The organism is Arthrobacter sp. TMN-50 (assembly GCF_054511125.1).
Genome location: NZ_JBTNDG010000001.1, coordinates 1 through 230,686 on the forward strand (window position 1 = coordinate 1; position 230,686 = coordinate 230,686).

Consider the following 230,686-nt stretch of genomic DNA (forward strand, 5'->3'; position numbering starts at 1 on the left):
CGAGGACGCATGCCCGGCAAGTTTCCGGGCGGTCTCCGGATCGATCGGCCCATACCCCTCCAACTCCCCCGGCGTATCCCCGCCCAACAGGGTAAGCACCGGGACGGTGACAAACACCTTCGCCTGAACACCCCAATACGCGTCACTGTCCCGCGACTGGACGGGTTCACCGTTCCCGCCGTTCCCGCCGTTCCCGTCGTTCGACCCGTTCCCGCCGCTCGAATCGTGGCCGGCGTTCTTCCCGGCACCAGTACCCGCGTCGCCGTCGGACCCGCTGGCGGATTCCGACCCGGTGTCCCCGGCGGGTTCGGGTCCGTCTGTCAGGTGTCCGTCTGTCAGGTGTCCGTCTGTCATGTGTCCGTCTGTCATGTGTCTGTCTGTCATGTGGCCGGTGGTTCCGGCGCTGGTGAGGACGTCTACCAGGACGTCGGCGCGTAACTGGGTGAGGGTGCGGGGTTCGTCGGGGCCCTGCAGGTTCCGGGCCGCGGTATCGACCCGGTGGAAAATCCCTGCCGCCTGCTCAACGGGAAGGAACGCCTGAAACCAGGCCATCCCGTCCGGGGCCGGGTCGAGATACACCCGACGATCCAGGACGGCCTTCCGGTGCCGGATCGTAATCGATTCCGGGTGGAGTTTCTCCCGTAACCGTTGGGCCTGGCCACAAAACTTCCGCACCGTGGTCTTCGCCGCCATCATGATGAGCGTGGACTCGAACACTGCCCTCACGGCGGGGACCGTGTCCGGGATGCTGATCGCTTCCCCGACCACCGCCCACGCGTGGCTCTTCGATAACCTGCCATCCTCCAACGCCGTCAGGGTGGTCGGGAAGTCCCGGACCAAAAGTTCACTATGATCGATCAGGATTCCCGTAGTCACCTCCGGCACCCGTGTGGCCGCCCCGATCTCCGCCGCGGCCAGGGCCCTGACCCGCCCCGGATCGTCCAACCCGGGGTACTCCGTAGCGGTGAGATCGTTGACATGGGTGACCGCTTTGGCTTCCTGCGCATCGACCCAGGACCGCAACCCTCCAAGACCCCTCAAAACCCCCAACGTCTGCTCAACATCCAGACCAGCCACCGCCGTCAAAACCACCCGACCCGACAACCCCGCCAACCCACCACCAGAGCCCACCCGGGCACCAAAACCAGTTGGGCTCTCAGACGGAGCATCCGACGGGGCACCTACCGAGGCCGTCCACACCGCATCAACACCCAACGGACCACCCGGACCATACCCGCCGGACGCCCCCACGGACGGTTCCGCAGACCCGTCCGCGGCAGTGTCTGCGGAACCGTCCATAGCAGTATTCGCGGGCCCGTTCGCGAAGGCGGGATCCGCGCCAGAATCGGGAAAAAATCCCGACCCGGTAGAAGAAGCTCTACTGCTTTTCATACCCCCATTCCATCACCCGCCACCGACATTATTAGGCGTCAACCAAGGTCCCCAGAAAAACTTTTTCAAAGTTTTTTCGGACCACAAACCGGGCCCAGAAAGACCCCGGAGGTGGTGCGGTCGCGGACTCAACCTCGACAGGTCCGCCGCACCCACCAGCCCGGCGCGAGGACCCAGACCCGCGGCTTCCACCCGGCAGCCGGGCGGAAGCCGTGACCGGTCAGGTTGCGGGCCGAGAGGCTAGAACTCACGACCGGCCATACCGCACGGTTTGGCGGGTCGGGGTTGGGCTAGCCGCAGTAGGCGCCTTCGGAGGCCGAGTGCACCAGCTTCGCGTACTTGGCCAGCACACCCTTCGTATAAATCGCAGGCAGCGGCTCCCAGCCCACCTTCCGGCTTTCCAGTTCGGCTTCATCCACCAGCAGGTCAAAGGTCTTGTTTGGGATGTCGACGCGAATCCGATCGCCGTCTTTCACAAAGGCGATCGGGCCGCCGTCGACGGCTTCCGGCGCAACATGCCCAATGCACAGCCCGGTGGTGCCGCCGGAAAACCGGCCGTCGGTCAGCAGCAGCACGTCCTTGCCCAGGCCCGCGCCTTTGATTGCACCGGTGATCGCCAGCATCTCGCGCATCCCGGGACCACCCTTGGGCCCTTCGTAGCGGATGACGACGACGTCGCCGGCCGTCACGACGCCGTCGGCGAGCGCCTTCAGCGCGCCCTGCTCCCGCTCAAATACGCGGGCCGTTCCTTCGAAGACCTCAGCGTCGAACCCCGCGGTCTTGACGACCGCACCGTCCGGGGCGAGCGACCCCTTCACGATCGTGATGCCACCATTGGCGTGGATCGGGTTATCGAGTGCGCGAAGAATCTTGCCATCGAGGTCTGGCGGATTGATGGCCGCAAGGTTCTCGGCGAGGGTCTTTCCGGTCACGGTCATGACGTCGCCATGCAGCAGCCCGGCGTCGAGCAGCGCACGCATGATGACCGGCACACCGCCCACCTTGTCCACGTCAGTCATCACATAACGACCAAACGGCTTCAGGTCGCCTAGGTGGGGAATCCGGTCCCCGATGCGGTTGAAATCGTCAAGGGTCAGCTCGACCTCGGCTTCGCGGGCAATCGCCAGCAGGTGCAGCACAGCGTTGGTCGACCCGCCGAAGGCCATGGTGACGGCGATAGCGTTCTCGAACGCCTTGCGGGTCATGATGTCGCGGGCGGTGATCCCGAGGCGCAGCAGGTTGACCACTGCCTCCCCCGACTTGCGGGCAAACTCATCCCGACGACGGTCGGCCGACGGCGGCGCCGCCGAGCCCGGAAGCGACATGCCCAGCGCCTCGCCAATGCACGCCATGGTGTTGGCGGTGTACATGCCACCGCAGGCGCCCTCCCCAGGACAGACTGCCTTTTCGATGCGGGTCAGGTCCTCTTCGCTCATCTTTCCCGCGGCGCAGGCGCCCACCGCTTCGAACGCGTCAATGAGGGTGACTTCCCGCTCGGTGCCGTCTTCGAGCTTAACCCAGCCCGGCATGATCGACCCCCCGTACAGGAAGACGCTCGCCAGGTTGAGCCGGGCCGCGGCCATCAGCATGCCGGGCAGCGACTTGTCGCAGCCCGCCAGCAGCACCGACCCGTCGATCCGCTCGGCCTCCATCACGGTCTCTACCGAATCAGCAATCACTTCGCGCGACACCAGCGAGAAATGCATGCCGGAGTGACCCATCGAGATGCCGTCGGACACGGAAATGGTGCCGAACTGCATGGGGAACCCACCGCCGGCATGCACGCCTTCTTTGGCGCTCTGGGCCAGCCGGTTCAAGGACAGGTTGCAAGGGGTAATTTCGTTCCACGAGCTGGCGACACCGATCTGCGGCTTGGCGAAATCGTCGTCGCCCATCCCAATCGCCCGGAGCATTCCGCGGGCCGGAGCCCGCTCAAATCCATCGGTGACGGCCCGGCTTCGCGGCTTGATGTCTGGGGTAGTTTCCACGCTCATGGGTCAAAGTCTAGGCGTACGCGCTTTCACTTCAACGCCATATGACCGGCCTGTTACGGGATGAGCGGGCCGCCGCACGCGGTTCCTGCGCGACGTCGGTAGCCCCCGGCGCGGGCGAGCCGGGCTTCCCGGGAGCCCGCCAGCCTCATGCTCGACCCTCGCGCCGAAAGCTGTGGCACGTAAACTTGGCCTCATGTCGACGCCTCCATCGGACCCTGCCCCGCCGGAATCGCCTGATCGGGCCCCCGATAGCGACCAGCTCAAGGACAGCCTGCGGAAAGTCTTCGATTCGCAGATCCCCAACTATGGCGACTACAACTTGGTCTTCGCGGCCAACGAACGCTATCAACACCGAGACCCCGACGGCGCCCGCGTAGTCACCCCCCAGTATTACGTGGTGGGTTACCGGTGGAAGCCGACCGAAATCATGATTGCTCCTGTCGACGCGCAGACCCTGACCGGCGCTGGGATACCGGTTGAGATCAACATGACAAACCTGTCGCATGCCCTCCGACTCGCTGGGGGTCACTTCGAGGTAGGCACCAGCACCGGACGAACCTTCCGGTTTGGAGTCCACCCCGAAGCTCGCTTCAGCTCAGGCCCGCACTCCCGCCTGATGATCGATCAACGGGATGACCATCAGGACTTCAGCGCTTTCATGACCGCGTTCATCGCGATGGGCTGACGTTGATCGCGATGAACTAACAGCAGCCAGCGTCAACTGAACAATGATCCGCGCTGGACGAGGTTCTCCGGCGCCCTGCCGGCGGCAATGCAGTCCAGCTGACGCTTCAGCAGCCTGATGATGCGCGGCCAGAAAGCGCCGGTGTTGCCTCCGCTGTGCGGGGTGATCAGTGCCCCGGCGGCTGACCACAGCGGGTGACCCTCCGGGACGGGTTCCGGATCGAATACGTCAACTGCCGCCGAGAGCCGACCGGAGACCACCTCCGCCGTCAGGGCCTCACTGTCCACCACTGCACCGCGGGCAACGTTGACCACCAGTCCACCGTCGGGCATCGCCGCCAGCACCTCAGCGTTGATCAGCCCATGGGTGGAATCGGTGAGCGGAGTGATAACGATCAACACCTCAGCCTGTTCGGCGAGCGCCACCAGTTCGTCGGTGCCGTGCACATGCCCCCACTCGTCGTCGCGGGCTGAACTGCCCATCCGGGTAAGATCCACCTCAAACGGTTCAAGTCGGCGCGCAATCTCGACGCCGATTCCTCCCACCCCGACGAGCAGCACCTTCCGATCGGCCAGGCCCGGATAGCGCGCGGGTTTCCACTGGCCGAGGGTCTGGTTGCGAACGGCGTCGTCAATGCCCCGCAGCGAGGCGATGGCCAGGCCGATCGCAAGCTCGGCGGTCGCCGCGGCGTGAACCCCCGCGGCGCTGGCAACGGCGACGTTGTCGCCGACCAGTTCGGGAATGCCCTCGTAGCCGGTGGACTGGGTCTGCACGAGCAGCAGGTTCGGAGCGCTCCGCACTGCGTCACCGAACTGATCGGGAGACGACATATACGGCAAAACGGCAGCATCAATGTCATCCAGCTCCGCCCCCACCGGTTCCTCGTCGAAATCCCACACCACCAGCGAAATTCCTGCGGGCGCTGGCTGCAGGGCTTCAAGCATTTCCACACTGGGCACCGAAACGGTGGTGATCTTGTCCATTCGACAAAGCCTAGCTTCCCGCGCGGTTGGAGGCATTCCGTGCGGTGGACACCCGCGAAGCGTGGCCGTAACGTCGAAGGCATCCGGTTTGCCACAGCAAAAGAGGGGGTCGTGTCGTGGATGCATTTCTCTGGTTGCTGCTGGTCGCCGGAGTGGTGGGCGCCGTTTGGTGGTTCCGATCCCGCACCACCCCCGATTCCCGCAGCCAAGTCCACGACGATGCGGGTCCGACGTCGACTCCCCTGGCATTGCAAAACCTCGACCCTCGGGGTCGCCAGGTCGAGGAGTAAGCCGTCGTGCTAGCGAATCGACAGCTCTTAACACTGATTTTGACCGTCTTACTGCTCACTGGCGTGAGCGCGTGCACGGGCCCGGAAACCGCACCGGTTGTTGACGGGAGCACGACGTCGGCCGGCCCGACGCCGTCCACCACCCCGGTCGGTTTACCCGACCTCTCCCCGGCAGGGACTGTCGCCGAGGGCCTCACCGTGCCCTGGGGGCTGGCGGCGTTGCCCGATGGGTCGCTGTTGGTCACCGAACGGGAATCGGGTGAGATCAAGCGGATTATTGACGGATCAACGACCACCATCGGCACCCTCGACGCGGAGATCGCCGCGGCGGGCGAGGGCGGGTTGCTCGGCCTGGCGATCGGACCGGACTTCGACGCCGATCCCCGGCTGTACGTCTACTTCACCGGCCCGAATGACAACCGGGTTATGAGCCTTGCCTACGGCGAGGACGGCTTGGGCGAGCCCCAGGAGGTGTTCACCGGTCTTCCGAAGGCCAATATCCACAACGGCGGGCGGATCAAGTTCGGCCCCGACGGATACCTGTATGTCGGTACCGGCGATGCCGGGCAGGCCGCCTCGGCCCAGGATCCGACGAGCAATGGCGGCAAGATTCTTCGCATCACTGCCGACGGCGATCCGGCCCCCGGCAACCCGGTGGAGAATTCACCCGTCTACAGCCTCGGGCATCGCAATATGCAGGGCCTCGCCTGGGACTCCGCCGGTCGGCTGTGGGCCAGCGAATTTGGCCCCGAGGTCGACGACGAGCTGAACCTTATTGAACCCGGCGGGAACTACGGCTGGCCCGCGGTCACTGGCGCTCCCGGGGCTGACGGGTTCATCGACGCGCAGGTCGTGTGGCCATCCACAGCTACCTCTTCCCCCAGCGGGATGGCGATCGTGGACGACGTCGCGTACATCGGTGGCCTGCGCGGCGAGCGGCTGTGGCAGGTGCCGCTCGCGTCTGGGACGGCAGGAACGCCGGTCAGCCATTTCGACGGCGAGCACGGGCGGCTGCGCGACGTAATCGAAGGCGCTGGCGACGCACTATGGATTGCCACGAATGAGGGCGCGCAATCCCGGATACTGACGGTCACAGCAGGCTAGCTGCCGTGCGGAGAATCAATTTCGGGTTTCAGCCGATGTGCTGGTAGAGTTTCATGCTGTTGCTGTTGGCCCGGTGGGCCCAATCGACACGCACCTCTAGCTCAATTGGCAGAGCATCTGACTCTTAATCAGAGGGTTTCGGGTTCAAGTCCCGAGGGGTGCACAGACAAAATCGCCTGATCGGCAAAACGCCCGGTCAGGCGATTTTTTTGTACCTGAGAGCCAACCGACACACCTCGCGGGGTCACAACGGTTCACGCCTGATTTCCAGGACGGTTCATTTTCGAGCGGTCCAAGTTTTTCTGTCACTTAGTCCGAGAACCCGGCGGTTTTGTCTAGGGTTTGCGCAGGATTGACAAAGGATGGCGTCTCTGTGTTTATTCCGCTGTAGTTTCAAAGAGTGATCGGAATTGATCGGACGTTTATTTTCCGATTGATACGGTCGCACTCCGCAACGCTGGTTTAGGGGGACCGCTATCAGTCTCTTCTTCTCCGCTGCGATGCATCCTCATCAAAACGGCAAACCCGGTGTGAACCGGGGACGCAAAGCCACGGAACCCGCTGGGGGTTCGCCGGGCTACTGAAATTGAGAGAAGAAACACCATGATGAAAAAATCCACCAAGCTCGTCGCTGCCCTTGCCGTTGCAGGCCTGGCTTTCGCCGGCGGTTCCGCGCTTACCGGTACCGGACTGAGCACCACAGCTGGTTCGACCCAGTTCGTTGGAGGTACTGTCAGCCAGTCCGTTACGGGCGCCACCTTGAGCAGCCTGGTCTACGGGTACACCGATAACACCAAAACGGCCGTCAATTCCGTGACGCTGACGTTCGCCGACGCCACGGGCGGCAAAACCCCCACCATTGCCCTCACCGGCGGCACAGCGACGACCTTCACCTGCACAGCCATCAGTGCTACCACGTTCGTTTCCACCTGCAGCCCAGGCACCGGTCTGAGCCAGTCCGGTGTAACCAGCGCCGCTGTCACCGTCCCTAGCTAATTCCATCCTTTGGGATGGGCCCGCACCTCTCGCTGCGGGCCCATCCCAAAGGTCTCCACATCAGTATGAAAGCCACCGTATGCTGAACCGGCTGTTCCGTCGTCTGGCGGTGTGTTTTTTTGCCGCCGCGGCCGTGCTTTTGACGGTTATCGGGGTAGCGATTCTCGCCGGTCAGGCTGCGGTGGTCACCACAGACGGTGTGAGTATGAACCCGGTCTATTACGACGGAGACCTAGTGGTAATTTCCCGGGCACCCTCGTACTCGGTGGGTCAGATAGCCGCTTACCGGCTGCCCGGCAGCAATGAGGTTGTGCTGCACCGTATTATCGGCGGCGACCAGAACGCTTTCGTGTTTCAAGGCGATAACAGTCAGTCGGTCGATACCGTGAAGCCTTCCGCTGAGGAGCTCGTCGGTCGGGAGTTTCTGCATATCCCGCAGGGTGGGGTGTGGCTGGATCGGTTGGCCAGCCCGCCCATGCTGGCCCTGATGACTTTCGCGCTGATGGTCGGCGGCGGGACCACTATAACCCGACGTAGACGCAGACGCAGACAAAGCAGACAAAGGAGGGCGGAGATGTCCCGCCACACCGTTACCGGAACCGGCTTCAGCGCCGTAGCATGGGCGTCACCGCCCCTGCTACGGGTGGGAGCCGCCATGACTCTGATCCTGGCAATCATCGCCTCGTCGCTCGTCGTCTGGGCATGGACCGGACCGCTCAATCAACCTGCTGCTGCTGAACCGGTCAGCGGTGCCCGGATGGAATTTTCCTACACTGCGGAGGTCGGTGATAGCCCAGCTTATGACGGGACTGTGGCTGAATCCCCGGATCCGGTTTTCCGTTCCCTCACCGATACCGTCGATGTGCACTTCGCCTACCAGGGCGAACCGGGCAGCGTGACCGTATCCGCGGAACTAACCACCCCCGGCGGATGGCACACAACCATTCCTCTTGCGGCCGCGACCTCGTTCGCCGGCAACCAGTACGAAGGCACCGTAGCGCTGGACCTGGCAACATTCGAGGACAAAGCCCAGGCGGCGTCGGCCGTTACCGGCCTTCCAGCTAGCCCAATATCCATTATGCTCACCCCTCGCGTGCAGACCGATGCAGGGCCGGACTTCGAACCTGCGCTCACACTTGAACTGGCACCTCTGGCACTCAGCGTTCCCGGCGCAGCGGCTGCCCTCACGGTCACTAACGACACTCCAGCAGGCCAAACGCTATCCGTGCCGCGGACCTTAGGTCCGGAAAATTGGAACCTCACCGCAGAAAATGCCCGGATCCTCTCGGCAGTCCTACTCTTCTTGGCATTCCTCGCAGGCACCGCTCTGATGTTGCTTTCACGACGGGAAAGCCCAGTTGATGAAGGGGCCGCCATCCGCCGCCGCTACTCAGCGCTTTTGGTCCGGGTACACCCGATGCCCGCCCCGCAGGGTCGCCCCGTTATCGACGTCACCGCCTTCGCGACACTGGCCAAACTCGCCGAACGCTACGGGCTTCTGGTCCTTCACTGGGCCAGAAGCGACGTCGAAACATTCATCGTGCAGGACGAAAGCACCACCTACCGATACCGGACCAACACTGAAACCTCCCCAACGGACGCCCTCACCCTGAGAACGGAAACAGACGCCCGGATCAACACCTAGGAAATGGATGAGGACCTCGGAAAAACGGTCTTTGTCACCGGCAGTCGCTTCTGCAAGGCCTAAACGAGAGCCAGATCTGTGGTTCATTCTCGTCCCGGATCTATCCGATCAGCGCGACAGTGCTCGACAGCAGATCCGCGAAGGTGGTGCATTACCCGTCGGCGCAGCGGAGGAGACCAACCAACCTCAGCGAGAGCGGGCGACGCACTTTTCAGTGCTGTAGCCCTGTTTGGTCCGTCGTTGGCCGCCTTCACCCCCCAGAATGAAGACGAACCGCACCGGCGCCCCATCCGATGCTTGCCGGTCATCGCCTGTTCATCTGCTCAAGCCCGACATCCCCACAGTAGAACCGACAGCTTTCCAGCAACAGGGACCTAAGGCCCAAACGTAAAACTATCCAGTCCGGGCTTCTCCCACTCCGGCAAAGACGGAACTCCCGCCAGGAAATCCCACCTGATGAGGGCGTTGCGTAGTGTGTCGTTGTTTTGCCCTGATGTCAAACGGCATATCTATACCGTTTCGGTTGCAAAGACAGCCGGTACCTTCCCGTTTTTGCTGGGAAGCAGTAGGTTGACGCCATGGAAGGGGTGTCAACCTTCGGGGAAATACACACCGGTGAAATAAGCCGGCGGGTGGCACGCGGACGCTGGGCCGCAATTGCTGCAGAATTCGGCATGCTCACCGGAGCCGAGGTAGATGACAAGGTCGGTCCACTCTCACCGCCAGCAGGCTGCCTTGCCGCGCGACGACAGATCCTCGGCGTGGTCACCAGGGCAGGTCGAGTCCTCTATCCGGGTTTTCAGTTTGACCCTGTCAGCGGCCGGGCGCGTCCGATGATTGCCCGTGTTGCGATGATCGGGCTTGCAGGAGGGTGGAGAGACAGACATCTATTGCAGTGGTTTTGTTTACCGAATGGGTACCTTGGTGGCGAGAGGCCGGTCGACGTTCTGAACGATCCGGAGCGCCTTCTTTATGCCGCGCACAGCGACCTCGACCTCGTCTGGTGAAGCCGGACACCAGCCTAACCAAAGGGAACCGGACCTAGCGTTCGCGAGAGACCACTGCATCGGGCCCGTCGGAGAAACCCGACGGCGGCAGATCGCCGTCGTCGGGCTGGGTATCCACGACTGGCGACGTAACGGGAGAGCCGGATGCCCACCGGGGCGCTCCCAGTTCACGGATCACACCCTGAAGGTGGTCCCGCAGTTCATCCGAAACCAGTCCCTCGTCGGTGATCAGGGTGCGTTCGATATCTTTTGCCTGCTCAAGGACAGTGCGGCCAACATCCGTTATGGAAACCATATGGCTGCGGCGGTCGAGATCATTTCGAGTGCGTGAAACATGACCTCGTGTCTCAAGGCGGGAGAGGGTTTTGCCCATCGTCTGTGCCTGAACCCGCACGATCTGGGCGAGGTGCGCCTGGGTCATTGGTCCCTGGCCCGCCAGCACCCCCATCGCAATGACCCCAGCGTGGGTGACACCAAGTGACCCCAGTCGTTCGTTCCACGCATGCTCTACCAGCCGCGCGGCGGTTGTTAGCAGTCGTCCGGTGGGCCATTGCTCCAGGTCCGGCATAAAAGAAAACACTTCCTCTCGTCCCACAGACGTGCGACGTTGATCTTTGTCCCGCGGCCGGTCGTACTTTCGAACGTATCGACCTTATTTACTTATGATAGCTAGGGATTTGCGAAAAAGTGTCAGCGCGACCATACATAGCGCTACCCCCAAATAGGTGAAGGAATGGTAATAATGGCTGAACGACTGATGCCGGGTGAGGTAGCCCCTGATTTCACCCTGCCCGCCGCCAATGGATCCGCTGTCTCGTTGAAGGACTTCGCGGGTACCAGCGTGGTGGTCTATTTCTACCCGGCCGCTGCCACGCCCGGCTGCACTACCCAGGCGTGCGACTTCCGCGATAACCTCGCGTCCCTCGCAGCAGCCGGCTACTCAGTTCTGGGCGTATCGCCGGACGGAGTCCCAAAGCTCGAGAAGTTCGCCGCTGCCGAGGGACTGACGTTCCCGCTGCTGTCCGACGAAGACCACACGATGGCTGCAGCATGGGGTGCCTGGGGAGAGAAAAAAAACTACGGCAAGGTCTACGACGGCCTGATTCGCTCGACCGTCGTCGTCGGGTCCGACGGCCGGGTGCAGTTGGCCCAGTACAACGTCCGCGCCACTGGTCATGTAGTAAAGCTCAGGAAGGACCTCGGCATTGATTAGATTCGCGTACACTGGAGGCTGATGTTTTGGGCAGCCTGACTGCCCTCAACCTCAACTGCGCGAGTGGCGGAATTGGCAGACGCGCTGGATTTAGGATCCAGTGTCTTCGGACGTGAGGGTTCAAGTCCCTTCTTGCGCACAAGGTAAACGCTACGAGAAAACACCCCCGGCTTTGGCTGGGGGTGTTTTCTTTTCTCTGGCTGATCGGTTCCCGGCGTGCCCATTCTGTTACCCGCCCGGTCAGCCACCCGATGGGACCTGGATCACATTAAGTCCTCCAAATCCGCGGTTCTACGCGGATTCTCATCCCGGTAGAAGATTTCAGGATTGGCCACCCATCCTCCGTTCGAACACGAGCGAAGTACCTATGAGACATCGACACGATGTGTTCGACAAGTTAGTTAGCTGATCGGCAAAGTACGCCCGGTCACACCAATGAAGGAGAAAATTCAATGGGAAACATCACGAGCCGTAAGCTCTCCATCCTCGGTGTTGCTGCAGTGGCCATGTTCGGCCTCGCAGCATGCGGTGGCGGCGACACTGCAGCCGAGCCCGCCGAAGAAACGACCGCCACCGAAGCCGCACCCGAAGCAACCGAGTCGGGTATGGAAGAGGAAATGGGCGAAGACGCGGACCCAGCAGCCAACCTGGTTGGCCCAGGTTGCGCCGACTACGCCGCAGCCGTCCCAGAAGGCGACGGTTCAGTTGCCGGTATGGCACTGGATCCAGTAGCTACCGCTGCTTCAAACAACCCGATCCTCACCACCCTCACCGCTGCTGTCACGGGTCAGCTGAACCCCGACGTTGACCTCGTTGACACCCTCAACGGTGGCGAGTTCACCGTATTCGCACCGACCGATGATGCCTTCGCCAAGATCGACGCGGCAACCATCGAAACCCTCAAGACCGACAAGGCTCTCCTCGAGAGCATCCTGACCTACCACGTCGTCCCAGGTCAGCTGACCCCGGACGAGGTTGCCGGAACCCACATGACCGCCAATGGTGCAGAGCTCACCGTTGAGGGCTCGGGCGACGAAATCACTGTCGGCGAAGACGGCTCAGCTGTTGTCTGCGGTGGCGTAATGACCCAGAACGCGACCGTGTACATGGTGGACACCGTTCTGATGCCTCCAAGCAAGTAATCGACTCCCTGATTCGATTCCTCTAACTCGAACCAGGGCGAACGAGGCTGGGATCCCGAGCACCGCTATGGTGCTCGGGATCCCAGCCTTTCCTCGTTGGGGCAACTGGCCGCCGATCGGCCGCAGTTGGGTCGCAGTTGGCAGGGGTGATCATCATTTAGACTGGAGAACCTAACCAATTTTCCGCCGTGTGCGGGCACGGCTGAGGAGACCATGGCAATGACCGCTGCTGCCGGACCCTCCCGTTGGGCCCGACCAACCCGCGGCGCAGTTGCGGCAGTCCTCGGCCTTACCCTCGCTGGTTGCACCGGCGCTACCCCCGTGCCAGTACCGACGACGACGTCCGCCCCCACGCCGTCGGCAACCGTTCCAGCCCGGGAACCGGATGCGGTCTTTACCTTCGGCGCTGCCGCCGACCCCTCCGGGCTCGACCCGGCTCTGGTCGCGGATACCGAGTCCTACCGGGTTACCCGACAGGTGCTTGAGGGACTCGTGGGCATTGACCCCCTCACCTCTGAACCCGTCCCCCTGCTCGCCGCCTCCTGGGAAGAACGGGACGATGGCCGCGCCTACGCCCTCACCCTCCGTGAGGACGTTGAATTTCACGACGGCGAACCATTCAACGCCGAAGCCGTCTGCGCGAATTTCGACCGTTGGTATTCACTACCCGCCGACGCCCGTTCCGCGGACAACACCATCGCGTTTGGCTCGGTGTTCAACGCCTACTCGGATGAGCCGGAGCTCTCCATCTACTCCTCCTGCCAGCCACTGGGTCAGTTCGAGGTCTTGATCCAGCTCAACAGCCGTCTGACCGGATTCATCGCAGCCCTTGCGATGCCCTCGTTCGCGATGTCCTCACCGCAGGCCCTCGAGGACCTGGCAGCCGATGACCTCTCCGAAGTCCGCAACGGCACCGCGCTCTCGGAATACGCGCTCAGCCCGGTAGGAACCGGCCCCTACACCTTCGAAAGCTGGGCTGCGGGCGAGGTTCGGCTGACATCGTTCGAGGACTACTGGGGTGAACGCGGTGAAATCGGCACCGTCGTGTTCACCACGCTGGCGCTGGCCGACGACCGGCTGGAGGCGCTCACCACCGGCGAGATCGACGCCTACGACTTCGTCACCGTGGACAATGCCGGCACCCTGGTGAGGGAAGGCCAGCAACTCCTTCAGCGTGACCCCTACTCGATCTTGTACCTCGGCCTGAACCAGGACTTCCCCGGGGTGGACAACCTACTTTTCCGTCAGGCGGTGGCCCACGCCATCGACAGGCAGGCCGTGATTGAAGGCATGTTCCTGAACGGCACGGCACCCGCGGATCAGTTTGTCCCGCCCAAGCTTGCCGTCACCAATGCGGAAATCTCCGCCTACGACTACGATGTCGAATTGGCTCAGGAGCTGCTCAAGGAATCCGGCTATGACGGGGAACCCCTTCCGTTCCATTACCCGACCGACGTCTCACGGCCGTACCTACCGTCCCCCGAGGGTGTTTTCGCCGTTCTGCAAACCCAGTTGGAAGAGGCCGGCTTCACCATTGAACCGGTGCCGACCTCCTGGGCCGACGGGTATCTGGAGACCGTCCAGAACGACGACGACCGCGCGTTCCATCTCCTCGGTTGGAGCGGGACATACCAGGATCCCGACAACTTTGTGGGCCAGTTATTCGGAGCCACGACGGATGAATTCGCCTTCACTGACAACCAACTGTTCAGCAAGATCGATCGTGCCCGCACACTCCCCAATGGAGAAGACCGGGTGGCCGCCTATCAGGACATCAGCGACCAGATTGCGCGTCGACTGCCGGCCGTTCCGCTCGCTTTCCCTATTTCCGCCCTGGCTGTCTCTGAACGGGTGACAACCTACCCCGTCAGCCCGGTGATGAATGAGGTCTTCAACCTGATCGATCTTGCCGATGTTGACCTGGAAGCCATCGAGAACGACTGATGACCCACTACCCTGCTGACCACTACGGCTGGCCGATTACCCAAGGAACCCACCAGACGCTACGCTTCAAAGCTAAGCGCCCTTGCCACTGGAGATGAAGTTGACTGCTACAAGCCAGGCGGGAATGCCCGCAGACCACACCGACGTCGTCCTGATCGGCGGAGGGATCATGAGCGCCACGCTGGGCGCCTTCCTGAAGCAGCTGCAACCGGACTGGAGCATCTCGCTCTTCGAGCGCCTGGACCGGGCCGGGCTGGAAAGTTCCGACCCGTGGAACAACGCCGGCACCGGGCACGCCGCCCTCTGCGAACTGAACTACACCCCTGCGGGACCCGACGGGACAGTCAACCCCGCCAAGGCCGTGGCCATCAACGAACAGTTCCAGGTATCGCGCCAGTTCTGGGCCCACATGGTGGAAAGCGGACACCTCGGCGATCCCTCAGGGTTCATCAACCCCGTGCCGCACATGAGCTTCGTCTGGGGCGAGAAGAACACCGCCTACCTGCGCAAGCGCTACGAAGCCCTGCGAAGCCAGCCCCTCTTCGAAACCATCGAACACGCGGAAGATCCTTCGGCGATCGCCGACTGGGCACCGCTGCTGATGAGCGGCCGAACCGCTGGCCAGCCCGTGGCTGCCTCACGGGTGGCTGGCGGGACCGATGTCGACTTTGGGTCACTGACCCGCAGCCTCACCAGCTACCTCGACACCAATGGCGTGGATCTGAACTACAACCACGACGTCGTCGACCTCTCCCGCGGCTCCAACGGCCGGTGGGAGGTCAAGGTCCGCAACCGTGCCACCGGGCAGGCGCGTACCGTAAACGCCCGCTTTGTGTTCATCGGTGCGGGCGGCGGAGCCCTGCACCTGCTGCAGCGCACCGGGATCCCGGAGGGCAGGGGCTTTGCCGGTTTCCCCGTCTCAGGGCAGTTCCTGAAGTGCGTCGACCCCGACATTGTCAACCAGCACAACGCCAAGGTGTACGGCCAGGCGTCGGTCGGCGCCCCACCCATGTCTGTCCCGCACCTGGACACTCGGTACGTCAACGGCGAACGGTCGCTGTTGTTCGGCCCCTACGCTGGTTTCTCCACCAAGTTCCTCAAGCGCGGCTCGTTCTTTGACCTCCCCGGCTCCATCCGCCCGTCGAACCTGGTGCCTATGCTGGCGGTCGCCAAGGATAACGTGCCCCTGACCAAGTACCTGATCTCGGAGGTATTGAAGAACCGCGAGGCGAAAAACACCTATCTCAACGAGTTCATCCCGGACGCTGACGGCGACAAGTGGGACCTGATCACCGCGGGCCAGCGGGTACAGATCATCAAGAAGGCTCCAGGTAAGGGCGGGGTGTTGCAGTTCGGCACCGAGGTCATCACCGCGGCAGACGGCTCGGTCGGCGCACTGCTGGGGGCTTCCCCCGGCGCATCGACGGCGGCGCCAATTATGCTGGAAATCCTGAGGCGCTGCTTCCCTGCGCAGTTGCAGGCCTGGGAACCGAAGCTTAAGGACATGATCCCCGGCTACGGCGTGAAGCTCAACGAGAACAGTTCCCTCGCCGCAGACATCCTGTCCAAAACCGACCGGGTGTTGAAGCTCCAGTAATCACCGCCTGAGCCGTGGATCCGGCCGGCAGAAATAGAAGGCTCGGCACATGTTCCGTCTGGCTCAGCTCTCCCTGGGAAATCGTGCGCTGATTGCACTCATCACCATCCTGGCATCGGTGTTTGGGGTGATCACCATGGGCTCGCTCAAGCAGGAGCTCATTCCATCTCTTGAGTTCCCGCAAATCACCGTGCTGTCCTCGGTGCCCGGCGCTTCCCCTCAATACCTCGATCAGCAGGTGAGCGAGCCGCTGGAGAGCGCCTTGAGTGGCGTGGAGGGGCTTGAATCGTCGTCGGCCACCTCCCGCACCGGCGTGTCAACCATCAACCTGATGTTCGCCTACGGCACCGACCTGGACCGTGCCCGTGGGCAGGTGGACCGCGCGATTTCCACGGTGCGGCCACTGCTTCCCGAGGACGTGGAACCACAGTCCCTGGCCGGGAGCATCACCGACTTACCGATCGTGTTCATGGCGGTTTCCTCCGATCAGCCCCTAAGCGAACTGAGCGGGGACCTCGCCCGGCTCACGGTGCCCCGGTTGCAGAAACTTCAGGGAGTGCGGGCCGCCGAGGTCAGTGGCGGCGCGGGGCAATACATTTCAATCCTTCCCGACCGGCAGGAGTTGGCCGCCAACGACCTGACCGTCGGAGACATCGCCACCGCCCTGGAAAACAATGGCGAGCTGATCCCGGTGGGCACCCTGGCCGACGTCGACCGCTCCCTCACCATCCAGGCCGGCAGCCCCATCGCTTCCCTTGACGACATCCGGGCACTGCCGCTGCTGCCGGAGGGCGGTTCCCCGGACGAGGGAAACACGCCGCCGACACTTGGGTCGGTCGCTGAGGTCGCAGTGGCCGACGACGACGCAACCTCGGTCACCCGCACCAACGGCACCGAAACCCTGGCTCTGACCGTGACCAAAATTCCCGACGGCGACACTGTGGCGATCTCCAACCTGGTGAGCGAACTGTTGCCCCAGCTGGAAGCCGAGCTGGGGAACGGTGCCGAGATCACCGTGATCTTCGATCAGGCGCCCTTCATCGAGCGCTCCATCAGCGACCTGACCACCGAGGGCATCCTTGGCCTCGGCTTCGCCGTCCTGGTGATCCTCGTGTTCCTGCTTTCGGTCCGGTCCACCCTGGTCACGGCAATCTCTATTCCGCTGTCCCTGCTGGTGACGTTCATCGGCCTGTGGGCCACCGGGTATTCGTTGAACATCCTCACGCTCGGTGCCCTCACCATCGCCATCGGTCGCGTGGTGGATGACTCGATCGTCGTGATAGAAAATATCAAGCGGCACCTCAGCTATGGAGAGGACAAACGCCACGCCATTCTGACGGCCATCCGGGAGGTGGCCGGGGCGATCACCGCCTCGACACTGACCACGGTTGCCGTGTTTGCGCCCATCGCTTTTGTCGGCGATCTGGCCGGTGAATTGTTCAGGCCGTTTGCCTTGACCGTCTCGATGGCGCTGCTGGCCTCCCTCGCCGTATCGCTCACCATCGTTCCCGTGCTGGCCTACTGGTTCCTGCCCTCACCGGCGTCCGACGTCGATACCGCCGAGGTGCGCGACACAGCACACCAGGCCGAACAAAAATCGTGGCTGCAACGCGGCTACCTGCCGGTACTGGGCGCCACCCAGCGGCATCCGGTGTGGACACTGACCGCGGGTGCGCTGGTCCTGGCCGGAACGGCGGCCATGATTCCGCTGCTGCAGACCAATCTGCTCGGAAGTACCGGGCAGAACAGCTTCAGCATCACCCAGACCCTCGAGCCGGGTTCAAGCCTTGACACGACCGTGGCCGCGGCGTCCCAGACCGAGGACGTGTTGGCAGGCTTCCCCGAGGTACGGGAGGTTCAGGTGACGGTGGGTAACGCCTCCAGCGGGTTCGCTGCCCGGCTCTCCGGCGGAACGTCGGTGGCCTCGTTTACGGTGATCACCGCCGAGGACGCCGACCAGGAGCAGTTGCAGGATGGAGTGCGGCAGGAACTCGAATCGCTGACCGGCGTCGGGACCTTCACTCTGTCCGCCCAGCAGGGAGGCTTCGGCACCTCGAGCACGATCGACGTGAGCATCACTGCTCCGACATCCGAAGACCTGCGGGCGGCGAGCGACGACGTCGAGGCGGCCATGCAGGGGGTCGACGGCGCTGGCGATGTGACCAGCAACCTCGCAGCTGCACAACCACAGGTGCAGATCAACGTTGACCGGGCTGCCGCCGTCGCCGCCGGTCTCAGCGAGGGACAGATTGCCGGGCTGCTGGGCGGGAGCATCAGCCCGGTGCCCGGCGGGCAGGTACGCCTCGACACGACCGATTATCCCGTCCTGATCGGCGAAGGCACCGAGCTGACCAGCCTTGAGCAGTTGCAGGACCTGAGCCTTCCGACCCGGGCCGGGCCTGTTCCGCTGACGTCGGTGGCGTCGGTGGTCGAGGTAGAGGTGCCGTTGTCCGTCACCAGTGCCAACGGTGAACGCACGGCACAGGTGTCCATTACGCCGTCGGAGCAGAACCTGGGGGCGCTGACCGCCGCCGTGACTGAGCGTCTGGCCGGAGTGGACCTGCCGGCGGGTGCCACAGCCACCCTGGGCGGCGCATCGGCCGAGCAGGCGGATTCCTTTGCCCAACTGTTCCTGGCACTCTGGGCGGCCGTCGCCATCGTGTATGTGATCATGGTGGCGACCTTCAAGTCCCTGATCCAGCCGCTGATTCTGCTGGTCTCGGTGCCGTTCGCCGCGACCGGCGCCATTGCCTTGCTGGTCATCACGCAGATCCCCCTGGGACTCCCGTCGCTGGTTGGCATGTTGATGCTGGTGGGCATTGTGGTAACGAACGCGATTGTGCTCATCGACCTCATCAACCAATACCGGCGTCCGCATGACGGCAGCCCGGGGATGAGCGTCGAGGACGCGATCATCCAGGGTGCCCGCCAACGGTTGCGGCCGATCCTGATGACGGCGCTGGCAACTGTCTTCGCGCTCACCCCGATGGCGCTCGGATTCACCGGCGAGGGAGGGTTCATCTCTCAGCCATTGGCGATTGTGGTGGTCGGCGGACTGGTCTCCTCCACCGCTCTCACGTTGATCCTGGTGCCGGTGCTGTATCGGCTGGTGGAGGGGCGGCGGGAGGCCCGCCTGCTGGCCCGCAGCGGATCGCACGCCACCGGCCGCCGCGCGAAGTCCCACTGACGGTCCCAGCAGCGGAGGGACGCACTGCCGTTGTTGAACGGATTCCGCGCGGGAACAAAGCGCCGGACACCCCTGTTACAGCTATAGTAGATGCAGATGCATCTACTTGGAGGAGGAACCATGCAGATCGGTATTTTCACCGTAGGTGATGTCACTGTCGACCCGACGACTGGGAAAGCACCCACCGAGCACGAGCGCATCAAGGCGATGGTGACCATTGCCAAACATGCCGAGGACGTGGGCCTTGACGTTTTTGCCACCGGCGAGCACCACAACCCGCCCTTCGTGCCCAGCTCACCCACTACCCTGCTCGGCTATATCGCCGCCCAAACCGACCGCATCATCCTGTCGACGTCCACCACGCTGATCACCACCAACGACCCGGTGAAGATCGCCGAAGATTTCGCCATGCTGCAACACCTTTCCGACGGCCGCGTGGACCTCATCCTCGGCCGGGGCAACACGGCGCCCGTCTACCCCTGGTTCGGCAAAAACCAGCAGGACAGCGTTGAGCTCACCGTGGAAAACTACAACCTGCTGCGCCGACTTTGGGACGAGGACGTGGTGAACTGGGAAGGCAAGCACCGCACGCCGCTGCACAACTTCACCTCAACACCGCGCCCGCTCGACGGCGTCGCACCCTTCGTGTGGCACGGCTCCATCCGCACCCCGCAGGTAGCCGAAATTGCCGCCTATTACGGCGACGGCTTCTTCGCCAACAACATCTTCTGGCCCAAGGAGCACTACCAGCAGCTGATCTCGCTCTACCGTGAACGATATGCCCACTACGGCCATGGCACAGCCGAACAGGCAATCGTTGGATTGGGTGGGCAGTTTTTCATGCGCCGCAATTCCCAGGACGCGGTCAGGGAGTTCCGCCCGTACTTCGATAACGCACCGGTCTACGGCCATGGACCGTCGCTCGAGGACTTCACCTCCCAGACGCCGCTGACCGTCGGCAGTCCACAGGAAATGATCGAGAAGACCCTCACGTTCCGGGAGTTCTTCGGCGACTACCAACGCCAATTGTTCCTGGTGGACCACGCAGGATTGCCGCTGAAGACGGTGCTTGAGCAACTGGACCTGCTGGGATCAGACGTTCTACCGGTGCTCCGGAAGGAATTCGCTGAGCGCACTCCCGCCGACCTCCCGGCGCCACCCACCTTCCAGAACCGGCTCACCGCACTGACCGAGGCCCGCAGTGCCTGACACCACCGAGCCAGCGATCCGTCTCACAGCCGAGGCCTGGGAGTCCCTGTTTCGGGCCCAGGTGGCAGTGATGCGCCGGCTCCGCAACGACCCGTCCTTCAAAAAGCTGGCGATTGGCGAGTACGACGTCCTCTTCAACCTCACCCGCTGCCCCACCGGCTGGACCCGGCTCAACGAGCTCAACCGGAGCCTGCTGATCTCCCAGCCCAGCCTCAGCCGGATGGTGGAACGCCTCGAGTCCAAGGGGCTGATCCAGCGCAAACCCGCGCCAGAGGACCAGCGCGGCGTGATGGTGGCGCTGACCGAGGAGGGCCGGGTGCTGCAACGCGAAATAGGCGCCGCTCACGTCCGGGTGATCCACAATCTACTGGGTCCGATCCTCAAGCCCGGGGAACTCGAACAGCTACTCGATCTCACGCATCGGATCCGCGAGGGTGTCGACGATTCCGAGCGCGTCGACTATTGAAGCCGGACCAGCGCACCCGGCTGATCGACGGGCAGGGAATCGACCACCGCGGTCACCTCCAGCTTCTCCAGCTGCAGGCTGCCGCCCACCGTCGAAAGAAAAGCGGTGTCCGAGGCGTCCCGACCCGTCGCAATCCGGAGCAGTGACTCCCTCGGCGCCAGCCCGGTGGCGTCCACCACATGCCAGGCACCGTCCACCCAGGCCTCGGCAACAGCGTGGAAATCCATGGGGCTCAGACCGGGCGCGTACACCGCGGCAAGCCGGGCGGGGACGTCCTTGGCCCGCAGCAGGGAGATGACCAGGTGGGCGTAGTCCCGGCACACGCCACGGCGTCCCAGCAGGGTTTCGACGGCGCCGTCGGTAGGGCGTGAGGAACCCGAAACATAGGCGAGCTCCTTGCCCACCCAGTCACGCACCGCGTTGAGCAGCTCGGATCCCGCCAGCGAGCCAAATTCGGCGTACGACGTCGGCAGGAGCCGGTCCGATTCGCAGTAGCGGCTGGGGCGGACATAGCGGATCAGATCCGTTTCGGATGCCTCTTCGGCGTTGGCCGTCCCCGTGACGGTCGCACTGTAGTCGAGGGAGATGCTCGCCTCTCCGTCCACCGTGAGGGTGTGCAGCCGTCCCCCGTGGAGGTCTTCCAGTTCCCCGGGGATGACCGGCTGGTCATCCACCAGCACCACCAGGTTCTCGTCGAAGGTGCTGTACCCGGGGTTCCGCACGGCGGCCAAAGCAAAGACGAGTGACGAGGCGGAGCGGGTCCGCGCCGTGATGCGGGCGGTCACTGATCGCTGCATGGGTGAACTCCTGATGGGGGTGGAGGTGGCAGTGCGCGGCGAGCCGTGGGTGCGGACTCTATGCTGAAACTACCACCACGTTAGAACAAGGAAGGCTCCTTAGTGAATTCCACTCCCCAGCACCAGGTCCAGGACCTCAAGGGCCGCTCAGTAGTGATCACCGGGGCCAACAGCGGTCTCGGCCTGCAGACGGCGCTAGCTCTCGCCCGGCGGGGAGCCTCGGTGACCCTCGCCTGCCGGAACGAATCACGCGGGGCTGCAGCCCTCAAGACGGTCGCATCCCGGGTCCCGGGAGCCACCGTCGACCTGCGGATCCTCGACCTGTCATCGCTGGCGTCGGTGCGGAGCTTCGCCGCCGACTGGACCGAACCACTGGACCTCCTGATCAACAATGCGGGAGTGATGGCCACACCGCGAATCCTCACCGAGGACGGGTTCGAGCAGCAACTCGGCGTTAACCACCTCGGTCACTACGCCCTGACGGGTCTTCTGCTCCCGAAGCTCCGTCAGACCGCGGCGCCCCGCGTCGTGTCGGTGTCCAGCCTTGCCCACAAACGAGGCACCATCAACTTCGACGACCTGAATTCCACCACCAAATACCGGCGGTGGACGGCCTACAACCAGAGCAAAATAGCCAACCTTTACTTCACCATGGAGCTGGACCGGCGGGTCAAAGCCTCCGGCGAACCATTGCTGGCGGTGGCCGCCCATCCCGGCCTGTCCACTACCAATCTCACGGCGGGCATGGGAGCCACCGGCGTGCTGAACGTCGTCGGCGGGTTCATCAGGCTCCTCGGACAGTCAGATATTGCCGGTTCACTCCCCATTCTGGAAGCGGCCACCTCTACCCGTGCCCACGGCGGCGATTACTTCGGCCCCGACGGGCCTGGCGAAACCAGAGGCAACGCCGTACTGGTGGCCCCGGTACCGCGGGTGCTCGACGCAGTGGTCGCCGGCAGACTGTGGGACGTCAGTGCCGCGATGACCGGCGTCGCCTTCCCCGACCTGCCTGCGGCCTGACGGCGTCGAGCGCTATTCGGCGAGCTGCAGCGACGCGATCATTCGGCGAATACTGGTGAATTGCGCTGAATCGAAGAACTTGTCGGCGTCGGCAATGGTTTCGAAGGACGCGGTTCGGGAGCCAACCTGCTCAGGGGTCAACGCCGTCAGCGAGATTGCGTCCCCAAACGAGTACAGCCCAATGCGCTCCGGGCCCTGCACCGTGTTGAAGAGCGTGCAGGCGGCCCCCTCAGCACCACCAACCACGTCGGTGACGCCGTAGGAGCTGAAGAACCTGAAGCCCTCGATCAGGCGCACCACCAGCCGGGGGTCAATTGACAGATCGGATTCGGCAGTGGACGGGAGATCCACTGGCTGGCTGAGGATAACCGTGTAGGGGCTTGCGTCGGCGGGCGAACAATCCTCCTCCGCCGCATTGATGCCGGTGTGGAGCTCGGCCATCCGGACGCCGTCGGGATTTTCGACGGCGAAGTGGATGGAGTCGGGTGCGAACCCGTCCCCAGCGTCCGCAATCGGCTCTACGACCCAGTCCGGTGGAACCTCGAAGCTCACGATGGCGTCCGGGTCGGTGAAGATCACCCAGTCGTCGTCGGGGGCTGCTCGTGCTGCGACCGTCGGTTTCGGGGCCGGTTCGGTGGTCCCCTGGGGTGCCGCAGGGCTGTTGTCCGACAACGACGGCGTCCCGGTCTGCGCTGGGCGGTCACCGATTTCGAGACCAGTGCAGCCTGCGAGCGCCACCGCTACGGTGACCGCCAGTGCGCCCATTGCGGTGATCCGCGCGGTTCGCGTTGATCGGCTCATCTGTGTCCTCTCATGGTGGTTACCGTGTTCTGCTGTGAGTCTAATCACTGAAACTGATTGGACGGGGAGGCATCCACTCCGGACACCGTGCAGAATTACTGATATGCCCACAGCATCGACGCGCGCAACCCTCACCACCGAGCGCTTTTCTACTGCGTTGGGACCAGTGCAGGTGAGGATTTCACGGACCGCCGGGGTTGACGCGCCGCCGTGGGTGCTGCTGCATGGCGCCGCCGGATCCTGGCGCACCTTCAGAGAGTTGCAGGCCGCACCCGGTTTCCCCACTGAGGTGGACACCGTCGTGATCGACCTGCCGGGGTGGGGTGACTCTCCCGGCGTCGGCGCCTTCACCATTCAGTCGCAGGCCGCGGCCATCGTCGAGGTCCTCACCCAGGCGGGTTATCGCCGGTGGCGGCTCTTCGGACATTCGATGGGTGCCGTGCCAGCCCTGGAGATCGCAGCAGCCGAACCGGACCGCACCCTGACGGTGGTGGTCCTCTCCCCCACCACGGTGATCGCCTCCCGTGCGTTTCGCCGGCCGTGGCAGAACCTCGCAACGATGGGCCCGCTCCTCGGGATGAGGATCATTATGCGGTTCCTCGACCGCACCGGATCACTGAGCCCCCGCCTGATCGCCATCGCCCGGCGGGCCGGCTTGCTGAAACTGGTGTTGCGGCCCTTCGTCGTCAGCCCGGCCTCCCTGACGGGACCGGTGGTCGATGCGCTCGCCGTCGATGCCCGTCCCGCCGCCTTCGCTGTTGCGGCGAAAGCGTTGACGGATCACGACTTTTCCCCGTGGCGGGAGGCCGGGGGCACCCAGCTGGTCCTGCGGGGCGAGCGGGATGTCTTCACCTCGGCCGCGGAGGCAGGTGAGCTGACCCGGCTGCTGCCGAACGCCCGGACCACCGTGATACCGGGTACCGGACACTTCGCCCATGTTGAGGATCCGGAGGCGGTGGCACACTTCCTGTGGCGGGAGACAGTCGCGCCTCAAGCCAGCGCGGAGGCAGGCGGCGAGGGCGTCAAGCCGTGCGGCCCAGTCCCCTGACTGCTGCGACGGCCGCGGTGACCGCCCGGGACGCGAGAGTAATGTCCCGTTCGGTGGTGGCGGCGGTCCACGAGAACCGGACGGCGGTCTGTGCGGTTTCCCGGTCTATTCCCAGAGCCAGGAGGACCGCTGACGGCTCGTCGCTGGCCGCAGCGCAGGCCGACCCACTGGAGCAGACGACGCCACGGCGCTCAAGTTCCAGTAACACCGATTCGCCACTGGTGCCGGGAAAGCAGAACGACGCGAGATTCGGTAACCGCTGCCCCGGGTCGCCGGTGAGGACAGCCCCGGGGACCGTTCCCAGCACCTGGCCGGTGAGGAAATCCCGCTGCGCCGTGGCGACCGGGACCGCTCTCTCCCGCTCCCCCTGGGCCAGGGCCAGCGCGGTGGCGAGACCCACGGCTCCGGCAACGTTCTCCGTCCCTGACCGCCTCCCACGTTCCTGTCCACCACCATGGATCAGCGGTTCCATCGGAATGCGGCCTCTCAAATAGAGCAGACCGGTTCCCTTGGGTGTGCCCAGTTTGTGACCGGACAGCGTCAGAGCGTCGACTCCGAGGTCGGCGACGGTGAGCGGAAGCCAGCCGCCCGCCTGTACGGCGTCGGTGTGGAAGGGGACTGACACCGCCGCACAGCGGTCCGCGAGGACCCGCACGGGCTGGACCGTTCCCACCTCGTTGTTCGCATACATGATCGAGCACAGGGTGGTGCCGGGGGTGAGGGCCGCGGTGAGGTCATCCGGTTCGACGAGGCCCGTGGGCGAGACCGGAACGATGGTGATCCGGAACCCGTGAAACCGACGCAGATAGTCGAGCGTTTCAAGGACCGCCGGGTGCTCGACGGCACTGGTGACCAGGTGCCGGTCGCGCGGGGTGGCGAGGGCGATGCCCTTCAACGCGAGGTTGTTGGCTTCCGTGCCACCCGAGGTGAAGGTGAGTTCGGACGGACGGCAACCCAACACCGTTGCCGCACTTTGGCGCGCAGCGCTCAACGCCCGGGCCGCAGCTTCCCCGATCCCGTGATGACTGGAGGGATTCCCGAACTCTGAACTCAGGAGCGGCCACATCGCCGTCAGCACTTCCCGCCTTACCGGGGCAGTCGCGGCGGCATCAAGATAGATCATCAGGGTCTCCGCTCGCCGGGCCCGGGGTCCAGATCCAGGTCCAGATCCAGTCCCAGATCGAGTGCATGGACGCTGTGGGTCAACGCGCCGGAGGAAATGAGATCCACGCCAGTGCGGGCAATTGCCGCAACGGTGTCCAGCCGCACGTTGCCGCTGGCTTCCACCAGGGCGCGCCCGGCCACCAGCCGGACCCCCTCGGTCAGTTGATCCACACTGAAATTGTCGAGCATGATCGTGTCCACCCCGGCAGCCAGGACCGGCTCGATCTGGTCGAGCCGGTCCACCTCAACCTCAAAATGCACGGTATGGGGAAGACTGGCCTTTGCTGCCGTGAGGGCCTCGGTCAGCCCGGTAGCACCACTACTGGCCAGGAGGGCCAGGTGGTTGTCCTTGGCCATGACGGCATCCGAGAGGCTGAAGCGGTGATTGAAGCCTCCCCCGCAGCGGACCGCGTAGCGTTCCAGTATCCGGAGCCCCGGGGTGGTCTTACGGGTGTCGACGATGCGCGTGCCGGTCCCCGCTACCGCCTGCACGAACCGGGCGGTCAGGGTAGCGATCCCACTGAGACGCTGCGCCAGGTTCAGCGCCACCCGCTCGGCGGTGAGGACCGCGCGGGCGGGCCCCGTCAGGACGGCCAGAACAGCGCCGACGTCGAACGCCTCCCCGTCCTGCGCCAGGAACTGCACCGTGGTTCGCTGATCGGTGAGCCGCATCGCGGCCTCAATGACCTGCTGGCCGCAGAACACTCCCGCCTCCCGCGCGACGACCGACGCCTGAGCGATGGCAGCAGCAGGAATCAGCGTCTCGGAGGTAATGTCCCCCCAGGGCGCGTCTTCGGCGAGCGCTGCAGCGACAATCCGATCGACGTCGGCCGTTGCTGGCTGAGTGACAGGCTGGCTCATGGCTGTGCCCTTCGGTAGGCGGTGACATGGGGGTCGCTGCCTCGCGGGCGGGTTCCCGGGAAGTCGGTGCGGTAGTGGGCGCCGAGCGATTCCTCGCGGGCCGCCGCCGCGTGCACTAGCAGCCTCGCGGCGATGAGCAGGTTTCCCGTTTCGCGCTGCTCGACCGTTCCGGCGGCGCCGGAGAACTGGTCGAGCTGCTTGGCAGCTACCTGCAGTCCCGCCCCGCTGCGGGTCACCGCCGCGTGGTCGGTCATCACGCGCTGCAGGGTGCGCCGGTCGCAGACCTCGGTCGCTGCCGCATCCGAAAGCGTCAGCGGTGCAGCAGGAAATGCGGGCCAGCCGTCGTCGTCGTGCACCTCTGCGGTGATCGCGGTGACTGCGCGGGCGGCGAAGACGAGGCCCTCCAGAAGGGAATTGGACGCCAGCCGGTTCGCCCCGTGGACTCCGGTGCACGCGGCCTCGCCGACGGCGTAGAGACCCCTGAGCGAGGTGCGCCCCCATAGGTCGGTCTGGATTCCGCCCATCCAGTAGTGGGCCGCCGGAATGACCGGCAGCGGATCAACCGACCAGTCGAAGCCGAGGGCCGCCGTCAGCCGGTGCAGGGACGGGAACCGGGTGGCAAGAAAGTCCGGCCCACCCAGGCCGGTCGCATCGAGGTATACCCGTTCCTCGCCACGATCCCTAAGATGCAGGGCGATGCTGCGGGAAATGACGTCCCTTGGCGCCAGCTCGGCGGCCGGGTGGTACGCGGCCATGAACCGCTGCCCCGACGTGTCGAGCAGTACCGCTCCCTCCCCGCGGACGGCCTCCGAGATCAGCAAGTTGCCGGGGAGGTCCAGGGCCGTGGGATGGAACTGGAAAAACTCAAGATCTTTCACGACGGCGCCCGCCCGCCAGGCTGCCGCCAGCCCATCCCCCGTAGCAACCGGTGGATTGGTGTTGTGGGTGAAGAGCTGGCCCGCACCACCGGTGGCGAGGACGACCGCGTCGGCGTCGAGTGTGGTCTGGATCCCCTCACGGAGGATCTGAATGCCGGTCACTGCCGGTGCGGCGGCTCCGCCGATGCGCAGGTCGGCGAGAAACGAGTTCTCCAGCACCTCGATGCCTGGATCCTGCCGGACCGCGGCAATCAGTGCCAGGGCGACTGCGGCGCCCGTCGCGTCTCCGCCGGCGTGCAGGATGCGCGACGCCGAATGCGCTGCTTCCCTGCCCAGTGCCAGTTCCCCGACGACTGTGCGGTCGAATGGGGTTCCCAGGGCCAGCAGGGCTTCGATGTGCTGGGCTGCCTCAGCGCAGAGGATCTGCGCCGCTTCCGGCACGCAGGACCCGCTGCCGGCAGCGAGCGTGTCGGCAACGTGGCTGGCCACGCTGTCGCCGTCCTGGGCAGCGCCGGATTCACCCGAGCTGTGCATGACGGCGGCGATCCCGCCCTGGGCATGCCACGTGGTGCTGTCCTCAAGCCGGCCCTTCGTGATCAGGCTGACGGCGGTGCCGGGGGTGGCGCGTCGCAGCCGGAGTGCCGCGTAGAGTCCGGCGATGCCGCTGCCCACCACCACAACGTGCCCGGGTGCGCCGGTGCTCATGGCTGGACGGCCAGCATGCGTTCCAGCGCCACCCGGGACGGTTCGGCGACTGACTCGTCGACGGTGATCCGGTTGTGCACTGTGCCAGCGACGAGGCCCTCCAGCACCCAGGCCAGGTAACCCGGGTGGATGCGGTACATGGTGGAACAGGGGCAGATCACGGGATCGAGGCAGAAGATGGTGTGTTCCGGGTGCTGGCTGGCCAGCCGGTTCACCATATTGATTTCGGTGCCGACGGCGAACGTGGTGCCGGGTTCGGCCGACTCGATGGCCCGGCGAATGTAGTCGGTGGAGCCCGCAGCGTCCGCCGCGTCGACCACCTCCATAGGGCATTCCGGGTGGACGATCACGCGGACGCCTGGGTAGTCGGCCCTGGCCTGCTCGATCTGGCCAACGGAGAAACGTTTGTGGACCGAGCAGAAGCCGTGCCACAGGATGACCCGGGCGTCCTGCAACCTTGCCTCCTCGTTGCCGCCGAGCGGTTTGCGTGGGTTCCAGAGGGGCATCTGCTCGACGGGCACTCCCATGGCTTTGGCAGTGTTCCGTCCCAGGTGCTGGTCGGGGAAGAACAGCACCCGTTGACCCCGCTGGAAAGCCCATTCAAGCACGGCTGCGGCGTTCGAGGAGGTGCACACGATCCCTCCGTTGCGGCCGCAGAATCCCTTCAGCGCCGCTGACGAATTCATGTAGGTGACGGGGATGACCGGGACGCGGCCGTCGTCGTCGGGCTCGGTCCCGAACAGCTCGGCAAGGTCTTCCCAGCAGTCGGTCACCGAATCGATGTCGGCCATGTCGGCCATCGAGCAGCCCGCCGCGAGGTTGGGAAGGATCACTGCCTGGTGTGGTTTGGAGAGCATATCGGCGGTTTCGGCCATGAAATGGACGCCGCAGAAGATGATGGCCTCAGCCCGCGTTTTTTCGGTGGCGGCGCGGGCCAGCTGGTAGGAATCGCCGACGAAGTCGGCGTACTTGACCACCTCGTCGCGCTGGTAGAAGTGGCCCAGGATGACCGCCCGTTCACCGAGGGTCGCCTTGGCGGCGAGGATCCTTGAGTCGAGCTCCTCGTCGGTGGCGAGCCGGTACTTCTCGGGTAGCTCCCCCTGCCGTGGGGTAGCTGGTGGCGCAACGTCGCTCAGGGAGGCGCCGGGACCGTAGGTGGGCGACATTTCCCGGTCGATGGCCCACGGGTCCGCGGCGAGAGCTGGCGAGCACGTGGTGACGCGCTGACTCTGTGCTTGCTGCCGCGTCACAAGCTGGATCGCGGTGGTGACACTGGTCATGATTGGCTCCTGAAGGGTTAGTCAGTGGAGGTGCCGGCCGGCACGGGAGTGGCCTGGGCGCCAAGGGTGCCAGCCGGCCCCGTGTAGCGGTAGAGCCGGGGCGGCCGGTGGCGGACGCCCTGGAGGTACTCGTCGGTGGGGGTGATGTCGGGGGTAGCTCGAAGCTGGCGACGGAAGTTTGCCGGATCGAGGTGGCGATCGAGCACCGCTTCGTAGACCTCCCTGACCTGCGCCAGGGTGAAGGTGTCCCCAAGGAAGTGGTAGGCGATCGAACCGTATTCCATCTTGCTGCGGAGCCGCCAGAGCGCGTAGTCAACGATGGTGTTGTGGTCGAAGGCAAGGTCCTCGAGGTTGTCGGCACGGAACCAGCTGATGTTTTCGGATTCCTGAGTCAGGGCCGCTTCGTCGGGCTGGACCAGCGCCCAGTAGACGATAGAGACCACACGCTGGGTGGCTGCACGGTCCAGCCCGCCGAAGGCGTAGAGCTGTTCCAGGTAGTTCGGGACCAGCCCGGTGGTCTCCCTCAGGTTGCGTGACGCGGCGTCCTGCAGTGACTCGACCTGGGCGAGCGGACCACCCGGCAATGCCCACTTGCCGAGATGCGGCTGCCTGATCCGGCGTACCAACGGCAGCCACAGGGTGGGTCGGCCCGACGTCGCGCTGGGCCGCAGAGCGAAAATCACCGTGGAAATGGCCAGCACTGGGGGTTGCAGCTGCCGCTCGGAAACGTTTGCCGCCTCTGCGTACATCAGACCCTCCTCACTTAGTGTCAATATGACTCTAAGTGATTTTAGCCCGAATCTGCACTTTCTCCAACCCACACCCCTCCCACCCCTGCGGCGGCGCGCATCAGGGGCAGCGTCCGCCCCTCGAAGTGGGTGTTGAGCACGATGACGGTCGAGGAGCGCACCACCGTCCGGGTGGCAATGATCGCATCAATAACCCGTTGCAGGTCGGAATTGGACCGGGCTGCAACCTTGGCGAGCAGATCGCTCTCCCCCGAGACGGTATGCACCTCCTGGATCTCCGGAATTTTCGCCAGCGCGACGGCGACGGCGTCGTGCCCCGAATCCTGGTGGATGGTCAGCGAGCAGTAGGCGACCACGGGGTAACCGAGGCTGCGCGGCTCGATCCGTGGACCCCAGCCCGCAATCACGCCATCGCGTTGCATCCGGTCCAATCGCGCCTGGACGGTAGCACGGGCTACCTTCAGCCGTCGTGACGCCTCAAGCACACTCATCCGGGGATCGTCGGTGAAGAGTTCAGCAATCCGGGAGTCGAGGGGGTCAATAACCATGTGTGACCTTTCGGGTAGGAGAAAAGACGCGCCGGTGTTGTGTCTTGGCGAAATAGTGACTAGTCTCACAGTCGTTGGTCTATTCGACCACGCGGCAGGGGTGGGTTCGACGGCGCACGTGCTCCTGTCGCTTTTTTTGTGCCCTCTTCTCCCCAGCTTACCGAACAGTCTGTCTAGTGATCAATGGAAAATTAGAACAGATCGATACACAGTGTGCAGCTAACGCTGAGCAGATTGCAGCGTTTCCCTTTTGAACGTAGCGTCGCTCTGACAAAGTGACTTCGATCATAAGGACGGCCATGCACTTCACGCCCGCCCCTCCCGAGGAGGAACTGAAGACGCTGCACCGGCTCCTGGTGACAGTGCGTCAGTTGGATCTTGCGGCAGTCCGCTGGCAGCGGCAAGGCATCATTCCCGGTTATGCCCCCCTGCTGGGCCAGGAAGCCGCCCAGGTGGGAAGCGGTTGCGCCGTCGATATCGCCAGGGACTTCGTGTTCCCCACCTACCGGGAAATGGGTGTCGCCAGAGCCATGAACGTCGACATGGTGCAGTACATGGCCACGCACAAAGCCACCTGGCACGGCGGGCTCTACGACTCTGCCGCCACCCATCTTGCACCCATCCAGGCTGTGGTCGCCGGCTCGGTCCTCCACGCCGTCGGGTGGGCCCACGGCCAGACCCTCGCCCAGAAGGAGCGCGAACCCGGGACCGGCAGCGGGGTGGCTCTCACCTACTTCGGCGACGGCGCCAGCTCGCAGGGTGACGTTCACGAGGCGATGAACTTCGCCGCCGTCATGAAGGCTCCGGTGGTTTTCTTCGTGCAAAACAACGGCTGGGCCATCTCCGTCCCCACCTCGGCACAGGTTGCTGGCGGCGCGGTTGCGGCACGTGCTGCCGGTTACGGGATGCCGTCGCTCACGGTAGACGGGAACGACGTCGTCGCCGTCCTGGCCGCGACACTCCAGGCCATCGACCACTGCCGGGGCGGGAACGGACCCATGCTGATCGAAGCCACCACCTATCGTCTCGGCCCGCACTCCACCAGCGACGACCCCGGCCGGTACCGCTCTCTCGCCGACGAGCAGGCAGCCCGCAGCCTCGATCCGGTACAGCGCTGCGCGGACCTGCTGCGCACCGCCTACGGCACTGGTCCCGATTACTTCGACGCGGTTCTGGCCGACGCGGAAGCCGAGACCGAACGCGTACGCGAGGGTTTGGAGGGCCTCGGCCCACGTCCGGGATCGGACATGTTTACGTACGTGTTCCAGGAAAACACCCCCACCCTGCATCAGCAGGAACTCGCTTGGAGAGAGGAATCGGAACATGTCTGAGCGGACGGCAACGGCTGAGACCACCGCTCGGGCAGCGAGCGAACCCGGGTCACACCTGGAACACCTCTCCATGCAACAGGCACTGAACCGGGCCCTGGCTGAATCGCTGGAAGAAAACTCACGGACCCTCATCTTCGGCGAGGATGTTGGCCAGCTGGGCGGGGTCTTCAGGGTCACCGACGGGCTGCAAACGCGGTTCGGTGCCGACCGGGTCTTCGACACCCCGTTGGCCGAATCGGGGATCCTGGGCATGTCGGTGGGCCTCGCGATGGCCGGTTTCCACCCCATCCCCGAGGTGCAGTTCGACGGGTTCGCCTACCCCGCAGTCAACCAGATTGTCTGTCAGATCGGCAGGATGAATTACCGCAGCCGCGGCACCCTCCCCATGCCCATCACGCTTCGGGTGCCAAGCTTCGGCGGAATTCGTGCGCCCGAGCACCACGGTGAGAGCCTCGAAAGCCTCTTCGCCCACGTGCCGGGGCTGAAAGTGGTCTCACCATCCACACCACATCAGGCCTACCACCTGCTCAAGCACGCCGTCCGGCGCCCCGACCCGGTGATCTTCATGGAACCGAAGGCACGGTACTGGCAGAAGGGTGAGGTCGACACCGCCGACGGCGGCACCCTCGATGGCGCCCAGGTTGCCCGCAGCGGACGCCATCTCACGCTCATCGCCTGGGGAGCGATGGTGGCGCGCTGCCTGCAGGTCGCGGAACTGGCAGCCGAGGACGGGATCGACGTCGAAGTCCTCGACCTGCGCTGGCTGAAGCCCATCGACGCCGCCGCCCTGGCCGCCTCGGTGACCAAGACACGCCGCGCCGTCGTCGTCCATGAAGCACCACGCACCAGCGGGCTCGGAGCGGAAATTGCTGCGCTCATCACCGAGCAGTGCTTCAATGTGCTTAAGGCACCGGTGGAGCGGGTGACGGGATTCGACGTCCCGTACCCCTCGGGCGATCTCGAGGACGAGTACGTGCCGAACATCGACCGGATCCTGTTCGGCATTCAACGAGTATTGGAGCACCGCCGTGGCTGAGTTGTCCTTTCCCCTCCCCGACCTCGGTGAGGGCCTGATCGAGGCCACCGTTCTCGAATGGCTGGTCGCCGTCGGCGAAACCGTTGAACGCAACCAGCCGCTGGTCGAGGTCGAAACCACCAAATCCGCCGTCGAGTTGCCATCACCCCAGGCCGGAACAGTGGTTAGAGTTCATGGTGAGCCGGGCGACGTAGTCACAGTCGGGGACCCACTCATTGTCTTTGAGGTCCCCGACAATACGGCCGGCATTGTCGGAACGGTACCGCAGGAGCACGCGCCCAAGCGGCGGGTGCGCCTGAGGCCCGTGTCCGACGACGACTGACACGCCTAATCTGAGGGAGATCGATATGGGACGCCACCGGGACCACCTCGTGGAGGGCATCGACCCACACCTGTCCGTCGAGGAGCACCGTCCAGCACAGGAGTCAACCTCCCGCCCGGTGTTGTTGCTGCATGGCTTTGCGTCCTCGGCCAAGTTGAACTGGCACGATTCCGGCTGGGTCAGGGCCCTGACCGACGCCGGGCGGCGGGTCATCACCGTCGACCTGCCGGGCCACGGCAACAGCGCGTCCCCCGCGGAACGGGACGCCTACGCGCCGAGCAGGATCCGCGCGGACCTCTTGCAGCTGCTGCAGGACGCCCACGTAATTCCCCTCGATGAGTCAAAGCCTGCGAGCGGCGTGGACATCATAGGATATTCGCTCGGCTCCCGGTTGGCCTGGGAGTTCGGTGCCACCCAACACGATCTGGTGCACCGCATGGTTTTGGGCGGGCCGGGTTCCGAGGACCCGCTGGCCGACTTTGACCTCGGTGCTGCCCAGCAGTACCTGGCCGATGGCACGCCGATCGACGACGCGTCCACGGCCGACCTGTTGCGGATGGCCCGCCTGGTTCCCTCCCATGATGTCTTCGCGTTGCTGACCATGGTTGAAGCCATCAAGGGTGAACCGTTCAACCCTTCCGAGGCGGTACCGCAGATGCCGCTGTTGCTGGTCGCCGGAGAACAGGACGACCGGGCAACCACCATGCCTGGGCTGGCGGCCCTCAGTCGCCAGGCTGAGACGCTCTGGCTCCCCGGCCGCACCCACACCAACGCGGTAACATCGCGGGCCTTCAAAACGGCAGCTCTCGACTTCCTCAACCGCTAACCCGCAGGCTTTCCTGGGGGTGCGCGTGGCGCGTCAACCGCGACGCCGAAATAGGATAGCGTGGGATAGTCAGCGGACTTAGTACTACGAGCTGATCCCTGGCATCCATCCGCACCGTAAGGACCCCGTGAACGAACTTTTGGCGCAGCGGTATCAAACCGCTGAGCTCCTCGGCACGGGCGGCGCAGCAGCCGTGTACCGCGCAACCGATCAAAACCTGGGCCGCGATGTAGCGGTCAAGGTGTTCAATCCCAGCACGTCCGACGATGACGATTACCGCCGCCAGCACACCGAAACCATGCTGCTGGCCACGCTCAATCATCCCGGGCTGGTCACCCTCCACGATGCGGGACTTCACGAGGACGGATCGGGGCGGACCACCAGTTTCCTGGTGATGGAATTCGTTGACGGCCGGGACCTGAGGAAGCTGCTCAAGACCAAACGGCTTGAATCCTTCGAAGTGGCCCAGCTCGGCGCCGATCTGGCCGATGCGCTGGCCTACGTACATTCCCAGGGGGTCATCCACCGGGACGTGAAACCAGCCAACATCCTGTTGTTCCGGGCAGGCGAGCACGACACCCGCCTGTACTCCAAGCTGACCGACTTCGGCATTGCCCGGATGGTCGACGCCACGACGGCCACCGCGACCGGCGCCACCATCGGCACTGCCAACTACCTCAGCCCTGAGCAGGCGCACGGCACCACCGTTGACTATAAATCGGACATTTACTCATTGGGGCTGGTGCTGCTGGAGTGCCTGACGGGCCAGAAGGCGTTCCCCGGCGCAGTGGTCGAGGCGGCTGTTGCCCGGCTGCTGCGCGACCCCGAGGTTCCGGAATCGCTTGGGCCCATGTGGGTGTCGCTGCTGACCAGCATGACCGCGCGCAGCCCCCAGCTTCGTCCTGACGCTCATGAGGTGGCCCTCGCCCTGCGGGAGGTCACCGCGGACGACGTCCCGAACCCGGCGACAGGTCAGCCGGTCCCCCGCGAGGTAACACCCGACCTGTCAGAGCCTGTCACCGGCGGGGTTGTTACGGGTGGAATCGCCACCGGCAGCGTCTACATTCCCGCGCCGCCTACCCAGGCCCCAACCCTGGGCTAAGCCGATCCCGCTGAAGGTCACGACCGCCCAGGCCTCCGGGTCCCCAGTGATTGACCTACTTGTCTTCGTCCGCGGCTTCCTCGGGCTCAAAACTGGTGGGCTCCTTGGTGACACCGGCCCCTACCCCTTCTTCGGACTCCGGGATGGTGCCGTCGGGGCCCTTGGACTTCTCATCGGCGTTGATGTCTTCTCGGTTTGGCTGCTCAGTCATGGCAGTTCCTCCTGGTTGCTGGTTGTCGCGTGCTGCAATCCTACGAGTCAGCTGACCATGACCGGAAACGACGGCACCCCCTGGCTCCGGTGTGGCGGTGGCGACGCGAGTGGCCGGCCGAATATGGGAAGCTGATTCCATGATGAAGTCGGATCGTGTTCACCCGTGGATACGGCGGGTCGCCATTGAGGTGGGCGGGTGGAGCCTGATGGTGCTCGGCCTGGCCGCGATGATCCTGCCCGGCCCCGGCCTGCTGATGCTCGCTGCAGGCCTGACCGTACTGTCCTTGCGGTACGCCTGGGCGGACCGCCTGCTGCACCCGATCAAGGCTCGCGCCCTGCAAGCAGCCGCTCTGAGCGTCCAGACCTGGCCTCGTATCACCTTGAGCGTCCTCGGCGCCCTGATCATCATGGCTATCGGCTTGATCTGGGGGTTGCAACCGTCAGTTCCCGGCTGGTGGCCGCTGGAGGAGCGGTGGTGGCTGCCTGGTGGCTGGGTCACCGGCGGAACCATGATCGGGTCCGGCGTGATCGCTATTTCCCTCATCGTATACAGCTACCGCCGGTTCCGGCCCACCCGGCCGGTCCGCCCCTAGGGCGACGAACCCGGAGATTTCCCCTACTTGAGGAACTTGGACGTCCGACGGTCCGCCAGGGGCTTACCGCCGGTCTGACAGGTGGGACAGTACTGCAGCGACGAATCGGCGAATGAGACCTCACGCACCGTGTCACCGCACACGGGGCACGTCTGGCCGGTGCGGGCATGCACCCGCAAGGCTTCCCGCTTGGTGTCCTTGAGTTCCTTTGCGGGCCGGCCCGCAGCCGCGTCGATGGCGTTCCTCAGCAGCTGGTGCATGGTGGTGTGCAGGGTGCCGATGGCGTCGTCGTCAAGCTTGTTGGCGAGGGCGAAGGGTGACAGCTGCGCTGCGTGAAGGATTTCGTCGCTGTAGGCGTTCCCAATTCCTGCCACCTTTGACTGGTCCCGCAACAGGCCCTTGAGTTGCCCGCCGTGTGAGTGCAGCAACCGGGTGAACGAGTCGCGATCCATCTCAAGGGCATCAGGGCCCAGCCGGGCAATCCCAGGAACTTCCCCGAGGTTTTCCACCACGTAGGCGGCCAGTGACTTCCTCGTGCCCGCCTCGGTCAGGTCGAAGCCAGGCTCGGCACCCGCCCCCTGATCGGCGAACCTCACCCGCAGGGCGATCGCCCCCTTACCCGGTTTCAATGCCACGGTGCTGAGGCTATCGGACCACCTGAGCCACCCGGCTCGGGCCAGATGCATCACCAGGAATAAGCCGCCGATCTCGACCACCAAAAACTTGCCCCGTCGATCCACCGATATCACCGGGAGCCCGGCCAGTGACTGCACCGGAATCTGCGCGGTCTTCAGCACCGAGAAGGACGCCACTTCAAGACCAGCGACGACGGCGGGCGGGCCGCCCGCCGGGAGGAGCTTTCGACCGAGGAAATCGACGAGTCCCTGCACCTCCGGCATCTCTGGCATGGATTCAGGTTAACACTGCCGCACCACGACAGAGGCCGAAAACAGCGGTGAACTTTCCGGCCGCCTTCGGCCCCGGGGTGGCGAGCGGGAGTGTTAGTGGTGCGACACGCCGAGCGGGGCACCTCTGGTTTCCTTGACCAGGCTGACGCCGATGAAGGAAATCACGCACAGCACCATGATGTAGATCGCCACTGAGCCGGACCACTCATACGCTTCGAGGAGAGCCTGCGCCACGGTTGCAGCGAACGCGCCGCCGAGGATCGCGCCGAGGGCGTACCCGATCGAGATGCCCGAGTAGCGGACCTGCGCGGGAAACATTTCGGCGTACATGGCCGACATCGGCCCGTAGGACAGGCCTAGCCCGATGGTCAGGATGAACAATGCAATTCCGTAGAGCACGATGTCGCCGCTGTCGATCAGGATGAACATCGGTAACATCCAGAGGAACACCAGCGCATAGCCGAGCTGGAAGGTGCGGACCCTGCCGATCTTGTCCGAAAGCCAGCCTCCGACCATGGTGAAGATCAGCCAGCCAAAGGAGGCAAGAACCGTGGCGAGGAGTACCTGCTGGATGGGCAATTCGAGGCGCCCGGTGGCGTAGGAGATGAAGAACGCGATCAGGAGGTACCCGGCCGCGTTGTTGCCGATGAAAATCGCGGCCGACAGCAAGACCTCTTTGGTGTGGTTCCTGAAGAGGTCGCGGAGGGGCGCCTTGCTCTCGGCCTTGCGCATAGCCATTTCCTTGAACACGGGGCTTTCGGCAACCGACCGGCGAATCAGGTATCCCACCACGATCAGGACAACCGACAGCAGGAAGGGGATCCTCCAACCCCAGGCCAGAAACTCGTCGTCCGTGAGGACGGTCCGCAGCACCAGGAGAAGGCTGGTTGCCAGGATCATGCCGATCGGCACGCCAATCTGCGGGAAGGCGCCGAAGAGCCCCCGCCTGTGCATTGGCGCATGTTCGACAGCCATCAGCGCGGCACCGCCCCATTCGCCACCGGCGGAGAAGCCCTGAATGATGCGGAACAGGATCAGCAGGACCGGGGCCCAGATGCCGATTTGCGCATAGGTGGGGAGGAGGCCGATCAAGGCCGTCGCCCCGCCCATCAGGACCAGGGTCATTACCAGGACTGCCTTACGTCCGATCCGGTCCCCAAGGTGACCGGCGACGATGGCTCCCAGCGGTCGGAACAGAAAGCTGATGCCGATCAGCGCGAAGGACAGGATCTGGGCCAGGCCGGGGTTTGAGTCAGAGAGCGGGGTCAGGAAGAGGCCAGCCAATACTGTGGCGGTCAGCTGGGCGAAAATGAAGAAGTCGTACCACTCGATGGTGGTACCGACCAGAGTGCCGGCCAGGACCTTGCGTTCCTCGCGGGTAACCCGCTGGTTAGGCCGGCCGACACTGGTTGAAGAAGACGTCATTGTGTACTCCAAAATGGGACGACTATTTACTGACAGAACGTTCGGTAATTGTGACGCTGATCATACTACCTCGTGAAGTGAAAGTGCGCTGGTCCAAAACCCTTGACCCCGGGTTGTTCTATAGTTGAGCAATCCGGCGAATGAGGACTCACTCGGGAAACCATCGGAGGCAGGGCAATCACTATGGACGTGCACGGCACCGCGGCAACGCCCTCGTCCCACTCGCAAACCCTCTCCCGGGGGATCCTTGCGCTGGAAATTCTGGCTGAAGCGAACGCCCCGCTGTCGATCGCCGAGTTGTCGGCACTCCTCGGAGTTCACCGTTCCATTGCCTACCGCATCCTGCGCACCCTCGAGGATCACTCGCTGGTGGTCCGGGACACCGCGGGGCGGGTACAGGCGGGCCCCGGCCTCGCCACGCTGGCGCGCGGCGTGTCGAGCGACCTGCAGTCTGCGGCCCTTCCCGAGCTCACCCTACTCGCCAACAACCTGGGTATGACAGCTTTCGTGGCGGTCTTGAACCAGCACGACTGCGTCACGCTTGTGGCGGTGGAGCCACGGCACACCGGAGCAACCGTGGCGCAGCGTCCCGGCAGTCGCCATTCGGTGAGCGCCGGGGCGCCAGGAATTGCGATTCAGTCGGCGCTTACCGAGCAGGACTGGGAACGCTTCGCCCCGGGCCAGCCCTACCGGGACGATGCCCGGGCTGCTCAGCGCACCGGGTACGCGGTCAGTCGCGACGAGGTGATCGACGGCGTGTCCTCGGTTGCCGTGCCGGTGAGGATTCCCGGCCAGCCGCCCGCCGCGGTGGCGCTGGTCTACATCCGTAGCCAGTTCACCCCCGCGGAGCTCGGCGCTCAGCTCATCGACAGCGCCCGGACAATCGAAGATCAGCTCCGCTGACCACCCCCGACGCCGTCAGCTAGTTGATTCCTGGCGTGGAACAGCCAGCGAGACGAACCCCAGCACGAGAAGCACTCCGGCGGCGGTGACCGGCACCACGAACGCGGCGCTGAACCCGTTCGCTTCGGCCAAGGTTCCCGCCACTGACGCACCTATTGCCGTCCCCGCAACAATGCCGCTGGCCAACAACGTCATGACTGTCCCCATGAGTTCCTTTGGTGCGACCATTGAGCCGATACTGAAGATGGTGACCATAGTGGGGCCAACCGGGATGCCGAGAGCGAACAGCACGAACAGCATCGGGGCTACCTCCTGCGGGAGGAAAAGGAACATGCTCAGCAGAGCCATCCCGCCCGCCGAGATGATCCAGCGCCAGGATGCCGAAAATCGCGCCGGCCAGTACGCCACGGACAGGGCAGCACCTGCGGAGCTCAGTCCCATTACTGCGTAGAGCAGGCCGGCAGTCGTCGCTGCGCCAAATTCGCCGGCGAAGGCTATGAGGGCCGTCTGCGTTGAGCCAAAAAAAGTGCCCATGGCCACCATACCGAGCACCGGTAGCGGAACCAGAAGCCATAATCTTCTGCTCCGAGTCTGCCGCCGCCGCGGCGGTCCCGCGCCACGGGGCGATGGCTGCGGCTGACGACTCAGCGGCACCACTACCTGGACCGTGCTGTGAACCGCGAAGGCACTCACCATGACAATGGTGAGTGCGGCTGCGAGCGCCAACGGTAGCCAGGGGGTGATCAGGCTCGCCAGCAGACCGACCAGCGCTGGGCCCAACACGAAGGTCAGTTCGTCGGCTGTGCTCTCATAGGACAAGGCTGTGTCCAGATCCCCCGGCTGCGTGCCCCGGGTCAGAGAGATCCACCGGACCCGGGCGAGTGGGCCGATCTGCGGGCAGGTCAACCCCATCCCGAAGGCTGCTGAGAGAATCAGTGCTGTCGAGGTCGATGAGAAGTCTGGGACGGTGTAGCTGGCCGCAATTACGAGGACGATGGCTACCGTGTTGAGCACCGCCGAGATGAGCAACACGGGTCGTTGGCCGGTGCGGTCGGCGAGGTAGCCAAGGACGGGAGCGCCAAGGGCCGATCCCACTCCGACGGCTCCGGCGGCAAACCCGCCGGTGGCAACCGATCCGCTGGCCGCGGTGAGGAGGGTGAGGGCGCCCACGGTCAGCATGGCCAGCGGGAGCCGGGCGAAGAAACCGATGGTGAGGAATGAGGGCCCGGCCAGTGCGGGGAGGCGGCCATAGCGCCCCAACCGGCTGCCGGTTACTGCAGGAGTTGTCATGATGACGGTCTTTCCGGATACTACTAAGCGCGCATCGTCCCCCCTCCCGATGCGCCCAACCCGGTGACACCCCTCAATTTACACCGTCTGCCGCCAACCCGCTGGCTGCTCCTCGGCCGGTAGTTGGTCGATAATGCTAAGGGTAGACCCATTCCGTCCCTTCACGACCTGCAATTGGACGCCGATCCGCTGCTTCAACTCGGCAACATGGCTGACGAGTCCCACCATCCGCCCGCCGTCGCGCAGTCCCTCCAGGGCATCCATCACCTGCTCCAACGACTGGTCATCAAGGCTGCCGAACCCCTCGTCAACGAACAGGGTCTCAATTTCGATTCCTCCGGACTCGGCCTGGACGACGTCGGCCAGACCGAGCGCGAGCGCCAGGGCAGCCATGAAGGACTCCCCGCCGGAAAGGGTTGCGGTGTCCCGCCGGTTCCCGGTCCACCCATCGATCACGTTCAGGCCAAGCCCCGATTTCCTGTTGCCCGACAACGCATCGCTGTGCACCAGCGCGTATCGTCCATCGGACATGGCCAGCAGGCGTTCGGTGGCTGCGTCAGCTACCTGCTCCAGGCGCGCAGCCAGCACATAGGTACCGAGACTCATTTTGTACGAATTGTCTCCTCCGCCCATGGCGGTGTCGGACAGCGACCTCACCAGATGGTATTCGCGGCGCAGCGGCAACACCGCCTGCTCCTGCTGGTCCAGCTCACCGGCATAGCGGTCAAGCTGGAGCACCGACGCCTCGATCATCCTGAGTGCGACAAGGCTCGCGGCGGCTCGTGCTGAGGATTCCTCTTCGGCGGTCGCTGCCGTGTCAACCGCATCCCGAGTCACCGCGGGCAGGCGAGCGGCCTCATCCCTGAGGGCCCCGGCAATCTCCGGGAGATCCCGATCCGCTTCGAGCCGGTGTCCGGCCCGCTGGTAGGCAGCAAGGAACACCTCGGCACGCTGCACGTCAGCGTCAGGCAGCAGGGCGGCCCGCACCTCGTCGGAGTTTTCAAAGATTGAGTCGGCAAGCGCATCGGTGAGCGCGGTGAACGCCCGGCGGCGGTTCTCGCTGGCACGCACCAAACCCTGGATGGCGTCGCGGCACCCGACCATCGCGTGATGCGCTGCCCCCCACTCCGCAATCCGTTCGGCCAGGGTGACATATCCGCCGCGGAGCGCGCTGAGGCGCGCCAGCAGCTCCCCCCGCTGTTCCTGGAGAGCGGCGGCTGAGGAGCGCAACTCGGCCAGGGAAGTCACCGACGCGTGCTCAGAGGCTGCCAGCTCTTCCTCACGGTCGGCCAACTCGCCCAGCCGGATTGTTGTGCACTCCAGGCCCCTCCGCGCTGCCACTGCCTCCTTCATCAGGTCCGTGTCCCGCTTCAAACCCGCCCGAACGGCAGCGCCGTCGCTGTCGCCACCCTGAGCTTCAAGCCTCGCAACATCCAGCACTGCCTCGTCCCGAACTCGGCGGACACTGTCCAGTTCCTGTTCTGCGCGGTCCTGTTCCTGGCGTGCTGCCTCTTCCTGCTCATGGGTGACCAGACTCTCCCCATCCGCCGACGCCGGTCGGGGATGGGACAGGCTGCCGCACACCGGGCAGTCGTTGCCCTCGCTGAGACCGGCGGCCAGCTCGGCTGCTGCCTGCTCCAGCCGTTGCCTGAGGGTGTCCAGCCAGAGTCCTTTGAGCTCAAGGAAGCGCCGTTCGGTCGCCGTGTACGTGTCCTGCTCGCGGAGCACGCGGGTGCGCGCCTCATGCAGGGCCGCGATAGTTGCCAGCAGCCGTTTACCTTCGGCCACCCGGTCTCCCACGGTCGATTCGTCGTTCACCTGCCGCTCCAACTCAGTGTGCTTCACGCGGGCCGCAGAGGCCTCATCACGAACCGCGGTCCGAGCCTTAACACACTCGACGACGTCGGCGTCGATCCGCTCCTGCTCCAGCAGAGACTCAGCGAGCCTGCTGTCGAGGGACTGCAGCCGCTGCTCTTCGGGGAGCGCCGCGCGCAGGGCCCCCAGATCCGAGGTTGCAGCAGTACAGGCGGCATCCAGGACAGCGATCGCATCACTTACCGCGGGGTGGGTACCACCAGCACCGCCGACCATGGCGCCGGTGTCGAGGTCAGGTAGCAAAGTGCTGGCCACCCTGGAGTCCGCAACTGCCAGGGTTGCGGCCGTGGCGGTGACCTCAGCCTGGCGCAGTGTCTCCTCCGCCTGATCGAGGGCCCGCAGGCTACCTTCCAGAATTCGTGCTTTCCCGTCACGTTCAACTGCCGTCCGGAAGATGTCTGCCTCGTCACGTTGCGCTACGTGGGATTTTTCGGCATCCCGGAATCGCGCCAGCGCCACCCGCCGCGCGTGCCCAGCCGATGCCTCCTGGTAGGCCTCAAGGAGTGCTTCGTGCTCGATCGAGTTCTCTAGTGAGACACGGGCGGCATTCGACAGGACTGCCGAGAGACGTTCCCGCAGCACCCCGATGAAGTCTGGCTCCGGCTGCTCTACATCTAAACCCACTACATCTGAACCCACCGTATCCGAACCCACCGCGCCCGAACCCACCGCGCCGGCGTCGCCGGAAACGGCCGGGGCATAGCGTTCCACCTCGTCCACTGCCCGCCGGAAGATATGGGCCAGCCCTGCCTCGGCGTCGGCTACCCGCGCCCCGATCGTCTTGGCACGGTCGGCCAGCACCTGCTCGACCTGTTCGAAGCGGTCGGTAGAGAAAAGCCGTTGGAGCAGGTCCCTGCGGGACTTCGCGTCGGAGCGCAGGAAGGCTGCGAATTCCCCTTGCGGCAGCATCACGACCCGCGTGAACTGCTCGCGATCCATCCCGAGGAGCGCCTGGATCTCCGCCCCGGCTTCATCATTGCGCGCAGATTTCTGGACCCACTCGCCGTCGATCCGTTCACGTAGCAGTGTGCGGGCCTGTTCGGAGGTGGTGCCCTTTCCCCGTTTCGCCGGGCGGTTCCACTGCGGGTTACGGATCACTTCAAGCCGCCGCCCGCCCACGCTGAACTCGCAGGTCACCTCGGGGGCCAGGGACTCCGGTGCGTGGTCGCTCCGGAGCCGCTTCGCTCCCTGCCGGACGCCCGGCACCGACCCGTACAACGCGTAGCAAATTGCATCAAGCACACTCGATTTACCGGCTCCGGTGGGACCGTTCAGGAGGAACAACCCGTGGGCGCCCAGCCGGTCGAAGTCCACCTCCTGCCGGTCGGCGAAGGGGCCGAAAGCCTGCAGTTCGAGACGGTGGATCCTCACCGCTCGACCTGAGCTGCGCGAACCGCCTCGAGCGTTGAGGTGATAATCGAGCGTTCACCCTCGCTGGCTGGACGGGAGCGCACATGATCGAGGAAGCCACAGCAGACGTCCACATCATCTGTGGCCTGGGCAATCCGCTGGCTGTAGGTCTGCTGGGCTGGCAGCCGATCACCTGCCGGTTCGAAGACCAGCACCAGGGTGGCGGGGAAGCGGCTACGCAACCGTTCCATCGCCTGGGCGGGCCGGTCAGCGTCGACGAGCGTAATGTGGCAGTAGGCATTTTCGGCCCATTCGTGCCGTGGGTCGGTGAGCAATTCGCCGAGCTCCCCGCTCAACACGGCCAGTTCGCGGTACCCGGGCCATTCCACCGCGCTCACCTCGCCCAGCCCCTCGGTGCCGATCTCCACCAGCCAGGCACCCTTCGCCTGGTTGGCTTCGGAAAACGAATACGGCAGGGGCGAGCCCGAGTATCGCACGTTAGGGGCCAGCCGCTGCTGGCCGTGGAGGTGGCCGAGTGCTGCGTAGTCGAACGGCTCAAAAAGATCCAGCGGGACGGCACCCACGCCGCCGACACTGAGATCGCGTTCGCTTGCCGAGGTGATCCCCCCGCTGGCGAAGGTGTGCGCCATGACCAGAGACCGGACGGTTCCCGCGGACTCGCGACGGGCCAGATCGGCGCGGACCCGATCGAGAGCCGCCCGAGTAACCGCCGTGTGCGTGGGAGCCTCGGCGCCCAGCGCATCAGCTACCAGGCGCGGTTCAAGGTAGGGCAGCCCATACACGGCGAGCTCGGCGCCGTCGTCGTCCAGAGGGAAGAGGACCGGCCGGCCGATGTCCTCAAGGCGGGTGCGCAGGTGCACTCCCCCGCGTTCCAGGATGCGGCCGCCGAAACCCAGCCGGGTGGCGGAGTCGTGGTTTCCGCTGGACACGACCACCTGTGCGCCCGCGCCGGTCAGGCGTTCAAGTGCCTCATCGAAGAGCCCGACGACGTCCACACCGGGCAGCGCCCGGTCGTAGACGTCCCCGGCGATCAACACCACGTCAACCTCAAGTTCGCGGACGGACTTCTCGAGGTGGTCGATGAAGATCCGCTGTGCCTGAAGGGTACCCACACCGTGGAACGAGCGTCCCAGGTGCCAATCGGATGTGTGCAGTAGCCTCATGATTCCAAGCTACCGGCCCCCACCGACATTCCTGGGCAGCGTCCTCGGCGGTGCGCATTTCGATCGAAAGTAGGCCTATTTCTCGTCGCGGCGGTCCTCTGATTCGTCGAAGAACGTCCGCGCATCGTCGGTTCCGGCAGGACGATCCACGTGGCCCTCGTCGGTCGTTTCGCCGGTGCGGGCATGGTCGGCCGGGTACCGGTCAGCCGATTCGTCCCGCGTGGAATTCTCACTGATTTCCGGCGCCGCGGCGGCTGCTGGCGCGGCGGCAGTCGCCGCGGCTACGCCAGGCGCCGCGACGTCCTCGGACTCGCCGCTGGCCGATCCGTGGGTTGCCTCATCGGATACGGCGTCCGTTTTCCGTGCGCCGAGGAGATCGGTGCTGCGGTAGACCAGCCCGGTGATGACGGCACCGAGCACTGGTGCCACCCAGAACAGCCAGAGCTGCTCGTTGGCCCAGGACTCGGAGAAGATCGCAGCGGCGGTGGACCGTGCCGGGTTCAGCGATCCGTTGGTGATTGGCAACAGGAAGGTCAACAGTGCCGCGTAGACCAGGCCGATGGCGAACGGGCCGCTGGCGTTGCGCAGGGCACCCGTTGCGGTACGGGAGGTGGCGCCCAGGACTACTGCAACAAAGATCGCTGTGCCAACCACCTCGGCCAGGAATGCGCTGCTCAAAGCGAACTGGGTGGGGGAATGGTCAGCGAATCCGTTGGCCGAGACGGCGAACAGCGCCTGCACGTTGCCGGCAAACTGCTGGTTGGCGCTCAGCAGCAGCCAGATGAAGACGGCAGCGGCCAGGCCGCCAACCACCTGCGCCACTACGTAGGGGAGCACCGAAACCCACCTGGTCTTGCCCGCGACAGCCGATCCCAGCGTCACGGCGGGGTTGAAGTGGCCACCCGACACGTAGCCGAACGCAACTATTGCTCCACTCAAGGCCAGCCCAAAAGCCAGGGTGGGCTGCACCCCCGTCTGGGTGTTCAGGATGGTGACCCCCAGGCCGGCGAGTACCAGCAGGAACGAGCCTGCCGCTTCGGCCAGGGACCGGGCCACAATGGAAAATTCTCTGATCGATGCGGCGCGGCCGGGATGTTCCGGCTCAGCGTGCAGATCGTGGGTAGGCAGTGATGTCTGCGTCATGGTAGACGTAATCCTTCGAGCTGTTGGGGTGAGCTGACATTGGTTGCGGGCATCGGTGGAGGCCGGGGCAGTAGAACCCTACCCGACATTAGACTGTTGAGGTGCCTACCCTGCCTACTTTTTCCGACCGTGTTCATGGCTGTCTGCTCGGCGGCGCTCTCGGGGACGCGCTCGGCTACGCCGTCGAAACGCTTGACCTGCAGGCCATCCGCGCAGCCTACGGCCCGCACGGCCTCACCTCACCTGACGTGTTGTCTGTTGCTCTCCAGTTTTCCGATGACACGCAACTCACGCTGTACACGGTCGACGGACTGGTGGACGCCATCCAATGGGCCAACGACGGGGTCGCCGCCGATGAAACGGCGTGTTTGTGGCTGGCCTACCTGCGCTGGCTGGCGACGCAGGGTGAGACGCCGCCGTCGTCGGCTCCCGCCCCTCCCCCTCGCTGGATTGATAGCCAGGAAATACTCCGGCAGCGACGCGGGCCGGGCGCTGCGTGCCTGAGTGCGCTGCGCAGCGGTGAGATGGGAACCCAGGCGCGCCCGATCAACCCGGATGCCAAGGGGTCGGGAACGGTGATGCGCTCTGCCCCCTTTGGCCTGGTGCCGCACATTCCAGCGGAGGTGGCCGACCGGTTGGCGATGAACGCAGCTGCCCTCACACACGGTCATCCTGCCGCCCTGCATGGGGCTGCGGTGATCGCCGTTCTGATCCACGCCATCGTGCGCGGCGGGCAGTCGTTGCCTGCGGCCGTGGCAGCCGCCGTCGCCCGCGCCCACGCCTCCAACGTCCCCGAGCTCGCGCGGTTGCTTGACGCGGCCGTTGAGCTGGCGAACGACGACGACGCCTCCCCGGAGCGGATGACGGCTACCCTCGGAGGCGGCTGGACAGCCGACGAGGCCGTGGCAATCGCCGTGTACGCCGTGCTGGCCAGCCAGACCGATGCTGGTGGGGACCAGCATTTCAGCGGCGCCGTTGCTCTGGCTGTCAATCACGACGGCGACAGTGACACCACCGGGGCGATCACCGGCAACATTCTGGGCGCGCTCTACGGTGTGCAGGGTCTGCCAGCCGCGTGGACCGCCCAATTGGAGGGTGCCGACGTCGTCAGTGCCATGGCTCGCCTGCTGATTGAGATCACGTCAACCGAATGAGGTCGGCCGGTCCAGCAATGCGTGCCCAGTGCCGCCGAGTGCCTAGGCTGGGGTAATGGATACCTGGAACCCTGATGACCTAAGCGGCCGCACTGTTGTGGTGACCGGAGGAAATGCTGGCCTCGGCTACTTCGCCTGCGAGCAACTTGCGGCGGCCGGGGCAACGGTGGTGATGGCGTCGAGGAGTGAGCAGAAGGCCAACGCCGCGATTGCCACGATCCGCCAGCGGGTGCCCACGGCCAACGTAACCTTCCAAGAACTTGACCTCGCCCGGCTCGATTCGGTGCGGCGGGCCATCGATGTCCTGTCCTCACGCGGTTCGGTGGACGCGCTGCTCGCCAATGCCGGCGTGGTGGGCTCAGCAACACGGCAGTACACGGCCGACGGGTTCGAGCTGCAGTTCGGGACAAATTATCTCGGCCATTTTGCTCTCATCGCTGGCCTGCTCCCGGCGCTCACCAGCGCCCGCGGACGAGTGGTCCATTTGGGCAGTATTAGCCACCGCTGGGTCCGGCTGAACACCGCCGACCTGATGCCTGCAAAGTACAACAACCCGCGGGCGTATGCAACGTCCAAATTGGCGGTCATGACCTTCGGCTTCGAACTCGCCGCCCGTCTCCACCTGTTGGGCAGTCCGGTCCAGAGCATTGTGGCCCACCCCGGGCTGGCTCTGGATATGCTCACTCCCCGGCGGCCAGGAATCGGACGGAGCACGACCCCGCCCGCTCCTCAGCGACGCGTCCTTGCACCCATCTCGCATGGCAAAGACACCGGAGCCTGGCCACTGGTGCGGGCCGTAGCGGATCCCTCCCTCGACAGCGGCTCCTACTATGGCCCGGATGGCTGGTTCCAGTTGCGGGGCCGCCCGGCGACGGTCCCGGCACGACCGCACGCCCGCGAGCGCAACACTGCGTCACGGCTGATCGATGCGTCGCAGGACCTGACCGGAGTTTCGCTTGAACTGTAGCTGCTTTACTGTTACGGACTGTCGATGGGCCAGCGGCCCTCGGTCATTTGCAGGAACTCGGCCTCGGACAGGACCTCGATCCGCTGGCCCCGCTCGTGGAGGTCCAGAACGCGCCGCGCCTTCCCGGTCACCCGACCATTGCGCAGGTCCGATGCTACGAACCCATCGCCCACCACCAGCACCGTGGTGCGGCGCGTGACCGTGCTGGCCGGTTGCGCTCCGAGTCCCGCTGCCCGCTCCTTGGCCTGTGGTCGCGGCATCCCGAGCGTGCCCGTGAAGACCACGGTCTGGCCATATAACGGGTTGGCCGGGTCGGCCGCGCCATTCGCCAGTGGATTCAGGCCCTCTTCAGGCCAGCCGGAGGGGCCCGTACGGACAGGTCCGCGGGAAAGGGCGCTGCGCGTCGCTTTCGACACCGCTCCGATTCCCGGCACGTAGGCGTCCTGGGTGGAGAGCGGAAGTTGCTGCATTGCCGCCAGATCCTCGAGGGAGTCAGCATTGTTCATGCGGGCGATATCGATCATGATCCCGGCGCAGGCCCGGGCGTCCTCGATTGCATCGTGGTGGTTGACCAGCGGGACGCCAGCCGCTTCGGCAACGAACGGCAGCGAATACGAGGGCAGGGAGTAGCTACGCCGGGACAGCACTACCGTGCAGTAATAGTTATACGCAGGACCAGCAATGGTGGATACTTCCTGCCCCGACCTGATGACTCCCATGTCGAAGGCAGCGTTGTGGGCGACCAGCACATCGTCTCCGATGAAGGCTCCGATCTCCGGGAAAAGCTCCCCGAACCGCGGCTGGTCCGCCACCATCTCCGCGGAGATGCCATGGATCCGCACATTGCGCCAGTCGAAGTGGTCATGGCCCGCCGGAGGGCGCATCAGCCAATGCGCCTCGTCGACAATTCTGCCGTCGCGGACCTTGCTCAGCCCCACCGCACAGGGCGAGCCGCGGAACCCGTTGGCTGTCTCAAAGTCGATTGCTGTGAACTCAATTCCCACCCGGCCAACGCTACGCGGCGTGGGATGAATTTTACCCAACGTTCATCCGCGCGCCGGGAGATACCCACCACAGTCCCCTACCCTGAGGTATGGGAAACACACAGTGGTACCTGTTCGACTATGGCATGGTGATCTCCCACGCGCCCACCCCCGAGGATTGGCTGAACCTTGAGGATGCCACCGGTGTGCGGCTCATGGATCCAGGCTCGCCCTACTGGCGGCACCGGCTGGACTTCGACGCGGGACGCACCACGTCGGTTGATTACTGGTCGCTGGTCACCGGTCGCGAGGTGACTCCTAACCAGACGAACCTGCTCGATACCCTGGACGCCAACCAGTGGTCCCACTTCAATCTCGATACCCTCGATGTGCTGGAGGAGCTCAGCAGTCAGGGTGCACGGCTGGCGTTGCTTTCGAACATGCCAGCGCCGATGGTGGCGCGGTTCGAAGAGGCCTCCTGGACCGGCTACTTTTCGAAGATGTATTTCAGCTCCGACCTTCGGCTCGTGAAGCCGCAACGCGAGATCTTCGAGCATGTGCTGCGGGACCTGGGAGTGGAACCGGGGAAGGTCACCTTCGTTGATGATGCCCCGGTAAATGTCGCTTCCGCTCGTGATCTGGGGATCGATGCCAGGCTCCATGAGCCAGGCCTCGACCTTCAGCGGGAACTGGTCGGACCCTAGGAGCGGGTCGTCCGCTCCCAGGCCGACGACGTCGCGAACTTCTGCGCAGCACTGGCGGGTCAGACACGCCCCAACCCGACGACGTCGCGAACTTCTGCGCAGCAGCGGCGGGTCAGACACGCCCCAACCCACCACTGCTGCGCATTTGATTTCGCGTACCCACCGCAGCTGCACAAATCCTGCGCTCCGACGACGTCGCGAACTTCTGCGCAGCACTGGCGGGTCACCCGCTCCCGGGCCGACGACGTCGCGAACTTCTGCGCAGCAGTGGTGGGTCAGACACGCCCCAACCCACCACTGCTGCGCATTTGATTTCGCGCACCCACCGCAGCTGCACAAATCCCGCGAGAGCCTGCCGGACAACCGCGAAGATTCTAGGAAACGACCAGCGCGGAGCGTGCGGCATTGAATCCTTCGACGACAACCGACCAGCCGGGCCGGACAAACTCGGCCGCACTCAACCGGACATGCTGGAGCTCCTGGGACTCGCCCGGTCTGGAGACGCCAACGCTGACACCGTTGTCCGTGTAGCCGAGGCTTCGCGAGACCGCCAGCGATGAGGAGTTCCACGAGGCGGCGTCAGACACGGCCCACTGTGCGCCAAGATGGTCAAACGCAAACATGAGGACAGCAGCCCGCATTTCCTTGCCCAGCCCGATGCCCTGCTCCGAGCGAGTGAGCCAGGAACCGGTTTGAACAGTCCGCTGGAGGCTCAGGTCCTCAGCCGACAGGTCCTGCATCCCAATCACCCTGCCCTGATAGGTGACGGCGAAGTTCAGAGTCCAGTGATCGGGCAGCACACTGCACCGTTGCCTCCACTGGTGTTTCAGGGTCTCCCTGATGAGGCCGTCGCGCGGCGCGTCGGTCCAGGGAACGGTGAACGGCATCACCGCTGGATCGTGGATTCCTGCCAGCACAGCCTCGACAAGACCGGGCAACTGGTCATCGCGAACTGGGTTTAACTTGAGCCGGGGCGTCGAGATCCTTAGCCCGAAGAGCGGCCAGACGTCCTCAAGGGGCGTCATGCTCAGCGCGCTTGCGACGGATTCTCAGCACCCGGCTGACCACAAAGTAGCCGACCAGCAAGATGACCGCAGCGATAACGATTTTCTGGAAGACATCGGCGTAGGCCTCCACCAGGTGCCAATTCTCGCCCAAATAGAAACCGGCCATCACGAAGATGCAGTTCCAGATCAGGCTTCCGGCGGTGGTCAGGGCAAGAAACTTCCAAATCGGCATCCGCTCGATACCCGCCGGTATCGACACCAGACTTCGGAACAGCGGAATCATCCGGCCAAAGAACACCGCTTTGTACCCGTGGCGGTTGAACCAGTCCTCCACGTGGTCGACGTCCTCAAGATCCACCAGGGGCACCCGGGACACGATCGCCCGCATCCGGTCCCGGCCCAGCCAGGCTCCCAGGAGGTACAGGGCCAGCGCGCCGACGACTGAACCTGCAGTGGTCCAGAAGATCGCTTCGAACAAGGTGAAGTTGCCCCGGCTAGCGGTGAAGCCTGCCAGCGGCAGAATAACCTCGCTGGGGAGCGGTGGAAACAGGTTCTCCAGGGCAATCGCCAAGCCCGCACCCGGAGCCCCGATCGTTTCCATCATGGAGACGGCCCAGTCGGAAATCGTTTCGATCAGGGACCCGCCCCCGGCGGGAGTGGTGAGAGCGGCGCGCATTGAAGTAGTCATATCCCCATCAAGTTTGCCTTACCAATCTGAATATTTCCTCACCGCACCCGCTCAGCGCACCTCGGCAGCCCAACGCACCTCGGCACCCGCTCAGCGCAGCGTGTCGATGAGGTGCGGCAGCAGTGCCGCGAAGGCCTGTGCCCGATGACTGATGGAATTCTTTTCCTCCGCCGTCAGTTCGGCGCAGCTCCGGTGCTCCCCCCTGGGCTGCAGAATGGGGTCATACCCGAACCCGCCAGTCCCACGGGGTTCGGTGAGCAGCGTTCCTTTGAGTTCCCCGGACGTCGCCTGCGCCGTACCATCCGGCAGCGCAAGGGCTGCCGCGCAGACGAACGATGCACCGCGCTGGGCAGCCGGAATATCGGCCAGCTGCGCCAGAAGGAGCTGCAGGTTGGCACCGTCGTCGCCGTGGCGTCCGGACCACCGCGCCGAGAAGATCCCCGGCGCCCCGCCCAGCACGTCGACGGCGAGACCCGAATCGTCGGCGACCGCCACCAGCCCGGTGGCCGCAGCCACCTCCCGGGCCTTGAGCAGCGAGTTGGCTTCAAACGTGGTGCCACTTTCGACGACGTCGGGCGCGCCGGCGGTCTCCGCGTCAATCACCTGGGTATCCACGTCGAGCCCGGGTACCTTGCCGCGCAACAATTCCCGCAGCTCCCGGAGCTTGCCGGGATTGCGGGTGGCGAGAACCAGCCGCGCCTGGGGTGGGTGATGTGGCGCGGCCGTGTCAGACACCGGCACCCTCGCCGAGTATGTCGAGCTGGATCTGAGTCAGCTGCGACGTGCCGAGCAGGGCGAGATCCAGGAGCGCGTCGAGCTCATCCCGGTCGAACGGCGCACCCTCAGCCGTTCCCTGCACCTCGACAAACTTGCCGCTGCCGGTGACGACGACGTTCATGTCAGTCTCGGCCCGCACATCCTCGACGTAGGGCAGATCCAGCATGGGCACGCCGTCAATGATTCCCACGCTGACTGCAGCCACCGTGTCGATCAGGGGACGCGCCGACGCGGCAATGAGCTTATTGTCCTTCGCATAGCGGATCGCTTCGGCGAGCGCCACATAGGCGCCGGTGATCGCTGCGGTCCGGGTGCCGCCGTCGGCCTGCAGGACGTCGCAGTCCAGCACGATGGTGGTTTCACCCAACGCCTTGGTGTCGATGATGGACCGCAGGGACCGCCCAATCAGACGGGAGATCTCATGGGTGCGGCCACCGATTTTGCCCTTGACCGATTCACGGTCAGACCGGGTGTTGGTGGCTCGCGGGAGCATGGCGTACTCGGCGGTCACCCAGCCTTTGCCTTCGCCCTTGAGCCAGCGGGGTACGCCCTGGGTGAGGGAGGCGGTGCAGAGGACGCGGGTATTGCCGAACTCGATGAGGGCCGATCCCTCGGCCTGGGTGGACCAGCCTCGAGTGATGCTGATGTTTCGGAGCTGATCGGGGGTCCGGCCATCCGCGCGGAGGATGGCAGCGCCGGGCGAGGAAGTGTCTACGGGATTCATGGGGTCAAGTCTACGGGCCGGCCGGAAAAGTGGCTGAGGCGCAGCCACGCTGTGGGGCAACCGCTCGCGTGCGGCTCCGCCACTTTTGTGGCCCTAGATACCTAGATCTCGTACGAGACGCCAGCAACGGCGACGGCGAGGTCCCCGCGGTAACTGGTCCTGGCTTCCTCGACGGTGCGATTGGCGTCATTCCACACCGGGATGTGGGTCAGCAACAATCGGTCCGACGCCGCTGCTGCCGCCACCTGTCCGGCCCGCCGGCCGGTGAGGTGGACGCCCTCGATGGCGTCGTCGCGGCCCTCGTGAAATGCCGCCTCACACAGGAAGACGTTGGACCCGGCTGCGGCTTCGATCAGGCCGTCGCAGGCATCGGTGTCGCCCGAGTAGGTCAGCACTCGGGGCGGGTCGCCAGGATTTTCGCCGGCCACCTCGACCCGCAGCGCGTACGCTTCCTCGACGGGATGCAGGACGGGGTACGGGGTGATGGTGAACGGCCCGAGGGTCACCGAGGCGAGTGGTTCCCAGACCTTGAAGTCGAAGTCCTCATGCATGCCGGGGTCGAGCTCCAGTCCGTAGGCGGTAGCCATCCGGTCGGCGGTAGCCTCTGGCCCCCACACCGGGATGCGTGGCCGGTTCCAACCGTTGGGATCCCAGTGCACTGCCACGTGCAGTCCGCAGAGGTCCATGCAGTGGTCGGGGTGGAGGTGGCTAAGGAACACCGCGTCGATGTCACGAAGATCCATGTAGCGCTGCAGTGCACCCAGTGCACCGTTGCCAAGATCCAGCAGGATCCGCCAGGTGCGGATGCTCTCGCCGTCGGTCACTGTGGCGGTGACCAGATAGCACGACGCCGGCGACTGGGGGCCGGGAAAGGACCCACTACAGCCCACGATGGTCAGCTTCATGCCTGGGGGTTCCCCACCGCATCGGCACGGGCGGCGGCGATCATCTCGGGGGTAATCCGGCCCATGCTTCCCGTGGGGTACTGGGCGGCGACGTGGTCGACGTGCTCCACGCTGAGTACCTCCGGCCCGAGGAACCGGCGGGCCAGTTCGCCGAACCGCTGGGCATCACCTGTCGCAATGAAGTGATGCTTCGGTGCCGTGCCTTCGACCCGCACCAGATCATGGGAGATCAGGGCGCGATACACGTCCTTGGCGGTTTCCTCGGCACTGGATACCAGGGTGACGGCGTCGCCCATCACGTAGGAGATGGCTCCCGTCAGCAGCGGATAGTGGGTGCAGCCCAGGACCAGCGTGTCGACGCCGGCGTGTTTGAGCGGCTCCAGGTAGCGCTGGGCCGTTGAGAGCAGCTCCGGCCCGGAGGTGATGCCCGCTTCGACGAACTCGACGAACTCGGGACAGGCAGCCGAGGTGATGGAGAGATGGGGAGCGGCGGCGAAGGTGTCCTCATAGGCCCGTGAGCCCACGGTGGCCGAGGTGCCAATGACGCCGATTTTTCCGCTGCGGGTCGAGGCGACCGCACGCCGGACGGCCGGCTGGATTACCTCGATCACGGGAATGCCGTAGCGGGCAGTGTAGCGTTCGCGGGCATCGCGGAGCACGGCTGCCGAGGCCGAGTTGCAGGCGATGACCAGGAGTTTCACTCCCGAATCCACCAGCTCGTCCATTACGCCCAACGCGTGGGCGCGGACCTTGGCGATCGGCAGCGGGCCGTAGGGCCCGTGGGCGGTGTCGCCGACGTAGAGGATTGACTCCTGCGGAAGCTGGTCGATTACGGCGCGCGCAACCGTCAGCCCACCAACGCCCGAATCGAAAATACCGATCGGAGCCTCGGTTCGCTTCAGCGATGAAAGATCAGCCGGGACGGAGGTCATGATCTACCGACCATAAGACGTGCACCCGACATTAGACGAACCCAACGTCAGTGGAATTGGTCACAGTGCCGAGTTGGCGCTGCCGGGAGGATCACTTGTCCTTGAGCCCGAACATGGCCTGGACCAACGACTCCTGCAGCCAGCTCGTGAAGTTGTATACCAGCGCGAGGTAGGTCTCGACGTCGTCGGCGTCAGCGACGTCGTCAATGTCATGCAGGCGGGCGGCGTCCTCATCGGACTCGATTTTCAGGCGGTCGGCGAGCACCAGTCGGACGTCGTTCAGGGCGCGCGCCAGCATCCGGGCCTGCTCGGCAGTGAGTGTCAGTGGGCTGGACTCCACCAGCAATGCACTGCCGCGCAGCGTCCCAATTTTGTCCTCGCGCAGCGACCGCTCGGTCAGGCGGCGGAACTCCAGGGCTTCGTCGTCGTCGTCGCGGACCGCGTCCGGCAGCAGCCGTCTGAGCGCGCTGTCCGACGGTGTCACCGCCACGCTGTCCACGCCCACCATGGCGGCGAGGGGATCAGCATTCGCGGGCTCGGCGGGCTCGAGGAGCTCGATGATGTCCTCGAACAATTTGCGGAGCAACTGACGCTCCGCCGGGTCCAGCGTCCCGATGATCCCGCGGCGGGTTGCCTTGAATGCCTTGGCCAAAAAATTCTCCCTAACAAACAGTGTCGAACGGACTAAAACTTCCTCATGGCGCATCGGATTTCTGGAATGTGGCCCACAGTCCGTAGGAATGCATGGCCAGGGTGTCCCGCTCGGCCTCTTCCCTGCTGCCGCCTGCGACCACCGACTTGCCGGCCTGATGGACTTCCATCATGAGTTTGTTCGCCTTGGACTCGCTGTATCCGAAGTAGGTCTGGAATACGTAACTGACGTAACTCATCAGGTTCACCGGGTCATTCCAGACGATCACCACCCAGGGGATGTCGCTGATCGTGAGCTGGTCGGCGTCCGTTTCCTCGAGCCGTTTGGTGTCCGGAGCGGTGCCAACTGTCATAACTCCATTGTAGGACGGGGCCCGGACCGAATAGTCCGGGTGTCTCGGCGCCGGGAGGGGTTAGAGTTTTGACTGTGAGCGCCACCAACTCCGCCCAGGTCACCAGCACCCGGGCTAGCACTGCCCTATATACGGACCACTATGAGCTGACCATGCTGCAGGCGGCCCTGCACTCCGGGGCGGCCCACCGGAAGTCGGTCTTCGAGGCGTTTGCCCGGCGGCTCCCTGAGGGCCGCCGGTACGGGGTAGTGGCCGGCACCGGCAGGCTCCTGGAAAGCCTCGAAAACTTCCGGTTCGGCACCGAGCAACTGGACCATCTATCGGCGGCCGGGGTGGTGGACAGCCTAACCCTCGACTGGCTGGCCAATTTCCGCTTTGGCGGAAACATTTGGGGCTACGCCGAGGGCGAGGCGTACTTTCCGCACTCCCCCATCCTGATCGTCGAGGGCACCTTCGCCGAGGCGTGCATCCTGGAGACTCTGGTGCTCTCAGTCCTCAACCACGACAGCGCGATCGCATCCGCCGCCTCACGGATGACGGGGGCAGCGGGGAGCCGCCCCTGCATTGAGATGGGGTCGCGGCGCACCCAGGAGGAGGCGGCGGTGGCTGCCGCGCGTGCCGCGGTCATCGGCGGCTTCGCCAGCACCTCCAATCTTGAAGCCGGCCGGCGCTACGGCGTCAGGACCGTCGGCACGGCCGCACACTCCTTCACCCTGCTGCATGACTCCGAACGGGAGGCCTTCGCCGCGCAGGTGGCCACCCTGGGCGCCGGCACCTCGCTGCTGGTTGACACGTACGACGTCGAACGCGGCGTCCGGACCGCTGTCGACGTGGCCGGCCCCGCGCTGGGTGCGGTGCGGCTGGACTCGGGCGATCTAGTGGCGCAGGCCCGCTGGGTACGGCAGTTGCTTGACGATCTGGGCAACCACAACACCCGGATTGTGGTCACCTCCGATCTTGACGAGTTCGCGATCGGATCCCTCGCCTCCGCCCCCGTGGATTCCTACGGCGTCGGCACCTCCCTGGTGACGGGGTCGGGTGCTCCCACCGCGGGCCTGGTCTACAAGCTGGTCAGTCGGACCGACGACGACGGCGAGTTCGTCTCGGTGGCGAAAGCGGCGCTGAACAAGGCCTCACGTGGCGGCCGGAAGTACGCGCTCCGCCGCCTCGATGACGCGGGCACCGCTACCACTGAGGTGGTGGGCATTGGGCGGGTCCCGCTCGACGACGGCAACGACCGTCCCCTCCTGCAGCAGTTCGTCAGCGACGGCGACATTCTGCCGGGCTGGACCGGAGCCGACGGTGTGCGGCGGGCAGTGGACCACCATCGCGCGTCAATGGCCGAGTTGCCTGGCTCAGTGATGCGGCTGCAGCGCGGCGAGCCTGCCATCCCCACCGAATACGAGGAGCAATCATGACCCGAGCCCTGATTATTGTCGACGTCCAGAACGATTTTTGTGAGGGTGGGTCGCTGGCCGTCGACGGCGGTGCGGACGTCGCAGCGCTCCTCAGCGATTTCATTGACGAGGAAGGCGGCGAGTTTGACCACATCGTCGCCACCCAGGACTGGCATATCGATCCAGGAACACATTTTTCCGAGTCCCCCGACTATCTGCGCTCCTGGCCGGTGCACTGCGTCGCGGATAGTCGTGGAGCAGCATTTCACCCGGAGCTCGATACCGAGAACATCGAGGCAGTCTTCCGCAAGGGTCAGTTCGAGGCGGCCTACTCAGGCTTTGAAGGAGTCCTGGCCCCTGAAGACGAGGTCCCGACCGGGGAGCAGAAGCTCGGCTCCAGCGATGACCGGACAGACGAGGAGCCGGTGACGCTTGATGACTGGCTGCGGGAGCGGGAGGTCGATGAGGTGGCAGTGGTTGGCCTGGCAACCGATTTCTGCGTGCGGGCAACAGCGCTGGACGCCGTCGCCGCCGGGTACACCACCTCGGTGCTGGTCCGCTTCACCCGTGGAGTGCATCCCGACAGCAGCGAGACCGCGCTTGAAGAACTCGAGGAAGCCGGAGTGGAGCTCGTCGACTAGGGCCTAGCCTGCGCTGCCGCCGGCAACCTGCACAAACGGATCGGTGAGGGAATAAGACATCGGGGGTCAAGATTTCCCTCACGGATGTCCAGGGCGGCCCGGCGGGTCGGAGTTGCTCACCGAAATGGCAGGCCCGACGGCGACCGACCGCGGGCGCGTCCTCACCTCTCCTGGTAGGGCACCGGCAGACTATTTCCTGCCGATAAACCAGTCCTGCAGCTTCTTCAGCCGTCGTTCGAGCTGGTGCTCGTTGGCCTGAGCCACGGCAGGGCCGCCGCAGGCCTTCCGCAGCTCGGTGTGCACGACGCCGTGCGGCATCCCGGATCGGGCCGACCACGCCGACACGTTCTTCGCCAGCTCACCGCGCAGTTCGGTCAGCATCCGGTGGTCAATCACCAGGGGTTCCGGCGCGGGAGCCGCGGCGCCCTTGCGTCCACGCCTCGTCTGCTGTTCCTGCTGGCGTTGCCGGAGCAGGACCCCCACCTGATCGGCGTCGAGCAGTCCAGGGATGCCCAGGAAATCCTGTTCATCCTCGCTGCCCATTTCTCCGCCGGTACCGAATTCGCCGCCGTCGAACAACACCCGGTCGAAGGACGCCTGGGATTCGAGCGCCTCGAACTTCTGCTTGGTCAGTTCATCGGAGGCCTTCTCGGACCGGTTGGCCTCCTCCATCAGGGCTTCCTCGGGCGCAAATCCGTCCTCGTCGGTTACCGGGCGGTCCAAAGCATGGTCCCGCTCCAGCTCCAGTTGGTTGGCCAGGATCATCAGGGTGGGCACCGACGGAAGGAACACCGACGCTGTCTCACCTCGGCGTCGGGCACGCACAAAGCGTCCCACCGCCTGGGCGAAAAAGAGAGGTGTTGCCGTCGACGTCGCGTAGACGCCGACGGCGAGTCGGGGCACGTCAACTCCTTCGGAGACCATGCGCACGGCCACCAGCCAGCGCTTTTCGCCTGCCGAGTAGCCCTCGATCTTCTCGGAAGCCTTGGCATCGTCCGAGAGAATCACCGTCGGTGATTCCCCGGTGATCTTCTTGAGCAGACCGGCGTAGGCCCTGGCGTCGTCGTGATCGGTGGCGATCACCATGCCGCCGGCGTCAGCAACCGTGCGCCGCACCTCGGAGAGCCGTTTGTCCGCCGCCGCGAGGACGGCGGGAATCCACTCACCCGTGGGGTTCAGCGCCGTGCGCCACGCGTGGGCCGTGATGTCCTTGGTGACAGCCGACTCGCCGAGCGACGCCGCCATTTCCTCTCCGGCGCTGGTCCGCCACCGCATCTGGCCCGAATAGGCCATGAAGATGACCGGGCGCACCACGTGGTCCCGCAGCGCTTCGCCATAGCCGTAGGTGTAATCGGACTTGGAGCGCCGAATCCCGTCAGCGTCGGCGGCATACTCGACGAAGGGAATGGCGGCCGTATCCGAACGGAACGGGGTACCAGTGAGCGCCAGCCGCCGGGTAGCCGGCTCGAAGGCCTCCCGGATACCGTCGCCCCAGGACAGGGCGTCACCACCGTGGTGGATTTCGTCGAGAATCACGAGGGTCCTGGCCGCCTCGGTCTTGGCACGGTGCAGCATCGGCTTGCTGGCCACCTGGGCGTAGGTGACCGCCACACCGATGAAGCCCTGACCGTGACGCCCATCGGCGTTCCGGAAGTTGGGGTCGATGGCCAGGCCAATCCGCGCCGCCGCGTCGGCCCACTGCCGCTTGAGGTGGTCGGTGGGGGCGACGATGGTAATCCGGTTGATGGTGCCTCGTTCCACCAGTTCGGTGGCAACGCGCAGCGCGAAGGTGGTTTTGCCTGCACCTGGGGTGGCCACTGCGAGGAAATCCTGGGGGCCGGTGCTGAAATATTTGGCGAGCGCCTGCTCCTGCCACTGGCGGAGCTTGGGCGCGGTGCCCCACGCTGCCCGTTCAGGGTAGGCGGGCGGTAGGGACGCACCGGTGGCCGGGGCGACGCCGAAGAGCATGTTATTACTCACGCTTAAGAAGAGACCTTTCCATGCCTGCTGGAGTCCGGGCGGGGGTCAACCGGATCGTGGGAGGTCCCCAGTGTCCCCCTCAAACCGGCAACTATACCGGCAACCGCGAAGAGGCACAGAGCCAGCCAGATCGCAACAAACACGCCGACCTGTCCGGGGTCGGCGGGGTCACGTAGCAGGGCGAAAAGCCCTCCCGCAATGGTGCTTCCCACTACCCCGCCCAGCTGGTCGCTGAGCTGGAGGGACGACGAATTCCGGCCCCGCTCGGGCGCCGGTGAGAGCTTCAACACCAGCACCGACGTGCTGGAAAGGGTCAGGCCCATGGCAAAACCGGCGAGGGTCCAGACCAGTACCAGAGCCCAGAAAGGCACCGCCGGAGCTGAGGCAAGCGCCAGACCGCCAACGCTCGTCGACAGGATCGATGCGCCGATCACCAGCAGCCATTGTCTGCGGAACGTGACACGGGCCTGCACGAATGATCCGGCGCTCCACCCCAGCGCACCCGCGCTGAGGGTCAACCCCGCAGTGGCGGCGTCCATTCCGCGGGAGGTGACCAGCATCAGCGGGAGGAATGCCTCCGCGCCGAAGAAGGTCGCTGTGACCAGTCCGCGGGTGGCGATGATGCTCGGCAGGCCGCGGGCCAGCCGCATCGTACCCCGGGGCAGTAGCCGGGGAAAGGTCACTGCCGCGGTGACAATCCCGACGACGGCGAGGATCACCAGCACCACCGAGGCGCCGGCGTCCTCCAGGCCCTGCGCCGCAAGGCGGTTGATGGCAAACTGTGTCGCGAGTACGCCACCAGCGAGTCCCAGTCCGGTTAGTGTCCGACGTCGGCCATCACCGCGGTTCCCGGCACCCGGCTCGGGCAGTGCGAGGCCAGCGGTGCGCGGCCAGACCACGACAAAGGCCGCAAAAACAATCGGGGCGACCCCGAGGAACACCCACCGCCAGGTGACCTCCTCGGCGAGATACCCGGCGATGGCCGGACCAATCAGGGACGGCAGCACCCAGGCGGCGGAAAGCCAGCCGAAGATCACCGGTTGGCGATGCTGCGGATAAGCCCCGCCGATGATGACGTAGACCGCCACCACCATGAAGCCGCCACCGAGCCCCGACACAGCCCGACCGGCCGTGACCAGCCAGAAGGCACCGGCTGCGCCCGAAACCAGCAGCCCGGCGATCATCAGTGTCATCCCAACGGCCAGCGCCGGGCGGGCCCCCGCCCGGTCGCACCAGGTACCAGCGATAACGGTGCCCAACAGGGAGGCCGTGAGGTACATCGAAAAGGCCAGCCCGTAACTGGACACCCCACCGAGTTCGGCGACGACGGCGGGCATGGCAGTTGCCACCGCCATCGCCTCGAAGGCTGCGCAGGTGATGATGGCAATGATGCCGAAGGTCAGCGGCCGCAGGCTAGCCGGGCCGTCAGCCACGGGCGGGACAAGGGATTGCGCTATTTGTCCTTGTCGTCCTTGCCTGGACGCATTCCGTTGTAGATGTCCTTGCACTCCGGGCAGACCGGGAACTTCTGGGGGTCGCGGCCCGGTGTCCAGACCTTGCCGCACAGGGCGATGACCGGATCCCCGGACAGCGCGGACTCCATGATCTTCTCTTTGCGTACATAGTGCGCGAGGCGTTCGCGATCACCGGGCTCCAGCTCTTCGCGAAGCTCCTCCCGCTCAAGCGTGGCGGTGGAACCACCGCGCTGAGGGTCGCTGCGGGGATCACTGCGCGGATCATTGTCAAAAGGGTCAGCTGGCGTACTCATAATTCCATCCTATCGTTCCTCGGCGACGCGGGGCCGGTGGCACGAGGCAGTCAGATTCCCTGCCAGGCAGGCTTGTTGGCGTAAGTATGACGATAGTAGTCGGCTAGTTTCAAGCCCGAGGCGGCTGCCTCATCGATGAGAACCGTGGCATGGGGATGGAGTTGCAGCACCGACGCTGCACAGATCGCAGCCACGGGACCCTCGACGAAATCATGGACCGCCCGGGCTTTCTGCGCACCGGCAGCAATCAGCACGACGTGCCGAGCGTCCATGATGGTTCCCAGGCCCTGCGTCACCACATGGTGGGGCACGTCGTCGATGCTGTCGAAGAAACGCGAGTTGTCTTTACGAGTCTGGTCAACAAGACTTTTGATCCGGGTTCTGGACGCCAGCGAACTGCCGGGTTCGTTGAAACCGATATGCCCGTCGGTGCCCACCCCGAGCAGTTGGAGGTCCACTCCACCCGCCGCGCGGAGCGCATCCTCAAAGGCGACACAGGCCGCGGGAATGTCCTCGGCTGCACCGTCCGGGCCATGAACGTTGCCCGGGTCGATGTTGATCCGGTTGGTGAACTCCCTGCGGATCACTTCCCGGTAGGACTGGTGGTGTCCAACGGGAAGGCCAACGTACTCGTCCAGCGCGAAGCCCACGACGTCGGCGAAGTTCAGGCCACCCGAACGACACCTATCCACCAGTTCGTCGTAGACTCCCAGCGGCGAGGACCCGGTAGCCAGCCCCAACACCGCGGTCGGCTTACGCCGGACCAACGCCTCGATGGCGTCCGCCGCCACCGCGGCTATGGCCGACTGATCGGGAAGGATTACAACTTCCATTCACTGTCCTAACGTGTGAGCCCTATTTATTGACGGACACCGCTTGCAGCAGTTCTGGTGCCCTCCGGTCATACCATCGTCCGCCCACCTTTACCCCGCCGATCAGGAACGCGGTTCCAAGGACGCACCCCACCACCAGCGTAAGCCAGCCGAAGGCGCTATTACCGGTGACGTAGTAGGCAATGGCAAAGCCCATTTCCGGGAGTATCAGGACGAGCAGTACCACCCACCCGATCAGCTGGATGGCGAGCATCGAAAACCCTGTGCCCGGCGGCGTCTTCATGGCACTCTCCCCTGGTAGCGGCACGTTGTAGGTGTACCGTGCCGACACCACGCTGGCGAACCCGATCCCGGTCAGCAAGACACCCACCGACAGGCCCAGCATCAGGGGGAGTTCTTCGAGGCTGCCAGAGATCCCCAGTGGAGCCACGGTGAATACCAGCACTGCCGGCGCTGAGAGCACTCCGACTGCCAGCGCACGGCCTGCCCGGTCAGCCTGGCCGGTCACACCGGTTGAGAGATGAAGCCAGAATGCGGTGTTGTCGTAGGAAATATCAGCCGAGATAGACCACGCCAAAAGGAAGGCGATGATCGGTCCCACGAAGTTCAGCATCGTATAGTCACCGGACTGGTAGGACCAGAACAGCATTAGCAGCGGCATCAGCGGTACGATCACAATCGAGCCCAGATAACGGGGGTCCCTGGCCCAGTAGGTCAGCGCACGGGCAGCGACGGCACCGGTGGGCGTTGCCGGGAAGCGGCTGAAGAATCCCAGGTTGCCAGCACCCTTCCGGGTGACAGCGTTGTAGGCGGGGGTGACCAGGGCGCGGGCAAGGGTGGTTCTCCAGAGCCAGGCGAGAGCGGCGAGGGTGGCAATGCCGAGGCCAAACCGGATCGCAGCGGTGAGGTAGGCGCCGTCGGCCACATCAGGGGGTACCGCCCAGAAGTAGCCCAGGGGTGTCCACCCAAGAATGACGGCGAGCTCGTTGGCGAAGCCCGGAGACTGTTCGAAGCCCGCAGTGATACCGGCGATGATGGGACCCAGCAGGATGAGCGGAACCAGTACCACCATCGAGCTGACGTCCTTGAACCGGCGGGAGGAAGTCAGCGAGATGACCGCCGTGGCGGCAGTGCGCGACGCGACGACGCACAGCAGCACGGCCAGCACAGCACACACCGCCGCCGCCGCCGCAGCCGCTGGATAGCGGATCCACGTTCCCACCTGGGCCAGTGAGGCGAGCAGGGTAATGATCCCGGGGATGCCGATCACCGCACCGAGCGACAGACCGGCCACCAGTTCGCGCATCGGCACAGCAAACGTGACAAAGCGGGCCGGGTCCAGCGTCATGTCGATGCCTGAAGACACGATCGGGACCACAGTCCAGCCCAGAACCACGGCTGAGCCGCCAATCACCAGCACGTTGCGGATCATTGATGGATCGGCAGCGCCGAGAAAGATCAATCCAACAACCAGTAGCCCCAGCATCCCCAGCCCGTAGATCCCGGCGAGGATCACGCCAAGCAGCGCCCAGGTGCTGCGCCTGAAAGAGTTGCGAAGCAGGGTGAGCTTGAGTCTCAGGAGGTGCGCAACCATGTGAGACCCTCCGCCGTGTTCCGGCCGCCGACCAGTTCAACGAACCGGTCCTCGAGACTGGACTCCCCGCGCACCTCATCCACAGTGCCGGCGGCGAGCACCGTACCAGCGGCAATCACCGCCACGTGGTCACACATCCGCTGGACCAGGTCCATGACGTGGCTGGAGACGATCACCGACCCGCCCGACCCAACGTAGCTGTTCAGAATGTCCCTGATGTTCGCTGCGGAGACCGGGTCCACCGATTCGAACGGCTCGTCAAGGACCAGCAGGGACGGCGCGTGAATCAACGCGGAGGCGAGCGCAATTTTTTTGGTCATGCCGGCTGAATAGTCCACCACTAGGGTTCCGGCGTCGTTGGTCAGGTCAAGGGCCCTGAGGAGGTCTGCCACCCGCCCGGCCACCGTGTCGCGGTCCATGCCGCGCAGCAGTCCGGCGTAGGTCACCAGCTGTTCCCCGGTCAGACGGTCAAAGAGCCGGACGCCGTCGGGCAGGATCCCCATCAGCTTTTTGGCTTCCAGCGACCGCTCCCAGACATTCACCCCGTGGACCCACACCTGGCCGTGATCGGGTCGGAGCAGGCCGGTGGCCATCGAGAGCGTGGTGGTTTTGCCCGCTCCGTTAGGCCCCACGAGGCCGTAGAAAGAGCCGGCGGGAACATCGAGGTCCACGCCGTTGACGGCAATTTTCTCGCCGAACCGCTTGGCGAGTCCCCGGATCACAAGCGCTGGGCTCTCCGGAACGGCGGGGCCGCCGGCGGACCCGAGAGACAGTGGCAGGGTAGGTGAGCTCATGTCTCAACGCTAACAACGCCGGGTACCACTGCTCGTCATCCAAAGGGACTAAATACCCCGCCCCGGTCGGCCGCGCGAATGAAAGGTCTAGAACAGGGCTCGGGCGAGAGCTCCCCGGGCCTTGGCTACCCTTGGGTCGCTGATGCCGACGACGTCGAACAGTTCGATCAGCCGCACACGGGCCGCCTCCCGGGGCTCGCCTGCGGTCCGCCCGATGAAGGCAACGATCCGGGCGAACCCGTCCTCGACATGGCCACCAGAAATGTCAAGATCTGCGACGGCGAGCTGGCTCCCCAGCGCATCGGGGTGGTCTGCGGCGTTTTGGCGGATGGTGTCGGCGTCGACGTCATTGAGCCGTTGCATGAGTTCAACCTGGGCGAGTCCGGCCTTTGCCTCGGCGTCGGCGGGCTGTTCTGCCAGGGCTTGCCGGTAGGCGGCGGCCGCGGCCAGGTAATCGTTTGCCTCGATGGCATCGAACGCAGCCTGGTGCAGAGGCGGCAGCGGCGGCTCTTCGGGGGGCGTCCCCTCCCCCTCGGCACCTTCGCGCAGCGACCCCGATACCCCGTTGGTCTTGGCTACCTTCAGGAGTTCAGCGATGAACGAGCGGATCTGAGCCTCCGGCAGCTCACCCTCGAACAACGGCACGGGCTGGCCCTTCAGGACCGCAACGGCCGTCGGTACGGTCTGGGCCTGGAAGGCCTGAGCAATCTGCGGCTGCGCTTCAACATCGACCTTCGCCAGCAGCACCTGGCCGTCGTGCTCCACCGTGATGGCTTCGAGGACTGCGGTGACGCGCGAGGATTCTTCGCTCCAGCCGGCCCTGAGGTCCACGATGACCGGCACCTGTGAGGACAGCTGCACGAGCTGAGGAAAACTCTGTTCAGTCACCTCGACGATGTAGGGGCTTCCCCCTCCTGCTACAGCGGCGGGTTGCGGAACTCCCGGCCCCGTTGTGCCCCCCTGCTGGGCGGTCCGGGCGGCATCGGCCCGGGCCTTCAGGGCGGACAGATCCACGGCTCCGTGCAGGTTCATTGACGACGGCGGGAGGGGTCCGCGATTGTTGGGAATACTCATGGTTCCACCCTAATACGTTGGGGTCCGACAGGGATTACCGTAGTTCGGCGGACAGTAACTGTTGGGCAGCGCCGATCACGCGCACGCGTTCGTCGCTACCGGCTGGCGGCACGTACATCATCACCGCTTCGCCATAGCGCACGTCGATGCCCTCATCAGTGGAGGTCTCCCCGGTCAGGGCCTCGTACACGGTCCCATCAAGGTCGATCGAGTCACCGGCTCCGCGCGGCACGCTGGAGTAGGTGTGGTTGAGGTAACCGAACACCATGGCCCCTTCGTCGCTGGTGGACAGGGCATGCGTGAGGTCAGGATCCGCCTCGTGCACGAAGGTGATCTTCGCCGAGTCGTTATCCGGGTCGGCGACCACATCCGCCTGGAATGAGGTAATCGCATCCGCGAACGAGTTCGCCTCGAAGGTTGCGGCGTTGTCGCCGTCAGGTTCGGAAAGAAAATCGGCAATAGCGTTCAGGGCGGTTTGGGGCGCCAGGGTGAGCCCAGGTGCTTCGTCGAGCGGTACTTCGGCGACTCCCGTAGCACCGTCCGAGCCGGGGAACGTGGTGCCCGGAAGCATCTGGATAGCAGCGCTGAGCTGGTAATTGGAGCGCGGGTCAGCCTGCACCAGCACCAGCGCCTGTGGGACGGGGTTGTCGTCGGATTGGGTCAGGACGATGACGGTGCGGGGCCAACCGCTTTCCGAGGAGACCATGGAGGTGAGTACCGGTTCAGCGGCCACCGGAGTGGGCCCCGGGATATCGCTGGTCTGGGAGCGGACGTCATAGTTGGCCGTCCGCAGGGCCAGCGCGGCCTCGGCTACCCTCGGCTCCAGCAGTTCTGCGTCGGCGGCCGCGTCACCTTCCGCGACCACGGTTGCCACTGAGGCGAGGATGCGCTCGAGTTGGCTCTCCAGCAGCACTGGCGGTGCCTCCTCGGTTGCCTGCGTGCTTGCAGGCTGCGTGGTCGCCTCAGTGGTCGCAGGCTGCGTGGAACTCGGATCGGAGGATGCGGCGTGGGCGAGCCCGCCACCCGACGCGGTCAGTCCAACAACTACGACGGCCACGCTGAACGGCGCGCGGCCCTTCCGCCCCGACTTGTTCCGGGATTCCATCCTGCGCTGATGGGCTCGGGATCCCTCGGCCGCAGGCCGGCTTCTGCGCTTGGGAGTAACGAAGAACAATGCAATACCGAGGACGATGGCGAGCGCGCCCAGCACGATGAGCGGCACCGCCCAAACGGTTGTTGCCTCATTGGGCCAGGTGACAGAAATATCAGTGGGGGCAGAGTTCTCCCCGTCGGCGGCCAGCAGAATTGACCATTCGCCCTCGGCCGGATCGAGCCAACGATGGGTCACACTGCCATCGGCGGTTTCCTCGCTGGTCCAGAGGTCTGAACCGCTGGGGTTCGGCACTGTCTGCTCGCCGTCGGTGAAGGTGGTTTTCAAACCGGCCTCGTCAATGGCAGTCACCCGAAGGTGCGCTGCGTCGCCCACCCATGCGTCGACGTCCCTGGCACGGCCCACAGCCAGGGTAAAGGTACCTTCCGAGCGGACGGTGATGTCGATATTGTCGGCGTCGGCAGCCTTGGCCCCGGCATCGATCACCGTCACCGGACCACTCTGCGACCCGGCTGGTACGGTGGCTGTCACGGTTTCCGGCGGGGACCAGAAGGTAAGCTGCCCGATGCCCACCAGCATCAACAGCACACCGATCACCAGGGCTGGGACTGCAATCTTCAAACGCACTCTGGTACCTATCGTTGCTCGTGGGCTTGGTGTCTAGCGTCCCATCGTAACGAACTTCCCTGCTGCAGCAGGATATTTGGGGACGGCGTCACTATAGTTCCGTGCCCCGCTGTCCTCTGCCCGCCTTCCCGCTGTACGACGGCGGGGCGCTTCGCTGCACCGCGAGTCCTCAGTAGGCTGTTAGTGTTTCGCTAACCGTGCTAAACCGGCGTGGAATCCTACCGCCCGCAGCATGCTCTATCGGGAAAGCAGAATGACGCGTGAGTGATTATCAGGATGTCCCGGCGGGCGAGCCGCTCCCTCGTCCCGCCGCTTCGATCAACGAGCGGGGCGCTGAGTCGGCAGGTACTCCCGACGATGCGCCACGGCGCAGCCTGATCGGGGCCATCTCCCGCGGACTCCGCCGACCCATCCCCGGTGCCCAACCGCGGTTCCGCTTTGAGTTCCCGCCGGAGCGTATTCCTGCCCCGGTGCCCACGGACATGGATGTCTCCCTCGGCGACGACCGGCTGAAGTTCGGCAACTCAGAACCCCGCTCGATGCAGCATCACCCGATCCACTTCGGCTTCATGGGGACCGTCGGCGTGGGGCTGGCTCTGCTTGCCTACTTCATGATCACCAATGTGGGCCAGCTGCTTTTGTGGATTGGTGCGGCGATGTTCATCGCGCTGGGACTGGACCCCATAGTGCGCTGGCTGGAGAAGAAGCGGGTGCCCCGCCCAGCAGGGATCGCCGTCGCCCTGTTGTCGCTCGCGAGCGTCATCACTGCCTTCTTTGCTACCCTGATTCCCACCATCGTGAACCAGACCGGCCAGTTTGTTGACCGGGCGCCCGGTTTTGTTAACGATTTCCTTAACTCGGATTTTTTCCGGACCGTGGATGAGCAGTTCCAGGTTCGGGAGCGGGTCACCGAAGAGGTCAACAACTTCTTCAACAACTCGGCGGCAGTGGGTGGCATCTTCGACGGCGTGCTCGGAGTGGGCACAGTAATTGTCAACAGCCTGTTCGGGACCCTGATTGTCCTGGTCCTGACCCTTTACTTCCTGTCCTCCCTTCCGGCGATGAAGAAATGGGCCTACCGGTTGGCGCCGCGGTCACGCCGTCCGAGGGTCGAATCGCTGGCGGAAGAGATCACCAGCAGCGTGGGCAACTACGTGATCGGTCAGGCCTGTGTGGCGCTGCTCAACGCGATCTTCGCCTTCATTTTCATGACCATTGCCCAGGTGCCGTTCTCGGTGCTGTTGGCGTTCGTCGTCGTCCTGCTGGCGTTCATTCCACTGGTGGGGGCCCTCATCGCCGCAGTAATCGTGACCCTGGTGGCACTGACCGCCGGCTGGCAAACTGCACTGCTCTTTGCGGTGCTGTACCTGGCCTATCTCCAGGTCGAGGCGTACTTCATCTCGCCCCGCATCATGCAGCGTGCCGTGGCGGTGCCCGGGTCGGTGGCGGTGATCGCCGTGATTGCTGGCGGCAGCCTGCTCGGCGTCCTGGGTGCGCTCATCGCCATCCCGACGGCCGCGGCAGTGATGCTGTTGCTGAAGGAAGTGTTCATCGCCCGTCAGGACAGCCAGTAACTGTCCCGACAAGCTTCCTCGTCCTAGGAAGCGGTAGCGGCTTCCCCGGTCCAGGTGGTCGGGAGCGACCGGGACGTGCCGGGGAGAACGGTGTCAGTGATCTCGTCGAGGACGCGGCCCGCGTACTTCTCCCCCACCCATAAGTGCTTGGCGCCGTCGACACCGACGATCTCCGCCTGGGGCACCCGCCCAAACCGTTGCGTGGCCTCCTGCGGCTGGAGGTAGTCGTCGTGTTCAGGGACCAGCACCTTCAGCGGTAACCGGGATTTAGCCCAGGCATCTAGATCCGCGTCTCCCGCCCGGTGCAGCGGCGGAGAGAGGAGGACCGCGCCCTGGATGGCCAACGCGATAGGCTCCGTGGCTCCGTACTTCAGGCACAGCTCGGTGCCGAAGGACCAGCCCACTAGCCAGATGTTCTCCGGGTGACGCTGGGCAGCCCAGGCGACGGCTGCTTCAATATCAGCCTGCTCCGCGGCACCGCCGTCGAACTCGCCCTCGCTGCAGCCTCGCGGCGAACAGGTGCCGCGCGTGTTGAACCGAAGGACCGCGATGTCGGCCAGCGCGGGCAGCCTGAAGGAGGCCTTCCGGAACACATGAGAGTCCATGAAGCCACCCGCGGTCGGCAATGGGTGCATGGTCACCAGGGTGGCGAGGGGCTTCCTGCCGACCGGCTCGGCGAATTCGCCCACGAGCGTCAAGCCGTCGGCCGTATGCAGCTCAATGTCGGTGCGGACTGCCGGAAGCACCGTCGACGCCCGAATGTCCATGGGTCCGTCGGAATCGGTGAACTCGTAACTGGGTGCGGTGGAAGTCATCGTTTCAGTCTAGGGGACCTGTCGGGCGCCGTTCAGTAACGATAGCTGCGGGATCGCCAGCAGATCACATGCCAGTGCCGGCGGCCTGCCAGTCCTGCGGCGGCTCCGAACAGGGAGTCTTCCTGCCACACCACGAGGTGCGCCAGACCAGGCGGGATCACCCGATGACAACCGGGGCAGACATAGTCTTTGGCAGCGTTCTGTTCGGTGATCCGACGGACCGACCATTCGCCGTCGGGAGCGCTTTCGCGGGCAGGAATTCCCGCCCTGGCCCGTTCCAGATCCGTTTCAGGCACCGGTCCCACTTTGCGTCCGGGCTGCGCAGACGGTTTCCCGGGGCGGCGGGGACGGTTGGAACGAGGCATGCCTCAAGTCTGCCCGAAGAATCGTCTTCTTCGCTCACGGGCGGCTCTGTGGTGGGAGGAAACCCGACGCCCGACCGGTAAAGTGCAAGGGTGCGTTTAGTTATAGCCCAGTGTTCGGTCGACTACATCGGCCGCCTCCGTGCCCATCTGCCCCTGGCCACCCGACTGCTGATGGTGAAAGCGGATGGATCGGTGTTGGTCCACTCCGACGGTGGCTCCTACAAGCCCCTCAACTGGATGAGTCCGCCTGCATCGCTGCGTATCGTCACTCCCGACGAGGCTGACACCGAGCTGGGCGTGACCGAGGTATGGAACGTGCAGCACGCCAAAAGCGACGACCGCCTTGTCATCAATATCCATGAGCTGATTCACGAGTCCTCCCACGATCTCGGTGTTGATCCTGGGCTCGTCAAAGACGGTGTTGAGGCGGACCTGCAGCGTCTCCTCGCCGAGCAGATCCAGCTGCTCGGGACCGGATTCACCCTGATTCGCCGTGAGTATATGACCGCCATCGGCCCGGTTGACATCCTCGCGCGCGATGCGACCGGAGCCACCGTAGCAATCGAGCTGAAACGCCGCGGGGACATCGACGGCGTCGAACAACTGACCCGGTATCTTGAACTGCTCAATCGGAATCCCCTGATGTCGCCGGTGCGCGGTGTCTTTGCTGCTCAGCAGATCAAACCGCAGGCCCGGGTGCTTGCGCTGGATCGGGGCATCGAATGTCTCACCCTTGACTACGACACGATGCGTGGTGTCGATGACGTCGAGTCGCGGCTCTTCTAGGTTTCTTGTGGGTCGGTGTCCATTTTCAGCTCGCCGGCCGCTGGTCGCTCATCTATCAGCATCGTCCGCTGCTGTCCACGCCACTTCCCGAGACATCGGAACCCTTTTGTCAGTGGAGTTAGTCGAACGTTTGTTCGAGAGATTTATCCACATAGGCCTATAAATCCCTGGAATGTCGGAGCGGTTTGGGACAATTGAGGTATGGACGACAGCACGGCTCCAGCGGTGGTTCGGAAGGGATTCCCCCTCCCGGGGACGGCCCATCGCGGAGCATTTATTGCTGGGTCTAGCACTGTTCCGGGGGTCCGGCGCTGTCGCGGGGTCCGGCGCTGTCGCGGATGTTGGGACCCGGGCGTTACTCGAGGCCCTTAGAGCGCTGAAGCTGGCTACGACGTCCGCCGGGTTGATTGATCAGCTTCGCGGCCTGGAAGACGTGAAGTCCGCTATCGCTGGGGTGCAAGCCCGGATTGTTGTGGCTGTTGATCTGGTCGAACGCGCTGCCCAGACCGACGCCGGGATACCCGTCGCGGAACAGGGCAAGGCGGAGCAGGGCAAGAGTATTGGCGTGCAGGTCGCGTTGGCCCGGCGGGAGTCCCCGTCCCGCGGCAGCCGGCTGCTCGGATTAGCCCGGGCGCTGGTCACGGAAATGCCGCACACCCTCGCAGCTTTGGAGGCCGGCGAGCTCAATGAGTGGCGGGCGACCCTGCTGGTGAAGGAAACCGCGTGCCTGTCCAGCGCCGACCGGACCGCCGTCGACGAAGAACTCGCAGCCGACGCGGGGACGTTCACCGGGTGCGGGGACAAGACGATCATCGCGGCCGCCCGGGCTGCGGCGTACCGCCGGGATCCACGTTCAGTGGTGAACCGGGCAGCCCACGCCGCCAATGAGCGGTACGTGAGTCTCCGGCCGGCACCAGACACCATGGCATACCTGACCGCCCTGTTACCAGTGAAGAACGCCGTCGCCGCCTACGCGGCGTTGACCCGGCACGCCGATACCGCCCGGGCGGCCGGAGACCCCCGCTCTAAAGGTCAGCTGATGGCGGACACCCTGGTCGAACGGATCACCGGTGTCGCCGGAGGGATAACCCGGGTTGAGGTGCAGGTCATCATGACCGACCGTGCCCTGTTCCAGGGCGATAGCGAACCAGCCAGGATCCCCGGCTACGGCATCGTCCCGTCCTCCTGGGCCAGGGACCTCCTCCACCCGGATCCCACCCAGCCCAATTACGACGTGTGGGTCCGGCGCCTCTACACCGCCCCCGCAACCGGGGACCTCGTGGCGATGGATTCCAGAGACCGGTTCTTCACGCGGGCGCAACGCCGATTCATTAGCGCCCGGGATGACACCTGCCGCACCCCGTATTGTGACGCACCGATCCGGCACTACGACCACATCGTCCCGTGGAATCGGGGCGGGCGTACCTCGATCGCCAACGGGGCAGGGCTCTGCGAAGCGTGCAACCACACCAAAGAAACCCCCGGCTGGACAGCCCAACCACGCCCCGGACCAGGACCGGGGTCCCGACATACCTTCCGGATGACCACCCCCACCGGCCACACCTACCACTCCACCGCACCACCCCTCCCCGGAACCGCGACGGCCGAAAAAGCCGGAACCGTGAAGCAACGTGGGACGCGACAACCACGTGGTGCACCACGCCGTTGGGCTCGACCTTATCGCCTGAACGCCCTGGTGCCGGAGGCCGTTCCACCGTCCAAGCCCGGCTACGCATAGAATCGGGCTATGGCCAGCAGCGAAGATCCGGGACAACCCACCGCGCGCTACATTCGCGGACGCATTGCCACTGAATCGGGCATCGTCGAGGACGGGGTCCTTGCCTACGACGGCGACCGCATCGTCTACGCTGGTCCAGCCGCAGGGTTCAACGAAGTATCCATGCCCGCCGACAGGACCTTTCCGCCGGGAAGTATTCTCCTTCCCGGGCTGGTCGACACCCACTGTCATGGTGCAAACGGCGGAGATTTCGCCAACGGGGATGCTGCCGAGGCCCGGCGCGCGATCGACTTCCTGCATCGCAGCGGAACAACCACCGCCCTTGCCAGCACTATGACGGCACCACCGGCCGATCTGCTGAGGGCCCTGTCAGTCCTTGCTGGACTGGCTGAGGAGGGACTGATTGCCGGTATCCACGCCGAGGGCCCCTTCGTCTCGACAGCGCGCTGTGGTGCCCAGAACCCCGACTTCATTGTGGACCCCGAGCCAGCGTATGTGGCAGAGCTGATCGAGGCTGCGCAGGGACGGATGAAGACCATGACGTACGCGCCGGAACTTCCCGGCGCGGATGCCCTTATCGATGCCCTGACCACCCACGGGATCACACCGTCACTCGGGCACACTGACTGCGACACCGAAACGGCGGCAGCGTCGCTTGCGCTGGCACGCGAAGAGATGGAATCGACCGGCTTCGACGGCTACAGCGGCCGCCCCACAATCACCCATCTGTTCAACGGTATGCCGCCACTGCATCACCGCTCCCCTGGACCCGTCGCTGCCTGTCTCCGAGTAGCCAAGGCCGGAAACGCCGTCATCGAACTCATCGCTGACGGCGCCCATCTCGACCCTCAGACGGTTCTTACCGTTTTCGACCTCGTCGGCTGCCAAAATATTTCCCTGGTTACCGACTCCATGGCGGCCACTGGCCTTACCGACGGCGCTTACCGTCTGGGCCCATCCGCCGTCACCGTCACAGACGGCGTAGCAACGCTCGACAGCACTGGTTCGCTCGCCGGCGGCACAGCAGTGTTACTCGACATTGTCCGCCGGACTGTCGCCGCCGGAGTGTCGCTGGAGGATGCCGTGGCTTCGGCGACTGTCGTTCCGGCGAACATGCTGGGGCTGGCCGACGAACTTGGCAGTCTGCGACTGGGACTGAGGGCTGACGCCCTGGTGGTTACAGCCGACCTTCGCCTGCTCGCCGTTCTCCGTGAAGGCACCTGGCTTAGTCCTCTCTGACAGGTTGTTCACCCCAAGAGGCAGGGAATCCAGCAAACTTCTCCCAAGAATCCAGCAAAGTCCGTTGACCAGATCGGGCCCTCATGTGATGCTTATTTCAGTCTTTGTGTACGTGTTTTAGCATGCTCGCAAGACAGAGTTGCGAGCGTGTAACTTCCGACCGGAACCGTTGTAACCGGGCGCCGATAGGTCGTTTCCGTGAAGTGACCCCGGGCCTACGCACAGTGTGTGGGCCTGAACATTTCATTATGGAGGAGAAACAAATGGCACAGGGAACTGTGAAGTGGTTTAACGCGGAAAAAGGCTTTGGCTTTATCACCCCGGATGATTCAGACGGTGATGTCTTTGTGCATTACTCCGAGATCCAGACCGGCGGATTCAAGACCCTCGATGAGAACCAGCGTGTTCAGTTCGAAATCGGTCAGGGCGCCAAAGGCCCGCAGGCTACCGGGGTCACCGCCCTCTAGCCACTAAGTTTTCGGCAGCCTAGATGAGGAAGGCCCCCACGACCAACGTGGGGGCCTTCCTCGTGTCGACTGGGCTAGCGCCAAGTGCCGATACCGACCACTGGTCCGGCTTCCAACCAGGAAGACAGTCCGGCGTAGACGTCGAACTTCATGGCCAGCAATACTTCCTGACCCTCGTAGTCGAGGCACACCACGACGGCCCCAGGCTGAATCTGACGCTTCTCCGCTTCAGTGGGCTGGCGCCATGCTTTGAGCTCCAGAGAGCTACGCAGGTACCGATAACGGGGGCGCGGGCTCAGGGACGCCATCCTGAGCCATTCAAGGTGAAGGTCCGTATAACGACAAACCCCCAACTGCCATCCCCTGGGAGGGAAGCAGATGGAGGCGTCGAATGTTCCCAGCGCTCCGCGGAGCTGAAAGCGGCGGAGCCCGGCAGCCAGAATGGCAAGCACCAGCAGCAGGAATACTGCTGCGAGTGTGATGAAGGCTATACCGAGACCGTCCATCACCCCTTCTGTCAGCGAGTCTCCGCGGACACAGAGCCGCCGATCTTCGCATTGTCGGCTACGATGACCACCCGGTTACTGTCGACCGAGAAGAATCCCCCGTCGACCGAAACCAGCAAACGTTCACCGGAGACGGGCTGAATGGCCATCTCACCCTCAGCCAGGATAGCGAGCATCGGAGCGTGCCCAGGCAGGATGCCAATCTCGCCATCGCTGGTGCGGGCCCTGACCATGGTCGCCGCACCAGACCACACGAAGTGGTCTGCCGCGACGATTTCTACTTCGAGTTCGGCCATGAGTGTTACTTTCCGGTCTGCTCTTGGATCTTGGCCCACTGGCGCTCGACGTCGTCAAGCCCGCCAATGTTGAAGAACGCCTGCTCCGCAATATGGTCAAGGTCACCGTTGGCGATAGCGTTGAAGCCCTCGATGGTGTCCTTGATGCTGACCGTGGAACCCTCGACACCGGTGAACTGCTTCGCCGTGTAGGTGTTCTGCGACAGGAACTGCTGAATGCGGCGTGCGCGGGAGACCACAATCTTGTCTTCCTCAGAGAGCTCGTCGACACCGAGGATAGCGATGATGTCCTGCAGTTCCTTGTTCTTCTGAAGGATCTGCTTGACGCGCACCGCGGTGTTGTAGTGATCCTGACCGATGTACTGGGGGTCAAGGATCCGCGAGGTTGACGTCAACGGGTCAATGGCCGGGTACAGGCCACGCGAAGCGATCTCACGGGACAGCTCGGTCGTTGCGTCGAGGTGCGCGAAGGTCGCGGCTGGCGCCGGGTCGGTGTAGTCATCAGCAGGGACGTAGACGGCCTGCATGGACGTGATCGAATGACCCTTGGTCGAGGTGATGCGCTCCTGCAGGAGGCCCATCTCGTCCGCGAGGTTCGGCTGGTAGCCCACTGCCGACGGCATCCGACCCAGTAGGGTCGACACCTCGGAACCGGCCTGGGTGAAGCGGAAGATGTTGTCCACGAACAACAACACGTCCTGCTTTTGGACATCCCTGAAGTACTCAGCCATGGTCAGCGCCGACAGTGCGACTCGAAGGCGCGTTCCTGGTGGCTCATCCATCTGGCCGAACACAAGCGCGGTGTCCTTGAGGACCCCCGCCTCTTCCATTTCAACCCAGAGGTCGTTACCTTCACGGGTACGCTCGCCCACTCCGGCGAACACCGAGGTGCCACCAAAGTTACGGGCAACTCGGGTGATCATTTCCTGGATCAGCACCGTCTTGCCGACGCCGGCACCACCGAACAGTCCGATCTTGCCGCCCTTGATGTACGGGGTGAGAAGGTCGATGCTCTTGATACCGGTTTCCAGCATCTCGGTGGATCCCTCAAGCTGGGCGAATGCCGGTGGCTTGCGGTGGATGGGCCACCGTTCCGTGATCTCCAGCGAGGACTCTTCGACGTCGAGCGGCTTGCCGAGAACGTTGAAGATGTGCCCCTTGACGACGTCGCCGACGGGTACCGAAATGGCACTCCCGGTGTCGTGGACAACGGTTCCGCGAACCAGCCCGTCGGTGGCCTGGAGCGAGATAGCACGCACCAGGTTGTCGCCGAGGTGCTGTGAGGTCTCGAAGGTGATGGTATGCGTCTCACCATTGAGAGTGATCTCAGTGGTCAGCGCGTTATAGATTGCGGGAATGGCGTCGGCCGGGAACTCGACGTCGACAACCGGGCCAATGACACGGGCAATTCGACCTGTGCCGCCGGATGCAACTGAGTCACTACCGTGCTCAATAGTCTGGGCAGTCATCTCTCTCACTTCACTTACGTAGATGGCGTGGGGCTAAGTCTAACTAGGGTGGAGCAGGTTCAGGAACTTGAGTGATGTAACTGGCTAGGAAGCGCTGAGCGCGTCCGCACCTGCCACAATCTCCGACAGTTCCTGAGTGATCTCCGCCTGGCGCGCAGTGTTGCGGAGCCGGGTGTACTTCTTGATCAGGTCCGTCGCATTGTCGCCTGCGGACTTCATTGCCCGCTGACGGGCCGCGAGTTCGCTGGCTGCTGCCTGCAGAAGAGCCGCGAAGATCCGGGACTCGATGTAGCGGGGCAGCAGTGCGTCCAGAACCATTTCGGGCTCCGGCTCATACTCATACAACGGCAGCAGATCCGACTCGGATGCTGCTTCCTCTTCGACAACCTCGAGCGGAAGCAGGCGGATTACTGTAGGTTCCTGCAACACCATCGACCGGAAGCGGGTGTAGACGACGTGAATTTCGTCGACGCCGCCGTCGTCGAACTCCGTGCTGAACTCGGCGAGCAATGCCTTGCCGATTTCACGCGCAGTTTCGAACTCTGGGGCGTCAGTGCCGCCGGTCCACACGTTCTCAAACGCGCGGTTGCGAAAGTCGAAGTAGGCCTGAGCCTTCCGACCGACAAGGTAGGTCTTGACTTCCTTGCCCTCTTCCCGCAGCAGCTCGATGAGCGACTCGGCCTGCTTCAGAACACTGGCCGAATACGAACCCGCAAGACCGCGGTCCGAGGTCATGACCAATACCGCCGACCGGCGAATTTGCTCCGGCTCGGTGGTCAGCGGGTGATCGATTTCCGACTGCGATGCCACTGCTGAGACGGCACGGGTGATCGCATTGGCGTATGGCAGGGACGAGGATACTCGTGCCCTGGCCTTGCCAATGCGAGAAGTCGCGATCAGCTCCATCGCCTTGAAGATCTTCCTCATCGACGTGGTCGACGTGATCTTCTGGCGGTAGACCCGGATCTGGGCTCCCTCCCTTCTCCTCCTTTTCGACTCCCCCCGGGGGGTCACGAGGAGTGGCGGGGTTGCGCCTGGCCCCCACCACCGCCCCGGTGCCGGTTTCCCTAGCGCTTCTGCTTGACGATCTTCTCCTGGTCGACCTCGTCCTCGGAGAGGGCGCTGTACTCTTCATGCCCTGCGACCAGGCCGTCGTGGCCCTCGCCGAAGAAGCCCTGCTTGAAGTCGGTGATCTGCTTCTTCAGCTCGTCAACGGTGGAGTCTTCAAGGAGGTTGGTCTCGGCCAGGGTGGTCAGCACCGATGACTTGTGCCGCAGGTGCTCAAGGAACTGTCCCTCGAACTTCCTCACGTCTTCAACCGGTACATCGTCCAGGTAACCGTTGGTACCGGCCCAGATAGACACCACCTGATCCTCAATGGGGAATGGCGCGTACTGACCCTGCTTGAGCAGTTCCATCAGGCGTGCCCCACGGGTGAGCTGCTGGCGTGACGCGGCATCCAGATCGGACGCGAACATTGCGAATGCCTGCATGTCGCGGTACTGCGCGAGATCCAGCTTCAACGTACCGGAGACCTTTTTCATGGCCTTGACCTGAGCCGAGCCACCAACACGGGACACCGAAACACCGACATCCACCGCTGGGCGCTGGTTGGCGTTGAAGAGATCCGACTGTAGGAAGATCTGTCCGTCGGTGATCGAGATCACGTTGGTCGGGATGAAGGCCGAGACGTCGTTCGCCTTGGTCTCGACGATCGGCAGACCGGTCATCGAACCCGCTCCGAGCTCGTCGGAGAGCTTTGCGCAACGCTCCAGCAGACGGGAGTGCAAGTAGAAGACGTCGCCCGGGTAGGCTTCTCGTCCCGGTGGGCGGCGGAGTAGCAGTGAAACTGCGCGGTACGCCTCGGCCTGCTTAGACAAGTCGTCAAAGATGACCAAAACGTGCTTGCCGGCGTACATCCAGTGCTGGCCGATAGCCGAGCCGGCATACGGCGCAAGGTACTTGAAGCCGGAGGGGTCGGACGCCGGCGACGCAACAATCGTGGTGTACTCCAGGGCGCCCTTGTCCTCGAGGGTCTGGCGAACGGCAGCGATAGTTGAAGCCTTCTGGCCGATAGCCACGTAGATGCAGCGAACCTGCTTCTTCACGTCACCGGATTCCCAGTTGGCCTTCTGGTTGATGATGGTGTCCACGGCGATAGCCGTCTTGCCGGTCTGGCGGTCACCAATGATCAGCTGGCGCTGGCCACGGCCGATCGGAATCATTGCGTCGATGGCCTTGAGGCCGGTCTGCATTGGCTCATGGACTGACTTACGCTCGGTAACACCGGGAGCCTGAAGCTCCAGTGCACGGCGCGCTTCAGCCTTGATCTCGCCAAGCTCGTCGATGGGCTGTCCCAGCGGGTCAACCACGCGGCCAAGGAAACCGTCGCCCACGGGCACGGACAGGATCTCCCCGGTACGGTGAACTTCCTGGCCCTCTTCGATGCCGGTGAAGTCACCAAGGATGACGACGCCGATCTCGCGGGTGTCGAGGTTCTGGGCGAGGCCCAGTGTGCCATCTTCGAAACGCAGCAATTCATTGGCCATCACCGAGGGCAGACCCTCTACCTTGGCGATGCCATCGCTGGCAGTACTTACGCGGCCCACTTCAACGCGCTCTGCGTTGCCGGGTTCGTAGGATGCCGCAAACTCGTTCAACGCATTACGGACGTCTTCGGCGTTGATGGTCAATTCGGCCATCTGCAGTCCCTGCTCTCCTGTGTTGTGATCGCCACTACTTCGCGGCAACCGGTGTGTGATTGAAGTCTGTTGTGTGTCTGGGATAGGGCGGCGGACCGTCCTACACCGCAAGCTTTCGCCGCAGTTCAGACAGCCTGGCGATGACTGTGGAATCGACCACTTCATCGCCAACCTGGACGCGGACCCCGCCAATTAGCGACGGCTCCACGGTGACATTGGTCCTGAGCTCGCGCCCAAACAGAGAGTTGAGGCCCTGCTGCAACCGCGCGTACTGCTCATCAGTCAGCGGACGGGTAACACTGACGTTCGCAATCCAGCGGTCGTGCCGTTTGGCAACGAGTTCGACGAACCGCTTCACCAAGTGGGTGGGCTTGATGCCGCGGGGTGCCTGCACAGCCTGCCGCACCAACAGCCGTGCCTCGGCTCCGGCGTTCGGAACCAGTTTCAGCGCGAGGTTCACCCTGGCGTCGTCGCTGGCCTGCCGTTCTGACAGGGCACGCTGCAACTCATGGCTTGATTCGACGGTCCTGATGAAGTCAAAGAGGTCGTTTTCAAGACCCTCAAGACTTTCGGCTCCGTAGCCCCGGTTCTCCGCAACAGCAATCGCTGCTGTTGCGCCGAGGGTTTCCAGCGCGTCTCCAAGGTCGCGGGCCGCGGCCCACCGCATGGAGACCAGCTCCCTAACCACCGACGCGGTCTGCTCCGACACCTTGCCAGCGATCAGGGTCGAGACCAGAGCGGCCTTATCCCTGCCTTCGCGGGAAGGGTCGGTCAGTGCGCGGCGGAGTCCGGCGTTGCTGTCCAGCATGTCGAGGACCCCGAAGAGTTCCTCGGCAAGCGTCAGCGGTGCGCCGGGCAGACGGGTTTCGAGATCTTTGAGTGCCGTTGCCAGGGACTGGCTGGATACACCTGCCATTACTTCGATGCACCTGCGCTCTGAGTTTCGAGGTCGGCCAGGAAGCGGTCAACCACTCGTGCGGACCGCTGATCATCGGATAGTGACTCTCCGACGATCCGGCTGGCGAGGTCGGTAGCCAGCGTGCCAACTTCGGCGCGCAGCGAGACAACGGCTGCCTGACGTTCTGCTTCAATCTGGACGTGGGCCTGCTCTGTAATGCGAGCAGACTCGGCTCCAGCCTTTTCCTTCAGTTCCGCGAGGATCTGCGCGCCTTCGGCGCGTGCTTCCTCACGGATGCGGTTGGCTTCGGTGCGAGCGTCGACCAACTGCTGCTTGTACTCGTCAAGCGCTGCATTCGCTTCGGCCTGTGCTGCTTCAGCCTTGGCGATGCCGCCTTCAATGGCTTCGGTGCGCTCGGCGAACGTCTTTTCAAACGCCGGCATCACGTACTTGATGACGATAAACATCAACACTGCGAAGCCCACCAACGTAACGAGCAGTTCCCACAGGTTCGGGACAAGCGGACTTGAGCCCTCTTCTGCGGCCATAATCGCTGCGTTAAGCATGTTTCACCCGTCTTTCTTTAGCTAGTCTATGGACCGTCTCGGACGCGTAGCTAGGCGCCGATAACGAACGCGAAGACCAGACCGAGGATGGCGAGTGCTTCAGTCAGTGCCAGTCCGAGGAAGGCGATGGGCTGGAGTACCCGCTGGGCTTCCGGCTGGCGCGCTACACCGTTGATGTATGCGGCGAAGACGAGTCCCACACCGATACCACCGCCGATTGCGGAGAGTCCGTATCCAACGAGGTTGAGGCTACCCTGTACTTCCATTGTGTTCCTTTCAAGATGCCGCTTGCTGCGACAGGTTGTTTGGGATCATCCCCGACGGGGAAGTCTGTATTAGTTAGTCGTGAAAATCAGTGTGCGTCGGCGTGGAGTGCGCCTTCGATGTAGATGGCCGCCAGCAGTGTGAACACGTAGGCCTGAAGGAGCATGATCAGCACTTCGAGCATGTACATGGCAACCGCTCCTACCAGGACCAGAACGCTGGTTCCCTGCAGCAGGATGTTGCCGGTCATCACCATGTACTCGATGGCCGAACCGGCAAGGGTCACGATGAGGTGACCTGCAAGCATGGTGGCGAACAGACGGAGTGAGTGAGTGACCGGGCGGACGAGGAAGTTCGAGATGATCTCGATCGGGACCACAATCGGCAGGATGTACCAGGGAACCCCTGATGGGACCACTGCCAGCTTGAAGTAGCGCAGTCCGTGCTTTTTGATGCCAATGCCGACCCAGAGGAGGTAGAAAATCGCCGCAATGGCGTAAGCGCTACCCGGGTGGGAGAAACTGGGCAACTGCAAGCCCGGAATCGCACCGAAAATGTTGTTTACCAGGACAAAGAAGAATGCGGTGAAGAGCCACGGCACGTACTTCATGAAGTCCTTGCCGCCGATAATGTCCTTACCGATCGAGTTCCGGACAAATCCGTAAGCGGACTCCCCCAGGAACTGCATCTTGCCGGGGACCATCTTTCCCTTGCGGGAGGCAATGATGAAGAAGACGGCAATAAAAATGACTGACAAGATGAGCATCAGCATCTGCTTGCCGAAGCCACCCTCGAACCAGACGCCGTATTCACCGCCCCACGGGAGAATATCCCGATAGTGGGTGTCGTCAATAGTGGGGGCTACGAAACCCTCATCCGTTGTAGTGGCCGGGAGCGCAAGCGCGATCAACGCGTTTCCTCTCTGCAGTGTCCATCATTGGGCATGTTCTGATCGGGCATAGAACCACTGCTCCGACTCATTAAGTTTTCCGACATCACTTCGGGTTATCCCCAGCCTTCCCGCTGCTGCCCCTCGGCATCGAACCGGGACCAGTTGTGCTTTGGCGGGTGAGGTTATGCATATGGGAGAGATAGAAACCCCCGGCTGCACCCAAGAGACCTCCCGCGAGCACTAGCCATCGTGTCCCCAGGAGGTTGTCCAGCCCCCAGCCTATCAAACTCCAGACGACGATCCCGCCAATAATGTAGCTGAAGACCGCCAATCCGGCGTTGTAACCGCCCTCACCGTAGCTGCCCCGGTCGTCGCTCCTGCCGGCTGCTAATGGAACGTTCTGCTGGGGATCCTCGGGACGTAATTCAGCCACGGTCAGACTCGATTCCCTTTGTTGGCGAAATGGGCGTGGGGTCGTTATAAAGCTGGTGCCGGGCTTTGGAAAAGACGTAGAGCTCAACCGCCTGCCAAAGAATTACGGTCCCCACGGCTCCCGCGAAGAACCAGTTCGGCTCAAGCCAGGGCGGAGTGCCAAGGACAAAGAGGACGACCGCAAAGCCCACCACCTTGATCGCATAGGTCACTGCAAACATCCCTATCGCACCAGAAGGGTTGTTGCGACCGACAAAATGGCCTACCGCCAAACTGATCCCAAAGAAGGCCGCTACTACCGCAAATCCGAACATCGCACTTAGAGCGGCGCCAGGGCCGGCGACAAGACCCGCAACTGCAGCAGTCACGGCGATAGCTGCGGCGGTAACCAGGGCGCACTTCTTCAGTATTCCCAGCCACAGGGATCCTGATGGGACCGCTGCAGGGTGAGCGGTGCCATTGGTGGCACTAACGCGCGGCGCGTCAGGTGTGCTCATAGGGAATCCGTCCGTAGATTCGATGTGAGGGAAGTCCCCGACTCAGCCCGGGAATGCTGACCGCGGGCTGCGGCCCAATTCTACAGTAAATAGAAATTGGCTCAGGACCCGGACCGGTTCGATCGACGCGTTCAGCGCGTCCGGCCAGCGTGTGCCCGGCCAGCCAAAAGCCGTGGAGAGTAGAGATAGAGCGCCACCACCGCTGCGGCAAGCAGCGAGAAGGCCACAGCGACAAGGGGCGTGGCGGTCGCAGCCACGAAGCCGGCTGCACCGGTCAGCACCGAGGCGCCAGTGACCGCCAGAGCCGACTGCACATGAGTCAACCCGATGTCAGTCAGACGCTGGTAGACGTGCTCCCGATGGGAGGCATACCAGCGGTCGCCCGCCCGCACCCGACGAAGGAAGGTAGTGAACGTGTCGGCGAGGTAGATCAACACCGGCGAGAGCAGATACTCGAGGTACACGCCGGCCAGCAGGCCCGCGACGGCCATCGCTGCGATCGAGGCACCCAGCAGGTAGCTGCCGACGTCGCCGAGGAAGACGAACCCCCTGCCCAGGTTCCAGGGGAGGAAACCGGCAAAGGCGGCGGCCACTACAAGACCGGCAACAGTCAGCCACAACTGGGTGCTGAGCACCCCCGCCACGGCGTAGAAGATGCCGACGGCAACTCCATGGAAGCCGGAGATGCCGTTAATGCCGTCCATGAAGTTTGCGGCGTTGATGTAGGCGGCAACCGCCAGCGCGCCGACCGGCACCCACCAGAAGCTTTGCCCGATGGTCCAGACAAGCGCTGCCGTGCCCACCGCTCCGATGGCTAACTGCAGGAGTGCGCGCACCTGGATCGAAATCCCCCGGTAATCTTCGATCCAGCCCAGCAGCGCTGCTGCCGAGAGCATCGCCAGGAGAATCAGGATCAGCGAGCGGTCCACTTCCACGACGCCGGTGGCAAGCGAGAGCACCAGTCCCCCGGCAATTCCTACCGCAACGGTGATGCCCACCCCTCGGATGACAACTGTGGCGTGGGAGGATCGCGCATTGGGAACATCCAGCACGCCGAGCCGGGACAACAACGGCTTGAGGGCAAATGGCAGGACTCCGCTCAGCATCGCCGCAACACCGACTACCAGGACCAGCCGAAGGTCAATCACTGGCAATACCGCCCTTACGCTTCCAGTCGCCCAGGTTGAGCTGGTCTGGGTCGAGGGTGGATACGGAGGTGTGCGAAATCTTTGGGTGCAGTGGCCTGGCGCCGTCCTCACCGAAGCCCACCAGATCCTCGTGCATCTTCTCCCCCGGACGAAGACCGGTAAAGACCACTTCGATATCCTTCCCGGACATGGCGATCATCCGCTGGGCGACGTCGAGAATCTTGACTGCCTCGCCCATGTCCAGAATGAGTATTTCGCCCGGGCGTCCGATGGCCCCGGCCTGGATCACCAACTGGCAGGCTTCCGGAATGGTCATGAAGAAGCGCGTGACCTCGGGATCGGTGACAGTGATGGGACCGCCGACCCGGATCTGCTCAGTGAAGAGCGGCAACATTGAACCACGGCTGCCGATCACGTTGCCAAACCGGACCGATACATAGCTCTTGCCGGTTTGGGCTGCCTGCCAAGCCGTGAGTTTCTCTGCGACCCGCTTGGAGTGACCCAGCACGCTGGTGGGATTTGCCGCCTTGTCGGTGGAGATGTTGACGAAGTGCCCAACCCCAGCCACCCTGGCTGCGTTCAGTACGTTCTGAGTGCCGAGGACGTTGGTTTTCCAGGCCTCTTCGGGGTACTGCTCCAGCAGCGATACGTGCTTGAGGGCAGCGGCGTGGAAGACCACCTCGGGCTTGCGTTCCTCAAAAATGCCGAGCAGGGTGTCGGCGTCGCGGATATCCGCTAACACCGTGTCCTTGCCGGTCAGAAGACCGCGCCCCGTCATCGACAGCTGGGTGGTCTGAAGTCCCGTTTCGTCGCGGTCCAGCATGATCAGCTCAGCCGGGCTGAACTGCGCGAGTTGACGGCACAGTTCGGACCCGATGGACCCGCCGGCCCCCGTTACGAGGACTTTCTTCCCAGTGATGTACCCGGCCACCTCATCGGCATGGATATCTACCGGCCGGCGACCGATCAGGTCCTCGACAGCGACCTCACGAAAGTCCGAAAAGCCTGCACCGGACCCACCAGTGGCGAGCATGTCGCGCAGCGGTGGGAGCACCAGGACCCTGATGTTCATACCCGCCACCAGGTCCGAGACCTTGCGGACCTGGGCGGCCTCGACGTCGGCGAAGGCAATGACCAGCACGGAAGCGCGGGTGCGGGCGATGATGCCCGGAAGATCCTCCAGCCGGCCCAGCACCGGGACAGTTGCCAGCCTCAGGTGTTTCTTGGCTGGGTCGTCGTCGATCAGGCCGACGGGGAAGTACGGGGACTCGCGGTCCTGACTCATCCGGCCGACCAGGGAACTGCCCAGGAAACCGGCGCCATAGATCAGGGTGCGCTGCGCATCTTCCCCGGGTTTGGCCTTGCTCTCCACGAACATGCGTTTGAGGTACCGGGTAGAGGCCATGAACATACAGGCAAAGGGGAAAGCAATGATGGCGATGCTGCGCGGAATCTCGATGATGGAGAAGAACACCACGCTCACGAGCAGCAGGATGACCGAGACGATGACCGTCACGATCACGAGTAGTTTCGCCTCATGGAAGCTGCCGAAACTGTAGCGGCCACGGTAAAGCGCGAAGCTCAGACCGACAGCCAGCTGCGCGGCGAGAGCCACTGCGCAGAACACCACCACCCCAGGCATATTGATCTGGTTGATCAGTAATTCATAACGAAGCACCAGAGCCAGAAGAATGGCGACCACCCAGGCAACCGAATCAAAAATGAACTGCGACCACAGCCACAGGGCCGGCTTCTCCGACCGGGTGGTGGTCCGGTTTCCTGACCCGTCCCGGGCTGGATCCACGCTGTCAGCGAGTTTCATAGTTCCTAACGACGGCTCGGCGATGATGGCAAACGTGCTTCTCAAGTCCTCACGGCAAAATCTCAGCTCGTGCTGGTGTAATAGACTCTCTCTACCCGAGAATACTAACCGCACAACCCGGCCCTGACCGCCTTCGAGGCATGTTGTGAGCGGACCGGAAAGGACTGTTTTGCAGGATACCGTGGCCGTTGCGGCAGTTACATTTGACCGCCCCGACGACCTCCGTACCCTCCTGCTGGCACTGTCTCAGCAGAGCGTCCCGCTCACCTCGGTTGCGCTGGTGGATTCCGGCACTCAGAGCGTCGAGGCAATCGCCGCCGAATCCACGGCACCCGTCAACTACATCCGCTCGCTGAGCAACCTCGGTGGTGCAGGCGGTTTTTCCCTGGCCATACTCTCGGCTATGGCAAGCGGTGCCCAGTGGGTCTGGATTATGGACGACGACGCCCACCCGGAGGACCCCGAGGCACTCGCAATCCTGATGGCGGCGGCGAAAACCCACGGCCTCGACGTCGTCGTCCCGTTGATTGTGGCGCCGGGCGAGCCGACCAAACTGTCTTTCCCTTTCCGGCTGGGTGGCCGTTCGGTCCACGACCGGGCCGAAGTGGAAAAGCTCGGGATTATTCCTGACGTGGGTCAGTTTTTCAACGGCGCACTGATCCGCACTGAGGTGTTTTTTCGGGTGGGACTTCCCGACCTGCGGCTGTTCATTCGCGGTGACGAAACCGACTTCATGCTGCGCCTGCGCCGGGCCAGGATCACGTTCGGCACGGTGACGACCGTTGCGCTCAGCCATCCCCCCGGCTGGGCCGAGACGCAGCAGGTTCTCGGTGACCGACTGCACGTCCTGGTCCCCGAGACGGCGTTCAAACGGTTCTACTACTACCGCAACCGCGGCTACCTTACCCGCCGGTACTGCCGCGTGAAGTCTTTCATCGCGGACGGGGTGGGCTACCCGCTGTACTTCCTCAGGCGCCGTGACCCGCGAGGATTCGCCGCGTGGCTTGCCGCCTACTCCACGGGAGTGCGCGGTCGCGGCTTCGGACCGCCGTCGGACCAGGGTTTCTGACATGTCTGCACCTGAGATGCCGGTGACGGTGGTGGTGACCACCTTCAACCGCGCCGCTTACCTGCGCTCTCTGTTGCAGACGATAGCGCGGCTGGATCCGGCGCCCAGCAGCGTCATAGTGGTAAACAATGCGAGCACCGACAACACCGACGACGTGATCGCTGCAGCCGACCTCCCGTTTCCGCTGATCCACCATCGGCTGCAGAAGAACGTTGGCGGCTCCGGCGGGTTCTCGACCGGTGTCGACCGGGCACTCGCCGAAGGCGCGGAATGGCTGTGGCTGATGGACGACGACGTCGAGGCGCTGCCCGACGCGCTTGCCGCGTTCCAGCCCTGGATGGAAACGTACCGGTGCATTCATGGCCGCCGCTACGATCACTCGGGCAAGCCATTCTTCTGGCAGCACCGCTTCAATGCGTTCCTGGGCGTTCATTTCCCGGTCCGCGGTAACGTCTTCCGCCACCGCCCGGTATTCCACACCAACGTGGGCTGTTTCGAAGGCATGCTGGTGAACGCCGATGTGGTGCGCCGCGTGGGCCTGCCCGACACGCGCTTCTTCCTCAACGGTGACGACACCACGTACGGCTGGTTGATTGCGCAGTCCGAACCCGTGGCGTACATCAATCGGTACGTGTTGAAAAAAGCCCGACCGCAGAAGCAGATCGATCTTGGCGTCCGCCACCTCAACGATTCAAACGATCTCGGCCGCTATTGCGGCATGCGCAATCGTGGTCACTTGGCCCGTTACCTGAAAGTCAACGGCAAACTTAACCGCTGGGGATTTGGGCTTGGAACCCTGCTCACGGTGGCCAAGGAAATCCTGCGCTTGGTGGCTGTCGAACACTCACTTTCCGGGCTGGCGCCACTCTGGCGTGGCTGGCGTGAATCGCGCGGCATCCTGAGAGACGCCGACTGGCAGCCGATGCCGCCGCTCGGGTCCGATCGCTCCAAACAGCTGAAGGGAAGCCGTTGACCGTGTCCTGGCTGATTCTTGGTGCCACCGGGTTCGTCGGTTCAGCGGTGCTGCACGCCGCCGAGGCGGCAGGTCTCGACGTCGCCGCCCTTCCGGCGCCCCGCCTCACCACCGACGCCACAACGGTGGCCGCCATTGCTGGCGAAGCCGCCACTCACCCCGCTCTAACCGGTCTCACTTCCGCACTGGCTGGTGTGTCGGTGGTGGTCAACGCCGCTGGCCTCGCCGCTCCCCGGAGTGGCGACACGGCAACACTGCGGGGAGCCAACGCCCTGCTGCCCGCACTCCTGGCCCAGGCCTGTGCTGCGGCAGGGGTCGAACGGCTGGTCCACCTCAGCAGCGCCGCCGTCCAAGGCCAGCGTGCCCGCCTCGACGAGTCCCGGGACCTTTCCCCCTTCTCCGCCTATTCCCGGAGTAAGGCACTGGGTGAAGAGGCCCTCCGGGTTGCACCACCAGGCCTTTCCACAGTGGTGGTTCGGGCGACCTCGGTGCAGGGCCTCGACCGACCGACGACGACGGCGCTCGTCAAACTGGCCGCCTCGCCGCTGGCGTCGGTAGCGGCTCCGGGCACCGCGGCAACGCCGGTGACATCGGTTGAATCACTGGCTGACTTTGTCGTCAAAGTAGGTTCATATCCGGGCCCCGTCCCGGCCGTGGTCCTGCAACCCTCCGAGGGGATGACCGTCCGGTCCGTCCTCGAGGCCGCCGGCGGCACTCCCCTCGTGCTGCCGCGTCGGCTGTGCCGTGGGCTGCTACGCGCAGGCTACGCCGTGTCGGCACTCGCCGGGGAGCGGCTGCATGGCAGCCTGCGCCGGGTGGAGCTGATGTGGTTTGGGCAGGCGCAGGACCCGGGCTGGGCCGAAACCCACGGGATCCAGGTGGAGCAGCGGGTCAGCGCGGTGCTGGAGAGTGCTGCGTCCCGGCGTCGTCAGGGTCGCGCTGGACGTCAGCCTCAGGCAACCCGCTAGCGTCCCCAGCATCATCGGCTGGATCTTTGAGGTCCGGAACAACCTCCCGCAGCCGGTCGAGGCTAACGCTGCCCGCGCGGACCAGGATTAGCTCCTCGCCGGTCGCATCGACAATGGTCGACGCCGTGGCACTGCGGGGTCCACCCTCCAGATACACCTCCACCGAGTCCGCGAGCTGCCCGAATGCTTCAGCGCCGGTGGTGGCCGCTGGCGCGCCGGTGCGATTGGCCGAAGACACTGCCAATGGTCCGGTGAGGGTCAGCAGGTCAAGAGCCATCCGATCGTCGGGTACGCGTAGGGCCACTGTGCCGAGGGTGTCTCCGAGATCCCAGGTCAGGGACGGCTGGGCGCGGAAGATCAGGGTCAACCCGCCGGGCCAGAATGCCTCGGCCAGCTTCCTGGCATTGGGGTGAATCTCGGCTGCCAATCCGTCCATCGTCTGGACCCGGGGAATCAGCACCGGCGGAGGCATGCTCCGGCCACGTCCTTTGGAGGCCAGCAGGGTAGCAACGGCCTGAGGCGAAAACGCGTCAGCGGCAATACCGTAGACCGTGTCGGTGGGAATCACCACGCACTGGTTGGCCGCCACCGCGCGTTGGGCATGCGCCAATCCGTCGCTGCGTTGGGCTGGGTCTGAGCAGTCGTAGCTGGTGGTCACGGAATTATTCTTTCACTGGTGCGCCAGGATTGGCACATTGGCTGCGCACGGCCGAGGTGGAACGGTCACGACCGGTGAGGTCCTGATGGGTGAGCACTGTTGACCATCGAGGGTCCTGCCTCATCAGCGCCGCAATAGCTGGGGCCTGCACCTCCGCGTGTTCCATCACAAAATACCCGCCGGGAACCAGCAGCCGGGCGGCACTGAGCATTGCGGCGACCGGCAGTTCGAGCCCATCCTCGCCGCCGCCGTACAGGGCAATCCGTGGGTCGTGGTCAGCCACCTCGGGTTCGCGGGGCACCGCAGCCGAGGGAATGTAGGGCGGGTTGGATACGACGACGTCGAACGTCCCATCCTCCTCCCCGAGTGCGTTCCGCAGGTCCCCCAGGATGAGCGTGATACCCCGAGCGCCAAGGTTGCGTTCGGCCCATGCGTGAGCCAGCGGGCTGTACTCAACCGCGTAGACCTCGGCTCCGGGCACCTCGTCGGCGATGGCGGCGGCGATCGCGCCACTGCCGGTTCCAAGGTCAACCACCCTGGGCCGAATGAGCGTCAACGCATGCTCGATCGCGAGCTGCGCCACGGATTCCGTTTCCGGGCGCGGAATGAAGGCACCGGGCCCTACTTCCAGCTCCACCTGCCTGAAATAGGCAATACCGGTAATGTGCTGCAGCGGCACCCGGCGGCACCGCTCGGCCACCAGATCGAAATAGCCCTCCGGGACTGCGGCCCCAACCAGGGAAAGAGTCTTCACGCGCCCTACCGGTTCCCCGAGCAGATGGGCGGCGAGGAGGTGAGCGTCGACGCCAGGGCTGGGCACACCGGCGTCGGCCAAAACAGCAGTAGCCCGCCGCAGGGCGTCCTCGAGGGACTCGGCCGGGTCGGTGTAGGCTGCCGCCTTTTCATCAGGGTTCATTGAGTGTTGGTTCAGTCGTCCTCGCCGATCGCGTCCAGCCGGGACTGTTCATCCATCTCGATTCCCGCCTGGACCACTGCTTCAAGGTCACCGTTCATCACTGCGTCAAGATTGTAGGCCTTATAACCGGTGCGGTGATCGGCGATGCGGTTCTCGGGATAGTTGTAGGTCCGGATCCGTTCCGAGCGGTCCATGGTGCGGATCTGGGATTTACGGATATCGGAGTTCGCCGCATCGATCTGCGCCTGTTGGTGGGCGAGGATGCGGGAGCGGAGCACCCGCATGCCTGCCTCACGGTTCTGCAGCTGGGACTTCTCGTTCTGCATGGCCACCACGATGCCCGTGGGAAGGTGGGTGATCCGCACAGCGGAGTCGGTGGTGTTCACTGACTGGCCACCCGGTCCTGAGGACCGGTAGACGTCAATCTTGAGATCGTTCTGGCTGATCTCCACTTCCTCGGGCTCGTCAACCTCCGGCAGGATGAGGACTCCGGCAGCTGACGTGTGGATCCTGCCCTGCGATTCGGTGACTGGAACACGCTGGACCCGGTGCACACCACCCTCGAACTTGAGGCGGGCGTAGACGCCCTCCCCCGGCTCGTTCGAGGAGCTCTTGATCGCCATCTGGACATCCTTGTAGCCGCCGAGGTCGGACTCGTTGGCTGAAATGATCTCGGTTTTCCAGCCGCGGGACTCGGCGTACCGGGTGTACATGCGCAGCAGGTCGCCGGCGAACAGTGCTGCCTCGTCGCCGCCTTCGCCACCCTTGACCTCGATGATGACGTCGCGGCTGTCGTTGGGGTCACGCGGGATGAGGAGCCGGCGGAGCCGTTCCTGGGCGGCGGCGAGCTGTTCCTCAAGCACGGGGACCTCGGCGGCGAACTCGGGATCGTCAGCCATTTCCTGGGCTGCCTCAAGGTCGTCCTTGAGCGCTTCCCATTTGGTGTGCGCGTCGACAATACCGCTCAGTTCGGCGTACCTGCGGCCGAGTTTGCGGGCCAGCACCTGATCGGAGTGCACTGCCGGGTCGGAGAGCCGTAGCTGCAGCTCGGCGTGCTCGTCGAGCAGGTTCTGGATCGACTCAAACATCTGGGACATACCTCTTTCAAACGAATTCCATTCAACCCAAATGACCGATTTCGGGCGGATTACCCGTCATTTGTGTTGACTCGATTGGGTTAAGCACAGCCGCCCACGCACCGTCCGGCGAACCGGTAGGGCGTGGGCGGCGGGTGGCTAGCTAGTCGTCGTCGTTCTTGGAACCCAGCGTGGTCTTCTGGACCTGCATCAGGAACTCGACGTTCGACTGGGTTTCCCGGATCTTGTTGGTCAGCAGCTCAAGTGACTGCTGTTCGCCCAGTCCGGAAAGGACTCGGCGCAGCTTCCACATGATCTTGACCTCGTCCGGGGAGAGCAGCTTCTCTTCACGCCGGGTACCGGACGCGTTGACGTCCACTGCCGGGAAGATCCGCTTGTCGGCAAGGTTCCTTGACAGGCGGAGCTCCATGTTGCCGGTGCCCTTGAACTCCTCGAAGATGACCTCGTCCATTTTGGATCCGGTCTCGACGAGTGCGGTGGCGAGAATGGTGAGCGAGCCACCGTTCTCGATGTTCCGTGCGGCACCGAAGAAACGCTTCGGCGGGTAAAGCGCCGCCGAGTCAACACCACCGGAAAGAATACGACCGGAGGCCGGAGCCGCAAGGTTGTAGGCACGACCCAGACGGGTCATCGAATCGAGGAGCACCACGACGTCCATTCCCATCTCGACGAGGCGCTTGGCGCGTTCGATCGAGAGTTCGGCGACAGTGGTGTGGTCATCCGCCGGACGGTCGAAGGTCGAGGCAATGACCTCACCCTTGACCGTGCGCTGCATGTCGGTGACTTCCTCGGGGCGTTCGTCAACCAGCACCATCATGAGGTGGACCTCAGGATTGTTGATGGTGATCGCGTTGGCGATGGCCTGCAGGATGAGCGTCTTGCCGGCCTTCGGTGGGGAGACGATCAGGCCACGCTGGCCCTTGCCGATGGGTGCCACCAGGTCGATGACGCGGGGGCCGATCTTCTTGGCTTCGGTCTCGAGGCGCAGGCGCTCCGTAGGGTACAGCGGAACCAACTTGGCGAACTCCACGCGGTCCTTGAGTTCCTCCGCGGGTTTGCCGTTGACCGAGGTCACACGGATCAGCGCATTGAACTTCTGACGGGTGTTGTTCTGGTTCTCGCCGTCGCGGGGGGCGCGGATGGCGCCCACCACTGCGTCACCCTTGCGCAGATTGTGCTTCTTGACCTGTGCCAGGGAAACGTAGACGTCGTTGGGGCCGGGCAGGTAGCCGGAGGTCCGCACGAACGCGTAGTTCTCCAGGACGTCCAGGATGCCCGCGACGGGCAGCAGGACGTCGTCCTCGGTGACCTCGACGTCGTCGACCTCGGGGTTCTGGGTGCGGTTGCGACGGCGGTCGTTCCGGTCGTTGCGGTCGCGGAACCGGCTGCCGCGGTCGTTGCTGTTGCTGTTGCTGTTGCTGTTGCTCCGGTCATTACCGCGGTCGTTTCCGCGGTCGTTGCTGTTGCTGTTGCTGCCGCCGTTATCGTCACGCGAGTTGCGGTTGCGGCGGTTGCGGTTGCGTCCGCGGCTGTCGTCGTCCCGGTCGTTACCCCGGTTGTCGGTGTTCTCGGTCCGGCTGTTCTCGGTCCGACTGTTGTCGTTCCGGCTGTTGTCGTTCCGGTTGTCGTTACGGCTGCGACCGCCACGATCGTTACGGCTGTTCGCCTCGTTTTGCTCGGAGGACTCAGTGGTTGATTCTCCCGCGCCCTGGTTGGCTCGCTCGCCACCCCGTGGGGAATCGTCAGATGGAAGCGTCTCGGAGGATTCATTCGCTGCGGCGTCGGTGCGTTCCTCGCCGCGACGACCACGTCGGTTTTCACGAGGCGCACGGCCTCGGGACCGCTCGCCGCCGTCATTGTTTCGCGGCTCGCCACCGGTGGGAGCGTCGGTTGATTCCGGCTGCTCGGCAGCAGCGGGTAGGCTCACGACGCCGTCGGACCCGGCACGCCGGTTCCGGTTGCGGGTGCGTGATGGACGTTCGGCCTGCTCCGGCGCGGCGTCCTCGCTGTCCTGCGAAGCGTCAGCGTCACTGCTGGCTGCATTGCCTGTCGACCGGCGTGAAGACCGGGTGGAACCGTTCGATTGGCCGGAGTCCGCAGGGGCAGCTCCATTTCCGGCGACCGGTGCGGCGTCTTTGGGACGGTCGGCAACAGCTGAACCACGCTGATGATCTGAGATAGCTGAGACCAGGTCACCTTTGCGCATCCTGGACCCACCGGTGATACCCAGTTGACCGGCAAGAGCCTGGAGCTGGGCAAGCTTCAGTCCGGCAAGGCCGGAGCTTTTGGAAGCGGGAGCGTCGGCCATGCCGGCGTTCAATATGTCCACACCTGATAACAGGTCAGTGGTTTCAGTCACGAAGGATCCTTCCCCCTCGTCGGGCGGTCCAACTCTGATGTGGACCGCGTTTGGTTAGCCCCACCGCCGTAGCAGAAGTGGTCGGATAGGGTTCGGTCCTGCCGGAAGAGTCCGGCCTGGCCGTGCGTGCTAGGAACCTTCGGAAGTAAGTAGGCTTTCGGTTTATCTTCGAACCGCTGGTGCCTTTTAGTTTCTGGGAGGTTACACCGGAGGTGACGCGACTGCTGAAAACCATGCAGCTTCGCGGCGGTCAAAATGAAATGACGGCCAGATCAGCAGCTTACGGTTCATTCCGTTGGTGCATCACTAGTTTAGCACCCTCAATGGACGGATCTACTCGACAAACACGCCAGAGCCGTGCCCGGGAAGGAGAGTGGCGCCGCCGCGCTCCACAGCCAGGGGAAGGACACGCCAGTCCTCATCCTCGCCGGAGGCAGCGGTCAGCTCGGTAACCAACCGTTCGATGTCTGCCGCCTGCTGCTCACCGACAGCAAAAGTCATCACGGTGGGCCCAGCACCCGAGATGACCGCAGGGAAGCCCTGCGCGCGAAGTTGGCGCATCAAGGTAGCACTGGGCAGCATCGCCTGGGCGCGATAGTCCTGATGCAGCGCATCCTGCGTCGCGTCCAGCAGAAATTCCGGCTGCCGGGAGAGTGCATGGACCAGAAGGGCGGCGCGGCCAGCGTTAGAGGCAGCGCTCGAGTGGGAGACCGAGGCCGGCAGCAGTGCACGTGCTGTCTCGGTCGACAGGCTGCTGGCCGGAATTATTGCTACGGGGATGATTGAGGGGTGCACCGGAACGGCGGCGCTGTGGAAGACCCTGCCGGTTTCCCAGGAGATGGCGAGGGAACCCAGGAGGGCGGGCGCCACGTTGTCGGGATGACCCTCAAGGGTTGAGCACAGCTGAAGGAGCCCCGCAGGCTCCATCCGGTCGGTGTCCGGCAACAAGAAATTGGCTGCCAGGACCGCAGAGACAATAGCCGCCGCCGAGGAGCCGAGTCCCCTGCCGTGCGGGATGAGGTTTTGCGTTTCGAGTTCGAGCCCTGGGCAGCCGAAGCCTGAGCGCTCGAGCGTGTCCAGCAGCGTGCGTGCCACCAGGTGGGCTTCATCGCTCGGGAGGTCGTCGGCTCCCTCTCCGGTGACCCTCACGGTGACGGTGCCGCTGGTGGTGGTCCGCACCATAACCGTGTCGAAGAGTGAAACAGCGAGGCCCAGGGTGTCAAAGCCCGGCCCCAGATTGGCGCTGGTGGCGGGGACCCGGATCGTTGCTTCCTGACCCGCAGCCACCATCCTGGTTCCCCTGGTCAGGCGGCTGATCTCCGGGGAGGGCACCAGGTCACTCACCGGCGGTGCCCTCAAGGCCCAGCGCGGTGGCAACGCTGACGACGTCGAAATCCACTGTGGTCGGCTCGACGTCGGACCCGTCCGCAGCCTTCAACGCCCATTGGGGGTCCTTGAGGCCATGGCCAGTCACCGTGATCACGATGGTCTTGCCGACCGGAGCCAACCCGGCGGCATGCTTTTTCAGGAGGCCCGCCACTCCGGCGGCCGATGCCGGCTCGACGAAGACGCCCTCGCGTGCCGACAGCCAGCGGTGCGCTTCGAGGATCTCGTCATCGGTGACTGCTTCAATCAGCCCGCCGGATTCGTCCCGTGCCGCGATCGCCTGGTCCCAGGACGCCGGGTTGCCGATCCTGATTGCCGTCGCGATGGTGTCGGGTTCGGTCACCGGGTGGCCCTTGACCAGCGGTGAGGCGCCTTCGGCCTGGAAGCCCCACATCACCGGGCGCTTGGTGGCCACCGGCAGGAGCACGGCGCCGTCGTCGGGGCCGTGCGGGTTGGTGTACGGCTCCGAGTATTCCTGGTAGCCCTTCCAGTACGCGGTAATGTTGCCTGCGTTTCCCACGGGCAACAGGTGGTAATCGGGGGCGTCGCCGAGGACGTCGACCACCTCGAACGCTGCTGTCTTCTGGCCTTCGATGCGCGCCGGGTTCACTGAGTTGACCAGGAACACCGGGTACGCCTCCGCCAGTTTCCGTGCGACGTCGAGGCAGTTGTCGAAATTGCCATTCACCTGCAACAGTTCGGCGCCGTGGGCGATCGCCTGGCTGAGCTTGCCCAAAGAGATCTTGCCCTGCGGTACCAGCACGGCACAGGTGATGCCTGCCTTGGTGGCGTAGGCGGCGGCCGAGGCCGACGTATTTCCGGTCGAGGCGCAGACCACTGCCTTCGCCCCTGATTCGATCGCGGCGGTGATGGCCATGGTCATGCCCCGGTCCTTGAAGGACCCGGTAGGGTTCATTCCTTCCACCTTGAGGTAGACCTGCGACCCGGTCAGTTCGGACAGCGCTGCGGCAGGGACCAACGGCGTCCCGCCTTCGCCCAGCGTGATGATCTCCGTGGTCTCCGAAACAGGCAGACGGTCGGCGTACTCGCGGATAACGCCGCGCCATTGGTGAGCCACTTAGGCCCCTTCCACTCGAAGGACACTTGTCACCGAATTGATGACGGCGAGGTCCTGGATCTGTTCTACCGTCGCGGCAAGGGCCGCCTCGGTGGCGCGGTGCGTCACGATACGTAGTTCCGCTGTGGCCTGGCCCGGCTGATCGGAGGGATGAATGCTCTGGCGTAGGGTCTCGATGGAAACACCCTGCTCAGCGAACAGTTGGGCGATCCGCGCGAGGACACCCGGCTGATCGGCCACATCGAGTCCGATCGAATAGCTGGTCCTCACCGCGTCTATGCTCATCGCCGGGACGTGGCCGGTGGTCGTTTCGGTGCGGCCTGGCCCGCCGAGCACCATGCGGCGTGCGGCGCTGACGACATCGCCCAGAACGGCCGACGCGGTGGGAGTGCCGCCTGCGCCCTGACCGTAGAACATCAGTTCACCTGCGTTCTCGGCCTCAATGAACACCGCGTTGAACGCACCATGGACCGCGGCCAGGGGATGATCCCGGGGCAGGAGGGTGGGGTGCACCCTGACGCTCACCCCCTCGGCGCCAGCACCGTCGGAGTTCTCCCGTGGCAGGAGCTCGGCGATGGCGAGGAGCTTGATGACAAACCCGGCGTCTTTCGCGGCTGCAATATCGGCGGCGGTCACCTTGGTGATGCCCTCGCAATACACCTCCTCCAACGCGAAGCGGGTGTGGAAGGACAGGGAGGCGAGGATGGCGCCCTTCGCGGCGGCGTCGTGACCTTCGACGTCGGCAGTGGGATCCGCCTCCGCGTAGCCCAAACGCTGCGCTTCCTTGAGGGCGTCGTCGAACTGTGCGCCGGTGGTGTCCATCTGGTCAAGGATGAAGTTGGTGGTGCCGTTGACGATGCCGAGGACCCGGGTAATCCGGTCACCGGACAGGCTGTCCCTGATGGGGCGCAGGATGGGAATAGCCCCCGCAACCGCTGCCTCGTAGGAAAGCTGGACCTTGGCGGCGTCGGCCTTCTCGTAGAGGGTGGGACCGTCAAGTGCCAGCAGAGCCTTGTTGCCGCTGATCACCGTTGCACCATGGTCGATGGAACGCAGAATCAGCGACCGGGCGGGTTCGATCCCGCCCATTAGCTCAATCACAATGTCGGCATCCTCAACCAATGAGTCAGCGTCGGTGGTGAAGAGCTCGCGCGGCAAGTCGACGTCGCGGGGTGCATCGATGGTGCGGACGGCGATGCCGGTCAGTTCCAGGCGTGCGCCGATGCGTGCTGCGAGCGCCTCGGCGTCCTCGAGGAGGATCCGTGCCACTTGCGAGCCAACGTTGCCGCAGCCCAGCAGGGCAACCCTGAGGGTGGACATGGCGCCGGTAGTCGAAGCTGTATCAGGTGAAATGGTGTCGCTCCTGCAATCAGTTGGTGGTGCGGGGGATGTCGCGAGCCAGCAGGTCGTCCTCGGTTTCGCCGCGCACAATCAGTCGTGCGCGACCGTCCCGGACGGCTACCACGGGTGGCCGGGCCACCCAGTTGTAGTTACTAGAAAGCGCCCAGCAGTAGGCGCCAGTGCCGGGAACGGCAACGAGGTCACCGGCGTCGGTGTCCTCGGGGAGGTAGACGTCCCTGACCACAATATCGCCGCTTTCGCAGTGTTTTCCCACGACGCGTGACAGTACGGGACTGGCGGCCGAGGTGCGGGACGCCAGTACCGACGAATAGTCAGCGTCGTAGAGGACCGGCCGGGGATTATCGCTCATTCCACCGTCCACCGACACGTACCGCCGCGGTCGGGTGTCAGCGCCATCGACGTCGACCTGAACGGTTTTGGTGGTGCCTACCGTATACAGGCTGAAGGTGCTTGATCCAACGATTGCCCGGCCCGGCTCAATGGAAATGCGCGGGACCGTCAGGCCCAGCTCGGCGCAGGTGGAGCGGACGACGTCGGCCATCGCCGTGGCGATCCCTGCCGGCGGGCGGGGCCTGTCTGCCTCGGTGTAGGCGATTCCGTAGCCGCCCCCGAGGTCAAGTTCGGGCAGTTCGATGCCATGTCGGTCGCGCACCTGCGCCAGGAACGCCAGCAACCTGCGCGCGGCGAGTTCGAAGCCCTCGGACTCGAAAATCTGCGACCCGATGTGGCAATGGACGCCCAACAGGTTAATCGATGGATGATTCAACGCCGCGGCGACGGCCTGGGCGGCTGGCGAGGCGTCGTCGTCGGCCAGGGACAGCCCAAACTTCTGGTCCTCATGGGCGGTCGCAATGAACTCGTGGGTGGAGGCGTGAACGCCCGGGGTGAGCCGGAGCATCACGTTAGCGCCGGTGCCGCGGGCGGCGGCCAGGGCAGCGAGCCGCTCCAGTTCGGGGAGGCTGTCCACCACGATGCGGCCTAGGTTCAGGTCGAGCGCCCGGCCCAACTCGGCGTCGGACTTGTTGTTCCCGTGCAGCCCGAGATGTTCGCCGGGGATTCCGGCGCGCATAGCGATCGCAAGTTCCCCACCGGAACACGTGTCGAGGCGCAGACCCTCTTCGGCTACCCAGTGGGCTATTTCGGTGCAGAGGAAGGATTTTCCCGCATAATAGACGTCCACTCCCCCGCACAGGTCGGCGAACGCTGTGTTGAATGCGTCCCTGAAGCTCCGGGCGCGGGTCCGAAAGTCATCCTCGGACACCACGAACAGGGGCGTGCCGAACTGCTCGGCGAGGTCACTGACTTTCAGGCCGCTGATCGTCAGCTCGTCGCCAAGACGGTCGACGTCGTGGGCCCACAGGTCACCGTTCAGCCGGTTGACGTCGTCGGGGTAGCTCAGCCAGTTGGGTGCCAGCGGCGAAGCCTTCCCCACACTCACATCCGCTCCGGTGCCGAGACGCCAAGCAGACCCAACCCATTGGCCAGGACCTGCTGGGTGGCATTGTTCAGCCACAGCCGGGTGCGGTGCAGGTCCGTGACCGGTTCCTCGCCCAGTGGCGCGATCCGGCACGCGTCATACCAGCGGTGGTAGGTGCCGGCGATGACCTCTATGTGGCGGGCTACCCGGTGCGGTTCCCGGAAGGCCGCGGCTTGCGCCACCATGCCGGGGAACTGGCCGAGTGCCGCGAGCAGTTCGCCCTCGGTGGGGTGGCTGAGCTCGGAGGCATCGAACGCGCTGGTATCCACGCCCGCCGCAGCTGCGTTGCGCTCCACCGCGTGGGTCCTGGCGTGGGCGTACTGGACGTAGAACACAGGATTGTCGTTGGTGCGCCGGGTCAACAGGTCAAGGTCGATGTCGATGTTGGAATCGGCCGAGAAGCGGGCGAGGGTGTACCGGGCGGCGTCGACCCCGACGGCGTCGACCAGATCCTCCAGCGTGACGACAGTTCCTGCGCGCTTGGACATCCGTACCGGGACGCCATCCTTCATCAGGTTCACCATCTGGCCAATCATTACCTCGACGGTGTCCGGGTCATCCCCCAGTGCAGCGGCGGCGGCCTTGAGCCGGGCCACGTAGCCATGGTGGTCGGCGCCGAGCATGATGATATTCAGGTCAAAACCACGGCGGCGCTTGTTGACGAAGTAGCCGATGTCGCCGGCAATGTAGGCGGGGGCGCCGTCGGACTTGATGACAACCCGGTCCTTGTCGTCACCGAACTCGGTGGACCGCAACCACCAGGCACCATCTTCGAGGAACAGGTTTCCAGACGTTTTCAGCTTCTCCAGCAGGCCTTCAACGAAGCCGTCCTGGAAGAGGGAATGCTCGTGGAAGTAGACGTCAAAATCGACGCCGAACTCATGCAGGGACTTCTTGATGTCACCGAACATCAGGTCAACGCCCAGTTCGCGGAAGCGCTCAACCGATTCGGCCTGCGCCAAATCAAGGATCGCCGGATCGAGGATGAGGACGCGGGCGGCTATGTCGTCAATGTAGGCACCACCGTAACCGTCTTCGGGGGACGGTTCGCCCTTGGCGCTGGCCCACAAGGACCGCGCGAACCGTTCAACCTGGGCGCCGTGGTCATTGAAGTAGTACTCACGGGTCACCTGGGCACCCTGGGACCGGAACAGTCGGGCCAGCGCGTCGCCGACAGCTGCCCAGCGGGTGCCGCCGAGGTGGATGGGACCGGTGGGGTTCGCCGACACGAATTCGAGGTTGATTTTGGTGCCAGCCATGAGCTCGCTGGTGCCGAAGGCGGGGCCGGCCGCCACAATGGAGCGTGCCAGTTCGCCGGCGGCAGCGGCGTCGAGGGTGATGTTCAGGAAACCCGGGCCAGCGATGGCGACACTTCTGACACCGTCGAGCTGCTCCAGGCGGTTACTGAGAATCTGGGCAAACTCGCGGGGGTTCATCCCTGCCTGTTTGGACAGCTGGAGGGCGATGTTGGTGGCCCAGTCCCCGTGCTCCCGGCTCCTGGGTCGCTCAACCCGGACCTCAGACGGAAGCTCGACGTCGAATTCGCCAGCGGCGACGGCTTCTTTGAGGCAGGAGGAGATGGCGGCAGAGAGTTCTTCGGGAGTCACCCATCCAGCATAACGGGGCGCACCGCTGCGGCAGTTTTCTGTGACGCAGGGGCGCACACCCCGCTAGGAGTCCGCAGGGGTTTTCGTCGGAGGGCGCTTCCCTGATAAGCTCAGTGAGTCCCAATTCGGGGCCGGAATGACCGGTTTCCCGCCTTCGTAGCTCAGGGGATAGAGCGTCTGCCTCCGGCGCAGAAGGTCGTAGGTTCGAATCCTATCGAGGGCACGAAACAGCCCCCAGATTTCAGCGAAATCTGGGGGCTGACCGCTTTAACGGGGTGGACTCCCAGCCGCGCGCCATGCGAAAGGATCCCTGGCGCAGCGGTGATTCAGGACAGCTCCTGACCGTGTTGGGGAGTATTTTGGTCATATGTTGGAAACCTCGGCACGGCTGCTTCAGCTGCTCTCCCTGCTGCAGCTGCGCCGGGAGTGGACCGGTTCGGCGCTTGCCGAGCGCATGGACGTCACCGGGCGCACCGTTCGGCGGGATATCGGCAAGCTCCGGACCCTTGGCTATCCCATCCACGCATCCCCGGGGGTCGCTGGCGGTTACCAACTCGGCGCTGGCGCACAACTACCGCCCCTCCTGCTTGACGACGACGAGGCACTCGCCGTCGCCCTCGGCCTGAGCGCTGTCACGGCAAGTCCTGTCGCCGGGATCGGCGAGGCATCAGTGCGGGCATTGACCAAGCTGGAGCAGGTGCTTCCCAGCCGGCTTCGTCCCCGGTTCGCGGGCCTGCGGAGCGCTGTCACACGGATGGCGGCCGTCAGCACCCCGGTCCGGCCGGAAATTCTTACCGCCCTCTCCGCCGCGATCACCGAACGCCGCACCGTCGTCTTCAGGTATGCCCGCCAGGACGGCGAATCCTCGCGCCGGATCGTCGAACCCTACCGGCTCGTTGACACCGGCAGGCGTTGGTATCTGGTGGCCTGGGATGCAACCCGTGAGGACTGGCGGACGTTTCGTGTGGACCGATGCCAGAGCGTTCCGGCACACCGGGACCGGTTCACGCCCCGCCCTCTCCCCGCCCGGGACCTTGCCCTGTACGTGCAGCAATCGATCACGCGCTCGCCGTACCAGTACGACGTCGTCGTCCGGCTGACGGGTAACATCAGCGACGTCTCGCAAAAAGTGTCGCCGGACACGGCTGAGCTGCTGAGCGACGGCGAAGGGCATACCCTCATGCGGGCGGGCTTTGATTCCCTCGATTGGCCGCTGATGCATCTGGTGGCGCTGGACCTCGAGTTCGAGATCCTTGAGCCGCCGCTGATGCGTGAGCGGGCCCGGCTGGCGGCGGAACGTCTCACCAGGGCAGCCGGCGATAGTCCTACCGCCTAGGATTGGTACCAACCATGGCACTGACTATTTCCTATCCCCCTGAACTCCCGGTTTCCGAGCGCCGCGCCGACATCATGGCTGCCATCGCCGCCAACCAGGTGACGATCATTGCCGGCGAAACCGGGTCCGGCAAGACCACCCAGATTCCGAAGATGTGCGTGGAGCTGGGACTTGCCGACAGGGGGCTGATCGGCCATACCCAGCCCCGCCGTCTTGCCGCCCGCACGGTGGCTGAGCGCATCGCCGAGGAACTGGACGTCAAGGTGGGTGCCGAGGTCGGCTTCCAGGTGCGGTTCACCGGCGAGGTCAGCCGTAGCACCAAGATCAAGCTGATGACTGACGGCATCCTGCTGGCCGAGATCCAGCACGACCGGCTGCTGAAAAAGTACAGCACCATCATCATTGATGAGGCCCACGAGCGCAGCCTCAACATTGACTTCATTCTGGGCTATCTGAAAAGAATCCTGCCGCAGCGGCCCGATCTGAAGCTGATCATCACCTCGGCCACCATCGACCCTGAACGCTTCGCCGCGCACTTCGCCGCCGATGAAGCAGTAACCGTCAAGCAACCGGCACCGATCATCGAGGTCTCAGGCCGCACCTATCCGGTCGAAATCCGGTACCGTCCCCTGAGCCAGCCGGCCGGCGACGCGGATGACAGCGCCGACCCAGGGGACCAGGAGGAAGACCGGGACCCACTGGACGCTGTCTGCGACGCGGTCGACGAATTCGCCAGGGAAGCCCCCGGCGATATTCTGGTGTTCTTTTCCGGCGAGCGCGAGATCCGGGATGCGGCAGACGCCCTCCGCGCCCGGGTCCAGGTCAATCCCCGGCTCAAGGGCACCGACATCCTGCCGCTGTTCGCGAGACTGTCTCTCCAGGAGCAGCACCGGGTGTTCCGGCCCTCCGGCCCCGGGCGGCGCATCATCCTCGCCACGAACGTCGCCGAAACCTCGCTCACCGTCCCCGGTATCAAGTACGTCATCGACACCGGCACCGCCCGCATTTCACGCTACTCGCACCGCACGAAGGTACAGCGGCTGCCGATCGAACGTGTCTCGCAGGCGTCAGCCAACCAGCGCTCCGGCCGGTGTGGCAGGGTCTCCGACGGCATTGCCATCCGCCTGTACTCCGAGGAGGACTTCGAGGCCCGCCGCCCGTTCACCGACCCGGAGATCCTGCGTACCAACCTGGCGGCGGTCATCCTGCAGATGACCGCCATGGGGGTCACCCGCGGGCCCAAGGATGTCGCCGACTTCCCGTTCGTTGAGCCACCGGATTCCAAGGCCATCAACGACGGCGTGACTCTCCTGAAGGAGCTCGGCGCGCTGGAAGCGTCGGGCAGTATCTCGCCCGTAGGCCGCAAACTCGCCCAACTCCCGGTGGACCCCCGCCTGGGCCGGATGATTGTCGAGGCCGGTCAGCGTGGCTGCGCTAAGGAAGTGATGGTGCTTGCCGCGGCCCTCACTATCCAGGATCCGCGGGAGCGCCCGCAGGCCGACCAGGGCGCGAAGCTGCAGACCGCCACGGCGATGCACAAACGGTTCCTCGACGAGAACTCGGACTTCACCGGGTACCTGAACCTGTGGCGATATCTGCAGGAGCAACAGAAAGAACTGTCCTCCACAGCGTTCCGCAAGCTGTGCCGCAACGAGTTCATCAATTACCTGCGGGTCCGCGAATGGCAGGACCTGTTCGCGCAGCTCCGCCAGCTCGCCAAACCGCTGGGAATCACCCTCTCCCCCGACCCAGTGGATCCGGTGGGCAACGATTCGGCCATCCATATCAGCCTGCTCGCGGGGCTGCTCAGCCACATCGGGCTCTACGACCAGCGCAAGCGCGAGTACGCCGGAGCACGCGGCACCCGCTTCGCCGTCTTCCCCGGTAGCGCCCTCTTCAAAAAATCCCCGGACTGGGTGATGGCCGCCGAACTGGTGGAGACGTCAAGGCTTTGGGCCCGGGTGGCGGCGAAGTTCGATCCGCTGTGGGCCGAGGAGGTGGCGCCGCACCTGGTCAAACGCAGCTACAGCGAGCCACACTGGTCCCGCAAGATGGGCGCCGTCATGGCCAACGAGAAGGTCACGCTTTACGGTGTGCCGATCGTCCCACAGCGTCGGATCAATTACGGTCGGGTCGATCGTGAGGTGGCGCGAGAGTTGTTCATCAGGCATGCCCTGGTGGAGGGCGACTGGAAAACCCACCATAAATTCTTCCACCGCAACAAGGCTCGTCTCGCGGAGATCGAGGAGCTGGAGAACCGGCTGCGGCGGCGCGATCTGATGGTCGACGACGAGACCCTCTTCGAGTTCTACGACACGCGGGTGGCCGCCGAGGTGGTGTCCGAACGGCACTTCGATTCGTGGTGGAAGGACACCCGCCACCAACACCCCGACCTGCTCGACTTCCTCCCCGGCGACCTCCTCGCCGACAACAATGACCTTGACGAATCGGCCTTCCCCAAAATCTGGCACCAGGGGAGTTTTGACCTCCCCCTGAGTTACGAGTTCTCGCCCGGCGTGCAGGGTGCGTCTGACGGCGTCACGGTGAAGATACCGGTGGTGTTCCTGAACCAGCTCGACGCCAGGCCCTTCCACTGGCAGATTCCCGGGCTACGGGTGGAACTGGTGACCGCCCTGATCAAATCGCTGCCCAAGCAGGTCCGCAAGAACTTCATTCCTGCCCCCGATGTAGCCCGCAGCGCCGTCACGGCGCTGAACGCCGACTTCGACCCGGCGAGCGACGATCTCGAGCAGTCCCTTGAACTGGTGCTGCGCCGGATGAAGGGGCACATCATTGCGCCGGGCTCCTGGAACCGCGGCGTCCTGCCGGAGCACCTGCTGATGAGCTTCCAGGTGATTGACGGAAAAGGGCAGATCCTCGACGAGGGCACCGATCTGCCGGCCCTCCAGGAGCGGCTAGCACCTCAAACACGCCGCGCAATTGCCGAGTCGCTCGGCGCGACGCCGGCCACCACCCGGCCAGCGAAGACGCCAGCCCACGCGAAGTCTCCAGCGAAGTCGGAAGGGGAGTCCCAGCCGGGGGATCCCGTGGACATCGGGATTACCGAGCGGTCAGGTCTCACGGCGTGGATCGTCGGCGACGTCCCCCGCCAGGTGACCCGGCTGGTGAACGGACACTCGGTGACCGGCTACCCGGCGCTGACCGATGAGGGGACTGCCGCAGGCCTCGCCGTCTTCCCCAATCCCGCCGAGCAGGGTGCCGCCATGCGCGACGGAATCATCAGACTCCTCGCTGTACGTGTTCCCAGCCCCGCCAAATACGTCCTGGAGCATCTCAGCAACGCCGAGAAGCTCACCTTCAGCCAGAACCCACACGGCAGCGTTGCGGGGTTGATCGATGACTGCACCCTCGCCGCCGTCGACAGGCTCACCCCCGAGACCCTGCCCTGGACCGAGGCGGAGTTCAACTCACTTTACGAAACAGTCCGCGCCGAACTCATCGACACCGTGTTTACTGTCACCGCCACCGTCGAGAAGATCCTCTCCAGCACCCGCAGGATCGAGAAACACCTCAAGGGCACCACCAGCCTCGCCTTGATCACAGCGCTGAATGATGTCAGAAGTCAGCTGGAACAGCTGGTCTACCCCGGCTTTGTTGCGAGGACCGGGTATGCCCAGCTGAGTCATTTACCCCGTTATCTGGCGGGGATCGAGGCACGTCTCGACAAGCTGGCCGGCAACGTCCAGCGCGATTCGCTCGGCACCGCCGTCGTCCAGCGCCTCGAGGACGAGTACGACGACGCCGTCGCCGCCCTCGTCCCCGGCAGCCGGAAAACGCCGCCCGCCCTGTTGAGGGTGCGCTGGATGCTCGAAGAGCTCAGAATCAGCCTCTTCGCCCAGGAGCTGGGCACCGCCTACACCGTGTCGGAGAAGCGGATCCGTGCAGCCATCGGCGAGGCGATGGCCGCGCAGCGGACCGGGGTGGGCTCCGCCGTCTAAGTGGCCCGCCGTCTAACTGGCGTCAGGGACGTACCGCCCGTGCCCTGCCGACCGGAGGGCCTCCCGCAGCGCGGCAGCGTTGGCATCGAGTTTAGCCGGATCCGGGTGATGGTCGACCGCGTGCACGTCGAAGTCCTGGGCGCTCTGTGTCGGCCAGACATGGACGTGCAGGTGCGGCACCTCGTAGCCCTCTATCAGCACCCCCACCCGTTTCGGGCCGAACGCGGCCGTCTGCGCCTTCGCAATCGTCTGAGCCACTGCCATCACCTTGCTCAACAGCTCCGGTTCCGCCTCCACCCAGTGGGCCACTTCCTGGCGTGGCAACACCAGGGTGTGCCCGTCGGTGAGCGGAGCGATGGTGAGGAACGCGACGACGTCGTCGTCCTTCCAGATGAATCGTCCCGGTATGTCGCCGTCGATGATCTTGGTGAACAGGGTACTCACGGATATCTCCTAACTTTTCTGGGATTGGGATTGGGGTTGGTGGGGGTCAGGCGCCGGTGGCGACGGGAAGATCCGACCGGGAGGACCACTGCGACCAGGACCCCGGGTAGAGTGCGGCGGAATAACCTGCAATCTCCAGCGCAGCGATTTGGTGGGCGGCAGTGATCCCCGATCCACAGTACACAGCGACGGCGGCAGCATCGTTGACGCCCAGCGCTTCAAAGCGTCGGCGAAGGTCCGTCGGGGTCTTGAACCGCAGGTCCGCGGCGAGATTTTCCGTGGTGGGCGCGCTCACCGCACCGGGAATATGGCCCGCTTTCGGATCCAGCGGCTCTACCTCGCCACGGAACCGCTCGCCGGCACGGGCGTCGAGCAGTACGCCGTGTTCCGCGATCGACCGGACATGGTCGATGTCGGTAATCGTCATCGAACCGGTACTCAGTGCCACTTCTCCGAGGCAGTGCTGTTCCTCCCCACCCTCGGTCTCATAGCCGGCACCGGTCCAGGCAGCCAGCCCACCATCGAGCAGCTGCACTGACTCCACCCCCGCCCAGCGCAGCAGCCACCAGAGCCGGGCCGCTGACGTGTTGCCTGAATTGTCGTACGCCACCACCATGTCGCCGTCGTTGATGCCCCACTGGCGGGCCGCTTCCTGCAACCGCTCGATCTGGGGCAGCGGGTGTCTGCCCTCCCGGGCCGATGGTTCGCCGCTCAGGGTGGCGTCGAGGTCGACGTACACTGCGCCGGGTATGTGGGCTGATTGGTAATGACCGTGACCGTGGGGATCACCCAACGACCAGCGGACATCCAGCAGGACCGTCTGCAGCCCGGAGGTCATCCGGTCCCGCAGGGCCTGCACGTCCATCAGAGTCTTCATAAGATCTCCTTTTGAATGTGACCGGCAACACTGCCGACCCTTATGCGCACCAGTCCATCACAGCCCGGGCCGGTACTCCAATCCACTTCCAGCCAGGGCAGGGCTGGCCGGTAGGCGGACACACATGGACCAGCCTGGCTGTCGTCGACCCGGAGAATTCAGCCTTCTACCCGGCATGGCGGTTGGAACCCAGCTTTGAGCCCTGCGTCATCGACCACATGATCTGGCGGGGTTGACCCAACAGAAATAGCGGCGGTGGCGGGAACCGGGTAGAACTAAGTAATGAATGATTCCCTGGTGCTCGGTCCCATGATGCGATACGTCGATCTGACCTCGGCTAGCATCTGGGTGGAGACCCGGCAGGCGGCGGAGGTCAGCGTAACGGCCGGTCAACAGACCTGGACGGCCAGGACGTTCGGAGTCCACGGCCATCACTACGCTCTGGTGGAGGCGGACGGTTTGGAACCGGGAACTGTCACCCCATACACACTGTCGATTGACGGCGTCCAGGTGTGGCCCGAGGAAGGGTCAGAGTATCCTCCCTCGATGATCGCCACCCTGACGCCTGACAAGCCGATTAAGATGGCGTTCGGTTCCTGCCGCACGAGCGTCCCTCACGACGAGGCCGGCAACAGCAAGCATGGAGTCGATTCGCTGCGCGCCTACGCCCTTAATCTGGCGGCGGGGGTCAGCGATGTGGCGTGGCCCGATCTGGTGGTGTTCCTGGGCGACCAGGTGTACGCCGACGTCACCAGTGACGCTATGCAGGAGTTCATTAGGGCCCGGCGGGATATCGACGAGGACCCCGGCGAGGAGTTGAAGGACTACGAGGAGTATGCCCATCTATACAACCTCGCGTGGTCGGATGACGCCAACCGATGGCTGCTCTCCACCCTGCCCAGCGCCATGATTTTCGATGACCACGACATCCGGGACGACTGGAACACCTCCCTGAACTGGAAGCACGCCATGGAGACTACCTCCTGGTGGCAAGGGCGAATTGTCGCGGGACTGGCCTCCTACTGGGTGCACCAGCACCTCGGCAACCTCTCACCCGAACACCGCGCGCAGGACGAGATCTGGCAGCTGGTCGCCTCGCACACCGGCGCCGCCGAGCTGGATCTCAGCGACGCGCTGGATAAGTTCGCCGATCGCACCAATCAGGAACCCTCGACCTACCGGTGGAGCTTCAGCCGTGAGATCGGTGACGTCCGACTGGTGGTCCTCGACTCCCGCGCAGGCCGGGTCCTTGACCCCGAAAAACGGTCAATCCTCGACGACCGGGAGTTGGAGTGGCTCGACGGTCAAATGCAGGGCGGTTTCCGGCACCTCCTGATCGCCACCTCGTTGCCTTTCCTGCTGCCCACCGGCCTGCACCACATCGAAGCCTGGAACGAGGCTCTCGCCGACGGCGCCTGGGGCACCCTCGGCGCGAAAATCGGCGAGAAGATGCGACGTACGGTCGACCTTGAACATTGGGGTGCATTCCAGCGGAGCTTCAGGGCCGTGGCCGGAATGGCCGTCGATGTGGCGGACGGCAAACGCGGTCCGGCACCCGAAACCGTGACCTTCCTCTCCGGGGACGTGCACTTCTCCTATGTGTCCGAGGTGGAGCGGTCGTCGGGTAGCCGGATCATCCAGGCCGTGTGTTCCCCGATCCGCAACCCACTCCCCCGCGCCATGCGGTTTCTTACGGCCATCCTGTCCTACGGGGTCGCCAGCCCGGTGGGCGCGCTGGTGGCTCGCTCAGCAAAGGTGCCCGACCCGCCCTTCCGCTGGTCGGGGCTGAAAGGCCCCTGGTTCGACAACAATTTGGCGGGCCTGCAGGCCGGCCCGGATGGCCTGCGGTTCTGGTGGGAGCGCGGGGTGGTCGACGACGGCGATCACCTTTCGCCGCGGCTGGAAGAGGTCGCCAGGGTGACGGTGTCTCCCCGAACCTCAATCACGACCTAGAGCAGCACACTCTCCCCCGGATCGAGATGGCGAAATTCGGTGCCGTAGAGTCCCCCGATGCGGGCGATATGGTCCTCCACCAACTGCAGGCCGCTGTCGTTGAGGAGCGCATCGTGGATCTGGAAGGCACGGACCGCCCTGACCGAGGTCACGAAATCGATCACTTCGCCGGTTTTGGACCAGGGCGCATGGACCGGCACGAGAAGTGTTGCAACGTCAATGCCATGCGGGACGATGAAGGAATCTCCCGGGTGATAAAGCGACCCGTCGATGAAGTAGCCAATATTCGCCACCATCGGAATGTGTGGGTGGATCAACGCATGCTGTCCGCCGAAGGTCTGGACCTCAAAGCCGGCGATAATGTACCGCTGCTCCGGTTCGACCGTGTGAACTCTCCCGGGTTCGTCGTCGAGCCGCCCAGAAAGTGCCGTGGCTACCACAGCCGGTGCATAGACCACCATGGCCCGATCATCACGCAGCGCCTCCACCAGGCGTTCCTCGTCGAAATGGTCGGCATGCTGATGAGTGATGAGCACCGCGTGCGCCCCGGCGAGAGCCGTCTCCACCTCGGAAAACGACCCCGGGTCGACGACGAGCGCTGCACCGTCCTTTTCCAGCCGGACACAGGCGTGCGTGTATTTGGTGAGCTTCATCGCGCCAGCCTACCGCCGGGACGCTCCAGCCAACAGAGCCGGGGGTCCGCCGCTGGTAATCTGGTTCGCGACAGTCAGTAACGCCCGAGCCGTCAGGAGGGGATCCAGCAGTGCCACCAGTAGCAGAACCGGCCGCCCGTAAAGGCTCAGAGCAGCGGGTCACCAAGCAGCGTCTGGCGGTCAGCGCGGCGCTCGATGACCTCGACGATTTCGTCAGTACCCAGGAACTTCATCGTTTGCTGCACGCGGCAGGACACGCCGTCTCTCTCGCCACCACCTACCGAATCCTGCAGTCGATGTCCGAGGATGGCCTGGTCGACGTTTTGCGGAACGGTGAGGGGGAAGCAGTGTATCGCCGGTGCGACGCTCCCCACCACCATCACCATCTGCTTTGCCGGAACTGTGGGCGCGCCGTCGAGATCGAGGCGCCAGCCGTCGAGAAGTGGGCGGCGCGCACCGCCGAGGAGCACGGCTACACCGAGGTGGCCCACACCGTGGAAATCTACGGTCTCTGCCCGGTCTGCACCGCCGAACAGCGCCGGAGTTAGACCGACCGCACCAGGGCGGGGCCGGCTGTCGTGGACGCTCTTCGGTGGCCACGCTGCCAGCTGATTCCCCGACAGACCAGGTAGATCACGAAGGAAATGGTTGTCACGTAGGGGCTGATCGGGATTCGCCCACCCAGCGCCAGGAGGATTCCTCCCACCACGGAGACGCAGGCGAAAATTACGCTGAGCAGCACCACAATCCTGGGCGACGAGGTTAGCTTCAGCGCCGCTGCGGCAGGGGTGATCAGCAGGGCCAGCACCAGCAGCGCACCCACCACCTGGATGGACAGGGCCACTGACACGCCGAGCAGGAACATGAACATGATGGACAGGCCACGCACCGGCACGCCGCGCGCCTCAGCCAGGGCGGCGTCGGCGCTGGCGAAGGTGAGCGGCCGCCAGATGGCCAGCAGCGCCACCATCACCGCTACCGCGCAGCCCGCCAGCAGGGATAGCTGGACGTCGTCCACCGACACGATCTGCCCGGTCAGCAGCCCAAATTTGTTGGCCGCCCGGCCCTCATAGAGGGCGAGAAAGAGAATGCCCAGGCCGAGGCCGAACGGCATGATCACCCCGATGATCGAGTTTCGGTCCCGTGCCCTGATCCCCATCACGCCCAGCAGCAGCGCGGCAAGCACCGACCCCACCAGCGACCCGTAGATCACGTTGGCGCCGATGAGCAGCGCGAACGCCGCGCCGGCAAAGGACAGTTCGGCGATACCGTGGACGGCGAACGCCAGATCCCGCATCATCACGAAGGTGCCGATCAGTCCCCCCAGCAGACCAAGCACGGCTCCCGCCCACAGCGAGTTCCGCACCAGGGGGAGCAGGTCGGCGTAGTTGTCGAAATTGAAGATTGCGGTGAAGATCTCCTGCAGGTCCACTGTCAGTGTCCTTCCGCGTGGTGGTGGGTGGTGTCATCTGGGAGCCCGACGACGATGATCCGCCCCTTGCTGTGCAGGACCTCGACGTTGCTGTTGTACAGCTCGGACAGCACCTCACTGGTCATGACTTCATGGGGCGGACCAACCCTGAATTGTCCTCCCGCCAGGTAGAGGACGCGATCGACGTAGTCGATCACCGGGTTGATTTCGTGGGTGACAAAGACGACAGCCGACTCGTTCTCACGGCATTGATCGTTGATGAGCCCGCTGACTGCCTGCTGGTGATGCAGGTCAAGGGAGAGCAGGGGCTCGTCGCAGAGCAGAACCTGCGGGTTGGTGGCGAGGGCCTGCGCCGCCCGCAACCGCTGTTGCTCGCCCCCGGACAGGCGCCCAACCGGTGCATCAGCGTAGGAGGAAGCACCCACCTTTTCGAGCAGGGCGTCGACTGTAGCGTTGTATTGTCGGCCCTTCCACCGCAAACCCCAGCGGTGACCGTCGACGCCGAGCCCCACCAGATCGCGTGCCCGGAGCGGGGTTTCCGGCGGGAAGGACTTTTGCTGAGGGATGTAGCCGATATCACGGCTACCGCGACGTACCTCGGACCCGTTGATTGTGGCCGTTCCGGAGTCCAGTCGCTGGAGGCCCAGCAGCACCTTCAGGAGACTGGTCTTGCCCGACCCGTTGGGACCGAGAACCGCGAAAAACTCACCCTTGCGGATGTCCAGGTCGAGGTCATGCCAGAGGACGCGGTCACCAAATGAAAGGGACGCCGACCGTAGCCTGACCACCGGTTCGGCAACCGTGCGCTCCGCGGTGAAATTGTGAGGGGTCAAAGCCAGTTGGTTCATCTCCAGCAGGAATAAGGTCGGGTGGTGTTTCCACCAACCATCAATTAGGGGTTCAGAGCACTTTCAATGCTGTCCACGTTGGAGGACATCCAGGTCAGGAAGTCCTCCCCCTCCGGAACAGTCTCGGTGAAGGTGACAATGTGAACCCCTGCCGCGTCCGCCGCGTCACGGACGGACTGGGTCTGCTGACTCTCCGTCTGCTCATTATAGGCAAGGAAGGCGAGAGAATCGTCCTCCATGAGGGCCATCATTTCGTTCAGGACGGCCACCGATACATCCGAGCCTTCCTCGATAGCCTCGCTGTAGTCGCCCGGGGTGATGTTCTCCAGTCCCGCTGCGTCAAGGAGGTAAACAGGGACCGGCTCGGTGATCGCTACCGTCCTGCCCTCTGCTTTTGCCTTCAACCCGGTAAGCCGATCTGCCAGACCTGCAGTGCCAGTGGTGAACTCGTCGACGTTGGTCTTGTAGGTTTCGGCATTATCCGGGTCGATTTCGGCGAGCTTGGCGCCTATTTCTTCGGCGACGGCGCCCATTGCGGTCACGTCATACCAAACATGTTCGTTGAAGGAACCGTGTGCTGCGTGCTCCTCTTCGGACTCACCCTCGTGCCCCTCCTCACCTTCCTCCTGGAGGCCTGCGACGCTGACCGCAGAGATGACCGAGTCGTGCTCCACTTCGTCGGCAAGCCGTTCCAGGAACGGATCATAACCGCCGCCATTTCCTATCAGGAGCTGCGCCTCGGATACCACCAGCTTGTCCTGGACGGTGGCCTCATAGGAATGCGGGTCCTGCGACAGGCTGTCCACGATCGACGTGACCGAGATCCTGTCCCCTCCGATGGTCTCGGCAATCTCGCCGTAGACGTTCGTGGAGGCGACTACCTGAATGCCGTTCTCGGTGGTGCCAGCGGCAGCGTTTCCTCCCTCCGACTGCCCACACCCGGTTAGTGCCAGCGCGAGGGCCGTGACCCCGACCAAACCTGTCACTGTGGAAAAGCGTTGCATGTGTCCCTCGATCTCCGTGTTGGTTTGACCCGCATCAATAACTTTTGATCTCGAGTCTAACGCAAACGCGAATCATTCGCATATTGCCGGGGTGCCACCTACCGAGGGATGTGGTCCGCCGGCACGTCCTCCACACTGTTGCCGGTACGCCGGTGGCCCTGGTTCTGCGTCGCGTCCCGGATTTCACCGACCAACTGCTCAATCACGTCCTCGAGAAACAGGACACCGTGGGTTGCCCCGTCCGGCCCGAGCACCCGTGCCAGGTGTGATCCGGTTCGTTGCATGGTACTCAACGCGGTCTCGATTTCGTCGTCGAGGTTAAGGTTCGCCAGGGTACGCACCTTGTTCTCGGTGATGGGCTTGGCGTACATCTCCTCCGAGATGGACATGACATCCTTGAGGTGCATATACCCGGTCAGGACATCGTTTTCGTCCATCAACACAAACCGGGAAAAACCGGTGCGCCCTACCGCCTTCTCAAAGTCGGCCGGGGTGGAATCCGTGCTGACGCTCACCAGTTCGGCGAGCGGCACCATGACGGTGCCAGCCGTCTGCCCGGAAAACTCAAGCGCACCGGAAATCAGACCGGAACCATCGTCAACGAGACCGTGGCGGGTGGACTCCTGCACGATCGACTGCACCTCTTCGAGGGTGAAGGACGAGGTTACCTCGTCCTTCGGCTCCACCCGCATGGCCCGCAGGATGTGGTTCGCCAACCAGTTCAGGGATCCGATGATGGGGTTCACAATCCGTGCGATCATCACCAGCGGCGGGGCCAGTAGCAGTGCCGCCTTGTCGGCAACGGACACCGAAATGTTCTTCGGAACCATTTCGCCGAACGTCACGTGCAGGAAGGTCACGATCAGTAACGCGATCGCAAACGCGATGATGTCAGCCGGGCCCGCGGGGATACCCACCGATTCCAGGGGAACCACGAGCAGGTGATGGATGGCAGGCTCGGCTACCTGCAGGATCAGCAGTGAGCAGACGGTAATGCCCAACTGTGCACAGGCGAGCATCAGGGAGACATGTTCCATGGCCCACAGCGTTGTCTTGGCCCGCTTCGAGCCTTCATCGGCCAAGGGCTCAATTTGGCTGCGTCGCGCTGACATGATCGCAAATTCGGCGCCCACAAAGAAGGCGTTACCGATCAGCAGAACAATCAGCCAGACAATTCCGGCCCAGTCGTTCATCGCTGACCTTCCATCGCGGCGGTTGCGGCTCCGCCAGTTTCGATTACTGGTTGCATCGGGATAAAGCTGACCCGGTCGATCCGTCGACCGTCCATGCGCTCTACCTCAAGGACACCGCCGGATACGTCAACCCGGTCGCCGGGGGTAGCAATCCGACCCAGCTGCGCCATGATGTACCCGGCTACGGTTTCGTAGCCTGCCTCATCAGGCACCGAAAGGTGCGGAATCTGGTCGGTGACCTCGTCGGGCCGCATTAGACCGGGGAAGAACCAGTTGCCCGAGGCGCTCTGCAGCACACCTGGCTTCAGCTTGTCGTGCTCATCGGCAACCTCGCCGACAATCTCTTCGACCAGGTCCTCGAGGGTGACGACGCCGGCCGTTCCGCCATACTCGTCGAGCACCACCGCGAGCTGGAGGTTCGCCTCCCGCAGTTCTGCCAGCAGGGAGTCCAGATGGACAGTTTCCGGGACGCGCAGGACCTCGGTCATGATGGTGCCGGCCGGCAGACCCGCGCGCTTGCTGCGCGGCACGGCAACGGCCTTTTTGACATGGACCACGCCTCGGATGTCATCGGGCGAATCGGCGATCAGCGGGAACCGGGAAAACCCCGTCCGTCGGGCGAGGTCGACGACGTCGGCCACGCTCTGATCCGACTCGATGGTTTCCATTCTGATTCGCGGGGTCATCACATCGGCGGCGGTTCGTTCCGAAAAGCTGAAAGTCCGCGCCAGGAAGTTGGCTGTACCGGCGTCGAGAGTGCCCATCTCGGCGGACCGGCGAACCAGGGAGGAAAGCTCCGACGGGGTCCGGGCGCCGGAGATCTCCTCCTTCGCCTCCAACCCGAACAGGTTCAGTACTCGGTTGGAGAAGCCATTCAACACGATGATCGCCGGCTTAAAGACTCCGGTGAAGATCAGCTGCGGCCGGGCCAGCAACTTGCCAATCTTGAAGGGGAGGGCGATGGCAAGGTTTTTGGGGACCAGCTCGCCGATAAGCATCGACAGGAGGGTGGCGAGCGTCATCGCTATGACGAGCGATACCGTCCCGAGAATCGCATCGGGGACACCGACTGCAGTCAGCGGACCCTGGATCAGGCGACCGACGGAGGGCTCCATGACGTAGCCGGTCAACAGGGTGGTGAGGGTGATGCCAAGCTGACAGCTCGAGAGCTGGGTAGACAACGATTTCAAGCACTTGAGCAGGGGCACTGCGCCCTTGTCGCCATTATCGACCGCCCGCTGGACGTAGGTCTGGTCCAGGGCGACGAGGGAAAACTCAACGGCGACGAAGAACCCGGTTCCCAGGATCAGGAGGAGACCCGCTATTAGGAAATAGATTTCCATCTGGCGCTCACCGCCGTCCGGGCATTCCGGCTCTGGTCGCGCACGCGGCGGCGCAGGGAACCGAGCGGGCCCGGTCTGGAAGGCTCCGATAGCGGCTCGGTGGAGCAGACTCCCGAAACACGAGGCCCGCTGCGATCTGGGTCAACGGGGTTCACAACTGCTGGGAGGTGATGATGGGCATTGGTACGGGGTCTGCCGGCGCGAGTCGTCCGTGCTGCGGAAATCCGCGGCGCACGCATCGAAGGCCGGCCCCTAGAGGAACTGTCCATAAGAATTCCAGTTTACATCAGCGGTCCGCGCGCACCAGTATGGCTGCTACCAGCTCTGCGGGAGTGGCCTGCCCTCTTCGTAGCCCGCGGCCGACTGCACACCCACCACGGCGTTCTCCCTGAACTCGGCGAGGCTGCGTGCCCCGGCATAGGTCATCGAGCTGCGCAGGCCCGCAGTGATCATGTCCAGCAGGTCCTCTACTCCAGGACGGGCCGGGTCAAGGTACATTTTCGATGTCGAAATGCCTTCCTCGTACAGCCCCTTTCGCGCCCGGGCGAAGACGTCGTCGCGCTGCGTCCGGTTCTGGACCGCCCGGGCCGAAGCCATGCCGAAGCTCTCCTTGTACTGTCTGCCGCTACTGTCCGTCTGCAGATCCCCGGGGCTCTCATAGGTTCCGGCGAACCAGGATCCGATCATCACCTGGCTGGCGCCGGCGGCCAGCGCCAGCGCGACGTCCCGCGGGTACCTCACGCCGCCGTCGGCCCAGACCTGTGCGCCGAGTTCGCGCGCCGCCTCGGAACATTCGTGCACGGCCGAAAACTGGGGCCGCCCCACCGCTGTCATCATGCGGGTGGTGCACATGGCGCCCGGGCCCACCCCGACCTTGACGATGTTGGCACCCGCCGCCACCAGGTCACGAACGCCGTCGGCGCTCACCACATTGCCCGCCACGATGGGCACTGTCCGGGAAACCCCGCTGGCGACGGCCCGAACTGCCTTCAGTGCGTCGAGCATCTTTCGCTGGTGCCCGTGGGCGGTGTCGACGACCAGCACGTCCACACCGGCGTCCAGCAGTTCGGCGGCCTTGGTTTCGACGTCGCCGTTGATGCCCACTGCCGCGGCAACCCGAAGCGATCCGTCGGCGTCGAGGGCCGGCCGATAGATCGTCGAGCGCAGCGCACCCTTGCGGGTCAGCACACCCAGCAACTCGCCGTCGCTGGAGACGGGAGCGAGACTGGTGCCCGCGGCGTCCAGCTCCTCGAAAGCGCGCTGGAGTCCTGCCGCAGCATCGCCGGCAAACCGGGATGATTCGAAGTTGACGAAGCTGGTGCGCATCACCGATTCCAGCGAGGCGAACCGGTCGACTCCCTCGCAGTCCGCCGACCGGACGATTCCGACGCAACGGTTCTGTTCGTCAACCACCATCACCGCCCCGTAGGACCGCTTATTGATCAGGTGCAGTGCATCAATCACGGTGTTCCCGGGCTGGAGTTTGAGTGGAGTCTCGTAGACGGCGTCCCGGCTCTTTACCCACTCGGTCACTTCAGCGATCACCTCGGACGGAATGTCCTGCGGCAGGACGGCGAGCCCGCCGCGGCGAGCTACTGTCTCGACCATGCGGCGCCCGGTCACGGCCGTCATGTTGGCCACCACCAGCGGGATGGTCGTGCCGGTCGAATCGTCGCTGGAAAGATCCACATCGAAGCGGGACACGACCTCTGAGGCGGACGGGACCAAAAAGACGTCCGAATAAGTGAGGTCGGTGGTCGGCTGATTGATAAAACGCATGGTGTTGCTCCTGGATCGGCTTCGTTTAAAGTCTAGGTGGTTCCCCTGACACTTCGGACAGCCGAGGGATTGGCTTGTTACCCGCGACTGTCATTAGACTGACAGCGGGTCTGTATACAGTTTTATCTCGCGTTGAAGGCAGCTGCAGACTCTCCGCACCGGGCTCAGGGCAACTTACGGAAGAGGCGTATTACTAGTGCCAGAACAACCCAACCACCGTCTACCTGAAGAATTCGGCGGAAACGAGTGGCTTGTCGACGAGCTCTACGAGCAGTTCCAGCAGGACCGGGACTCCGTCGATAAGAAGTGGTGGAAGCTGTTCGACTCATTTTCGGCGGAGGACGCTCAGTCCGAAAACGGCCGTCACACCGCACCGCGCTCCGACGCTGACAACAGCGGTGTCAACAACAGCAGTGTCAATAACAGCAGCGGCGACCTGGGTCACAATCCCACCACCCGCGAATTGCCCGTGGTCAACGCCGAGGCAAGGGCCCCCAAATCCTCCGGCGAGTCCCCCGCCAGCTTCGAGGAATCGGCACAGCCGCCGGTACCCAAGGAGACACATTCCCCGGCCGCCATCAAGGCCGAAGACAACGCCGACCGGGCGTTGGAGAAGGCGGCCCAGGAAAGAGCCGAAAAGCCCGCGTCCAAGCAATCCGACAACGCCAGGGCCGAAAAACCGTCGACGACGCCGATTCCGGCCCAACTCCCCAAGTCTGACCGCAGCACCGATATGGACGACGACACGGTAAAGGTCCTCCGTGGGCCAGCCAAGGCGATCGCGACCAACATGGACGCCAGCCTGACGGTTCCCACCGCCACCAGTGTTCGCGCCATTCCCGCGAAACTTCTGATTGATAACCGCGTCGTCATCAATAACCATCTGGCTCGTGCGCGCGGCGGCAAGGTGTCGTTTACGCACCTGATCGGCTACGCCATCATTCGTGCACTGGCACAGTTCCCGTCGCAGAACGTGTATTACGACGTCGTCGACGGCAAGCCGTCCGCGGTGCAGCCCGCACACGTCAACTTCGGTCTCGCGATCGACATGCCGAAACCCGATGGCAGCCGCCTGCTGGTGGTCCCGAACATCAAGATGGCCGAGAAGATGAACTTCTCCGATTTCTGGCACGCCTACGAAGACCTGGTCAAAAAGGCGCGTTCCGGCAAGCTTGGCGCCGACGACTATGCGGGCACCACCGTGTCGCTGACCAACCCGGGCGGGATTGGCACCGTGCACTCGGTGCCGCGCCTATCCAAGGGCCAGGCCTGCATCATTGGAGCGGGTGCCCTCGAATATCCGGCCGAGTTCCAGGGTTCGAGCGAGAAGACCCTCGCGCAACACGCGATCAGCAAGACGATAACCCTGACCTCGACCTACGATCACCGCGTCATCCAGGGTGCGGGAAGCGGCGAGTTCCTGCGGATCATCCACCAGTTGCTGCTCGGTGAACAGAATTTCTACGACGAGATCTTCGAAGCCCTCCGGATTCCCTACGAGCCGGTCCGATGGAGCGCCGACATCCAGGTCGACCCGATGGATGAGATCAACAAGGTTGCCCGCATCCAGCAGCTGATCCACGCCTATCGGGTGCGGGGCCACCTGATGGCCGACACCAACCCGCTGGAGTACGTGCAGCGCAAGCACGCCGACCTCGATGTGCGGACTCACGGGCTTACCCTGTGGGATCTGGACCGTGAATGGCCTACCGGTGGGTTCGGCGGCAAGCCGATGCTGAAGTTCCGCACCATCCTCGGTGTCCTCCGTGACGCCTACTGCCGCACCACCGGCATCGAGTACATGCACATCCAGGATCCTGAGGAACGTCAGTGGTTCCAGGACGAACTGGAGCACTCCTATTCCAAACCCAGCCGCGAAGAGCAGATGCGCGTGCTGCACCAGCTCAACGCTGCCGAAGCATTCGAGACGTTCCTCCAAACCAAGTTCGTCGGGCAGAAGCGCTTCTCCCTTGAAGGCGGCGAGTCGCTGATCCCACTGCTGGATTCGATCATCTCCAACGCCGCCGACGACGGCCTCGACGAGGTGGCCATTGGCATGGCGCACCGCGGCCGGCTCAACGTACTGACGAACATCGCCGGGAAGACCTACGGCCAGGTTTTCCGCGAGTTCGAAGGCACCCAGGATCCGCGCTCCGTGCAGGGTTCGGGCGACGTGAAGTACCACCTCGGCACCGAGGGCACCTTTACCTCCGAGAACGGTAACGAGACCAAAATTTACCTCGCGGCCAACCCGTCTCACCTCGAGGCGGTGGATTCAGTGCTGGAGGGCATCGTCAGGGCCAAGCAGGACCGCCTCGACATGGGCGACGCGTTCCCCGTCCTCCCGGTCCAGATCCACGGCGATGCCGCCTTCGCGGGTCAGGGTGTTGTCGCTGAGACACTGAACCTCTCCCAGCTGAGGGGTTACCGGACCGGCGGCACCATCCACATCATTGTGAACAACCAGGTGGGGTTCACCACCTCCCCAACGTCGTCGCGCTCCTCGGTGTACTCCACCGATGTGGCGAAGATGGTGCAGGCTCCGATCTTCCATGTCAATGGCGACGACCCGGAGGCAGTGGTCCGCGTGGGCCAGCTCGCCTACCAGTTCCGGCAGAAGTTCAACAAGGACGTTGTGATCGACATGGTGTGTTACCGCCGTCGCGGTCACAACGAAGGCGACGATCCGTCGATGACGCAGCCCATGATGTACAACCTCATCGAAGCGAAGCGCTCGGTGCGCAAGCTCTACACCGAGGCCCTGATCGGCCGCGGCGACATCAGCCAGGATGAGGCGGAGCAGGCTTTGCGGGACTACCAGGAGCGACTGGAGCGGGTCTTCGCCGAGACGCATGCCGCCCAGACGTCGCCCATCCCGATTGTCACCAAGGACGCTGCAGCAGTATCGGACATTGAGCGCCCGATGTCGCAGCAATCGGACACCGGCGTTGGTGTTCCGGCGAGCACAGCGATCACTCCGGAGACCCTCGCCCACATCGGCAAGGTTCACACAGCAATCCCCGAGAACTTCACCGTGCACCCGAAGCTGAAGGCCCTGCTGGACAAGCGCGAACAGATGTCCCGCGAGGGTGGTATCGACTGGGGCTTCGGCGAGCTGGCAGCGTTCGGATCACTCCTCATGGAGGGCGTTCCGGTCCGGTTGGCTGGCCAGGACTCGCGCCGGGGGACCTTCGTGCAGCGTCACGCCGTGTTCCATGACCGGGCGACCGGCCAGGAATGGCTGCCTCTCGACGACCTCAGCGAGGCGCAGGCCAAGTTCTGGATCTACGATTCCCTCCTGTCGGAATACGCGGCGATGGGCTTCGAATACGGGTACTCGGTCGAACGCCCCGACGCGCTGGTCTTGTGGGAAGCGCAGTTCGGTGACTTCGTCAACGGTGCTCAGACCATCATCGACGAGTTCATCAGCTCTGCCGAGCAAAAATGGGGCCAGCGCTCGTCGCTGGTGCTGATGCTGCCGCACGGCTATGAAGGACAGGGTCCGGATCATTCGTCGGCCCGCATCGAACGCTTCCTGCAGATGTGCGCCGAGGACAACATGGTGGTGGCCAACCCCACTACCGCTGCATCCCATTTCCACCTGCTGCGCCGCCAGGCGTATACCAGGCCGCGTAAGCCGCTGATCGTTTTCACCCCGAAGCAACTGCTCCGGCTGAAGGCTGCGGCCAGCTCGGTTGAGGACTTCACCACTGGCAGCTTCCTCCCAGTGATCCCGGACAAACAGGACCTCAACGCGAATGACGTCGATCGGGTTATTCTGGTGTCCGGCCGCCTGTACTACGACCTCCTGGCCTCACGTCAGAAGACCGATGACCGGAAGACAGCAATCATCAGGGTGGAGCAGCTCGCGCCTCTCCCGGTTGAAGAGATCAAGGCTGCAATCGGCGAGTTCCCGAACGCTGACCTCGTGTGGGCTCAGGACGAGCCGGCGAACCAGGGACCATGGCCGTTTATTGGGCTTAATCTCCCTGAGTACCTGGACCGGCCGCTGCGGTTGGCATCGCGTCCCGCCTCTGCATCAACCGCAACCGGCTCGGCCAAGCGCCACGCTGTGGAGCAGGAGATCCTGGTGAAGAAGGCGTTCGAACGTAAGTAGCACGTGCTCGAACCTCGGACCGCAGTGGCTAATCAAGTGGTAAAACAATGAGCGGACAAAGGTAATTAACCAGTGGAACAACGCAAAATCCGGCTCGCAGCCGTAGGTGACGAACTGCTAGCAGGCCTTGGCGATCCCCGCGCCCTCGGCTGGTTCGGCCGTGTCCTCGCCCGGACAGCCCCCGACGGCGTTGCGCTGCAGGCCTTCACCCTTGCCGCACCCGATGAGGGCACCGAGGCGCTCGCCAACCGGTGGCTGCAGGAAACCGGACGGCGCTTTAGCGATGGATTCGAAAACAGGCTGGTGATTGGTCTGTCCAACCGGGACCTCGACCTGGATCTCTCAACAGCGCGCAGCCGGCTCAACCTGGCCAACATCCTCGATGGCGCCGCGCACATGAGCGTGAAGGTACTGGTGGTGGGGCCTCCGCCAGGGCTGGACGCCGAACGGAACCGCAGGCTGGCTGACCTTTCGGCAGCCTTCGCAGACGTCACCACGCGCCGCAAGCACGTCTACGTCGACACCTTCACGCCGCTGCAAGCCCATGAACAATGGCGCAGCGACCTTGCAGCCAATGGTGGCGGCCCGGGCCAGGCTGGTTATGGACTGATGGCCTGGCTAGTTCTCCACCGTGGCTGGTTCCAATGGCTGGACGTCCCCGCGCCCGAGTAAGACCCGGCTACTTCATGGGACCGGCAGCTCCACCCGCGTGTTCTGCCAGTATCTGCTCTGTCGCGGCGTCGGGCCGGCCCTGAAAGCACTGATCAAGAAGCTCCCCGAAAACCGGGATGCCCGGGGCCGCACGGAGAAATAGGGTCACCGATGACTGCAGCTTCTGCGCATCGAGGGAACCGAAGACCTGCCTCGCGTCGAGTTCTCCACTGGAGCTGAGGGTCTCGCAGGCCGCCACCAGCCGCGGGCCCAGCACGGGGTGGGCCAGATACGCCTTGGCTTCGTCGAGCGAGGAAATGGCATACAGCTGGGCAACCGAGCTATGCCCCAACCCCGCAATCTGAGGGAAAATGAACCACATCCAGTGGGTTTCCTTCGACCCTGCGGCGAGTTCGCGCATCGCCCGGGCGTAGGTCCCGCCAGTATCCTGTGCCGAAACGAATCGCTGCAGGTTGGACATCTCCGTGGGCCTTCTCTAGCCTGCTGCCCCGGATTAGTGGCTGAAGACGATCTTCCCGAATACCTCGCCGTCGAGCATCCTCCGGAAGCCTTTTTCGGCTTGATCGAGGGGGAACACCTCGTCGATTGTGGGTCGCAGGCCGGTAGCGACGAGGAACCGGGTAAGCCGGATCAATTCGGCGCGGGTACCCATGGTGGAGCCCAGGACCTTTAGCTGAAGGAAGAACACCCGGTTCAGATCGGCGCTGGGAGCCGGGCCGCTCGTGGCCCCGCAGGTCACCACCGCCCCGCCGGGCTTCAACGACTTCAGCGAGTGTGCCCACGTGGCTTCGCCCACCGAATCGAAGACGACGTCGACCCGCTCCGGCAGGCGGGCGCCGTCGTCGAACACGGCGGCTGCCCCCAACTCCAGCGCACGTTCCTGCTTGTCCCTGCTTCGGCTGGTCGCCCAGACCCGGAACCCGGCTGCGCCGGCCATCGCGATGAGAGCGGTGGCGACACCCCCGCCCGCACCCTGCACCAGGATGGTGGATCCGGGGGCAGCCGGCGACACGGTGAACAGCATCCGGTACGCGGTCAGCCAGGAGGTGGGAAGGCAGGCGGCCTCCTCGAAGCTCAACTCGGGTGGCTTGGGGACAAGGTTGCGTTCGGGCACCCACACGACGTCGGCCATGGCGCCGGGCAGCTTCTCGGAGAGCAGGGTGCGCCCGGGGTCGAGGGTTTCGTCGCCTTCCCACCCGGAGGTGGAAATGACGCCATGCACCAGGACCTCGTTGCCGTCGTCGTCGACGCCAGCAGCATCGCAGCCCAGCACCATCGGCAGCTTGTCCGCGCCGAGTCCCACCCCTTTCAGGGACCACAGGTCATGGTGGTTCAAAGCGGAGGCCCGCACGGTGACCCTACGGTACCCGTCGGGCGGGTTGCTGGCGGCCAGGTCGCCGACGACCAAGCCGTGCAGGGGGTCGGCAGTGGAAAATGAGTCAACGTATACGGCGCGGGTCACGTGGCACTCCTTCGGGTCGGGTCCTTCCATCCTAGGACCGAAGGCCCTGGCCGGGACACCCGCGGTTTAGGGGCAGCCCGCTGAAGTGTGGGAGACTGGATGGCAGTCCAAAATACTTTAGAAGCAAGGAGGCAGCCATGAGCAAGCGAGCACGCAAGAAGCGCGACCGCAAGAAGGGCGGCGCTAACCACGGTAAGCGTCCCAACGCCTGAGCAGTCGGGCTAAGCAACAATAAGGGAGCCCCCGCAGCCGGATGAACCGGCCCGGGGGCTCCCTTATTGCGTATACAGAGAGTCAGTGTTCGGCTGTTTTGATTTGGCTGATCCGGTCCAGAATGCTGGTCTTTAGGGTGGTTGGTGCCACCTCGGTGCACGACCGCTTGACTACCGAGCGGATGACACACTCCAGGTCGTGTTCCTCAGCGCATTCCGGACAGTCCTCAAGGTGATTTTTGATTTCCACCAGGTCGTCATGCGATAAGGCCCCGTCGAGGTAGTCATACAGGCGCTCGATCCGGGAATCGGCGCAGTCGCCAAGGCTCTGGCAATCGCTCATTTTCCACTCTCCTCTGTCTTGGCTGCGCCCGAACCTGCCGCTACCTTCGCAGCACCGAGGCCGCGATCGTGTGCGTATTCGGCCAGCAGTTCCCGCAGCAGCTTGCGTCCGCGGTGCAGCCGAGACATGACGGTGCCAATCGGCGTGTTCATGATTTCCGATATTTCCTTGTATGCGTACCCCTCCACATCGGAGAAATACACGGCCAGCCGGAATTCCTCCGGGATGGCCTGCAGCGCCTGCTTAACGTCCGAATCGGGAAGATGATCGAGCGCTTCCACCTCGGCCGACCGGAGGCCGGCGGGGGTATGCTCAGCCGCTTTTGCGAGCTGCCAGTCCTCGATCGTGTCCGAGTGGGACTGCAATGGCTCCCGCTGACGCTTTCGGTACAGATTGATGTACGTGTTGGTGAGGATGCGGTACAGCCAGGCCTTCAGATTGGTGCCGGGCTTGTACTGGTGGAACGCGGAGAACGCCTTGGTGTATGCCTCCTGCACCAGGTCCTCGGCATCGGCCGGGTTGCGGGCCATCCTCATGGCAGCCGAGTACAGCTGATCCACATACTGCATGGCGTCACGCTCGAAACGGATCTTTCGATCCGCATCCGATTCCGTTGACACATCCAGTTGATCGTCTTCGACTGGGGCGCTACCCGCCGCGGCTGTTGTATTCATTGAGGAAAAGTCTACGCGCCCAGCCCTGGCGGGGCGCACTGGTGTTACCGTCAGCTGGAAATCAGGCGTTTTGCTGACTGTTGGGGCAGTTGCCGTCATGATCCGCCTCTCCATCATTTCGATTGGTTGTCTGATCCGTACAACCGCAGGCCCCGTGTGGTTATTCCAGACAGCACCCCCTGCACCCTGCAGTCGTGACGCTTTCAGTCCGCGTCTCAACTACCCGTGTCGCCTTACCAAATTAAAAGTGCAAAACTAGGACTCAAGTTCCCAATCAGTCCACAGCCGGGAGGCAATCATGACCCTTGTTCGCGTAATAGCCCGTCCAATGCTCGCAAGTTCGTTTGTGATCGCCGGAATTGACCGGTTGCGGAACGCAGAATCCGCTGGCACCCAACTCCGCCCCACCCTTGACCGCATCAATAAGGCAGTTCCCTCAGCAGCATCGGTGACCGCGAACGAGAAGGTCGTCGCGCAGGCGCTTGGCGCGGCACAGGTCGGCGCTGCGGCGTTGCTCGGCATTGGACGTTTCTCCCGGCTGGCGGCACTGGTACTGGTAGGCACTGCAGGCCTGAACACTCTGGTTGACTTCAAGTCGGCTGATTCCTCCACGGCTGAGGCACGGAAGAACCGCCGGAACCAGCTCTTGAAGAACGTTTCGCTGCTCGGCGCCGTGCTGTTGGCCTCGGTGGATACCAATGGGCGGCCCGGCCTCGCCTGGCGCGCCGAACACTTCGCCTCCGACGCCAAGCGCAATGCCAAGGCCCTCAGCCACGACACCCGGAAGAGCGCCAAAACCATTGCGCGTGACACCGAGAAGCAACTGAAGAAGGCCAATAAGTCTGTTCGCAAGACTGCCTCCGATCTGGTGGGCTAGCACCACAGTGACCCAGATGGAACTGTCGCATTGGCTGGCACCTCACGCGACCTCGCCGGTGGATGCGACAGTTCAGGTACCCGGCTCCAAATCGCTGACGAACCGGTTCCTGATTCTTGCCGCACTGGCCGACGGTCCGTCCCGCCTGAGGGCGCCCCTGATCTCCCGTGATTCGGCGCTGATGATCAACGCGCTCAGGGCCCTCGGCGCCGAATGCATCGAGGTTGCCGGGGACGGGGCGTTTGGCCCCGACCTGCTCGTGACGCCGGTCGACTTCTCCGAACCCAACGACGCGTCAATTGACTGTGGACTCGCGGGCACCGTGATGAGGTTCGTCCCACCCCTTGCCGCCCTGCGACGGGGAACAACTTCATTCGACGGCGACCCCCATGCCCGGCAGCGGCCCATGGGTGCTGTAATTCAGTCGCTTCGCGGGCTTGGAGCCACGATTGACGACGACGGCGGCCAGTCACTGCCCTTCTCGGTGACCGGTGCCGGGGTTATTCCCGGCGGCAGGCTGGTCGTCGATGCCAGCGCCTCTTCCCAGTTTGTCTCCGCCCTGCTGCTGGTCGGCGCGCGTTTCACCGGCGGGCTCCACCTCGAACACGAAGGCCCCCCCGTTCCCAGCCTCGATCACATCGCCATGACGGTGAGGGTCCTGCGGGAGGTTGGGGTTGAGGTAGATGATTCTGTCCCGAACCAGTGGCGGGTGTCCCCCGGACCCATCAGTGCCTTCGACGTGCAGATCGAACAGGATCTCTCCAACGCCGGCCCGTTCCTCGCCGCTGCACTGGTCACTGCCGGCACCGTGAGGATCCCCAACTGGCCGGTGGGCACCACTCAGGTGGGTGACCAATGGCGACACATCCTGGCGACGCTCGGCGCCGACGTCTCCCTTACCGACGGCACCCTGACGGTGACGGGGGGTTCCCGCATCCGGGGCGCGGCCCTCGCCGACACCAGCGAACTTGCCCCAACCGTCGCGGCCCTCTGCGCGTTGGCTGACTCGCCCTCTGTCCTCACCGGTATCGCTCACCTGCGCGGCCACGAAACCGACCGTTTGAAGGCTCTCGCGACCGAAATTAACCGGCTTGGCGGTGACGTTACTGAGACCGCCGACGGGCTGTCCATCAGTCCCGCGCCGCTGCACGGCGGAATCTTCAGAACCTATGAGGATCACCGGATGGCGACGGCGGGCGCCATCCTCGGCCTTGCCGTGGCGGGAGTGGAGGTCGAAAACATCGGCACCACCGCCAAGACCATGCCGCAGTTCCCCGAACTCTGGGCCCATCTCGCTGCGACCGGCGGCACGGTGTCCGCCCAGACCCGCCCCTCCGGCTGGCGCTGACGTGGCCACCGGGGGGAACCGTGGAGAGTCACGGTCGTGGGACGAATCCGACATCAGGGTCCGGCCCAACAAGAAAGGCTCCCGGCCCCGCACCAAGGATCGGCCCGCCTACGACGACGCCGTCACCGGCCGGATTATCACCGTCGACCGCGGGCGCTACACCGCGGTCGTCGACGAGGACGCTGCGGGTGAGCGACTTGTCATTGCCGCCCGGGCCCGGGAACTACGCCGGACGCCGGTGGTCGCCGGGGACCTGGTGGCTCTGGTGGGCGACCTCTCCGGCGGGCCTGACGCCCTGGCACGCTTGGTCCGGGTGGAAGAACGACGAACCCTGCTGCGCCGCAGCGCCGACGACACCGACCCGGTAGAACGTGCAGTGGTCGCTAACGCCGACCAGCTGGTGATTGTTGTGGCGGCAGCCAACCCGGAACCAAGAACAGGATTCATTGACCGGGCGCTGGTGGCGGCGTACGACGCCGGTATCCAACCGATCCTCTGCGTGACCAAAGCAGACCTGCGGGATCCTGCCGGGTTGCTCGACAACTATCGACACCTTGATCTGCCGGTCATCATCAGCCGGACCGCCGCCGATGCCGATGGGGTTGACAGCACCTCGGACGACGGATTGTCCGCCCGGCTCCTCGGCGATGCAGTGAGTCAGTTGCGGTCCCACCTCGACGGTAAGGTCAGTGTGCTGCTGGGTCACTCAGGGGTTGGGAAGTCCACCATGGTCAACGCGTTGACCGGATCCAACCGGGCCACCGGCGGGGTCAATGCTGTGACGGGGCGCGGCCGGCACACGTCGTCGTCGGCGGTCGCGTTGAAGGCCGGCGATTCTCTGCCCGGAACGTGGATCATCGATACCCCTGGCATTCGCTCGTTTGGTCTCGCCCATGTCGACCCTGACCGGATTCTTCAGGCGTTCCCCGATCTGGAACCCGGCACCGCCGAATGTGCGCGGGGCTGCAGGCATGACCGGCTCGCAGTGAGGTGTGGCCTCGATCCCTGGGTACGGGACGGGCTGGCGGGCGTATCGGGTCCGGTACGGCTTGCCTCGCTGCGGCGTTTGCTGGGTGCAAGCGTCCCTGAGCCCAAGGGAAATATGCAGGAAGCCAAACAGCTCGGCGAACAATAGACCTGATACGCTTGAAGAAGTTGCAGTGTTGCGCCCCAGGCTGACACCGCAACGAGAACCCCGAAGCACGGGGGGATTCTCACACACAAGGAATATGAAAAAATGGCAACAGGTACAGTCAAATGGTTCAACGCTGAAAAGGGCTTTGGATTCATTGCTCCTGACGACGGCGGCGCGGATGTATTCGCCCACTTCTCGGCAATCAACTCCAGCGGATTCCGCGCGCTCGAAGAGAACCAGAAGGTCAACTTCGAGACCACGCAGGGCCCCAAGGGACCGCAGGCCGAGAACATCACCGTTATCTAGTAACCCCTAGACGTAGTCCGTCCCACTGGACGGCTCCCCACAGGACACCGAAGCGGCTCATCGCCGCCGGTGTCCTGTGCTGTTTAAGGGTCTTCGCTCGATCAGTGGTGCCACAGGCGGGAGAGCGTCCCGCACTATGGCGATGTTAGGCGATAGGTTGAAGGTATGAACCACCGCCAAAGTTATAACGATGATCTGCGCCTTGCCCATGTGATGGCCGATTCTGTAGACGACCAGACGATGTCGCGATTCAAGGCCCTTGATCTGGTGGTCGAAACCAAACCCGATCTCACGCCCGTCACCGACGCCGATAAGGCAGCCGAGGAGTCGATTCGGGGCCAGCTATCCCGCGCCCGCCCCCGCGACGCGGTCCTCGGCGAAGAGTTCGGTAGCAGTGGCGCCGGCTCACGTCGCTGGATCATCGACCCAATCGACGGCACTAAAAGTTTTGTGCGGGGCGTCCCGGTCTGGGCCACCCTGATCGCCCTCGTGGATGAGGGCCAGCCGGTTGTTGGCTTGGTCAGCGCCCCCGCCCTCGGTAAACGCTGGTGGGCGGCCACCGGCACCGGCGCCTACATGGGTAAATCGTTGGCGGCAGCGACCCGGCTCAAGGTGTCAAACGTGTCGCGGCTTGAAGACGCTTCGCTGTCCTATTCAAGCCTGTCGGGCTGGAAGGAACGCGGAAACCTGCCGGAATTCCTGACGCTGACCGATTCGGTCTGGCGCACTCGCGCGTATGGCGACTTCTGGTCCTACTGCCTGGTCGCTGAGGGCGCCGTCGACATCGCCTGCGAACCCGAGCTGAACCTATATGACATGGCGGCGCTGGTACCGATCATCACCGAGGCCGGCGGCCGCTTCACCTCCCTCGAGGGCACGGACGGCCCCTTCGGCGGCAACGCCCTGGCCACCAACAGCACGCTGCACAACGATGTGCTGCAGATCCTCAACCCCGATGTGGATGACCTACTTTAAGATTCCGTAATAAAATAAACCCGGGCACACCTCGTGCCCTAGGCTGTTTGCTATTGGTCACGAGTGCCAGCGCTAAACCCCGGTTTGCTGGCCGGCAACCCTCCCGTCGCGGCGGGGTGCCCCGGGTGACGACCAGGCCGTACCCGAGCGGGTATGGCAAGCGCGGACACCCCTGCGTGGGGTCCACATTTCTGGAGACCCTTCATGACCATTGCACCCAGTACACTGGCTCAGCACCCAGCCAGGGCCGTGGCCCCGTTGGCCGACGTCGTCGGGAGCGGCCTGCGGGTCCCGGTCCTCGGGGGTGGTGAGGTTAGGTACGTCAACCTTGACTACGCGGCGTCTGCCCCTGCCCTGGCCGAGGTGCAGGAGTTTGTCACCACTGTCCTGCCCTACTACGCAAGCATCCACCGGGGCGCCGGCTATACCTCCCAGGTGTCCACTTCGCTGTATGAGAATGCCAGAACAGCGATCCGCGGGTTCGTGGGCGGACGTGGTGGTGACACGGTGATCTTCACCCGCAACACCACCGATTCACTGAATCTCCTCGCCGGGTGCGTCCCCGCCACGGGTGACGTGCTGTACCTCGACATTGAGCACCACGCCAATCTGCTCCCCTGGCAGCAGTTACCGCACCGCAGCCTCACCGCCGGTACGACGCTCGCCGATACCCTGGACCGGGTCCGCGCCGAGCTGGCCGCCGGCGGGGTGACCCTGCTGGCGGTCTCCGGCGCATCAAATGTCACCGGCGAGGTGCTTCCGGTCAGGGAGCTGGCGCGACTGGCCCATGCCTACGGTGCACGGATCGTCGTGGATGCAGCGCAACTGGCCCCGCACCGTCGGATCGACATCAGCCGGGACGGTATCGACTATGTGGCGTTCTCGGGTCACAAGCTCTACGCGCCGTTCGGCGCGGGGGTGCTGGTGGGCCGTTCCGACTGGCTGGATGCCGGTACCCCCTATCTCGCCGGCGGCGGAGCGGTGCGCCAGGTCAGGGCCGATTCTGTGTCCTGGGCCACCGGGCCGGCCCGGCATGAGGGCGGCTCACCCAATGTGGTGGGCGCCGGCGCGCTCGCCCACGCAGCGGGCATGCTCGCAGCGCTCGATCACAGCGCCTGGCAATCCCACGAACAGGCACTCCGGTCCGCTTTGGTCTCCGGCCTCGCCGGGCTGCCCGGAGTCAGCGTCCACCGACTCTTCCCCGACAGCGCCGAACCGATCGGCGTCGTCAATTTTTCGGTCGCCGGGTACGACGCCGGACTGGTAGCCGCCTACCTCTCCGCCGAACACGGGGTGGGGCTCCGCGATGGCAGGTTCTGCGCACATCCGCTGCTCACCCGGCTCGGTCTCCCCTCGGGATCGCTGAGGGCCAGCGTCGGACTCGGATCGCAACTCGCCGATGTGGAGCGCCTGCTCGGGGCCCTCCGGTCCCTCTTGACCCACGGCCTGACCGCTGACTATATCGTCGACGAGGAACGCTGGGTTCCTGCGGTCGAAACCCGCACCTTCCCGGCTTGGGCTCCCCATACGCCGGGGACGGCCGGCGCGGCGCCGTACACCAGCGAATAGCCGACCGCAGGTTCCCTCCCTCTGATTCTGCCCCCCAGTGCGCGATACCCTAGGCACAGGCCCACCCTGTCCCGTCCTGCGAAGGAGAACACACTATGCCCCGCGGCGGCCCACGTCTGCATGCCACCCGGCGGATTCACCTTGCCGGCGGCTACCTCGACGACGGTGAACAATACGACAGGGTCCGGCCCGGCTACCCGGCAGAGAGCGTCGACTGGGTCGTAGCCGCCGGGGCCTCGACCGCGGCCGACGTCGGCGCGGGCACGGGACTCTTCACCGCGGAGCTGGTGAAGCGCGGACTGGACGTCACCGCCGTCGATCCCTCCCACAGCATGCTTGACGTGCTCCGGACCAAGCTCCCCCAGGTGACCACCGTGGTGGGTACGGCCGAAGCGACCGGGCTGGCGGCAGCCTCGGTCCAGCTGGTCTCGATCGCGCAGGCCTGGCACTGGCTCGACCCAGCGGCGGCGGCCAGGGAATCGGCCCGCATCCTCGTTCCCGGCGGCCAGATTGCTCTCCTCTGGAACCAGTTGGACGTTTCGCTCCCGTGGGTGCACCGACTCAGCCGGATCATGCACGCCGGGGATGTCTACAAGCCCGATCATCGGCCGGCAATCGGGCAGGCTTTTGGTCGGCCCGAACATCTGGCGGCGCGCTGGACCCAGACCCTGACCACCGCAGACATCGTGGAGCTGGCTAAATCGCGGAGCTATTACCGGCGAGCCACCCCTGTCCTCCGCGCGAAGGTGGAGGCCAACCTCGACTGGTACCTCCACGAGGAGCTGAAATTCACCCCTGATGTCACGGTGGATTTGCCCTACTTCACCCATGCCTGGCGGGCGACTCGGACCTGACACCTCGAAAGGCTACCTTTTAGGCACTCCTTTGGGTTAGATTTAGGTATGCCGAAATTTCTGGTTCCGCTCGCTCTGCTGACAGCGCTGACCGTAGCAGCCTGCGGGGCCAGCCCCGCAGCGCTGGCCAGGCCCGCCGACAACGATGACCGGCCCGTGGTCCTGACCACCTTCAGCGTGCTCGCTGACCTCACCGATCAGGTGGGCGGCGGCCATGTCCGGGTCGAATCCATCACAAAGATTGGCGCGGAGATCCACGGTTACGACCCCACGCCGTCCGACCTGGTCAACGCTCAGGATGCCGACCTGATTCTTGATAACGGGCTGGGACTTGAGCGGTGGTTCAAACGCTTCGTTCTTTCGGTCGATGCCCCCCACGTCGTCCTGTCGGAGGGGGTGGAGCCAGTGGATATCCGCTCAGGCGCCTACAGGGGCCTACCCAACCCCCACGCCTGGATGTCACCCGCCGCAGCGCAGGTCTATGTCGACAACATTGTGGCGGCGCTGACTGACCTCAGCCCGGCGCATGCCGCCGAATTCGAGGCCAACGGGCTCCGAATCAAAACCGAACTGCAGGACATGCTGGATGACCTGCGAGCAGCCTTCACCGCTGCATCGACGCCCGCCCTGGTCACCTGCGAGGGTGCCTTTTCCTACCTGGCGCGGGATGCCGGACTCGCCGAGGCCTTCATCTGGCCTGTCAACTCGGACGCCGAAGGGACTCCCCGCCAGATCAGGGAAGTGATCAGCTTCGTCGAGACCAACGGCGTTCCCGCCGTGTTCTGTGAGTCGACGGTCAACCCGTCCGCCCAGGAACAGGTTGCGTTGGCCACGGGCGCCGACCTGACCGGTCCGCTGTATGTCGATTCACTCTCCGGCCCAGACGGCCCGGTACCTACCTTCCTCGAACTCCTCCGGTACGACATCGCCATGATTACTGACGGGCTCACCTCATGACCTCTTTCGCTCACTCCCGACCCTCGGCCACGGACGCCGGACCCGTCGCAGCCATCTCCGTCTCGGGGCTCAGCGTCAGTTACAACGAGGTTAGGGCGCTCACCGACGTCGACCTCACCCTGGCGAGGGCGCGGATCTGCGGGCTGATCGGGGTCAACGGTTCGGGTAAGTCAACGCTCTTCAAATGCCTGATGGGGCTGGTCCAGCCCCAGGCCGGTGTTGTGGCAATCTTCGGCACGGACCACCGCACCGCCCGGCGCAACAACCTGGTGGCCTATGTCCCCCAATCGGAGGACGTCGACTGGACCTTTCCGCTGTCGGTGGGCGACGTGGTCCTCATGGGTCGCTACGGCAGGATGCCGCAGTCCCGCCGCGCCAGCCGAGCCGACCGTGACGCCGTCGACGAGGCGTTGGGACGCGTCGGTCTGAGCCAGCACCGCCACCGCCAGATCGGCGAACTGTCCGGCGGTCAGAAGAAGCGGGCCTTCGTGGCACGCAGCATTGCGCAGGACGCTCAGCTCCTGCTCCTCGACGAACCGTTCGCGGGCGTTGACAAGACCAGCGAAGGAACCCTGATTAGCCTGCTGCAGGAGCTCAGGGACGAGGGGCGGACGGCGCTGATCTCCACCCACGACCTCGCCGGCATCCCCGAGCTCTGCGATGAAGCGGTGCTCCTGCATAACCGGGTCCTCGCCCATGGGCTACCCGAGGATGTCCTGACGCACGACAAACTGGCGTTGGCGTTTGGCCCGACGCCAGCCGCCGCGCCGTCCAGTGTTCCCCTCCGACGAGCAGCCGACGAGAGCTAGGAAAACGTCATGGACCTTCTCACCTTTATCGCCGAACCGCTCCAATACGGTTTCCTGACCCGAGCCCTGATCGTGACGGTCTGCGCGGCGGTGGTCGCCTCGGTACTGTCCTGCTGGCTGATCCTGATGGGATGGTCGCTGATGGGCGACGCCGTCTCCCATGCCGTTCTGCCCGGCGTCGCCCTCGCCTACATCATCGGCATCCCGTTTTCCATTGGCGCTTTCGTCTTCGGTGCGGGTGCCGTGGCCTTGATCGGGCTGGTGAAATCCACCACCAAGCTGAAATCGGACACCGTCATTGGGGTGGTGTTCACTGGCCTGTTCGCCGTCGGACTGGCCATCGTGTCCCGGACACCATCCCAGGTGGACCTGATGCACATTCTGTTTGGAAACGTCCTCGGCGTCACCACCGGAGAATTGTGGCAGGTGGTGATTCTGGGAGTCCTGACCCTCGCTATCCTGCTTTACAAACGCCGTGACCTCACCCTTTTCGCCTTCGACCGCACCCACGCGCACGTGATCGGGCTCAATACCCGGCTGTTGTCTGCCCTGCTGTTGGGCCTGCTGGCACTGAGCGTCGTCGTCGGCCTGCAAGCCGTCGGAATCATCCTGGTGGTCGCCATGCTCATTACCCCCGGCGCGACGGCCTTCCTGCTGACCCGCAGTTTCGATCGGATGCTGATCCTCGCCGCAAGCATCACTGCAATGGCATCGGTGGCCGGGATTTATGCCAGCTACTACCTGGACATCTCCACCGGGGCCGCAGTGGTGCTTTCCCAGTCGCTTGTTTTTGTCCTCGTCTACCTGTTTGCGCGGCGGACCGGCGTCCTCTGGCAGGTAGGCAACCGGCGCCGTCTCCGGCGCACCATGGCCCCGACCGCCGGGCTCTTTCCGGCCGGTCACCCGTTACCGGCCACCCGGCAGCCAGCGGGTGAGGCCTGAGATGGCACGTCGATCAGCTACCGCCCTCAGCGCCGGATCATCGAGCGTCCAGGACTATGTGAAGGTCATTTACTCCTTCACCGAGTGGCAGGAGCGGCCAATCACGGCCTCACAGCTCGCGTCCCGGCTGTCGGTTGCCAACTCCTCGGTATCGGAGATGGTCCGCAAACTCATGGATCTGGGACTTGCCCGGCATGAGCCGTACAGTTCAGTGGAGCTGACCGACGATGGGCTGCACCTTGCCCTGGCCATGGTGCGCCGCCACCGTCTTCTGGAGACGTTTCTGGTGCGCGAGCTCGGGTACCGGTGGGACGAGGTCCACGACGAGGCCGAGCTGCTGGAGCACACAGTCTCCGACACCTTCATCGAGCGGCTTGACCGAAAACTCGGCTATCCGTCCCGCGACCCGCATGGGGATCCTATCCCCACGGCCGACGGGAGGATAACCGTGCCGAGCGCCCACCCCCTCCGGGAGCTCGACGACGGGCATCGGGGCCGCATTACCCGTATCAGTGACGCAAATCCTGAGTTGCTCAGGTTCCTCGCGGCAGAAGCCATCGACCTCGACGCGCCGGTGCAGGTTCTTGAACGCAGGCCTTTCGGGGGTCCGCTGGTGGTGAGGGTTGGTGATTCCGGCAGCGCCAGGACCTTCGACTTCGGGGAGGAACTAACCGCGTCCCTGTGGATTGAAACCCACGACAGCCATGCGGGCTGCCGCTTACCCAGCGCGTCCGGCCGCTAGCCGCCCGCCAGACCTGCGCCGGCCGCGACGCCGGCCGCCGCAGCGAGGAGGGCGAGCGCTGCCGTTCCGACGCCGTTGACCAGTCCCCGCCCTACCCGCCCGCTCTGGATCAGCCTTACCGTTTCAACGCTCGCTGTACTGAAGGTGGTGAACCCGCCGAGGAACCCGACCCCGGCGGCGAGCTCGAGTTCGGGCGGCACGCTGGTGCCCAAAGCCAGCCCGGTCAGAAGTCCCAGTAGGCCAGAGCCCAGCACGTTGATGGTTACCGTCCCCCAGGGTATGGCCGTGGCAAACCGCGCCCGCACCACGCCGTCGAGCACGAATCGTGTTACTGCCCCGAACCCACCCGCCGCGCCGATCAACAGGACCAGAAGGACGCTCATCGGCCAACCGTTCCGGCGGTGTATCCCTGGCTGGATCTGCGGCGGGTTAGTGTCGCGGCCAGCGCGATCCCCGCGAAGCTCAGCAGGATTCCGCCCACCAGACTGGTCACTACGTACCCTGCCGCACTCCAGTAGATCCCCTCGGTACCCAACCCGATCGCCTCGGCCGCGAACGTGCTGTAGGTGGTGAATCCACCCAGAAACCCTGTGCCCCCCAGCAGTCGCACCATGCGTCGTCTCCCCCGGTCCGGTCCCGTGCGTAGGAGGGCCTCCAGGAGTAGCCCCAGCAGAAACGAACCGCTCAGATTGATCAGGAGGGTGGGGAGGGGCCAACCCTGCGGAGCAGGAAGAAATTCATCAAGCCAGAACCGGCTCAGTGTTCCCCCCATGCCTCCGACGAAGACAAGGACAATGAGTGTTGGTCGAAGGTGTGGTTTGCGCTCGGTCGGCGTTGGAGTCATCGCGCCGGGTCTTTTGTCTTGGTGGATCACATCGACCTGCCTCTATCGAGTGTCAAAGGCAGGAACCATCAGCCAGTGTGGCGGTTCGGGCAGTGCCCCGGCGGGATCCATCGCCGTAGCTTCGACTATATCGGATCAGCGTTCGGCGGTTTCGAGAAGTCACAGTATTAGCCGTCAACGTTTCGGGGATGCAATGATCACTAGCAGCACCACCCGCTCCGCACCCATCTAGGCAAAGGTTCCACATGACAACGCTGGGGATCGAAGAAGAGTACCTCCTGCTGGACCCGACCTCCGCTTTGCCGGTCTATAAGGCCAACGAGGTGCAGGCCCTGTTGGAGCAATCACCCACGATCGAGGCCAACGACGTCCAGCGCGAACTCCTCAGTTGCCAGATTGAGACAGCCACTCCGGTGTGTTCAACCCTGACCGAAGCAGAAGAATCACTGCTCCATTTCCGGCGACGCATCTCGGCGGCGGCACGGAAGGCAGGGGTACGGGCCAGCGGTTCAGCGACCGCCCCCCGCATTGAATCCGCCTATCCCACGCTGACCGACAATCAGCGCTATCACGAGCTGAAAGCGAGCGCCAGCGGGATCGTGGCAGATCAGTTTGTGAATGGCCTGCACGTTCACGTGGCGGTCCCCGACCGGGAGACCGGTGTGCAGGCGTTGAACCGGATCCGGCCGTGGCTTCCGGTGATCACGGCGCTCAGCACCAATTCGCCGTTCTGGTTGGACCGGGACAGCGGCTTCGCGAGTTGGCGGGTGGTGCATTACCGCAGGTGGCCGGTGCAGGGGTGCCCGCCGGTCTTCGCCGACGCTGCCGACTACGAACGCCGCATTGAACGTCTCGTGGCCACCGGCGTCATCATTGACCGTGGTGTCTTGACCTGGATGGCACGGCTGTCGGATGCGTATCCCACGCTGGAGGTGAGGGCCGGGGACGCCCAGCTCGAAGCCCAGGATTCGGTCCTCCTCGCCGCTTTGGTCAGAGGCCTGGTATCCACAGCTGTCCGGGAGGCGAGGGCCGGCCTGCCGTTCCTGAACCCGGACCCCGAGCTGCTCGATGCCGCCATGTGGCAGGCGGCCCGGCATGGACTGGCCGCCTGCCTGGTTGATCTGGAGACAGGGAATCTGCTGCCGGCCCGTAAGCTGATGGACCGGCTGCTGTCCTACACGGCGGCCGCGGTGGAGGCCGAGGGTGATACCGAGTGGATTGCCGCGGGCCTGGCAACGGTCTGGGAGCGCGGCACCGGTGCCGAACGCCAACGCCGGGCCATGGAGAACGGCGGCATGTCGTCCCTGCTGGATCTCTACAGCGCAACGTTGACCGCCGAACGCTAACCCGGTTTTTGGTTCGCCCGGCCCTCGGCCAGCCGCTGCAGCGTTCTCGCGATCCGGGCATCCCGGGTGGCGGAACGTTTTGCCGAGGCAATCCACAGCGCATATTCGCGTTGACGTGAATAGGGGAGGGCCCTGAACAGGTCCACCGCGCCCCCCGCTACCAGTGCCGCCCCCACATCATCAGCGAGTTTCACCACCCGCTCGCTGGTGTCCAGGGTGAGCGATACCCGCACCGTGTCGCCAGCGGCTTTACCAATTTCCGCCTCGACATCGGACCGGACCAGCAGAAGGTGATCGTCGCCTTGGTTCACCAGCGAACCCCGGTATCCGACGCCGTCGAACGCGGCACGGACCGGGACCCTGCCGCTTACGCCAAAGGTCTCCGGCACGCTGTGCGGGAACTTGACGAACGACGCAGCGCCAATCACGGTTGAGCGCTGAATGACCGCGTCAAACTCGATGGGGCCGGGATCTCGATAGTGGGCCATGCCTGAAGCTTAGCGAACCCGTCTATGACCCGGCCGTCCGGAGCACCCGTGCCTCCCAGGGGCGAAGCCGTCCGGCAACCTCCGCGGCGTTCTCCGTGGCGTCCTGCGTGGCGTTCGACGCCGGGGCCGGGTAGTTGCCCAGCACGTGCTCCCCGCGATCCAGCCCCTGCGGCAGGACCAGGTCCTCTCCCGACACGTTACCCAGCACGGTGAGCGTCTCACCGTGCTGGGTACGGGTGAACGCGTACAGGGTGGGATGGTCCTCCACGAGTGGGGTGAACTCGCCGAGGCGCACCACGGCGCTGTCGTGTCGCAGCCGGATCAGCTGCTGGTAGTAGCCGTAGACGGATCGGTCCGATGCCCGATCCGCCCGGGCGTTGATGGTGGTGTAGTTCGGGTTGACCGCAAGCCAGGGCTCGCCGGTGGTGAACCCTGCGTGGGCCTCGTCCGACCACTGGACCGGTGTCCTGGCGTTATCGCGGCTCATAATGCGAATCCCCGCGAGCACCCGCTCCGGATCCAGTTTCAGGACGGTTGTCGCTTCGGTGAAGTAGTTGATCGATTCCAGGTCCCGGAAATCCTCGATGGCGGCAAACGGCACATTGGTCATGCCGAGTTCCTCGCCCTGGTAAATGTAGGGAGTCCCCCGGTGCAGGTGGAGCAGGGTGGCCCACAGGGTGGCCGACTCGTACCTGTACTCCGAATCATCGCCGAACCGTGACACCAGTCGCGGCTGATCGTGGTTGTTCAGGTAGAGGCTGTTCCAGCCCGTCGTTGCGAGGCCCTGCTGCCAACGGGTCCAGGACGTTTTCAGGTCAGCCAGGTTCAATCCGCGATAATCCCACTTGCCGCCGGGGCCGTAGTCCAGACCCACATGCTCAAACTGGAAGATCATGTCCAGTTCGCGACGCGCCGGGTCGGTGAAGAGCCGTGCCTCCTCGACCGTTGCGCCGGGCATCTCGCCCACGGTGATCAGCTCGGCCGACCGCCCGGTGAACACCTCACGGTGCATTTCCTGCAGGTAGTCGTGAATCCGTGGACCCGAGATGAAGTGCGGCCCGCCGTCGCCCCACAGTCCGCCGGGTGGGACAACGCCGTCCGGCAGGGCGGGGTCCTTGGAGATGTAGTTGATGACGTCCATCCGGAAACCGTCGACGCCGAGCTCGAGCCACCAGTTCATCATCTCGTAGACGGCTGAGCGGACCTGAGGGTTTTCCCAGTTCAGGTCCGGCTGTTGAGGGGCAAATAGGTGCAGGTAGTACTGCCCGGTTTGAGGGTCAAGCGTCCAGGCCGGTCCGCTGAAGGCCGATCCCCAGTTCGTCGGTTCCGCACCGGGCTCGCCGGCGTCGAACCCGTCCCGGGGATCGCGCCACCAGTACCAGTCACGCTTGGGGCTGTCCACGGAGGCTGAGGCCTCCCTGAACCACTCGTGTTCGTGGGAGGTGTGGTTGACCACCAGGTCCATCACCAGTTTCATCCCCCGGCTGTGGGCACCCGCCAGGAGCTCACTGAACTGTTCGAGGGTGCCGAACGCCGGATCAATCCGGCGGTAGTCGCTGATGTCATAGCCGTTGTCGTGGTGCGGCGACTGGTAGACCGGCGACAGCCAGAGTACGTCGACGCCGAGCTCGGCCAGGTAGTCGAGCTTACCGATGATTCCGCCCAGGTCACCGACGCCGTCGCCGTCGGAATCGGCGAAGCTACGGGGGTAGATCTGGTAGACAACGGCGCTCGTCCACCAGGCGGGCTGGGTCTGTTCCATCTCGGTCACGACAGGTCCTTCAGGGCTGATGTTCGCCGTAATTCGATGAGTACTGACTGTTCGGGGAAGAGCACCGGTGCCTGGACTCCGATGGATCCGAGGAGACGACCCGACAGGATCGCGTGGGTGCCGCACAGGGCCGCCTGATACCAGTCCAGGGAGGACAGGCCGGCGCCGGGATGTTCGAGCTCGGGGACCGCGGGGGCGATGCTGTACAACGCTGTGGGATCCAGGCCCGGAAACCGGATCCGGCCTGGCGGATAGGAGGTGCTGGATGCGGTGAGGGTGTAGGCGTACAACGCCGCGGACCCGTCCCCGGCCACGGTACCGCGCAGGTCCATGGCCGGGTCCGGCAGGTCCGCGTGGACCACCCGACCGCTGTGCAGCAGGCTCCGCCATTGTTTGTGCAAGGCAATCCACGCCGCAAGGTCAGCCGAATCCTGCTCCCCCAGATCGGAGATGTCCCATTCGACCCCGTAGTGGCCAAACACTGCGGTGCCTGCCCGAAACGGCAGCGAATGCGACCGGTGGGTGGAGTGGGAGACCGGCCCACCGATGTGCATCCCCATCAGTTCAGGGGCGACCAACAGCCCGGTGTACTTCTGGATGACCAGCCGCTCCAGCGGATCAATGCAGTCGCTGGTCCAGATGCGATCCGTGCGGGCCAGGATTTCCAGGTCCACCCGGCCGCCCCCCGATGCGCAGCTTTCAATCTCGAGGCCGGGATGGCGGCGTTTGAGTTCTTCGAGCAGCCGGTACAGCGCTGACACGTTCCGGTGGACCTCGGGCACACCCGAGGTGGCGCCGACCGCTTCCAGCAGGTCCCTGTTGTGGTCCCACTTGATATAGGAGATGTCGTGCTCCGCCAGGATGAAATCCATCCGCTCCAGGAGGTACTCCCAGGCCCCGGGGATGGTCAGGTTCAGCACCTGCTGCTGGCGGGCCGACGGCGGCAACCGTCCGTGCGCCTGCAGCATCCAGTCAGGGTGCTGCCTGGCCAGCTCGGAGTCCAGGTTGATCATTTCCGGTTCGAACCACAGCCCAAATTCCATTTCGAGGGAGCGCACATGGTCGATGATGGGAGCCAGCCCGTTGGGCCACACGTCGTCGTCGACAAACCAGTCGCCCAGGCCCGCTGTGTCGTCGCGGCGCCCCCTGAACCAACCGTCGTCGAGCACGAACCGTTCGATCCCCATCGCCGCCGCCCGGTCGGCCAGCCGGGTAAGGCGCTCGAGGTTGTGGTCGAAGTAGACGGCCTCCCAGGTGTTCAGTGTCACCGGTCGGTCCCGCTGAGGGTGGGAGGGCCTACTCCGTTGCTCCTGGTGGAACCGCTGGGCCAGCTCATTGAGCCCACTGCCCCACGAGCCTAGAGCGTCCGGTGCGGAGTAGGAGTCGCCCGGCTGAAGCACAATTTCCTGGGGCAAGAGCAGTTCGCCGGCGGCAATGAAGGTCTCGCCGGTGGGAGTCTTCTCCACCAGGAGCTGGTGGTTGCCACTCCAGGCTGAATGCACGGCGTGGACCAGACCGGATTCGAAGCCGAATGATGGCTCCCCCGCGGCCAGGAGGAGCGTCGCATCGAGTCCGGGGCGACCACGCCTGCTCTCGCGCCGGTAGGTACCGGTGGTGAGGGTGTGGCGTTGCGGGCTGCGTTCCCGCAGGTGCCGTCCGGTGGTGTCAAGGATGTCCACGGCATGTGACGGGACGGGAAACACCGCCAGCAGGGAGCCCACCTCGTAGGGGGTGTCCCCGACGTTCGTCAGTTGCAACCGCTGCCTGAGTAAGCCCGCGTCGCACAGAGTGAGGATACCCTCAAGATCGAGGCCGCTGTGGGGATCGGCTGCTGTGAAGCGAAACTCGGCGTCCGACGCGTAGGCGGTGGTGGTAGCCAACCGTGGGAACGGTGCGCCACCGTCGCGATGACCGGTGAGGCCTGGGGTGCCCTGCCACCCGAATGATTCCTGGGGAATGAGGGTCAAGCGCGGCGGCGAGTCAAGACCGCCCGATACCCGTTGCGGCCGGGATGCTGCGGCAAAGTCGTCCAGGCTGCCGGTCTCGCCCAGTTCGCTCCCCCAATACAGGATGGCTGGCAGACCCGCAGTCGTGGTGTCAATGACCACGCTGGTACCGCCGTTGGTGAGGTGGAAAACCGTCGTCGAGTGCATAGGTTATTTCTACCTCAAACCAGTGGGCGCAGGGTGCAGCAGCAGTCGGGATGCAACAGGCGACCGTGGGAACCCGAGCTGACGGTCAACGACCCTCATTCCGGCGGACCATTCCGATGATCAGGAGGATCAGTCCGAGCGCCAGTGGGATCAGGGTCACCAGGGTATGGGTTCCACCGATAAAACTCATGTAGAAGATGAAAATGAAGGATCCAATCACCAGGATCAGCCCGGTGTTGACCAGCGCCCGGCCGCGGTTGGGCGGCGGCAGTGGGGGAAGCCACGATGGAGGATCGTCCGTCCAGTTCATTTGGCCAGTCTACGGCCGGGTGGGGACACCCGATGCTCCCGCACCCGTTAACGACAAAACGTCCCTCCCCCAAGGGGTAAGGACGTTGCGCCGTCGAAGGTTTCTCGTGGAGATGGCGGGAATTGAACCCGCGTCCGATGCAGTGTAGTCAGGGCTTCTCCGGGCGCAGTTTGCGTCGGTTTTTCTCAGCTTCAGTCATCTTGCAAACAGGTGACTGCCAAGCTCAGTTACATAAGAGTCCCCCCAAAACCTGTAACGAGTTTCAGGAGCAGTGGCCCTCTAAATGACGCCAGGATCCGGGACGAGAGCATTCCCGGGCTGACGGACTTGGTCTTACTGCTTAGGCAGCGAGAGCGAAGTCAGTGCGTTTTTGTTCGGCACTTATATTTTTACAAGGAGCGTTAACGAGATAACCTTGTAGATCCTCGGCCCGCTTCCCCTGTCGCGACTAACATCGTCGAAACCTGTCATCCCCGTGTGTAGTTATCAAGTGTTGCCTCCCGGATTACTCCGGATCTACCAGTGTATCGCACCGAGCGGCGGGCTGCATTCCTTAGAGCGTGATCCCCAACATGACAATCGGTGATTGCCACAGGGTCACCACCACAAACGACACCGCCACGAAGGCCAAACCAAGCGCGGCCAGAGCGGTGGTTGCTGCCTGCTTACGTTTGAAACTCCACCAGAACACCACAACGTTCAGCAGCACCAGCAGCGGTGCCACCCAGATGATCACCTGTGCCAGATACAGGTAGATCAGGAAAAAGAAGGGGATCAACGCGAAAATCCCCACCGGCACGATGGCCAGCAGAAGGAGCAGATCGATCAAGGCAACCACTGTCACCCACCAGGGGCGGCGATACCGCAGTTCCGACTGCTCGGGTTCTTCGAGTGGATCCTGGGCGTCCCAGAAAACGTCACTCATACCTCAGGTGCCCCGGTTCTTGTCGCGCATGTCGCGCAACGCTTCACGGTTGTCTTGTTTTTCCCGCAGGGTCTGACGCTTGTCGTAGTCGCGCTTACCGCGTGCGACGGCGATTTCGACCTTTGCCCGACCGTTCAGGAAATAGAGTTGCAGCGGCACGAGGGTGAAGCCGCTCTCCCGGATCCGCTGCGAGATACGGGTGAGCTCGTCCCTGTGCAACAGCAGTTTACGACGCCGACGGGCCGCGTGGTTGGTCCAGCTCCCCTGCGTGTACTCGGGAATGTGGATGCCTTCGAGCCACAGCTCATCGTTGTAGAAGATGGCAAATCCGTCCACGAGCGATGCGCGTCCCGCCCGGAGAGACTTCACCTCAGTACCCATCAGGGCAATGCCGGCCTCGTAGGTATCCAATACCTCGTAATCGTGCCGAGCCTTCCGATTGGTGGCCACTACCTGTCGGCCACTTTCCTTGGGCACGGTACAACTCCTTTTTGTCGGGTGGTTCAGCTCCACGGCTCAGGCCAAGGGAACAGAGAGGGTTCTCCCCAGTCTACGTCGTCGGCCCCTACAGCAGGCCCAGCGGGTCAACCAGGCTGCCGTTGAGCACCGTCTCAAAGTGCAGGTGGCACCCGCTGGAGTTTCCGGTGGTGCCCGTGTGGCCAATCAGCTGACCTGCACTGACCTTTTGCCCTGGGGACACGGTGAAGCTGGAGAGGTGGTAAAAGTTGGTCGCCAGGGCGTTGCCCTGCGTGACTCCATGGTTGAGGACAACCCTGTTTCCCGCACCGGGGAGCGCATTGGAATCGGCAAACCACACTTCGCCCGCGGCAGGGGCATAGAGCGGGGTGCCGCAACCGACACCGTAGTCGAGGCCGGTGTGCGTGTAACCCCCGGATCCGTTGAAATCGATGGTGCCGACCGGCGTCGCACGCCACCCAAATCCGGACGAGACAGGCCCGTTCACGGGCGCCCGCAGTCCGAAGGCCGATGGGCTGCCAGACTGGACTGGGACGACCGGAGCGACCGCTGCGGGGGTGATTGGTTCGGGTTTCACCGGCTCTGGCGCTGGTTGCTGGGCCGCTGCTGCCGCTGCTGCCGCCGCGGCGGTGGCTGCCGCAGCGGCCTCGGCTGCCGCCTGGGCACGCCGTTCATTCTCGATCCGGGCCCGTTCCTCAGCCTCGGCTTTGAGCCGTGCTTCTTCCCGCTTACGGGCTTCTTCGATCAGCCGTGCCTGGCGGGCGGCGATGTCGGCGGTGACCTGTTCGTGGGCGGATTCCACCTCGGCGAGCTGGGCTTCGATGACCGGCTTCTGTTCCTGGAGCTGGTCTGATAATTCCGAGGTGTCGGCGACGAGGGTGTCGACCTTGTCCTTCTCGGTGGTCGCCTCGTCGCGGGCTATCTGCTCTGCGGCGAGGGCCTGCTCGGCCTGCGACTTCAGGTCAAGGATCTCGGCTTCGACGGCAGCGAGACGCGCCTCGGAGTTGACGTTCATTGCATTTTGCTGGGACAGCTGGTCCAAGGCGGCGTTCTGGCTGCGCAGCGCCTGATCCACCATGTCGATCGAATTGGTGAGGCTCCCAGAGCCTTCCGACCCGAACAACAGGGAAAGGTTCGAGGGTACTCCCCCATTCTTGTAGGCCTGGGTGGCGATCTGCCCGATCACTTCCCGGGTTTCGCCCATCGCTTCCCGGTCGACTTCCATCTGTTCATTGATCTTGTTCTTGGTTTCCTGCGCGAGATCGACGCGCTGGGTCAAAGCTGTCACCTGGCTGGTGGCGATCTCGACCCGCCCCTGCGCATCGGCCAACGCCTGCTGGGCGCCGGGTAGCTCTCCCTGGTAGACGCGGAGCTGGGCAATAGTTTCGGAGATGTCAGCATCAAGATATTCGATTGACTCCTGGACCTCCTGGATTTCCTGCTCGAGAGCGCTCTGGCGGTTATCCAATTCATCAGCAAATACCGGAGCGCTGAAACCCAGTGCCAGGGCAACAATTACCGCTACCGAGGTGCCCACTACGGCCTTGGTCGCGACTGATTGTTTGGCCGGTGTGAACGACCAAGAATTTAAGGCAGGCATATGCTCTCTTTCTTTCCTGATCATTACTCTAAACCCTCAAGTAGCGTCTGAGGGTTAGGAGCGAAGACACCCCGGCCAGAACTCCACCCATCAGGATCAGCAGCGGCGCCAGGAGAAGAACTTCGGTGGATGAGATGAACGCCGTTTCCGGATACATTTCAGCGAGTACACCATTGAGAGCGAAGTGGGCCACCGCCCACAGCGTGCCGGTCGCGAGAAGACCACCAACCACTGCCGCGATTACGCCCTCCAACACGAACGGAAGCTGGATCACAGCTTTACTGGCCCCGACCAACCGCATGATTCCAGTTTCCCGGCGTCTGCTGAAAGCGGAGAGTCTGATGGTGGTTGCCACCAGCAGCACAGCGCACAGGAGCATCACACCCGCTATGGTCAGCGCAATGGCCGATGCCACATTCATGTAGGTGAATAGACGCTCCAGGAGCTCACGTTGATCACTGACGACATCGACACCGGGCGTTGACGAGAACGCTTCGTTAATGACCTCGTACTTTTCAGGGTCCACCAGATTGACCCTGAAGGATTCCGGCAACTGGTCCGCGGTGACCGAATCGACAATGGGTGAGTTTGCGAATTGGTCCTGGAAATGGCCCAGCGCCTGATCCTGGGATTCGTATTCGACAGTCGAAACATATTCGCTGAAGGAATCGGATTCGAGAATTGCTTTGATGTCGTCGCGCTGGTCATCAGTGACGGGCCCGGCGGCGCAACTGGGCGAGGTTGAATTGTCGACGCAGAGGAAAACAGCCACCTGGACGCGGTCGTACCAGTACCCCTTCATCTGGTTGATCTGCAGCTGCAGCAGCCCGGCAGCTCCGACGAAGGTCAACGAGATGAAGGTGACCAGAACAATGGAAATGACCATGGCAAGGTTCCTGCGGAGACCGGATCCTAACTCACCGAGCACGAAGGCGAACCTCATGGCGCTGTTACCTCAGTTTCGCCGATGTAGATGCCCTGAGCGTCGTCGCGCACTACCGAACCGTTCCGGAGTTCAACTACCCGTTTACGCATGGTGTTGACGATGTCGTCGTCGTGAGTAGCCATCACCACCGTGGTGCCGTTCGAATTGATGCGGTCCAGAACCTTCATGATTCCCATCGACGTGGTGGGATCGAGGTTTCCGGTGGGCTCGTCGGCCAACAGGATTCCGGGCCGGTTCACAATGGCGCGGGCGATCGCCACCCGCTGCTGCTCGCCGCCGGACAGTTCGTGGGGCATCCTGTTGTTCTTGCCCTCAAGGCCCACCGTCTGCAACACGTCGGGAACCGTTTCGCGGATCACCGCCCGGCTCTTCCCAATCACCTGCATGGCGAATGCCACATTGGCGAAGACGGTCTTGTTGGGCAGCAGCCGGAAGTCCTGGAAGACCACACCGATTCCGCGGCGCAGCTTGGGCACACGCCAGCTCGGAATGTTGGCAACGTTTTGGCCAGCAACATAGACGGCGCCCCGCGACACCCGGTCCTCTTTGAGAACCAGACGGATAAACGTGGATTTACCGGATCCTGATGCTCCGACCAGGAAGACAAACTCTCCACGATCCACTTCGAGGCTGACCGCGTCGAGGGCTGGTCGCGAGTTGTTGCTGTAGACCTTGGTGACAGTGTCGAATCTAATCATGACTACTTTGCGCCCATATGGTGCTGCCAGTGCACGGGCATTTGCTGGGGGAAGAAGGTACCGGCCACTAGACTATAGCGACGCCGCCGCGCGTTGCCGGCACACCGCTGCGGTGTGTCGCTGATCGCTTGGCCACCCCAGGATCCGGCTGGCGCGCCTACTCTGCGGGTGCTGCCCGGTTGTTGGCACGCCAGCGAATGCCAGCATCGATGAAGTCGTCGATCTCGCCGTCGAATACGGCCGACGTGTTTCCGACCTCGTGTTCGGTGCGAAGGTCCTTGACCATCTGGTACGGGTTGAGCACGTAGGAGCGCATCTGGTCGCCCCAGGACGCCTTCACATCACCGGCCATGGCTTTCTTCTCGGCGTTTTCCTGTTCCTGCATCTGCAGCAGCAGGCGGGACTGGAGAACCCTGAGCGCCGCCGCCCGGTTTTGGAGCTGGGACTTCTCGTTCTGCATCGACACCACGATGCCGGTGGGAATGTGGGTCAGGCGGACCGCCGAGTCGGTGGTGTTCACCGACTGGCCGCCCGGCCCCGAGGACCTGAACACGTCAACCCGGATCTCGTTATCGGGGATCTCCACCGAGTCGGTCTGCTCGATCAGCGGGATGACCTCAACCGCGGCGAAGGACGTCTGGCGGCGGCCCTGATTGTCGAAGGGACTGATCCGAACCAGCCGGTGCGTCCCGGCCTCCACCGAGAGGGTGCCGAAAGCATAGGGTGCCTTGACCTCGAATGTAGCGGACTTCAGGCCCGCTTCCTCCGCGTAGGAGGTGTCGAGGACCTGGGTGGGGTAGCCGTGGCGTTCGGCCCAGCGCAGGTACATTCTCAGCAGCATTTCGGCGAAGTCCGCGGCGTCGACGCCGCCCGCGCCGGAGCGGATGCTCACCACCGCCTCGCGCTCGTCGTACTCGCCCGCCAGCAGGGTGACGACCTCCAGCCGGTCCAGTGAGGCGCTCAGCGAGGTGAGCTCCCTGACGGATTCCTCGCGGGAGGCCTCGTCATCCTCGTCCTGCGCCAGCTCAACCAGGACTTCGAGGTCTTCAATCCGGGAGTGAAGCGTTTCCAGGCGTTCCAGCGCGGACTGGCGGTGCGAGAGCCTGGAGGTGATTTTCTGCGCGGCGGCAGGGTCGTCCCACAGGTTGGGTTCGCCGGCCTGTTCGCTGAGCTCCGCGATGTCGGTGCGGATTGCCTCAACATCAGCTACCTGTTCGATGTTGGCGTACTTGGTGCGGAGCGCGCGGATTTCTGCGGAAAAATCGATGTTTGCCATGATGGAACCAGCCTACGTCATGGCGCTGATGGCGGCTGTGGGGACTCCGGCCAGTCGAAAGGACTCAGCTGCGTGCGATCCACGGCGTCGTCGACGACGGCGGCGGGGCCTTGCCGCATCAGCGCCCGCTGGTGCTCGGCGCCGGTTCCCCGCTGTTCGACCTGGCGCAGGAGCTGGCGGACTGTCGCGTCGTCGTCGTAATCGCACAGCACCGGCAGCGTCCGCTCGGCCAGGAGATGCACGGCCTCCGAGGCATCGCAGAGCCCGCCCAGCAGCGGGTTGACCAAGGGTCCCCGGAGCCCATACCTGCTCGCTGTCCAGCTGGCCGCCCGCAGATCCGCTGCGGTCGCGGCAGGTGTTGGTTCCCCGGCTTGCCATCTGCGGGACTCCTCCTCGACGAGCGCCCTCGTCAGCGCGGCGATCAGGACGGCGTCGGCGCTGTAGAGACAGACATCGCAGACGCGGATCTCAACTGTTGGGTGCTTGCGGGCCAGCCGCGCGTCGAGGTAAATCATGCCCTCGTCGAGGATGACTCCATCGTTCAGCCGGGCCTGCACCATCTTTTTGTACGCCCACGCGGATCCGAATGCCTCGTAGGTTCCCAAGGTGGGCCAACGGAGGTTCATAGGGTACCGGTAACTGGCGTAACCGGTATCCAACCCGTTCCAAAACGGTGAATTGGTGCTGAGGGCCAGCAGGGCGGGTAGCCACACCCGGATACGATCCAGGACGGCAACTCCCTCTTCAGCCGAATCGATCGAAACGTGAACATGGAATCCACAGGTCAGATGGTCGGCGAGCGCCAGCCCGTAGAGGTCTCTCATCCGGGCATACCGTCCGTCAGGTGCCAGCCGGAGGGTGGCCGGGTGGACACTCGCGGCGAGCGCAGCAACGCGGGCGCCGACATGTTGGGCCGCACGGTCCGCCTGGCGTCTGCCGCCATGGATTGCTGCCGCGAGCTCCCGCAGCTCGGTATGCGGCCGGCTGATGACCTCCAGCTGTTGCTGCTGCAGTTCCAAGGACAACTCACTGACGTCGTCGTCGGATGGCACGACGTTGGAGAGGACCAGGGGTGCGAGCGGGGCTGGTCGCCCGGTGTGCTCATCGAGGAGGAGGAGCTCCTCTTCCACCCCAAAAGTGCGTCGTGCGACGGGCCCGCTCGAGGTCACCTTTGCTGGCTGCATTGCCTGCCCCTTTCCGGGCCGCCAAGGCTTTGCTGTCCTCCATCACAGGTGCTCCAGTTTTGGTCTGGATGACAGGTTCGAGCGCTTACCGAGAAGGTTCCTCAGATCCCAACGGGGTGTCAAGTGTGGGAAGTGTGCAGCTGCGGCGGGTGCCCTCAATCATCTGTGCAGCAGTGGCGGGTCAACGCGTGTTCAACCCGCCATAAGTGCGCACGAGTTTCCGACGTCGGACTTTCCGTGAGCAACTACCCACCACAACTGCGCAGATGTTCCCTAAGCAGCGGAATAAGCAGCACTGCCAACCGGTTTCGACGGATACGGGGGACATCTCACGAAGGCCCAGCATTAAGGCCGGAGGGAAGGGCGTAATGCTGAAAACTTTGGTGATCGGCGCCGGACAGGCAGGCCTGTCCGCCGCGTTTCATCTGCGGCGGCTGGGCCTCGACCCCGAGAGTGACTTTGTGGTTCTCGACGCCAATGCCGGCCCCGGTGGTGCGTGGCGCCACCGTTGGCCCTCGCTCACCTTCGGCGCAGCGCACAGTATTCACGATCTGCCGGGACTTGGCGTCGGAGTGCCCGACCCCGCCGAACCCGCGTCGTCCGTTGTAAGCCGCTATTACGGGGCCTATGAGCGGCAGTTTGGCCTACCGGTGCACCGCCCGGAGGCGGTCACCGACGTGGTGTCGGGTTCCGCTGGTGGGCCCCTTCAGGTGGTCAGCACGTCGGGAAGCTGGGACACTGAGCTGATCATCAATGGAACTGGAACCTGGGACCGGCCCTATTGGCCGTACTATCCCGGCCGGGAACTGTTTCTGGGGAACCAGCTCCACACCCACGACTTCGTATCCGCTGAGCAATTCAGGGGTTTGCATGTAGTGGTGGTGGGCGCCGGAACATCGGCGGTCCAGTTCCTCCTTCAGCTTGCCGACGCCGGCGCCACCACATCCTGGGTCACGCGCCGCGCACCGTCCTTCACCCGGCGGGTATTCAACGCCGAGTGGGGTAGGGAGGTCGAAACCCGGGTCAACGAACGTACCGCGGCCGGCCTCCCCCCGGCGAGCATCGTGTCAACCACGGGTTTGCCGCTGACCAGCCAATACCAGAACGGGATCGCAACAGGAACACTCGTCTCGGTGGGACCGATGCGGGCAGTCACCCCGGAGGGCATTGCGTTGGAAGACGGCACGGAAGTCCGCGCGGACGTCATCCTGTGGGCCACTGGATTCCGGCCAGCGCTGGACCACCTGGCATCGCTGAAATTGCGTGAGCCCGGCGGCGGAATCCGGATGGCCGGGGTTCAGGTGCTCAAGGACCCGCGGGTGCTCCTGGTGGGCTACGGAGCATCGGCGTCAACGCTGGGCGCGACCCGTGCGGGCAGGGCAGCAGCGGTTGCGGCAGTGAAACGACTCCGGGAAATAGGCGAAATCACGGTACGGCATTAGAAGATGGGGTTCAACCCGTTCCACCCGGTGCCCACCTGCACTCGCGGTAGCCAGGCGCCGGAGCCGTTGCCCGGATATAGCCACAGAGTGCCCTGCCTGTCCCGTCCCACTACGTCCGCGGTGCGGTCGCCGTTTAAATCGCCGGGGCTCATGAGCGCTGTCAGGGAGTTCCAGCCATGGCCCACCCGGGTCCGTGGCAGCCAGCCGCCCCTACCGTTGCCTGGGTAGAGCCATAGGTACCCGGTTACAGTTTCCCGGGCAAGTACGTCTACCTGACCGTCGCCGTTGAAGTCCCCTGGGCCGACGATGCTGTTGACCGCGTTCCAGCCAGTTCCCACCCGGACCCGTGGCAGCCATCCCCCGGTGCCGTTCCCCCGGTACAACCAGAGGTAGCCGGTGGCTCGTTCCCGGGCCAGGACGTCAACCAACTGGTCTCCGTCGAAATCGCCTGGTCCCACGATTGCGTTGAACGCGTTCCAACCGTGGCCGACGCGGATGCGGGGCTGCCAACCGCCGACGCCGTTCCCCCGGTACAACCAGAGGTAGCCGGTAGCCGCCTCACGTGCCAGTACGTCGGCGGGGCCGTCGCCGTTGAAGTCCCCCGGTGTTTCGAGCGCGTTCATCGGGGCCCAGTCGACGCCGATGCTGATTCCGCCCAGAACCGTACCGTTCCCTCTCCCGCGGTACAGCCGCAGGTCACCCGTCGCGGTCACGCGGGCCAGGATGTCGTTGTTCCAGTCCCCGTTGAATTCGGCTGTGGAGCGGGACAGCGTCGACGCGGGGATGGCCAGGGGGGTGAAAGCGTACGGGTCGCAGGTCAGGTCGTAGTCGCGCGTGTCGTCGTACCACTGCGAAAGGTAGACTCGGCCGCCGGAGAAACTGGCTTGCCTGCACCGATCCAACGCCTCGTTCGGATAGTCCAGTCTCCCGGCCGTGGCCCACACCGGCACCCCGGGTAGCCGCCATGATCCGGTGATCTCGGCCCACCCCGCGGTATAGGAGTAAAGGCCATAGGAGAACCCCGCATCGCGGAGCCCGCGCATCAACCCCTCGATGATGAGCCGGTTATCGCGTTGCTGCGCCGTCGTGCGGACGGGCCACGGCTGGGCTGGACGAGGTTCGACGTCGATCCACACCACCGGTGGCCGGAAGCCGATCCTGTTCATGCTGGCGACCGCGAACCGCGCTTCGGCGTACCCCACATTGGAGAGTCGACCCGCTCGGGTATTGCCGGTCCATGGGCCACGAGAGCCATAGGTGCTCAGCTGGGCAGCAGTGGGAAACCCGGCCATGGCGTAGCCGTGGCTCTTCTTGCTGTGGGTCTTGGTCCAGGTGACCTGGCTGGCCAGGCAAGGGTTCTCGGTGAAGGGCAGACCCCTGGTCAAGCCGACAACGACGAATTGGGTTGAGAGGGGTGGCATCGGTAGGCCGAAACCGCCGACTGCGGGGGGACATTGGGGCCAGGAAATATCGTGTCCATATAAGGGAACTGCCTGGGCGGGTGGCGCAACGGTCACGAAGCCGAACAGGAGCGCCAGCGATGCAACAACCGCCACTGTCATCCGCCGAAGCGAGCGAACCATCACTCGAACCACCTCATCCAACGTGACTATTTTACCGCCAATCCCCGGAAAGAGCGCCGCAGGTGCGGAACAAATTCCGTCAGCGTGTGAGCTCGGATCGGGCGTCTGCCGTCACAACGATGGGAATTCCGTCAGGTACCAGAAAATTCACCACCGGCGGGTGGACGACGGCGGTAAGCACCACGCGCGCCGTCCTGGTGTCCGGTGCGCCGGTTGCCGGGTCGACGGTCAGTCCGTCGAACCGCGCCCCCGCTCCCGTCAGATCAAGATAATCCCGGACTGTGGACCGGACCGTTTCAGGGTGGAGTTCCGGTACCGGGGCGCTTGCACCCGGCAGGGGTTCGGCCAGTCCGTAGGTGTCGGCGGCGGTCAGGGCTGCACCGTCAGCCACTGACAAGAGCTTCTGCCGGTCAAGATAAACGGCCGAAGCGCCCAACACCACCGTGACCACCAGCAGGGTCAACAATAGGTAGCCAATGACCATGACCATCACCTGTCCGTCCTCCGGGTCCGGGAATCTGCTGTCTCGGTTGGACAGGACGAACGGGCGCATCACCTGAATCGTTCCACCAGCTGCGTCGCTGACGCATCGACAGCAACGGCTGAATCCCCCACGCCGCGGGAAGCGGGCATGAATGGCAGGGATATGCCCAGCCGGACAGCGACTGTCACGCGTGAACCCGGCGTCATACAGTCGCCGGTGCAGCGGATATCGATCTCTGCGGCTGAGGGATCGAACCCGAAGTCCCCCAGGACCAGGAAGGCGGCCTGACGCGCCTGGGACGTGGCCTCGGTCGCCGATTCCCCGGTCACATAGACCTTCGCCGCCTGATCGGCGGCACCGACCACCGCAAAGGAGCCCGCCTGCAGCTGACCGATTGTCAGGACGAAATAGATGACTGGCACCAGCAGGACGAGGCCGAGGAAGACGAACTCGATGACAGCACTTCCCCGCTCCTCGTCATTCGTCAGTGGGCTCCCGGGGAAGTGCGGCATGACCAGTCACCTCCAACACACCCGCGGGACCGATCAGGCCAATGACGGGCAGCGGCGCCCGCACAGTCACCACCAGGACCGACAGTCCGTCCCGGCTGACCTCCCCGACCGAGATGTCGTCGGCATAGCCGTCGCTGAGGGCAGTAGAAATGATTGATCCGGTCCGCTGTACGGCATCACCGGCAGATCGGTCGGCCAGGGTTCCGTACCGCGCGCCCGACGACGCGGCATCAATGAGTGTGTTGCGAACGTGAAGCACCAGGGTGAGCTGGATGACCGCAATGAAGATCACTGACAACAGCCCGCCGATCAAAGCGAAGTCAACCACCGCCGCGCCGCGCTCGGAACTGGTCCTGTTGCCGGAATCCGCCTGCACTACCGGCCCCTTAGGGATTGACGCGACTGATCGCATCGTTGAACATGTTCTCCAGCGCCGGGCCAGCCAGAGCGAGCAGTGCTGCCACCAGTACCGCCGACATGAGGGTAATCATGACCCACCCGGGGACATCCCCCCGTTCGGGTGGGTCTTCGTCGACGCTCGTCACGGCCCTCGTCACCTGGATCAGGACGAGCGCGAGGAGCAGGTGAGCTGCGGAAAGAATCCGCCGGGAGGGTGGGGTCGATTTCACAGGGTTCCTCTTCTGTCGGTTCTGGTACATGGCTGGACAATCACAGACCCAGGCTGATTAATGCGATGCCTGGATACACGGCAAAAAGGACTGTCAGGGGAAGCACACCGAATACGAGGGGCACCATCATCGCGATCTCCTTTTTCCCCGCGGATTCCATCAGCTCGCGTTTGGCCACATCACGAACGTCCTGCGCCTGGGCCCGAAGGACGTCGGCCAGCGGAGTCCCTCGTTGGACGGCGACGGTGATGCCATCCACAAAGCGCACCAACGGCGTGAGCCGGGTGCGGTTGGAGAATTCCTGAAGCGCGGTCATCAGGGGCATTCCTGCCCTGGTCTCGGCGAGCACGCGTTCGAATTCACGGGCAAGCTCCCCGTTTGCGGTGCGGCAGATACGTTCCAGCGCGCCCGAGGCACTTTCGCCCGCGCTGACGGCGAGCGCCATTAGCTCGGCGAGGCTGGGGAACTCGGCTAGCATTTTCGCCTCGCGGCGCTTGACCTGCACGGACAGGACGTAGTCACGGAACCCGTAGCTGCCCGCCGTGCAACCAATCACCACCAGCACCGCTGGAACCGGTCCGACACTGCCTGACACCGCGAGCGACACCATGAGGCCGGTGGATACGCTGAGGCCCAGCGCTGCCCAAAGAATTTGCTCGGCGCGGAAGTCGACCACCGGCTGTTCTTTTCCGGCCTGCGCCAGCCGCCTCGCCAGCACCGCGGATGCCGGATTGAACCGACCCAGCCAGCGGACGACGTCGTTCATCACCGGCCGAAGGATCCGCTCGATCGGGCCGAAGGGCGTGAGCGCCCCCGGAGGGTTGTTCAGCAACCGGGATCGGACGTCCACCGACCTCAACTGCGGTGCGACGCGGTCCACGAAGCGCGTCGGGCGGAGGACAGGAAGCCTCACCAGCATTAGCCAGAGACCAACCCCAAGCGTGGCACCAGCCAGCATCGCGAGTGCCTGGACGTCGATCACCGCAGCACCCGCTCGTCCTCGGGAAGCGCCCCGATTCTGAGCATCAACCGGTAACAGACCACCGAGATTACGAGACCGCCCACCAGCACTGCCGCCCCGGTGGGCGTGTTGTAGGCCCGGACCGCTTCCGGGCGGGTTGCAAGCAGCATCAACACCAGCCAGGGCGCCGCAACTGCGAGGCGCGCGGCGTTGATGGTCCACGATTGGCGGGCCACAAGTTCGCTTCGGGTGCGAGCGCTATCGCGAAGAAACTCGGCGAGTGTTCCCAACAGGCGCCCGAGATCTGAGCCGCCTACCTCTCGAGTCATCCTCAGCGCCTCGATGATGCGGTCTGCGACGGGGTCGGCGAGCCTCGCTTTCAACCGTCCGAGCGCATCATCAAACCGTGCACCGGCCCGATAGTCGATAGCGAATGTGGCGAAAGCCTGCCGCAACTCCACGGGGCCCTTCTCACCCAACTGGCTGATCGCTTCGGGCAGCGACAGGCCCGCGCGAATGGCCGACCGTAGATGATCCACGACGTCGGGCCAGAGTTCGCGCAGGGCCGCCGCCCGTCGATGGGCCCGCCACCTGACAATGCCCAGGGGAACGAAAGTGCCAAAGAGGCAGAAACAGCCTGCGATGGGTGGAGACCCGGTCACGATCAGGACCGCTAGGAAGACCAGCGTTCCGACTCCGAGAGAGGAGGCCACGAGGCCGCCGATCGAGACCGATTCGATGCCGGCACGCAGGAGCAGCTCCTCAATCCGTCGGGTCCCGCGGTGGGGGTGCTTGCCTCTTGCTGGCTGCGCCCAGCATGACCACCAGATCATGAACAGGCCGGCACCGAGCACCGCTCCGACGACGGCGGTCATGGGACTGGCTCCAGCAGGCGGGCAACCTGGAATCCGGCGCTGGCAAACTTTTCCGCTGCCGGCATGGCTGTTGCGGTGACCGCCAGTTCACCATCAATCCGCCGGAAGACCATCGAGGATTCGATGATCCCGTTCTCAACCCGTCTGCCCAGGGACAAAATTTCGGTGACCCGTCGTCGACCGTCGCGGAGGCGTTCGCAGTGCACCACCAGGTCAATGCAGGACGCGACCGTCGGCACCACGAAGGCGCTAGAGATGTTGTCTCCGGCCAGGAGCGGGAGGGTGCAAATCTTTGTCACAGCGTCGTGGGCACTATTGGCATGAACGCTGCACATTCCCGGCAAGCCCGAGTTGAGAGCCACGAGCATGTCGAGGCTTTCCGCCTCCCGAACCTCGCCGACGATCAACCGATCCGGACGCATTCTAAGCGCCTCCTTGACCAGCCTACGCAGCGGGATCTCTCCTTGCCCTTCGAGGTTGGGCGGCCGACACTGCATTCCCACCACATCCCTGAGGGGGAGCTGGAGCTCGAAGATCTCCTCGACCGTCACCACTCGTTCCCGTGAACCGATGCTCGACCCAAGACAATTCAGCAACGTCGTCTTGCCGGCTTGAGTGGCCCCGGACACCAAAATGTTCAGCCCGCTCGCCACCGACGCATCAAGAAAGCGCGCCGCCTGAGGCGAAAGCGTTCCCAGCCCGACCAGATGTTCCAGGCGCGTTGCCTTGGCGATGAACTTCCGGATATTCACTGACCAGTGGCGTCGGGTGACATCGGGGATCACCACGTGGAGTCGCGAACCGTCAGGCAGGGCTGCGTCTACGAAAGGTGAAGAAAGGTCCAGCCGTCTGCCGGAGGACTTCAGCATCCGCTCGACCAGGTCATAGATCTGCTGTTCCGAGAGGACCAGCGAGGTGAGCTCGGACTCACCCGACCGTGCCACGTAAATCTCTGCAGGGGAATTGATCCAGAACTCTCTGCCTATTTATGTGCGATGTTGGAAGGTGTCGTAATCCGCTAGTTTCCGGGGGTCAGTTCACTGTCCGCCGTTGGCGATATCGGACCGTTTGCGGACTTCTTGCGGACTTTCTGCGGACTAAAGGGGAAGGACCCCCGGGGTTAGTGGGGGTCCTTCGTTGGCGCTGGTTACCAGGTGCGAAAGGTACACCCAGCAGAGGTAACCATCATTCCGAGATCCCGGCTGAATTTGAAAGCAAAGACCGGGCGGTGATGTTGACGCCTACCTGTAGTTCACTTCAACGTGGTGAACGGTTTTCGTCCCGGTGATCGGGCTGAAACTTATGACGGTTCGCTCACTGTTTTCACCCGGTAGGGTGATATAGCTTCCCGGCTTTGCAATGACGTCAGGGGTCATGATGACCCGGCCCGACGAAACAACCTCTGCGCCGTTAGCGTCACGGATCAGAGTGTTCTCCCGGCTGACTCGGGCGCGGTGCAGAGTGGCGGTTTCTTCCCAAACGTCACCCATTGGACCGGAGCCAAGGAAAGCACGGACCCCCACGGTGTCAGGCAGTAGCCGCTTGGAGATCCTCACGCCGTGCGCTTCCGGTACAGGTGCAGGACGGCCAGCTCGGGAAGGGTGAAGCCGTCCAAGATGGCGGGAGACTCTGAGTAGTCCCCCACTGAGTACCGTTTCCCCTGTTCCGGGTTGGGCACGAGGCGCGCCGTGGCCGTCTTGATGACCATTCCCAGCGGTACAGCCGGGACACCCAGTGTGAAGCCGTTCCCCCGCGTGTACGCCTCCACAAACGCGGCGACGACAGGCAAGTGCTCCCCGGCCAGGGCGACGGTGTCAGTGTCGCCTCCCCGGCCAAGGAATGCTGCCACTTGGGCGGCTGTGGGCATCATTAGATCAGGATGCCCGTCAGCGCGACGATGGCTGCAGGGTTCAGCGGTGCAGCGTCATAACGTGCCACCACGCGGAGGGCCTGCTGGTCGAAGTCCGCGTAAGTCTCGGTGAGGACCTTTACCGACGGGGCGAGGTCCCGGGCGACGGCGATCTGTGAGAAGTCGATCAGGGCGGCGCGTCCGGTCGGGGTGGTCCCGATGGTGTCCGGTACCCGTGGGGTCACGATGACCTGTGCGCCCAGCAGACGGAACACGCCATCCTGTGTGGGGTCAGGCTGGAGCTGGTAGCGGCCCTGCGTGTCTTTGAGCTTACGGATCTTGGAGAAGTCCCGTGGCGTGATGACCCATTTGAGAGCGGCCATGTTCACGTTCGCGGCCAGTGCCAGCGCCCAAGCGTCGTGCAGGTGGTCGAGGGTCAGAGCGCCGCCGACGGCGAGCGACTGTGTGCCCGTGTAAGCGAAGATCCCCTTAGGAGTGGTGATTCCATCCCCGGACGCGGAGAGGAACTGTGTGTCGAGCTTCGCGGCAACGTCGGTCACCAGACGGTCCCGCAGTGCAGCGTCCAGGGCAACGACACTTTGACGGGCCAGCTCGTTACTGAACCGGGTGATGACCTTTACGGACTTCATGGTCGAGGGCAACAGAATGATTTCCGAGAACGTGGCATCCTGCTCGGTGATCAGCTCATTCTCCCCGTGCCATGCCGGGTTAGTCGGTCCACCCATCTTGGGGATACGAACCTGTGAACCGTTGGAATCGAAGATGCGCGGTCCTGCGGCGAGGAACACGGACTGTGTTTCCAGCGGCTTGACCAGGATTTTCTGGACCTGCTCGGCGGTCAGATCGTTTGCGCTTGTGGTTGCTGTCGATACAGCCATTGTGGGCTCCTAAAACGTGAGGGATGGGTTTCACGTCTGGAGCCTGTCCAGCAAACGTAGAGAGGGTGACCGCCAGGGTCACCCTCTCAGTGTACTATATACCCCCAGGGGGTATCAATCATCGACGCGCTGACCCCACCCGTTCCGCGTGTTGCCGTCCTTATCCCGGGTGCTGGTGTTCTGCGGGTTCAGGGCTGACAACTCCTGCGCGATAGAGAGCAGCGCGGCAACTTCGGCAACCTTCAGTCGCTGGTCGGTGGTCAGGTGTTCCTGATCGGACATGGAGCCGGAACTCCTCCCAGCGGCGGCTCCTATTGTCTCGGCCAATGAGTCCCATGCGATGGCATAGTCGTTGCTCATGATTTCCCCTTATCGTGCGTTAGACCGGAGGATTCCGGCCAAATTCACAGTATCGGACGCTGGCGACAGGATGCCCTGCCCAATGTCACCGGACGGGCGGCGTGACGCCAGGTGCGCCTTACGTTCCAGCAGTTCATCAATCGCCGCTATTAGGGCTTCAGGGCTGTCCAAGTGGGACTCGTCGAACGGCAGGTCTGTTGGGTCAGCTAGGCGTCCTGTGGCGCTTACAAGGGCGGCGTGGAGCTTCCCGGCGAGGTCGTCGGCACGCTTGGCTTTCACCCGCTGGTCGGCGTTTTCCTTCCGCAGTTTCTCCACGTATTCCTTGGGGAAGGTGCCAGGCACGGTTTCCGGCTCTGCGGTCGTCTCGACAACCTCGGGGGCGTCTGGGGTTTCCTGATCGGTCACAGGGGCGTCCTGCTGGACGGGGGTTTCAACTTCAGTGCTCATGCTGTGATTCCTTCTGCTGGTGCGGTGATTGCGGGTGTGATGCGTCCAATTTGTGCCGGGGTCATTCCCAGCGTGTCGGCCAGGACAATGTTCAGCGGTACACCGATCTGTGAGAGCTTCAGTGCTGCGTCCGCTGCCTGCGCGGGTGTCCGGGTTTCAGGGTTGGCCCAGATCGTCTCGAAGTCGAAACTGTCAACGTCGCGGCCCTGATCGACTGCGGCCACCAGCTTGGCAACCTCTCCCCAGCCCATCCCGAAAGTCCGCTGGAGACTCACGGCGCGGGATACCAGGGACGCCTCAGCGGAACGGATAGCGTCGGCGCTGGCAGGCTGGTCACCGTGCAGACCGAGATAGTGCGGCGGCAGTCCGGTGAGCGCTCCAATCTGCTGCGTGACCGTGGCGGTGAGATCCCCGTAACCGTCCAGACGTGCGCCGTCGAATTGGCCGAATTTTGTTTCCGGGGCTTCGGACTGCCAAAGCTTCCCGGCTTCATCGGTGAAAGGATTGACGGGGTTACCGTTGGCGTCCTCACTGATTTCTAGGCCTGTTGCCCAGCGCCTTGGGCGTGCGAAAAACTCGCTGGTGACCATAGCGTCGGCCATCAGCTTATTCAGGGCGTCGGTGAGATCCAGGACGTCGGCCATTTCAGATACGCCGTCAATCTCACTGAGCCGTCCCTTATTCACTATCGGGACCACCGGCACTACTCCCAGTGGGTTATTGATCGTCTCGGTGACAGTCCAGCCGGTACTTGGGTAAAGGTCCGTGACGTTCGCCGCCGCGGTGAGCTTCAGAATCCGGTCCGGCAAATAAAGGACCGCGTAACCCGTCCCCTCCACAGTCCACCGCTTCAGCGCTGCGGTGACTTCACGGCTGGCAGGGTCACGGAGGACAGCGAGGTTCCGGGGCGACTCGACACTGATCTGAGGGCGTCCGTTCCGCGCCCACACCGTGATGAAGGACCGGCCATAGACCAAGGCGTCCGTGTGGGCCTGCTGGTGGGCGTCCTGCATATGGCACCGACGCCACACCTTCCACAGTGCCGGGTCCGCGTCATCGGTCCCGTCTGCCCTGAATCCGGTGATCGTTAGCCGTTCGGCCAGGGCGGTGACCGCGAGCCGGGGGAAGTTCACCGAGAGCGTCCGCAGACGGTTCCCCAATGCGGTTTTCGCTTCCGGCGAGAGGAACGCGGCAGGCTGTGTGCCCATCCAGTACGTGTCCAGCGTGTCGAGGACCGGCGTCCCCTCGGTCATCTTGTCGGAAAGGGTCTTTACTAGCTGCTCGGTGTTCAACATTTGTACTCCTTAGAACGCCGCAACACGGCGGCGTTTGATGGTGTTGGAATGAAACTGTGCGCGGTCCACAGCGGCGATTGCCGCGACAGCCGCGTCGATCTTTTTCTTGGACATTCGCTTGTCTTTGGTGACTACCGTTCCCTGTGGTGTCGCCACGGCGACGCAGTTGGTGAAGTGCTTCATCAGCCGCGTGTCCCCGTCATGAGTGATCTGTTTGGTGTTGATCAGTTGGTAGAGCCGGTCAGTTGCCGGGGCCATCCTGGTGCGCCGTGACGTGTCCCATTCCAGGACCCGCTTGGAGCCGTACTTTGCGGCCCATTGCTCCATTTCAGAGCGCCAGCCCCACGGATCGCACGCCAGATCCAGGACGTCGAACGTCTCAAACGCCATGTCAACGTGCGCCGATACTTCATCCCGGGATACCCGCCAGGACGTGTCGCCCGGGTTTTCCCAGATCCCGACGACAAACGCGTGCGGGTTGGCTTCCACCGTGCAGGCGATCAATGCTGTGGAGTCACCGGAAGATGATCCATCGAATCCCAGCGTGACCTGTGCCCCGTTCGGAATGGTCCGCTCAAGATCGGCCAGGGCCTCGAACTGCCCAAACTCCAGCCAAGAATCCACACCCTTATGCCATAACCCCATCCGCAGCTGAATAAAGGCAGGTTCCCGTAGCGTCTTACGCGCCGCCAGCAGACCATCCTCGGAGAGAAACGGCTTGGCGCAAGTCATCGCAGGATTGCCGGCCTTCACCGCTTCCATATCGTCCGGGCTGGAGCCTTCAGGACTGGCGAACTCAATCAGGAAAAACGCTGGATCATCACCGGAGCGGCCAAGCTTCACGAGATCCCACATGATCGAATCCTCAGACGTGCCCGGGGTACTGATCGCCAGGGTGAGAGACTGCGGACGCTTACCCGACGCGCTGGTGATCGCTTCCCAAACTTCCCGGGTCACAACGTGCAGCTCGTCAACAATAATCAGCGTGGCATCCCACGAGTTGAGCGCGTCAGGTTCGGCCGGCAACGGGGTTAGCGTGCTGTCAGTGTGAGGAACATATACGCGGTCACTGAACACTTGCACCCGCTCAGCGAGCAAAGGATTCAGAGCGATCATCCGCTTAGCCTGATTCACCGTGACGTTCGCCTGCCGCTGGTCAGACGCGACCACCAGAACCTCTGCGGAGAACTGCCCGACAAACATTTCCGCGACCGCCAGCATTGCAGCCAGCGTCGTCTTGGCGTTTCCCCTCGGCATTGAACATAAGGCGTTACGAATACCCGGTGCGAAACTGCCACGGATGATCTCCTGCTGGAAGTCCTGCAACTCCACAGGCTCACCCGCGCCATGCCCACGAGGAACAATCAGGTAATCGTGAATAAACCGGATGCGGCGCTCTGCGGGGTCCGTGGGATAGGCGCTGAAGTCCAGTGGTGGCGCAGTAATCGCGGCCTTGGGACCGGCTACCACGGGTCCACCCCGGCACGCGGACGAGATACCCCTGGGGAGTATGATAAAAACTTTGCCTTCACCCCCGGGGCTGTGGCCCCTCTCGTCCACCCCTTATCCCCCACTGTCAAGTTGCGCCCAGTTGGAGAGACGGCAACGATCCGTTGGGGACGGTCTTCAGTGGTGCGCTGTCCGGGTCCGGGCTTGGCTTGTCCGGCCTTCCTATTGCAGGGGCCACAGAGGACGCGGACGTCTTGCACACGGATGATCTTGTTCGCTTTCTTACGTGCCCAGGCTTCGGGTGTGTGGTCGAGTTGGAGGTCTTCGGTGGACAGGCACCAGGTGCAGAACGGTTGAGCCTTACGTGCACGCTCACTAAGGCGTCGCCATGCGTGGTCATACCCGCGCCGCTCGGCTGGTGGCTTGGCCGGTGCCGGTGGTCGGTGCTTGGCACAGCGTGACTGGTCGGTGATCTCGTCGCATACTTCACACGGCTTCATGAGTGCCATCAGTTGACGTCCTGTTCCGTGTTCCCCGGGAACAACTCAGTAACGGCGGAATGGTGTCCTGTTTGCTCTGTTCCTGTTCCTGTTCCTCTACCCTGTGTCTCAGGAACAGAGGAACACTGCTGACGGAACACTCGGAGCGCTGCAGTTGCCCTGTTATTTCCCCAGCCCATCCGGGTGGCGAGGTCCCTAACGTTGGAGGGCTGCGGGTCCAGCGCCTTGATGTCTGCGAGGTCTTGTGCGGGGACAGCTTCCGGCATCCGCTCCCCATCAGTCGGTGCCCAGAGCGTCCAGGGGCTGTCGTGTCCTGCCGGGTTGAGCTTGAAAGTACCGGCGAGGGGTTCCTTCGAGTCCGTAGGAGACTTGGCCCTCAGTCCTCCGTGGCGGTCTTTGCGGATCGCCAGGTAACAGGAACCACCCTTGCCGGGAGTAAAGGCATCCTTGATCGTCACGCGGATGGAAACGCCGCCGATTGCTCGGGTCTTGGCACCAGTGCCGGTGGGTCCTTGTGCTTTGGAATCGGGATTCTTGGCTACGTGGTCAATGATGATGACGCAGGCACCTGTGATCGCCAGCTTTTTTAAGACGTGGGTGTGAGCGAGGGTGAAGTCGTCGGGGCTATTGGAGTTGAGGTTCAGCGTTGGCAGGAGTTCACCGATGCTGTCAATGACGACGACACCGGGTTCCCACGTCACGAGGTCCCTAACCGTTTCCATCAGGTCGTCTTTATCCTCAGGTTCCTTGTACCGGAACCTCTCCAGGTTGGCGAGGATAGACTCAGGAACTCCAAGGTCGAGGAGTCGGACGGTAACCGACTGCATTCCGTTATGGTCGAGGTCAAGAATTGCGGCCCGTCCACCAAGGGTCAATACTTCGGCTACTGCTGCGTAGGCGATCCAAGACTTCCCTGATTCTGGTTCACCGAACAGCCCATTGACTTGGCCGCTGTAGAAGATGCTGGTGCCGTCTGTGCGGGTGAGGACTTCGGGGGCTGGTGGTTCGGGGAGTCCACCGGAGAGGAGTCCTGCCACGTCGCCATATTGGACCTTCTTTGATGGCCTGTTTTCCGTGTTCCTTGTTCCTGACATAGGGGGTACGGGAACAGGAACAGAGGAATCGTCGTAGGATTCGGCGCGGAAGTAGTCAGGGATCGTCATTTCAGAACTCTGCAAGTCGCGGTGCCCCTTCCATTGCTTCACGCCAAGCCGCGACGATGTGGGTCCTTCCGACGATCTGCCATATCAGGTCGGTTCGGAAGAACTCGGGGGACGTCTGCGGCTTGTACTGGCCGACATGGAGCCGAACAAAACTGTCCGGCGCGAGGGCATCAATCGCTTCCCGGCTCTGTCGTTCGAACTCGTAGGAGTCGTACCCGCAGATACTGGGATAATCGGCAAGGTGAAGCTCGGGGACGTACTGGATCACTTGGTCCCCCACACATCTGGCTTACCGAGATCCCGCTCCAGTTGCTCCAGCAGTTCGGAGGGTTTCACCCCCATCTCGTCGGCGAGCCGGAGGAAAGCTTGGACGGTGGCTGGCCACTTGCTAGGCTGATTCATTAGAACCTTCTTCTTGACGGGAGTTTGGTTGTTGCCCTCACTGGAATTGGCGTTCCGGTGGGGGTTTTTTTCGTCCACTGCGGCATCATTGAGCGGCCCGGTGTGGCTGGTGCCGTTCCAGTACCCGCTAGACCAGGCTTCGGCAAGGTTCGCGGCGGTGATCACGCCGATTCCTGAACGTCGAACGCGGCGTTGACCCAATCGATAACGTCCTGCTCCCGGTACATGACACGACCACCGATTTTGGCTGACTTTGGGCCCGTTCCGTTATGGCGCATCCAACGAAGTTGCGCCGGGGTCTTACGCAGCATCTCTGCTACTTCGTCCATCGTCTGTAGTTTCATGGCCTTCAGGGTTTCCACTTTGCCTCCATTGATTGGGATATCCGGTTTATCATGGAAATCCATCCGGGATTCCCTGTTATTGAGGTTAAAGTAGTTCCGTGATGGTGTCAACCGGGCTTTCATGGTCTTTTGCTGGACAGTACTGGAAAAACATGTAGCCTAATCAAATGGCAGGAGACATGCAGGCAGATATTGAAAACGAGTTCAGCGACCGGGAGATCGGTCTGAACGTAACGGTCCTTAGGGGCGATAGAACGCAGAAGGCGATCGCGGATGAAATGGGGAACCTTGGAGTCAAGTGGTCCCAGACGACGGTATGGGAGATTGAACAGGGCAAACGGTCGCTGAAGGCCAGGGAAGTTATGGCCCTCGCGCACGTCTTGAAGGTCCCTGTCCAAAACCTGTTTGGCCAATCCGTGATGAGTCAGATGCGAAACGTCATCGAAAGCAGGATACGAAAAGTTAAGGCTGCAGAGATCGCGGCGTCGAGCGCAGTGGAGAAATATGCACTCGCTCGAACTCAAGCACTGGCTTTGGCTCAAGAGTCACTGACAGAACTAGATGAAAGTGGAGTCGATCACGATGAGGCCCTCTGGCTCACAGCAAAGCATCTACAGCGCCTCGCCACGAAGACACTTGAAGAAGCTTTGGATGAACGGGCGAGGGCTATCACGGAAGCAAAGAAGACCTTCGGAGATGGCTACACACTAAAGTTCCACCCTGGGCACCAGGAAATAGTGCGCGAAGATGGCACCTATTACGGCCTCATCGAAATGCTGCCTGAGGAAGAAGCCGATGGCTTCGATCAAGAGACGTCCTGACGGTATCTGGCGTGCCCGGTATAGGGACGCGGACGGCAAAGAATATGCGAGGCACTTTCCCCGGAAGATAGATGCTCAGCGGTGGATTGACGAGGTTACAGCCGCTGTCGTGACTGGCGCATATGTGGACCCGAGGGCTGGAAAGCAAACCTTCACCAACTTTTTCGCGGACTGGTCAAGACGGCAGATATGGACGCAGGGAACAACGAGGGCCGCGAACCTGGCGGTGCACTGTGCAACGTTCGGAGACGTCGAACTGCGCAACCTGCGCCGATCCCACCTAGAACAGTGGGTCAAGACGATGGACAGCAATGGGCTGGCACCGCAGACAATTCACTCAAGAATGATGGTGATCAAGACCGTCCTTCGCGCTGCTGTCCGTGATCGCAGGATGATTGAGGACCCGTCTGTCGGCGTCATCCTCCCGCGCCGTCGTCGCAAAGAGCAGGCAATGGTGATCCCCTCCCCTGAGGACGTGGGAAAGCTCTACCAAACTGCGGAGCCTTGGTTCCGGGCTTTCATCGGGCTATGCGCGTTCGCTGGTCTACGTCTCGGTGAGGGTGCTGCAGTCCAGGTCGGGGACATTGATTTCCTGCGCCGGACCCTGAAAGTTCAGCGGCAGGTTCAGAAGGAGCCGACGAAGGATATGGAGATCCGCGCACCGAAATACGGTTCCGAACGCAGCGTGCCTTTAGCCGACGGACTGCTGACCATACTGTCTCAGCACATAAGCGAGGTCGGAGTCTACGGAGATGATCAGTGGCTATTCCCTGGCGAGAATGGCCTACCTCCCAAGCCGCGTCGTATTTCCTATCAATGGGACAAGACAATCGAACTAGCTGGTGTGGACAAGATCAACCTTCACAGCCTGCGTCACTTCTACGCGTCCGGTCTGATCGCTTCAGGGTGCGACGTCGTTACCGTCCAGCGTGCGCTCGGCCATTCCGAAGCAACAACCACTCTGAACACCTATTCGCACCTTTGGCCGGACGCCGAAGATCGGACCAGGAACGCTGCGGACGCGATGCTGAATGGTGCGCTTGGAATTGTCGGAACGGACATCCCTGCGGACTCGCTGCGGACTTTGGCTAGCAAATAAGCCTCTGACTAGGCGTTATATTCGTATAGTCGAGTTGATCCAGACTTCCTCAATGGTCGGATCATCCAGCAGCGGCTGCAGAGGGCCGAAACCTGCCACGGCGTCGAACACGTGCTTTCTGACCAGATCGAGCTGCCCCAGGTGCGGCAAGGTGCCCAGGACGGAACGCTCGTCGTAATCGTTGACTGCCGCTTCAACCAACCGCAGCACCTCGACGCCCTGTCGGGCGGGATCAAGTCCGCGCCTGCGGATCAGCTCGCGGACCTCGTCCTCGATCATGCGTGCAGCGTCCATGGAACTCCCTGAAATCAGGGCGCCCGGCCGTGGGCCGGGATGCCCGAGACCGTGGGTGTAACCGGTGAATGCAGTACACAATAGGGGATGCGGCGTTCTGAGCCCACCCCCTCTGAGCCCAACTGTGGATAACGGTGCATCCAGTCGTAACATCAGTATCTGTAGTCACATCTGTCACAGTGGGTTAGTCTCGTAGGGACGATCCCCTCTCTCGCCCCGGGCTCGCATTACTCGGAGAATTTCCTGTGACTCACTCTCGTGCCTCCACCGTCCTTGCCGCCGTGCTGCTGACAGCAGCCCTCACTGCCGGATCAGTGCCGGCCATCGCGGCCCCGCAGCCCACCCCACCAACACCAGAGGTCTCGGCTCCAGCCGAGCCAATTCCGGTCGAGACAGCGCCCGCCGAAGCGGTCCCTGCCGAGCCGTCGCCCTCGGTCCCGACGACGCCGCTTCCGGTTGAGTCCGCGACAGTCGATTCGCCCCTGGAGACTGCGGTACCGGTTCCCACACCCGAGCCTGCCGAAACCATCGAGCCTGCAGAGGTAGTCCCCGAAGAACTCACCGCTGCTGAGCTGGCCGCGAATCCCGAGGCCCTCGCTGAGCTGATCGGCCCCCACGGAGCCAACCTCGGCCAGGGTGTGGAACGCATCGCCGAATCAGGCGACCCGCAGGTACCCACCGCCCGGGAACTGTCGGAACAGCCAGCACTCAATGATGCTCCGTCAGCTGCCACCCCATCGGTCAACACCTGGCGCCCGCAGGGCATCCTGGGCGTCGACGTCAGCAGCCACCAGGGCAACGTCAACTGGTCGGCCGTCTGGAACCAGGGCTCCCGCTTCGCCTATACCAAGGCCACCGAAGCAACCAGCTACAAGAACCCTTACTTCAACCAGCAATACACCGGGTCCGCCACCACCGGCATGGTGCGCGGTGCCTATCACTTCGCCATCCCAAGCATCTCCTCGGGCGCCGAACAGGCTAACTACTTCATCAACAACGGCGGCGGCTGGGCGGCCGACGGAAAAACCCTCCCACCACTGCTCGACGTCGAGTACAACCCGTATCCCTCGCTCGGCAACTCCTGCTACAACATGAGCACTTCCCAGATGGTGAACTGGATCAGAGATTTCTCAAATACCATGTTGAGCCGCACCGGCCGGGTACCCATGATCTACACCACCACCGACTGGTGGAACAAGTGCACGGGAAACTCCACAGCCTTCACCAACCACCCGCTGCATATTGCCGCCTACAACAACGTTGGCGCTGGCACTCTCCCCGCCGGCTGGAACAAGTACAGCCTGTGGCAGTACACCAGTGAAGGCCCGGTCGTGGGTGACTGGAACGTCTGGAATGGCACAGCCGCTGCGTTGACTTCCTTCACCCGCAACTCAGCTCCAGCAGCACCGCCAGCACCTTCCGCCCCCAAGCTGCCTTCGATCCGTTCGTCTGCCGACGTGATAGCCATCGACAGCGCTGGCCGGCTTTTCAACTACCCGAGTACCGGGCGCGGTGCACTAGCTACCAAAATGCAGATTGGGAACGGTTGGGGATCGGCTAGATCGATTCACCAGGTCGACTGGAATGATGATGGGGTCCTCGACATTCTGGCTCAATGGAGCACCGGTCGGCTGAGCGTCTATCACGGGAGACCAGCTGGCGGATTCGATGCGGCCAGGATTCTCGCCGCATCAGGATGGGGCGGCATGCAACTCTCCGTCGGCGACTGGGTTCGTGGCGCCAGACCGTCCATCACGGGTGTCAGATCGGATGGTTCGCTGCATTACTGGGCACAGACCGGATCCGGATCGTTGGCCAGTCCCCGCCAGGTTGGCCATGGGTTCAATCAAATGCAGATCGTGATGACCGACTTTGATAAGAACGGCTCCCAGGACCTCCTCGCCCGCAATAGCAAGTCACAATTAGTGTTGTACAAAGGGAACGGCGATGGACGATTTGCTTCAGCTACTCGCCCAGTGATTGGTTCAGGGTGGGGGGCAATGATCACCGTAAACGCCACGACAGGCTTCCAAGGCAACGGGACACAGGGCATCATTGCCAAGAGTGACGACGGCAAGCTCTACTATTACCCCATTATGGACGGGGCCCAGTGGGGCACCTCCAGCCAGATCGGGCACGGCTGGGCAACCCTGACCATCTCTGGCGCGCAAGTAAACTGAACGTGGATACCGAAGCCGCAATCCAAGCTATGTTAGGGGCCCTGCCGGCGGGAGCGGCGCTGTTCGATCGCCAATGAATACAAGTCAAGAAGCGTTCTTACGCCGACTTTGGCGTCATGCACCTGCCCGATGAAACCGGGGCCGTTCTGAACAGATGATGCTTTCCGAACGTCGTCGAGGACTGACAGAACACCCGCGGCAACCCCGGCTGGCTCGGCGGCACTCAGCAACTGGAGCTGGGGATAGTTCTCAGGGTTGACGCTGCTGACGAGGGGTACGCCGATCGCAAGCGCTTCGAGTTCGCTGACGCCGAGCACATCGATCATCTGTCCGATAACTACCGAGGCCGTCGCCAGCCATTCACGGTAGTCATCGTGTGATTTCGTCGGGACAATGGTGACGCCAGCGTCCCGCGCTCTCTCCGACTCTGCGCCCCAATCAAGTCCCAGAAGCTCAAGGTCCGGGCGCTCCTTTTTCAGGCGCACCGCCACCTCAATCTGGTCTTGTGCACCCTTCACCGGGTCCCAACGGGACGCAAAGATAACCCGACCCGCGACCGGACGCCACGTCGGTGCACGGTCCAGCCGCACGGTCACAGGTAGGTACGCCGCCCGGTCAGTAAGATTCTCGACGTGTTTTTTAAGGTCTGGCGTCGAGTAGAGAATCTGATCAGCGTGTTCGATGCCATAACGCAACTTTGGGATCCATTCGCCTTCATACTGGCGGGTTCGCACATCGGTGCCGTGGAGATGAAGGATCCAGGGTGTACGCAACCAGCGTGCGTGCGGGGAAAGCCCACCGGTATGCAAATGAACCACATCCGCACGGAGGCTTTGCATACCCAGCGTAGCGTCCCAGACTGCACCCCGTGTCCTCTTGACCAGGTGTCCCGTAGGTCCGGGCCATGCCCGTGTGAAATACCAGGGAATGTCAGTCATGGTCCACGGGTGACCCAGCTCGACAGCAACGTCAACCAGGTTACGCCCGACACTCGCCGCATCATGAACGTGCAGCGCCCGGATCTGGTCAGGTCTGCGTTCCACTAGGCTGCACCAAGAAGCTTCTTGACCGCATCCACCCACACTATTGATACCCGGTCCGCGCTCAGGGAATCGGCAGCCAGGTGGGATGCCTGCTTCATTGCCGCTACCTGTTCGGAAGTCAGACTGACCAGAACGTCGGCCGCCGATTCGGCATCGAACCCCGCCGCGACGATCCCGAGATCATGTTCGCGAACTACCCTTTCCATCTCCGGCGACGGTCCGATGACGATTGCGAGGCGGGCCTGGATAAACTCGAACAACTTGTTCGGTAAAGCGTGGAGCATATTGAAATTGTTCGGCGGGCACAAGTAAAATCCGACGTCGTAGTCGTGTAACAACGGAACGATCTCCCGGAAGCTGACGGGTGGAATGACTCGGACTGCCCCATCCTCTACCGAATTGGCTGCAAGCGTCAGTTCATCGATATAGCGCTGCTCGCCCGGGACCAACACCAGATCCAGGGTTGCCGTTCCAGGCTTCCTCCGATTTGCCCTGGCAATAGCGTCGATCATTATTTCAATCTTGCGTCCCCGGCCAGCAACTCCCGCGTGAATCAGCCGTAAAGGCGTCCCTACGGCTGTAGGAGTTAGCCCCATGTGATACGCAGAGGCGTTCGGCACCACAGCCGGCTCGGGGATGCCATACACCCTTGCATACTCCTCGGCAATTCCCTTTGCCACCGTTGTCGCGGAATCCACCTTGGTCACGTAATCGCGGCTGGCCCAATCCATAAAAGGACCGAACAGTAACCGCCAAGACCGAACGTCCTCCCCCTGACGGGGAGCGTACTCATGGAGGTCCGCGTGCACTCCCTTCAGCGGTTTGAGCGCCAACGCAAGTGGTGCGGCAATCACGTCATTGGCGATGACGACATCGAACGTCCCGGTAGGTATTCTGTCCTGGACGAACTTCACCTTGGCAGAGTTAAAGTACAAGCGCCTATGGAGCCTGGCCGCGAGGAGTAGCCCGGTTTTTTTGGGCTGTGGCCGCCAGCGCTCATACTCGTCAGGGATCTCGATATGTCCAGCCACCGACTCCGGTGCGCTGCCGTATCCACAGGTATGAATCTCAGCAAACTCACCCAGGAACCTTATCTGACGGAGCACCCTGGGGTCCCTGTCGATGCGGGAAAAAGAAAGAACCAGAACCCGTGGGCGACCAGTGGGGGGAATAACTTCAGGCATGGGCGTCGCTCGCTTTCGGCGTCGATACTTCAAAGGTCTCAGGCCTTCGAACCGATTTTACTGATGGCGTCAATCCAGGGAGCCGACAGCTTCTCCGCGCTCAACGCTCCCGCAGCGCGATGGGAAGCCTGCTTCATCAGAGCAATACGCTCCGGTGTGAGACCGACCAGCAGTTGCGCTGTCGATTCCGCGTCAAAGCCTTGAGCGACCAGACCGACGTCGTGCTGACGCACCACAGTTTCCATTTCCGGGGACGGACCGATGACAACAGCGAGCCTCGCCTGGATAAACTCAAACAGTTTGTTGGGTAGTGCATGCCGCAAATTGAAGGTGCTGGGTGGACACAGGAAAAGTCCCACATCGTATTCATGTAGCAGGGGGATGATCTGCTGGAACTGCACCGGAGGAATAAGGCGGATCATCCCGGCCGGAAGGGCGTCCACTTTAGCCTGAAGTTCCTCGATGTAACGCTGCTCACCCGGTACCAGGACGACATCAAGAGTGGCGGTTCCTGGCTTGATTTCGTTGGCGCGGCACACTGCGTCAATCATCACTTCAATTTTCCGGCCACGTCCCGCGGCGCCGGTGTGAATAATGCGCATCGGCGACGCCACAGGGGTTGGCGTCAGCCCGGAGGCATACGGTGCGGCGTTGGGGACTACCGCTGGTTCGGCGATCCCAAATACCCGCGCGTACTCCTCAGCGATTCCTTTCGCAACAGTTGTCACGGAATCGGCGCGCGTGACGTACTTCCGACATGCCCACCTCATGTAGGGGCCAACCAATAGGCGCCACCGCCGGTTGTCCTCCCCCTGTCGCGGTGCATACTCGTGAAGATCCAGATGGACACCTTTTCGTGGCTGGAGCGCCCGGGCCAGCGGCGCCGCTATGGCATCGTTTGCCACGACAATGTCGACGCTGGCGCGGGGAACCTGCTCGCGCACAAACCGGACCTTCGAAGAGTCAAAATATAGGCGCTCATGGAACCGCAGCACATACATCAGGGCGACCATCTTGTAGCTGGTGCGCCACTGCGAGTATTCGTCCGGAACTTGGATATGTCTTACCACGCCATCCGGTGCTTCGCCATAACCGCATGAAATCACGTCGGCGAACGCCGAGAAAAGGTTGATCTGGCGAAGAACACGAGGGTCCCGACGAATCTGCGAGAAGGACAGCACCAGGATGCGCTGACGCGGGACAGCTGTACTTTGTTCGGGCATGGCTTCTCTTTCGACATGGGCTATAGATCAGGTGGACTTCATAATCCTCGGCCCGCTAGGTGAGTCCGGCCAACGCTGCCTGCTCTGCGAAGTCTGGCATCTGCGCAACAACCTCGGAGAAAGTTCCTTGGGCTGCGAGTCGGCCATCAGCGAAGAAGAAGACGATGTCGCTGTCCCGGATGGTCGAGAGCCGGTGTGCCACGGTGATCGTAGTGACGCTCCCGGCCAGGTTCCGAATAGCCTTGGTCACTGCAGCTTCAGTTGTCGTGTCTAGGGCACTGGTGGCTTCATCCAGGACGAGGATCGCAGGGTCGGCATAGAGACCGCGGGCAATACCAAGCCGTTGACGCTGTCCTCCGGAAAGAGCCATTCCTCGCTCGCCAGCGGCGCCGAAAATTCCGTCCGGGCGAGCTTCGACCGCGTCGAGCATTTGGGCACGCTTCAGCGCCCGGCGTACGCGGTCTGGGTCCACCTGATCTGGGTCCCATGTGAGAGCAACATTCTGGGCGATCGATGCGTCGAACAAGGAGACTTCCTGCGGGACGTACCCCACCCGAGACCGCCAGGAACGCAGTACCTTGCGCATCGGAATACCGCCGATCAGTACCTCACCCGAACTGGGCAACAACAATCCGAGTAGCAAATCGATCAGCGTTGATTTGCCTGCCCCCGAAGCCCCGACAACAGCAACACGGGAGCCGGCTGGGATGGCCAGGTTCAGCTTAATGAGGGCTGGCGCTTCGGTATCCGGATAGCTGAAATTGACATCTCTGAGGACGACGTCGGGCACACCTGCGGGAAGTTCAGCCTGGTCGGGTTCGTCCTGCTCCTTGGCCCGGGCTTCCGACTCTCGAATATCGGTGAGCACCTGCTCTGCAAAGGGCGTGCTGGAGTGGACCATGGACAATATTGCCTGGAATCGGGTCAGCGACGGGATGATCCGGAAACCAGCGACACCAAACAATGCGACGGCTGCCAGTGCGTTGGTTACTGGATCCACCCCTGGCGGGCTGGTGAGCATACCGATGGCGCCTACCAGCATGAACCCACCGATCAAGGCGGACTCCAGAACGAAGCGTGGCACCTGGCTCAAGAAGGTAGCCATGGCCCTCGCCTTGGAGGACTGGACCCGGTTGCTGTGGACAGCGCGTTCGACGTCGTCGGTAGCGCCTTTGAGGGTTACCTCCTTGAGCGCGCCGACCGCTTCAGTTAACAATCTGACCGTTTTTAAAGAGAATTGCCGGTTACGCCGGCCGTTCGCTACTGCCCGGCGGGAAATCACCCGGGAGAGCAGGACAGCCACGAGGCCCAAGTAGATGACAGCTGTGGTGGCGGTTATCCAATTGCTGACGAAAAGCACTACCAGCACAGCTGCTACAGAGACAATCTCTCCAGCCAGAGTCATGGACGGCATCAGAACGCCGGAGACAGTAATTGACACTCCCGAGTCGACTGAGCGAACCAACTCGGCCGAGTTCCGCTTCAGACGGTCAACCCAGGGGGCGCGCATGTACGCGGCGAGAAGCCGATCGCCTATCGCTACCTCATGGGAAGCGAAACGTGAGGTGGCGAAGCGCAGGAGCAGGACATTTAGCGCACTCTTGATAATTACCAGCACGCAGAAAATCGCGAGGACCGTGATGTAGTCGGATACCGAGTCAATGGTTCCGAAGGGGCCTACCTGCACCGAATTGCCGGTGATAATGCTCGACATAACAATTGCTATCAAACCAAGAGCTACTACGTCAATGAGCGAAAGCAATGAGGAAAGGATCGCGAACCGAATGAGAAACCGACGGGCGGAATCCGGGAGGACCGTCAGTAGCTGTTTGTTTATTTGGATCAGGGATTTCATGTCTTTTGGAACCTTAGCCTAGTTGCCGTCATCAGGCTTCCCGGAATGGCTTCCGCGGATGCCGGGCGGCCGCGTATCGGGCTCCCAGGGCCGCAGCGTTTCGTCCAAAGCGATCCGACGTGCGAGCTTGGTCATCGACTCTTCCATCCGCCGGTACCGCTGTGATGTCGACGCCATGAAAACGAGGAAACAAACGATTAAGGCATACAGGACCAAGTCTGTGCCTCGCCCGATACCAAAAGCCTGCGCTACACGGGTCAGTAAGACCGGAAAGAAAATCGACAGCACTGCTACCAAAGCGAATCCGAGCAGCAGGATGCGCCGGATAGCAAGGTGATGGGCGTTAGCTCCGCCCCGCATCAGCACAAGGGAGCCCAAAATGACAGCAAGCACGAGAACAATCTGAACGATGAAAAGCATGAAGATCACCTAAGGAAGAGGTCGGCCAAAATATTCACACCATTGAGGAGCGACTGACCTTTGGACTTCGAATATTCCGTGTACACAATCTCTACAGGGTGTTCCACGATCTTGGGTTTCAGCTCCGCCAACTGGTGGATCAGCTCCGACGCGTGAGCCATCCTGTTCTGTGACAGATGAATCTTGCGAAGCGTGTCAGCGTTAATTACGCGAAGCCCGTTGTGCGCATCAGTGAGCTGAATTCCCGTCGCGGCACTCGATTGCCAAGCGACCACCCGCAGGACGATGCGTTTCAGCGGAGATATTTTGGTTCGGTCATCGAGGAACCGTGACCCGAGAACAACGTCTGCTTCACCGGCGATCACCCGCGCGAGCATTTCGGTCGCATCCTGAACTCGGTGTTGGCTGTCGGCGTCAAACGTGATGACTGCATCGAGCTCGGGGTCCTGCAATGCATACTCGAAACCGGTCTGGAGGGCCGCTCCCTGGCCCAAATTCACGGGATGGCGAACCACGACTGCGCCCGCCTCGGTGGCTACTTGGGGAGAGTCATCAGTACTTCCATCGTCGATGCAGACGATGTGCGGAAAATAGGGAAGGAGCCCTTTGATAACGTCGCCGACGACAGTCGCCTCGTTATACATTGGCACGACAACCCAGGAACGACTCATTAACTCAGTATCTCATAGCTACTGTTTGGGGACCGCCGCGGTCAGCCCGTCTAAGCTGAACGAATGAGCTTTTCATGCGAAGACAACAGTCACATCCGATGACGCCACAGATACTATGCATTTCCTTTTCCGACATCGATTCGGATTCCCGGGTACTGCGCCAGCTGAAACTCCTGTGCGAGGCAGGCGAGGTCACAACGGTCGGATATGGCTCAACCCCGGCTGGGGTCAGAGAGCACCTCGAAATTGACTCGTCCCGCCCCTCGCTTCCGCAAACCATTCCGGGGGTAGCCAAACTTGCGCTCCGCCGGCATGAGGCGGTCGAGTTGCACTCGCCAGCCGAGCAGGATGCACTAAAGCTTCTGTCCGGCCGAAAGTTCGACCTCGTGGTCGCCAACGAAGCCCGAGCGCTCCCCCTGGCCTATGCCATTGCGGGTGGGGCACCTGTGTGGGGGGACATGCATGAGTGGGCACCCGAGGAACGAACCCAGGTGCTGTCCTGGAAGCTGCTCGTGGCCCCCTATATGGTGCATGTGTGCCGTAGATACCTCCCCACCGTCGGCGCTGTGACCACAGTCAATCGCTCCATCGCTGAGCTCTACCAGGAGCGGTTCGGGGTGCCTACGGAGGTGGTGCGCAACTCCCTGCCATGCACTCCATTGGAGCCGTCCCCTCTGGAGTCGGGCACCATCCGGCTGGTTCACAGTGGGGGCGCTGTGCCGGGACGCAACCTCGAGAGTCTCATTCGCGCCGTCAGCCAACTCGGTGACCGGTTCACGCTCGACTTCTACCTCGTGGAGGCCCGCGACGGCGGCAAGTACCTGCGGACGCTGAAAGACCTGGCCGGCGACGACACCAGGATACGGTTTCATCCTCCGGTGAAACCAGTGGACCTTGCCCGTACCCTGAACGCCTACGACGTCGGTGTCTACCAGTTGCCTCCCGCCACGACTAACCAGCGCCTCGCTTTGCCCAATAAGTTCTTCGACTTCGTTCAGGCACGCCTTGCCCTCGTGTTCGGCCCGTCAATCGAAATCTCACAGCTGGTCCGGCAATACGATCTGGGTTGGGTGACCGATGACTTCGGTACTGATTCCCTGGTCAAGACCCTCAACGAGCTGACTTCCGAGGCGGTCCAGCAGTACAAGCAAAACTCTCATCTCGCCGCTGCAGCGCTCAGTTCCACCGAGGATGAGAAGACTTCCCGCGCGATCATCAGCCGTCTACTCAGGGCCACGGGCTAGGCGGGTACCATTGAACGCGGGTTCTTCAAGTCCCCTGACGTAGGGTTGCTAGTGTTCCAAACCGATGACCCAGGAGATTAGATGACGTGGTGGCAGGCTGCTCCCACAGTTCTTGGTGCCCTGGCACTCATGTTCGTACCCGGCTACCTCGTGGCTCGGTCATGCGGTAGCAGAGGAATTACGGCAGGGGCTTTGGCCGCCCCCCTAACGATCAGCGTCATCGCCCTGGCTGCCATGATTGCCGACCGAATCGGATTGCCATGGACCCCGTGGGCGGTCGTCGTTCCGGTGCTGGTCTTGAGCACGGGCGGCGTGGTGGTCCGACTCCTGTGGCGCCGCAATCATTCGGGCGCCCCGTCCGGTCAGCAATACTCGCTCCAACGGTCCATTGCGTTCGGATCGGCCCTCACCCTCGGCGCCGCGTTGATTGGCTGGCGGCTGATCGACATCATCATTGCCCCAGACAACGTGTCACAGACGTACGACGCCGCGTTCCATCTGAACGCGCTGCAGTTCATTGCCGATACGGGCTCGGCGTCGTCTCTCACCCTGGGTGGGTTGACCACCAACGGAGCTGACCCCTACTTTTACCCGGCAGCGTGGCATGGCTTCGTCTCGCTCCTCGTCCAGCTCACCCAAACCGGAATCCCGGTAGCTGTCACCGCATCAACACTGGTCATTTCCGCTGTGGTTTGGCCGCTTGGCTGCATGTTCATGTGCACCCGTATCACCGGTAACCGTCCCATCCCGCTGCTGGTCACGGGTGCCCTCTCAGCAGCGTTTGGCGCTTTCCCTTTTCTCATGCTCGATTTTGGCGTGCTGTACCCCAACCTGCTATCCATCGCGCTGCTCCCCGCGTCGATCGGCCTGGCAGCGATGGTGCTACGCCTCAGTGCCGACAACCACGAAGCGCGGGCGGTCAGCCTTCTCGGTTTCCTCGGCACGCTTCCAGGGCTGGCCTTGGCGCACCCAAGTACGTTGCTGGCGCTCCTTGCGCTCATGTTGCCGATGGGCGCCGTCGCCCTCCTCCGGCACTGGCGCCACCTCCACCACCGGCAGTCGGCCTGGTGGAAGTACGTTCCATCGATAGCGTCCCTGACCGGCTACGCAGTCGCGGTGTACCTGCTCTGGCTGCGTCTCCGGCCTAGCGAGGCCGCCTCCGACTGGAAGCCGTTCCAGACCCCGGCACAGGCGTTCGGCGAGATCGTCACGTCGGCGCCTCAAAGCCGCCCCATCGCCCTGGTGGTAACCATCCTGCTCCTCGCGGGGATCCTCCACGTCTTCCAACGGCGCGGTGGGTGGTGGGGGCTGGGGCTCTTCGCGGTGACGGGTTACCTGTTCATTGTGGTCACCAGCTTCCCGCAAGAGGACTTTCGACACCTGGTGACGGGAGTCTGGTACAACGACAGCTTCCGGCTTACCGCGCTCCTGCCCGTCACCGCGATCATCCTGACCGTGATGGGTGGCTCCTGGCTGCTGACCGCCTGGGTGAAGCGATTCCAACCGCGCTCATCGAGGGCCGACCGATCCGGACACCGGCCAGCAGTGCCAGCGGTTGCCGCTTTGCTGGTGGGCCTCGCCGTCATCACCGTCGGGTCCCAGGGAAAACAGATGCGGGACACGGTGACTTCTGGGCAGGAGAGTTACGCGCTCACCGATGAATCAGAGTTCCTGTCCACCGACGAACGGACGCTGATCGAGCGTTTGCCGGAGCAGTTGCCCGACGACGCCGTGATCGCTGGCAACCCCTGGACCGGAACCGCCCTGGTGTACATGCTGACCGGGATACCCACGCTGACACCACATGTTGGCTCAACCGGTAACGAAGACAACCTGACCATCCTCAACCGGCTTCAATACGCGGAATCCGATCCGGAGATCTGCCCGGTTGTCGATGAACTCAACAGCTACTACGTGTTGGAATTCAAGGGGCACGAACTGCATCAGGGCGACCACGTCTACCCTGGGGTTGAGAATATCGGCATCAAGCCCGGCTATCGGTTGCTCGATTCCGAGGGCAGCGCGTTCCTCTACGAAGTGACCGCCTGCTAGCTCCAAGTGTGACTCGGCTAGACGGACCCGCCGCGGAGGTGGGCGACGGCGTCGTGAACAGGACCGTCGAAGACAATCTTCCCGTGGGCGAGGATGACGCCCCGCTCGCAGACCTGCGCCACTAGGTCGAGGTCATGACTGACAACAACCAGCGTCTTCCCCGCCGCTGCTAGCTCCATGATCTTCGCGATGCACTTCTTCTGGAAGGGTTCATCTCCGACCGCCAGAATCTCGTCGACCAGGAAGACCTCAGGGTTGGTATGCACGGCGACGGAGAAAGCGAGGCGCAGGTACATCCCGGAAGAGTAAAACTTCACCTCGGTGTCGATGAACTGGCCAATCTCCGAGAATTCGACGATGGACTCGAAAAGGTCATCGATTTGCTCCTCGCTCATGCCCAGGATTGCCCCGTTGAGGTAGACGTTGTCGCGTCCGCTGAGGTCGGGGTGGAAACCGGCACCCACCTCGATGAGGCCTGCCACCCTTCCCCTGGTCTGCACCGTGCCGCCGTCCGGCAGCATGACACCCGAAATGTGCTTCAGGAGGGTGGATTTGCCCGAACCGTTGAGTCCCAGGAGGGCGACAGATTCGCCCTGCCTGACATCCAACGAGACGTCGTCAAGGGCGTGAAACTTCTGAGAAAGGTCACCCTTGCGGCCTTTGACCAGCCAGACGAAGGCTTCCTTGATGGAGCGCGTGTGGCGCAGCACAAACTGTTTGGAAATACCACGTACTTCAATGGCGGTAGTCACGGGTCACAGCTCCTGAGCAAATCGGCCTTCGAGCCGTCGGAAGGTCCATTGGCCCAGAACAGTCACCAGAAGGGCGGTTGCCAGTCCGATCGGGAGCCACATATCGAGCAGGTTGGGCGGAACGGCGACGGTCCTATCGGTGATCTCCGACGTCGTCGGCAGCCAGAAGGCGAAATGAAAGAGCTCAACGGCAATCGTCAGTGGATTGGCCTGGTACATCACCAGGAGCACCGATGCGGCCCCGGCGGAGAACGCCGTCGCCAGTCCATCCCGGACCATGGTCCAGGTGTAGAGCACAGGCGAAGCCCACGTGGCAATCATCAGCAGCATGTCGACGAAATTTTCGCTGTCCCTGAAGTACACATTGGCTGCGCCGAAAAACAGGCCCAGGCCGGTAGCCAGCAGCGCCACAATCGCGAAACCTGCTACTGCCGCCATAAGCTGGAAGAACCCGGGGGTCCATCCTGCGAAAAGGCACGCAACCAGCAGTACCAGCAGCTGCGGTCCGAAATGGACTGCTGACACCCACACCGATGCGACAGGAAACAGTTCGCGGGGCAAATAGATTTTCTTGATCAGCCCGCCATTGCCCACCACCGAGCGCGAAGCGTTGCCGAGCGCCTCGTTGAAAAAGTTGATGAGGACGATCCCGGAGAACAGGTAAATGGCATAGTTCTCGGTGTTGCGGTTCATTCCCAGGAAAACGCCCAGGGCAAACCAGAACACCAGGAACTGCACTCCTGGTTTGACGTAGGACCAGAGTATCCCCAGCACCGACCCGCGATACCTGACCTTGAGTTCTTTTGCGACCAGGAGCTTCAGGAGGAATCGGGACCGCAATACGTCGCGGAGACCAGCGCCCAGCCCGGGCGTGGTGAGTTCGCTGGTGCTCAACCGCTATCCGCTCTTCTCGGAGTTGTCTTCGAAGGTCTTCTCCCAGGCTTCGAAGGACGTGATCTCCTCGGCAGCCGCCTTGTACCTGGCGCTCAGTTGCGGCCACTTCCGAAGGATTTCGGCGTTGAGTCGGCCCGCTTCAGCGAGCATTGCACGCAGCTTCTTGGGATCACGCTGGTACCAGGAGGCCCCACTGCCCTCGGCGTTGGACACCACTGCACTGTCGTACTGGGACATCCGCCACCACTTGTTGTCCTGGTGGGCCACAAAAGCCTGTGGTCGTTCCCTGCTTGAATCCCGCACCGGCTTGCTGAGCTGACGGACCAGGGTCTTCGCAGCCCAAGGCACCAGCGTGGCGTAGGACGGCGCACGGAAACCCTGGCCCTGTCGCGGCGGTTTGTCCATCCGTGCGCCTGGGAAAGCATCGGGGTCGGTCTTGAATTGGGAATCGGGAAAGTCCTTGACCATTCCCCGGATGTCAGTGAGCTTCGTCGGAAGGACCTCGTGCAACTGCTCTGGACCTTTGAGGATGTCCTGAAGCGCCATGATCCTGCCCCGCGCCGTGAAGTACTGCATGGAGATCAGGTGCTTGATGTCCATGTAGCCGGATTCGCGCACCACGCGCCCACCATGCTCATAGGGACTATGGATCAGCGCCGCGATCATTCGGTTGCGGGTATGGAAGTAGGCCTGCCAACCCACGAGGTCGTCCTTGTCGATCCACGACACATGCCATACCGCTGAACCCGGCATCGACACCGTCGGGTAGCCGGCAGCCTTGGCACGCAGGCCGTATTCGGCGTCGTCCCACTTGATGAAGACGGGCAAGGACAGACCGATGTCCCGGATGACTGCCGTCGGAATCAAACACATCCACCAGCCGTTGTAGTCGACGTCGACCCGGCGGTGCAGCCAGGGGGTGTGGCGAAGGTTGGACCTGACGAAGTCGTGGCCCAGGACCTGGCCGGCTACCGGCTGGTCCGGCTGGAACCGCCACGGGTTCACCGTCTCGCCAAAGGTGTGCAGGACCGTCCGGTTGTAAAGGTCAAACATGTGGCCGCCGACGATCGTCGGAGTCTTGCAATGATCGGCGAACGTCAGGAGCCGGGCGATACTCTCCGGCTCGATGACGACGTCGTCGTCCAGGAGCAACGCGTAATCGCTGCCGTTCTCAACCGCCTCATACATACCGCGGGCAAACCCGCCGGAGCCGCCCAGATTGGCCTGGTTGATGATTCTCAGCTTGCCGTGAAGCGCTGCCTCCACCTCGGCGAAACCTGGCTGCTCGGCAACCTTCTGCGTGCCCTGATCCACCACCAGAATTTCCTTGAGGGGTGCAAGCGATTCGGGGTGGTTAGCGAGGATCGATAGGTTGTTCAGGCAGAAGTCGGGTTTGTTCAGGGTGGTGATCTCGAGCGTGATCGACCCTTGGCTCTGGACGGAGTGGGGTGCCTGCCACTCGGCCTCGTCCAGGATCAGGCGGCCGGAGCCTGCTACCAGATCAAACCAGTACCAGCCACCGTCGCCGAAGGGCGCCAGCGACAGGTCGAAGGTGGTCACAGCCGATTCGGTGACCCGCTTGGTCTCGACGAGCTGGAGTGAACCTCGTGCGTTCGATTTGTACACGCTGATGCCGCCGTCACCGGTGGTCGCGACGCTGAGCCTGACGGACTGGACGGTGGTCCAGCGCCGCCAATAGCTGGCGGGAAAAGCATTGAAATAGGTGCCGAAGGAGACTCGCTCACCGGACCGCACCAGGGTCGAGCGCCGGGACTTGAAGTCCTCCGCGTGAATCTCCTTGGCGTCGCCGCCGCGCGACGAGCCGCCGCCCTCGGCAGAAACACTGCCATCCATGGTGTTGAGCTGCACGCTGAGCGCGCTTCCCGTGTCCAGGTAAAGCGGGGCGGTGTCCAGGTCACTCTGGTTGGGCAGGACGACGCGCTGCAGGGTTTGCCAGGTCGTCTCGGTGGCGTGGTCTGTGGGTGTGGTGGCGGGGTAACTCATGCGTCCACTCCTCCGCTTTCGAGCTTGGCGCCGGCAGTGAAGTGCGGCTTGAGTTTGTTGTCATACATCGACAGGGCTGAGCCGATGGCCATGTGCATGTCGAGGTACTTGTAGGTACCGAGCCGGCCGCCGAAAAGGACCGATTTCTCGCCCTTCGCGAGATCACGGTAGGCGCTCAGTTTGGACCGGTCCTCGCTGGTGTTGACCGGGTAGTACGGTTCGTCGTTCTTCTCGGCGAACCGGGAGAACTCCCGCATAATCACGGTGGCGTCCTTGGTGTAATCCCGTTCGGGGTGGAAGTGGCGGAACTCGTGGATCCGCGTATAGGACGTATCCTCGTCGGGATAATTCATGACCGAACAGCCCTGGAAGTCCTCAACGGGGAGAACTTCCTCCTCCAGGTCGATGGTCCGCCAGGACAGATCTCCCTCAGCGTAGTCGAAGTACCTGTCGACCGGTCCGGTGTACACCACGGGGACCTGCCCAAGGGTGGCGGCGCGGGAGAACTGGTGGTTGTCGTCGAAAAAGTCGGTGTTCAGGTGCACGCTGATGTTGGGATGGTCGGCCATCCGTTCAATCCAGGCGGTGTATCCGTCCACCGGCAGACCCTCATACTTGTCGTTGAAGTAGCGGTTATCGTAGGTATAGCGGACGGGGAGTCGGGAAATGATCTCCGCAGGCAGGTCCCGGGGATCGGTCTGCCACTGTTTGCCTGTGTAGTGTTTGATGAAGGCCTCGTAAAGGGGCCGACCGATCAGCTGGATCCCCTTGTCGTTGAGGTTCTGCGGGTCGGTTCCCGCCAGTTCCCCGGCCTGCTCCTGGATCAGGGCGCGCGCTTCGGCCGGGCCGTAGGAGGACCTGAAGAACTGATTGATCGTGCCCAGGTTGATGGGCATCGGGTAAACCTCGCCCTGATGGCTCGAGTACACCTTGTGGACGTAGTTGGTGAACTCGGTAAACCGGCTCACATAATCCCAGACCCGCTCATTGGAGGTGTGGAACAGGTGTGCACCGTAGCGGTGTACCTCGATACCCGTCTGCGATTCTTTCTCGCTGTAGGCATTCCCGCCAATGTGGTGCCGCCGGTCGAGGACTGCCACCTTCAGGCCGAGCTCGGTGGCCGCCCGTTCAGCAATGGTCAGACCGAAAAAGCCCGACCCTACGACAACGAGGTCAACGTTCACAAACACTCCTGAATTGTTGGGTGCAGCGCCGGTTACTGAGCGCTCTGCCTGCACAAGATTACCGGAGAATCGCGGGGTGGCTTGTATTTGGGCTCCGTAGGCAACAGCTAAAGTGGAACCCATGCGTATCCTTAGCGTCGTTGGCGCACGCCCGCAGTTCGTGAAGCTCGCCCCCATCGCCGCGGCCATGAAAGGCCGTGCAGAACACCTGATTGTCCACACCGGCCAGCATTACGATTCACTGATGTCGGACGTCTTTTTCCAGGACCTCGCCATCCCCGCCCCGGACTACAACCTCGGCGTGGGATCAGGTAAGCACGGGCAGCAGACCGGAACCATGCTGGCCGGGCTGGAAGACATCTTCGAGAAGGAACGTCCAGACATGGTGCTGGTCTATGGAGATACGAACTCGACCCTGGCTGCCGCTCTCGCCGCCGTGAAGCTGCACATCCCAGTCGCTCACCTGGAGGCTGGTCTTCGCTCCTTCAACCGTCGGATGCCCGAAGAACATAACCGGGTTTTGACCGACCACGCCTCCGATCTGCTGCTGGCACCAACCGACGTAGCGATGGACCATCTGGCCTCCGAGGGCCTGGCCGACAAGAGTGTACTCGTGGGGGACGTGATGACCGATGTGCTGTTCAAGACCCGGGATTCGCTGCTGGCGCGGGCTGAACCACTTCCAGCGGGGCTTCTCACCTCGGGGTATTACGTCAGCACCATCCACCGTCCGGACAACACCGACGATCTGGGCCGGTTGCAGCAAATCATCACCTCGCTGTCTCAGCTGGACAAACCAGTACTCCTTCTTGCCCATCCCCGCCTCGTGGACTTGGCCGCGAGCCACGGCATTGAACTGGAAACCGGGGCCATCCGGGTCGGTCAGCCGCTCGCCTATCCCGGGCTAATCAATGCCGTGATGAACAGTGCGGGCGTGATCACCGACTCGGGGGGGCTCCAGAAGGAGGCCTTCCTGCTTCGCGTGCCCTGCACAACGATCCGCCCCGAGACAGAATGGGTGGAAACGGTCGAGCTTGGTTGGAACGTTCTAGTCTCGAACAATCTAAGCGTCCTGGGCGAAACCGTTCAGCGTAGTTACCCAACCCCTACATCAGCGACTCCCTACGGTGAAGGGTCCGCGGCAGTCAACGTTGTGCAGGCACTCGTCAGTTAGCTGTGCGCAGTACCTCAATCGCGGCGCGTTGCCCAGTGCGACGCAGCGACGCGTTGCCTTCCACCCAGTCCGAGCGAAGCTCCCGACCGGTATCGCTGTCCTGGAGCAGACGGGCCATTTTCTCGGCAACTGCTTCCGCCGTGAACTCCGAGGCGAGGCCTAAACCGTTGTCGGTAACCATGTCTGCGCAGTCACCACTCCCGGCATAGATTACTGGCGTTCCGCACGCCGCTGCCGCGTAGATTTTGGTAGGTTTGGCGAAGTCGTAACCCTGATTGGGCACAATACTGACCGCCGCCGCGGTGGCACCGCGAATCCACCGTGCGGCTTCGGCCGGCTGGACAACGCCGCCAAACTCAACCCGCCCGGGCGCAAGCTCAGCCGCGAGCCGTCGTAACGCATCCTCGGCCGAGCCCTGACCGAAGAAGTGCAGCTTGATATCTGGAGACTTTGCGGCAACCAGGGCCACTGCTTCAATGAAGATCCCTGCCCCCTGCCACTCCGACATGGTCCCCGTGTAAACGAAGTACGGATAGTCGACGGCGGCGACCTCACCATCGCGCGAAAACACTGTGGTATCCACGCCATTGTTGACGACCGTGAGCCGCCCCGGATCGACGCCGAATCCAGCAATCTGGTCCGCAACTCCCTGGGAGATTGCAATTACCTTGCTGGCTTTCCTCAAAGCAATGCCCTCCAGAAACCGCATGGCCCCGACAACCCCCTTTGGAGCCTGAATCGCCGTGAGTGCGTCAGTCCAAACGTCCGCGGCATAGTAGACATACGGGCGACGGCGCAGCATCGAGCTGAGCGCCACAACCACTCCCGTCGTAGGAGGCGGTTCGGAAACAACGATGTCGGCCGGGGTTAGTAGGAGCCTGAAAAAGAGTGGCACGTCGAATGACATGTATTGCAGGTAGCCACGCACGTTCCCGCTGGCGTCCCGTAACACGGGCCACCGCGAAACGTCAGGGCGACTGTTACCGCCCGCAGTCCTTTTCGGCGGCTTACTCGTAAGTACCCGAACCGAAGCGCCAGCCTCGCGTAAACCCTCTACCAGCGCTTCAAGTCGGAACGCCGCTGCCCCTACTTCGGGCGGAAACAAGCGGGTGGCAACCAGAACCCTGGGCTTCACGCAGAGAGGCTTATCGTGGTGTGCGTGGAGGCCGATTCGATGATCGCTTCGGCGACGCGGAGGGTGTTGAGCCCTTCGCGCATGGTGACGATGGTATTGGAGATACCCCGGACCGCGTCCCTGAAGGCCTCATGTTCGGATCTCAAAGGCTCACGCTTAGTGAGGGCAAGGCGCGTGATATCTCCTTCGGAGACTCCTCTGAAATTGGAGACGGCTTCCCATTCAGTGGTGATCGTGCCGTTCTCGAAGAACGTCAGATCGGCGGTGAGGGTGTCAGCGACGAACGCGCCCTTCTCCCCGGTGACGACGGTGAGGCGTTCCTTCATCGGTGACAGCCAGTTCACCAGGTGGGAGGTGATGACCCCGTTCTCCAGTTGGCAGGACGCGGTGACCATGTCTTCGTGCGGCCGGCCGGACCGGGTGCTGGTCAGCGCCGAAACGGAGGCGAACGGTGACTGCGCCAGCCAGGCGGTGAGGTCGATATCGTGGGTGCCGAGGTCCTTCACGACGCCGACGTCGGCAATCCGGGAGGGGAACGGGCCCTGGCGGCGGGTGGCAATCTGGTAGACCTCGCCGAGGTCCCCGTTCTCGATCCTGGCCCGCAGGGACTGCAGAGCCGGGTTGAACCGTTCGATATGCCCCACAGCACCGACCAGGTTCGCTTCCTCGAACGCGTCAACGAGGCGCTGTCCCCCATCGATGGTGGACGCGATGGGCTTTTCGACCATGGTGTGGATGCCCGCGGCGGCCAACGCCAGACCAACCTCCTCGTGCAACCCGGTCGGGACGGCGCAGACAGCCATGTCGATGCCCTGGTCAATGAGTTCTGCGACCGAGCCACAGACCGATAAGGACCCGGCGACGCCGTGCGGGTCACCGAACGCGTCGGCTACAGCGACGAGTTCCAGGCCATCGACTTCCCGGATTACCCGGGCGTGGTGGCGGCCCATCATGCCCAGTCCGATCAAACCAACTTTCAGGTCCGCCATGCTCAGGCCCCCGCCGTGGTCAGTGCGTTGACCGCTTCCACGATCCGTTCCAGGTCTTCCTGGTCCAGCGACGGGTGCACCGGCAAGGATAATACTTCCTGCGCGGCGATTTCCGTGTTGGGAAGGTCTTCTTCGCGCCTGAAGGAAGGCAGACGGTGGTTCGGGATGGGGTAATACACTCCCGAACCGATCTGGTAGTCCTCCTTCAACGCTGAGGCGAGCTTGTCCCGGGCAGCGGCGCCGCCGTCGACCCGGACCGTGTACTGGTGGTAGACGTGCTCGGCACCCGGGGCAACCACGGGGGTGCGGACCCCGGTGAGGTTGGCGTCGAGGAAGGCTGCGTTGGACCTCCGCTGAGCGGTCCAGCCCATGACCTTGGTCAACTGGACCCGGCCGATCGCTGCGTGCAGGTTGGTCATGCGGGCATTGAACCCCACCAGCTCGTTCTCGTACTGGCGTTCCATTCCCTGGTTCCGCAGCAGACGAAGGTTACGTTCAATGGTCGAGTCGCCGGTGGACACCATGCCGCCCTCACCGGAGGTCATGTTTTTCGTCGGATACAGGGAGAACATCGCGAAGTCCCCGAACGTGCCCACCTTGCGCCCATCCAGGCCCGCACCGTGGGCCTGCGCGGCGTCCTCGAACAACCCGATCGAATGCTTATCGGCCAACGCACGGAACGCAATAATGTTCGCCGGGTGCCCGTACAGATGCACCGGCATGATGCCCTTGGTCCGCTCAGTGATCAGCGACTCCACATGCTCAATGTCCAGGCAGTAATGATCCAGTTCAATGTCAGCGAAAACCGGTGTCGCACCCGTCAGGGCCACCGAGTTCGCTGTCGCGGCGAACGTGAACGACGGCACGATCACCTCATCCCCCGGACCCACGCCCGCTGCGAGCAAACCAAGGTGCAGCCCGGACGTCCCCGAGTTCACCGCGACCGCTGCCCGCCCATCGAGCAGGACGTCGGAGAACTCCGTCTCGAAAGATGCCACCTCGGCGCCCTGCGCAAGCATCCCCGAGAGCAGCACCGCATCCACTGCCGCCCGCTCGTCGTCTCCTACAATCGGCTTCGCTGCCGGAATGAATCCTTTACTCATGCCTCTACCCCTACTGGTTTCAATGTCGAATCCGCTTCTTCATACTTTTCACCGGTGGCCGGGCACACCCAAGTGCCCGCCTCGTTGCGCAGTGGGTGACCGGCCTTACCGACCCACCCGACGCGCTTGGCTGGGACCCCCACCATCAGGGCATACGCCGGGACATCCTTGGTGACGACGGCGCCCGCCGCCACGGTGGCCCACTCGCCAATGGTCACCGGGGCCACACAGACCGCGCGGGCACCGATGGACGCGCCGTCGCCGATCGTGACGCCAACCGGGATCCAGTCGTGCGCACTTTTGAGCTCACCATCCGGTGACACCGACCGCGGGTACGTGTCATTGGTCAGCACCACCGCCGGGCCAATGAACACTCCGCGGCCCAACGACGCTGGCTCATAAACCAGTGCGTAATTCTGGATCTTCGAATTCGCGCCAATCTGGACACCGGTCCCGATATACGCTCCCCGGCCCACGATGCAGTTCTCGCCCAAGACGGCGTCCTCGCGCACCTGCGCCAGGTGCCACACCTTGGTCCCCTCGCCCAGGGTGGCCTGCGCCGATACGTCTGCGCCGTCCGCTATGAAACTCATCGGGTCCTTCTTCCGTTGTGACTTCCGTTGTGAACCGCGTTTCGCAAAAGATCAGGCCTTGCCGATGACCCGGTACAGAACACCTTCCCAGTGTTCCGCCGAGCTCACCCGACGCCCGTCAATGAACGCCTTCAATCCGGGAAGGTCGGCAGGACCCAGGGACGCATACGAGGCGTGGTTGGCCTGCACCACGGCAGCATCGATCGGCTCGCCCAGGTGGTAGGCCTCGAAGCCCAGACGCTGCAACTCCTCATCCGTGTACAGCGGGTCATGGACCAGTGCGGTGGCACCGCGGGCCTTCAACGCGTGAACAGTGGCGAACACCCCGGAAAACGCGGTCTCCTTCACTTCACCGCGGTAGGCGGCCCCGAGCACCACCACCCGTGCACCCTCAAGATTGCCGTACGCGCCCTCCAGGAGCCCGATAGTGTAATCGGGCATGCTGGCGTTCGCCTCGCGCGCGGCGCGGACCACTGTCGCGTCAGGGTCGTTCCACAGGTACAACCGCGGGTACACCGGAATGCAATGCCCTCCCACCGCGATACCGGGCTGGTGGATGTGGCTGTACGGCTGCGAGTTCGACGCATCGATCACCTGATAAATATCGATCCCGGTCGTTGCCGCGAACCGGGCAAACTGGTTAGCCAATCCAATGTTCACGTCGCGGTACGTCGTCTCCGCCAACTTGGATAGCTCCGATGCCTCAGCGGAACCCAAATCCCAGACGCCATTCCCCCGGGCCAGATCGGGACGGTCGTCAAAATCAAGGACGGCTTCGTAAAACTTGACAGCCGTCGCAGCGCCCACCGGGGACAACCCACCCACGAGCTTGGGGTACTTCCTCAAGTCCTCAAAGACCCGACCGGTCAGGACCCGCTCCGGAGAGAACACCAGGTGGAAATCCACGCCCTCAACCAGACCGGAGCCCGCCTCGAGCATCGGCTTCCACCGCGTCCGGGTAGTACCCACCGGAAGCGTCGTCTCGAACGACACCAACGTGCCGGGCGTCAGATGTTTCGCCAGTTCAGTTGTGGCAGCATCCATCCAGCCAAAATCAGGCTTCGCATCCTCGTCGACGAACAACGGGACCACAAGCACCACGGCATCGGCGCCAGGCACCGCCTCGGCGTAATCGGTGGTAGCCCGCAGCTTCCCTGACGGGATCAGTTCCGAAAGCTTCTCCTGCAAATGGGCCTCACCGGGGAACGGCTCAACCCCCTGGTTCACCCGCTCAACCACCTGCGCGTTGACGTCGACGCCGACCACCTCGTGACCCTTGGACGCGAACTGCACGGCGAGCGGAAGCCCGATTTTCCCCAGGGCAATAACAGCAATCTTCACGAAACAATGACCTTCTCTAGTGGCAGGTAATGAACATGTCCAGCCGGACCCAGTAGTCAAGCCTATAGGCACTCGGGGGAAAACGCCTGATCTGGGATTGTCCACATTCTCCTTCCCGACGACGAGCCACAACCCGGCGGGCCGATAGCCTCGGTTGCACTGAAAATAAACCTGTCGGCAAAGGACGACCGCATGCTGCTCCATCTGACCCTCGTCCGGAGCCCGGGCGGCCCGGTAAGCCTTAAAGGCTCGGCAGTAGAGCTGGTGGTTGATGCCTCGATAGTGGGTTCGCCTCCGGCGCTGCAGGACGCTCTGCGCCGTGACTACGGCGCCGGGCTGTACACGGTTGCCGGCGCACCGCTGGACTCGCTCACGTTCGGCGTGGCGCCGCTGGTGAATGGTTCGGTGGTTGTCGCGGGCGGGACCGGGCCCTCAGCGCGGAAAAGGGCCGCGAGTCGATTCTCGGGTCTGACCTTGGTCGTCTGTTCAGGACCTGACGCGGGACAGTTGGTTGCCTTGCGGCATGGCACCTATTCTCTCGGCCGGTCGGGCACCGACATTGTGCTCGATGATCCCGAAGTCTCCAAGGTCCATGCCTATCTCACCGTTGAAACGAACAGTGTCACCATTCGCGACAATACCTCGGTCAACGGAACCTGGGTCGATGGCTCGAGGATCAACATGGCCCGGATCTCTTTCCTGTCCACTATCCGGGTCGGCGGAAGCCGTTGCCGCCTTGCCCTCCTGGAACGGCCTTCCCCTGCTGCACCGGTCCCTCACCTGGCCGACCCCCTCGAGGTGGTCCGGGCAGCCACCACGCTGTCCACTCCGCCGATGCTGGCCGCGGCGCTGTTTCCGCTGGCCGTGGGTGTTGGGCTTGCCCTTTCCACAGGGATGTGGGGCTACCTGGGGTTCAGCCTGCTCTCGGTAGTGATGGGCCTGGCTCCCCTCGCCGCAAGGCGGCGCAACCGCCGCGTCTTCGCCGCTGCAGTTGCCGACAGATCGGAGGAGGATCGCCGCCGGAGGGTGCGAGCGGTTCACGACGCCGGATCGCTGGCTCTGGCCGCCTTTGCGCCGCCGATCCTCGACCCCACCGACCGGCCGGAGGAAGCAGGTGCCCCCAGCTACCTGCGGCTGGGAGAAGGATCCCAATCCGCCCATCTTGTGGTCAAACCACCGGATCCTTCCTGGACCCGCCCGCTCCTGCGCGCTGTTCCGGTGATTATTGAGCTCCGTTCTCCTGGCAGTTCATCCCAGCCGCCCGAGATCTGCGTCTCGGGGGCGGGGGCCGAGGTGCTTGGTCTCGCCCGCTCGTTACTACTCCACCTGAGCAGGTTGCCGGGTGGCGCCGTCTGTGTCGGGTCGCCCGGCGAGGTGCCGGCCGAGGCCCGCTTCCTGCCCGGTGTCATTCTGGCTAGTACGGTGGCTGCGCTGTCCGGAACTCACCCCACCCACCCACTATCAATCCTGCTCTTCGGGTCGGTTGCCGTCTTAGACCTGCCGCTGACGGAGTCGGCGGGCATCTTCCGTTTCGGGTGCCGCCCCGGGGTTGATCTCCCTCCGGGGCCGGGAGGGGTGCGGCTGATGGTTCATCTCCACGGCGGCATGGCCGAGCTTCGGGGAACCGGAGAGCCAATCAGCTTCCAACCGGACCTGGTAAGCAGCCAATCGTTCGGTCGGATTGCCCGCGCCCTGGGGGTGCGATCAGCTCGTTCGGCGGGCGGTACAGAGTCCGGGAAAAATGCCGACTCCTCTCACCTGGTGGGCCGCATCAACCTGGCCCAGTTGGTGCCCTCAACCCCCGAACTCGTGCTGCAGGCGTGGGCCCGTCCGCAGTCGGGCCTCCGCGCACCGATCGGTCGGGGCCTGAACGACACACTGCTGTTCGACCTGGTCTCCGACGGTCCTCACCTGGTCATTGCTGGCACCACGGGTTCGGGCAAGTCGGAACTTCTCCGGACCCTCATCCTGTCCATTGCCGTCCACCACAGTCCCAACGAAGTGAATTTCCTCTACATTGATTTCAAGGGTGGATCCGCTCTGCGGCCCCTCACCGGTCTGCCGCATTCGGTAGGTCTTCTGACCGACCTCTCCGCAGCCGCGGTTGCCCGGGCACTCGTGTCTCTTCTCGCTGAAGTCCGACGGCGGGAGCGCCTTTTTGCCAAACATCTGATCACCGATATCTCCGAGTGGCGGTCACAACAGAGGCAGGTACTACCGCGCCTCGTTGTGGTCATCGACGAGTTTCGCATGTTGATGACGGATGTTCCCGATGCCGCGGGGGATCTGATCCGTATTGCGACGCTGGGACGCTCGCTCGGCATCCATCTCGTTATGGCTACCCAGCGTCCGCAGGGAGCTCTCGGCCCTGACATCCGGGCCAATGTGACGGCCAGCATCGCCTTGCGGGTTGGATCGGCACTCGAGTCGCACGACATCATCGGATCGGCGGTGGCTGCTGCCATCCCCGTTGATGCACCCGGGCGTGCTTTCCTGAGGTTGGGCGCCGGGCCCATCGCCGAGTTTCAGGTTGCCTCCCCGGGCCCCGAGGGGAAGGACGTAGCGGTGGGCGTGGGCGTCGTCGACCTGGCTGGTTACCTGAGCCGACAGCTGGGATCCGCCGGTCGCGCGGCGGGCGCTGGCCGACCCGCGGACGAGACCGGAATGGTTGAACAATTGGCAGCTGCGGCGGCCGCTGCCGCGCGTAGGCAAGTCAGCGAGCCTCTGCATTACCCGGTCCTCCCTCCGCTCCCCGCGACGCTATCTCCATCCCCGCGAGCTGCCCGTCCTCAGGGGACGGTCCAGGTGGGACTCCTCGACTTCCCGGAGGAGCAGTCCCAGCGTCCGCTCTCGTGGTGCCCTGAGGCCCATTCGCACCTTGCCCTCATCGGTTATCCTGCGGGTGGCACTGCTGACGCCCTGGTGTATCTTGTCGATCAGTTGGTGCGGCGGCTGCCTGACCAACACCTTTACCTGCTCGACGGCGACGGCAGCCTCGGCTGGGCCGCGCCCGCACCACAGGTGGGTGCCTATGTCGGGGCGCACGAGCTCAGACGGGCGGCCCGCGTGCTCAGACGCCTGGCCGAGCACGTCGCTGTCCGGCTCTCGGGCAATCCGGACCGGGGAGAGGGGAACCACGCAGACCCGGCGGTGACTGTTGTGATCTCAGGGTGGGGGCGCTGGGTGGGCTCCCTCCGAGCCAGCCGTTGGGCGTGGGCCGAAGGAATAGTGCAGGAGCTGGCACGGGATGGCCCTACAGCCGGAGCCACGCTCCTGATTTCTGGTGCACGCGAGTTGACGGCTGGCCAGGTATTTCCCCTCCTGCCCAACCGCTTGTACTTTCCCCTGGGGGTAGGTCACGAGTTGCTTCTGACGTGGCCGAAGCTTCCCTCGCTGGACGCGCTCCCGGGGCGTTGCCTGGCCTTCGGCCCGATCGGCAGCGCGGGGGGTGCGGTGGGACAGGTGGTACTGGGGCGCGACGGGGCATCCGACCGGGCCCACGTCACGTTTCCAGCCCAATCACCGTTCAGGGTCATGCCGCTGCCTGCGGTGGTCAACGGCTCGGACGTCGCTGGTGCTGCGACGCGCGGCCCACCGCTGCGGGTGCCAATCGGGGTTGGCGGGGATGAGCTGAACGTTGTGTTTCTCGAGTTGGCAACGCGCTCGGTTTTCCTGGCACTTGGTGGTCCGGGCTCGGGTCGCACCACCTTGATCGAGCGGATAGCGGTGGCTGTCCCCGACGGTGCGGTCTGTCTACGCCCAGGCCCGGAGACCAACCCAGACGCCTACTGGAAGGATCTAGCAAGCTCTGGTTCCGCTGAACTAGTAGCCAACTCCGTGCTGCTGGTTGACGACGCCGACCAGCTCTCCATGGAGACCCAGCATCATCTGAGCGCATTGTTCGCCGCTGGTCACCGTCTTGTCCTTACCGCGTTGGCTGACGCATCGATGCAGACGAGGGTCCCATTGGCGGCTCATGCCCGGTCGGCACGGACGGGAATGATCCTCTCCCCGCATCAGCCCTCCGACGGCGATTTTTTCGGCGTGAGGCTGGACTGCGACGCCCGGCCCCACCCTGGTCGCGGGTTCCTGATTGGAGTTCGCGAGCCACTCGAACTGCAGGTTGCCTCCGGGGTCTGACCAAGGGCTTCGGTGCCCAATTACAGAACGGTGGCGCTGTCAGCGGTGCGTGAGACGTGGGCAAGAACCGGCTTCGTGAAGAGGAGCAGCACCACTGCCGCAGCGGGCAGCAGCAGGGCAAGACCCACAGCGATGATTCCTGCGGACAGCGTGGGCACGGCGATCGCGATCATGAACAGTTGGAAAACCAGCGCCGCCGACCGGGTCCAGCGGTACCCGGCAAAGAACTGGTAGCCGACCACGAGCAGCCAGAGCGCCAACACCACCAGGAACACCATAGTGAAAATGGCCCCGCCCAGCGAGGTGGGGGTGCTGTTCAGCAGGCCGTAGAGATACCACCCTGCTGCGGCGAGCAGGCCCACAGCTTCCAGCAGAATAATGGCCACGATGACAGTGGCGCCGGCCGGGCGTGGACCCCCGCGCGCGGGGCGTGGTGCCCGGTGGCTCATTGCGGTGTTCACTTAGCTCGGCACCCACTTGGTTTGGTTTGGTTCGTCGGCAGAGCGTCTTCCCGTCCCTCTTTCCGAAACCCGGATATCCCTAGCTTAGTCAGGTCGGCCCATCTGCCGTCCTGCTCGTGGGGGTCTTGACACATTGCGGGGCACCCGACATAGTCAAATAACAGCTGTGCAGCACGGATCATGCTCCAGCCGACAACTCCTGTGATGTATAACTCACAACATCGCACGATCTACAGCTTGTTACCTCTTGTTTGCTTGCATTTAACGTGTCAGCCTTGAGGTAGAAGAAATCGGGGGCCGTACCGGCCCCTTTACTATGTGGCCGTTCGTGAATATTTTCACAATCACGGACAGCCGAAGGAGAAAGTGATCTTACATGGATTGGCGTAGCCGCGCTGCATGCCTGGACAAGGACCCGGAGCTGTTTTTCCCGGTCGGAAATACCGGGCCGGCCCTTCTTCAGATCGAGGAAGCCAAAAGCGTCTGCCGTCGCTGCCAGGTGGTTGACACCTGCCTTCAGTGGGCTATCGAATCGGGTCAGGATGCCGGTGTTTGGGGAGGGCTGAGCGAAGATGAACGCCGCGCACTCAAGCGCCGCGCCGCCCGTGCGCGTCGCGCTTCGTAGTCAAGTGCTCCGACACCGGTCCTGACCAGACTGACGCAGTAAATCGGCGGATCGCTGCCCTTGGCGGCGATCCGCTGTCATGAGCGGTTGTCGTGCAGTCCCAGCTCGATGGTCACTGCGGTGCCCCCACCATCGCGCGGCGCCCACTCGATGGTGCCGTCCAGCTCACTGGTGACCAGGGTCCTGACGATCTGGAGTCCCAGACCTTCCTTGTGGTTCCCGACGGGTAGCCCTACGCCGTCGTCGGCTACCGTCACGTTGAGAATCTCGTCACCGTTGTCGCCCATCCGCCGATTGGCGAGGAGCCACACGGTCCCAGTTCGTTCCGATAACCCGTGCTCAACCGCGTTGGTCACCAGCTCATTGATGACCAGGGCCAATGGTGTAGCGAAGTCGCTGGGCAGTTCGCCGAAGGATCCCGCGCGTTCGGTGCGCACCACATGCGCCGGAGACGCCACTTCGGCCGACAATCGGAACTGCCGGGCGATTAGGTCATCAAAATTGACGCTCTGAGACAGGCCCTGCGACAGGGTTTCGTGTACCAGGGCTATCGTCCCGACCCGTCGCATGGCCTGCTCCAGACCCAGCTTGGCTTCGTCGCTCACCATACGGCGCGACTGCATCCGCAGCAGCGCAGCAACTGTCTGCAGGTTGTTCTTCACCCGGTGGTGGATTTCGCGGATGGTGGCGTCCTTGGACACCAACTCCATCTCCCTGCGGCGCAACTCGGAGACGTCACGACACAGCACCAGCGCACCGAATCGGTCCTTTTCATCGCGCAGCGGGATGGCCCGGAGGGAAAGACTGACACCCCGGGATTCGATTTCCGTCCGCCAAGGCATCCTGCCGGTGACCACCAGCGGGAGAGTCTCGTCGACCATCCGCCGATCTGTGAGCAACGAGGTGACCACCTCAGCGAGCGACCTTCCCTCAAGTGTCTCGACGTCGCCAAGCCGCCTGAACGCAGACACTCCGTTGGGGCTTGCGTACTGGATGACGCCTTCAACATCCAGCCGAATCAACCCGTCGCCAACCCGGGGAGCGCCGCGGCGGGAGCCAGTCGGGGTAGCGAAGTCAGGCCATAGCCCCAGCGTGCCCATCCGGAGCAGATCGTGCGCACACTGGCGATAGGTCAGTTCCAGCCGCGAGGGCATCCGCGAGCTGGAGAGGTCCATGTGGGACGTAACAACAGCAAGGGTCCGCCCGTTGCGAACCATGGGAACGGCTTCCACCCGCATGGCCATTTCGGTGGTCCAGTTCGTGTCCCCTGAGCGCTCCATCTTCTGGCTCCCCCACGCCCTATCGACGAGCGGGAGCAGATCGGCCCTGATCCCCTCTCCGACAAAGTCGGTATGGAAGACGGTGTGGGAGGTGGACGGACGGGCGTGCGCCAAGGCCACGTAGCCGCCGTCGTCGAGCGGGAACCAGAGCGCCAGGTCGGCAAACGCGAGGTCGGCGACCATTTGCCAGTCCCCCACCAGGAGATGCAGCCACTCTGCGTCACCCGGTCTGAAATGGGCGTACTCGCGGATCGGATCGGTGAATATTGCCACGGGCTTCCTGTCCTACCGTCGCACGATTGAACGAAGCAGCCGGAGCGCAACTGACAGAGACGCCATATCGTCGCGTTCCAGCCGGTTAATCTCGCCGAACATCTGACGGGCGCGCTCAAGCATTTCGGCGTTCTGCAGCTCCCAGGTGTGCAGCCGCTCCCCTGCCTCGGCATCCTCCATGGTGGATGAGGCTTTCATGACCGAAACAGTCATGTCGGCTATTGCCGAATACAGGTCATCCCTCAGCGCCGCCCGCGCGAGGGCCTCCCATCTATCCCTGCGTGGGAGGGTGGTGATCCGCTCCAGCAGGTTGTCCACCGCAAACCGGTCATAGACGGCGTAGTAGACCTCAGCGATACGCTCGACGGGTTCGGCGATCTGTTGGGTGATCAACGCGATGTCCAGCAACCCGAAGGACTCGAACTGCTCCGCCCAGTGGCGGGCAATGTCGTCCGGAAGACCCCATTCCTCGGCGCGTGCGAACCATTCCTGGACGCGTTCCCTGTCACGGCCGCGCACGTAATCCACCAGGTGGGTGCGCAGCGGATCCATCAACGGTTTGAACGTCGCGACGTCCTCCGCCACCGAGGTTCCCTGGCCGACGTTGTTGACGAACCAGCGGACGGCCCGGTCCAGGAGCCGGCGCATGTCGAGGTGAACCGCCGACCACCGGTCGGTGGGGAAGCTCGCTGGGAGCTCGCCCAACGCCGCCACCAGTTCATCGAGGTCGTAGATTTCCCGTAGCGCGACAAAGGCCCGGGCAATCATTGGCCCCGAGACCGACGTTTCCTCCATCACCCGGAAGGCGAAGGTGATACCACCCATGTTGATCATGTCGTTGGCGATCACCGTCGAAATAATTTCCCGGCGCAGCGGGTGAGTGTCGAGCTGAGCGTCGAAGCGCTCGGCCAGCTGCCGTGGAAAGTATTCCCTGAGTGTCCCGCCAAACCACGGGTCGTCGGTAAGGTCGCTGCTGGTCAGGGCCTTGGTCAGTTCGATTTTAACGTAAGCGGCCAGGACCGACAGTTCAGGCGATGTCAGTCCCTGCCCGGACTCGACCCGGGCACGCAACTCCTCGGTGGTAGGCAGCGCTTCGAGCTCCCGGTTCAAATCGTCTTTGGTCTCGAGCCAGTCCATCAGCCGTTCGAAGCTTGGACTCCATTCGAGCACTCGCTGGCGATCGTTGAGGAGCAGGACGTTCTGGTCGACGTTGTCCTTCAGTACCAGCCGTCCAACCTCATCAGTCATCGAGTGGAGGAACTCGGCACGTTCCTCGGCCGGCAGTGCTCCGGTTTTCACCATTCGGTCAACGAAAATCTTGATGTTGACCTCATGGTCCGAGCAGTCGACGCCCGCCGAGTTGTCGATCGCATCGGTATTGAGGATAACGCCGCCCAGGGCTGCCTCGATGCGGCCCAGCTGGGTCATCCCGAGGTTCCCGCCCTCGCCGACCACCTTGGCTCGCAGCTGGTCACCATTGACCCGGATGGAGTCGTTGGCCTTGTCCCCCACCTCCGCATGGGTCTCAGAGGATGCCTTGATGTAGGTGCCGATGCCGCCGTTGTACAGCAAGTCCACCGGCGCGGACAGGATGGCGCGGAGCAGTTCGGGCGGGCTCAGAGTGGTGACCCCCGCGTTGAGGCCGAGGGCTACGCGAACCTGCGCCGAGATGGGGACAGTCTTTGCCTGCCGTGGGTAAATCCCCCCACCCGCGCTGATCAGGGAAGCGTCGTAGTCTTCCCAGCTCGATCGAGGCAGGTCGAACAACCGGCGCCGCTCGGCGTAGGATGGTGCCGCCTCAGGGGTCGGATCAAGGAAGATGTGCCGGTGGTCGAATGCTGCGACGAGACGGATGTGTTCGGACAACAACATGCCGTTACCGAAGACGTCGCCGCTCATATCGCCCACGCCCACCACAGTGAAGTCCTCGGATTGAGTGTCGACGCCGAACTCGCTGAAGTGCCGTTTCACCGACTCCCAGGCACCACGCGCGGTTATGCCCATCGCTTTATGGTCGTAGCCAACCGAACCGCCGGAGGCGAATGCATCCCCCAACCAGAAGCCGTACTCGGCTGACAGTTCGTTGGCAATATCGGAGAACGCTGCAGTGCCCTTGTCAGCGGCCACCACCAGGTAGCTGTCGTCGCCGTCGTGGCGCACCACGCGCGGCGGCGGGACGACCATCTCGCCGACGTCGTCGGTCACCAGGTTGTCGGTGATGTCGAGGAGCGCCCTGATGAACGTGCGGTAGCTCGCTTGACCCTCGGCCAGCCAGGCAGCACGATCCACCACAGGGTTGGGGAGTTGCTTGGCGAAGAATCCGCCCTTGGCACCCGTCGGAACGATGACAGCGTTCTTGACCGTCTGCGCCTTAACGAGACCGAGCACCTCGGTCCGGAAGTCCTCCCGGCGATCCGACCAGCGGAGCCCGCCACGGGCGACCTTGCCGAAGCGCAGGTGGACGCCCTCAACCTGTGGCGAGTACACCCAGATTTCGAACTTCGGTCGCGGGTAGGGAGCTCCGTCGATGGCGGACGTGTCGAACTTGAAACTCACATGACGCTTGTCCTGAAAATAGTTGGTCCTCAGCGTCGCGGCGATCAGGTTACCGAAGGTGCGTAGCACCCGGTCGGCGTCGAGAGTTGGGACTTCCTCCAGCCCGGTCTCCAGGGCCTGGCGTGCACCAGCCGTGCGGGACGTGCGCTCCTCGTCGGTGAGGTCCGGGTCGAACCGGGCCTCGAAAAGCGTTACCAGGGCTCGGGCCACCGCGGCGTTCGCCAGCAGAGTGTCGGCGACGAACCCGTAAGAGTTGGTGTTACCCATCTGCCGCATGTACTTGGCATAGCTGCGCAGGATAACTACCTGGCGCCACCGCAGATTCTCGCGGAGCACCAACCGGTCGAAGGGATCCGACTCGGAGGACCCGGCGACGGCGGCCGCGAACGATTCCTCGAGCAGGCGTCCAGTACTCACCGGGTCGATACCGGCCGGGTACTTCAGACCCAGGTCGTAGAGGAAAAACTCCTTGCCATCGGACCGCTCGATCTCGAAGGGCCGTTCATCAAGCACCTCCAGGCCCAAGTTATGTAGGAAAGGAAGGATTTGGCTGAGGCTCTTTGGCTCGGTCAGGTACAGCTTCAACCGGGCGTCTTCTTCGAGCTGCTCGCCGGCGCCCTCTGGGACGTAAACGTGCATGACGGGAGCGGCCGGGGAATTCTTTTCGCAGCGTTCGAACCGCTCGATATCCTTGAGCGCGTCCTCGACCTCATAGTCGACCCGGTAGCTGGCGGGGAAGGCTTCAGCCCACAGGCCTGACACGGCTTCGGCGGTCCGCCGGTCGAACCGGCCGCGCACCACCTCATCGATTCCTTCGGACCACGATCGGGCAGCACCGACGAGGCGCTGTTCAAGCTCGGCGGGTTCCACCTGGGCCACCTCGACGCCCCGGGGGAGCCTGATGCGGAAGAACAGCCGGGCCAGGGCCGACTCGCTGATCCTCGCCTCGTAGTCAATGGACTCGGCCTGAAAGGTTTGCCGGAGTTCCTGCTCGATGCGAAGCCGCACCCCGGTGGTGTAGCGGTCACGGGGAAGGAAGACGAGTGCCGACATGAAGCGGCCGTAAATATCCGGACGCAGGAACAGCCGCGTCCGGCGTCGCTCCTGAAGTCGCAGGATGCCCAGAGCGGTGGTGATCAGGTCCTGGACCTCGATCTGGAACAGCTCATCGCGCGGGTAAGTCTCGAGAATGGACAGCAAGTCCTTGCCCGAGTGCGAGTCGGAGGGGAATCCGCACTGCAGGAGGACGGCATTGACCTTGTCACGCACAATAGGGACCCCCCGCACCGAACCGGTGTAGGCGCTGGTCGCAAACAGCCCGATGAACCGACGCTCACCGTTGACGTTTCCCCGCGCGTCGAAACGCTTCACGCCGATGTAGTCGAGGTACGCGGCACGGTGAACCGTCGATCGGGAGTTGGCCTTGGTGATGACGAGGGCGCGCTTCTCCCGTGCCTTGGCTTTACCCGCACTGGTCAGCTGCTGGACCTGGCGGCCGCCCACCGGGTGCCGCAGCAGGCCCAAACCGTTGCCGTCGACAATCCTGAGCACATCCTGGCCGTCGTCGGTCACCAGGTCGTATTCCTTGAACCCAAGGAAGGTGAAATTGCCTGCATCAAGCCAGGTGAGCAGCTCACGCGCCTGATCAAGATCGGGAATTTCGGCACCGCCCGGAACTGCGTCGAGGGACGCCGCGATCTCCCTGACTTTGCTGCGCATGGCCGGCCAGTCCTCCACTGCGGCGCGGACGTCGCTGAGGATGCTACTCAGGCCGACGATGATCTCCTGGCGGCGGGTGTCGTCGAGGATCCGCCCGACCTCGACGGCGATCCAGGATTCGATGTGGGTTGCAACGTCGCCGTCAGCAATGAGATGCGAGATGTTGGGGAGGGCTGCCGTATCACCACTCGACACCCCTGCCGTGGACGGTACCCGTCGCAATTCGCGGAGCGCAGCGCTCTCGCGGTCGCGGGTCGCGATGAAGGTGGGGTGCATGACGAGGCGAATCGCCACCTGGTGGCGCACCAGTTCGGCAGTAACCGAGTCCACCAGGAACGGCATGTCATCGGTGACGATCATGATAACGCTGGCGTCGGATTGGTCGAAGATATCGACCGCCGCCTTGCCTGCCGGACGGTTTTCGGCGACTCCGCGATGCTTCAAAGCACGCTCTTTTAGCGCGTCAGCGGTGTGTGCCCTGGCGTCCTCTTCAGCGAGATGTTCATAATAGTGACTGATGAACTCACCGGTTGAAGTGTCGGAACTTGACTGGTCCGTCGTGCTGGATCCAGACGACATGAAAACGCCTCCATAAACGAAATTAAAGGCCGCTCCCTTGCGGCCCCTTACCCATGAGCCTAACGCCGTTGCGGGAAAACTTCACTTCGTTGTGGCCTGCTCCAACGCGGCGACGGCGCAGTTGGTCAGTTGGTACACCGGCGAGTGTCGCGATGGCGGTCCGCAGCGGTGAATGGGGCGCCGTCTCCAGCAATACTGATCCTCCGAGCAGGGCCGAATCGACGGCAGTGAAGTCTGCTGGCAGGAAGCCCTCAACCGGCTGTGACGGACCAAACCGATCCCACGCTTCGCGGAGCTGACGCTCGGGCCCGCGCCCCACCGCCCCCGCCCGTACCTTATTGAGAACTACTCGGGGTGTGGCTGCTGGAACGGCCGCCTTGAGGTCGGCGAGCCCACGGATTAGGCGGGGCAGTCCGACCGCGTCGGCACCCCCTACGGCGAAGACCGTGTCAGCCACGTCAAGACAGCACAGTGTCGCAGCGTTCCGGCGCGGCGCAACGGTGTCAAAGCTCAGCTCCTCATCGGTCTCAAGGCAAAATCCGCAATCAACAATCGTCACGTCAACAAGTTGGCGGGACAGCTCAAGCACCTGGGTCAGGGCCGCTGGCCGCAGTTCGGTCCACCGGTCGGCTCGGGTAACTCCGGTCAGGACGCCCAGGCGGGACCCCCTCACGGCAACAAGGGCGATGGCGCGGTGTAATCCACCCAGGTCGAGTGAGCCCTGGTCGGCCAGTCGGCAGGCGTGTGCAAGTCCGGCCGATTCATCGAGGAGACCCAGGAACGCTGCCACGCTGGCGCCGTAGGTGTCGGCATCGATAAGCAGCACCGAGCGACCGTGGGCTGCGAGTTCGGCAGCAAGATTCACTGCCACGGTGGTCCGCCCGGGGGACCCGGCTGGCCCCCAGACCGCTGTGATCTCTCCCGTGCCAGGCGACAGCGGTCCTGCCTCGGCTGGTTGGGCTGGATTGATCTGTGCGGAGTCGAGCGCCACTGCCGGGTCAGCGTAAGCGGCCCCTCCCGCTGGAGAGTTCAATGAGATCCGTCGCCGCTCAACGGCCACTTCGACGGCAGCTTCGACGATTGACGCCAGGGTGGCCGCATCGACGTCGACCGTGGTGTGGCGAACACCGAGCGCGTCGAGACGCTGGCGGCTCTCGTCGTCGTTCGCCAGGGCCACCACTACGACGTCGGCGGCGCCCAACCGTTCAATCAGGGCGGAGGTGAGTTCGCCTGCATCGGCTGAGAGGATGGCGGCGCGGGCGAGTCCCGTCTGGCATACCGCGACCACCTCGGCGAGGTCAGCGCACCAGCGAACGACCGTAACCGGCCCCCGCAGCCTCTCCAGCCCCGTAATGCAGCCGCGGGCCGCTTGTCCACCGGTCACTACGGGAAGGTTCACGCTGGACCCCCGGGGTTGAGGACCAGGGCTATCCGCGCCTCGTTAAGCAGCGCATCCAAGAGCTCGGGCAACCGTTCGTCACCAACGAGGACGTGGACCAGGGTTGACCCGCTGCCTCCACCCAACGCCGATTCGGACACGCTGAGTTCGGAAATCTCAGCCGCCTCAAGCAGCTGAATGGGAGGCTCGAAGGCCCCGCCCTCCCCCTCAAGGGAAACCCATACATCCACCCGCGACCCGGTGGTGGTGCCGGTTGGCAGCGGGTCATCCACGGTGAGACCGATCGGTTTACGGTCCAGGGCGTCGGCAGCGCCAAGCGCTGCCCTGGGCACGAGTTCACCCTCCCGCAGCAGACTGGTCGCCACCTGATCTGCAGGAATCCCTTCATCGACCCGCAGATAGGCTGGCTGGAGGTCGCCGAGCCGGACGGCGACGATGATGAGGTCCTCAGGCGTGACCTCGCTACCGATGGGGATCTCTGCCCTCGCTGCATAGACATCGGTGGTTTGGTCGGCGTTCCCGACCAGCGCAGTCACCGCCGCAACCGAGCCCAGGACGAGCAACAGTCCCACCAGGAGACGCGGGTCCTTCCACGAGGGTTTTCTGAGTCGACCAGGCGGCTCGTCTTCCCCCGGGGTGGCAGCCAATGAACTCATGCAGCCTCCTACAGACTCCGCGGCCGCTCAGCCGTCAAGCCGTGGGTAGTTTTGACGTTGCTCTGCAAATCTCGTGTACAACAGCAATTCTCGTGTACAACAGCACCAAATGACATCCCTGCGGACCAAATGGCCCCCGACCTGTGGATAATTCGGCTAAACACCATCAGGTGATGGCAAGATTGGAGGAAATGATTCAGTAGGTGACTGGGTTCCGCGGACGGTGGAACGGAAGGCGGAAGAACGTGGCCGATAAGCGGTTTTTAACCCTCGCAGATGTCGGCGAGGTACTCAACATTTCGTCGTCGCAAACCTACGCCCTGGTCCGGTCCGGCGAGTTGCCCGCAATCCAGATTGGAGGCCGAGGGCAGTGGCGAGTGGAATCGCATGTCCTTGAGGAGTTCATTGCCCGTGCCTACGAAAAATCGGCGGCCGCGATCCGGGACGGATCCTCCGGCGCCACCCGGGAGACCAGCACTCCCTAGTATGTTCAGAACCGGGAAAGCACTGCTTCCACACCCGTGAAGGGAATCAGCACCACCCCGGCAACGTTGCCGCGCCGGCGTTGCTCTCCCAGCGGCACCGACGCTACCTCTAGAAAGTCCTTTCCGACCCGGTCAATCATGCCGTCGATGCGGGCACCCATGTCAGCCAGTTGAATGGTGAGCAGGGTGCGGTCCCTGCCGAAGGCACGAAACACTGACCCCAGCCCGAGCCGGTTTGTCACCGCCGAATGCTCTGCCGTCCTCCCCCGCCCCATCCCCTCGATGGTGCCCAGGGCGCTAGCGGGGATAAGGGCCGCTCCCGGCCCGGTTTCCAGCACCAGCCACTCCGATCCGACATGGCGCAGGCTGCCGTTGAACACTGCTCCGCTCCGAACCCGGATCCGGAGCAGGGCGCCCATCTGCCCGCGCAGACGGTCCAGCACAGTCACAGCGGCTAGCTCAAGCCGCGATTGCTCTGCGATCTGGCTCTCCACCGCCAACAGGTCAGCCGCAGCAAACTGCGCCTCAAGGTCCTCAAATAGGGCATCCCACCGCATCGCGCCAGCTTAAATGCGTACTGGTAGCCGGTCAAGCCTAGACATCAAAGAGAGTAAAGGTGTACAAATGAAGTCTAATAGCTTCAAACACATCAAATAGGCTATATCGCGTCAAACTGCACTTTACGCGATGTGCCCTCTGGAGACGCCATGGACGGCTTACGCTCAACATCGTTGCCAGTGTCAATAGCGCTGCTGGGACTTCTGCTCCTCGTGTCCGGCCAGCTCATCCTCGCCAGTGCTGGACCCCTCTCCGGCTATCGGCGGATGGAGGGCCTGCTCGGTCTAGCCGCCGCGGCAGCTGGCCTAGCCGTGGTTGGATGGTGGTTGGTGGCCCTCGCCCTGGCCTTCATCAGCGAAGTGCTCGGCCGGGCGGGCAGGCAACAAGCCGCGCGGATGACGGGACTGCTCACTCCCGCGTTCATGAAGCGGCTAGCCGCGACGGTGGTGGGACTTCTGCTCGTCAGCGGAATCCCCGCAACGCCGGCCCACGGACTCTCCAGCCATGCGCCCAACCCGGTGGCCCAGACGGCTCCCCACGCCGCCGCTGACAGGTCGAAGACGGCACCGGGTCAGGATTCTCTGACAGTCAGCCCCCTGTGGAAACCCGCCCCCGCCCCTGTCGACGGCGGACCGCTCCTCGGCCGCCCGAGCCGGACCGCCCCGAATCCTCCCGCTGATCCGGCTCCAGCGCTGGTGGTGGTGACCCCGGGCGATTCGCTGTGGACCCTTGCGGCCCATCACCTGGGGCCGTTCGCCACCGACGTCGAGATCGCGGCGGCCTGGCCTCAGTGGCACCGCGAGAACCGCGAGATTATCGGCGACGACCCGAATCTGCTGCTTCCCGGTCAGATGCTGCGAATACCTCCTCCTACCCTGTGACGCTGCAAGGAGCATCATGACCGTCCAAATTCAGCTCGCCCGCCCGGCCCATGTCGTGGATAGCCGGTCCGGGAGTCCGCCCACGGAGGAGGCAGCAACTACCGCGCAGGTGCAACGGATTGTCCGCGCGGTGGTTCAAGCGTCACTGGAAGTGCTCGGGGGGTCCCGACCTCTGCAGCAAATGGCTGACTGGTTGGACCCTTCCAGCTACGAACGGCTTCACCTTCGCGCCAACCTCACCCGCAGCCTGAACCGCGGCACATCGACCGGCACGCACCCCGACCGCCTGCTGCATCGCAACGTTTCGGTGCTTTCGGTTCGTACCTGCCGGGTGAGCGCCCAGGTGTATGAGGCCTCAGCGGTGACCTGCGAAAACCACAGAGCCCGCGCCGTCGCTCTCAGATTGGAGCGTCGCCGCGGGCACTGGAAGGTCACCGCATTGGAGATTGGCTAGGAATTACTTCTTCTTGCGTTTGGCGGCGGCTCGGGCTTCAGCCCGGGTGCTCCCATTTGCCTCGGCAGTCCTGGCGGCCGCTGCGCTGCGCTCGACCCGGGTCTCCACCTCGCCCTGCGCGTTGGGGGCTGAGAAGTTCAGGGTGGCTGGCTTCTCCGGAGCGTCCAGTCCCGCCGCCTTGATCGTGGGGCGTTGCACCAGTCCACGCCCATCGGCCACTCCAGGAAGCCCGGTCGGCGCCGGGGCGGCCACCTCGACCTCAAGGTTGAACAGGAAACCCACGCTCTCTTCCCGGATCGCCTCCATCATCGCCTGGAACAGGATAAAGCCTTCGCGCTGGTATTCGACCAGCGGGTCACGCTGGGCCATTGCCCGGAGGCCAATGCCTTCCTTGAGATAGTCCATCTCGTACAGGTGTTCCTGCCACTTACGGCCAATGACCGAGAGGACTACCCGGCGTTCCAGTTCCCGCATGGTCTGCTCACCAAGCGTCTGCTCACGGGTCTGATACGCGAGCTTGGCATCGGAAAGAATCTCGGCGTGCAGGAAATCCCTGGTGACCTTCGATGGACCACCGGCCTCCTCCAGGACTTCCTCGACGGTCAGGCTGATCGGATACAGCGTGCGGAGGTTGGTCCACAGCTGCTCGTAATCCCAGTCGTCACCATGCCCCTGTGCCGTGGTTTCATCGACCATCGCTGTCACCACGTCCTCAAGGAAGAAGCTGACCTTCTCGTGTAGGTCGCCGCCCTCAAGGATGCGGCGTCGATCACCGTAGATTGCCTCGCGCTGGCGGTTGAGGACGTCGTCATACTTCAGGACGTTCTTGCGCTGCTCGGCATTCCGACCCTCAACCTGACCCTGGGCGCTCTCGATCGCCTTGGACACGAGCTTCGATTCCAGCGCGACGTCGTCGGGCATGGTTGACGAGTTCATGATCCGTTCCGCTGCTCCCGAGTTGAAGAGCCGCATCAGGTCATCGGTCAGTGACAGGTAGAAACGGGACCGGCCTGGGTCGCCCTGCCGTCCGGAACGGCCACGGAGCTGATTGTCGATTCGGCGCGATTCGTGCCGTTCGGTTCCGAGGACATACAGTCCCCCAAGTTCCCTGACCTCATCATGTTCGGATTCCACCGAGTTCCGTGCGTCACTCAGAGCGTCAGGCCACTGGCTTTCATACTCGTCAGGGTTGTCAGCCGGGCTCAGGCCCCGCTTCCCCAGTTCGGCGATAGCATTGAATTCGGCGTTTCCGCCGAGCATGATGTCGGTGCCGCGACCCGCCATATTGGTGGCAACCGTGACAGCTCCCTTGCGCCCGGCCTGGGCAACAATGGCCGCCTCACGCGAGTGATTCTTCGCGTTGAGCACCTCGTGGCGGATGCCTGCCTTGGCCAGCTGCTTCGAGAGATACTCGCTCTTCTCCACGCTGGTGGTACCTACCAGGACCGGCTGTCCGGTTTCGTGGCGTTCAACGATGTCCTTCACCACGGCGTCGAACTTGGCAATCTCGTTCTTGTAGATCAGGTCAGACAGGTCGGCGCGCACCATGGGACGATTGGTGGGAATCGGGACCACACCGAGCTTGTACGTGGCCATGAACTCCGCAGCTTCGGTCTCGGCGGTACCCGTCATGCCGGAAAGCTTTTCGTAGAGCCTGAAGTAGTTCTGCAGGGTGACCGTGGCGAGGGTCTGGTTCTCGGCCTTGATCTCGACGGCCTCTTTCGCTTCGATGGCCTGGTGCATGCCTTCGTTGTAGCGGCGCCCGGCGAGGATACGGCCCGTGTGCTCATCGACAATCATGACCTCGCCATTGAGAACCACATAGTCCTTGTCCTTCTTGAACAGCTCCTTGGCCTTGATGGCGTTGTTCAGGAACCCGATCAGCGGGGTGTTGGCCGATTCGTAGAGGTTTTGGATGCCGAGGTAATCCTCGACCTTCTCGATGCCGTCCTCGAGTACTCCGACGGTGCGCTTCTTCTCATCGACCTCATAGTCGACGTCGATGGTGAGCTTTTTGACCACCTTGGAAAACTCTGTGTACCACCGGTTGACGTCACCGGAGGCCTGCCCCGAAATGATCAGGGGGGTCCGCGCCTCATCGATCAGGATGGAGTCCACCTCATCGACAATCGCGAAGTTGTGGCCGCGCTGCACCAGTTCGGCGGCGCTCCACGCCATGTTGTCGCGCAGGTAGTCGAACCCGAACTCGTTGTTCGTGCCGTAGGTAACATCGGCGTTGTACTGCTCACGCCGCACCGAAGGGTCCTGCTTGGAGAGGATGCAACCGCAGGTCATCCCGAGGAACCGGAAAACCCGTCCCATCAGTTCCGACTGGTACGCGGCCAGGTAATCGTTAGTGGTGACGATGTGGACGCCCTTACCGGACAGGGCATTGAGGAACGCTGGCGCCACGGCGACCAGTGTCTTGCCCTCGCCGGTCTTCATTTCGGCGATATTGCCCAGATGCAGCGCAGCACCACCCATCAGCTGTACATCAAACTGTCTCAGCTTCAGGGTGCGACTCGATGCCTCCCTGACGGCGGCGAATGCCTCGGGCAGCAGGTCATCGAGGGTCTCCCCATCGGCGAAACGCTGCTTCAGCTTGTCGGCCTCACCCCTGAGGTCGTCGTCGCTCATCTCGCGAAACTCGTCTTCGAGGACGTTGATGGCGTCAGCGTAGTTTCGGAGTTTCTTGAGTGTCTTCTTATCGCCGGTGCGGAGGACTCGTTCAAGAAGTGATGGCACTGGTATTTGCTCCCAATCTACGGTGCGCCGAAATCTGGCGTGTTCAGTCTACGGGAGAGACGTCTTGTCCTGTCTAACCAGTAGCGGTAGCTCCCACTATTGGCGGGAAACTGCCAGCTTCAGGGCTGACGCCAGATCGCCGTTTTCGTCGACGACCACTGCGTCAAGGCCCAGCCAGGACGCCATCAACCGCAGCTCGGCTGCCAGCTCGACGGAGGTATCGGCTGGTGCGTCAGGCTCGCTGTGGGTACCGCGCACCAGCAGCGTACCGGCGGCTCGGTCCGCTTTGAGGTCAACCCGCGCCACCATCGCCTCGCGCAGCAGGAATGGCAGCACGTAGTAGCCGTATCGCCGCTTCGCGGCTGGGGTATAGATCTCGATCCGATAGTCGAACCCGAAGAGAGCCGACAGTCTGCGGCGTTCAAAAACCATTGAGTCGAAGGGACTGAGCAATGCCCTTCCCTCCGCCTTCCTCGGCAGCGCCGAGGCCAGATGGCGGAAAGCGGGTCGATCCCACCCCGCGATGATGACACGCTCGAGCGTCCCGTTGGCGATGAGCGCCTCGATCGCCGTCGACGTCGGTTTGAGAGGCAGGCGGAAGTAGTCGGCGAAACATTTCACAGTCCCCACGCCCAGCGCGCGAGCCGACAGCTCGGTCAGGTGGAGTCGAGCCTCATCCGGATCCAGGGCCACTGACGCGGCCCGGGGGTCAGGCAGCACCCGCTCCGTCAGCGCATAGCGGCGCTCAAACGACGCGGTGCGTCCCGCCGCTGAAACCTGTCCCCGCTCGAACATGTCTTCAAGGACCCGTTTCACCGAATTCCAGTTCCAGCCCCAGTGGTCGGCGCTCCGCTGTTCCTCATGGCCTAACCGCTGCTGCAGTTGGGATGCGGTCAGGGGACGGCTGACGGCCAGCACCTCGTGGATCCGTGCGCGGAGCGACTCACGGAGTTCGACAGGCACCGAACTGGCACCGACCCATCGGCGCTCCTGGAGGGGGCGTAAATAGGGGAACAGGTCCGGCCTGATGAAACTGGCTTCGTGGGCCCAATACTCGACCATCCCGCGCGGCGGGGTGTTGGCCTGCCGATCAAGGTGGTCACGGTCATAGGGTCCCAGCCTGGCGAACAGCGGAAGATAGTGACTGCGGGCCAACACATTGACCGAATCAATCTGCAGCAGGTGCAGCCGGTTAAAGGTCAGGCCCACCTGCCTCGCCGTAGCGGGGCCGGTGGGCCTGACCCGGGACAGTCCCTGAGCCTTCAGCGCAATGCGCCGGGCCTGGGACAGGGTGAGGGCTGTGGTCATCCTCCGACCCTACTAGGAGTGCTCCCCCACAGCGGCCTACATCGAGGCTGCAGCTTCCCGAGCCCGGTACGCGAGGAGTTCCTCATGCGGGTCTTCGGTTCCCTCAGCGCACCGGGCGTCAAGGGTGATGACGCCGTAGGTCCACCCCTGCCTGCGGTAGGCAACCGAGGGCGCACCGGTAGCTGAGTCGACGAAAAGGTAGAAGTCGTGTCCCACCAATTCCATGTTGTCGACCGCATCCTCTAGGGCCATCGGTGTTCCGGAGAAAACCTTCCGGCGGATCAGCACCGGCGAGTCGCCTGCTGGAATGTCATTTTCGATCTCATAGTTGTCGACGACGCTGCTGGCTTCAGGTGGTGCCTCGGTGGACTGGACTTCGAGGTACAACGGGGCGGTGGTGCTGGCTGGTTCAAGATCAGCTGTGGCTTCACGGACGGCCGTAGGGGTGTGGCGTCCGTGGTGGACCTTCCGCCGGTCCCTGGAGCGGCGGAGTCTCTCCAGAAGTTTGCTGTAGGCAAGGTCGAAGGCTGCGAATTTGTCAGCCGCTGATGCTTCAGCCCGGATCACGGGGCCTTTAGCCAGCACGGTCAATTCGACGGTGAGTGCGCTGTCCGCATTGCGTGCGCTGGGCTCCTTGGTGACCTTCGCCTCAAGTCGCTGCACCTTGTCGCCAAGCTGCTCGATCTTGTCGATCTTTTCTTCGGCGTACTCCCGAAAACGGTCCGAAACTGACAGATTTCGACCACTGATCAAAAACTCCATGGTGTCCTCCAAAATCGCTTAGGTGACACAACAGCGGCCGGGGAGTCGTGCTTCCAGCCGCTGTCGACGGATATCTAATTTCGTCGAGATACCCATACCTCACGTTAGTTCACCCGCCCCAGATATTCATCCTTCGGTGGTTGTTTTTTTCCGCGAATTTCCTTCGGCGCGCGATGGCGGCTCGGTGGCAGCAACCACTGCCGCCCCTGCCACGTGCGCACCATTAAGCCGCAGGACCCGCGTCACCTCGGCGATCGTGGCCCCGGTAGTCAGCACATCGTCAACCACCAAACACACCGCACCCGGGATGCGGTACCGGGTGCGCCGCACGGTCATGGTGAACCGAACATTGGCGCGGCGCTGGGCCAGCCCCAATCCCTTCTGATGCTGCGGTCGACGACGACCGGCAAATGCCGAAGCCACTGAATGGGTTGCATCCCGATACCGCACTAACCGGGCGGGATGACAGCCAGCAGGAAGTTCACCGCGCCGTGCCAGTCCGTCAAGGAGCAGTCCGAGCGGATCGTAGCCGCGCCGGCGCACCGACGATGCCTTGGCAGGCACCGGCACCAGGAGAATCTGGGCAGTTTCACCGCGCGCCCGTAGATCTCCGACGGCCGCGTGCAGTGCCCCGGCAAGTGCAGCCTGCAGTGGCCTGCCGATAGTTGTTCGACGGTGATTTTTGTAGGCGAGGAGCAATCGTGCCAGCGCCGACCGGTAGTGGCCCGCCGCCGTTACCGGCAGCGGGTCGTCGATACCGGCGGTCGACTCCTTTGACCCGGGCCTCAGCGCTTGAGGCAATGCTGGGGCTCCTCCTTCGGCTCTCAAGGGATGGACGGTGGCCTTCCGGATTTTCCTGAGGCACTCGGGACACAGTGGGGCCGCGAAGGATCCGCACACCGCACAGTCGGTGGGAAACAGCAGTGCCCAGGAGTCCTTGACGGCGCCGGCTGCATACTGCACCTTCGGCCGTCGTCGGGCAGCGTCGAGATAACCGGTGATGCTGACCCACGACCGGGATCGGAAACCATCCATTCCGCGACTCTGCCAGTTCCCCGAGTCGCCCGGTGTGCAAGCCAGGCCTATGTGGACAATTTCAGACGGCGATCGTGGGTCGGGCGGGCCGAGTCGAGTGGCCCGGACTCAGCCGGGAAAGGCTGGATCCTGGACGCCCTCCACCGGTTCGTCCGACCAGGTCTCCCCCACCCTGTTCCTGACCCCTTCGGGTGTCGCAGCGAACACGGCGGTGGTGCCGGTGCCCGCGCTGAGATGGGTGATGCCGACAAGCGGCGACAAGGCCTTAGCTCTTCCGTCGAGGCCGAGGAACTCAGGCGTCACCTCGCCCTCCGCCGAGGTCTCAGCGACAATCACGGTGTCCTCGTTCACCCACTTCGCTGTGTTGACCGGGCCACTGGCGAAAAGTTCACGGGGGGCGCTCAGGCTCTGCGGCGTCCGGTCATTGTTACGGACAATACCGGCCAGCAGCACTCGACTGACGCCGTCCTGTTCGGTCACCACCAGCACCCGTGAACCGTCCCTGGACACCCTCAACTCCAGCACTGCGGCATCGGCAAGCCAGGGTGCTGTCACCGACACGGCGCTGTCCTGGGTGCCACCGGGAGGAACTGCCGAGACGGTGGAGGCACCACCAGCAGGAGTGCTGGCCGTCCAGATCCAATTGTTCGGGTCGAAGCTCGGTGCCGTCAGGCTCTTTCCGGTCCCGGCAAGGAGGATTTCTTCCTCCGGCCCCGTGGTGTACAGCCGGGTACGGTTCCCGTTGAGGAAGGCAAAGGCTGGCTCGTTCGGGGACATGGCAGGATTTTGGGGATCCAGGGCTGCTACCGACGGCACCGCTTCGATTGGAACGGTTTGGTCGGTCTGGTAGAGGAACAGCTCGTTCCCGGACACCACAATCTGCTCGTTGCCCACCGGCGGGTCTCCCACCGGAACGATGAGGTTCGGATGCGGAACCTCATCACCGAGGAAGACCGGTTGGCCCACCGTCATTTGCACCGAGTTGACGGTGTTCAAACCTGCCAGGTTAGCGCGTAGCTGCTGTTGCATCTGCTGACGGATCAGGTCGCTGGTGTCCTGAAGAATATTGGCTGACAGGTCAACAGTCGCCGTGCCGTTGACAATCGGCACCGACTCCACGCCGAGGGTGGTGCCTTCGGGGAAAGCGCTGCTGACTGATCCCTGCAGATAGGGTGCCGGGCCCTCGAGCATCGCCTCGACAATGTTCGCGGCAATGGCCGCCCGGTTGACAAACCACCTGACATCCGGCACCCAATGCTCGAAGGAGCTGCTGTAGAAATACAGGCTATAGGTTTCCAGCAACAGGTCAGCCTCGGTCGAGGAAATCATGATGCCATCAGGGATCGAGGTAATCCGCCACTGGCCATCAGCGTTCTGCACCAGCTCCGCGGTGAGGCTCTCGGTGGTGGTCGCTTCGGCACCAGTCCGAATTCCTTCGGCGTTGATTGTCCCCTCCACTTCGAGCTGAATCTGGAACGCCCCCTCGGTGGGCGTCGCCGAAATCTGCGGTTCGGAACTGTAGATGATGATGCGGTCTTCGGGCTGCCATTCCTCGGCGAACTCATCGGTGAGGTAGTCGCGGGCGATTTCGTAATCCCCCGCGGCCCCCGTCCCCGCGGTGACGAAGGATCGCAGCAGCGATTCGGGATCTGCATCCTGGCGGGGTCCGAGCGGATTAAAGATCAACGGATCGGAGGTGCCAGACCCCGCGTCGACGGTGATGACCCCGACCGGGCCTGAGATGGGAATCGATGAACATCCGCTCATGACGAGCAGCAACGGCAGGAGCAGCAATACCAATGACTGGCGCGCGAATCGGTGCTTAGCGGGCATCGTGGGATTCCTTAACCATCGTATTCAACTGTGGCAAAGACCCAGGCGGCTCAACCGACGACCGCTCAGGTAGTCCGCCCTTGCGGGGAGGTAGGGGCAGCGGTGACACCTTCAGCACTGACTCGCTGACCTTCGGAAGCGTCAGGCGGAAGCAGGCGCCTTTGCCGGGTGACCCCCACGCCTGCAGCCAGGCGCCGTGGAGGTGGGCGTCCTCGGTCGCGATTGACAGACCGAGTCCGCTACCGCCGGTGGTGCGCGCGCGGGCTGGGTCCGCACGCCAGAACCGGTCGAAGACCCGGGAGGCCTCAAGGGGCGTCATCCCAATGCCATAATCCCGGACGGCGACGGCGACGGCGTCCGGGTTGGAGGCGATATATATGCTCACCGGTTTCCCTTCACCGTGCTCCAAGGCGTTCACCACCAGATTCCTCAGGATTCTGTCGATCCGGCGGGGGTCCACCTCGACCAGGCATTCAGTCTCGCGCGAAATGATTGCCAGCTCAGACCCGCAGGCGTCCGCCAGCGGCTGGGCGCCGTCGATGACGTGCCGGACCACCTGGAAAATGTCGACCGACTCGGAATCGAGCACCGCCGCTCCGGCGTCGAACCTGGAAATTTCCAGAAGATCAGCGAGGAGTGCCTGGAACCGCTCCACCTGGTTATAGAGGATTTCCGCTGAGCGACGGTTGATGGGATCGAAATTAGCCCTGGCGTCATGAAGCACTTCGGCGGCCATTCGCACCGTGGTCAGCGGGGTGCGCAACTCATGGGAAACGTCTGACACGAATCGTTGCTGCATCTGCGACAGCTGAGCAAGCTGGGTGATCTGGTCCTGTAGGTTCTCGGCCATGTGGTTGAAGGACGCGCCCAGACGGGCCACCTCATCCTCGCCCTTGACGTCCATCCGTTCCTGCAACTGACCGGAGGCCAGCTTCTCGGAAACCAGTGCCGCATGGCTCACTGGTCCCACTACACTCCGGGTGACGAACCACGCAATAGCCCCGATGATCAGGAGCAACAGAATGCCGGCGATCCAAATCACCCCGTGAATGTAATCGAGGGTCGCCTGCATCGATGACAGGTCGTAAATCAGATAGAGCGCATATTCTGTCTGCGCTGGCGGCAGGGTTACCTTGGTGCCGAATGCCAGACCGGGCACCCGCTCGCCTGAATCGAAGAATGACGTGGCCGACCAATACTGGTCGTTTCCGGATCGCACGGAGTCGACCATCGCAGGTGGGATCGCGCTGGACTCCGTCAGGTTGTCACTGCCTACCGGGGCGACGTAGATTTCGGTGGTTTGATCGGGAACGATCGCCAGGATGAAACGGCGGGGTGCGTCGGCGCCCCCACCCTCAAGGCTGGGCAGCGTGTCGCCCACCAGTTGCACCGTAGAGTCACTGTCGGTTGTCGACGCGCTACTGAAGATTGCCCCCACCTCAGTCAGTCCGTTGCTGGACTCCGCCTTGAACTGTTCGAAGCGTTCCTCGTAGAGTCCACTGGCAATCTGGTTGGAAAGGAACGCGCCCACGGCTGCAAATGCCAGGGCGGTGAGCAGCAGGGTGGAGACGACTGTCCTGAATTGGAGGGAACGGCGCCATTGCCGGGCCGTACGCGACAGCACCGCCCGGAGCCACGCCCAGGCCTGCGCTGTCAGGTCGCTGAGCCTGCCCCAAAGCTTCGCTGAAGCGTGCTCCAACTTACCCCTGTCCTGCCTTGTATCCGACGCCACGGACCGTCAACACAATCTCGGGTGCTTCAGGGTCCCGCTCAATCTTTGATCGCAACCGCTGCACATGCACGTTAACGAGCCGGGTGTCTGCTGCGTGCCGGTAACCCCACACCTGTTCAAGCAATAGCTCCCGGGTGAAGACCTGCCACGGCTTGCGCGCCAGGGCCACCAGCAGGTCGAACTCCAGCGGGGTCAGCGAAATACGGTCACCTGCACGGACCACTGAATGCCCGGCCACGTCGATAGTGACCTCACCGATTCGCAGGGTCTCGGGAGCCTTCTGGTCGCCGGGACGGAGCCGTGCCCGGACGCGGGCCACCAGTTCTGCTGGTTTGAAGGGCTTGGGAACGTAATCGTCGGCCCCGGATTCAAGTCCCCGCACAATGTCGGAGGTGTCGGACTTGGCCGTCAACATCACGATGGGAAGATCGGACTCGTTGCGGATCTGCCGACACACCTCAATCCCGTCAATACCGGGCAGCATCAGGTCGAGTAGCACCAGATCGGGTTTGGAACTCCTGAATATCTCCAGCGCCTGGGACCCGTCGGCGCAGAACACGGGATCGAATCCGTCGTTGCGCAATACGATGCCGATCATCTCGGCCAGTGCTTCGTCGTCGTCTACGACCAGAATGCGTGCCTTCATATCTCCATAGTCTCCTATTGCTGCCGCAATGTTGTACCGGAGCCCGCGTTCCGCGCGCCCCACCGCGGGCAAGTTCCCCGAAAACCCTCCCGGTAACTATAGTTCTAGGAGACGGGTTCACGAGTGGAACGAAGGTTCCGGGGGGACAGGATGACCAACAATCCGCACGAAGATGAACCGGCCGATCGGTCGCGAGACAACGAGCCCGGCCAACACGGCCAACCACCCCCCGATCAGGCGCCTCCCATTCAGCCACCCTCCGATCGGGCACCCCAATGGGGCCAGCAACACCCCCCGGGACACAATCCCCAGTGGGGCCAGCAGACACAGTGGGGCCAGGCGCAACCCGCGGGAGCGGTACCCCAGTGGGGGGCGCAGCCCGGCTGGCAGAGTGTCCCGCACGGGCAGTTCCGCGGCTACCAGGCTCCGCCCAAGCCGGGCATCATTCCGCTAAGGCCCTTGGGGCTTGGCGAGATTCTCGACGGCGCATTCCAGGCCTGCCGGAAGAACCCGCTGGCAACATTCGGCACGGCAATCCTCTTCCAGGTGCTGATTTCGGTTTTGACCCTGCTCCTGACCGTCGGTCTGGTCGGCTCGATTGTGCAGCTTGACCCGGACAACCCCTCATTGGACCAGGTCACTGGACTTGCCGCCTCGGCAATTTCCATCGGTACAGCGATTGTGGTGCTCAGCAGCGTAGGTGTCCTTGTCCTCCAAGGGGTGCTGGTCATCCCGATCGCCCGCGCGGTGCTGAACGAGCGCACCGGTTTTACGCAGCTGTGGAGGCTGGCCGTCCGACGGATTCTGCCGTTACTGGGGCTGGGATTCCTCCTGTTGCTCATGATTGTCGCCGGCCTCGCCATTCTGGTGTTGATCGCTGTGCTACTCGCGACGGTGCTCGGTCAGGATTCGATCTGGCTCATCGTGGTGGGGTTCCTCGCCTTGCTGGCCCTGATCATCTGGCTCAGCATCAAATTTGTCCTTGCTCCGGCGGTGCTCATGCTTGAAGGCGCCGGACCGCTCACCTCCCTGCGCCGGTCGTGGACCCTCACCACCCGCAACTGGTGGCGGACCTTCGGGATAATCATCCTGACCAGCATCATCGTGTCGATCATCACCTCCGTGATTTCCACCCCGCTGAGCCTGCTCGCCACCCAGTTCGTGTCCTTCAGCGACTCCCCGGCAGCCCTGGGCGAGGAGCTGATGGAATCCCTCCCCATCCTTATTGTCGCCCAGCTGATTACCGCGGTCTTCGGTGCCATCGGCTATGCGTTCCAGGCCGGGGTTACTGCCCTGTTGTATGTCGACCTGCGGATTCGGCGCGAAGGATTCGACGTTGTCCTTCTGCGCGAACACGAGGAAGCACACACCGGTCGGTTCACTTCCATCCCAGGCCAGTCAGCCAATCCCGACGGGCAGCATTTTGGGCACCGTCCCGGCGATCCCTCCGCCCCGCCAGCAAACGGAACCTGAGCCGGGTGCCGCCCCTGCCATGCTGATCCGGTCAATCCCCTCCGCCGTGCCGTTGGCCAACCCCAGCGCCGTAGTGCCCGACGACGACGAAGCTCGCCGATGGCTCCTCGACGAACTCGCTAAAGGGCAGTACCAGGCGGCCGAGCCCAACTTACTCGAGCGCATCGCCACAGCCATCCTCGAATGGCTTGGGTCGGTCTTCGCCGGGCTCCGGCCCCTTGAGGCCGGGCCGGGCACCCTGGTGCTGGCCCTTGGTGCGGCGGTAGTGGTCGCGGTGGCGGTGTGGCTGATTAGGCCCCGCCTGAACGCCCGGCGGACCGTGCCGACCGCGGGAGTGTTCGCCGGAACGACAACACGCACCGCTAGCGAGCATCGGCAAATCGCTACCGTTGCGGCGGGATCGGGCGAGTGGGACGTTGCTTTTACCGAACGGTTACGGGCGGTCATCCGGTCCGCCGAGGAGCGGGGAATCATCGACCGCCAGCCTGGCCGGACGGCCGGAGAGACGGGGGTTCAGCTCAGGGCGGCCTTCGGCCCGGCGGGTGACGGTACAGCGTGGCTGGCCGAAAGGTTCAACGAGGTGCACTACGGCAACCGCTCCGCCGACCAATCCGACTACCAACGGGCCACCGCCATCGACGATGTGCTTTCGGGCGCCCGCCCCGTGCTGCATCAGTCGCCGCCGGATCTGGCGGTACCCCGCTGATGGCCTCCCCGGCGACCCAGACCATCGGCACCCAGGACAGCGCTGAGGTTATTGGCGACGGCGGAACCGCCGGTCAGACCGCCGCGACCAGCCTGCGCCGCGCCGCGCCCTGGTTGATCCTCGGGATCCTGTTGGTCGCTGTGGTGCTGGTGGGGTTTTTCGGCCGATCAGGGCAGGACGGCGGCGCACTCTCGCCGATCAACCCTGCGCCGGCGGGTGCCATGGCCCTCGCCGAGGTCCTTCAGGAGCGGGGCGTAGAGGTGATCCGGTCGGAATCCCTGGAGGCAGCCGCGGCGGCGACATCGGCAGGCGCAACCCTGCTGCTGCACGACCCCGATTCGTGGCTCGACACCGATCAGCTGAGATCCTTGAACGGGTTGGCCGACCGGTTGGTGCTGATCGAACCGGACACGCTGATGCTGGGCGCACTGGCACCGGACATCCGACAGGCAGGATTGATTCCCGATGCCGAGGACGGGCCACTACCCGCTGCCTGCCAGGTTGCGGATGCTGTAGCCGCCGGAAGTATCACCGCCGGCGGGCTCGCCTACCGCGCAGCCGACAGCTGTTTCCCGCCGACCACCGGCCAGGGTGGTCCGCCGTCGGGCTCGTATGCAGCAACCGCCGATCAGGCGATCGTGGCGCTGGGGAACGGGAGCATCCTCACCAACGAGACCATCGGGAAGGACGGGAACGCCGCCCTGGCCCTGCGCACCCTCGGCAGCAGTCCGGTCCTGGTCTGGTATCAACCGACCGCAGCCGATCTTTCCCTCAGCGACACACCGATTGACCCGCTCACGCTGCTTCCCGAGTGGGTGAACCCGGTCATGCTGTGGCTCCTCGGAACCGCGGTGCTGGCAGTGCTGTGGCGGGGACGCCGACTGGGTGCCCTCGTGGAGGAACCGCTCCCCGTGGTGGTTCGCGCTGCCGAGACCGCCGAGGGACGGGCCCGGCTTTACCAGGATTCAGCGTCGATCGGCCGGGCGGCCGCTAATCTCCGCTCCGCCTCGCTCCTCCGGATTGCGGCCCGGCTTCGCCTCCCGGCCACCAGCTCGGTGACCGAGGTAGTGGACGCCGCGGCACGGCACACCAACCGGTCCGCCGCTGATTTGGACCGGCTCCTGCGCACCGACGCACCCACCTCCGACTCCCACCTCGTGCGGTGGAGCCAGGACCTTGACGCCCTAGAGAAAGAGATCGACGCGAGATGAGCCACCAGTTCCCGACTCACCAGGACTCACCGGTATCAGCTGACGGCCCCGGCCCCGAACGCCAGGCCCTCCTGAACGTTCGTTCGGAGGTGGCCAAGGTGATCGTCGGGCAGGACGCAGCGGTGACCGGAATGCTGATTGCCCTACTTGCGAAGGGGCATGTGCTGCTGGAGGGTGTTCCTGGAGTGGCGAAAACGTTGCTGGTGCGCACCCTCTCCGCTGCCCTGAGCCTCGACACCAAGCGCATCCAGTTCACCCCGGATCTGATGCCAGGCGATGTCACCGGATCCCTCATCTATGAGGCCCAGAGGTCCGAGTTCACCTTCAGGGAGGGCCCGGTGTTCACGAACATCCTGTTGGCTGATGAGATCAACCGGACACCGCCCAAGACCCAGGCGTCCCTGTTGGAGGCGATGGAGGAACGGCAGGTATCGGTCGACGGCGTGTCTCGCGCCCTTCCTGAGCCGTTCATTGTCGCCGCTACCCAGAATCCCGTCGAGTATGAGGGGACCTATCCCCTGCCGGAGGCTCAGCTGGACCGGTTCCTCCTGAAACTCACCCTGTCGGTGCCGGACCGTGACGACGAAATCGAGGTAATCCGCCGGCACAGCACCGGGTTCGACCCTCGAAACCTCGCTGCCGCGGGGGTCCGCCCGGTGGCCTCGGCACAAGACCTGGCCGACGCCCGCCGCGCGGTGGCGTCGGTAGCGATTGCGCCCGAGGTTATCGCCTACATTGTCGATGTGGTGCGCGCCACCCGCGCCGCGCCGTCTTTCCAGCTGGGGGTTTCCCCGCGCGGCGCCACCGCGCTGCTGAACACTGCGCGGGCGTGGGCCTGGCTCTCCGGGCGCACCTTCGTCACGCCCGACGATGTGAAGGCCCTCTCCCTCCCAGCGCTGCGTCACCGGGTTGCGATGCGTCCCGAAGCCCAGATGGATGGCATCGAAGTAGATGACGTCCTGCTGGGTATCCTCGCCACCGTCCCCGTCCCCCGCTAAGGCCCGCCTGCATGACCATCACCGGCCGATTCGTGCTCGCGGCGTTCCTTGGAACACTTCCCGTGGCGCTGTATCCCGGCGCGGTCTCCATCATGATCTGGGCGGCCGCGCTGGTGACCGCCGCCGGACTGGACCTCGCCCTCGCCGCCTCTCCCCGCACAGCAGGCCTGCGCCGGGCCCTGCCCGACAGCGTCCGGCTCACCGAAACCTGCACCAGCACGCTGACCGTCCGGAACTACTCCCGACGCCGCCTACGCGCCGACGTCCGTGAAGCGTGGCAGCCTTCCGCTGGGGCGGTCGACGCCGTGCAGCACGTCTCAGTTCCGGCAGGGGAATCCCGGCAACTCGTGATTACGCTGCACCCCGAACGGCGTGGGCACCTCCGCGTCGAACACGTGACGATTCGCAGTTTCGGCCCCCTCGGGCTGGCAGCACGACAGGTCAGCATCCCGACGCCGGGCCTGCTCCGTGTGCTCCCCCCATTCCATTCCAAACGACACCTGCCCTCCAAACTTCGCCGGCTGCGCGAGCTCGACGGTCGGGCCGCCGTGCAGATCCGCGGCGCCGGCACCGAGTTCGATTCACTGCGCGACTATGTGAGGGGCGACGACGTCCGCTCCATCGACTGGCGCGCCACGGCCCGCCGCCGCGACACGGTGGTGCGAACCTGGCGCCCCGAACGCGACCGGCGGGTGGTCATTGTCATGGACACCTCACGCACCTCGGCCGCCCGCATCGACGACGAACCCCGGCTGGACACCAGCATGGAAGCCGCCCTGCTACTCGCCGTCCTCGCGCAGCGCGGGGGTGATCGAGTGGATTTCCTGGCCTTCGACCGACGTCCACGCGCCCGGGTCGACTCCGCGGCGAGGGGAAACCTGCTGAACTCTCTCGTCAAGGCTATGGCGCCGTTGGACCCCGAACTGATCGAGGCCGACTGGTCGCAGGTACCCGGTCAGGTGCGCTCCATTTCGTCCCACCGTTCGCTGGTCGTGTTGTTGACATCACTGGATTCCGGATCTGTAGAGGAGGGTCTGCTACCGGTTCTCGCCGGGCTGACCTCCCAGCACGTGGTGGTGGTGGCCTCGGTCAGCGATCCGCGGCTGGAAGAGATGCGCGGCGAGCGCCAGTCGGCGGCCGATGTATACCGGGCGGCGGCGGCCGAACGGGCGCTGCTCGACCGGGCGGCAGTCACGGCGCAGCTCCGGCAGTTCGGGGCCGAAGTGGTGGACGCCACCCCCCATGAGCTGCCGCCCCTGCTGGCCGACATGTATATCCGGCTCAAAGCGGCAGGACGACTCTGATGCTGCCGGCGACCGGAGTGGATTACACCCGGACGGCGCACCGCCTGCCCTGGACTGCGCTGCCCGCTGCGGTCCGCCGCCGCTTCGCCACAGTGCTAGGCGCACCAGTGGAATCCGCTGCACCGGCCGGCGGCGGCTTCACCAACGGTTTCGCAGCGGTCCTCGCCGGCGCAGGTCGGTCCCAGTTCGCAAAGGCGGCACCCTCCACCGACAGCCAAATCTTTGCTGCCTATGTGAGGGAGGCGGAGGTTCTGTCGGCGCTCCCCGCGGGCCTTCCTGCCGGCCTGTCCGGCAGGTCCATGGTTGACGAGTTTTTCGGCGACCGGGCCGTCACCGACGTTTTCGGGCAGTTCGCCCTAAACGGCGGGCCTCCCGCCTACCTGCCCCGGCTGACGACGGCGCACCTGGCTGACCTTCGGGAGCTGGGGTCACTCGGCCGGGAAGCCCTCGCCGGTGACTCGGTCCTGCACAATGACCTCCGCGCCGATAACATCATCATCCGCGTAGCCAGCTCCACTCCAGCCCGGGCCCTCTTCTGCGACTGGAACTTCCTGTCCACCGGTCCCGCCTGGGCGGACTGGGTGGCATTATTGGTGTATCCACGCCACGCCGGAATCGACGTCGCCCCCTGGCTAACGAAGTCACCGCTGAGCTCTGCAGCCAACCCCGACCACATCGACGCGTGGCTGGCGGTGCTGGCCGCCTACATGATCGGCAGCGGAGCACGCCCGGAGCTGGCCACCAGTCCCCACCTACGCACCCACCAAAGATTTACTGCACGAATCCTGATCGACTGGCTTAGTGAACGACGAAAGTGGGACCTCTAACATGCAGTCCATCTACCAGCGCGCCCTGGGCGCCGACTTCACCCGGCTGCAACCCGAGCTGCAGGACTACTTCAGCCTCCACGCTGGCGCTGGCAAAGCCGGGGTGGGTAGCGGCACCTTCGATGTGGCAGGCTGCCCCGCCTGGTTCATCCGCCCGTTCTTCACGTTGGCTGCCACCGAGAACTCGTTTTTCCCCGAGTACGGAACGAACGTCCCGTTCTCCATCACCAACTATCCGCACACCGACCCGTTCGGCCGCGCCTCCCTCACCGCACGTAGGATCCTGCAGTTCGCCAAGACCGAGCGCGTCTTTGAGGACACCACTTCCGAGGAGCAGGGGCGGCTCCTCGACTATGTGGGCGCGCACCGGCTGACACTGACGGACCTCACCTGCTCGGTGACACCCGCCGGCCGGATGCGGATGATCTCGACCCGGACCCGCGTCTTCGCTGGCCCCGTGCGCCTTCCGGTGCCCGACGTCGTCGGCGCTCAGGCCTACATGGAGCAGTGGTGGGATGATGCTGCCGGCCGGTTCCGGATCCAGACCAGGGTGATCCACCGGCAGCTCGGGACCCTGCTGGTGTACGCCGGAGCGTTTGACTATCACCTCGTCGACTTCGACGGCGTGCTGCCTGCCGGGGCCACGCCGCTGCACTGGGAGAAGCGCAGCTAGGCGCTGGCCATCTCCTGGTTCAAGGCGTCGGCCGCCTGCGTCAGCCGGCGCAGGACGCTGGCCGCCGCCGAGGGGGACACATCGCCCAGCCCGGTATCCGGGGTCAGCCGCACTTGAGCCAACCTGTTCAAGGGTAGGCCAAGCATCCGCCATGGCGTCAGCACGGCACCCGCCAGCGTCGACACCCCGGGAACTGCGCCCGGCCTTGGCACGATACCCGCCCACAGTTCGCCACCCGCTTCAAGATGCCCGGCCAACTGCTCCCACTGCGCCATGGACAAGCCCGCGACAGGCAGCGCAGCGGCGGTGAGGGTACTGTTGGCAAGTACGTCCAGCGGAGCGCGGTCGGCGGGGAAGGACACCGCGACTGTTCCAGCCCCGACGTCGCGCACTGCTGCGGCGACACTGTCCCAAGCGTCGGCTGCTTCCTGATCCGCCACGGCGCGCAGGGTCCGGTAACCGCTCGCTGTCGGTACGCCGCCCGCCAGGATGTCGGCAATCTCCGGCTCGTCCAACTGGACCTGCACCAGGGCGCCCGGTGCAACTGTGCCGATCCTGGTGATGAGCTCGGCTGCCCCTAGCGTCAGGGAGTCCCTGATTTCACGGCGTGCCCCCACATCGAGCAAAGCCCGTTCACCGCTGTGGAGGTGCAGGTTGGCTGCGAGCGAGAGCGGACCCCGTAGGTGGATTTTCAGCGCCGGGGCTGGAACGGATTCCGTGCCGATCAGGTCACCGAGCACGTTCAGGTCAGTCGACAGCGCCGACGCCGCCCGACGGTGGTCCTTGCCCGGCCGGTCGACCAGGCGCCAGCCGTGCGGCTGCAGGTCGACTGGCAGTTCCACCAGGATGGCGGCGGTGCGCCCGACGGCGTCGCTGCCCACGCCGCGGTGCGGCAGCGAGACCAGGTGGGGCAGATGGGGGTCTCCGAGTTCGCCGCGCACCACCCGCGCTGCCTCCAGCGGGTCCGTTCCTGGCCAGTCCCCCAGCCCGGTTGCGGTGACCTGGCCGGAGCTAGGCTCCACCGGTGTCCCCGGGTGTCCGCCGATTTTCGGACAGGGCCTGGTGATGGCGGATCACCTCGGAAATGATGAAATTCAGAAACTTTTCGGCGAAGGCGGGGTCAAGGTTCGCTTCCTCGGCCAACGCCCGGAGCCGGGTGATCTGGGCCGCCTCGCGATCCGGGTCCCCAGCCGGCAACTGGTGCTCAGCTTTCAGCACTCCCACCCGCTGCGTGGCCTTGAATCGCTCGGCCAGGAGATAGACGAGGGTCGCATCGATATTGTCGATACTGCTCCGCACTGATAACAGTTCGGCCATCACCCCGGGCTGTACCTGCCCGGCGAGTGAGCTTGCCGCCGGGTTGTAGCCGCTGCTCGATTCAGTCATGCACCAAGTCAAACACCAGTTGCCGACCGTCTACTAATCCGGCGTCGACATATTCAGTGTGCCGGTTGGAGTTCGGGGCGTTCCAGCGAGCGAGCCGAGTCGAGGGTTGCCTGACCGAGTACCCGGGTCCCCTGGTACAGGACTACCGTCTGGCCGGGTGCCACGCCTCGCATCGGCTCGGTCAACCGGACCACGAGTTCCGCCTGTCCGGCGCCGTCGTCCTCCATCCAGGCCACAGCGTCCACCGGATCGCCGTGGGCGCGTACCTGCGCCATGCAGTCGAACTGCACGCCGTTGACGACGGCGTCGATCGGCACCCCGGCCCACGACACCTTGATGCCGCGGAGCTGATCCACGGCCAGCATGCGTTCCGGACCGACCACCACGGTGTTCTCCTTCGGCCGGATCTCCAGCACGAAGCGGGGCTTGCCGTCGTCGGCGGGGGTGCCCAGTTTCAGGCCGCGGCGCTGCCCCACGGTGAAGGCATTGGCGCCGGGGTGCGTGCCGACCTGCTCGCCATTGGTGTCGACGATCGCGCCGTCGGTCATCTCGATCCGCTCGGCCAGCCACCCCCGGGTGTCGCCGTCGGGAATGAAACAGATGTCGTGGCTGTCGGGCTTGTTCGCCACCGACAGGCCACGGCGTTCAGCCTCGGCCCGGACCTCGGCCTTCGAGGGGGTTTCCGCCAGGGGGAACATTGAATGCTTCAGCTGCTCGTGGGTGAGGACGCCGAGCACATAGGACTGATCCTTGGCCCAGTCGGCCGCCCGATGCAGTTCACGGTTGCCGTCGCTGTCCTCGATAACCTTCGCGTAGTGGCCGGTGCAGACGGCGTCGAAGCCCAGCGCCAGTGCCTTCTCCAGCAGCGCCGCAAACTTGATCCGCTCGTTGCAGCGCATACAGGGGTTGGGGGTGCGGCCGGCGGCGTACTCCGCGATGAAATCGTCAACCACGTCCTCCTTGAACCGCTCGGAGAAATCCCACACGTAATAGGGGATGCCCAGAATGTCGCAGGCGCGCCAGGCGTCCCGCGAATCCTCAATGGTGCAACACCCCCTACTGCCGGTCCGCAGGGTCCCCGGCATGCGGGAGAGGGCAAGGTGGACGCCGACGACGTCGTGCCCCGCCTCAACTGCACGTGCTGCGGCAACGGCGGAGTCCACTCCACCGCTCATGGCTGCGAGTACCTTCATGAATGATCCTTCACGATTGAAAACCTGTTCCAGCTGTTTGGATACTTGAGGCATGGCCAGCCATGCCCGCCTGCCGTGCCCGGTAATAGGCCTCGGGCAGGGACGCTCCAAGGGCGTCAACGTCCGCGGGGGTCGAGGTATGCCCGAGGGAGAATCGTTGGGCTCCCCTCGCCTCAGCCTCGGTAAGTCCCATGGCCAGCAATACGTGGGACGGCCGCGGCACACCGGCGGTGCAGGCCGACCCGGTGGAACACTCAACCCCGACCAGATCCAGGAGGAACAGGAGCGAATCTCCCTCGCAGCCGGGGAAGGTGAAGTGGGCGTTTCCGGGCAGCCTCGTTGTACGGTGCCCACGCAGAACCGCCTCCGGCACTGCCGCCTCGACGACGCCGATCAGGTGATCACGCAGGGCGGCGATGCGGGCGGATTCAGCGGCGAGAATGCCGGTCACGTGGGCGGCTGCGGCCGCAAACGCGGCGATCCCGGCCGCGTCCAGGGTCCCCGACCGGATGTCCCGTTCCTGTCCCCCACCATGCTGCACGGGTGTGAGCGTGACAGCGCGGCCGACGAAGAGTGCCCCCACGCCCACCGGCCCGCCGATCTTGTGGCCGCTGACCGCCATGGTGGCGAGGCCCGAGTGGGCAAACGAGACCGGAAGGGAGCCGAAAGCCTGGACGGCATCCGAGTGCACGGGGATGCCGTGCCGGGCCGCCGCAGCGGTGACCGCCTCGATGGGCTGGATGGATCCCACCTCGTTGTTGGCCCACATCACGGCGATCAACGCAATGGAGTCGGGGTCGTCGTCGAGCTCGGTCTGCAGGGCATCGAGCAAGAGGATTCCGTCGGCGCCGACGGGGAGCCAGGTGACGAGTGCTCCCTCATGTCTGGCCAACCATTCGACGGTGTCCTGCACCGCCGGGTGTTCGATGGCGGAGCACAGGATTCTTCGCCGGCGCGGATCCGTTGCGCGGCGGGCCCAGTACAGGCCCTTCACGGCGAGGTTGTCACCTTCGGTGCCACCGGAGGTGAAGATCACTTCGGAGGGGTGTGCGCCGGCAGCGGCGGCGAGCGACTCCCGTGAGTCCTCGACCACTCGGCGGGCACGGCGGCCTGAGCCGTGCAGCGACGAAGGGTTTCCGCTGCGGCTGAGTTCAGTGGTAAGTGCGGCGAGCGCGGGCGCCGAAAGAGGCGTGGTCGCCGCGTGGTCCAGGTACACGGGCATCAGCCAATTCTAGCCGCTTCGGCGTGACACGACACATTCCCGCATACACCCTACTGCTGGCGGGTCGCCGGGGCCAGCACCCTCAGCGCACCGGGAACGACGTCGATCTGCAGCGGCGCGGCCCCCACCGGCTCACCATCAGCGAAAGCCGTTACCCCTTCCACCTCCACGGTGACCGACCGTACCCTCTCGATCCGCACCGCCGGGTGCGATACATGGGTGCCGGCGAAGAGGCGGGGCAGCATTGCAATCAACCTGATCCGCGAAATCGCCGACACCACCAGCAGGTCCAGCGCACCGTCGTCGCGCAGCGCATCGGGGGTGATGGTCATGCCCCCGCCAATGGATCGCCCGTTGGCCACCGATACCAGCATGGCGGTGGTCGACTCCGCTGTCCCGTCAACCACCAGCCGGTAGCTGATCGGCTTGAAGACTGCCAGTTCCCTCAGCAGGGCCAGGGTGTACCTACTTTTCCCTCTCGGCCAGGACCAGCGGTTGGCCCGGGCGTTGACCACGGCGTCGAATCCTGCTGAGCAGGCGCCCGCGAACCAGTGCACCTCACCAAACCCGGCACCCCTCCCGATTCGTCCCAGATCCATGCGTTGGGGTGGTGCCAGCAACGCATTCTCGATGACGTCCGCGGCGGCCAGCGGGTCTTTGAGCGGCAGGCCCAGCATCCGGGCAACGTCGTTTCCCGTGCCGGCGGCCACGATTCCCAGCGGCACCGCCGAGCCCGCCAGCACGGTGGCGCCCAGGCGCACCATCCCGTCGCCGCCCACCACGATCAGGGCATCCACCCCGTTGCCGGACACCGCCGCCCGGGCCAGCCCAAGGAGCTGCCCGTAGGATGATTCGACCAGGACGACGACGTCGTGGCCGTGGGCGCGGAGCGCTTCCACTGCGCTCGTTCCTGCCTGCTCCGCAGATCCGGCCCCCGCCGCGGGGTTGATCGCGACCGCCAGTTTCACCGGATCACGGCGCCCAGGGCCTCGGCGATGCTCATGGCCTGCGCGACGTCAATCACCGCGCCCCGCAACTGCAGGTTGTCCATCGAGAGTTCACCCAGTTCGCTGCCGCGCAGGTCGGCATCACGCAACCCGACACCGCCCCACTCGACATTGGAAAGCCGGCAGTTCCGTAGCGATGCCTTGGTGAGATTGGCTCCGGTGAAGTCCGCCTCGGTCAGAACCACCTCGGAGAAGTCCGCCGAGGTCAGGTCTGCGCGCACAAACGACACGTAGGACCAGTTACCGGCGCTTACCTTTAGCGGTACCAGGGTTGAGGAGACGAAGGTGCTGCCGGTCAGCCGGCAACCAATGAACGTTGAGTCGAAGAAACTGCAGGATTCGAACCGGCAACCATCGAACGCGCCGTCGGTGTGGGTTGATACGTTGAACTTGACGTTCCTGAACACACACTTGCTGAAGGTGGACCCGGTGGTCTGAAGTTCGGTGAAGTCGCAGTCGACGAACTGCGACCCCGCATAGTCCTCCCGGTCGAGTACCTTGCCGTACCAATCTTCGCCACTGATCATCATGGTGAAGATGCTACCGAACGCATCGGACTCTTCCGCCGTTGAAGCTACAGCGGCCATTTGGTCGCCAGCCGGGAAACCGTCTACAGTCTTGCCCTGATGAGCCTCGGCCTTTCAGCCGCACCCGCCCTATCCCGCACGCCTACCCGTCGACTCTGAAAGGCCCCCATGGCGAACCCGTCCGACCGGACCTATTACGCCGTCCTGGGGTTGTCGCCGGATGCGACGGCCAAACAGGTGAAGGACGCCTATCGCCGGGCCGCGCGGTCAACCCACCCGGATGCTGGCGGCAACGCTGAACTGTTTCACAATGTGGCAGTCGCCTACGAGACCCTGGCCGACCCCGACCGTCGACGGCGCTACGATCAGGGCCTCGGCGGAAGCGCCTCGCGGCGTGCATCAGAAGCCGCACGCACCGCTTCCCGGTCGGCGGCCCCCGCGCCCGACCGGGCAGCCGATGACGAGACCTTCGCGCGGCAGCCGGTCTATGAGCCACCGTTTTCCCCCCAGAGCCCACCGGTAATCCCCTTGACCCTTGCCGGCAGCCAGATCCACGGCACCGCCCGGCAGCCCGGATTCTTCGCACGCTTGGGGTCCGGAGGCGGCGCACGGTATGACGGCGAGCGTCGCACCGCAGCGCTACTCGAACACCGCTTCCTGGCGGGTTTCCCTGCGGCTCGGCTCGTCAACGGGCTGCGGTTCGGTGACGACGCAGCAACCGAGGCCGGCCACGCGGTGCTGGCTGGCTACCGTCTGGCGGTCATCGATTCCCTCCAGGCCCCTCCCGGGAACTACCGCTGGGATGGCAGCGCGCTTCGTCATAACGGCAGGATTACTGGCGACGTGCGCATCACCGAGTCCGTTCGGCGGGTGCAGGACCTCTTCCCCGAATGCAACGTCCAGGGCTGGCTCGTGCTGCATGGCGGGCAGGGCAATCCGTTTGAGCCGATCGTCGACTACCCGCCGTCGCTGGATAAGTCCGCCTTGACCAGCGTCCATGTGGCGAACCCCGGCACCCTCCTCCGCGAGCTGAAGAAATTCCTGGCCGGCGGACCACAGCCGTATGTGGTGCAGTTGCCGGCGCTGGGCCGGTTGCTGCAGTACGCCGAGCGCTAGGATTGTCACGTGTTCCGCATCCTCTTCTATGCCCCCGAGATCCCCGGCAATACCGGCAACGCCATCCGGCTGGCTGCGATCACGGGCGCCGAACTGCACCTGGTTGAACCCCTCGGGTTCAGTTTCGACGACGCGAAGCTCCGTCGCGCCGGGCTCGATTATCACGATTTGGCGGTGCTGCGGGTGCACCAGGACCTCGCGAGCGCCTGGGCGGCGCTCGCACCGGAGCGGGTGTTTGCCTTCACCTCGGATGGCGAGGAACCCTACGCCGACATCAGCTACCAGCCCACCGATGTATTGCTGTTCGGGCCCGAATCAGTTGGTCTTCCCCTGGCTGT

Annotated in this window: 213 protein-coding genes, 3 tRNA genes, 1 other RNA gene, 3 pseudogenes and 3 riboswitches (1 of these 223 cut by a window edge); of the genes and pseudogenes, 79 read left to right on the forward strand and 141 right to left on the reverse strand. The window is 63.7% G+C overall.

All coding sequences use genetic code 11. From position 1 onward, the window contains the following. The 3 genes and pseudogenes from ACX80A_RS00005 to ilvD form a co-directional block, all read right to left on the reverse strand. Positions 1-1,299 (reverse strand): DUF222 domain-containing protein (locus ACX80A_RS00005; RefSeq protein WP_459257609.1); only part of this gene is annotated, 1,299 nt, incomplete at its 3' end. 213 nt (positions 1,300-1,512) lie between these two features. Next, positions 1,513-1,625, reverse strand: a pseudogene (locus ACX80A_RS00010) (ROK family protein); the annotation flags it as partial. 57 nt (positions 1,626-1,682) lie between these two features. After that, positions 1,683-3,386 carry a dihydroxy-acid dehydratase gene (gene ilvD / locus ACX80A_RS00015; protein ID WP_459257610.1) on the reverse strand — a complete coding sequence of 568 codons (1,704 nt, stop codon included), beginning with the start codon at positions 3,384-3,386 and terminating at the stop codon, positions 1,683-1,685. A gap of 193 nt (positions 3,387-3,579) precedes the next feature. Between ilvD and ACX80A_RS00020 the strand changes: the two genes are divergently transcribed. Continuing rightward, entirely contained in the window at positions 3,580-4,071 is a 492-nt protein-coding gene (locus ACX80A_RS00020) for a hypothetical protein (RefSeq protein WP_459257611.1), read from the forward strand. A 32-nt stretch (positions 4,072-4,103) separates the two neighbouring features. Here ACX80A_RS00020 and ACX80A_RS00025 read toward each other — a convergent pair whose 3' ends face one another. Then, on the reverse strand, positions 4,104-5,054 hold the full coding sequence (locus ACX80A_RS00025) for a 2-hydroxyacid dehydrogenase (protein ID WP_459257613.1): 951 nt from the start codon (positions 5,052-5,054) through the stop codon (positions 4,104-4,106). Positions 5,055-5,170: 116 nt separating this feature from the next. Between ACX80A_RS00025 and ACX80A_RS00030 the strand changes: the two genes are divergently transcribed. The 6 genes from ACX80A_RS00030 (at position 5,171) to ACX80A_RS00055 (ending at position 10,096) form a co-directional block, all read left to right on the forward strand. Beyond that, positions 5,171-5,344 (forward strand): hypothetical protein, encoded by a 174-nt coding sequence (locus ACX80A_RS00030; RefSeq protein ID WP_459257614.1) that lies wholly within the window; start codon positions 5,171-5,173, stop codon positions 5,342-5,344. A gap of 63 nt (positions 5,345-5,407) precedes the next feature. Continuing rightward, a complete protein-coding gene (locus ACX80A_RS00035; protein WP_459257615.1) occupies positions 5,408-6,448 on the forward strand; it encodes a PQQ-dependent sugar dehydrogenase in 1,041 nt (346 codons plus the stop codon). 90 nt (positions 6,449-6,538) lie between these two features. Continuing rightward, positions 6,539-6,611: transfer RNA gene (locus ACX80A_RS00040), tRNA-Lys, on the forward strand. A 345-nt stretch (positions 6,612-6,956) separates the two neighbouring features. Continuing rightward, positions 6,957-7,033: riboswitch (cyclic di-GMP riboswitch) on the forward strand. An 18-nt stretch (positions 7,034-7,051) separates the two neighbouring features. After that, a complete protein-coding gene (locus ACX80A_RS00045; RefSeq protein WP_459257617.1) occupies positions 7,052-7,444 on the forward strand; it encodes a hypothetical protein in 393 nt (130 codons plus the stop codon). Positions 7,445-7,523: 79 nt separating this feature from the next. Then, positions 7,524-9,089 (forward strand): S24 family peptidase, encoded by a 1,566-nt coding sequence (locus ACX80A_RS00050; RefSeq protein ID WP_459257618.1) that lies wholly within the window; start codon positions 7,524-7,526, stop codon positions 9,087-9,089. Between the two features lie 578 nt (positions 9,090-9,667). Beyond that, positions 9,668-10,096, forward strand: a complete 429-nt coding sequence (locus ACX80A_RS00055) for a hypothetical protein (protein ID WP_459257619.1) — start codon at positions 9,668-9,670, stop codon at positions 10,094-10,096. Positions 10,097-10,130: 34 nt separating this feature from the next. Here ACX80A_RS00055 and ACX80A_RS00060 read toward each other — a convergent pair whose 3' ends face one another. Continuing rightward, on the reverse strand, positions 10,131-10,664 hold the full coding sequence (locus ACX80A_RS00060; RefSeq protein WP_459257621.1) for a MarR family winged helix-turn-helix transcriptional regulator: 534 nt from the start codon (positions 10,662-10,664) through the stop codon (positions 10,131-10,133). 174 nt (positions 10,665-10,838) lie between these two features. Here ACX80A_RS00060 and bcp point away from each other — a divergent pair, with 174 nt between their 5' ends. The 8 genes from bcp to ACX80A_RS00100 all read left to right on the forward strand — a co-directional run bounded on the left by bcp (position 10,839) and on the right by ACX80A_RS00100 (position 20,854). Then, on the forward strand, positions 10,839-11,309 hold the full coding sequence (bcp, locus tag ACX80A_RS00065; protein WP_459257622.1) for a thioredoxin-dependent thiol peroxidase: 471 nt from the start codon (positions 10,839-10,841) through the stop codon (positions 11,307-11,309). Positions 11,310-11,366: 57 nt separating this feature from the next. Then, positions 11,367-11,448, forward strand: a tRNA-Leu gene (locus tag ACX80A_RS00070). Between the two features lie 313 nt (positions 11,449-11,761). Continuing rightward, positions 11,762-12,451, forward strand: coding sequence for a fasciclin domain-containing protein (locus ACX80A_RS00075; protein WP_459257623.1), 690 nt, complete (start codon positions 11,762-11,764; stop codon positions 12,449-12,451). A gap of 219 nt (positions 12,452-12,670) precedes the next feature. Then, the gene (locus ACX80A_RS00080) at positions 12,671-14,395 is read left to right on the forward strand and encodes an ABC transporter substrate-binding protein (RefSeq protein WP_459257624.1); all 1,725 of its coding nucleotides are present in this window, start codon (positions 12,671-12,673) and stop codon (positions 14,393-14,395) included. 94 nt (positions 14,396-14,489) lie between these two features. Next, complete coding sequence (locus ACX80A_RS00085; protein WP_459257625.1) at positions 14,490-15,992, forward strand: malate:quinone oxidoreductase; 1,503 nt, start codon at positions 14,490-14,492, stop codon at positions 15,990-15,992. 49 nt (positions 15,993-16,041) lie between these two features. Then, positions 16,042-19,179, forward strand: a complete 3,138-nt coding sequence (locus tag ACX80A_RS00090; RefSeq protein ID WP_459257626.1) for an efflux RND transporter permease subunit — start codon at positions 16,042-16,044, stop codon at positions 19,177-19,179. A gap of 120 nt (positions 19,180-19,299) precedes the next feature. Next, entirely contained in the window at positions 19,300-20,388 is a 1,089-nt protein-coding gene (locus ACX80A_RS00095; protein ID WP_459257627.1) for an LLM class flavin-dependent oxidoreductase, read from the forward strand. Continuing rightward, positions 20,381-20,854 (forward strand): MarR family winged helix-turn-helix transcriptional regulator, encoded by a 474-nt coding sequence (locus ACX80A_RS00100; RefSeq protein WP_459257628.1) that lies wholly within the window; start codon positions 20,381-20,383, stop codon positions 20,852-20,854. Before ACX80A_RS00095 ends, ACX80A_RS00100 begins: the two co-directional genes overlap by 8 nt. On the opposite strand, the gene ACX80A_RS00105 is transcribed toward ACX80A_RS00100, so the two are convergent. Continuing rightward, on the reverse strand, positions 20,848-21,651 hold the full coding sequence (locus ACX80A_RS00105; protein WP_459257629.1) for a transglutaminase-like domain-containing protein: 804 nt from the start codon (positions 21,649-21,651) through the stop codon (positions 20,848-20,850). The genes ACX80A_RS00100 and ACX80A_RS00105 overlap by 7 nt on opposite strands. 102 nt (positions 21,652-21,753) lie before the next feature. On the opposite strand from ACX80A_RS00105, the gene ACX80A_RS00110 reads away from it, so the two are divergent. After that, positions 21,754-22,671 (forward strand): oxidoreductase, encoded by a 918-nt coding sequence (locus tag ACX80A_RS00110; protein WP_459257630.1) that lies wholly within the window; start codon positions 21,754-21,756, stop codon positions 22,669-22,671. Positions 22,672-22,683: 12 nt separating this feature from the next. On the opposite strand, the gene ACX80A_RS00115 is transcribed toward ACX80A_RS00110, so the two are convergent. Beyond that, the gene (locus ACX80A_RS00115; RefSeq protein WP_459257631.1) at positions 22,684-23,472 is read right to left on the reverse strand and encodes a hypothetical protein; all 789 of its coding nucleotides are present in this window, start codon (positions 23,470-23,472) and stop codon (positions 22,684-22,686) included. A gap of 103 nt (positions 23,473-23,575) precedes the next feature. Between ACX80A_RS00115 and ACX80A_RS00120 the strand changes: the two genes are divergently transcribed. Further along, on the forward strand, positions 23,576-24,520 hold the full coding sequence (locus tag ACX80A_RS00120; RefSeq protein WP_459257632.1) for an alpha/beta fold hydrolase: 945 nt from the start codon (positions 23,576-23,578) through the stop codon (positions 24,518-24,520). Here ACX80A_RS00120 and ACX80A_RS00125 read toward each other — a convergent pair. From ACX80A_RS00125 to ACX80A_RS00150, 6 genes are read right to left on the reverse strand one after another with little or no spacing between them, the layout of a single operon-like run. After that, positions 24,495-25,643 carry a cysteine desulfurase family protein gene (locus ACX80A_RS00125; protein WP_459257633.1) on the reverse strand — a complete coding sequence of 383 codons (1,149 nt, stop codon included), beginning with the start codon at positions 25,641-25,643 and terminating at the stop codon, positions 24,495-24,497. The genes ACX80A_RS00120 and ACX80A_RS00125 overlap by 26 nt on opposite strands. Then, positions 25,643-26,545 carry a carboxylating nicotinate-nucleotide diphosphorylase gene (nadC, locus tag ACX80A_RS00130; RefSeq protein WP_459257635.1) on the reverse strand — a complete coding sequence of 301 codons (903 nt, stop codon included), beginning with the start codon at positions 26,543-26,545 and terminating at the stop codon, positions 25,643-25,645. Before nadC ends, ACX80A_RS00125 begins: the two co-directional genes overlap by 1 nt. Then, positions 26,542-28,128 carry an L-aspartate oxidase gene (nadB, locus tag ACX80A_RS00135; protein ID WP_459257636.1) on the reverse strand — a complete coding sequence of 529 codons (1,587 nt, stop codon included), beginning with the start codon at positions 28,126-28,128 and terminating at the stop codon, positions 26,542-26,544. The genes nadC and nadB overlap by 4 nt, the downstream gene beginning before the upstream one ends. Then, on the reverse strand, positions 28,125-29,408 hold the full coding sequence (nadA, locus tag ACX80A_RS00140; protein ID WP_459257637.1) for a quinolinate synthase NadA: 1,284 nt from the start codon (positions 29,406-29,408) through the stop codon (positions 28,125-28,127). Before nadA ends, nadB begins: the two co-directional genes overlap by 4 nt. Before the next feature lie 17 nt (positions 29,409-29,425). Then, on the reverse strand, positions 29,426-30,157 hold the full coding sequence (locus ACX80A_RS00145; RefSeq protein WP_459257638.1) for an NUDIX hydrolase: 732 nt from the start codon (positions 30,155-30,157) through the stop codon (positions 29,426-29,428). 41 nt (positions 30,158-30,198) lie between these two features. Further along, positions 30,199-30,705 (reverse strand): Lrp/AsnC family transcriptional regulator, encoded by a 507-nt coding sequence (locus tag ACX80A_RS00150; RefSeq protein WP_459257639.1) that lies wholly within the window; start codon positions 30,703-30,705, stop codon positions 30,199-30,201. Positions 30,706-31,004: 299 nt separating this feature from the next. On the opposite strand from ACX80A_RS00150, the gene ACX80A_RS00155 reads away from it, so the two are divergent. The 5 genes from ACX80A_RS00155 to ACX80A_RS00175 all read left to right on the forward strand — a co-directional run bounded on the left by ACX80A_RS00155 (position 31,005) and on the right by ACX80A_RS00175 (position 35,322). Beyond that, positions 31,005-32,036, forward strand: a complete 1,032-nt coding sequence (locus ACX80A_RS00155; RefSeq protein WP_459257640.1) for a thiamine pyrophosphate-dependent enzyme — start codon at positions 31,005-31,007, stop codon at positions 32,034-32,036. Further along, positions 32,029-33,072, forward strand: coding sequence for an alpha-ketoacid dehydrogenase subunit beta (locus ACX80A_RS00160; RefSeq protein ID WP_459257641.1), 1,044 nt, complete (start codon positions 32,029-32,031; stop codon positions 33,070-33,072). Before ACX80A_RS00155 ends, ACX80A_RS00160 begins: the two co-directional genes overlap by 8 nt. Continuing rightward, the gene (locus ACX80A_RS00165) at positions 33,065-33,394 is read left to right on the forward strand and encodes a biotin/lipoyl-containing protein (protein ID WP_459257642.1); all 330 of its coding nucleotides are present in this window, start codon (positions 33,065-33,067) and stop codon (positions 33,392-33,394) included. The genes ACX80A_RS00160 and ACX80A_RS00165 overlap by 8 nt, the downstream gene beginning before the upstream one ends. Positions 33,395-33,419: 25 nt before the next feature. Further along, positions 33,420-34,220, forward strand: a complete 801-nt coding sequence (locus tag ACX80A_RS00170) for an alpha/beta fold hydrolase (protein WP_459257643.1) — start codon at positions 33,420-33,422, stop codon at positions 34,218-34,220. A 127-nt stretch (positions 34,221-34,347) separates the two neighbouring features. Continuing rightward, positions 34,348-35,322 (forward strand): serine/threonine-protein kinase, encoded by a 975-nt coding sequence (locus tag ACX80A_RS00175; RefSeq protein ID WP_459257645.1) that lies wholly within the window; start codon positions 34,348-34,350, stop codon positions 35,320-35,322. Positions 35,323-35,377: 55 nt separating this feature from the next. Here the strand turns inward: ACX80A_RS00175 and ACX80A_RS00180 are convergent, their stop codons facing one another. Further along, a complete protein-coding gene (locus tag ACX80A_RS00180; RefSeq protein WP_459257646.1) occupies positions 35,378-35,533 on the reverse strand; it encodes a hypothetical protein in 156 nt (51 codons plus the stop codon). Positions 35,534-35,672: 139 nt separating this feature from the next. On the opposite strand from ACX80A_RS00180, the gene ACX80A_RS00185 reads away from it, so the two are divergent. Next, a complete protein-coding gene (locus ACX80A_RS00185; RefSeq protein ID WP_459257647.1) occupies positions 35,673-36,128 on the forward strand; it encodes a PGPGW domain-containing protein in 456 nt (151 codons plus the stop codon). Between the two features lie 23 nt (positions 36,129-36,151). Here the strand turns inward: ACX80A_RS00185 and ACX80A_RS00190 are convergent, their stop codons facing one another. Further along, a complete protein-coding gene (locus ACX80A_RS00190; RefSeq protein ID WP_459257648.1) occupies positions 36,152-37,036 on the reverse strand; it encodes a DNA-formamidopyrimidine glycosylase family protein in 885 nt (294 codons plus the stop codon). Positions 37,037-37,129: 93 nt separating this feature from the next. Continuing rightward, the gene (locus ACX80A_RS00195; RefSeq protein WP_459257649.1) at positions 37,130-38,461 is read right to left on the reverse strand and encodes an MFS transporter; all 1,332 of its coding nucleotides are present in this window, start codon (positions 38,459-38,461) and stop codon (positions 37,130-37,132) included. 183 nt (positions 38,462-38,644) lie between these two features. Here ACX80A_RS00195 and ACX80A_RS00200 point away from each other — a divergent pair, with 183 nt between their 5' ends. Then, a complete protein-coding gene (locus tag ACX80A_RS00200; RefSeq protein ID WP_459257650.1) occupies positions 38,645-39,364 on the forward strand; it encodes an IclR family transcriptional regulator in 720 nt (239 codons plus the stop codon). 15 nt (positions 39,365-39,379) lie between these two features. Here ACX80A_RS00200 and ACX80A_RS00205 read toward each other — a convergent pair whose 3' ends face one another. The 4 genes from ACX80A_RS00205 to ACX80A_RS00220 form a co-directional block, all read right to left on the reverse strand. Further along, positions 39,380-40,654, reverse strand: coding sequence for an MFS transporter (locus tag ACX80A_RS00205; protein ID WP_459257651.1), 1,275 nt, complete (start codon positions 40,652-40,654; stop codon positions 39,380-39,382). Between the two features lie 78 nt (positions 40,655-40,732). Next, entirely contained in the window at positions 40,733-43,900 is a 3,168-nt protein-coding gene (locus tag ACX80A_RS00210) for an AAA family ATPase (protein ID WP_459257652.1), read from the reverse strand. Beyond that, positions 43,897-45,063, reverse strand: coding sequence for an exonuclease SbcCD subunit D (locus ACX80A_RS00215; protein ID WP_459257653.1), 1,167 nt, complete (start codon positions 45,061-45,063; stop codon positions 43,897-43,899). The genes ACX80A_RS00210 and ACX80A_RS00215 overlap by 4 nt, the downstream gene beginning before the upstream one ends. Positions 45,064-45,138: 75 nt before the next feature. Then, complete coding sequence (locus ACX80A_RS00220; protein WP_459257654.1) at positions 45,139-46,206, reverse strand: MIP/aquaporin family protein; 1,068 nt, start codon at positions 46,204-46,206, stop codon at positions 45,139-45,141. 101 nt (positions 46,207-46,307) lie between these two features. Between ACX80A_RS00220 and ACX80A_RS00225 the strand changes: the two genes are divergently transcribed. Both ACX80A_RS00225 and ACX80A_RS00230 read left to right on the forward strand, forming a co-directional pair. After that, positions 46,308-47,360 (forward strand): ADP-ribosylglycohydrolase family protein, encoded by a 1,053-nt coding sequence (locus tag ACX80A_RS00225; protein ID WP_459257656.1) that lies wholly within the window; start codon positions 46,308-46,310, stop codon positions 47,358-47,360. 55 nt (positions 47,361-47,415) lie between these two features. After that, a complete protein-coding gene (locus ACX80A_RS00230) occupies positions 47,416-48,327 on the forward strand; it encodes an SDR family NAD(P)-dependent oxidoreductase (protein ID WP_459257657.1) in 912 nt (303 codons plus the stop codon). A gap of 11 nt (positions 48,328-48,338) precedes the next feature. On the opposite strand, the gene ACX80A_RS00235 is transcribed toward ACX80A_RS00230, so the two are convergent. Beyond that, on the reverse strand, positions 48,339-49,331 hold the full coding sequence (locus tag ACX80A_RS00235; RefSeq protein WP_459257658.1) for a 3'-5' exonuclease: 993 nt from the start codon (positions 49,329-49,331) through the stop codon (positions 48,339-48,341). An 89-nt stretch (positions 49,332-49,420) separates the two neighbouring features. On the opposite strand from ACX80A_RS00235, the gene ACX80A_RS00240 reads away from it, so the two are divergent. Further along, positions 49,421-50,014, forward strand: coding sequence for an HAD family hydrolase (locus ACX80A_RS00240; RefSeq protein ID WP_459257659.1), 594 nt, complete (start codon positions 49,421-49,423; stop codon positions 50,012-50,014). Positions 50,015-50,388: 374 nt separating this feature from the next. Here the strand turns inward: ACX80A_RS00240 and ACX80A_RS00245 are convergent, their stop codons facing one another. The 8 genes from ACX80A_RS00245 to clpS all read right to left on the reverse strand — a co-directional run bounded on the left by ACX80A_RS00245 (position 50,389) and on the right by clpS (position 56,051). After that, on the reverse strand, positions 50,389-51,039 hold the full coding sequence (locus ACX80A_RS00245; RefSeq protein WP_459257660.1) for a GNAT family N-acetyltransferase: 651 nt from the start codon (positions 51,037-51,039) through the stop codon (positions 50,389-50,391). Continuing rightward, complete coding sequence (locus tag ACX80A_RS00250; RefSeq protein ID WP_459257661.1) at positions 51,026-51,709, reverse strand: DedA family protein; 684 nt, start codon at positions 51,707-51,709, stop codon at positions 51,026-51,028. The genes ACX80A_RS00245 and ACX80A_RS00250 overlap by 14 nt, the downstream gene beginning before the upstream one ends. A 90-nt stretch (positions 51,710-51,799) precedes the next feature. Further along, positions 51,800-52,444, reverse strand: coding sequence for an RdgB/HAM1 family non-canonical purine NTP pyrophosphatase (gene rdgB, locus ACX80A_RS00255; RefSeq protein ID WP_459257663.1), 645 nt, complete (start codon positions 52,442-52,444; stop codon positions 51,800-51,802). After that, entirely contained in the window at positions 52,437-53,210 is a 774-nt protein-coding gene (gene rph / locus ACX80A_RS00260) for a ribonuclease PH (RefSeq protein ID WP_459257664.1), read from the reverse strand. The genes rdgB and rph overlap by 8 nt, the downstream gene beginning before the upstream one ends. 101 nt (positions 53,211-53,311) lie before the next feature. After that, positions 53,312-54,115 carry an MBL fold metallo-hydrolase gene (locus ACX80A_RS00265; protein ID WP_459257665.1) on the reverse strand — a complete coding sequence of 268 codons (804 nt, stop codon included), beginning with the start codon at positions 54,113-54,115 and terminating at the stop codon, positions 53,312-53,314. Then, a complete protein-coding gene (gene murI, locus ACX80A_RS00270; RefSeq protein ID WP_459257666.1) occupies positions 54,112-55,047 on the reverse strand; it encodes a glutamate racemase in 936 nt (311 codons plus the stop codon). The genes ACX80A_RS00265 and murI overlap by 4 nt, the downstream gene beginning before the upstream one ends. Before the next feature lie 91 nt (positions 55,048-55,138). Then, on the reverse strand, positions 55,139-55,699 hold the full coding sequence (locus tag ACX80A_RS00275) for a DUF2017 domain-containing protein (RefSeq protein ID WP_459257668.1): 561 nt from the start codon (positions 55,697-55,699) through the stop codon (positions 55,139-55,141). A 43-nt stretch (positions 55,700-55,742) separates the two neighbouring features. Continuing rightward, on the reverse strand, positions 55,743-56,051 hold the full coding sequence (gene clpS / locus ACX80A_RS00280) for an ATP-dependent Clp protease adapter ClpS (protein WP_459257669.1): 309 nt from the start codon (positions 56,049-56,051) through the stop codon (positions 55,743-55,745). 68 nt (positions 56,052-56,119) lie between these two features. Between clpS and ACX80A_RS00285 the strand changes: the two genes are divergently transcribed. Both ACX80A_RS00285 and ACX80A_RS00290 read left to right on the forward strand, forming a co-directional pair. Further along, complete coding sequence (locus tag ACX80A_RS00285; RefSeq protein ID WP_459257670.1) at positions 56,120-57,469, forward strand: nicotinate phosphoribosyltransferase; 1,350 nt, start codon at positions 56,120-56,122, stop codon at positions 57,467-57,469. Then, positions 57,466-58,089 (forward strand): isochorismatase family protein, encoded by a 624-nt coding sequence (locus ACX80A_RS00290; RefSeq protein WP_459257671.1) that lies wholly within the window; start codon positions 57,466-57,468, stop codon positions 58,087-58,089. Before ACX80A_RS00285 ends, ACX80A_RS00290 begins: the two co-directional genes overlap by 4 nt. A gap of 189 nt (positions 58,090-58,278) precedes the next feature. On the opposite strand, the gene ACX80A_RS00295 is transcribed toward ACX80A_RS00290, so the two are convergent. From ACX80A_RS00295 to ACX80A_RS00330, 8 genes are all read right to left on the reverse strand, one after another. Next, complete coding sequence (locus tag ACX80A_RS00295; RefSeq protein ID WP_459258336.1) at positions 58,279-60,057, reverse strand: DEAD/DEAH box helicase; 1,779 nt, start codon at positions 60,055-60,057, stop codon at positions 58,279-58,281. Positions 60,058-60,071: 14 nt separating this feature from the next. Beyond that, entirely contained in the window at positions 60,072-61,502 is a 1,431-nt protein-coding gene (locus ACX80A_RS00300; protein WP_459257672.1) for an MFS transporter, read from the reverse strand. Between the two features lie 20 nt (positions 61,503-61,522). Further along, the gene (locus ACX80A_RS00305) at positions 61,523-61,837 is read right to left on the reverse strand and encodes a DUF3039 domain-containing protein (protein ID WP_459257673.1); all 315 of its coding nucleotides are present in this window, start codon (positions 61,835-61,837) and stop codon (positions 61,523-61,525) included. A 50-nt stretch (positions 61,838-61,887) separates the two neighbouring features. After that, positions 61,888-62,670, reverse strand: a complete 783-nt coding sequence (nagB, locus tag ACX80A_RS00310; RefSeq protein ID WP_459257674.1) for a glucosamine-6-phosphate deaminase — start codon at positions 62,668-62,670, stop codon at positions 61,888-61,890. A 22-nt stretch (positions 62,671-62,692) separates the two neighbouring features. Then, positions 62,693-64,264, reverse strand: coding sequence for a transporter (locus ACX80A_RS00315; RefSeq protein WP_459257675.1), 1,572 nt, complete (start codon positions 64,262-64,264; stop codon positions 62,693-62,695). Next, on the reverse strand, positions 64,246-65,058 hold the full coding sequence (locus ACX80A_RS00320) for an ABC transporter ATP-binding protein (RefSeq protein ID WP_459257676.1): 813 nt from the start codon (positions 65,056-65,058) through the stop codon (positions 64,246-64,248). The genes ACX80A_RS00315 and ACX80A_RS00320 overlap by 19 nt, the downstream gene beginning before the upstream one ends. Before the next feature lie 87 nt (positions 65,059-65,145). Continuing rightward, complete coding sequence (locus ACX80A_RS00325; protein WP_459257677.1) at positions 65,146-66,132, reverse strand: tetratricopeptide repeat protein; 987 nt, start codon at positions 66,130-66,132, stop codon at positions 65,146-65,148. Positions 66,133-66,166: 34 nt separating this feature from the next. Continuing rightward, positions 66,167-67,870: a hypothetical protein gene (locus tag ACX80A_RS00330; protein WP_459257678.1), complete on the reverse strand. Its 1,704-nt coding sequence runs from the start codon at positions 67,868-67,870 to the stop codon at positions 66,167-66,169. A 260-nt stretch (positions 67,871-68,130) separates the two neighbouring features. Here ACX80A_RS00330 and ACX80A_RS00335 point away from each other — a divergent pair, with 260 nt between their 5' ends. Beyond that, on the forward strand, positions 68,131-69,444 hold the full coding sequence (locus tag ACX80A_RS00335) for an AI-2E family transporter (RefSeq protein ID WP_459257679.1): 1,314 nt from the start codon (positions 68,131-68,133) through the stop codon (positions 69,442-69,444). A gap of 23 nt (positions 69,445-69,467) precedes the next feature. On the opposite strand, the gene ACX80A_RS00340 is transcribed toward ACX80A_RS00335, so the two are convergent. Next, positions 69,468-70,259, reverse strand: coding sequence for an alpha/beta hydrolase (locus ACX80A_RS00340; RefSeq protein ID WP_459257680.1), 792 nt, complete (start codon positions 70,257-70,259; stop codon positions 69,468-69,470). 32 nt (positions 70,260-70,291) lie between these two features. Next, on the reverse strand, positions 70,292-70,624 hold the full coding sequence (locus tag ACX80A_RS00345) for a hypothetical protein (RefSeq protein ID WP_459257681.1): 333 nt from the start codon (positions 70,622-70,624) through the stop codon (positions 70,292-70,294). A gap of 90 nt (positions 70,625-70,714) precedes the next feature. Here ACX80A_RS00345 and nucS point away from each other — a divergent pair, with 90 nt between their 5' ends. The 4 genes from nucS to ACX80A_RS00365 all read left to right on the forward strand — a co-directional run bounded on the left by nucS (position 70,715) and on the right by ACX80A_RS00365 (position 74,854). Further along, entirely contained in the window at positions 70,715-71,410 is a 696-nt protein-coding gene (gene nucS / locus ACX80A_RS00350) for an endonuclease NucS (protein WP_459257682.1), read from the forward strand. A gap of 277 nt (positions 71,411-71,687) precedes the next feature. Beyond that, positions 71,688-73,148 (forward strand): HNH endonuclease, encoded by a 1,461-nt coding sequence (locus tag ACX80A_RS00355; RefSeq protein ID WP_459257683.1) that lies wholly within the window; start codon positions 71,688-71,690, stop codon positions 73,146-73,148. A 9-nt stretch (positions 73,149-73,157) separates the two neighbouring features. Then, a complete protein-coding gene (locus tag ACX80A_RS00360) occupies positions 73,158-74,387 on the forward strand; it encodes an N-acetylglucosamine-6-phosphate deacetylase (protein ID WP_459257684.1) in 1,230 nt (409 codons plus the stop codon). A 263-nt stretch (positions 74,388-74,650) separates the two neighbouring features. After that, on the forward strand, positions 74,651-74,854 hold the full coding sequence (locus ACX80A_RS00365; RefSeq protein WP_019481284.1) for a cold-shock protein: 204 nt from the start codon (positions 74,651-74,653) through the stop codon (positions 74,852-74,854). Between the two features lie 74 nt (positions 74,855-74,928). Here the strand turns inward: ACX80A_RS00365 and ACX80A_RS00370 are convergent, their stop codons facing one another. The 13 genes from ACX80A_RS00370 to ACX80A_RS00430 all read right to left on the reverse strand — a co-directional run bounded on the left by ACX80A_RS00370 (position 74,929) and on the right by ACX80A_RS00430 (position 86,346). Next, a complete protein-coding gene (locus ACX80A_RS00370; RefSeq protein ID WP_459257686.1) occupies positions 74,929-75,360 on the reverse strand; it encodes a DUF2550 domain-containing protein in 432 nt (143 codons plus the stop codon). Positions 75,361-75,371: 11 nt separating this feature from the next. Continuing rightward, a complete protein-coding gene (locus tag ACX80A_RS00375) occupies positions 75,372-75,656 on the reverse strand; it encodes a F0F1 ATP synthase subunit epsilon (RefSeq protein WP_459257687.1) in 285 nt (94 codons plus the stop codon). Between the two features lie 5 nt (positions 75,657-75,661). After that, positions 75,662-77,125 carry a F0F1 ATP synthase subunit beta gene (gene atpD / locus ACX80A_RS00380; RefSeq protein WP_171584210.1) on the reverse strand — a complete coding sequence of 488 codons (1,464 nt, stop codon included), beginning with the start codon at positions 77,123-77,125 and terminating at the stop codon, positions 75,662-75,664. Positions 77,126-77,209: 84 nt separating this feature from the next. Further along, complete coding sequence (locus tag ACX80A_RS00385; RefSeq protein ID WP_459257688.1) at positions 77,210-78,139, reverse strand: F0F1 ATP synthase subunit gamma; 930 nt, start codon at positions 78,137-78,139, stop codon at positions 77,210-77,212. A gap of 53 nt (positions 78,140-78,192) precedes the next feature. Further along, a complete protein-coding gene (gene atpA / locus ACX80A_RS00390; RefSeq protein ID WP_459257689.1) occupies positions 78,193-79,827 on the reverse strand; it encodes a F0F1 ATP synthase subunit alpha in 1,635 nt (544 codons plus the stop codon). Positions 79,828-79,927: 100 nt separating this feature from the next. Next, complete coding sequence (locus ACX80A_RS00395) at positions 79,928-80,743, reverse strand: F0F1 ATP synthase subunit delta (protein ID WP_459257690.1); 816 nt, start codon at positions 80,741-80,743, stop codon at positions 79,928-79,930. Then, positions 80,743-81,291, reverse strand: a complete 549-nt coding sequence (locus tag ACX80A_RS00400) for a F0F1 ATP synthase subunit B (protein WP_459257692.1) — start codon at positions 81,289-81,291, stop codon at positions 80,743-80,745. Before ACX80A_RS00400 ends, ACX80A_RS00395 begins: the two co-directional genes overlap by 1 nt. Before the next feature lie 50 nt (positions 81,292-81,341). Then, positions 81,342-81,557: an ATP synthase F0 subunit C gene (locus tag ACX80A_RS00405; RefSeq protein ID WP_019481292.1), complete on the reverse strand. Its 216-nt coding sequence runs from the start codon at positions 81,555-81,557 to the stop codon at positions 81,342-81,344. Positions 81,558-81,643: 86 nt separating this feature from the next. Continuing rightward, positions 81,644-82,465, reverse strand: coding sequence for a F0F1 ATP synthase subunit A (atpB, locus tag ACX80A_RS00410; RefSeq protein WP_459257693.1), 822 nt, complete (start codon positions 82,463-82,465; stop codon positions 81,644-81,646). A gap of 85 nt (positions 82,466-82,550) precedes the next feature. Then, positions 82,551-82,880, reverse strand: coding sequence for a hypothetical protein (locus ACX80A_RS00415; protein ID WP_459257694.1), 330 nt, complete (start codon positions 82,878-82,880; stop codon positions 82,551-82,553). Then, the gene (locus ACX80A_RS00420; RefSeq protein WP_459257695.1) at positions 82,873-83,376 is read right to left on the reverse strand and encodes a hypothetical protein; all 504 of its coding nucleotides are present in this window, start codon (positions 83,374-83,376) and stop codon (positions 82,873-82,875) included. Before ACX80A_RS00420 ends, ACX80A_RS00415 begins: the two co-directional genes overlap by 8 nt. Before the next feature lie 131 nt (positions 83,377-83,507). Beyond that, complete coding sequence (locus tag ACX80A_RS00425; RefSeq protein WP_459257696.1) at positions 83,508-84,524, reverse strand: MraY family glycosyltransferase; 1,017 nt, start codon at positions 84,522-84,524, stop codon at positions 83,508-83,510. Next, positions 84,517-86,346 carry a polysaccharide biosynthesis protein gene (locus tag ACX80A_RS00430; RefSeq protein ID WP_459257697.1) on the reverse strand — a complete coding sequence of 610 codons (1,830 nt, stop codon included), beginning with the start codon at positions 86,344-86,346 and terminating at the stop codon, positions 84,517-84,519. The genes ACX80A_RS00425 and ACX80A_RS00430 overlap by 8 nt, the downstream gene beginning before the upstream one ends. Before the next feature lie 169 nt (positions 86,347-86,515). Here ACX80A_RS00430 and ACX80A_RS00435 point away from each other — a divergent pair, with 169 nt between their 5' ends. Genes ACX80A_RS00435 through ACX80A_RS00445 form a run of 3 tightly spaced genes read left to right on the forward strand, consistent with a single transcriptional unit; the run spans position 86,516 to position 89,356 of the window. Next, positions 86,516-87,415: a glycosyltransferase gene (locus ACX80A_RS00435; RefSeq protein ID WP_459257699.1), complete on the forward strand. Its 900-nt coding sequence runs from the start codon at positions 86,516-86,518 to the stop codon at positions 87,413-87,415. Position 87,416: 1 nt separating this feature from the next. Next, the gene (locus ACX80A_RS00440) at positions 87,417-88,388 is read left to right on the forward strand and encodes a glycosyltransferase (protein WP_459257700.1); all 972 of its coding nucleotides are present in this window, start codon (positions 87,417-87,419) and stop codon (positions 88,386-88,388) included. A gap of 2 nt (positions 88,389-88,390) precedes the next feature. Beyond that, positions 88,391-89,356 carry an NAD-dependent epimerase/dehydratase family protein gene (locus ACX80A_RS00445; RefSeq protein WP_459257701.1) on the forward strand — a complete coding sequence of 322 codons (966 nt, stop codon included), beginning with the start codon at positions 88,391-88,393 and terminating at the stop codon, positions 89,354-89,356. Here ACX80A_RS00445 and ACX80A_RS00450 read toward each other — a convergent pair. From ACX80A_RS00450 to argS, 9 genes are all read right to left on the reverse strand, one after another. Next, on the reverse strand, positions 89,280-90,014 hold the full coding sequence (locus ACX80A_RS00450) for an L-threonylcarbamoyladenylate synthase (RefSeq protein WP_459257703.1): 735 nt from the start codon (positions 90,012-90,014) through the stop codon (positions 89,280-89,282). The two genes, ACX80A_RS00445 and ACX80A_RS00450, sit on opposite strands and share 77 nt — an antisense overlap. Before the next feature lie 4 nt (positions 90,015-90,018). Then, a complete protein-coding gene (gene prmC, locus ACX80A_RS00455) occupies positions 90,019-90,930 on the reverse strand; it encodes a peptide chain release factor N(5)-glutamine methyltransferase (protein WP_459257704.1) in 912 nt (303 codons plus the stop codon). Positions 90,931-90,941: 11 nt separating this feature from the next. Next, positions 90,942-92,018, reverse strand: coding sequence for a peptide chain release factor 1 (gene prfA, locus ACX80A_RS00460; RefSeq protein ID WP_343880741.1), 1,077 nt, complete (start codon positions 92,016-92,018; stop codon positions 90,942-90,944). Between the two features lie 151 nt (positions 92,019-92,169). Then, positions 92,170-94,386 (reverse strand): transcription termination factor Rho, encoded by a 2,217-nt coding sequence (gene rho, locus ACX80A_RS00465; protein ID WP_459257705.1) that lies wholly within the window; start codon positions 94,384-94,386, stop codon positions 92,170-92,172. 333 nt (positions 94,387-94,719) lie between these two features. Beyond that, complete coding sequence (gene thrB / locus ACX80A_RS00470) at positions 94,720-95,730, reverse strand: homoserine kinase (RefSeq protein WP_459257706.1); 1,011 nt, start codon at positions 95,728-95,730, stop codon at positions 94,720-94,722. After that, positions 95,723-96,850 (reverse strand): threonine synthase, encoded by a 1,128-nt coding sequence (gene thrC / locus ACX80A_RS00475; RefSeq protein ID WP_459257707.1) that lies wholly within the window; start codon positions 96,848-96,850, stop codon positions 95,723-95,725. The genes thrB and thrC overlap by 8 nt, the downstream gene beginning before the upstream one ends. Beyond that, positions 96,851-98,170 (reverse strand): homoserine dehydrogenase, encoded by a 1,320-nt coding sequence (locus ACX80A_RS00480; RefSeq protein ID WP_459257708.1) that lies wholly within the window; start codon positions 98,168-98,170, stop codon positions 96,851-96,853. A gap of 49 nt (positions 98,171-98,219) precedes the next feature. Further along, positions 98,220-99,650, reverse strand: a complete 1,431-nt coding sequence (gene lysA, locus ACX80A_RS00485; RefSeq protein ID WP_459257709.1) for a diaminopimelate decarboxylase — start codon at positions 99,648-99,650, stop codon at positions 98,220-98,222. After that, a complete protein-coding gene (gene argS, locus ACX80A_RS00490; RefSeq protein ID WP_459257710.1) occupies positions 99,647-101,296 on the reverse strand; it encodes an arginine--tRNA ligase in 1,650 nt (549 codons plus the stop codon). Before argS ends, lysA begins: the two co-directional genes overlap by 4 nt. Positions 101,297-101,446: 150 nt before the next feature. Here argS and ACX80A_RS00495 point away from each other — a divergent pair. The 3 genes from ACX80A_RS00495 to hrpA all read left to right on the forward strand — a co-directional run bounded on the left by ACX80A_RS00495 (position 101,447) and on the right by hrpA (position 106,591). Next, positions 101,447-101,519, forward strand: a tRNA-Arg gene (locus ACX80A_RS00495). A gap of 144 nt (positions 101,520-101,663) precedes the next feature. Next, the gene (locus ACX80A_RS00500) at positions 101,664-102,632 is read left to right on the forward strand and encodes a helix-turn-helix transcriptional regulator (protein ID WP_459257711.1); all 969 of its coding nucleotides are present in this window, start codon (positions 101,664-101,666) and stop codon (positions 102,630-102,632) included. 14 nt (positions 102,633-102,646) lie between these two features. After that, a complete protein-coding gene (gene hrpA, locus ACX80A_RS00505) occupies positions 102,647-106,591 on the forward strand; it encodes an ATP-dependent RNA helicase HrpA (protein ID WP_459257712.1) in 3,945 nt (1,314 codons plus the stop codon). Positions 106,592-106,603: 12 nt separating this feature from the next. On the opposite strand, the gene ACX80A_RS00510 is transcribed toward hrpA, so the two are convergent. Continuing rightward, positions 106,604-107,035, reverse strand: a complete 432-nt coding sequence (locus ACX80A_RS00510) for an HIT family protein (protein WP_459257713.1) — start codon at positions 107,033-107,035, stop codon at positions 106,604-106,606. Between the two features lie 46 nt (positions 107,036-107,081). Then, positions 107,082-107,912 carry a sulfurtransferase gene (locus ACX80A_RS00515; RefSeq protein WP_459257714.1) on the reverse strand — a complete coding sequence of 277 codons (831 nt, stop codon included), beginning with the start codon at positions 107,910-107,912 and terminating at the stop codon, positions 107,082-107,084. A gap of 17 nt (positions 107,913-107,929) precedes the next feature. Here ACX80A_RS00515 and ACX80A_RS00520 point away from each other — a divergent pair, with 17 nt between their 5' ends. Both ACX80A_RS00520 and ACX80A_RS00525 read left to right on the forward strand, forming a co-directional pair. Beyond that, entirely contained in the window at positions 107,930-108,148 is a 219-nt protein-coding gene (locus ACX80A_RS00520) for a hypothetical protein (RefSeq protein ID WP_459258357.1), read from the forward strand. 46 nt (positions 108,149-108,194) lie between these two features. Beyond that, positions 108,195-109,865, forward strand: a complete 1,671-nt coding sequence (locus tag ACX80A_RS00525) for an alkaline phosphatase D family protein (protein ID WP_459257715.1) — start codon at positions 108,195-108,197, stop codon at positions 109,863-109,865. Here the strand turns inward: ACX80A_RS00525 and ACX80A_RS00530 are convergent. Then, positions 109,862-110,518, reverse strand: coding sequence for an MBL fold metallo-hydrolase (locus tag ACX80A_RS00530; protein WP_459257716.1), 657 nt, complete (start codon positions 110,516-110,518; stop codon positions 109,862-109,864). The genes ACX80A_RS00525 and ACX80A_RS00530 overlap by 4 nt on opposite strands. Positions 110,519-110,628: 110 nt before the next feature. Here ACX80A_RS00530 and ACX80A_RS00535 point away from each other — a divergent pair, with 110 nt between their 5' ends. Continuing rightward, a complete protein-coding gene (locus tag ACX80A_RS00535; RefSeq protein WP_459257717.1) occupies positions 110,629-111,066 on the forward strand; it encodes a Fur family transcriptional regulator in 438 nt (145 codons plus the stop codon). Here the strand turns inward: ACX80A_RS00535 and ACX80A_RS00540 are convergent. The 6 genes from ACX80A_RS00540 to guaB1 form a co-directional block, all read right to left on the reverse strand. Further along, entirely contained in the window at positions 111,063-111,950 is an 888-nt protein-coding gene (locus ACX80A_RS00540) for a metal ABC transporter permease (RefSeq protein ID WP_459257718.1), read from the reverse strand. The two genes, ACX80A_RS00535 and ACX80A_RS00540, sit on opposite strands and share 4 nt — an antisense overlap. Positions 111,951-111,952: 2 nt before the next feature. Continuing rightward, entirely contained in the window at positions 111,953-112,798 is an 846-nt protein-coding gene (locus ACX80A_RS00545) for a metal ABC transporter ATP-binding protein (protein ID WP_459257719.1), read from the reverse strand. Positions 112,799-112,842: 44 nt separating this feature from the next. Next, positions 112,843-113,802 (reverse strand): metal ABC transporter solute-binding protein, Zn/Mn family, encoded by a 960-nt coding sequence (locus ACX80A_RS00550; protein WP_459257720.1) that lies wholly within the window; start codon positions 113,800-113,802, stop codon positions 112,843-112,845. A 98-nt stretch (positions 113,803-113,900) separates the two neighbouring features. Next, the gene (locus ACX80A_RS00555) at positions 113,901-114,995 is read right to left on the reverse strand and encodes a hemolysin family protein (protein WP_459257721.1); all 1,095 of its coding nucleotides are present in this window, start codon (positions 114,993-114,995) and stop codon (positions 113,901-113,903) included. Further along, complete coding sequence (locus ACX80A_RS00560) at positions 114,992-116,338, reverse strand: hemolysin family protein (RefSeq protein ID WP_459257722.1); 1,347 nt, start codon at positions 116,336-116,338, stop codon at positions 114,992-114,994. Before ACX80A_RS00560 ends, ACX80A_RS00555 begins: the two co-directional genes overlap by 4 nt. Before the next feature lie 315 nt (positions 116,339-116,653). After that, on the reverse strand, positions 116,654-118,117 hold the full coding sequence (guaB1, locus tag ACX80A_RS00565; RefSeq protein WP_459257723.1) for a GMP reductase: 1,464 nt from the start codon (positions 118,115-118,117) through the stop codon (positions 116,654-116,656). A gap of 196 nt (positions 118,118-118,313) precedes the next feature. Between guaB1 and ACX80A_RS00570 the strand changes: the two genes are divergently transcribed. Together ACX80A_RS00570 and ACX80A_RS00575 are read left to right on the forward strand one after the other, a co-directional pair. After that, positions 118,314-122,234 (forward strand): multifunctional oxoglutarate decarboxylase/oxoglutarate dehydrogenase thiamine pyrophosphate-binding subunit/dihydrolipoyllysine-residue succinyltransferase subunit, encoded by a 3,921-nt coding sequence (locus ACX80A_RS00570; RefSeq protein ID WP_459257724.1) that lies wholly within the window; start codon positions 118,314-118,316, stop codon positions 122,232-122,234. A 72-nt stretch (positions 122,235-122,306) separates the two neighbouring features. After that, on the forward strand, positions 122,307-122,906 hold the full coding sequence (locus ACX80A_RS00575; protein WP_459257726.1) for a GDSL-type esterase/lipase family protein: 600 nt from the start codon (positions 122,307-122,309) through the stop codon (positions 122,904-122,906). A gap of 7 nt (positions 122,907-122,913) precedes the next feature. On the opposite strand, the gene ACX80A_RS00580 is transcribed toward ACX80A_RS00575, so the two are convergent. Together ACX80A_RS00580 and ACX80A_RS00585 are read right to left on the reverse strand one after the other, a co-directional pair. Then, on the reverse strand, positions 122,914-123,366 hold the full coding sequence (locus tag ACX80A_RS00580; RefSeq protein ID WP_459257727.1) for a DUF1810 domain-containing protein: 453 nt from the start codon (positions 123,364-123,366) through the stop codon (positions 122,914-122,916). Between the two features lie 33 nt (positions 123,367-123,399). Next, the gene (locus ACX80A_RS00585; protein ID WP_459257729.1) at positions 123,400-124,368 is read right to left on the reverse strand and encodes a zinc-binding dehydrogenase; all 969 of its coding nucleotides are present in this window, start codon (positions 124,366-124,368) and stop codon (positions 123,400-123,402) included. A gap of 137 nt (positions 124,369-124,505) precedes the next feature. Here ACX80A_RS00585 and ACX80A_RS00590 point away from each other — a divergent pair, with 137 nt between their 5' ends. Further along, positions 124,506-124,580, forward strand: coding sequence for a 50S ribosomal protein bL37 (locus tag ACX80A_RS00590; RefSeq protein WP_116778527.1), 75 nt, complete (start codon positions 124,506-124,508; stop codon positions 124,578-124,580). 82 nt (positions 124,581-124,662) lie between these two features. On the opposite strand, the gene rsrA is transcribed toward ACX80A_RS00590, so the two are convergent. Together rsrA and ACX80A_RS00600 are read right to left on the reverse strand one after the other, a co-directional pair. Further along, entirely contained in the window at positions 124,663-124,923 is a 261-nt protein-coding gene (gene rsrA, locus ACX80A_RS00595) for a mycothiol system anti-sigma-R factor (protein ID WP_019483104.1), read from the reverse strand. Continuing rightward, positions 124,920-125,696, reverse strand: a complete 777-nt coding sequence (locus tag ACX80A_RS00600; RefSeq protein ID WP_459257730.1) for a sigma-70 family RNA polymerase sigma factor — start codon at positions 125,694-125,696, stop codon at positions 124,920-124,922. Before ACX80A_RS00600 ends, rsrA begins: the two co-directional genes overlap by 4 nt. A 199-nt stretch (positions 125,697-125,895) precedes the next feature. Here ACX80A_RS00600 and ACX80A_RS00605 point away from each other — a divergent pair, with 199 nt between their 5' ends. From ACX80A_RS00605 to ACX80A_RS00655, 11 genes are all read left to right on the forward strand, one after another. Further along, the gene (locus ACX80A_RS00605) at positions 125,896-126,474 is read left to right on the forward strand and encodes a DoxX family protein (protein WP_459257731.1); all 579 of its coding nucleotides are present in this window, start codon (positions 125,896-125,898) and stop codon (positions 126,472-126,474) included. A 16-nt stretch (positions 126,475-126,490) separates the two neighbouring features. After that, positions 126,491-127,822: a 3-phosphoshikimate 1-carboxyvinyltransferase gene (aroA, locus tag ACX80A_RS00610; protein WP_459257733.1), complete on the forward strand. Its 1,332-nt coding sequence runs from the start codon at positions 126,491-126,493 to the stop codon at positions 127,820-127,822. A gap of 1 nt (position 127,823) precedes the next feature. Next, positions 127,824-128,957, forward strand: a complete 1,134-nt coding sequence (gene rsgA / locus ACX80A_RS00615) for a ribosome small subunit-dependent GTPase A (RefSeq protein ID WP_459257734.1) — start codon at positions 127,824-127,826, stop codon at positions 128,955-128,957. A gap of 102 nt (positions 128,958-129,059) precedes the next feature. Further along, positions 129,060-129,263, forward strand: a complete 204-nt coding sequence (locus ACX80A_RS00620) for a cold-shock protein (RefSeq protein WP_019483099.1) — start codon at positions 129,060-129,062, stop codon at positions 129,261-129,263. Between the two features lie 165 nt (positions 129,264-129,428). After that, a complete protein-coding gene (gene hisN, locus ACX80A_RS00625) occupies positions 129,429-130,238 on the forward strand; it encodes a histidinol-phosphatase (RefSeq protein WP_459257735.1) in 810 nt (269 codons plus the stop codon). 55 nt (positions 130,239-130,293) lie between these two features. Beyond that, positions 130,294-130,407, forward strand: a riboswitch (SAM riboswitch). Positions 130,408-130,442: 35 nt separating this feature from the next. Continuing rightward, on the forward strand, positions 130,443-131,807 hold the full coding sequence (locus tag ACX80A_RS00630; RefSeq protein WP_459257736.1) for an aminotransferase class V-fold PLP-dependent enzyme: 1,365 nt from the start codon (positions 130,443-130,445) through the stop codon (positions 131,805-131,807). A 95-nt stretch (positions 131,808-131,902) separates the two neighbouring features. Next, the gene (locus ACX80A_RS00635; RefSeq protein WP_459257738.1) at positions 131,903-132,661 is read left to right on the forward strand and encodes a class I SAM-dependent methyltransferase; all 759 of its coding nucleotides are present in this window, start codon (positions 131,903-131,905) and stop codon (positions 132,659-132,661) included. Positions 132,662-132,709: 48 nt separating this feature from the next. Further along, positions 132,710-133,618, forward strand: a complete 909-nt coding sequence (locus ACX80A_RS00640) for a metal ABC transporter substrate-binding protein (RefSeq protein ID WP_459257739.1) — start codon at positions 132,710-132,712, stop codon at positions 133,616-133,618. Next, on the forward strand, positions 133,615-134,427 hold the full coding sequence (locus ACX80A_RS00645) for a metal ABC transporter ATP-binding protein (RefSeq protein ID WP_459257740.1): 813 nt from the start codon (positions 133,615-133,617) through the stop codon (positions 134,425-134,427). Before ACX80A_RS00640 ends, ACX80A_RS00645 begins: the two co-directional genes overlap by 4 nt. Before the next feature lie 9 nt (positions 134,428-134,436). Further along, positions 134,437-135,369, forward strand: coding sequence for a metal ABC transporter permease (locus tag ACX80A_RS00650; RefSeq protein ID WP_459257741.1), 933 nt, complete (start codon positions 134,437-134,439; stop codon positions 135,367-135,369). A 1-nt stretch (position 135,370) separates the two neighbouring features. Next, a complete protein-coding gene (locus tag ACX80A_RS00655; RefSeq protein ID WP_459257742.1) occupies positions 135,371-136,111 on the forward strand; it encodes a metal-dependent transcriptional regulator in 741 nt (246 codons plus the stop codon). Here ACX80A_RS00655 and crcB read toward each other — a convergent pair. Both crcB and ACX80A_RS00665 read right to left on the reverse strand, forming a co-directional pair. Then, the gene (gene crcB, locus ACX80A_RS00660) at positions 136,108-136,494 is read right to left on the reverse strand and encodes a fluoride efflux transporter CrcB (RefSeq protein WP_459257743.1); all 387 of its coding nucleotides are present in this window, start codon (positions 136,492-136,494) and stop codon (positions 136,108-136,110) included. The genes ACX80A_RS00655 and crcB overlap by 4 nt on opposite strands. Continuing rightward, positions 136,491-136,955, reverse strand: a complete 465-nt coding sequence (locus tag ACX80A_RS00665; protein ID WP_459257744.1) for a fluoride efflux transporter FluC — start codon at positions 136,953-136,955, stop codon at positions 136,491-136,493. Before ACX80A_RS00665 ends, crcB begins: the two co-directional genes overlap by 4 nt. Before the next feature lie 52 nt (positions 136,956-137,007). After that, positions 137,008-137,079: riboswitch (Fluoride riboswitch) on the reverse strand. A gap of 121 nt (positions 137,080-137,200) precedes the next feature. On the opposite strand from ACX80A_RS00665, the gene ACX80A_RS00670 reads away from it, so the two are divergent. Continuing rightward, positions 137,201-138,301 (forward strand): carboxylate-amine ligase, encoded by a 1,101-nt coding sequence (locus ACX80A_RS00670; protein ID WP_459257745.1) that lies wholly within the window; start codon positions 137,201-137,203, stop codon positions 138,299-138,301. Here the strand turns inward: ACX80A_RS00670 and ACX80A_RS00675 are convergent. From ACX80A_RS00675 to ACX80A_RS00730, 12 genes are all read right to left on the reverse strand, one after another. After that, complete coding sequence (locus ACX80A_RS00675) at positions 138,298-138,789, reverse strand: YdeI/OmpD-associated family protein (RefSeq protein ID WP_459257746.1); 492 nt, start codon at positions 138,787-138,789, stop codon at positions 138,298-138,300. The genes ACX80A_RS00670 and ACX80A_RS00675 overlap by 4 nt on opposite strands. Before the next feature lie 22 nt (positions 138,790-138,811). Further along, positions 138,812-140,551, reverse strand: coding sequence for an alpha-glucosidase (locus tag ACX80A_RS00680; RefSeq protein ID WP_459258337.1), 1,740 nt, complete (start codon positions 140,549-140,551; stop codon positions 138,812-138,814). Between the two features lie 5 nt (positions 140,552-140,556). Beyond that, complete coding sequence (locus ACX80A_RS00685; RefSeq protein WP_459257747.1) at positions 140,557-142,713, reverse strand: alpha-galactosidase; 2,157 nt, start codon at positions 142,711-142,713, stop codon at positions 140,557-140,559. 85 nt (positions 142,714-142,798) lie between these two features. Continuing rightward, positions 142,799-143,023: a hypothetical protein gene (locus ACX80A_RS00690; protein WP_459257748.1), complete on the reverse strand. Its 225-nt coding sequence runs from the start codon at positions 143,021-143,023 to the stop codon at positions 142,799-142,801. A 104-nt stretch (positions 143,024-143,127) separates the two neighbouring features. After that, positions 143,128-143,498, reverse strand: a transfer-messenger RNA (tmRNA) gene (gene ssrA / locus ACX80A_RS00695). A gap of 78 nt (positions 143,499-143,576) precedes the next feature. Continuing rightward, the gene (locus ACX80A_RS00700) at positions 143,577-143,948 is read right to left on the reverse strand and encodes a hypothetical protein (RefSeq protein WP_459257749.1); all 372 of its coding nucleotides are present in this window, start codon (positions 143,946-143,948) and stop codon (positions 143,577-143,579) included. Positions 143,949-143,951: 3 nt separating this feature from the next. Next, the gene (gene smpB / locus ACX80A_RS00705; RefSeq protein ID WP_459257751.1) at positions 143,952-144,425 is read right to left on the reverse strand and encodes an SsrA-binding protein SmpB; all 474 of its coding nucleotides are present in this window, start codon (positions 144,423-144,425) and stop codon (positions 143,952-143,954) included. An 88-nt stretch (positions 144,426-144,513) separates the two neighbouring features. After that, positions 144,514-146,025, reverse strand: coding sequence for a peptidoglycan DD-metalloendopeptidase family protein (locus ACX80A_RS00710; RefSeq protein ID WP_459257752.1), 1,512 nt, complete (start codon positions 146,023-146,025; stop codon positions 144,514-144,516). A gap of 28 nt (positions 146,026-146,053) precedes the next feature. Beyond that, complete coding sequence (gene ftsX, locus ACX80A_RS00715; protein ID WP_459257753.1) at positions 146,054-146,968, reverse strand: permease-like cell division protein FtsX; 915 nt, start codon at positions 146,966-146,968, stop codon at positions 146,054-146,056. After that, on the reverse strand, positions 146,965-147,669 hold the full coding sequence (gene ftsE / locus ACX80A_RS00720; protein ID WP_459257754.1) for a cell division ATP-binding protein FtsE: 705 nt from the start codon (positions 147,667-147,669) through the stop codon (positions 146,965-146,967). Before ftsE ends, ftsX begins: the two co-directional genes overlap by 4 nt. 157 nt (positions 147,670-147,826) lie before the next feature. After that, the gene (gene prfB / locus ACX80A_RS00725) at positions 147,827-148,945 is read right to left on the reverse strand and encodes a peptide chain release factor 2 (RefSeq protein WP_459257755.1); all 1,119 of its coding nucleotides are present in this window, start codon (positions 148,943-148,945) and stop codon (positions 147,827-147,829) included. 17 nt (positions 148,946-148,962) lie between these two features. Further along, positions 148,963-150,129 (reverse strand): carboxylate-amine ligase, encoded by a 1,167-nt coding sequence (locus ACX80A_RS00730; RefSeq protein ID WP_459257757.1) that lies wholly within the window; start codon positions 150,127-150,129, stop codon positions 148,963-148,965. Between the two features lie 368 nt (positions 150,130-150,497). On the opposite strand from ACX80A_RS00730, the gene ACX80A_RS00735 reads away from it, so the two are divergent. Continuing rightward, positions 150,498-151,571: an NAD(P)-binding domain-containing protein gene (locus ACX80A_RS00735; RefSeq protein WP_459257758.1), complete on the forward strand. Its 1,074-nt coding sequence runs from the start codon at positions 150,498-150,500 to the stop codon at positions 151,569-151,571. Here ACX80A_RS00735 and ACX80A_RS00740 read toward each other — a convergent pair. From ACX80A_RS00740 to ACX80A_RS00825, 18 genes and pseudogenes are all read right to left on the reverse strand, one after another. Further along, a complete protein-coding gene (locus tag ACX80A_RS00740; protein WP_459257759.1) occupies positions 151,568-153,154 on the reverse strand; it encodes an FG-GAP repeat domain-containing protein in 1,587 nt (528 codons plus the stop codon). The two genes, ACX80A_RS00735 and ACX80A_RS00740, sit on opposite strands and share 4 nt — an antisense overlap. Before the next feature lie 79 nt (positions 153,155-153,233). Beyond that, positions 153,234-153,707, reverse strand: coding sequence for a pilus assembly protein TadG-related protein (locus ACX80A_RS00745; protein ID WP_459257760.1), 474 nt, complete (start codon positions 153,705-153,707; stop codon positions 153,234-153,236). Further along, positions 153,707-154,150 (reverse strand): hypothetical protein, encoded by a 444-nt coding sequence (locus ACX80A_RS00750; RefSeq protein ID WP_459257761.1) that lies wholly within the window; start codon positions 154,148-154,150, stop codon positions 153,707-153,709. The genes ACX80A_RS00745 and ACX80A_RS00750 overlap by 1 nt, the downstream gene beginning before the upstream one ends. Further along, on the reverse strand, positions 154,116-154,526 hold the full coding sequence (locus tag ACX80A_RS00755) for a TadE family protein (protein ID WP_459257762.1): 411 nt from the start codon (positions 154,524-154,526) through the stop codon (positions 154,116-154,118). The genes ACX80A_RS00750 and ACX80A_RS00755 overlap by 35 nt, the downstream gene beginning before the upstream one ends. 10 nt (positions 154,527-154,536) lie before the next feature. Then, positions 154,537-154,716 carry a hypothetical protein gene (locus ACX80A_RS00760; RefSeq protein ID WP_459258338.1) on the reverse strand — a complete coding sequence of 60 codons (180 nt, stop codon included), beginning with the start codon at positions 154,714-154,716 and terminating at the stop codon, positions 154,537-154,539. A gap of 103 nt (positions 154,717-154,819) precedes the next feature. Further along, positions 154,820-155,761 carry a type II secretion system F family protein gene (locus tag ACX80A_RS00765; protein WP_459257763.1) on the reverse strand — a complete coding sequence of 314 codons (942 nt, stop codon included), beginning with the start codon at positions 155,759-155,761 and terminating at the stop codon, positions 154,820-154,822. Next, on the reverse strand, positions 155,758-156,615 hold the full coding sequence (locus ACX80A_RS00770) for a type II secretion system F family protein (RefSeq protein ID WP_459257764.1): 858 nt from the start codon (positions 156,613-156,615) through the stop codon (positions 155,758-155,760). Before ACX80A_RS00770 ends, ACX80A_RS00765 begins: the two co-directional genes overlap by 4 nt. Continuing rightward, positions 156,612-157,592, reverse strand: a pseudogene (locus ACX80A_RS00775) (CpaF family protein); the annotation flags it as partial. The pseudogene ACX80A_RS00775 and the gene ACX80A_RS00770, both read right to left, overlap by 4 nt. Positions 157,593-158,167: 575 nt before the next feature. Continuing rightward, entirely contained in the window at positions 158,168-158,485 is a 318-nt protein-coding gene (locus tag ACX80A_RS00780; protein WP_459257765.1) for a hypothetical protein, read from the reverse strand. Beyond that, on the reverse strand, positions 158,485-159,363 hold the full coding sequence (locus tag ACX80A_RS00785) for a phage major capsid protein (protein WP_459257767.1): 879 nt from the start codon (positions 159,361-159,363) through the stop codon (positions 158,485-158,487). Before ACX80A_RS00785 ends, ACX80A_RS00780 begins: the two co-directional genes overlap by 1 nt. A gap of 114 nt (positions 159,364-159,477) precedes the next feature. After that, a complete protein-coding gene (locus ACX80A_RS00790; RefSeq protein ID WP_459257768.1) occupies positions 159,478-159,723 on the reverse strand; it encodes a hypothetical protein in 246 nt (81 codons plus the stop codon). Positions 159,724-159,732: 9 nt separating this feature from the next. Beyond that, positions 159,733-160,170 (reverse strand): hypothetical protein, encoded by a 438-nt coding sequence (locus tag ACX80A_RS00795; RefSeq protein WP_459257769.1) that lies wholly within the window; start codon positions 160,168-160,170, stop codon positions 159,733-159,735. Then, positions 160,167-161,465 carry a phage portal protein gene (locus tag ACX80A_RS00800; protein ID WP_459257770.1) on the reverse strand — a complete coding sequence of 433 codons (1,299 nt, stop codon included), beginning with the start codon at positions 161,463-161,465 and terminating at the stop codon, positions 160,167-160,169. Before ACX80A_RS00800 ends, ACX80A_RS00795 begins: the two co-directional genes overlap by 4 nt. Positions 161,466-161,474: 9 nt before the next feature. Then, the gene (locus tag ACX80A_RS00805; RefSeq protein ID WP_459257771.1) at positions 161,475-162,935 is read right to left on the reverse strand and encodes a terminase large subunit domain-containing protein; all 1,461 of its coding nucleotides are present in this window, start codon (positions 162,933-162,935) and stop codon (positions 161,475-161,477) included. Between the two features lie 487 nt (positions 162,936-163,422). Then, entirely contained in the window at positions 163,423-164,577 is a 1,155-nt protein-coding gene (locus ACX80A_RS00810) for an AAA family ATPase (RefSeq protein WP_459257772.1), read from the reverse strand. 1 nt (position 164,578) lies between these two features. Further along, complete coding sequence (locus ACX80A_RS00815) at positions 164,579-164,845, reverse strand: hypothetical protein (RefSeq protein ID WP_459257773.1); 267 nt, start codon at positions 164,843-164,845, stop codon at positions 164,579-164,581. After that, positions 164,842-165,144: a hypothetical protein gene (locus ACX80A_RS00820; RefSeq protein WP_459257774.1), complete on the reverse strand. Its 303-nt coding sequence runs from the start codon at positions 165,142-165,144 to the stop codon at positions 164,842-164,844. The genes ACX80A_RS00815 and ACX80A_RS00820 overlap by 4 nt, the downstream gene beginning before the upstream one ends. After that, positions 165,141-165,386: a helix-turn-helix transcriptional regulator gene (locus tag ACX80A_RS00825; protein ID WP_459257775.1), complete on the reverse strand. Its 246-nt coding sequence runs from the start codon at positions 165,384-165,386 to the stop codon at positions 165,141-165,143. The genes ACX80A_RS00820 and ACX80A_RS00825 overlap by 4 nt, the downstream gene beginning before the upstream one ends. 104 nt (positions 165,387-165,490) lie before the next feature. On the opposite strand from ACX80A_RS00825, the gene ACX80A_RS00830 reads away from it, so the two are divergent. Further along, positions 165,491-166,144, forward strand: coding sequence for a helix-turn-helix domain-containing protein (locus ACX80A_RS00830; protein WP_459257776.1), 654 nt, complete (start codon positions 165,491-165,493; stop codon positions 166,142-166,144). 226 nt (positions 166,145-166,370) lie between these two features. After that, positions 166,371-167,243 carry a tyrosine-type recombinase/integrase gene (locus ACX80A_RS00835; RefSeq protein WP_459257777.1) on the forward strand — a complete coding sequence of 291 codons (873 nt, stop codon included), beginning with the start codon at positions 166,371-166,373 and terminating at the stop codon, positions 167,241-167,243. A gap of 30 nt (positions 167,244-167,273) precedes the next feature. On the opposite strand, the pseudogene ACX80A_RS00840 reads toward ACX80A_RS00835, so the two are convergent. Continuing rightward, a pseudogene (locus tag ACX80A_RS00840) lies at positions 167,274-167,537 on the reverse strand (CpaF family protein); the annotation flags it as partial. 245 nt (positions 167,538-167,782) lie between these two features. Between ACX80A_RS00840 and ACX80A_RS00845 the strand changes: the two are divergent. Beyond that, positions 167,783-169,717 (forward strand): GH25 family lysozyme, encoded by a 1,935-nt coding sequence (locus ACX80A_RS00845; protein ID WP_459257779.1) that lies wholly within the window; start codon positions 167,783-167,785, stop codon positions 169,715-169,717. A 32-nt stretch (positions 169,718-169,749) separates the two neighbouring features. On the opposite strand, the gene ACX80A_RS00850 is transcribed toward ACX80A_RS00845, so the two are convergent. From ACX80A_RS00850 to ACX80A_RS00875, 6 genes are all read right to left on the reverse strand, one after another. Next, positions 169,750-170,760, reverse strand: a complete 1,011-nt coding sequence (locus ACX80A_RS00850; RefSeq protein ID WP_459257781.1) for a glycosyltransferase family protein — start codon at positions 170,758-170,760, stop codon at positions 169,750-169,752. Beyond that, entirely contained in the window at positions 170,760-171,944 is a 1,185-nt protein-coding gene (locus ACX80A_RS00855) for a glycosyltransferase family protein (RefSeq protein WP_459257782.1), read from the reverse strand. The genes ACX80A_RS00850 and ACX80A_RS00855 overlap by 1 nt, the downstream gene beginning before the upstream one ends. Positions 171,945-171,982: 38 nt before the next feature. Continuing rightward, on the reverse strand, positions 171,983-173,167 hold the full coding sequence (locus ACX80A_RS00860; RefSeq protein WP_459257783.1) for a glycosyltransferase family protein: 1,185 nt from the start codon (positions 173,165-173,167) through the stop codon (positions 171,983-171,985). A gap of 55 nt (positions 173,168-173,222) precedes the next feature. Then, positions 173,223-174,881, reverse strand: coding sequence for an ABC transporter ATP-binding protein (locus ACX80A_RS00865; RefSeq protein ID WP_459257784.1), 1,659 nt, complete (start codon positions 174,879-174,881; stop codon positions 173,223-173,225). 159 nt (positions 174,882-175,040) lie between these two features. Continuing rightward, the gene (locus ACX80A_RS00870; protein WP_459257785.1) at positions 175,041-175,442 is read right to left on the reverse strand and encodes a DUF2304 family protein; all 402 of its coding nucleotides are present in this window, start codon (positions 175,440-175,442) and stop codon (positions 175,041-175,043) included. A 5-nt stretch (positions 175,443-175,447) separates the two neighbouring features. Then, the gene (locus ACX80A_RS00875) at positions 175,448-176,113 is read right to left on the reverse strand and encodes a glycosyltransferase family 2 protein (protein ID WP_459257786.1); all 666 of its coding nucleotides are present in this window, start codon (positions 176,111-176,113) and stop codon (positions 175,448-175,450) included. A gap of 98 nt (positions 176,114-176,211) precedes the next feature. Here ACX80A_RS00875 and ACX80A_RS00880 point away from each other — a divergent pair, with 98 nt between their 5' ends. Then, positions 176,212-177,357: a glycosyltransferase family protein gene (locus ACX80A_RS00880; RefSeq protein ID WP_459257787.1), complete on the forward strand. Its 1,146-nt coding sequence runs from the start codon at positions 176,212-176,214 to the stop codon at positions 177,355-177,357. Positions 177,358-177,438: 81 nt separating this feature from the next. Continuing rightward, a complete protein-coding gene (locus ACX80A_RS00885) occupies positions 177,439-179,409 on the forward strand; it encodes a DUF6541 family protein (protein ID WP_459257789.1) in 1,971 nt (656 codons plus the stop codon). A gap of 17 nt (positions 179,410-179,426) precedes the next feature. On the opposite strand, the gene ACX80A_RS00890 is transcribed toward ACX80A_RS00885, so the two are convergent. From ACX80A_RS00890 to glf, 4 genes are read right to left on the reverse strand one after another with little or no spacing between them, the layout of a single operon-like run. Continuing rightward, the gene (locus tag ACX80A_RS00890) at positions 179,427-180,161 is read right to left on the reverse strand and encodes an ABC transporter ATP-binding protein (RefSeq protein WP_459257790.1); all 735 of its coding nucleotides are present in this window, start codon (positions 180,159-180,161) and stop codon (positions 179,427-179,429) included. A 3-nt stretch (positions 180,162-180,164) separates the two neighbouring features. After that, entirely contained in the window at positions 180,165-181,055 is an 891-nt protein-coding gene (locus ACX80A_RS00895) for an ABC transporter permease (RefSeq protein WP_459257791.1), read from the reverse strand. A gap of 3 nt (positions 181,056-181,058) precedes the next feature. Then, on the reverse strand, positions 181,059-183,059 hold the full coding sequence (locus ACX80A_RS00900) for a glycosyltransferase (RefSeq protein WP_459257792.1): 2,001 nt from the start codon (positions 183,057-183,059) through the stop codon (positions 181,059-181,061). After that, a complete protein-coding gene (gene glf / locus ACX80A_RS00905) occupies positions 183,056-184,243 on the reverse strand; it encodes a UDP-galactopyranose mutase (RefSeq protein WP_459258339.1) in 1,188 nt (395 codons plus the stop codon). Before glf ends, ACX80A_RS00900 begins: the two co-directional genes overlap by 4 nt. 121 nt (positions 184,244-184,364) lie before the next feature. Between glf and wecB the strand changes: the two genes are divergently transcribed. Continuing rightward, on the forward strand, positions 184,365-185,417 hold the full coding sequence (wecB, locus tag ACX80A_RS00910) for a non-hydrolyzing UDP-N-acetylglucosamine 2-epimerase (protein ID WP_459257793.1): 1,053 nt from the start codon (positions 184,365-184,367) through the stop codon (positions 185,415-185,417). Here the strand turns inward: wecB and ACX80A_RS00915 are convergent. From ACX80A_RS00915 to ACX80A_RS00935, 5 genes are read right to left on the reverse strand one after another with little or no spacing between them, the layout of a single operon-like run. Then, positions 185,410-186,552: a glycosyltransferase family 4 protein gene (locus tag ACX80A_RS00915; protein WP_459257794.1), complete on the reverse strand. Its 1,143-nt coding sequence runs from the start codon at positions 186,550-186,552 to the stop codon at positions 185,410-185,412. The genes wecB and ACX80A_RS00915 overlap by 8 nt on opposite strands. Then, positions 186,549-187,541, reverse strand: a complete 993-nt coding sequence (locus ACX80A_RS00920; protein WP_459257796.1) for a Gfo/Idh/MocA family oxidoreductase — start codon at positions 187,539-187,541, stop codon at positions 186,549-186,551. Before ACX80A_RS00920 ends, ACX80A_RS00915 begins: the two co-directional genes overlap by 4 nt. A gap of 2 nt (positions 187,542-187,543) precedes the next feature. Beyond that, positions 187,544-188,644 carry a DegT/DnrJ/EryC1/StrS family aminotransferase gene (locus tag ACX80A_RS00925; RefSeq protein ID WP_459257797.1) on the reverse strand — a complete coding sequence of 367 codons (1,101 nt, stop codon included), beginning with the start codon at positions 188,642-188,644 and terminating at the stop codon, positions 187,544-187,546. After that, positions 188,641-189,237, reverse strand: coding sequence for an acyltransferase (locus ACX80A_RS00930; RefSeq protein WP_459257798.1), 597 nt, complete (start codon positions 189,235-189,237; stop codon positions 188,641-188,643). Before ACX80A_RS00930 ends, ACX80A_RS00925 begins: the two co-directional genes overlap by 4 nt. 51 nt (positions 189,238-189,288) lie before the next feature. Further along, a complete protein-coding gene (locus ACX80A_RS00935; protein WP_459257799.1) occupies positions 189,289-190,578 on the reverse strand; it encodes a nucleotide sugar dehydrogenase in 1,290 nt (429 codons plus the stop codon). A 192-nt stretch (positions 190,579-190,770) separates the two neighbouring features. Between ACX80A_RS00935 and ACX80A_RS00940 the strand changes: the two genes are divergently transcribed. After that, positions 190,771-194,718, forward strand: a complete 3,948-nt coding sequence (locus ACX80A_RS00940; RefSeq protein ID WP_459257800.1) for an FtsK/SpoIIIE domain-containing protein — start codon at positions 190,771-190,773, stop codon at positions 194,716-194,718. 20 nt (positions 194,719-194,738) lie between these two features. On the opposite strand, the gene ACX80A_RS00945 is transcribed toward ACX80A_RS00940, so the two are convergent. Continuing rightward, a complete protein-coding gene (locus ACX80A_RS00945) occupies positions 194,739-195,167 on the reverse strand; it encodes a hypothetical protein (RefSeq protein ID WP_459257801.1) in 429 nt (142 codons plus the stop codon). Positions 195,168-195,555: 388 nt separating this feature from the next. Here ACX80A_RS00945 and ACX80A_RS00950 point away from each other — a divergent pair, with 388 nt between their 5' ends. Further along, on the forward strand, positions 195,556-195,804 hold the full coding sequence (locus tag ACX80A_RS00950) for a WhiB family transcriptional regulator (protein WP_019483052.1): 249 nt from the start codon (positions 195,556-195,558) through the stop codon (positions 195,802-195,804). A 77-nt stretch (positions 195,805-195,881) separates the two neighbouring features. On the opposite strand, the gene ACX80A_RS00955 is transcribed toward ACX80A_RS00950, so the two are convergent. The 4 genes from ACX80A_RS00955 to ACX80A_RS00970 are packed head-to-tail and all read right to left on the reverse strand — an operon-like array spanning position 195,882 to position 204,266. Continuing rightward, positions 195,882-197,357: a sensor histidine kinase gene (locus ACX80A_RS00955; RefSeq protein WP_459257802.1), complete on the reverse strand. Its 1,476-nt coding sequence runs from the start codon at positions 197,355-197,357 to the stop codon at positions 195,882-195,884. Between the two features lie 12 nt (positions 197,358-197,369). Then, a complete protein-coding gene (locus tag ACX80A_RS00960; protein WP_459257803.1) occupies positions 197,370-202,211 on the reverse strand; it encodes an NAD-glutamate dehydrogenase in 4,842 nt (1,613 codons plus the stop codon). Between the two features lie 22 nt (positions 202,212-202,233). Beyond that, positions 202,234-203,595: an AAA family ATPase gene (locus ACX80A_RS00965; protein ID WP_459257804.1), complete on the reverse strand. Its 1,362-nt coding sequence runs from the start codon at positions 203,593-203,595 to the stop codon at positions 202,234-202,236. Positions 203,596-203,606: 11 nt separating this feature from the next. Further along, positions 203,607-204,266, reverse strand: coding sequence for a hypothetical protein (locus ACX80A_RS00970; protein ID WP_459257805.1), 660 nt, complete (start codon positions 204,264-204,266; stop codon positions 203,607-203,609). Positions 204,267-204,511: 245 nt separating this feature from the next. On the opposite strand from ACX80A_RS00970, the gene ACX80A_RS00975 reads away from it, so the two are divergent. After that, positions 204,512-204,751, forward strand: coding sequence for a helix-turn-helix domain-containing protein (locus ACX80A_RS00975; protein WP_459257806.1), 240 nt, complete (start codon positions 204,512-204,514; stop codon positions 204,749-204,751). Positions 204,752-204,756: 5 nt separating this feature from the next. Here the strand turns inward: ACX80A_RS00975 and ACX80A_RS00980 are convergent, their stop codons facing one another. Beyond that, entirely contained in the window at positions 204,757-205,308 is a 552-nt protein-coding gene (locus ACX80A_RS00980) for a hypothetical protein (protein ID WP_459257807.1), read from the reverse strand. Between the two features lie 150 nt (positions 205,309-205,458). On the opposite strand from ACX80A_RS00980, the gene ACX80A_RS00985 reads away from it, so the two are divergent. After that, a complete protein-coding gene (locus ACX80A_RS00985; protein WP_459257808.1) occupies positions 205,459-206,190 on the forward strand; it encodes a LysM peptidoglycan-binding domain-containing protein in 732 nt (243 codons plus the stop codon). Between the two features lie 16 nt (positions 206,191-206,206). Continuing rightward, positions 206,207-206,644, forward strand: coding sequence for an Rv3235 family protein (locus tag ACX80A_RS00990; protein ID WP_459257809.1), 438 nt, complete (start codon positions 206,207-206,209; stop codon positions 206,642-206,644). A 3-nt stretch (positions 206,645-206,647) separates the two neighbouring features. On the opposite strand, the gene secA is transcribed toward ACX80A_RS00990, so the two are convergent. The 7 genes from secA to mtrA form a co-directional block, all read right to left on the reverse strand. Beyond that, on the reverse strand, positions 206,648-209,389 hold the full coding sequence (secA, locus tag ACX80A_RS00995) for a preprotein translocase subunit SecA (RefSeq protein ID WP_459257810.1): 2,742 nt from the start codon (positions 209,387-209,389) through the stop codon (positions 206,648-206,650). A 96-nt stretch (positions 209,390-209,485) separates the two neighbouring features. Beyond that, complete coding sequence (locus ACX80A_RS01000) at positions 209,486-210,697, reverse strand: winged helix-turn-helix domain-containing protein (protein WP_459257812.1); 1,212 nt, start codon at positions 210,695-210,697, stop codon at positions 209,486-209,488. Between the two features lie 36 nt (positions 210,698-210,733). Then, positions 210,734-211,459 (reverse strand): ribosome hibernation-promoting factor, HPF/YfiA family, encoded by a 726-nt coding sequence (hpf, locus tag ACX80A_RS01005; RefSeq protein ID WP_459257813.1) that lies wholly within the window; start codon positions 211,457-211,459, stop codon positions 210,734-210,736. A gap of 126 nt (positions 211,460-211,585) precedes the next feature. Further along, positions 211,586-212,494, reverse strand: coding sequence for a ComF family protein (locus tag ACX80A_RS01010; RefSeq protein WP_459257814.1), 909 nt, complete (start codon positions 212,492-212,494; stop codon positions 211,586-211,588). Between the two features lie 108 nt (positions 212,495-212,602). Then, positions 212,603-214,327 (reverse strand): LpqB family beta-propeller domain-containing protein, encoded by a 1,725-nt coding sequence (locus tag ACX80A_RS01015; RefSeq protein WP_459257815.1) that lies wholly within the window; start codon positions 214,325-214,327, stop codon positions 212,603-212,605. After that, a complete protein-coding gene (mtrB, locus tag ACX80A_RS01020) occupies positions 214,317-216,026 on the reverse strand; it encodes an MtrAB system histidine kinase MtrB (RefSeq protein ID WP_459257816.1) in 1,710 nt (569 codons plus the stop codon). Before mtrB ends, ACX80A_RS01015 begins: the two co-directional genes overlap by 11 nt. A 1-nt stretch (position 216,027) precedes the next feature. Then, on the reverse strand, positions 216,028-216,705 hold the full coding sequence (gene mtrA, locus ACX80A_RS01025; protein WP_171584106.1) for an MtrAB system response regulator MtrA: 678 nt from the start codon (positions 216,703-216,705) through the stop codon (positions 216,028-216,030). A gap of 150 nt (positions 216,706-216,855) precedes the next feature. On the opposite strand from mtrA, the gene ACX80A_RS01030 reads away from it, so the two are divergent. From ACX80A_RS01030 to ACX80A_RS01060, 7 genes are read left to right on the forward strand one after another with little or no spacing between them, the layout of a single operon-like run. Then, positions 216,856-218,178 carry a DUF7847 domain-containing protein gene (locus ACX80A_RS01030; protein WP_459257818.1) on the forward strand — a complete coding sequence of 441 codons (1,323 nt, stop codon included), beginning with the start codon at positions 216,856-216,858 and terminating at the stop codon, positions 218,176-218,178. A 19-nt stretch (positions 218,179-218,197) separates the two neighbouring features. Next, positions 218,198-218,884 (forward strand): DUF4129 domain-containing protein, encoded by a 687-nt coding sequence (locus ACX80A_RS01035; protein ID WP_459257819.1) that lies wholly within the window; start codon positions 218,198-218,200, stop codon positions 218,882-218,884. Next, positions 218,884-220,095: a DUF4350 domain-containing protein gene (locus ACX80A_RS01040; RefSeq protein ID WP_459257821.1), complete on the forward strand. Its 1,212-nt coding sequence runs from the start codon at positions 218,884-218,886 to the stop codon at positions 220,093-220,095. Before ACX80A_RS01035 ends, ACX80A_RS01040 begins: the two co-directional genes overlap by 1 nt. Continuing rightward, complete coding sequence (locus tag ACX80A_RS01045) at positions 220,092-221,093, forward strand: AAA family ATPase (protein ID WP_459257822.1); 1,002 nt, start codon at positions 220,092-220,094, stop codon at positions 221,091-221,093. The genes ACX80A_RS01040 and ACX80A_RS01045 overlap by 4 nt, the downstream gene beginning before the upstream one ends. Positions 221,094-221,104: 11 nt before the next feature. After that, positions 221,105-222,397 (forward strand): DUF58 domain-containing protein, encoded by a 1,293-nt coding sequence (locus ACX80A_RS01050; RefSeq protein WP_459257823.1) that lies wholly within the window; start codon positions 221,105-221,107, stop codon positions 222,395-222,397. Then, entirely contained in the window at positions 222,397-223,224 is an 828-nt protein-coding gene (locus tag ACX80A_RS01055) for a hypothetical protein (protein WP_459257825.1), read from the forward strand. The genes ACX80A_RS01050 and ACX80A_RS01055 overlap by 1 nt, the downstream gene beginning before the upstream one ends. A gap of 1 nt (position 223,225) precedes the next feature. Then, entirely contained in the window at positions 223,226-223,897 is a 672-nt protein-coding gene (locus ACX80A_RS01060) for a DUF4166 domain-containing protein (protein ID WP_459257826.1), read from the forward strand. Here the strand turns inward: ACX80A_RS01060 and ACX80A_RS01065 are convergent. Genes ACX80A_RS01065 through ACX80A_RS01090 form a run of 6 tightly spaced genes read right to left on the reverse strand, consistent with a single transcriptional unit; the run spans position 223,894 to position 229,292 of the window. Continuing rightward, complete coding sequence (locus tag ACX80A_RS01065) at positions 223,894-224,919, reverse strand: uroporphyrinogen decarboxylase/cobalamine-independent methonine synthase family protein (RefSeq protein WP_459257827.1); 1,026 nt, start codon at positions 224,917-224,919, stop codon at positions 223,894-223,896. The two genes, ACX80A_RS01060 and ACX80A_RS01065, sit on opposite strands and share 4 nt — an antisense overlap. After that, positions 224,909-225,283 carry a chorismate mutase gene (locus ACX80A_RS01070; RefSeq protein ID WP_459257828.1) on the reverse strand — a complete coding sequence of 125 codons (375 nt, stop codon included), beginning with the start codon at positions 225,281-225,283 and terminating at the stop codon, positions 224,909-224,911. The genes ACX80A_RS01065 and ACX80A_RS01070 overlap by 11 nt, the downstream gene beginning before the upstream one ends. Positions 225,284-225,336: 53 nt before the next feature. Beyond that, on the reverse strand, positions 225,337-226,476 hold the full coding sequence (gene mnmA, locus ACX80A_RS01075) for a tRNA 2-thiouridine(34) synthase MnmA (RefSeq protein WP_459257829.1): 1,140 nt from the start codon (positions 226,474-226,476) through the stop codon (positions 225,337-225,339). A gap of 10 nt (positions 226,477-226,486) precedes the next feature. After that, on the reverse strand, positions 226,487-227,698 hold the full coding sequence (locus tag ACX80A_RS01080) for a cysteine desulfurase family protein (protein WP_459257830.1): 1,212 nt from the start codon (positions 227,696-227,698) through the stop codon (positions 226,487-226,489). Positions 227,699-227,748: 50 nt separating this feature from the next. Beyond that, positions 227,749-228,666 (reverse strand): diacylglycerol/lipid kinase family protein, encoded by a 918-nt coding sequence (locus ACX80A_RS01085; RefSeq protein ID WP_459257831.1) that lies wholly within the window; start codon positions 228,664-228,666, stop codon positions 227,749-227,751. After that, positions 228,663-229,292, reverse strand: coding sequence for a pentapeptide repeat-containing protein (locus ACX80A_RS01090; RefSeq protein WP_459257832.1), 630 nt, complete (start codon positions 229,290-229,292; stop codon positions 228,663-228,665). Before ACX80A_RS01090 ends, ACX80A_RS01085 begins: the two co-directional genes overlap by 4 nt. A 108-nt stretch (positions 229,293-229,400) precedes the next feature. Here ACX80A_RS01090 and ACX80A_RS01095 point away from each other — a divergent pair, with 108 nt between their 5' ends. Continuing rightward, positions 229,401-230,348: a J domain-containing protein gene (locus ACX80A_RS01095; protein WP_459257833.1), complete on the forward strand. Its 948-nt coding sequence runs from the start codon at positions 229,401-229,403 to the stop codon at positions 230,346-230,348. A 9-nt stretch (positions 230,349-230,357) separates the two neighbouring features. Continuing rightward, positions 230,358-230,686, forward strand: partial view of a tRNA (cytidine(34)-2'-O)-methyltransferase gene (locus ACX80A_RS01100; protein ID WP_459257834.1) — the 5' portion only. It continues 139 nt past the right edge of the window; 329 of the gene's 468 nt are visible here — the first part of the coding sequence; its start codon is at positions 230,358-230,360; its stop codon lies off the right edge, out of view.

Coding starts and splice junctions, on each gene's coding strand:
- ACX80A_RS00925 (WP_459257797.1), bottom strand. CDS start 188,644: ATGAGTAAAGGATTCATTCCGGCAGCGAAGCCGATTGTAGGAGACGAC.
- ACX80A_RS00685 (WP_459257747.1), bottom strand. CDS start 142,713: ATGCACTCGACGACGGTTTTCCACCTCACCAACGGCGGTACCAGCGTG.
- ACX80A_RS00710 (WP_459257752.1), bottom strand. CDS start 146,025: ATGCCTGCCTTAAATTCTTGGTCGTTCACACCGGCCAAACAATCAGTC.
- ACX80A_RS00950 (WP_019483052.1), top strand. CDS start 195,556: ATGGATTGGCGTAGCCGCGCTGCATGCCTGGACAAGGACCCGGAGCTG.
- ACX80A_RS01070 (WP_459257828.1), bottom strand. CDS start 225,283: ATGACTGAATCGAGCAGCGGCTACAACCCGGCGGCAAGCTCACTCGCC.
- aroA (WP_459257733.1), top strand. CDS start 126,491: ATGGAACTGTCGCATTGGCTGGCACCTCACGCGACCTCGCCGGTGGAT.
- ACX80A_RS01010 (WP_459257814.1), bottom strand. CDS start 212,494: ATGGATGGTTTCCGATCCCGGTCGTGGGTCAGCATCACCGGTTATCTC.
- ACX80A_RS00075 (WP_459257623.1), top strand. CDS start 11,762: ATGGGAAACATCACGAGCCGTAAGCTCTCCATCCTCGGTGTTGCTGCA.
- ACX80A_RS01040 (WP_459257821.1), top strand. CDS start 218,884: ATGGCCTCCCCGGCGACCCAGACCATCGGCACCCAGGACAGCGCTGAG.
- ftsE (WP_459257754.1), bottom strand. CDS start 147,669: ATGATTAGATTCGACACTGTCACCAAGGTCTACAGCAACAACTCGCGA.
- ACX80A_RS01035 (WP_459257819.1), top strand. CDS start 218,198: ATGCTGATCCGGTCAATCCCCTCCGCCGTGCCGTTGGCCAACCCCAGC.
- wecB (WP_459257793.1), top strand. CDS start 184,365: ATGCGTATCCTTAGCGTCGTTGGCGCACGCCCGCAGTTCGTGAAGCTC.
- ACX80A_RS00600 (WP_459257730.1), bottom strand. CDS start 125,696: ATGACGGCAACTGCCCCAACAGTCAGCAAAACGCCTGATTTCCAGCTG.
- ACX80A_RS00655 (WP_459257742.1), top strand. CDS start 135,371: ATGGCACGTCGATCAGCTACCGCCCTCAGCGCCGGATCATCGAGCGTC.
- ACX80A_RS00960 (WP_459257803.1), bottom strand. CDS start 202,211: ATGTCGTCTGGATCCAGCACGACGGACCAGTCAAGTTCCGACACTTCA.
- ACX80A_RS01045 (WP_459257822.1), top strand. CDS start 220,092: ATGAGCCACCAGTTCCCGACTCACCAGGACTCACCGGTATCAGCTGAC.
- ACX80A_RS00635 (WP_459257738.1), top strand. CDS start 131,903: ATGCCCCGCGGCGGCCCACGTCTGCATGCCACCCGGCGGATTCACCTT.
- ACX80A_RS00180 (WP_459257646.1), bottom strand. CDS start 35,533: ATGACTGAGCAGCCAAACCGAGAAGACATCAACGCCGATGAGAAGTCC.
- ACX80A_RS00200 (WP_459257650.1), top strand. CDS start 38,645: ATGGACGTGCACGGCACCGCGGCAACGCCCTCGTCCCACTCGCAAACC.
- guaB1 (WP_459257723.1), bottom strand. CDS start 118,117: ATGCGTTTTATCAATCAGCCGACCACCGACCTCACTTATTCGGACGTC.
- ACX80A_RS00885 (WP_459257789.1), top strand. CDS start 177,439: ATGACGTGGTGGCAGGCTGCTCCCACAGTTCTTGGTGCCCTGGCACTC.
- ACX80A_RS00790 (WP_459257768.1), bottom strand. CDS start 159,723: ATGAGCAACGACTATGCCATCGCATGGGACTCATTGGCCGAGACAATA.
- mnmA (WP_459257829.1), bottom strand. CDS start 226,476: ATGAAGGTACTCGCAGCCATGAGCGGTGGAGTGGACTCCGCCGTTGCC.
- ACX80A_RS00440 (WP_459257700.1), top strand. CDS start 87,417: ATGTCTGCACCTGAGATGCCGGTGACGGTGGTGGTGACCACCTTCAAC.
- ACX80A_RS00230 (WP_459257657.1), top strand. CDS start 47,416: ATGGATACCTGGAACCCTGATGACCTAAGCGGCCGCACTGTTGTGGTG.
- prmC (WP_459257704.1), bottom strand. CDS start 90,930: ATGAACCCTGATGAAAAGGCGGCAGCCTACACCGACCCGGCCGAGTCC.
- murI (WP_459257666.1), bottom strand. CDS start 55,047: ATGACCTCCGTCCCGGCTGATCTTTCATCGCTGAAGCGAACCGAGGCT.
- ACX80A_RS00045 (WP_459257617.1), top strand. CDS start 7,052: ATGATGAAAAAATCCACCAAGCTCGTCGCTGCCCTTGCCGTTGCAGGC.
- ACX80A_RS01080 (WP_459257830.1), bottom strand. CDS start 227,698: ATGCCCGTGTACCTGGACCACGCGGCGACCACGCCTCTTTCGGCGCCC.
- ACX80A_RS00220 (WP_459257654.1), bottom strand. CDS start 46,206: ATGACGCAGACATCACTGCCTACCCACGATCTGCACGCTGAGCCGGAA.
- atpA (WP_459257689.1), bottom strand. CDS start 79,827: ATGGCCGAATTGACCATCAACGCCGAAGACGTCCGTAATGCGTTGAAC.
- ACX80A_RS00640 (WP_459257739.1), top strand. CDS start 132,710: ATGCCGAAATTTCTGGTTCCGCTCGCTCTGCTGACAGCGCTGACCGTA.
- rph (WP_459257664.1), bottom strand. CDS start 53,210: ATGAATCCCGTAGACACTTCCTCGCCCGGCGCTGCCATCCTCCGCGCG.
- ACX80A_RS00740 (WP_459257759.1), bottom strand. CDS start 153,154: ATGGTTCGCTCGCTTCGGCGGATGACAGTGGCGGTTGTTGCATCGCTG.
- ACX80A_RS01090 (WP_459257832.1), bottom strand. CDS start 229,292: ATGGCCGCTGTAGCTTCAACGGCGGAAGAGTCCGATGCGTTCGGTAGC.
- ACX80A_RS00690 (WP_459257748.1), bottom strand. CDS start 143,023: ATGAACTGGACGGACGATCCTCCATCGTGGCTTCCCCCACTGCCGCCG.
- ACX80A_RS00295 (WP_459258336.1), bottom strand. CDS start 60,057: ATGCTCTTCGGCGTCGCCCCGGCCACCGGTGCGTCCCTACCGCCCGCC.
- ACX80A_RS00920 (WP_459257796.1), bottom strand. CDS start 187,541: ATGGCGGACCTGAAAGTTGGTTTGATCGGACTGGGCATGATGGGCCGC.
- ACX80A_RS00940 (WP_459257800.1), top strand. CDS start 190,771: ATGCTGCTCCATCTGACCCTCGTCCGGAGCCCGGGCGGCCCGGTAAGC.
- crcB (WP_459257743.1), bottom strand. CDS start 136,494: ATGAGCGTCCTTCTGGTCCTGTTGATCGGCGCGGCGGGTGGGTTCGGG.
- nadB (WP_459257636.1), bottom strand. CDS start 28,128: ATGAGCACCGGCGCACCCGGGCACGTTGTGGTGGTGGGCAGCGGCATC.
- ACX80A_RS00770 (WP_459257764.1), bottom strand. CDS start 156,615: ATGACCGCCGTCGTCGGAGCGGTGCTCGGTGCCGGCCTGTTCATGATC.
- ACX80A_RS00500 (WP_459257711.1), top strand. CDS start 101,664: ATGTTGGAAACCTCGGCACGGCTGCTTCAGCTGCTCTCCCTGCTGCAG.
- ftsX (WP_459257753.1), bottom strand. CDS start 146,968: ATGAGGTTCGCCTTCGTGCTCGGTGAGTTAGGATCCGGTCTCCGCAGG.
- ACX80A_RS00370 (WP_459257686.1), bottom strand. CDS start 75,360: ATGGACGGTCTCGGTATAGCCTTCATCACACTCGCAGCAGTATTCCTG.
- ACX80A_RS00860 (WP_459257783.1), bottom strand. CDS start 173,167: ATGCCCGAACAAAGTACAGCTGTCCCGCGTCAGCGCATCCTGGTGCTG.
- ACX80A_RS00930 (WP_459257798.1), bottom strand. CDS start 189,237: ATGAGTTTCATAGCGGACGGCGCAGACGTATCGGCGCAGGCCACCCTG.
- clpS (WP_459257669.1), bottom strand. CDS start 56,051: ATGACAGTTGGCACCGCTCCGGACACCAAACGGCTCGAGGAAACGGAC.
- ACX80A_RS00480 (WP_459257708.1), bottom strand. CDS start 98,170: ATGTCCACCCTCAGGGTTGCCCTGCTGGGCTGCGGCAACGTTGGCTCG.
- ACX80A_RS00675 (WP_459257746.1), bottom strand. CDS start 138,789: ATGGCCCACTATCGAGATCCCGGCCCCATCGAGTTTGACGCGGTCATT.
- ACX80A_RS00580 (WP_459257727.1), bottom strand. CDS start 123,366: ATGTCCAACCTGCAGCGATTCGTTTCGGCACAGGATACTGGCGGGACC.
- ACX80A_RS01030 (WP_459257818.1), top strand. CDS start 216,856: ATGACCAACAATCCGCACGAAGATGAACCGGCCGATCGGTCGCGAGAC.
- ACX80A_RS00365 (WP_019481284.1), top strand. CDS start 74,651: ATGGCACAGGGAACTGTGAAGTGGTTTAACGCGGAAAAAGGCTTTGGC.
- prfB (WP_459257755.1), bottom strand. CDS start 148,945: ATGGCAAACATCGATTTTTCCGCAGAAATCCGCGCGCTCCGCACCAAG.
- ACX80A_RS00630 (WP_459257736.1), top strand. CDS start 130,443: ATGACCATTGCACCCAGTACACTGGCTCAGCACCCAGCCAGGGCCGTG.
- ACX80A_RS00360 (WP_459257684.1), top strand. CDS start 73,158: ATGGCCAGCAGCGAAGATCCGGGACAACCCACCGCGCGCTACATTCGC.
- ACX80A_RS00530 (WP_459257716.1), bottom strand. CDS start 110,518: ATGAAGCTCACCAAATACACGCACGCCTGTGTCCGGCTGGAAAAGGAC.
- rsrA (WP_019483104.1), bottom strand. CDS start 124,923: ATGAGCGATTGCCAGAGCCTTGGCGACTGCGCCGATTCCCGGATCGAG.
- ACX80A_RS00055 (WP_459257619.1), top strand. CDS start 9,668: ATGGAAGGGGTGTCAACCTTCGGGGAAATACACACCGGTGAAATAAGC.
- ACX80A_RS00190 (WP_459257648.1), bottom strand. CDS start 37,036: ATGCCAGAGATGCCGGAGGTGCAGGGACTCGTCGATTTCCTCGGTCGA.
- ACX80A_RS01015 (WP_459257815.1), bottom strand. CDS start 214,327: ATGCCCGCTAAGCACCGATTCGCGCGCCAGTCATTGGTATTGCTGCTC.
- ACX80A_RS00645 (WP_459257740.1), top strand. CDS start 133,615: ATGACCTCTTTCGCTCACTCCCGACCCTCGGCCACGGACGCCGGACCC.
- ACX80A_RS00810 (WP_459257772.1), bottom strand. CDS start 164,577: ATGACGATCCCTGACTACTTCCGCGCCGAATCCTACGACGATTCCTCT.
- ACX80A_RS01095 (WP_459257833.1), top strand. CDS start 229,401: ATGGCGAACCCGTCCGACCGGACCTATTACGCCGTCCTGGGGTTGTCG.
- ACX80A_RS00145 (WP_459257638.1), bottom strand. CDS start 30,157: ATGTACGCAGAGGCGGCAAACGTTTCCGAGCGGCAGCTGCAACCCCCA.
- ACX80A_RS00980 (WP_459257807.1), bottom strand. CDS start 205,308: ATGCGGTGGGATGCCCTATTTGAGGACCTTGAGGCGCAGTTTGCTGCG.
- ACX80A_RS00290 (WP_459257671.1), top strand. CDS start 57,466: ATGACCCGAGCCCTGATTATTGTCGACGTCCAGAACGATTTTTGTGAG.
- ACX80A_RS00430 (WP_459257697.1), bottom strand. CDS start 86,346: ATGAAACTCGCTGACAGCGTGGATCCAGCCCGGGACGGGTCAGGAAAC.
- ACX80A_RS00185 (WP_459257647.1), top strand. CDS start 35,673: ATGATGAAGTCGGATCGTGTTCACCCGTGGATACGGCGGGTCGCCATT.
- ACX80A_RS00345 (WP_459257681.1), bottom strand. CDS start 70,624: ATGCCTCGTTCCAACCGTCCCCGCCGCCCCGGGAAACCGTCTGCGCAG.
- ACX80A_RS00745 (WP_459257760.1), bottom strand. CDS start 153,707: ATGCGCCCGTTCGTCCTGTCCAACCGAGACAGCAGATTCCCGGACCCG.
- ACX80A_RS00170 (WP_459257643.1), top strand. CDS start 33,420: ATGGGACGCCACCGGGACCACCTCGTGGAGGGCATCGACCCACACCTG.
- ACX80A_RS00680 (WP_459258337.1), bottom strand. CDS start 140,551: ATGGAACAGACCCAGCCCGCCTGGTGGACGAGCGCCGTTGTCTACCAG.
- ACX80A_RS00020 (WP_459257611.1), top strand. CDS start 3,580: ATGTCGACGCCTCCATCGGACCCTGCCCCGCCGGAATCGCCTGATCGG.
- mtrA (WP_171584106.1), bottom strand. CDS start 216,705: ATGAAGGCACGCATTCTGGTCGTAGACGACGACGAAGCACTGGCCGAG.
- ACX80A_RS00400 (WP_459257692.1), bottom strand. CDS start 81,291: ATGCTTAACGCAGCGATTATGGCCGCAGAAGAGGGCTCAAGTCCGCTT.
- ACX80A_RS00785 (WP_459257767.1), bottom strand. CDS start 159,363: ATGGCTGTATCGACAGCAACCACAAGCGCAAACGATCTGACCGCCGAG.
- ACX80A_RS00105 (WP_459257629.1), bottom strand. CDS start 21,651: ATGCAGCGATCAGTGACCGCCCGCATCACGGCGCGGACCCGCTCCGCC.
- ACX80A_RS00025 (WP_459257613.1), bottom strand. CDS start 5,054: ATGGACAAGATCACCACCGTTTCGGTGCCCAGTGTGGAAATGCTTGAA.
- ACX80A_RS00395 (WP_459257690.1), bottom strand. CDS start 80,743: ATGGCAGGTGTATCCAGCCAGTCCCTGGCAACGGCACTCAAAGATCTC.
- ACX80A_RS00405 (WP_019481292.1), bottom strand. CDS start 81,557: ATGGAAGTACAGGGTAGCCTCAACCTCGTTGGATACGGACTCTCCGCA.
- hisN (WP_459257735.1), top strand. CDS start 129,429: ATGAACCACCGCCAAAGTTATAACGATGATCTGCGCCTTGCCCATGTG.
- ACX80A_RS00855 (WP_459257782.1), bottom strand. CDS start 171,944: ATGCCTGAAGTTATTCCCCCCACTGGTCGCCCACGGGTTCTGGTTCTT.
- ACX80A_RS00085 (WP_459257625.1), top strand. CDS start 14,490: ATGAAGTTGACTGCTACAAGCCAGGCGGGAATGCCCGCAGACCACACC.
- nadA (WP_459257637.1), bottom strand. CDS start 29,408: ATGACCAGTGTCACCACCGCGATCCAGCTTGTGACGCGGCAGCAAGCA.
- ACX80A_RS00735 (WP_459257758.1), top strand. CDS start 150,498: ATGCTGAAAACTTTGGTGATCGGCGCCGGACAGGCAGGCCTGTCCGCC.
- ACX80A_RS00250 (WP_459257661.1), bottom strand. CDS start 51,709: ATGACTACTTCAATGCGCGCCGCTCTCACCACTCCCGCCGGGGGCGGG.
- ACX80A_RS00555 (WP_459257721.1), bottom strand. CDS start 114,995: ATGAACGACTGGGCCGGAATTGTCTGGCTGATTGTTCTGCTGATCGGT.
- hrpA (WP_459257712.1), top strand. CDS start 102,647: ATGGCACTGACTATTTCCTATCCCCCTGAACTCCCGGTTTCCGAGCGC.
- ACX80A_RS00125 (WP_459257633.1), bottom strand. CDS start 25,643: ATGATCTATCTTGATGCCGCCGCGACTGCCCCGGTAAGGCGGGAAGTG.
- ACX80A_RS00945 (WP_459257801.1), bottom strand. CDS start 195,167: ATGAGCCACCGGGCACCACGCCCCGCGCGCGGGGGTCCACGCCCGGCC.
- nadC (WP_459257635.1), bottom strand. CDS start 26,545: ATGAGCCAGCCTGTCACTCAGCCAGCAACGGCCGACGTCGATCGGATT.
- ACX80A_RS00115 (WP_459257631.1), bottom strand. CDS start 23,472: ATGAGCCGATCAACGCGAACCGCGCGGATCACCGCAATGGGCGCACTG.
- ACX80A_RS00620 (WP_019483099.1), top strand. CDS start 129,060: ATGGCAACAGGTACAGTCAAATGGTTCAACGCTGAAAAGGGCTTTGGA.
- ACX80A_RS00155 (WP_459257640.1), top strand. CDS start 31,005: ATGCACTTCACGCCCGCCCCTCCCGAGGAGGAACTGAAGACGCTGCAC.
- ACX80A_RS00665 (WP_459257744.1), bottom strand. CDS start 136,955: ATGACTCCAACGCCGACCGAGCGCAAACCACACCTTCGACCAACACTC.
- ACX80A_RS00795 (WP_459257769.1), bottom strand. CDS start 160,170: ATGAGCACTGAAGTTGAAACCCCCGTCCAGCAGGACGCCCCTGTGACC.
- prfA (WP_343880741.1), bottom strand. CDS start 92,018: ATGTTTGAGTCGATCCAGAACCTGCTCGACGAGCACGCCGAGCTGCAG.
- ACX80A_RS01060 (WP_459257826.1), top strand. CDS start 223,226: ATGCAGTCCATCTACCAGCGCGCCCTGGGCGCCGACTTCACCCGGCTG.
- ACX80A_RS00730 (WP_459257757.1), bottom strand. CDS start 150,129: ATGCAGCCAGCAAAGGTGACCTCGAGCGGGCCCGTCGCACGACGCACT.
- ACX80A_RS01050 (WP_459257823.1), top strand. CDS start 221,105: ATGACCATCACCGGCCGATTCGTGCTCGCGGCGTTCCTTGGAACACTT.
- ACX80A_RS01055 (WP_459257825.1), top strand. CDS start 222,397: ATGCTGCCGGCGACCGGAGTGGATTACACCCGGACGGCGCACCGCCTG.
- ACX80A_RS00265 (WP_459257665.1), bottom strand. CDS start 54,115: ATGAAGCTGACCATCGTGGGCTGTAGTGGGTCCTTTCCCGGCCCCCAG.
- ACX80A_RS00205 (WP_459257651.1), bottom strand. CDS start 40,654: ATGACAACTCCTGCAGTAACCGGCAGCCGGTTGGGGCGCTATGGCCGC.
- ACX80A_RS00880 (WP_459257787.1), top strand. CDS start 176,212: ATGACGCCACAGATACTATGCATTTCCTTTTCCGACATCGATTCGGAT.
- ACX80A_RS00700 (WP_459257749.1), bottom strand. CDS start 143,948: ATGAGTGACGTTTTCTGGGACGCCCAGGATCCACTCGAAGAACCCGAG.
- ACX80A_RS00315 (WP_459257675.1), bottom strand. CDS start 64,264: ATGGTTGCGCACCTCCTGAGACTCAAGCTCACCCTGCTTCGCAACTCT.
- ACX80A_RS00560 (WP_459257722.1), bottom strand. CDS start 116,338: ATGGAAATCTATTTCCTAATAGCGGGTCTCCTCCTGATCCTGGGAACC.
- ACX80A_RS00150 (WP_459257639.1), bottom strand. CDS start 30,705: ATGGTTATTGACCCCCTCGACTCCCGGATTGCTGAACTCTTCACCGAC.
- ACX80A_RS00245 (WP_459257660.1), bottom strand. CDS start 51,039: ATGACGCCCCTTGAGGACGTCTGGCCGCTCTTCGGGCTAAGGATCTCG.
- nagB (WP_459257674.1), bottom strand. CDS start 62,670: ATGGAAGTTGTAATCCTTCCCGATCAGTCGGCCATAGCCGCGGTGGCG.
- ACX80A_RS00800 (WP_459257770.1), bottom strand. CDS start 161,465: ATGTTGAACACCGAGCAGCTAGTAAAGACCCTTTCCGACAAGATGACC.
- ACX80A_RS00515 (WP_459257714.1), bottom strand. CDS start 107,912: ATGAAGACTCTGATGGACGTGCAGGCCCTGCGGGACCGGATGACCTCC.
- ACX80A_RS00900 (WP_459257792.1), bottom strand. CDS start 183,059: ATGAGTTACCCCGCCACCACACCCACAGACCACGCCACCGAGACGACC.
- ACX80A_RS00325 (WP_459257677.1), bottom strand. CDS start 66,132: ATGAGTATTCCCAACAATCGCGGACCCCTCCCGCCGTCGTCAATGAAC.
- ACX80A_RS00215 (WP_459257653.1), bottom strand. CDS start 45,063: ATGAGGCTACTGCACACATCCGATTGGCACCTGGGACGCTCGTTCCAC.
- ACX80A_RS00420 (WP_459257695.1), bottom strand. CDS start 83,376: ATGAGCACACCTGACGCGCCGCGCGTTAGTGCCACCAATGGCACCGCT.
- ACX80A_RS00545 (WP_459257719.1), bottom strand. CDS start 112,798: ATGAACCAACTGGCTTTGACCCCTCACAATTTCACCGCGGAGCGCACG.
- ACX80A_RS00550 (WP_459257720.1), bottom strand. CDS start 113,802: ATGCAACGCTTTTCCACAGTGACAGGTTTGGTCGGGGTCACGGCCCTC.
- ACX80A_RS00060 (WP_459257621.1), bottom strand. CDS start 10,664: ATGCCGGACCTGGAGCAATGGCCCACCGGACGACTGCTAACAACCGCC.
- ACX80A_RS00970 (WP_459257805.1), bottom strand. CDS start 204,266: ATGAGTTCATTGGCTGCCACCCCGGGGGAAGACGAGCCGCCTGGTCGA.
- ACX80A_RS00650 (WP_459257741.1), top strand. CDS start 134,437: ATGGACCTTCTCACCTTTATCGCCGAACCGCTCCAATACGGTTTCCTG.
- ACX80A_RS00240 (WP_459257659.1), top strand. CDS start 49,421: ATGGGAAACACACAGTGGTACCTGTTCGACTATGGCATGGTGATCTCC.
- ACX80A_RS00375 (WP_459257687.1), bottom strand. CDS start 75,656: ATGGCCGAACTCGAAGTAGAAATCGTCGCGGCAGACCACTTCGTGTGG.
- ACX80A_RS00095 (WP_459257627.1), top strand. CDS start 19,300: ATGCAGATCGGTATTTTCACCGTAGGTGATGTCACTGTCGACCCGACG.
- ACX80A_RS00985 (WP_459257808.1), top strand. CDS start 205,459: ATGGACGGCTTACGCTCAACATCGTTGCCAGTGTCAATAGCGCTGCTG.
- ACX80A_RS00870 (WP_459257785.1), bottom strand. CDS start 175,442: ATGCTTTTCATCGTTCAGATTGTTCTCGTGCTTGCTGTCATTTTGGGC.
- ACX80A_RS00990 (WP_459257809.1), top strand. CDS start 206,207: ATGACCGTCCAAATTCAGCTCGCCCGCCCGGCCCATGTCGTGGATAGC.
- ilvD (WP_459257610.1), bottom strand. CDS start 3,386: ATGAGCGTGGAAACTACCCCAGACATCAAGCCGCGAAGCCGGGCCGTC.
- ACX80A_RS00825 (WP_459257775.1), bottom strand. CDS start 165,386: ATGGATTTCCATGATAAACCGGATATCCCAATCAATGGAGGCAAAGTG.
- ACX80A_RS00780 (WP_459257765.1), bottom strand. CDS start 158,485: ATGATGCCCACAGCCGCCCAAGTGGCAGCATTCCTTGGCCGGGGAGGC.
- ACX80A_RS00865 (WP_459257784.1), bottom strand. CDS start 174,881: ATGTCGAGCATTATCACCGGCAATTCGGTGCAGGTAGGCCCCTTCGGA.
- ACX80A_RS00875 (WP_459257786.1), bottom strand. CDS start 176,113: ATGAGTCGTTCCTGGGTTGTCGTGCCAATGTATAACGAGGCGACTGTC.
- ACX80A_RS00340 (WP_459257680.1), bottom strand. CDS start 70,259: ATGACTTCCACCGCACCCAGTTACGAGTTCACCGATTCCGACGGACCC.
- ACX80A_RS00195 (WP_459257649.1), bottom strand. CDS start 38,461: ATGACGTCTTCTTCAACCAGTGTCGGCCGGCCTAACCAGCGGGTTACC.
- ACX80A_RS00320 (WP_459257676.1), bottom strand. CDS start 65,058: ATGAGCTCACCTACCCTGCCACTGTCTCTCGGGTCCGCCGGCGGCCCC.
- atpD (WP_171584210.1), bottom strand. CDS start 77,125: ATGACTGCCCAGACTATTGAGCACGGTAGTGACTCAGTTGCATCCGGC.
- ACX80A_RS00305 (WP_459257673.1), bottom strand. CDS start 61,837: ATGAGTACGCCAGCTGACCCTTTTGACAATGATCCGCGCAGTGATCCC.
- ACX80A_RS00080 (WP_459257624.1), top strand. CDS start 12,671: ATGACCGCTGCTGCCGGACCCTCCCGTTGGGCCCGACCAACCCGCGGC.
- ACX80A_RS00605 (WP_459257731.1), top strand. CDS start 125,896: ATGACCCTTGTTCGCGTAATAGCCCGTCCAATGCTCGCAAGTTCGTTT.
- ACX80A_RS01000 (WP_459257812.1), bottom strand. CDS start 210,697: ATGACCACAGCCCTCACCCTGTCCCAGGCCCGGCGCATTGCGCTGAAG.
- hpf (WP_459257813.1), bottom strand. CDS start 211,459: ATGGAGTTTTTGATCAGTGGTCGAAATCTGTCAGTTTCGGACCGTTTT.
- ACX80A_RS00525 (WP_459257715.1), top strand. CDS start 108,195: ATGAATGATTCCCTGGTGCTCGGTCCCATGATGCGATACGTCGATCTG.
- ACX80A_RS00670 (WP_459257745.1), top strand. CDS start 137,201: ATGACAACGCTGGGGATCGAAGAAGAGTACCTCCTGCTGGACCCGACC.
- ACX80A_RS00750 (WP_459257761.1), bottom strand. CDS start 154,150: ATGCCGCACTTCCCCGGGAGCCCACTGACGAATGACGAGGAGCGGGGA.
- ACX80A_RS00090 (WP_459257626.1), top strand. CDS start 16,042: ATGTTCCGTCTGGCTCAGCTCTCCCTGGGAAATCGTGCGCTGATTGCA.
- ACX80A_RS00830 (WP_459257776.1), top strand. CDS start 165,491: ATGGCAGGAGACATGCAGGCAGATATTGAAAACGAGTTCAGCGACCGG.
- bcp (WP_459257622.1), top strand. CDS start 10,839: ATGGCTGAACGACTGATGCCGGGTGAGGTAGCCCCTGATTTCACCCTG.
- ACX80A_RS00120 (WP_459257632.1), top strand. CDS start 23,576: ATGCCCACAGCATCGACGCGCGCAACCCTCACCACCGAGCGCTTTTCT.
- ACX80A_RS00050 (WP_459257618.1), top strand. CDS start 7,524: ATGCTGAACCGGCTGTTCCGTCGTCTGGCGGTGTGTTTTTTTGCCGCC.
- ACX80A_RS00160 (WP_459257641.1), top strand. CDS start 32,029: ATGTCTGAGCGGACGGCAACGGCTGAGACCACCGCTCGGGCAGCGAGC.